Origin of the sequence: Klebsiella sp. 2-CIP_Kleb., assembly GCF_050378715.1 — a bacterium.
GTDB classification, from domain to species: domain Bacteria; phylum Pseudomonadota; class Gammaproteobacteria; order Enterobacterales; family Enterobacteriaceae; genus Klebsiella; species Klebsiella quasipneumoniae.
In genome coordinates this window covers 169,269-395,743 of sequence record NZ_JBNRLG010000003.1, presented here as the reverse complement: position 1 = coordinate 395,743, position 226,475 = coordinate 169,269, and the positions used below count along the sequence as shown (strand labels likewise).

Below are 226,475 nucleotides of genomic sequence, written 5' to 3'. Positions count from 1 at the left end.
CAGCGACATATTTTGTGACCAGGTAAAATTCTGCCCGGCATATTGTTGCGGGTCGGCGGACTGGCCTTTCAGATCGTACATCACCATCGGGTTCCAGCTTAACTGGACACCCCAGCCACGGTCGGCCAGCGCGCTGCGAAAGCCGCCAATATCGCCGATGAGCGATTCGCAGGTCGACGGAGGGCTGACAACCTGCGCTGAGCGGGTATTCAGTTTATCCAGTTGCTCACAGGTCCAGGTATCGGCCAGCGCAGTGCTGGAGAATATCGCCAGCGTCAGCGCCGAAAGTGGAAAAACTATTTTCTTACTTACGTCGGTACAGCAGAGACTCATAATAAACCCTCATTTTTATTTTTTGCAGGTAAGATGCGCCATATCGTGAAAAATAAATTGGTCACAATATGTTTATTAACAGGGATTAATTAGGCTGAAAGTTAACGCTAAATAAGGTGTACGCTTTTTCTAAATAATGGCCTCCCCTTCCCGCCGGAAGACCGGCGGGCGTGTGGTAATGATGTCGTCAGGTGAAATTAACGAGCCAGCGCGCGGCGGCCCCCCATCCGGGCGCTGGCGATACCCGTCGCGCCGGCGATAGCCAGCGTCAGCAGCGCAAACAGCAGCAGGCTGTCCTGCATGCTGCCGGTCATGCCATTCAGCAAGGTCATCAGAACCGGGCTGATGAACATGCCGAGGAAAAAGAAGGTGTGCCAAATGCCGATCCCCGTCGCCCGGTGCGGCGCCGGCAAGGCTTTCATCATCCAGGCCAGCATCAGAGGGATCAGCATTCCGTTACCGACCTGCGCGACGAACGCTGCCGCCACGCCGGCCAGCGGATTGTGGGCCACGGCGATAAACAGCAGCCCGAGGCCAAAAATGGCGTAAAAAAGGAAAAACTGCCTGTCGACGCGCTGCCTGGCGTTGCGGCCATACAGCCAGGCGCCCAGCGGCACGCCAGTGCCGGCAACGGCGGTAGCGATGCCAATCTGGCTGCTGGAGGTCAGCCCGAGCTGACTAAACACCTGGCTTATCTGCAGCGGTTCGAGAAAATAGAGGATCGCGCTGGCGAGGGTAATCAGGCCGATCGCCGCCATTTTGCGCCGTGGAAAAGCGACAGCCTCTTCGCCAGCGACACTGTCCACGCGACGGCGCGTCGCTGGCTCTGCGGTGAACAGACACAGGCCGATAAAGACCGGGATCGCCAGAGCATACAGGTAGATCGGACCATACCAGCCCAGGGTTCCCAGCAGGCCAGCCCCCAGCACGATCAGCGTCGACAGTATCGACCCTATGCCGCTCTGCACCGCCAGCCATTTGCTGCGCGCCTCACCGGTAAAGTAGTCGCCAATCAGCGCATTGGCGGTGGTAAGAATAAAGGCGTCGGCAATACCCATCACCAGCCGCGCCAGCAAAATGGCATACAGATCGTCGAGCATCACCGGCAGCAGGCCAAACCCTGCGTACAGAGCGGTGGCAGCAATCAGCAGGCGGCGACGGCTCAGGCGATCGCCTACCATCCCCGCCAGCGGAGCCAGCAGCGCCATGCTCGCCGCCGGTATGGTGATGATCATCGGCACCAGCAGCTGGGCGTGCGGCTGCGCGGCAAAATGACTGAACAGGAGCGGCATCACCGGCAGCATGGTCAAGGTCCCCATGATCGGCAACAGGGCCGCCAACATCAGTAACATCGCCTGTACGGCCCCCGCCTCGCGCGGGGTTGCTGAAACTTTGTGCATCACCATCTTCCGCTCTCCGTCACTGCTCTTTATTTAGAATATGAATTACAGTTCTATTTTTTATCGGTAAAGAAAGGCGTTTTACGCCCCGGCTTAATGGCTGGAAACGCATCAGCGAACTCAGCACATATACCGTTCTACCCTACCGGATGCAGGTGGCATGGACTGCGATTGCTATCACAATTAATACAATGCATTCACATTAAATTAACATAATCATCGACGCCTTCAGGCGTCGACAATCGCCACCGCGCGAATAAACCCGGCCGAGCCGCGGCGGATCTTGTAGGGAAAACAGCTCACCCAGAAGCCGTGGTCGGGAAGCTGCTCCAGGTTACTCAGCTTCTCCATTTGCCCATAGGCGATCTCCCTGCCGGCTTTATGCCCCTCCCAGATCAGCCCGGCGTCGCCGCTGGCCTGAAAGCGTTCGCGGGTAAAGTGGAAGGGTGCATCCCAGCTCCAGGCGTCGGTGCCAACCACCCGTACCCCCTGCTCCAGCAGCCACAGCGTCGCCGCCCGGCCAATGCCGCAGCCGCGCTGCAGGTAATCCGGCTGGCCGTAGCGGGCGCCGGCCGCGGTATTGATCAACACAATATCCAGCGGCGACAGGCAATAGTCTATTCGCGCCAGCTCGCGCTGCAGATCCTCCGGCTGCAGGATCGCCCCGTCGGCGACATGGCGAAAATCCAACCGGACGCCGGGGCGCAGGCACCACTCCAGCGGCAGCTCATCGATGCCAAACGCCGGTTCGCCGCCGTTGGTGGTCGAGCTGTAGTGCCAGGGGGCATCCATATGGGTGCCATTGTGCGGCGTCACGGTCAGGCGCTCCGAGGCCCAGGCCTCCTCTCCCGGCATCTGCGCTTTTTCCAGCCCCGGGAACATCGCCGCCATTTCCGGCCATCCCTGCTGATGATCCTGATACTCAATGCTCGGCAGCAGCGGCGGCGGATCGGTCCAGGGATTGTTGTCCAGGCTGACGGAGAGGTCGACCAGCCGACGCCCCTGTAAAAGATTGATCATGGTTTACTCCGTTAACATCACAACGTGTTGATCCAGTACGCCAAACAGCGGCCGGCCATCGGGGGCGTGGGCTTCCATCGTCACCCGCTCCCCCGGGGATAAAAACGGCGTGCGCGGCTCGCCGAAGGCCAGCATCTCTATGGCCCGCACCTCGGCGATACAGCTGGCGCCGCGGCTGGCGTCCGGCCCGGACACCGTGCCGGAACCCACCACCGTCCCGGCGCGCAGACGGCGGGTCTGCGCCGCATGGGCAATCAGTTCGCCAAAATGGAAATGCATCTCGCTACCCGACTGGCAGCCAAACGGCTTGCCATTGCGGGTCACCTGCAGCGTCAGCGCCGCCCGCCCGTGCTGCCAGGCCTGCCCCAGTTCATCCGGGGTAAGGGCCACCGGTGCAAAGGCCGAGGCGGGTTTGGCGTGAATAAAACCAAACCCGGTCTGCATCTCGCGCGGCGCCAGCGCCCGCAGACTGATATCGTTAAGCAAGACGATCAGGCGGATACAGCTCAGCGCCTGTTGCGGCGAGCAGCCCTGCGGCACCTCGTCGACGACTACCGCGAACTCGCCCTCAAAGTCGAGGCCATCCTCGACCCGGCGGCAGACTATCCCGGCGTGGGGGGCAAGAAAGTCGTCCCCGCTGCCCTGATACATCAGCGGCGTCTGGTCGGCGCCGGCAATCGGCGGCAGGTGAAAGGCCCGCTGCATGCGCTCGCCATGGCTCAGGAAGGCCGAACCGTCCAGCCACTGCCACGCCCGGGGCAGCGGCGCCAGCAGGCGCCGGGGATCATAGGGCTGCGCCGCCGGATAGCGGCGCGCATTGAGCGCCTGATAGCGCGCCTGCAGCGCAGGCCACACCCGCGCGGCCTGCTCCAGCGCCAGCTGAAGCGTCGGAGCGATGTCCGCCGCATCGGCCATCAGCGTCAAATCGCCCGATACCACCACCAGGCAGCCGTCGCGTTCACCGTTATCTCGTGTTGCCAGTTTCATGACCTGCCTCCTCCAGCAGACATAGCCAGCCGTCGGCGTCCACGTCGCCAGCCAGCGGACTCAGACGTTGGCCAGCGCAGGCGCCCTGCACGCAGAGGCCGCTGTCCGGCATAAAAATCGCCCCGTGGGCGAAGCAGACCAGCCGGTCGCCCCGGGCGTTGAGAAAAGCGTCCTGCCGCCAGTTCATCGGGGTATCGAGATGCGGACAGCGGTTGCGCCACAGATAGAGCGTTCCCTGATAGCGGCAGGCAATCACCGTCGCCTGCCCGCTGCCCGTGGGGTCAAATCCCCGCGCCTGGCCCTCAGCCAGGCTGTCGGCACGGCACAGGCGAACCATCAGCGGGCGTTATCCGGACCGGGAGCCCACTTCTCGCGATACCCCAGCAGGAAATATTGCGAGTTATCGGCCCCCGGCAGCGCTTCGCGCGGCTGCCAGTGGTCATCGTGCTGATCCATATCGGCGTCGTATTCGATATGACACCCGAGCGGGCTGTTGAAGTACCAGAACCAGTTCGATCCCAGCTGATGGCGCCCCGGTCCCCAGAAGGTCTGATACCCCTTCTGCTGAAAGCGGCTGCCGGCCATCATCAACTCGGTGGGCCCGCCGAGGTGGAAGGTAAAGTGTTCAATGCCGGTCATAAACGGCGGGGCCTGGATCAGAAACAGGGTATGGTGATCCTGGGTGCCGGCGGGTCGCAGGAAGGGGCCGACGTGGGTGAAGCGATCGGTACAGACAAAGCCCAGCCGTTGATAAAAAGCTTCCGCGCGCGCGGCGTCCGGCACAAAATAGACCACATGGGAGAGCGAACGCGGCTCCGCCGCCATGTCGGCGCTGGCCCCGGTCTGATTGACCGGCCGCCCGGCGCGATCCCCCGGAGCGTTGATTTTCTCACCTTCCCGCTGCAGCGGCTGGCGCTGGCTGACGCGAAACCCGAGGGCAAAGCAGGCATCATCGACGCAGCGCAGCACGCCGTCGGCGCCAAGTTTCACCTCGCGATCGCGGCGCAGCGTCTCGGCAATAGCCTCAAGCGTGGCGCTATCCGCCACGCCATAGACGGTTTCCCGCAGCTGGCTGCCGCTGGGCAGCGCCGCGGGCAGCGACGGATCGTCACGTCCCCGCAGCAGCACCCCGGTGCCATCCAGCGCGCTAAAGAAACCGTTCTCCTGCTCGCGTAAACCGTAGTCGATAAGAAACTGTCGACAGCCCGCCAGGTCATCGACGCCAAATACCAGATAATCCGGACCAAGAATATTCATCGCGGTTGTTCCTTATGCGTGTTCAGGCCACCCGGCCGCCGAGGGCTTCCGCCACCCAGTCAGCGATGTAGTGCCCGGCGTTAATTGAGTTGTCGAAGCTGGAGTGCTGCACACCGCCCTCGCGGTCAGTGAAAATTTTCAGCTCGCGGCGCGGGCTGTTCACCAGCTGGTCGTAGGTGCGCTGCGCCCATTTCACCGGGATCTGCGAGTCCTTTTCACCATGGGTGACGAGAAAAGGCACCCGTATACGGTCAAGAATGCCGTCGAGATGGACGTTCTCCGCGATGCGCATAAAAGCGTCGATATCCTCGCCGCCCCACACCCAGCGCACGTGCTGCCAGTAGTGTGGTACCGGAAAATCCCCTTCGCGTTCGCGGCGGCGCTGCTGCACCTCTCGCCAGTCGTGATTGGCGCCCCATACCACGCCGCAGGCGAAGCGCGGCTCAAACGCCACCGCCCGCGGGCAGTAATAGCCGCCCAGCGAGACCCCTTCCATGCCGATGCGCCCGGCATCCACCTCCGGGTGCTGTTCCAGCCAGTCAACGATGCGGCTGGCCCAGTGCTCGCTGTCATAGCGGGCCTGCATGTCGTGAAGACGTAGCGCTTCGCCGGTTCCCGGCTGGTCGACCACCAGCGAGGAGACGCCGCGCCGCGCCAGCCACTGCGGCAGCCCAACCAGATATTTCATCTCTTTGGTGGAGTCGAGACCGTTGACCTGCACCAGCAGCGGCGCGCGGCCGGTCATCCCTTCGGCGCGGACATAAAGCGCCGACAGGGTTTTGCCCTCGTAGGGGATAGTCACCCGCTGACAGTTAGCATGGGTATGGTGCAGCCCGGCGGCAAAGACATCGAGAAAGCGGCGGTACAGCGCCTCGCGGTCCGGCGCGCCATGCGCCTGCAGGCGCTCGCAGGTCAGGTAATAGTTGGCCGCCCGAAGATACTTCTCTCCTGCCGACAACCGCCGCCCCCGCGCCTCATCTTCGCCGGCCAGCGCGCATAATTTATCGGCCATGCGGGACCAGGTTTCCCGGAACGCGCGGGTGCCTTCGGCGTCGGGATGCTCGGACGCGGCCAATAGCGGCGCGCACATCTCTTCGATCTCACCGATGCGGGCGCCCATCTCGATGGAGAGATCCACCGACAGGTTCCAGACATAGTTTTTAGGGAAATAGCGAAACATAGGGTCATCCTTCAACATTCAGTCGCAATCGCTGTAGCGCAGGCACTGTCACATAAAGCACCTGCGGGCGACCAATCATGTCTCAGGATGTCAGGTATCGACGGGAACAATACCAGTGGGTTAGCGTGCGCTGGCGACGATTTTCGCTTTCAGCCAGCCGAAGATAGGATCGTTATCCAGCGAGCGGTGCCAGCCGATAAATTCGCGCATCACCGGCAGCGTCACCGGGACCGGGAAAAGACGCAGCGGCAGCATCGCCGCGTACTGCTCCGCCAGCCGCCGGTGCAGCGTGGCGATCCGCGAGGTGCCGATCAGCAGCTGAGGAACGCAGTGGTAGCTGTGGGTCACCACCTCGATACGGCGGCTGAGCCCCGACTCGGCAAACAGATTGCCCTCCAGCCCCGGCTGTCGCTCGCGGCCAAAGACCACCGACACGTGCCCCAGCTGTTGCCAGGCATCGAGGGTCAGCGCCTCGCCGGTGTGGGGATTATCCGCCCAGGCCAGGCAGACAAACTCTTCGTCAAACAGCGCTTCGGCGGGATGATAGGCGGCCATAAAACGCTCCGGCGCCACGATGATATCCAGCTCGCCGCGGTTGAGCATGCCGGTGGACTGGGCGTCCGGCGAGAAAAACTCAAAGGTCATATTCGGCGCCTGCAGGTGCACCGTTTGCAGCGCATCCTTCAGCATCACGTTGATCACGTAATCCGAGGCCATAATGCGGAAATGGCGCTTGCTGGTTGCCGGCTCATCCACCGGCCGGCGGGCAATGGAGGTCTGAATTTTCATCAGCACGTCGCGGACCGGCTCCCGCAGCTCTTCCGCCAGCGGCGTGGGCCGCATCTTTCTGCCCACCTGGGTGAGCAGATCGTCCTCAAAGTAGGTGCGTAGCCGGTTGAGCACCCCGCTGGTGGCAGACTGGGTCATATGCAACCGGCCCGCGGCGCGGGTGATGTTCTGTTCGTCGAGTAACACATCCAGTGCCACCAGTAAGTTCAGATCAAGATGTTGGTAACGCATGGGTCCCCCGGCGAGAAATGGCGTGCTTATCCTGTGGCTGAATTTAACTTTTCTGCAACTTTTTGTTTTCAATTTCCACGGCGATATCGTTTTTTGCGATAGCGATCATTCTTTATCGCGATTAGTCAGCGCGCCGCTGGCCTGGTTAACGTCCTTACTCTGTACCCTGGAGAAAACAGCTACGATGAACATCAATAACACATTAATCGTTGGCGGCGGCATCGGCGGTCTGTGTACCGCCATCGCCCTCCGCCAGGCCGGCGTCGCCGTCGATGTCGTAGAGATCCAACCGCAGTGGCGGGTCTACGGCGTCGGTATCATTCAGCAGAACAATGTCGTGCGCGAAATGCAGCGGCTTGGGGTGCTGGAACGCTATCTGGACGCCGCCTGGCCGTTTGACAGCGTCTCGGTGCACACCCTGAGCGGCCAGCAGCTAGCCAGCTTTCCCGGCCAGCGGCTGGCCGGTGAACAGTTCCCGGCCAACGTCGGCATCTCCCGCCTGGCCCTGCACAACGTACTCTGTTCCACCGCCCGGGAGCTGGGGGTCCGACTGACCACCGGCGAGAGCATTGACGCCTTCCGTCAGGTTGACGATGCGGTTGAGGTGAGCTTCAGCCGTGGCGGTCAGGGGCGCTACGATCTGCTGGTGGGCGCCGATGGGATCTACTCCCGGGTGCGCGGCATGCTGTACGGCGAGCGCTATCGCCCCCGCTTTACCGGTCAGGGCGTATGGCGCTACAACTTTCCGCGACCGCCGGAGGTGGACCATCTGATGTGCTTTATGGGCGAGAGCTGCAACTGCGGGCTGGTGCCGCTGGGGGACGATCTAATGTATCTGTTTATCACCTCCCACGAAGCGGATAACCCCCGCTACGCCCGCGATCAGCTGGCGGCGGAGATGCGCCGCCGTCTGCCGCCCGGCGCGGGGTTGCCGGGCAGCCTGCACGCGCATATCGTTAACAACGACGAGGTCGTCTATAAGCCGCTGGAAGAGCTGTTCGTCGACGATCCCTGGTATCAGGGACGCATCGTGCTGGTGGGCGACGCGGTTCACGCTACCACTCCGCATCTCGGTCAGGGGGCGGGCATGGCGATTGAGGATGCCATCGTGCTGCGCGAAGCGCTGCAGCAGACCGACAGCGTCGCGGCCGCGCTGGCGCACTTTGACGCCCGCCGCCGGCCGCGCTGTCAGCAGATCTGGGCCGCCTCGCTGCAGGTGGGCGAGAGCGAGATCCACCGCGATCGCCATTTTGACCGCCAGCGGGCGATCGGCGATATGATGACCCTGACGGCGAAGCCGATATAAGCCCTGCCCGGCGCCCTCCGCCGGCCACGCTGGCGGATTATTCCCCGGTTCATTGGCCGGCACTCCCCTTTCACCCGCCGCTAATCCCTTGTCAACGACGATATTCTTCTCGCGCAGTATCATATTTGACACCCCTGCGCTCCCATGGCTAAGGTATATTTCAGTGCTCCCCTTAATCATGGAAAGGAATATACGGATATGAATATTCTCTCGGCAGAGTTTTTCAAATACGCGATCGCGATTATCACGTTGATTATTCAGATTGTCGCCGTGCGTTCAGGTTGGGTATTTCCCAAAGATAAGATATTCACCTCGCGCAAAAATATCAGTGAATTCGCCGCCGCGCTGTACAAAAATAGTAACGACCCCGAGCTGCAACGGATCGCATACGAATATGGTATCGCCGCGCTGACCAAAGATAAAAACCTGACCATGGCGCAAAGAAAGATATTATTGAAATGCAAAAATCCGGTCAGCGATATTGATAACTACAGCAAATGCCAGCATCTGATTTCGGTCAATGATGAGAAACGCATATTCAAATGGAAGAAATGGGGTTACCGCTTCTGGTTATACCGTAAGGCTGTCGAAGTCTTCAGTCTGGTGTTCTATTTTATTGGCGGCTTCTTAACGGCCCTGCCTTTCCTGTATGAAGGTCTCGCCAGCCCGGCGGTGATTGACAGAATCAATCATTTATCCCGTCTGCAAAAATTCTGTATGGCAAGTTATCTGTTTGCCTGCGGGATTTGTCTGGCGCTGATCTGCCTGCACAAAATCTCCACCATCGCGATCGCGGAAAAAACCATTAAAGCGAATCGCTAACGACCACGCCGCCAGGCGACCTGTCCACATCAGCGGCGCCTAACCCTGTGGATAACCTGGAGGCAGTTGCCTGGCAGCCGCAGCCCGGGCGGGCTACCGGCTGCCGTTCGTTTTTTGAACAGGGAAACCGCCCCCGCCGGGCAGCGCGCTTAGGGCGAAAACCGCCACCACGGCGGAGGGAAGCGCCCGCCCCGCTTAATAATTCCACTTCGGCCGCGCCACCGTGTTCTTCTTCAGCAGATCGCGGAACGCTTTCAGATAGGGTTCATTGCTGCGCCCGCGCTTACAGATAGCCGAGAACGGCGACTGAAAGCCAAACTCGTTGGGCAGCAGCACCCGCAGGCGGTTCTCTTTGATCCACGGCCAGGCGTAATGCTCCGGCAGATAGCCAATATATTTTCCCGAGAGGATCAGCAGCAGCTGGGCGTCGACGGTCTCAACGGTGGCGCTGCCTTTGCTGAAGCCCCGGCGGCGGAGATCGCTGGTGTTCCAGTAGCTGCGGGTCACCAGCGGACACTGGCTGATCTGCTCTTTATCGAGCTGGCGGCTGAAGAACATCGGGTGCAGATCGCTGCAATAGAGCCAGTGCTGCTCGCGATACAGCGGCTCGCTGATGATGTTATGCACCTGCGAGTTGTAGCTGCCGATGGCCAGGTCGATATGGTTGTTCAGCACCCCGTTCAGTTGCTCCGCCGGGGTGCGAATAATCAGTTTGATATGCACATGGGGAAATTTGTCGCTGAAGCTGCGCAAGACCACCGGCAGCGAGAGCGCCGTTTCGGTCTCGATGGAGTCGAGCGTCGAGATGCACAGGGTGCCGCTGTGCTCCCCTTTAAGCAGCGCCGACTGCCGCTCCAGCTCATTGAGTTCGCTCAGCACGCGGATCGCCTGCTGTAAAAACTGCTGACCTTTCTCGGTCAGGGAAAAGCCGCCGCGCCCGCGCTGACAGAGGGTGAAGCCGAGCTGCCCCTCCAGTTGCGACATCGCATTGCTGATGGCGGAGACCGAAATGCCCAGCTCCTGCTGGGCCCGGCTGTAGCTCTCCAGGCGGGCCACCGCCTCGAAAACCTGCAGCTGACGAATATTGAGGCTGGCGTCGTGATGCATCGTATTTAGTTCACCAATAAATGAACTGAGTATTTACGCCAGACGATGTAAAGTCCAGCGCGGCTTGCGCACTATCTCTCCTGTTACGTTTCATCCGTCAGATTCAGGAGCAGACATGGATAACCTCTTTCACCAACCGCAGGGTGGCAATGAGATGCCACGCTTCGCCGGCCGCGCCACGATGATGCGCCTGCCGTTTATCGAAGATTTACAGGGACTTGATGCGGCGTTTGTCGGCATTCCGCTGGATATCGGCACCTCGCAGCGCTCAGGCACGCGCTACGGACCGCGCTATATTCGCGCCGAATCGGTGATGATCCGTCCGTACAATATGGCGACCGGCGCCGCGCCGTTCGACTCGCTGTCGGTAGCCGACATCGGCGATGTGCCGATCAATACCTACAGTTTGCTCAAATCGGTGCAAATTATCGAAGATTACTACACCGGTTTGAATAGTTATCCGCTGATCCCCCTCACCCTCGGCGGGGACCATACCATTACCCTGCCGATCCTGCGGGCGCTGACCAAAAAACATGGGCCGGTGGGGCTCATCCATGTCGACGCCCATACCGACACCAATGATGAGATGTTCGGTGAGAAAATCGCCCACGGCACCACCTTCCGCCGCGCCGTTGAGGAGGGACTGCTCGACCTCAAACGGGTGGTGCAGATTGGCCAGCGCGCCCAGGGCTACGCCGCCGGCGACTTCCAGTGGGGCGTTGACCAGGGCTTTCGCCTGGTGCAGGCGGAGCAGTGCTGGCATACCTCGCTGGCGCCGCTAATGGCCGAAGTCCGCCAGCAGATGGGCGACGGGCCGGTGTATCTCAGCTTTGATATCGACAGCCTCGATCCTATCTGGGCTCCGGGAACCGGGACGCCGGAAGTTGGCGGTCTGACCTCCATTCAGGCGCTGGAGATCGTCCGCGGCTGCCGCGGCCTGAACCTGATTGGCGCCGATCTGGTGGAGGTCTCGCCCCCCTACGACGTGAGCGGTAATACCTCCCAGCTGGCGGCCAACCTGCTGTACGAGATGCTCTGCGTCCTGCCCGGCGTGAAGTACGCCTGAGGAAGCCGCCATGGAGCTGAAATGCTTTCGCACCCTCTGGGGAGTCACCACCCCCTGGCCGCAAACGCTGGATGAACTGCAGCGCGTCGGCTGCTGCGGTATCGAAGCCCGCGTCCCGTTGACGGCGGAGGAGCGGCGGCAGCTCGCCGACCGCCTGCAGGCGTCGGGGCTGGAGTATATCGCCATTCTTTTCAGCGGCGGCGGAGTGCTCCCCGCCCAGCATGAAACGCCGGAACAGCATCTGGCGCGCCTGCAGACCCGCTTCGCCGAGGCCAGCGGTCTCAACCCGCGCTTTGTCAATCTGCTGGCGGGCAACGATCGCTGGCCGCTGGCGCAGCAGGTCGATTTTCTCGGCAGGGCGCACGAGCTGGCCGCCGGGTTTGGGTTGACCTGCAGCTTTGAAACCCATCGCGCCACCTCGCTGTACAGCCCGTGGCTCACCCTGGAGATCGTTCAGCAACTCCCCCAGTTGCGCTTTACCGCCGACATCAGCCACTGGGTGGTGGTTAGCGAGCGCTTGCTGGATGACCCCTGCGATGACTTCAGCGCCTTTATCGACCGCGTGCATCACGTGCAGGCCCGGGTGGGCTACGACCAGGGGCCGCAGGTGCCGCACCCGGCGGCGCCGGAATATCAGCCGGCGCTGGCCTTTGCCGAGCGCTTCTGGGAGCAAATCTGGCATTCACAGCGCCGGCGCGGCTATCAGCAAACTACCCTGACGCCGGAGTTTGGCGCCGACGGCTATCTGCACCACCTGCCGTTCACCAACGTTCCGGTGGCCGATCTCTGGTCGCTCAACGCCTGGATGGCCGCGCGCCAGCAGGCCCACTTTCAGCAGTTTTTAACGCTCACTGAACAGGAACCGCAGCCATGACCGCCGTGAAGCACGCTTTTACTGAACTCCCGACCATCGATATCCGCGATCTGGCCGGCGACGATCTCGCCAGGCGCCAGGCGGTGGCCGACGCCATCGGCCGCGCGGCGCGCGAGGTGGGCTTTTTCTACATCACCGGCCACGGCATCGACCCGGCGCTGATCGCCGGCGTCCGCGAGGCGGCGAAGCAGATCTTCGCCCTGCCGATGGAGGAGAAGATGAACTACTACATCGGCCGCTCCAAAAGCCATAAGGGCTACGTCCCGGAAGGAGAAGAGATCTACGGCGCTGGCAAGCCGGACCATAAAGAGGCGTTCGATATCGGCTTCCAGGCGGCGGACGACCATCCGCTGGTGCTCGCCGGTACGCCGCTGATCGGCGCCAACGAGTGGCCCGATCTGCCGGATTTCCGCGCGCGGGTGCTGGCCTACTACGATGCGGTCTTCGCCCTCGGCCACCGCCTGTTCGACGCTTTCGCCCTCGCGCTCGGCCTGCCGGAAGGGTATTTCAAACCGATGGTGTCTTGCCCGCCGGCTAAGCTGCGGCTAATCCATTACCCGTTCGACGCCAGCGTCGAAGATGTTCCCGGAATTGGTGCACACACCGACTATGAGTGCTTCACCCTGCTGCTCGCCGACCAGCCCGGACTTGAAGTCCTCAATGAAGAAAGCATGTGGATCGACGCGCCTCCTGTCACGAACGCCGCCGGAGAAGAGGCGTTCGTGATCAATATCGGCGACATGCTGGAAGTGCTCAGCGCTGGCACATTTGTTGCTACAGCCCACCGGGTGCGCAAAGTGCCGCAGGAGCGGTACTCCTTCCCGCTGTTTTTCGCCTGCGATTACCACACGCTGATCCGCCCGCTACCGACCTTTCTGGCCGCCGGCGAAGCCAGCGAATATCAGGAGCTGAGCATCGGAGAGCATATGTGGAGCCAGGCGCTGCAAACCTATCGCTATCTGCGCGAGAAGGTCAATCGCGGCGAGCTCCAGCTGCCGGAGCGCGCGCGCGGCACCAATACCTTTGGCCATTTGAAAAAACAGGCACAGCAAAAAAACCCCCTAACCCCCCGTGAGGAACCATGATGACTAGCACCCTGAAAAAAATCTCGCGCCGCGTCGCGCTTACCCTCGCCGTCAGCGCCTGTTTCTCCTCTGTCACCCAGGCGGCGGAACTGCTGACCGAGGGCGTCTTTAAGGTGGGGATGGAGGTTACCTACCCGCCGTTTGAGTCCTATGACAGCAATAACAACATCGTCGGTCTCGACCCGGAGTTCGCGACGCTGATCGCCGAGCATCTGCAGGCCAAACCGCAGCTGATCGACACCAAGTTCACCAGCCTGATCCTCGGCATCGGCAAGAAATATGACGCGGTGATCTCCGGGATGTACGTGACGCCGGAACGCCAGAAGCAGGCCGACGCCATCCCTTACGCCCTCTCCGGCGCGTCGATCATCGCCCTGAAGGGCGGCGCGGTGCAGCCGAAAACCGAAGATGAGCTGTGCGGCGTGAAGGTCGGTCTGCAGGCAGGCACCACCTGGGTGACCAGCCTGAAAAAACACTCCGATGAGTGGTGCCTGAAAAACGGTAAACCGGCCATCACCATTCAGGAGTTCCCGACGGCGCCGGAAGCCTCCCAGGCGCTGCTGTCGAAGAATATCGACGCCCAGCTCGAGATCGCCCCGGCGGCGCAGATTATCGTCGATAAGAGCCGCGGTCGCCTGGCGATAAGCTCGACGCGCCTGGTCTACCCGCTGCCGCTGGGGATCTACGTCGCCAAAGGTAACACCGAGCTGGCGGAGGCGATTAAGGCCACCCTCGCCACGCTGAAAGCCAACGGCAAATATGCCGCGCTGATCAAAAAATACAACTTAGAAAGCATCGATTAAGACAATAAGCACTGCGCAACAGGAGTCGGTATGGCGTTCGATTGGGGATACTTTTTTTCATTGTTTAGCATTGGGGCATTCTGGCAGGCGTGCGTGACCGTGATCGTGGTCAGCACCTTGTCCTGGGGGATCGGCCTGGTGGTCGGTTTTCTGCTAGCCTGCGCGAAGCTCTCGGCGCCGCGCTGGATCAAGATCCCCGTCGAACTCTATATCTGGTTTTTCCGCAGCGTGCCGCTGATGGTGCTGCTGGTGTTTGTCTACAACCTGCCGCAGCTGTTTCCGGTGACCCAGCCGCTGCTCGGGGTGCCGTTTATCGCCGGGCTGGTGTCGATGACCGTCACCGAAGCGGCCTATATGGCGGAGATCCACCGCGGCGGGCTGTTGTCGGTGGCCAAAGGGCAAAGCGAGGCGGGCCATGCGCTGAGCTTCAGCTTTATCGGCATCCAGCGGCTAATTATTATTCCTCAGGCGTTTCGCATCTCGCTGCCGACGCTGATCAATGAATACATCACCATCATTAAGCTGAGCTCGATTCTGTCGGTGGTCTCCTTACCCGAGCTGCTGCTCACCGGCCAGCGCTTGTACGCGCAAAATTTCCTCGTGATGGAGACGCTGCTGGCGGTGGCGGTGTACTACGTCATGGTGGTTACCGTCTTCACCTGGCTGTTCCGGGGGCTGGAGAATAGCCTCGATATTCAGCGCAAGCGTCCGCAAACCCTCAGCGAGGCGGAATGCCAGGCGCTGCGCCAGAGCCTGCCGGCGCTGACGGAGGAGATCAAAACTCCGGCCGTCAACGGCGCGCCGCCGGCGCTGGATCTGCGGGGCATCCGCAAATCCTGGGGTCAGCATGAGGTGCTGAAAGGCATCGACCTACAGGTGGAGAATGGGGAGGTGATCAGCATCATCGGCCCGTCCGGCTCAGGCAAAACGACCCTGATCCGCACCATCAACGCCCTCGAAAGTATTGATGGCGGGGAGATCATTCTCTACGGCGAGGACTACCTGAAAGGCGGAGCCATCGTCGATAAACGCCAGATGCGCGCCGGGGTGCGGCGTATCGGCATGGTCTTCCAGAGCTTCAACCTGTTCCCCCACCGCACGGTGCTCGACAACGTGATGCTGGCTCCGCGCTACCACCAGCTGCTGGATCAGCCGGTCGCCCGCGAGCAGGCCCTGGCGCTGCTCGACCGCGTCGGTCTGCTGGCCCACGCCCACAAATACCCCGGCCAGCTCTCCGGCGGCCAGCAGCAGCGCGTGGCGATCGCCCGGGCGCTGGCGCTGAAGCCGGACATCATGCTGTTTGACGAACCGACCTCAGCGCTGGATCCCGAGCTGGTGGGCGAGGTGCTGAAGGTCATTCAGTCGCTGGCCCGCGAAGGCATGACCATGCTGATTGTCACCCACGAGATGGATTTTGCCCTGTCGATTTCCGACCGCGTGGTGCTGATGGAGAACGGCGTGGTGCAGGCCGACATCGCCCCGCAGGTGATCCGCAGCCCGCTGGAGGCCCCTTCTCTGCAACGAATCCGTGAATTTATGGGAGTACGCTAAATGGCAACTGAGCAACACCTGCGCCAGCAGTTGGCCGCCGCCTACCGGCTGGCGGCGCTGTTCGGCTGGGAGGATACCCTCTACACCCACTTCTCCGTGCGCTTGCCCGGCGATGGCGAGCCGCGTTTTTTAATTAACCCCTTCGGCATGATGTTTGACGAAGTCACCGCCAGCAACCTGATCGTGGTGGATATGCAGGGCAAGGTCGTCGAGGGCGACGCGCCAGCTAACTCGGCGGGCTTTACCATCCACAGCGCGGTGCATATGGCCCGGGAAGACGCCCACTGCGTGATCCACACCCATACGCTGCCGGGAATGGCGGTGGCCGCCTGCGAGGACGGCCTGCTGCAGCTTAACCAGATCAGCACCGAGTTTTACCAGCGCGTCGGCTACCATCCCTATGAAGGGGTGGCCTTTGACCTCGACGAACGGGCGCGCATCCAGCGCTCGCTGGGGAATAATATCGCCATGATCCTGCAGAGCCACGGCCTGCTGTCGGTGGGCCGCACCGTGGCCGATGCGTTTTACATCATGTACTACCTGAACCGCGCCTGCGAGATCCAGATGGCCACCGCCCAGCTGGCGGCCCTCAGCCCGATCCACACCATCGCTCCGCACCTCAGCCAGCACGCCTGCGAGCAGCTGATGGGCGTAGAGCATGAACGTCAACAGGTCTGGCAGGCGTGGCTGCGCCGTCTTGACCGTCTCGATACCTCTTACCAAGACTAACGCCTATGTCTGATATCACTATCGTTGTGGATTGTAACGACGCGGATTTCGCCCGCGATATTTGCGCCGCCCTGCAGCAGTTTCCCGACGTCACGGCGCTTCTGCCCCATCACCAGGCGGCACGCGACGCCCAGTACGCCAGCTGCTGGTTCCCGGACCCGCAGCTGCTGAGCCGCTCGCCGGGGCTGAAGCTGATCCAGGCCGCGTCCGCCGGGGTCGATCATCTGCCGCCCGCGCTGTTCGCCAGCGAGATCCCGCTGTGCCGGGTGATCGATGAAGATTTTCGCCACGGCATGTTCGAATATGCTCTGTGGAGCGTCCTGTGGTTTCAGCGCCATTTCGACCGGGCGCTGGCCCACCAGCGGACCCAAACCTGGAAGCTCTATCCCCAGCGCGCCGCCGCCGACTTCCATATCGGCATTATGGGGCTCGGCGAAATTGGCGGCTATATCGCCGACCAGCTGGCCCGCCTTGGCTATCGGGTCTCTGGCTGGTCGCGCAGTGAAAAGCAGCTGGCTGGCGTCACCTGCTATCGCGGCGCGGAGGCGCTCGACAGCTTCCTCGGGTCGCTTGACGGACTGATTAACCTCCTGCCGCTCACCGCGCAGACCCGGGGTATCCTCGCCGCGCCGCTGTTCAGCCGGCTTCCCGCCGGAGCGGTATTAATCAACTGCGGGCGCGGAGAGCATATGGTCAATGAGGATGTGCTGGCGGCGCTGGAGAGCGGCCAGCTCGCCGGCGCGGTGCTCGACGTCTTCCCGCAGGAGCCACTGCCGGCTGACGATCCGCTGTGGCGCCATCCGCAGGTGGTGATCACCCCGCATATGGCCTCTGCTGCCCCTGCCGAGGTGATCGCCCGCCAGCTGCTGGAGAACATTCAGCGCCAGCGTCGCGGGCTGCCGCTCAAAAACCTGGTCAATAAGCACGCCGGTTACTGATCCCCACCGATACCGTCGCTGCTACGCTTAATGGGTGATTCACAACCAGAAGGCAGGAACATGAAGATTGATTTATCGGGGAAAGTCGCGCTGGTCACCGCCTCCACGGCGGGTATTGGCTTTGCTATCGCCAAAGGCCTGGCGGAGAGCGGCGCAGAGATCATCATTAACGGGCGCAGCGAGCAGAGCGTGAACGCCGCCATCGCTCGTCTGCAAAATGAGGTGTCGGGCGCGAAGGTGCGACCCGCCATCGCCGACCTCAGCGGTGCCGACGGCGCAGCCCAGCTGCTGCGGGCGGTGACCAGCGTCGATATCCTGGTCAATAACGCCGGGATCTATGGCCCGCAGGATTTCTACGCCACCGACGACGCGACATGGGACAACTACTGGCAGACCAACGTCATGTCCGGCGTACGCCTGTCGCGGGGGCTGCTGCCGGCGATGGTCAGCAAAGGCTGGGGACGGGTGGTGTTTATCTCCTCGGAATCGGCGCGCAATATCCCGGCGGATATGATCCACTATGGCGTCACCAAGACCGCCCAACTGTCGCTGGCCCGCGGCCTGGCGAAATATGTCGCCGGCAGTGGAGTGACCGTTAACAGCGTTCTGCCGGGGCCGACGATTTCTGACGGCTTTGCCGAAATGCTGAAAGACGAAGTGGCGAGAACCGGCCAGTCGCTGGAGGAACTGGCGAAAGCGTTCGTCATGACCCACCGTCCGAGTTCGGTGATCCAGCGGGCGGCCTCGGTGGAAGAGGTCGCCAATATGGTGGTCTACGTCTGCTCGCCGCAGGCGTCGGCCACCTCCGGCGCCGCGCTGCGCGTCGACGGCGGCGTGGTGGATGATATTCTCTGACGCCTCTCATTCAGGGGAGTCCCCCTCCCCTGTCGCCTTTCCCGGCGCTAAAAAGCGCAAAATGTTAAAAAACAGCCGCAAAGTCGCACAAAGTGAACAGGAACATGTATTCCCAAAACTTATGATATTTGTTTTAACTATAAGTTGTGGTGTTAATGTCTCTGTTACGAAGCTTGCTTTTCTTTCTCGGCGCGGCGGTCGCAGCCGCTCTCGCGGTACTCTGCCTGTGGGTGGATATTCGGGTATTTGGCAACGACATCCCGGAGGTGTCGCTGACTGAAGTGGTGCAGGAGAGCGTGCTGGCCGTCATCGTACTGGTTCACTTCCTGCTGGCGCGCAACTACCCCCACTTACGCTACAGCAATATCCTCATCGGCGGCTTCTTCCTCGCCATGCTGATCCGTGAGCTGGATGGCCTGTTTGATTTACTTTCCCATGGCAGCTGGGTGTGGTTTGCCCTGCTGGCCACCGCGGGGTCGCTGCTGGCGCCGCTGCGCCATCTGCGTCAGACCCTGTCGCAGCTGGCGGCTTATACCCGCACGCCCTATTACGGCATGATGATCAGCGGCCTGCTGGCGATTCTGGTCTTCTCGCGGCTGTTCGGCATGCACGGCCTGTGGTACGCCGTACTGAATGAGAACTTCGCCCGGGTGGTGAAAAATACGGTGGAGGAAGGCAGCGAGTCGTTTGGCTATATGCTGTGCCTGACCGCCACCCTCGGCTACGCCTGCTACTTCCGCGGTCTGGCGCGACAGGCGCTGTCGCCGCAGGGCTGACTGCGGCCGATAACCACCGCCGGACGCGCCCGCCGGCGGTGACGCGCCGCCGCGTTAACCGCGAATTTTCCACTTCCGTTTGAGAACCTCTTTGTCCTGGCTATCCAGCCACTGGTTCACTTTCTCCAGCAGCGCCGGATTATCTTTACTCATCATATACACCTTATCGCTGGCGGTGCCGGCGAACGGCGTCTCGTTGGCGACGCAGAACACGCCGGGCTCTTTGCTCTGGTAATAGTCGCCTTCGATCAGATCGGTCACCATCATATCGGCCGTTTTCTGCCGCAGCGCCTCCAGATTATCGACGTTGTTCTGTACGCGAATAATCTGCGCCTGCTTAATATGCTCATCGACAAAGCTCTGGTTTGTGCCGCCAGGGTTGACGACCACCTTCACCTCCGGACGGTCAATCTTCTCCAGCGATCCAAGCCGTGGCGCAGCCTGACAGTTGGCTAAGGCGATTTTACCGTTCGCCACCACCGGGTGGCTGAGGGCGAAGTCCTTCGCCCGCGCCGGCGTCTGCGTCACGCCGCCCATCGCAATATCGAATTTGTCCGCCTGCAGATCGGCGGCGAGCGCGGGCCAGCTGGTGTAGACGAAGCTCACCTTCAGCCCCAGCGTGCGCCCGAGATCGCGGGCCATGTCGACGTCATAGCCCTGCAGCTCGCCGGCGGCATTGCGAAACGCCAGCGGGGCGTAGTCGCCCGGCACGCCGACCTTCAGTTCACCGCTGCGCTCGATGGTTTGCATATCGCGCGCCTGGGCGCCGCAGGTCATTATCGCCAGCGTCAGCGCCAGCCCCACCGTCAGTTTCATCTCGCCATCCTTATTGTTATCGGGTTTGCGCGCCGGGGTGGCGGGCCGCTTCTCAGTCAGCACCCTCCGCCGCGCGTAACAGGGAATTCATCCTATTTTTAAATTCCGGGACATACAACCCGGCGTGGCGGTTGCCGATCGCAAATCTGACAACGAAACAGGGCTATCGCCCGGTGAATGATTTCTCATCCGCCGGGCGTAGCCTTACGCCAGCGATCGTATTTTCCAGCCTGACGTGATGTCGAAATTAGGTTCAAAAACAGCAGCAGGAAAAATCTAACTCATTGTATTAAAATAACAAAACATTTTATCTCGCGATATCCCCCCTTCCACTCTGGTCATTGTCCGTCTTATTTACTCCGCTATTTCCCCACGCTAATATCCCGGTAAAGCGATAATAAATAACATGCGCAGATTATTTCCAGACGTAAATAAATTGGTAAGTTAAATAAATTAATTAAAAACATATCCAGTGCAAATAATTCCCCCCTGACGCGGCAGAATTCATGCTCTGGCGATCTGTTTTATCGGCAATACAGAAGGAAAGAAAATGAAATTAATCTCGCTGTGTCTGGCGACATTGGTTGCCGGACTGGTTGCCGGCCCGGTTGGCGCGGCAGACGGCACGCTGAACTTTATCGGTAAGGTTGTGAACGGGGCATGCAAGCTTGAGGGAGCGGGCGACAACGGGGTCATCAACGTCAGCATGGGCGACATTCCGCTGTCGCGGCTGAAAAACAGTCAGTCTGGCACCGGGCCGGCGGTAGGTGTCGATATTCGCGTCAAAGATTGTGAGAAAGGCACCTACTATATTGTGGTGGATGGCCCCACCCCCACCGGCATGCCTGAACATCGCGTACTGGCCCTCGACGGCCGCGGCAAGCCGGCCGGCAACGTAGGAATTCTGCTCACCGACCGTACAGGCACTCCGCTCAGCCTCGATGAACGCATCGATCCGCAACACGATCCCCGCATTGAGATCCCGGTGGACGGCGGCTCCGGCACCTTCAGGCTCAAAGCTTTCTACTACACCTGGGATAAAGCCCACATGGATCCTGGCGACGGCAACGCGACGGCCCGGTTTACCATTATGCAGGAATAGCTTTCCGGTCAGGGATGAAACGTCGACGTAAAGGAAGCGATCATGAAAACTCAGGTGGCTGTTTTGCTCAGCGCATTGGCCTTTCAGGCCTGCGCCGGGATAACCATTAATGCCTCACGGGTGATCTATTCAGGAAAAGACAAAGTCGCCAGCCTGAATATCAATAACCGCAGCAGCACCCCCTATAAAGTGCAGATCTGGCTGGACGCCGGGCTCAATGCCTCGCGCGTCGGCCTACCGATGGTGGCGACGCCGCCGCTGGTCTATTTATCGCCGCAGCAATCCGCCCAACTGCGCTTTATCTATCTCGGCAGCGGGCTGCCCGACGATCGGGAAAGCCTGTTCTGGGTCAATATCCAGGAGACGCCGCCGACCGCCGGCGGCAATCATACGCTGCAATTTGTCGTCCGCACCCGTCTGAAGCTGTTTTATCGTCCACCCACCATCGCCACCACCCTCGTCAAAGAGGTGCAAAAGCTGCAGTGGCAGCAGAGCGGCAATAACCTGCGCTTGACGAACTCAGGCCCACTGCATATCACCCTGGTCAACGGGGCGCTGATCGATAATAAAGGCCACCTCTCGCCGATGAGAAACGTGATGCTCCGGCCCTACAGCAGCCATACCGTAATGACCACCGACAGCGCTCGCCTGTACCAGTTGAACTATATCGACGATGACGGCGCGGTGGTGGCGATCCCCCTTCAGGCGGCCTATGCTCCGGCCCCACGCTAGTTATACTCGAGGGCGAAGGTCACCATGCTGTCGGCTGTGCCCGCCGTCACCGTGGCGTCAGTTTGCACATACTGGGCGTTAAAATTAATGGCCTCAGCCGTGCCGGCGTTACTGCCGGTTACCCTTTTCAGGATCGGCAAGTTGCTGGCCTCATTGATTTTAACGCTGGTGCCATCGGACACTGCCGCGCCGGGGTTATTGCCGTAGGTCAGCTTCACGCCGACGCCGCTGGCGCTGTTGCTGGCCTTGCTTAGCGCCAGGGTATCACTCTCCACGCTGACGCCGAAAAAGCCGATGCGCACATCGGTCGGCGACGGACAGAACACCGGGATCGAAAAGCGCTTCGCCTGGCCGCCGGTGCTCCCTTTACCGTGAAACTCCGCCCGGTTTACCGTGCCCAGACTGACCTGGATCGTTGAGGTCGCCACCTGGCAGCTGCCGCTGCTGCCAATGTCCACGTTCAGGGCGGCGATATCAATACTGACCGGCGCGCTGGCGACAAAGCCGGCGTTCCCGTTGGCCTGCTGCTCAATGGTCATCTCCCCCACCTGCGGCAGCGACGGCGAGTTGGTATGCGTCCCGTCCGCCAGCTGCACCGTCCCGGTTTTATAGAAGGTCACCGCGATCCTGACCGTGGTTTGCTGCTGCGTCATCAGCGCCGGGAGCATCGTGCTGTCGCAGACCACCACCGACTCGCCGCCAGCGGAGTGGCTGCCGTCGATAGCGCGCATCGGGCCGCCGGCGCACTGGAAGCTAAGCGAGTAGCCGATGCCGTCGATGGCGCTGGGGTAGACGTGCTGTCCGTTAATCACCACCGGCGAGCCGCCGGTTTTCAGCTGTTTGTAGACAATGCGTTTGGCGCTCGCCGTCGGCAGCTGCAGGTCGCAGGAAAAGGGGATCCCGCTGCCGTTATCCGCCATCGCGCTGGTCATCTGGGTATTGACCGGCAGCGTGGGCAAATACTTGATATTGGGAATATTGACGGTGGTCTGGCCGATATTCGCGCGGCAGTTTTCAGCCCGCGCGCCGGGAAGATAGCCGCTCAACGCCAGCAAAAAGAGAAAAGGAAGTAGACGAAAAACAGATTTCATAGCCGCCTCAGCGTGACTGGCACAGCCCGGAGACGGTTTTCACCGTATTCAGACTCTGCTGTGGGTTATCCGCAAGATGAAAATGCATCGTGCAACTCTGCGACTGGTTATTGACGACCCAGCTCACCGCCAGGGTTCCCTCCTGCGGCACGCCGCTGAGGTACACCTGACCGCCGTCGGCTACCATGCCGCCCGGCGCATTGCCGCTCTCCTCCGTCCCGACCAACCGTGCGCTGGCGCCAAAGGGTAACGGCCCCTGCGCGTTGCGCAGGGTAAATAGCACCCGGTTGCCTATGCGGGTCCGGTAGTTGGCCATCACCACCGCGCCGCCGCCGGGGATCACCGTCTGACCCTGCTGGTCGACGTCGGTATCATCCGCCATCGACTCCGTGTCGAGGGTAATGACATTTTTCCGGTAGGTGGTCAGAGACGGCACCACGGCATAGCCGCGCCAGTCGGTGTGCACATTGTTGCCGTTTTGCACCGCCACGCCGGCAGCCCCCGGCGCGCGGACGATGGCGAAGCTCTCGCCCACCGTCTGACCGAAGGTCACGCCGTGCGGATGCGCGACCACCGAGCCGGCGCCTCCCCAGGTCAGCTGATTACTGGCGGCGTCATGGCGATAGCCGAGCTGCGCGTTGCCGAAGCCGCCGTGGTAGTCCAGGGCGACGCTGCTGTTGGTGCCTCGTCCCTGATTGCCATAGCCCTGCTGAACCGAGTAGAACAGGTTCGGCCGCGACGGCACCGCGCCATACAGCGACACCTGCTGCGAGGTATAGCCATTGCTGTCCGAGGTGGTGTTGTAGCTCACCGCGCTGTCGGACAGCGGACCACCCAGCGGAATATTGATATTGAAAGACCAGGAGCGATCATTTTTTTGCTGACCGCTGGCGCGGGTGTAGTAATAGCCCACCCCCCAGGAGATCCCTTTCCAGGCGCTGTAGAACCCGAGATGCACCGTCTCATCCCGGCTCTGCCGGTGCCAGTATTCCTGCGACCAGGCGGAAACCGCCAGACTCCCCAGATCGCCAAGGCTTTGTGACACCGAGATCTCTTCACGTCGGCGCCGGTTGTCCACCTGCCCCTGCGCGCTTTCCAGGGCGCTGGCTTCGGCAAAATCGTAATAGCCGCTGGAGGAGTAGCGGTAGCTGGCGAGGCTGAATGCGGTGCCCGAGCTGACAAAATTTTTCTGATACTGAGCGCGCAGCGAATGGCCCGCATAGCGCTTACCCGACGGGGTGCGGGTGACGGCCTGGGTGACGTCGCCTCCCAGCGATCCGAATTCGCCGAAGCCGCGGCCCAGGCCCAGCGCCCATGACTGATAGTCCTGGGCCAGCTGCGTGCCGCCGTAGAGGGTAAATCCCGCCGACAAACCATAGAACAGGGTGCCCTGCAGGAATTCCGGCGAGCGCACCGAATCCGCCCCGGAGTGGTAGCGGCCGGCGCTGAGGCTGAATTTGCCTCGCCCTTCGCGCAGCATATACGGCACGGCGGAATAGGGTTGGGTAAAGGTGCGCACCGAACCATTGCTCTCGGTCACCTTCACCTCCAGATCGCCGCTCTGCGAGGTGGGATAAAGATCGCTGATGGCGAACGCCCCCGGCGACACGAAGGTTTCGTAGATCACATACCCGTGCTGGGAGACGGTCACTTTGGCATTGCTGTGCGCCACGCCGCGGATGGTGGGGGCAAAGCCGCGCTGGCTGTCCGGGAGCATCTCATCGTCAGACATCAGCTGGACGCCGCGAAACGGGATGCTGTCAAACACATCGCCGGTGGTGTAAGTATCGCCGATCCGCAGCAGACTCTTCAGCGAGCGGACGTCGCGCTGCAGCCAGGTGCTCTGTGAATCCCAGTGCCGGCGCTGCTGGTCGTACTGCATTGAGGAGACGTTGCGCAGCCGCCAGGCGCCCAGGTTCACGCCGCTGCGTAAATTGAGATAGTTTGAGCGGCTGCTCTCCCCTTCATCGGCATTCTTTATCTGCGCGCCGGAAAAATAGTAATCGACAAACGCGGCCGGCACGCCATCGTCCCAGCGCGAGGGATCGACATAGCCGCGGCTTTGCACGTTCATCGCCGCCTGAGGAATGCTCAGCGTCAGGCGCTGGTTAGCGAAGGTGAAGCGGCTGCTGGCGTCGGGAATAAACTTCTCGATCCGGGTGAAGGTCTCACCCTCATGCAGCGTTTGAAAAGCCGGAAACGCGCTGACGTTGACACCATAATCCGCCAGCTGCCCGGGCGTCAGCACCGGCTGCAGCTGCCCGCCATCGTCAACAAAGGTGATATCGGCCTGGCCCAGCTCCTGGTCGTTAACCACCACGGTGACAGGATAAGTGCCCGGCTGCTGCCCGCCGGGTTTGGCGAAGTAGTGCAGATCGGAGGTTTGCTGCTGCGGGTCGGCAAACTCCAGCGCCGCCGGATCAAAATAGTCGTCGGCCAGCGCCCTGCTCAGCGGGCTGAGACAGCACATCATCGTCGGCAGCGTCGCCAGCGCCAGCGCCCGTCCGGCGGTGACGGGCAACGCGGCATACTCCCGCACCCTGGCTGTTGTTATTCTTTTCATGCTGGCGCCGTCCGGTAAGCTCATCACAAAGGGGAATTACTACTGGGCGTAATCGCTGACGCCGCCGTAGTCGTTAATCGCCCGCCATTTGACGGTGCCGTGCCCGCTCACCGGCCACGTTTTCTCGCCAAAGGGGGCGACCATGCCAGGCTCGTCGATTGCCTTCCCGCCCACTTCGACGGCGTAAAAAGAGACAAAATAGGGAGTGGGGTTTGCCACCGTCAGATGACCGCCGGACTGGCTAAACTTCAGCTGCTGCCAGGCTTTAGCCGTGTCGCCCACCAGGCCGTTGGGGCGATAAAAGATTTTGAATTTCGACTTAATATTGACCTGCAGCTTGTTCACCTCGCCATTGGGCGTCGGGGCGATACTTTTGACGTTCAGCCAGTAGACCGATTCACGGTCGCTGGGCAGCGAGGCGCCAATAAAGTTAATGCGCAGGACGTTATTTTGCTCCGGATCGAGACGGAATAAGGGCCGCGTAACAATAAAGGGCACCTTGGCCTTATCGCTTTCCGCGTAATTTTCCACCCACGACTGCACCAGATAGGGCGTATGGGTATCGGCATTAGTGACTGAAATAGCGGCTTCACGCTTCCCTTCCTGATAAATCACACGGGTTCCACCCATGACAATACCGGCCTGCGCTGCCGTGGAGCACAGCAGAAAGGCCGCAACGGCAATTATTTTCTTCATCATGACTTACCATCAGGTAAAGGTTGAACAAACAATAAAATAAAGCAGGGAATATCAGAGCCAGTACCCGTCGGGATAATTAGCAAAAACAACTATACCGTCACGAATATAGTCCGTGACTTTATGACAATTATCACTTTAGCTATCTGCAATTAATCAGGACGCAGTGAACTGACTCTGAATAGCGCGCAATATGATTAGTTATAAATCATATTGAAATTAGCCGTACCGTTGGCATCGCCTGCCGTCACCGCACCGGTGGAGATATAGTCGGCGAAAAACTTGAGGTCGGCAGTGCCGGTGCCGGCAGTCGCGCCCGCAACGACATTTTTGGCTTGAGACGCTTTGCCGAGGCTGACCGCCGTAGACTTGTCATCTTCATACAGCTTGATCGCCACGCCAGCGGCGCCGCCGGTGGTCGCCAGCAGCGTGTTATCCGACTGATCGCGCGCGCCGTCAAACAGCACTGCAACATTTTTTACGCTGGCGGGGCAATCTTTCACACTGATATGGAAAGGGGTTTTGGTGGTTTCAAAACCTGTGCTGGTAAAATAGGTGCTGGCCCATTTGCCCAGATCCACCGTCTGGCTGGTGGATGCGCTGTCGATATTGCAGGAGCTGTCGGTGATTGATCCATTGAAGATAACCTGTCCGCCGGTACCCTGGGTACCCGCTTTGGAGCCTGGGTTAACGTTAATGGTTGGCGTAGTAACAGAAATTGCAGCGCCAGAAACCAACGCTCCCATGAGAATTGCCATAATACGAAGTTGCGTTTTCATTATTTATCTCATCGTTAACGAATATATTTTCCCGTCATCGACAATAGCCCCATGGCTATCGCGAAACGGCTCGTCCGTTCCTCCCTGTAAATGTTCATTACGTTCCTTCCGCAGGATAATCGGCACACGTCCTTTGACTCCGCTTTATTTCGCCGAAAGGTGGCCATGAATAACAAGCAGAAGAAAAAGAGTTATTTTGATGTGCAAAATAAATATATTACCCGATGTAAAAAAAGGCAACCTGATGAAATGTTACATACAGGTTAATGGCTATACTCGCCATAAATTTATTTTTTGAAATGGCATTTCGATGTTAATTTACATATCTATACAAAAGAAAATTAAATACTTCTCAACAACAACACGTCAATTTTATTAACAAATTTAAAGGTAATTGCTCAAAAAAGCGTCTTGTTTTATTGTGCTCAAACCCGGCGCCACGAAAAAATTAGGAATTTTCCTGGTATTAATCTTCATCATTTCTACACAAATTAGGGCAAAGCGCTCCTGATCCGCTCTGTAATTTCTTGTTATGGAAGTATTTTTATTTTCAAATGAAAGCTATTACTTCATTAACCCAAATGTATTGCCGTTATCCGCCACCGTAACCGCTCCCTTTCACCGGGTTATTTTGACGCAAAAAAAATCCGCAACCCGAACGGATTGCGGACTGAGGATCAATCAGTAATGAGATGAACTTCAGAACAGGCCCAGCGGCGCGGTGCCGTAGCTCACCAGCAGGTTTTTGGTTTGCTGATAGGCATCCAGCGCCATCTTATGCGTTTCCCGCCCGACGCCGGACTGTTTATAGCCGCCGAACGCCGCATGCGCCGGATAGACATGATAGCAGTTGGTCCATACGCGACCCGCTTTTATGCCGCGGCCCATGCGATAGGCGAGGTTGGTATCGCGCGTCCACACCCCAGCGCCGAGGCCAAACTGGGTCTCATTGGCGATAGCCAGCGCTTCCGCTTCGTCCTTAAAGGTGGTCACCCCGATCACCGGCCCAAAGATCTCCTCCTGGAAGGAGCGCATATCGTTGCGGCCTTTAATTAGCGTGGGCTGAATATAAAAACCATTATCCAGCGCCGGCGCGATAGCCGCCCGCTCGCCGCCTGTCAGGATTTGGCCGCCCTCTTCCCGGGCAATCTGAATATAGGAGAGGATCTTGTCGAACTGCTGGCGGGAAGCCTGGGCGCCGATCATGGTGTCGGTATCTAACGGATCGCCGCGGCGGATCTGCGCCACCTTCTCCATGACCCGCGCCATAAAGGGCTCATAGATGGATTCATGGATCAGCGCCCGCGACGGGCAGGTACAAACCTCACCCTGGTTGAAGAAGCCGAGCACCAGCCCCTCCACCGCCTTCTCAATAAACTCCTCTTCTCCCTCCATCACATCGGCGAAGTAGATATTGGGCGATTTTCCCCCCAGCTCGACGGTGCAGGGGATAATATTCTCCGCCGCGCAGGCGAGAATATGCCGCCCGACCGGCGTGGAGCCAGTAAATGCCAGCTTGGCGATACGTTTGCTGGTGGCCAGCGCCTCGCCCGCCTCTTTGCCGAAACCCTGCACCACGTTCAGCACCCCGGCCGGGAACAGATCGCCGATCAGCTCCAGCAGCAGAGTAATACTCAGCGGCGTCTGTTCCGCCGGCTTGAGCACCACGCAGTTACCCGCCGCCAGGGCCGGGGCCAGCTTCCACGCGGCCATCAGCAGCGGGAAGTTCCACGGGATAATCTGACCGACAACCCCCAGCGGTTCATGGAAATGGTAAGCTACCGTGGTTTCATCAATCTCGGCGGTACTCCCCTCCTGGGCGCGCAGGCAGCCGGCGAAGTAGCGAAAATGATCCACCGCCAGCGGCAGGTCGGCGTTCAGCGTTTCGCGGATCGGTTTCCCGTTGTCCCAGCTCTCCGCCACCGCCAGATATTCCAGATGCTGTTCAATACGATCGGCGACCTGCAGCAGCAGCCGGGAGCGCTGCTGCACTGAGGTTTTGCCCCACGCCGGCGCCGCACGGTGGGCGGCGTCGAGGGCGAAGTCAATGTCTCTGGCATCCGACCGGGGAAACTGCGCAATGTTGCTGCCGTCTACCGGGGAGGTATTCATAAAGAATTCACCGCTCAGCGGCTCGACAAATTTACCGTCAATAAAGTTGCCGTAAGCGGATTTAAATGAAACCAGGGCGCCGGGCTGGCCAGGGTGTGCATAACGCATCGCAAATCTCCTTCTGTAGGGTTGAGACGCAGCGGCATATTGATTTTTTAAACTTGCCGCCGAACGCTTCTCACTTTGCAGGGGTTATGCCAGTTTTTTATTTACTTTAAATCTTTTTATTTATTAATAGGTTGCCTTCACTAACTGGGCAGATGGTCAGCCACTGTTGCACGGGTTTCCACTTATGTGTTGCAAATCGCAACACCAAATAAACCAAATAGCTACAATATTGCAACACAGCAACATCGACCCAGAGGTGCTCTGTGCCAGGCAATCCCTTTCTTCTCGCACCAGAGGTTAACGCCAATCCCCTGCTGAGCGATTCATGGTCTCGCTGCCAGCGCTACGGTCTGGATCCCGCTACCGAGGATTTTCCCCGCCTCGACGCCGGCGAGCTGGCGGATCGACTCGCCAGCCACCGCAGCCTGCAGCAGTTGGCGCAGCCGGTGGTGGAAGCCCTGTCGCGCCAGGTGGCGGACCTGCAGTCGGTGGTGATCCTCTCCGACCCCGGCGGTCTGGTGCTGCACACCGTCGGCGATACCCAGGCGATGCAAAAGGCGCAGCGCGTGGCGCTGGCGCCCGGCAATCTGTGGAGCGAAAGCGGGCGTGGGACCAACGCCATCGGCACCGCGCTGGCGATTGACGACGGCTGCGAAATCGATGGCCGTCAGCACTTTCTCACCCGCAACCAGAATCTGTACTGCGCGGCGATGCCGCTCCAGCGGCCGGACGGAAGTATCGCCGGCGTGCTGGATATCTCCGGCCCGGCGGATTTTCCCCACCAGCATACCTTTGGCTGGGTGAAAGCAGCGGCAAAGCAGATTGAGTATCTGTGGGTGAAGCAGAGCCTGCATCCTGAGCAGTGGCTGATGAGCCTGCACCGGCAGGTGGACAAGCTCGACAGCGTCGAGGAGCTGCTGCTGGTCTTTTCCGATAACGTCCTCACCGCCGGCAACCGGCTGGCGATGCGCGAGTTCGGCCTGAGCGCGGCGCAGTTTGGCCAGCTCACCTTTGCGTCGCTTTTTCCGACGCTGACGCAAACGGCGGTCAGCGTTCCTCTGCCGCTGACCACCCCGCAGGGTCGCTATCACTATCGCCTGCGCGAGCCCACCCGCCGCCGGGTGGCGGTGAGCGCCCCGCCGGCCATGCAGCTCCCCTTCACCAGCCCGCGGGAAGGCGAAAAGCTGCTCCGGCTGCTTAACGCCGGCATCGCGCTCTGTATTGAGGGGGAAACCGGCAGCGGCAAAGAGTATGTCAGCCGCACGCTGCACCAGCACAGCCGCTGGCGCAGCGGTAAATTCGTCGCCATTAACTGCGCCGCCATCCCGGAATCGCTGATCGAGTCCGAGCTTTTCGGCTACCAGCCGGGGGCGTTTACCGGCGCCAGTAAAAATGGCTATATCGGCAAAATCCGCGAAGCCGAGGGCGGGGTGCTGTTTCTTGATGAGATCGGCGATATGCCGCTGGCGCTGCAGACCCGCCTTCTGCGGGTACTGCAGGAGAAAGAGGTTGCCCCGCTGGGCGCCAGCCGCAGCGTGCCGGTGAACTTCGCCTTGATCTGCGCCACGCACCGCAACCTGACCCAGCGGGTCAGCGCCGGCGAATTCCGCGAAGATCTACTGTGGCGCCTGCGGGAGTATGCCCTGGCGCTGCCTCCGCTGCGCGAGTGGCCAGCGCTGGAAACCTTTATCGCCACCCTGTGGCGCGACCTGGGCGGCGCTTCGCGCCGGGTGACGCTGTCCACCGCGCTGCTGATCCACCTCAGCCAGCTGCCGTGGCCGGGAAACGTACGCCAGCTGCAGAGCGTCCTGAAGGTGATGCTGGCCCTCGCCGATGAGGGCGACACATTAACGCCCGATGCGCTGCCGGAGACATATCGCACCGCGCCTGCGCCGCTGCCGCGCGGGGGATTGCAGGCCCATGACGAGCAGTTGATTGTCGATACCCTCGCCAGAGTCAACGGCAACGTCAGCCGGGCGGCGCAGATGTTGGGCATCGCCCGCAGCACGTTATACCGTCGCGCCGCCCGTGCCGGACGGCCACGCCGCTGAGACTATGGCGTAAAGCGCGCCGGCAGCCAGGAGAACATCCGCCGGCTGACGGCCTCGCACAGCAGCACCAGTCGTGGGCCGACCGCCTGCCAGACTCGCTTCGCCACGATGACCCCACCGACGGCGACCAGGGCCGCGCCCACCATATCCAGCGGAAAATGCACCCCAAGATAGATCCGCGACCAGGCCACCGGCAGCGCGGCCAGCAGCATCAGCAGGCCAAGCGCCCGCAGGCGCAGCGACAGCAGCGCAAACGCAGCACTGAACATTACCGTACCGTGATCGCTGGGAAAGCTGTTATCCGCCGGATGGCTTATCCAGGTATGGCCGAGGGGGATCATAAACGGCCGCGGATGGAACCAGAGCGTCCCGCACACCATCCCCAGCCCGAGGGAAATGATCACGGCCAGGGTCATAAACAGCGCCTGACGATGTCCCTCACGGCCACCGAGAAACCACAGGCCGAGCGCGATCGTCGGCATCATAAACACAATGCCATTGGCGCAAAAACTGGCCAGCGACAGCAGGCCATCCGCGGCGCCAGGCTGCGCGTTAAGCGCGAAAAAAACAGATTGATTCAGGGTTTCCAGGGCGTTCATGGCGATAGCTCTCAGTCGTCATCTTTCTGTCATTATCGCCCGGATGCCTTAAGATACCCTTAACCGCTGGGCGGTGTGCTTTTAGCAAGGCGCAGTCCTTCCCGCAGGGCATCGATCGCCACCCGCGTTTTTTGCGGCAGCCACGGCCCTTCCGGCCACACCGCGTGGATAGCGAAACGCACACGGCCGCTGGGCGCCAGAACCTGCTGCAGCGTCCCGTCGGCGAGCGCCTGCGCCACCAGCCAGTCCGGCAGCCAGGCGATGCCCATCCCCTGCTGCGCCGCGGCGGCGATGGCGGCAAAGTCATCCTGCACCAGCCACGCCTCCGGGGTGAAGCGCACTTCGCCCTGCTGCGGGTCGTAAAGTTGCCATTTTTGCAGCTGACCGTTATGCAGATAGCCGAGGGTGCGGTGCTCGCTCAGCCCGGCGATGGTCTGCGGCGCCGGCTGGCGGCGCAGGTACTCCGCCGCCGCGCACAGCACCATGCCATGCTCCCCCAGCGCCCGCGCCCGTAGCGACCCGGTATCGGCCAGGCTCCCGATACGCACCGCGAGATCAAACCCCTCTTCCAGCAAATTGACCTGCCGGTCGCTGTAGTGGAGCTCGAGCTTCAGCAGTGGATAGCGCTGACTCAGGCGGAACAGCAGCGGCGCCACGCAGCGCTGGCCAAACAGCACCGGCAGCGAAATCCGCAGCCGTCCCTGCACCTCGCCTTTGCCGCGCTGCAGCGCTTCTTCGGCCTCGCGAATGCGACCCAGCGCCTCCCGACACTGGTGATAAAATTGCTCTCCCTCTTCCGTCAGCAGTTGCCTGCGGGTGGTGCGCTGGAATAGCGCCACGCCGAGACGCGCCTCCAGCCGGGCAATGGTTTTCCCCACCGCCGATCGCGTGACGTGGAGGATCGTCGCCGCGCTGGCAAAGTTACCGCTCTCGACCACCGTGACAAACACCGGGATCGCGTTCAGATCGTCGCGCACAGATTGGTTCCTTATGGGATACAATAGCGGAAAATAATGTCACTCCAGAGAGAAAAAAGACAGTGTTAGTCTCTGCCTCTACCCTTTACCTGAGGCACTTATCATGGCTAACGTTCTGGTATTAAAATCCAGCATTAATGGCGAAACGTCCCTGACCAATCAGCTGATTAACGAATTTCTCGCGGCGCGCCAGGCGGCGGGTCACCCCGATCGGATCCGCGAACACGATCTCAGCGCCATGGCGCTGCCGACGCTGGATGGCGCGCTGTTCGCCGCCCTGCGCGGGGCGGCGGATCCGCAGCCGGCCATCCGCGCGGCGGTTGCGCTCTCCGACCAGCTTATCGCCGAGTTAAAAGCCAGCGACCTGCTGGTGATCGGCGCCCCGATGTATAACCTCAACGTCCCGACCGATCTGAAGAAATGGTTCGACCTCGTGGCGCGGGCGCGGGAAACCTTTCGCTACACCGACAGCTGGCCGCAGGGGCTGGTCGAGGGCGTCCGGGCGGTGGTCGTCAGCAGCCGCGGCGGTATTCACCAGGGCGAAAGCACCGACGCCGTCACCCCCTATCTGCGCGCGGTGCTGGGGCTGATGGGGATCCATGAGGTGGAGTTTATCTATGCCGAAGGGCTGGATAACCGCCCGCACGGTCGCGACGCCGGGATCGCCAGCGCCCGGGCGCAGATAGCCGATCTCGCCGTTCCGGCCTGAGTCACGGGAAAATGTGCTGGCGCTGGCGGTCTTTTTATTTTAGAGTTATCTAAATTTAGAAAAAGCTAAAATACATGACCACACCTGAAGATCTGCAGGCCCGCGCCGGAGAAGCCGCCGCGCTAATGAAAGCGATGAGCAATCCTCACCGATTGCTGATCCTGTGCATGCTGTGCGACGCGCCGCGGGCCAGCGCCGGTGAACTCGCCCGCGCCACCGGCCTGAGCCCTTCCGCCACCTCGCAGCATCTCGCGCGGATGCGTGACGAGGGGCTGATCGACAGCGAACGCGACGCTCAGCGTATTCACTATTTCATCACCCATCCTGCAGTACAGCAGGTGATCAACACGCTGAAAACGCTCTATTGCCCGTGAGGAGCCTATGACCATCGCCACCTTAACCCCTGCCGAAGCCCGGGCGCAGATTGCCCAGGGCGCGAGACTGATAGATATCCGCGATGCGGATGAATACGCGCGCGAACATATTCCCGATGCCGAGCTGGTGCCGCTCGCCACCCTGAACGGCGGCGCGACCCTAAACGCCCGGGCCGGCGAGCGCGTGATCTTCCACTGCCAGGCCGGCTCCCGGACGCAGAATAACGCTATTCGTCTGGCCGCCGCCGCCGCGCCGGCGCAGGTCAGCCTGCTGGCGGGTGGGATTCAGGCGTGGAAAGCCGCGGGGCTCCCGGTTGAGGAAGATAAATCGCAACCGCTGCCGCTGATGCGCCAGGTGCAAATTGCCGCTGGCGTTCTGATTTTTCTGGGGGTGCTGCTGGGCTATACCGTGAACGGCGGCTTTTTCCTGCTCAGCGGCGCGGTCGGCGCCGGGCTCACTTTCGCCGGGGTGACCGGCTTTTGCGGCATGGCGCGCCTGCTGGCGATCATGCCGTGGAACCGGCGCCAGGGGAGTTAAAACGCACTCCAGATAAGCCAGGCAATGCCGCCGAAAAGCAGCCATTTGACGATGTAATAGACCGTCTTATTCCATTTTTTCAGCTGCTTGCCGACAATACGGATCTGGTAGATATAGCGAAATGCCCGGTTAATTCCGCCGGTGCGATCGCTGGCGTCGTTGGGCGCCGAGGCGGCGCTCATCAGATAGCGCCCCAGCCAGTGGTTGACCTTCTGCGCCCAGCGGTAGCGCATCGGCCGTTCAATATCGCAGAACAGAATCAGTCGATTCTCACCGCTGGTATTTTCTGCATAGTGGATATAGGTCTCGTCAAACAGCACGCCTTCCCCGTCGCGCCAGCTGTAGCGCTGACCATCCACCTCGATAAAGCAGCGGTCATCGTTCGGCGTCGCCAGGCCAAGATGAAAGCGCAGGGAACCGGCGTAGGGGTCGCGATGGCGCGGCAGACGGCTGCCGTCCGGCAGGGTGGCAAACATAGCCGCTTTTACCGACGGGATATCCCGCAGCAGCGCGGTAGTTTGCGGACAAAGCTGGCTGGCGGAAGGATGGGCATCCTCATACCATTTCAGATAAAAGCGTTTCCAGCCGGTTTTAAAAAATGAGTTAAATCCGGCGTCGTTATATTTATCGGCCGCTTTAATCTGCTCCAGTTGCTGGAGGCGGATCCCTTCTTCGCGAATAACCAGCCAGTTCTGCTGCAATATCGCCAGCTCGTGAAACATCTCCGGGCGCAGATAAGGCGTATTCGGTACGCGGGAAAATAAATACATAAATCCATTCAGCGGCGCGGTAAATGTGGAATGGTCGGAGAGCTGTCGCCAGAAACGATAGCGCACCCGTCCGCGGTAATGGACATACAGTACAGCAATAACAATGATCAACAGAATGATATACTTCATGGTGTCTTTCCTGACCTGATTGGTGGTAACCCTACCCTCGCCGTCCCCCCTTCTCAGCAGCGGTATGGCGCCAGCAAAACATTAACAACTCTAATACATATACCTCCAAATTGTTTTAACAAAAAACAGCACACCCGGTGTTCAGTGAACGGGCGTTGAGCTATGGTTTAGGTTCATACGTAGTATTAACAGTGAGGAGTGAATGATGTTTTCTGTCGGCGATCTGGTGCAACCGCGTGCGGGCGGGCCAAAACTGAAAGTGATCGAAGTGCAGGGCGAGGATCTGGTGGTGGTTCAGGCCGCTCAGGAGCAGGGAGAACGCTATACGCTGAAGTCAGACGAGGTGACGCGATATCAGGAAGAGGGAGACTTCGGCGTCTGCTGAAGCTCCCTCGCTGCAGGTCATAAGGCCAGGCCGGGCGGTGGGTCTTCCCCGCCGTCGTGGCGCTGGCCGAATCGGTTTTAAATTAAAAAGCTGTCCAGCGATTTCCCCTCGGCGACCGCCAGGGCAATCGGCTTCGGCATTCTTCCCTGGCCGGTCCAGGTTTTCTCGGCGCCGGTATGATCGGTATAACGATATTTCGCCGGGCGCGGTTTCCGCTTTTTACCGCCCGCCATCGGCGGCTGAATATCGGCCACCAGCTCGTCAGGAGAAATACCGTCGGCGCGCATCAGCTCAAGCCAGGTATTCACTTTTTCCTGATATTCCGCTTGCTGCTGTGCCGCCAGCTGCTGTTGCGTACGTATTTCTTCAGTGACGATCCTGAGCTTTTCCAGCATCTCTTCAAGCACGTCAATGGAGAATTCACGGGACAGCGCGCGCAGTGAACGGATATTATTCAGTTTGTGTAACATTGAAGACATAAAATTAAAAAATTCCAAATAGCAAATTAAAAGACACAACGCGGCAAGTGTAATAGAAACGTTTATTTATTTCCAGCCTGCGGTTGTCCAGATAAATATATTATGCAGAGAGTAAATCTCTTCCGCCTGCCCTATATCGGAAAATCCCCGGTTCTTTTTCGCCAGCGCGGGCCAACGAGACCATGAATAAATAAAAGCGGCGTATGATGAGTTAGGAAAATATATTCAGCAGGCGATATTACCTTTATGGTCAGCGGCTTATCCTCTTATCGTCGGCGGATGCGCAGGCCCTCTCAGCCCAACCTAATGAATAGTTACTCGGCCATTCAGAATAAAACGCCACTCGGAATTTTAGAATTTTCCACCACAAAAACCGGCATAATGGCATAAAAACATCTAAACGAGACACTCATCACAGGCTAACGCGATTTTGCGCCACGGCGAGTGCTCAGACGCCGAATCGTGGGTCAAACATCACGGCAAAAAAACCACATAACCATATGAAATAAAACACATTTAACAAAACAAGCAATAAAAGTAGCGTAACGGGCAGAAAACCAACCGTCGCAGAGTATTTTATCGACAAAAAGGCAATAAATAAAAATTTATAGCTAGTTGCCACTTTTAATGCAGAGATATACTCTACGCACATCAAAACAGGCAGCCCAAAAACGCTATACCAACGCGCATTTTTCGGCGTTATTGACTTCATTTTCGAGGAGCACTCCGATGTTCTCTGCGCACTCCCGCTTGCGGCATGCGGTTGCAGACACCTTTGCGATGGTGGTTTACTGCACCGTCGTCAACATGATGATCGAAATTTTTCTCTCTGGTATGACGTTTGAGCAGTCGTTATCGTCGCGCCTGGTGGCGATCCCGGTCAACATTATTATTGCTGTTCCTTACGGGATTTATCGCGATTTCGCCATGCGTCAGGCCCGGCGCATCACTCCGGCCGGCTGGATGAAAAATATGGCCGACGTGCTGGCCTACGTGACCTTTCAGTCGCCGGTATATGTCGCCATTCTGTGGAGCGTGGGTGCGGACTGGCACCAGATTGTCGCTGCGGTGAGCTCGAACCTGGCGGTATCGATGATGATGGGCGCCGCTTACGGCTACTTCCTCGACTATTGCCGCCGCCTGTTCCGCGTGGCTCCCTACCAGCAGGCAAAAGCCTGACCGACACGTTAACAGCGACTGGCTCTGCCAGTCGCTTCCTCCCGCCAGCCGACTTCGCCCGGGCCTTTATCCAGCGAATTAATTCGTCGACATGGCCGGCTGAGCTTCGCCAAATAGCCCATTCAGAAAACGCTCAAGCGCCATGCGTGAGCTAAATCCGTGCGGAATTCCATAATGCTGCTGCGCATCCCCGGCTAAATACAGCGGAAACTGTTCATAATGGTCGCAGGTTTTGATATCTGAAGCCGGTTCAGCCAGCATATTGCTGCGCTCTTTTAACGCCGGATGAATAACTAACGCTGTTCGCCCCATGCGCGCTTCGCGGTTCACATAAACATAATTATCGCCGCGGCGATAGCCGTACGCTTTTTGCGTCACAACATCCATGGTGAAGCCGGCTTTTTCAAGAACACGCGCCACCTCATCGGGTCTTAAATACATACTGATTCCTCGTTATCTTTTACCGCACATTGACCTTACCTTATTCATTAAGGGCAGTGCTTTCGGAATATTCCAGAAACCACAGCAGTAAGCATAATTCAAAATCTTGTCCTACACTTACTCACTCGATGGAATTAAGGGAGATAACGATGGCTAACCATGTGAACCGCAACAATTTTGACGATAACGCCGAAGATATTCATAACGATGTCAGCCAATTAGCGGACACGCTGGAAGAGGTGCTGAAATCGTGGGGCAGTGACGCGAAAGAGGAAGCGGAAGCGGCGCGTGCCAAAGCGCAGTCGCTGTTAAAAGAGACCCGCGCCCGCATTAATGGCCACAACCGGGTGCAGCAGGCGGCGCTGGATGCGCGCCAGGCAGCATGTGATGCGCTGGGCTGCGCCGATACCTACGTGCGCAATAAACCGTGGCACAGCGTGGGCGCCGCCGCCGCCGTCGGGGTATTTATTGGCGTATTGCTCAATTTACGTCGATAATAGCTATAGCGTTTGCTGCCGCCGCGCGATAAGCGTGCGGAAGCCCGCCTGCTTCACGGAAAGCAATGAAGATAACAAATACGCGTCAGCCCCTGCGCGCCTCTGGCCGCAGGGGTTTTTTATGCGCCATCGGGGGGGACGCCGCCGACGCCGATCGCCTCCCTCAGCCGCCGGGCCAGCGCGCTAGCCATTGCCGGCGAGCGAATATTGGTAAAACTCATCAGTAATCCCCCCTCGCCGGCATGGCGCATCCGCCAGTCGCTCAACGCCTGTACCGCCAGCCCGGCCGCCACCGCCCGTTGGGCCAACAGGCGATCGTCGCCGCTAACCGGCATGACCAGCTGAATCCCCCCTTGCTGCGGCGTAACCTGAAAGCCCTGCGCCTGCAGAGCCGACTCCAGCCACTGCCTGCGCTGGCTGTAGCTGGCGCGCATTTTTTTCAGATGACGCCAGAAATGGCCCTGCTGGATAAAATCCGCCAGCGTCTGCTGCCACAGGGTGGGAACCGTACAGGGCTGGCGCTCCACGGTCTGCTGAAAGCGCGCCGCCAGCGCGCTCGGCACCACCAGCCAGGCGGTGCGCAGCGCCGGAAACATCGACTTGCTGAAGGTGCCCGCGTAGATGACCCGCTGTGGCGCATCAAGGCTTTTCAGCGGCGGCAACGGTTTGCCGCGATAGCGAAACTCGCTATCGTAATCGTCCTCAATGATCCATGCGTCACGCTCCGCGGCCCATGCCAACAGCTGGCGACGCCGGGGCAGCGACAGCGCCACGCCCAGCGGACTCTGATGCGCCGGGGTGAGCAGGGCAAACCGCGCCTGCGGATGATGGCGCTGGCCCCAGGCGATATCCATCCCCTCGTCGTCCACCGGGATCGCATCCACCACCAGTTGCCCGGCCTCGACCACCGGGCGGATAAAGGGATATCCCGGATCTTCCATCCACATATGCTGCCCCGGCTGTGCCAGAGTACGCAGGATCAGGTTCATAGCGGTGGCATAGTTGCCAGCGATCAGCACCTGCTCCGGCTGACAGTCGATACTGCGCGACAGGCGCAGATAGTCGACGATCGCCTGACGCAGAAGCGGGTCGCCGCCGGGATCGCCGGGCGCCAGATCGAACCGCGACTGCGTGCGCAGCCGACGCCCCATCACCCGCGCCCACAGCCCGCGCGGAAAGAGATCCAGCGCCGGGAGCCCCATCTGAAACGGCAACGGCTCCGCCGGCGCGGCAGGTTGCGCTGGCATTACCGGCGCCAGCTGGCGCGGACTGAGCCGTTCGCTGACAAAGGTTCCCGCCTGCCCGCGTCGCTCGAGCCAGCCCTGAGCGACCAGTTCGCCCCAGGCGTTTTCGATGGTTGCCCGGGAGACGCCCTGCTCCTGGGCAAACACCCGGCTGGCGGGCAGACGGCTGCCAGGAGCCAGTTCGCCCCGTTCAATGGCGGATTTCAGCTGGCGGGCAATACGCTGATAGAGAGGGAGGTGGCTGGCTTCCATTATGGTCTGCTTTTTTCATCACAATATGGCTATCTTTTACAGTCCATTATAGTGCTATTTTGGCTGCCGTCTTAGAGAGGAGAACACCATGAGCCAATTACGTCAGCCATTCAGTGAACTAAGCCCGGAAGTCTATAAAGGGCTGGTGCAGGCCAGCCTCGCGCTGGAGAAAAGCGAACTGGGCAGCGCCCTGGTGGAGCTGGTCTATTTACGCGTGTCGCAGATCAACGGCTGCGCCTTCTGCCTTGAGAAGCACAGCCAGGCGCTGCGCAAGGGCGGCATGGCGCAGAGCAAACTGGATGCCCTGGCCGGCTGGCGGGTGAGCGACCATTTTACCCCTGCCGAACGCGCGGCACTGGCGTGGGCCGAGTCGGTCACCGACATCGCCGCCAGCCATGCGGAAGATGAGGTTTACCTGCCGCTGCGCGAACATTTTACCCCGCGTCAGATAAGCGATCTCACCTTCGCTATCAGCCTGATGAACGCCTTTAACCGCCTCGCCGTCGCCATGCGTCTGTAGTTTCGCGCAACCTTCCCCCTCCTCCGCCTGGCCATCCCGGAGGGGGAATCCTTTGCTAAAAACGCTATATATTGAGTGGTTGAAGTTTTAAATAACCACATCTAGTATTTCCTTATTGAATGGCCCACAACGTTCGACGCTACGTTTAGCGCCGTGCTGTTATCTTAAATGGAAATACGAATCATGCGCATTATTATTTACACTCGAAATGACTGCGTGCAGTGCCATGCCACCCGGCGAGCCATGGAGAGCCGGGGACTGGCCTTTGAAATGGTCAACGTCGACCAACAGCCGGATGCCGCCGACATCCTGCGCGAGCAGGGATTTCGCCAGCTGCCGGTGGTGATCGCCGGCGACCTGCGCTGGAGCGGCTTCCGCCCGGATATGATCAATCGCCTGCGTCCCTCCGTCGCGGCGGCCAGCGCATGAGCCTCATCGTCTACTTCTCCAGCCGTTCGGAGAACACCCATCGCTTTGTGCAGCGCCTGGGGCTGCCGGCGGTGCGCATCCCGCTGAACGAGCGTGAACATCTGCAGGTAGACGAGCCCTACATTCTCATCGTTCCCAGCTATGGCGGCGGCGGCACCGCCGGCGCCGTGCCGCGTCAGGCGATCCGCTTTTTAAACGACGTACATAACCGTCGACTGATCCGCGGGGTGATTGCCGCCGGCAATCGCAACTTTGGCGACGCCTGGGGGCGCGCCGGGGATATCATCGCGCAGAAGTGCGCCGTGCCCTATCTCTACCGCTTCGAGCTGATGGGAACCCCCGACGATATCGATAACGTACGCAAAGGAGTCAGCGAATTTTGGCAACGACAACCGCAGAACGTATAACCGCCGCCGTGGATTTTCACGCCCTCAATGCGATGCTGAACTTATACGACAGCGAGGGCCGCATCCCGTTTGAGAAAGATCGCCAGGCGGTTGAGGCCTTTATGGCGACCCAGGTTCAGCCCAACACCCTCGCCTTTGCCAGCCAGGAGGATAAACTCAGCTGGCTCGTCCGCGAGGGCTATTACGATCCGCAGGTGCTGGCCGGCTATGACCGCGGGTTTGTGTTGGCGTTGTTCGACCATGCCCGGCGCGCCGCGTTTCGCTTCCAGACCTTCCTCGGGGCCTGGAAGTTCTACACCAGCTACGCGCTGAAGAGCTTTGATGGCAAACATTACCTCGAGGATTTCGCCGAACGCAGCGTAATGGTGGCCCTGACGCTGGCCCGGGGCGATGAACAGCAGGCGCGGCAGCTGACGGAGGAGATACTCAGCGGCCGCTTCCAGCCGGCTACCCCCACCTTCCTCAACGCCGGCAAACAGCAGCGCGGAGAGCTGATCTCCTGCTTCCTGCTGCGCATTGAGGATAATATGGAGTCCATCGGCCGGGCGGTGAACTCGGCGCTGCAGCTGTCGAAGCGCGGCGGCGGCGTGGCCTTTTTACTCTCTAACCTGCGCGAGGCCGGGGCGCCGATCAAGCGCATCGAAAACCAGTCCTCCGGCGTGGTGCCGGTGATGAAGATGCTGGAGGATGCCTTCTCCTATGCCAACCAGCTCGGTGCCCGCCAGGGGGCGGGGGCGGTCTGGCTGCACGCGCACCATCCGGATATTTTGCGCTTCCTTGATACCCGGCGTGAAAATGCCGATGAGAAAATCCGCATCAAAACCTTGTCGCTGGGGGTGGTGATCCCTGATATCACTTTCCAGCTGGCGAAAGAAGACGCGCAGATGGCGCTGTTCTCGCCGTATGATGTCGAACGGCTGTACGGCAAACCCTTCGCCGACTGCGCCATCGGCGACCTCTATCCGCAGCTGGTGGCCGACGAGCGGGTGGGCAAACGCTGGATCCGCGCCCGCGACCTGTTCCAGCGCCTGGCGGAGATCCAGTTTGAATCCGGCTACCCGTACATCATGTTTGAAGACACCGTGAACCGCGCCAGTCCAGTGGCCGGGCGGGTCACCATGAGCAATCTGTGTTCCGAGATCCTGCAGGTCAGTACGCCGTCCGCCTATAATGAAGACCTCAGCTATGCCCATATCGGGGAAGATATCTCCTGCAACCTCGGCTCGCTGAATATCGCCCATACCATGGACTCGCCGGATTTCGGCCGCACAATCGCCACCGCGGTGCGCGCCCTGACCGCCGTGTCCGACATGAGCCACATTCAGTCGGTCCCTTCCGTGGCGGCCGGCAACGCGGCCTCCCACGCCATCGGCCTGGGGCAGATGAATCTGCACGGTTACCTGGCGCGGGAAGGCATTGCCTACGGCAGCCCGGAGGGGCTGGACTTCACCAATATCTACTTTTACACCGTGACCTGGCACGCGCTGCACACCTCGATGCTGTTGGCTCGCGAGCGCGGTCAGCGCTTCGCCGGCTTCGAGCAGTCGCGCTACGCCAGCGGGGAGTACTTCGACAAATATCTGCATGAGGAGTGGCAGCCGAAAACCGCACGGGTCCGCGCGCTATTCGCCCGCGCCGGCATCTCCCTGCCCGACCGGGAAAGCTGGCGCCAGCTGCGCGACGACGTCATGCGCTATGGCATTTACAACCGCTATCTGCAGGCGGTGCCGCCCACCGGCTCGATCTCGTACATCAACCATGCCACCTCCAGCATTCACCCGATCGTCTCGAAGATTGAGATCCGCAAAGAGGGGAAAACCGGACGGGTGTACTACCCCGCGCCGTTTATGAATAACGACAATCTGGCCCTCTATCAGGATGCCTACGAGATAGGGCCCCAGAAAATCATCGACACCTACGCCGAGGCGACGCGCCACGTCGATCAGGGGCTGTCGCTGACCCTGTTCTTCCCCGATACCGCCACCACCCGCGATATCAACAAGGCGCAGATCTACGCCTGGAAGAAAGGCATTAAGACGCTCTACTACATCCGACTGCGCCAGCTGGCGCTGGAAGGCACTGAAATTGAAGGCTGCGTGTCCTGCGCGCTGTAAGGAGATCAGGATGACCCATTTAACGCGCGTCAGCGCGATCAACTGGAACCGCATCGATGACGATAAAGATCTGGAGGTGTGGAACCGTCTCACCAGCAACTTCTGGCTGCCGGAGAAAGTGCCGCTGTCGAACGACATTCCCGCCTGGCAAACCCTCAGCGCGGCGGAGCAGCAGTTGACCATTCGCGTTTTTACCGGGCTGACCCTGCTCGACACCATTCAGAACACCATCGGCGCGCCGGCGCTGATGGCGGACGCCCTGACCCCGCATGAGGAGGCGGTGCTGTCGAACATCAGCTTTATGGAAGCGGTTCATGCTCGCTCTTACAGCTCCATCTTTTCCACGCTGTGCCACAGCAAGGAGGTGGATGCCGCCTTCGCCTGGAGCGAAAGCTGTGAGCCCCTGCAGCGCAAGGCGCAGCTGATGCTGGGCTACTATCAGGCCGACGAGCCGCTGAAGAAAAAAATCGCCAGCGTGTTCCTCGAATCCTTTCTCTTCTACTCCGGCTTCTGGCTGCCGATGTACTTCTCCAGCCGGGGAAAACTGACCAACACCGCGGATCTGATCCGCCTGATCATTCGCGATGAAGCGGTGCATGGCTATTACATCGGCTACAAATATCAGAAAGGACTGGAGATCGTCAGCCCCGGCAAGCGCGAAGAATTGAAAAATTTCGCCCTCGATCTGCTGATGGATCTTTACGACAACGAGCTGGCCTACAGCCGGGAACTGTACGGCGAGAGCGGCTGGTTCGACGACGTTAGCGCTTTCCTGTGCTACAACGCCAACAAAGCGCTGATGAACCTCGGCTACGAGGCGCTGTTCCCGGCGGAGATGGCGGCGGTTAATCCAGCGATCCTCGCGGCGCTGTCGCCCAACGCCGATGAAAACCACGACTTTTTCTCCGGTTCTGGCTCCTCCTACGTGATAGGAAAAATGGAAGAGACCGCCGACGACGACTGGGACTTTTAACCGTACTTTCACCAGGAATATCGCGACCGAATTCCTGGTGATCTATTTCGCAGAAAAGTGGGTTCATCTGTCAAATATTCTCTCCATGGCCTAACCGTCATCATCCCGTCATATTTAGCAGAAAACTGGTCTATTTCAGTCGAATTATCCAGAGATAATCAAAAAATATTACCCACAACAAATTACCGCTCAGCCCTTATATCACGGGGGCTGCGCTGCCATGTCCCTCACTCCATTTTGCCCAGAGTTTGTCATTAAGGGTTGTCATAGAATCTGAGTATGTTAGGGTGTAAAAAGATCATAATCACCATTGGGTACCGTATCGCAATAAACAAATAACAGGAACTTCTCTATTGCATGGCAATTAAATTAGAAATTAAAAATCTTTATAAGATATTTGGCGAGCACCCTCACCGTGCTTTCAAATATATTGAGAAAGGACTCAACAAAGCGCAAATACTGGAAAAAACGGGGCTGTCGCTTGGCGTCAAAGACGCCAGTCTGGCCATTGAAGAAGGCGAGATATTCGTCATCATGGGGCTCTCCGGTTCGGGGAAATCCACCATGGTTCGCCTTCTCAATCGCCTGATTGAACCCACCCGCGGCCAGGTGCTGATTGACGGGGTCGATATCGCGAAAATGTCGGACGCCGAGCTGCGCGAGGTGCGTCGTAAAAAAATTGCGATGGTTTTTCAATCCTTTGCACTGATGCCGCACATGAGCGTGCTCGACAACACGGCGTTTGGCATGGCGCTTGCCGGCGTCCCGGCCGCTGAGCGAGAGCAAAAAGCGCGGGAAGCGCTGCGGCAGGTGGGGCTGGAGAATTATGCCCACGCCTGGCCGGATGAACTCTCTGGCGGGATGCGTCAGCGCGTCGGTTTAGCCCGCGCCCTGGCGATTAATCCCGATATTCTGTTAATGGATGAAGCCTTCTCCGCGCTCGATCCGCTCATTCGCACCGAAATGCAGGATGAGCTGATCAAATTACAGGCTAAGCATCAGCGTACCATTGTCTTTATTTCCCATGACCTTGATGAAGCCATGCGAATTGGCGATCGTATCGCCATTATGCAAAATGGCGAAGTGGTCCAGGTCGGTACTCCGGATGAAATATTGAATAATCCGGCCAATGATTATGTCCGCACCTTCTTCCGCGGCGTCGATATTAGCCAGGTCTTCAGCGCCAAAGATATTGCCCGTCGTAGTCCGGTCGGCCTGATTCGTAAAACGCCAGGTTTTGGCCCCCGCTCAGCGCTGAAATTATTACAGGATGAAGACCGGGAATATGGCTATGTCATCGAGCGTGGTAATCGCTTTGTCGGGATTGTGTCGATCGATTCTTTGAAAACCGCGCTCAGCGCCGGCCAGGGGATCGAGGCGGCGCTGATTGACGCCCCGCTGGCGGTGGAGGCGCAAACGCCGCTCAGCGATCTGCTCTCCCACGTCGGCCACGCCCCGTGCGCCGTCCCGGTGGTGGATGAAGAACAACAATATATTGGCATCATTTCCAAACGAATGTTGCTCCAGGCTTTAGATCGCGAGGGGGTGAATCATGGCTGATCAAACCAATCCGTGGGACAGCGCCCCGGCAACCGACAACGCCGCCCAGGCTGCAGACGCCTGGGGTGGCGCTTCTACTGCCGCGCCGACCAATGGCGGCGGCGCCGACTGGCTGCACAGCGCCCCGGCGCCGCAGCCGGAACAGTTCAATATCATGGATCCGTTCCATAAGACCCTGATCCCGCTCGACAGTTGGGTGACCCACGCCATCGACTGGATCGTGCTGCACTTCCGCCCGCTGTTCCAGGGGATCCGCGTGCCGATCGACTACATTCTCAGCGCCTTTCAGCAGCTGCTGTTGGGAATGCCGGCGCCAGTGGCGATTATCGTCTTCGCGCTGATCGCCTGGCAGATCTCCAGCCTCGGCATGGGGGTCGCCACCCTGGTATCGCTGATTGCCATTGGCGCCATCGGCGCGTGGTCGCAGGCGATGGTCACCCTGGCGCTGGTCCTCACCGCCCTGCTGTTCTGCATGATCATCGGCCTGCCGCTGGGGATCTGGCTGGCGCGCAGTCCGCGGGCGGCGAAAATTATCCGCCCACTGCTGGATGCCATGCAGACCACGCCGGCCTTCGTCTACCTGGTGCCGATCGTAATGCTGTTCGGCATCGGCAACGTGCCCGGCGTGGTGGTGACGATTATCTTCGCCCTGCCGCCCATCGTCCGTCTGACCATCCTCGGGATAAACCAGGTGCCTGCGGATCTGATCGAAGCGTCGCGCTCATTTGGCGCCAGCCCGCGCCAGCTGCTGTTTAAAGTTCAGCTGCCGCTGGCGATGCCCACCATTATGGCCGGGGTTAACCAGACGCTGATGCTGGCCCTGTCGATGGTGGTGATCGCCTCGATGATCGCCGTCGGCGGTCTTGGCCAGATGGTGCTGCGCGGCATTGGTCGCCTGGATATGGGCCTGGCCACCGTCGGCGGCGTGGGGATCGTGATCCTGGCGATTATTCTTGACCGCCTTACCCAGGCCGTCGGCCGCGACGCCCGCAGTCGCGGCAACCGCCGCTGGTACACCACCGGCCCGCTGGGGCTTCTCACTCGCCCTTTCTGTCGATAAGTCGATAACAGCGCCGCTCCCCGGCACCAGCCGATGCCGGGGGGCCGCCCTTCCCGTTAAACAATAAGAGGAACCACCATGCGACATAGCACGATGATGGCCACCGCCGCCTTTGCCACCCTGATCGCCACTAGCGCCTTCGCCGCCAACCTGCCGGGCAAAGGCATTACCGTCAAGCCGGCCCAGAGCACCATCTCCGAAGAGAGCTTCCAGACCCTGCTGGTCAGCCGCGCGCTGGAGAAGCTTGGCTACACCGTCGAGAAACCGAGCGAAGTGGACTATAACGTTGCCTATACCTCGATTGCCGCTGGGGATACCACCTTCATCGCCACCAACTGGCAGCCGCTGCACGATGACATGTACGCCGCGGCGGGCGGTGATAACAAATTTTACCGCAAGGGGGTATACGTCTCAGGCGCCGCCCAGGGCTATCTGATCGACAAAAAAACCGCCGAGCAGTACCACATCACCTCCATCGATCAGCTCAAAGATCCGCAGATCGCCAAACTGTTTGATACCAACAACGACGGTAAAGCGGACCTCACCGGCTGCACCCCTGGCTGGGGCTGCGAAGCGGTGATTAACCACCAGATTGACGCCTATGGCCTGAGCAAAACCGTCACCCATAACCAGGGCAACTACGCGGCGATGATGGCCGACACCATCGCCCGTTATAAAGAGGGTAAACCGGTGCTCTACTACACCTGGACGCCGTACTGGGTTAGCGACGTGCTGAAGCCTGGCAAAGATGTCGTCTGGCTGCAGGTGCCGTTCTCCTCCCTGCCGGGCGAGCAGAAAAACATCGATACCAAACTGGCCAATGGCGCCAACTATGGATTCCCGGTCAACACCATGCACATTGTCGCCAACAAAGCCTGGGCGGAGAAAAACCCGGCCGCCGCCACTCTGTTTAGCGTCATGAAGCTGCCGATCGCCGACATCAATGCCGAGAATGCGATGATGCACGAAGGCCATGCTTCTGAAGCCGACATTAACGGTCATGTTGATGGCTGGATCAAGGCCCACCAGCCGCTGTTCGACAGCTGGGTGAAAGCCGCCCTCGCCGCGCAGCAGTAACCCGCTCCCGGATAAGGCCCGACGCCTTATCCGGGCCCCCTTCCCCGCCTTTCATCCCGTCTGGGTCAGGGAAAAGCGGATTGCGGGCATTTTCATAGTGTTAAGGCGCGTCGCGCTCTGTTAAGGTGGGGACATCGGTCAATTTGCCACCTTCACATGGATCCAGCGATAAGTTATTCATATGGAAAACCCCGCGCCCTTAACCTGTGCCTTATCTGAACGTGTCGCCACCGTCGGCGAAGGCATTAAAGACAGTCTCCCCATCGTCATCAGCTACCTTCCGGTGGCATTCGCCTTCGGACTCAATGCCACCCGGCTGGGTTTCACCCCGCTGGAAAGCCTGTTTTTCTCCTGCATCATTTACGCCGGCGCCAGCCAGTTTGTGATCACCGCCATGCTGGCCGCCGGCAGTTCGCTGTGGGTCGCCGCCCTGACGGTGATGGCGATGGACGTACGCCACGTGCTGTATGGACCCTCGCTGCGCAGCCGCATTCATACCGCGCTGAACAAAAAGAAAACCGCCCTCTGGGCCTTCGGCCTGACCGATGAGGTTTTCGCCGCCGCCACCGCCAGGCTGGTTCGCGACAACCGCCGCTGGAGCGAAAACTGGATGCTCGGTCTCGCGTTCACCTCGTGGGCATCCTGGGTGTGCGGCACGCTGGCCGGCGCCTGGTCCGGCAACGGTTTGCTGGTGGACTATCCGGCGGTGGAAGCCGCGCTCGGCTTTATGCTGCCGGCGCTGTTTATGAGCTTCCTGCTGGCCTCTTTCCAGCGCCAGCAATCCCTGTGCGTCACCGCGGCGCTGGCGGGCGCCCTGGGTGGCATTCTGTTATTTTCCATTCCGGCGGCGATCCTTGCCGGGATTGTTTGCGGGTGTCTGACGGCGCTGGTCCAGGCCATGCTGAAGGGGATGCCGGATGAACAGTGAGGTCCTTCTGCTCGGGGTGATTGTCGGCGGCGTGAACTATCTGTTTCGCTATCTTCCCCTGCGTCTGCGCGCGGGCCATGCCCGGCCTGCCCGCCGTGGCCCGGTCAGCGTGCTGCTGGATACCATCGGCATCGCCTCGATTTGCGCGCTGCTGGTGGTCTCCAGCGTGCCGGAGATCCTCGCCGATGCCCATCGTCTGGCGCCGACGCTGATCGGCTTCCTGGTGCTGGGGGGCGCCTTCTGGAAAACCCGCAGCATTATTATCCCGACCCTCCTGTCGGCGTTGGCCTACGGTCTGGCCTGGAAAATCGCCAGCGGGCTCTAAGCTTTACGTATCAATTTTGGTCAATAATTCATTTGATTTATTTGTCACAATAGTTATTATATCGGCTGTAATTAATGAGGTCATACCCAAATGGATAGTTCGTTTACTCCCATTGAGCAAATGCTCAAGTTCCGCGCCAGCCGCCATGAAGATTTCCCGTTCCAGGAGATTCTGTTAACTCGTCTTTGCATGCATATGCAAGGTAAGCTGCTGGAAAATCGCAATAAAATGCTCAAAGCGCAGGGAATTAACGAGACATTATTTATGGCGCTGATTACGCTGGAGTCGCAGGAAAACCACAGCATTCAGCCGTCCGAGCTGAGCTGTGCGCTGGGCTCGTCGCGTACCAACGCCACCCGTATCGCTGATGAACTGGAAAAACGCGGCTGGATTGAACGCCGCGAGAGCGATAACGATCGTCGCTGTCTGCATCTGCAGCTGACCGAAAAGGGCCATCAGTTTTTGCGTGAAGTCCTGCCGCCGCAGCATAACTGCCTGCATCAGCTGTGGTCTTCACTCAGCACCAGCGAAAAAGATCAGCTCGAACATATTACCCGCAAACTCCTGAGCCGCCTTGACCAGATGGAAGAAGAAGGCGTGCTGGCGGACTCTCTACGCTAAGGGCGGCGTCGCTCAGCCCATTTTTACGTTGCAAGGAAAACAGCCAGGCCAGCAGATCTCTGCTGGCCTTTCTGATAAACAGGTCGGCTCAGCCGATGTGAAATAATAAGATCGTGGAGAATAACATGAGCGCAAATGCGGAGAGCCAAACCCCGCAGCAACCAGGCAGCAAAAAAGGGAAGCGTAAAGGCGCCCTTCTGTTGCTGACATTGCTCTTCATTATTATTGCCGTGGCATATGGGATTTACTGGTTTCTGGTACTGCGTCACTACGAAGAGACCGACGATGCCTACGTGGCAGGGAACCAGGTACAAATTATGGCCCAGGTCTCGGGCAGCGTGACCAAAGTCTGGGCTGACAACACGGACTACGTGCAGAAAGGCGATCCGCTGGTCACCCTCGATCAGACCGATGCCCAACAGGCGTTTGAGAAAGCCAAGACGCAGCTGGCCGCCAGCGTGCGTCAAACCCGTCAGCAGATGATCAACAGCAAGCAGCTGCAGGCGAATATTGACGTCAAAAAGACCGCCCTCGCCCAGGCGCAGGCTGACCTGAACCGCCGTATCCCGCTGGGCGCGGCGAACCTCATCGGCCGCGAAGAGCTGCAGCACGCCCGCGACACCGTCGCCAGCGCGCAGGCCGAGCTTGACGTGGCCATCCAGCAGTACAACGCCAACCAGGCGATCGTGCTGGGTACCAAACTCGAACAGCAGCCGGCGGTGCTGCAGGCGGCGACCGAAGTGCGTAACGCCTGGCTGGCCCTGCAGCGTACGCAGATCGTCAGCCCGATTAGCGGCTACGTTTCCCGTCGCTCGGTACAGCCAGGGGCGCAGATCGGCACCACCACGCCGCTGATGGCGGTGGTTCCGGCAACTAACCTGTGGATCGACGCTAACTTTAAAGAGACCCAGCTGGCGCATATGCGCATCGGCCAGCCGGCCACGGTGATCAGCGACATCTATGGCGATGACGTGAAATACACCGGCAAGGTGGTTGGTCTGGATATGGGGACCGGGAGCGCCTTCTCCCTGCTGCCGGCGCAGAACGCCACCGGTAACTGGATCAAAGTGGTACAGCGTCTGCCGGTCCGCATCGAACTGGATGAAAAACAGCTGGCGGAACACCCGCTGCGCATCGGCCTCTCGACGTTGGTAGAAGTTAACACCACCGATCGCGATGGCGAAATGCTGGCAAGCCAGGTGCGGAGCTCCCCGGTCTACGAGAGCAACGCCCGCGAAATCGCTCTCGATCCGGTCAATAAGCTGATAGACGAGATCATTCAGGCCAACGCCGGATAATTCGGGGTGAGTGTAATGCAACAGCAAAAACCGCTGGAAGGCGCGCAGCTGGTCATCATGACCATTGCGCTGTCGCTCGCGACGTTCATGCAGGTGCTGGATTCCACTATCGCCAACGTGGCGATCCCGACCATCGCCGGTAACCTTGGCTCATCGCTGAGCCAGGGGACCTGGGTCATCACTTCGTTCGGGGTCGCTAACGCCATCTCCATTCCGATCACCGGATGGCTGGCCAAGCGCGTGGGCGAGGTGAAGCTGTTCCTGTGGTCCACCACCGCTTTCGCCATCGCCTCCTGGGCCTGCGGCGTCTCCAACAGCCTGACGATGCTGATCTTCTTCCGCGTCATTCAGGGGATTGTTGCCGGGCCGCTGATCCCGCTGTCGCAAAGTCTGTTGCTCAGCAACTATCCGCCGGCGAAACGCTCTATCGCCCTGGCGCTGTGGTCGATGACGGTGATCGTCGCTCCCATCTGCGGCCCGATCCTCGGCGGCTATATCAGCGATAACTACCACTGGGGATGGATCTTCTTTATCAACGTGCCCATTGGCGTGGCGGTGGTGCTGATGACCCTGCAGACCCTGCGCAACCGGGAAACCAAAACCGAACAGCGGCGTATCGACGGCGTCGGCCTGGCGCTGCTGATCATCGGTATCGGTAGTCTGCAGGTGATGCTGGACCGGGGCAAAGAGCTGGACTGGTTCTCCTCCAATGAAATTATCATTCTGACCATCGTGGCGGTGGTGGCGATAAGCTTCCTGATCGTCTGGGAGCTGACCGACGATAACCCGATTGTCGATCTGTCGCTGTTTAAGTCGCGCAACTTCACCATCGGGTGCCTCTGCATCAGCCTGGCCTACATGCTCTACTTCGGGGCCATCGTGCTGCTGCCGCAGCTGTTGCAGGAGGTCTACGGCTACACTGCGACCTGGGCCGGCCTGGCGTCAGCGCCGGTGGGGGTGATCCCGGTCATTCTGTCGCCGATTATCGGCCGCTTTGCGCATAAGCTCGATATGCGGCGGCTGGTCACCTTCAGCTTTATCATGTACGCCGTCTGCTTCTACTGGCGCGCCTGGACCTTCGAACCGGGGATGGACTTTGGCGCCTCGGCGTGGCCGCAGTTTATCCAGGGCTTCGCGGTGGCCTGCTTCTTCATGCCGTTGACCACCATCACCCTTTCCGGCCTGCCGCCGGAGCGGCTGGCGGCGGCGTCGAGCTTGTCGAACTTCACCCGTACCCTTGCTGGCTCCATCGGTACCTCGATCACCACCACCCTGTGGACCAACCGCGAGGCGCTGCACCATGCGCAGCTCACCGAATCGGTGACGCCGTTCAACCCCAACGCGCAGCAGATCTACGATCAGCTGCAGGGGATGGGAATGACGCAGCAACAGGCGTCCGGCTGGATAGCACAGCAGATAACCAACCAGGGGCTGATTATCTCCGCCAACGAAATCTTCTGGATCTCAGCGGCCATTTTCATCCTGCTGTTGGGACTGGTGTGGTTCGCCAGACCCCCGTTCAGCGCCGGCGGCGGCGGCGGCGGCGCGCACTAAGCCTCACATTAAGGGACCTGCGGGTCCCTTTTTTACGCCTTCAGGTTGTCCAGTTCTCGCTAGTTTCTGTCTCGTTTGCGAAAGCCCGCCCGCCGGCGCTCGGGCAGGATAAAGGCTGACCATTAAGGAGAACACTATGCTGAGCCATCCTGCTGAAAAGTACCGACCCTATCCGCCGATCGCTCTTCCCGACCGCCGCTGGCCTGACCGGCAAATCAGCCACGCCCCACGCTGGCTGTCGACTGACCTGCGCGACGGCAACCAGGCGCTGGCCGAGCCCATGGACAGCGCCCGCAAACTGCAGTTCTGGGATCTGCTGCTGGAGTGCGGCTTTAAAGAGATTGAGGTCGCCTTCCCTTCCGCTTCACAAACCGACTTCAACTTTGTCCGCCAGCTGATTGACGAACAGCGCATCCCGGAGGATGTCACTATCCAGGTGCTGACCCAGGCGCGAGACCCGCTGATCCTGCGCACCTTTGAGGCGCTGCGCGGCGCCCGCCGGGCCACCGTCCACCTCTACAATGCCACCGCGCCGCTGTTCCGCGAGCTGGTTTTCGGCATGGACAAGGCCGAGGTGATCGCCCTCGCGACCCGCGCCACCCGGCTTATCCGTCAGCAGTGCGAACAGCAGCCAGAGACCCGCTGGCAATATGAATATTCGCCTGAAACCTTCTGCTTCACCGAGCCCGAGTTTGCGCTTGAGATTTGCGAAGCGGTGGCGGATGTCTGGCAGCCCTGCGCCGAGCGACCGATGATCGTCAATCTGCCGGCGACGGTGGAAGTCAACACCCCGAATGTCTATGCCGATCAGATCGAATATTTTTGCCGCCACTTCTCCCGCCGCGGCGAAGTCTGCATCAGCGTGCATCCGCACAATGACCGCGGCACCGGCGTCGCCAGCGCCGAGCTGGCGGTGATGGCCGGTGCCGACCGGGTGGAAGGCTGCCTGTTTGGCAACGGCGAACGCACCGGCAATGTCTGTCTGGTGACGCTGGCGATGAATCTCTACAGCCAGGGCATCGACCCTGAGCTTCGCTTCGAGCAGATGAACCGGGTGGTGGAAGTGGTGGAAAACTGCAATCAGATCCCCGTTCACCCGCGCCACCCGTGGGCGGGAAGTCTGGCTTACACCGCCTTCTCCGGCTCTCATCAGGATGCGATCAAAAAAGGATTTGATGCCCGTCAGCCTGGCGACCCGTGGCGGATGCCCTATCTGCCGATTGACCCGCAGGATATTGGCTGCAGCTATGAGGCGGTGATCCGCGTCAACAGCCAGTCGGGGAAAAGCGGCAGCGCCTGGCTTATCGAACAAAATCATGGCCTGAAGCTGCCCCGCGGGCTGCAGCAGGACTTCAGCCAGCACGTTCAGCAGGTCACCGATAGCGACGGCAAAGAGATGACCCACCATGCGCTGTGGCAGCTGTTCCGCACGCGCTACGGGCTGCAGACGCAGTCTGCGCTGACGCTGGTCGATTATCAGAGCGCCAGCCAGCAGGATGGCCAGCTTTCCCTGCAGGCAACGCTGCGTCACCACGGCGAAACCCGACGCCTGCAGGGCCAGGGCAACGGCCTGCTCTCCGCCGCAGCCAGCGGCCTCAGCGCGCTGTTTCGGCAACCGTTTATGATCAAGGACTATCATGAGCATACCCTCGGCGCGCGCAGCGACAGCCGGTCGGTGGCCTATATCCGCTGCGTTTTTCCGCAAGGAGAAAGCTACTGGGGCGTGGGTATCGATAATGACGTGGCGCGCGCCTCGCTGCAGGCGCTGTGCAATGCGCTCAGCGCCGCCGATCAGGCCGGGGGACGAAAATAGTCGCTGGGGGCGACGCCCATCACCCGACGAAACATGGCGCTGAAGGCGCTGTGGCTGCCGTAGCCCAGCTCCAGCGCCACCCGCAGCACGGAGTGGCCCTGCGCCAGGCGAATCAGCGCTTCCATTAGCTTCGCCCGGCGCACCCACTCGCGCCACGTCAGGCTAGTCTGCTGCTGAAAATGGCGGTTTAGGGTTCGCTCGCTCATGCTGCACGCCTTCGCCGCCTGGCTGCTGCTCCAGACGTCGCCCGGCGCCTCGCGCACCTGCTGGCACAGCCGGCGCAGCGTTTCGCTTTGCGGCTCCGGCAGGCCAAACGGCAGGATCGCCATCCCGCGGATCTCATCGAGGATCAGCTCATAAATCCGTTCGTCGCGGCTGGCGGGGGCATAACGCTCGGCCAGCGCCAGGGAGGAGACGATCAGTTCCCGCAGCAGGGGCGTGATCTGTACGATCTGGCAGCCCGCCGGAAGATCGGCGCGCGCCAGCGGATCGATAAACAGCGTTCGCGCCGCGACGTTGCCGGTCATGCGCAGCGCGTGGGGCGTTCCCGCCGGCAGCCAGACGCCGCGCCCGGGCGGCACCACCCAGTAGCCTGCCGGCGTCGCCACCCGCACCACGCCGCTTAAAATATGCAGCAGCTGGGCGCAGTCATGCTGATGCCAGTCTTCCTGGTCACCGTGAGCATAATCATGGGCAAAGGGCACCAGCGGGCGGTGCTGAAAGGAGAAGGTGGTGGTCGTCGTCATGGCGGCGTCGGGAAAGCGGCCCGGCGACAGGCGTCGGGCCGCGGCGGAAGCACTAGATGTGCAGTTCCTGCAGTTTTTCTTTCGGCAACGCCAGTTCGTCGTTGCTGTTGATGCGCACATCGCGCTCGATGATATGACGAGCGATCTCCTGCGCCTCTTCCAGCGAGTGCATGGTGTAGGTCCCGCACTGGTAGACGTTCAGCTCCGGGATCTGGTTCTGATCTTTCACCTTCAGCACGTCGGCCATCGCCGCTTTCCAGGCGTCGGCGACGCGCTGCTCGTCCGGCGTACCAATCAGGCTCATATAGAACCCGGTGCGGCAGCCCATTGGCGAAATGTCGATAATTTCCACGCCATTCCCGTTCAGGTGATCGCGCATAAAGCCGGCGAACAGGTGCTCGAGGGTGTGGATACCGCGCTCCGGCATCACTTCCTGGTTCGGCACGCAGAAGCGCAGATCGAATACGGTGATTTCATCGCCATGCGGCGTGTTCATTTTCTTCGCGACACGCACCGCTGGGGCTTCCATTCGGGTATGGTCGACTGTGAAACTATCTAACAACGGCATTCGTCACCTCCGGGAGTGAATTTTTTTAAAATAAAATGAACTCTTTGTTCAACCGCGAGTCTCAGTATATGAAAGACGCGCATTTATTATCATCATCATCCCTGAATCAGAGATGAAAGTTTGGCCACAGTGATGTGGCCTTTTTCTTTTCCAGCGCTTCGACCGCTACGCGTGCCGCGCCAACAGCGCCTCAAACGGCTCGCTGTCTTCCGCTTCAATTTTCTTCTGTCGCGCCACCGACGCGTCACGCTCGGCGATGAAATCTTCTTCGCTCAGGATCTCCAGCGGCTCTTCACGCAGCTGGGTCCGGTAACGATCGGCCAGCGCACGGCCGGTTCCACCAATCCCTTCTTCAATCATAGAACGCAGAATGCGGGCTGAGAAGGTTAATTCCGGATCGTCAAAACAGGCCAGCAGCTCATCGCAGACCTGTTGATAGGCCTCGCCGCCGTGAATGCTGTCCAGCGTCTGCGCTACACGGCGTAAATCGCGGAACAGATCTTTACCCACCTGCGCCAGCGGGAACTGCGCGCTTTCGCAGCCGATGCCCAACGTTAAGCCCGGCTTACGCCCTTCCAGAATCACCCGATTCCAGTTGGTGCGGGTGCACAGCAGCTCATCGCTGCTCATCTCCGGCGCGTCGGCCAGCGCGCACCAGACCATAAACAGGTCGAGGAAACGCACCTGCTGGGCGTCAACGCCGATCGGCGAGAACGGATTGATATCCAGCGAACGCACTTCGATATACTCAATACCACCGCGCAACAGCGCATCGGACGGGGTTTCGCCCCGACGGGTGACGCGTTTCGGGCGGATCGGCGCATAGAGTTCGTTTTCAATCTGCAGGATATTGCTGTTGATCTGCAGATACTTACCGTCTTTTTCCAGCCCGATTTTGGCGTACTCTTCCGACGGCGTTTTAATCGCGCGCTTCAATCCTGCCACATACTCGTGCAGATCGTTAAACGTAATTCCGAGATTGCTTTGCGACTTATTGGTATAACCAAGGTCGCTGAGGCGCAGCGAGGTGGCGTACGGCAAGTAATACATGCCGTTGCCCGTCTCCTCAAAGGGCAGCGTCGTCGGCTTTCCTTGCAGGAACGAAGCGCAAATCGCCGGCGAGGCGCCGAACAGATACGGGATCACCCAGCCAAAGCGATAGTAGTTACGAATCGTGCGGAAATAGCCTGCCGAAATGGCCTCTTTACCACTCTCAGCGTCTTCCACACCGCACTTCGCCTGCCAGAAGGCCATCGGTAGGGAGAAGTTATAGTGCACGCCGGAGATAGTCTGCATCAGCGCGCCATAGCGGTTCTTCAGCCCCTCGCGATATAGCGTTTTCAGGCGCCCCACGTTAGAGGTGCCGTACTGCGCCAGCTCAATATCCTGACCGGGGGCGATATAGCATGGCATACTCAGCGGCCACATCCGCTCATCACCGATCTGACGCGCGGTATAGCGATGGACATCGCGCATAAAGGTCAGCATATGCTCAATATCGCCATCTACTGGCGTAATGAACTCAAGTAAAGCTTCGGCAAAATCGGTGGTAATCCATTTATGCGTCAGCGCTGAGCCTAACGCCGGAGGGTGACCGGTCGTTGCAAGGGTGCCGTCTGCGTTCACGCGCAGCGTTTCCCGCTCCAGACCACGTTGAATACCCTGCAGAGCCTGCGGATGTTTTTCCAGCCAGGCCAGCGCCTGTGATACGTCCGGGATCAATTTGACCTCCCGCCTGTCGAAATCGTTTGAATAAGCATAATTGTAATGGATGAACTATCAGTCCAATTAGTGCCACCACGTCATGCCCTGAAGCGTCGCTGCTGCAATGACGATATAGCGCAGCGCCTTACCAAGGCATAAGAAAAAGAGTACCGGTCCCCAGGAAATGCGCATCCATCCCGCCAGCAAACACAGTAAATCGCCGACAACCGGCGCCCAGCTCAGTAACAGCGTGACCGCGCCGTAGCGCTTAAGCCAGCCGGCCGCCCGCTCCTGCCAGCGCGAGGTTTTGCGCAGCGGAAACAGGCGCCCCAGAATAACGTTAGTTACCCCTCCAAGGCTATTGCCGATTGTTGCTATTAATACTAACCACCACGGATGACTGACCCCCGCAAGTAGCATAGCCACCAGCACAACCTCCGAATTGCCGGGAAGCAGCGTGGCGCTTAAAAAGCTACTGGCAAACAGCGAGAGGAGTGACAGCGCATCGCTCACAGCAAACGCACGTCTACAGCGTCCATTCCCGCGCGCTTCGCCGCCTGCAGACCAAAGTCGGCATCTTCGAAGACCACGCATTTTTCCGGCGCGACGCCCATGCGCTCGGCGCACAGCAGGAAGGTATCGGGCGCGGGTTTATGGTTGACCACATGATCGGCCGCCACCACCGCGGAGAAGTAATGACGCAGGCCCAGGTGCGCCAGCAGCGCTTCGGCGACGGCGCTTTCGCTACCGGTGCCGACCGACATCGGGCGACGGCCGTGCCACGCCTTGACCACCTCGATCAGCGGCAATGGACGTACGCTGTCCAGCAGCATCGCCTTAACGGCCAGGGTTTTTTCCTGCGCCAGGCGATGTGGATCGAGATCCGCCTGGTTGAGTTCAATAATCGCCTGGGCAATCCGCCAGGTCGGTGAGCCATTGAGGGCAACCATCGCCTGTTCGTCGAAACGCATACCGTAGCGGCCCAGCACCTCATTCCATGCCTGACGATGGGTCGGCTCGGTATCGAGGATAGTGCCATCCATATCAAAGATCAGTCCTGCGTAACCTTCGTACATCGTCTTCTCACCAACCGGTTAATGAATGGTTACTGTAACGCAAAAGCCGGTCGTTGTCGCGGCCAGCGGCGCAGACGACAAAGGCGCCCACAGGCGCCTTCAGGCATCAGACCGGATAGGCGGCCTTATTTAATTCGCAGATCGTTTTCGACCATTCGCACGCCCTGCACCCGACGGGTGACTTCCACCGCCCGTTTAGCGCTTTCCGCGGAGGAGACAAATCCGCTCAGTTGGACGCGGCCTTTAAAGGTCTGGACGCTGATTTCAGAGGACTTGATGTCTTTATCGTTAAAGAGCGCCGTTTTCACCTTGGTGGTCACCACGGTATCGTCAATATAGCCGCCCGTACTCTCCTTTGTAGCCGATCCCGCACAGCCAGCGAGGGCAGTCGCCACCAGCAGCGTTGCGCAAAAAGCAGGTATTGCTTTGAACCATTTCATGGATTTCTCTCCTTGCATTTATCTCAGCCTGATAACGCTGATATACAAGGATAAATTATAGTGGAAAGCGCGGCTTGCCAATAAAAAAGTCAGGATGAAACTGGCGATGGGAAACGCGGTTATCGGGATGGTGAGAGAAGAGTGAAGATGATGCATTCAGAACGGGTGCTGCGATAATTTCGCAGCCTATGTAACAACATCGTCGCTGTTATTAAGGAGAATATGGTGCATCCGGGAGGATGATTCGGCTTCGCCTCACCCTTCGGGCCGTTGCTTACGCAACGTTATCCTCCCTGGTGCTGGCGATGATTTCGCAGACCATAAAACAACATCGTCGCTGTTATTAAGGAGAATATGGTGCATCCGGGAGGATTCGAACCTCCGACCGCTCGGTTCGTAGCCGAGTACTCTATCCAGCTGAGCTACGGATGCATCGGAAAAGCTATTTTACTGCGGGGTTACTCTCCTGGCACTTACGATGGTTTCGCAAACCAGATAACAACAATGTTGCTGTTACTAAGGAGAATATGGTGCATCCGGGAGGATTCGAACCTCCGACCGCTCGGTTCGTAGCCGAGTACTCTATCCAGCTGAGCTACGGATGCATCGGGATTACTGCTGTAATTCTGATATCAAATTTCGCGATTTGCCATTCTTATTAAAGAATGGTGCATCCGGGAGGATTCGAACCTCCGACCGCTCGGTTCGTAGCCGAGTACTCTATCCAGCTGAGCTACGGATGCATCGGGAAACTTGCTTTACTACGCGTCAGTGTCACAACTAACACATGCCACACTGAGTATGACGGCCTAATCGGTAGAGTGACTCGATTATGCCTCGCACTGCGGGCCGCTGCTTTCACAGCGCTCTTCTCTCTTAATTCAGAAAGAAGATGGTGCATCCGGGAGGATTCGAACCTCCGACCGCTCGGTTCGTAGCCGAGTACTCTATCCAGCTGAGCTACGGATGCAAAATGGCGGTGAGGCGGGGATTCGAACCCCGGATGCAGCTTTTGACCGCATACTCCCTTAGCAGGGGAGCGCCTTCAGCCTCTCGGCCACCTCACCACACACGCCTCTTTCGAGTGCTTCGAAGAACTTGTTTCTGCTCTTCGTCGCTGCGATGGCGCACATATTACTTTCTGGTACTTATAAGTCAAACACTTTTTCGAGACCTTTTTTCGTTTGCACACTTCGCACGCAATTCGCGTGCAAAAACGGCAAAAAGGGCAATTTATCAACAGGAAATCAGCCCTGACGCTGGCATAATGCCAAACGACCAAAGCGGCAAAGGGTAATGAAAAGCGGTATGGTGCAGGGGGAAGAAACAGAAAAAGGGAAAAAGCGGCGGTAAGTGATGCGCCTCACTGAACAGCGAGGCGCGGAAACCTTAGTAACTGGACTGCTGGGATTTTTCAGCCTGAATACGCTGGTAGATCTCTTCACGGTGTACAGATACTTCTTTAGGGGCGTTTACGCCAATACGAACCTGGTTACCCTTTACCCCTAAAACTGTCACAGTGACCTCATCTCCAATCATGAGGGTCTCACCAACTCGACGAGTCAGAATCAGCATTCTTTGCTCCTTGAAAGATTAAAAGAGTCGGGTCTCTCGTATCCCGGCATTATCCATCATATAACGCCAAAAAGTAAGCAATGACAAATACCTTACGGTATAAGCAGTCATGGCATCACATTCTGTTAAACCTAAGTTTAGCCGATATACACAATTTCAACCCGACTTTATCGTTATCGGTGTTTCTCGCGCAAGGTGCCATTTCCCTGAGGTTACGGCACCTAAACCCGCCATACTTCAAGTTGCATGTGTGTTGGTTTTCTTCGCTCACCCCAGTCACTTACTTGAGTAAGCTCCTGGGGATTCGCTGTGTCGCCGCCTTCCTGCAACTCGAATTATTTAGGGTATATGCGTTTATAGTTATTACAGTTTTGCGCTGACCCAGCCTTTCACACTGGCTAACGCTGCAGGGAGAGCAGACGCATCGGTACCACCGGCCTGCGCCATATCCGGACGACCGCCCCCTTTACCGCCCACCTGCTGAGCGACCATACCAACCAGCTCCCCAGCCTTGACGCGATCTGTCACATCCTTAGACACACCGGCAATCAGGGAAACTTTACCGTCTGCGACCGTAGCCAACACCACAACCGTCGAACCCAGCTGGTTCTTCAGATCGTCAACCATGGTGCGCAGCATCTTCGGCTCCACGCCGGCCAGCTCGCTGACCAGCAGCTTAACGCCGTTAATCTCTTCCGCTTTGCTGGAGAGGTTTGCGCTCTCCTGCGCCGCAGCCTGCTCTTTCAGCTGCTGCAGCTCTTTTTCCAGCTGACGGGTACGCTCCAGCGCGGCGCGAACTTTCTCGCCGAGATTGTGGCTGTCGCCCTTCAGCAGCTGTGCGATATCGCTGAGCTGATCGCTCTGCGCGTGCAGCATGGCCATCGCGCCCTCACCGGTCACCGCTTCGATACGGCGCACGCCAGCGGCGGTACCGGACTCAGACGTGATACGGAACAGGCCGATATCACCGGTACGCGCCGCGTGAGTCCCGCCGCACAGTTCGGTGGAGAAGTCGCCCATCCGCAGCACGCGGACGCGGTCATCGTATTTCTCGCCGAACAGCGCCATGGCGCCGGATGCGCGCGCGGCATCGATATCCATAATGTTGGTTTCGATAGCCAGGTTACGACGGATCTGCGCGTTGACCAGATCTTCCACTGCACGAATCTCTTCCGGCTTCATCGCTTCGAAATGCGAGAAGTCAAAGCGCAGCGCTTTATCGTTGACCAGCGAGCCTTTCTGCGCCACATGTGTGCCGAGCACCTGGCGCAGCGCCGCGTGCATCAGGTGCGTCGCGGAGTGGTTCAGGCGGATACGCTGACGGCGAGCCTCGTCCACATCGGCCTGCACCGCGTCGCCCACTTTCAGGGAGCCGCTGGCGACTTTACCGATATGACCAATGGCCTGGCCGTACTTCTGCGTGTCGCTGACCGCGAAGGAGAAGCCCGCGCCTTTCAGTTCGCCTTTATCGCCCACCTGGCCGCCGGACTCCGCATAGAACGGGGTCTGGTCGAGGATCACTACCGCTTCCTGACCCGCGCTGACGCTATCCACCGCTTTGCCATCGATGAACAGCGCAGTCACTTTGCCGTTCAGCTCCAGATGATCGTAACCTTTAAATTCAGAGGCGCCGTCAACGCGGATCATCGCGTTATAGTCAGCGCCGAAACCGCTGGACTCGCGCGCGCGACGGCGCTGCTCTTCCATGGCGGCCTCAAAGCCGGCTTCGTCAACCTTGATGTTGCGCTCGCGGCAGACGTCCGCGGTCAGGTCGACCGGGAAGCCGTAGGTGTCGTACAGACGGAAGGCGGTTTCGCCATCCAGGGTGTCGCCTTTCAGCTTCGACAGCTCTTCATCCAGCAGCGCCAGTCCGCGCTCCAGAGTACGGGCGAACTGCTCTTCTTCGGTTTTCAGCACCTGCTCAACCTGAGCCTGCTGCTGCTTCAGTTCTTCGCCGGCGGAGCCCATCACGGCGATCAGCGGGGCAACCAGTTTCCAGAAGAAGGTATCCTTCGCGCCCAGCATGTTGCCGTGACGGATCGCGCGGCGAATGATGCGGCGCAGCACATAGCCGCGGTTTTCATTCGACGGGATTACGCCGTCAGCGATCAGGAAGGCGCAGGAGCGAATGTGGTCGGCAATAACGCGCAGCGACTTGTTCGTCAGATCGGTGGCGCCGGTGACTTTCGCCACGCTGGCGATCAGATCGCGGAACAGGTCGATGTCATAGTTTGAGTTAACGTGCTGCAGCACCGCGGCAATACGCTCCAGGCCCATACCGGTGTCGACGGACGGCTTCGGCAGCGGCTCCATGGTACCGTCAGCCTGACGGTTGAACTGCATGAAGACGATGTTCCAGATCTCAATGTAGCGGTCGCCGTCTTCTTCCGGACTTCCCGGAGGGCCGCCCCAGATGTGATCGCCATGGTCGAAGAAAATCTCGGTGCACGGACCGCACGGACCGGTGTCGCCCATCTGCCAGAAGTTGTCTGAAGCAAACGGCGCGCCTTTGTTGTCGCCGATGCGGATGATTCGCTCGCGCGGGACGCCTACTTCATTGGCCCAGATGTCGAATGCTTCGTCATCGGTCTCGTAAACGGTGACCCACAGCTTCTCTTTCGGCAGCGCGAACCAGTTCTCACCGGTCAGCAGCTCCCACGCGTATTTGATGGCATCCTGCTTGAAGTAGTCGCCGAAGCTAAAGTTGCCCAGCATTTCAAAGAAGGTGTGGTGACGCGCGGTGTAACCGACGTTTTCCAGATCGTTGTGTTTACCACCCGCACGCACGCAACGCTGCGCGGTGGTCGCACGCGAATAATTACGTTTGTCGAGACCAAGGAAGACATCCTTGAACTGGTTCATCCCTGCGTTGGTAAACAGCAGGGTCGGATCGTTGTGCGGCACCAGGGAGCTGCTGGCAACTACCTGATGTCCCTTGCTATGGAAAAAGTCGAGAAACGCCTGACGGATCTCAGCGGTGCTCTTGCTCATAATTATCCTGAAATCAAGCTACACGTCATCCTTCAAGTCGCCTCTGTCCTGGCTGCGCTTGCTCTTCCGGCACCGAACTGACGTGCGTTGCGGAAGATAGTCTCTCTTGCCGCCCTGATGCAGCTTGAATGATTTTGTGTAAAGGAATAATCGCCCAGGACGCTGCCTGCACTGTCACAACCAGCGGCCCGACGGAATAAAGTGGGAATAAGATAAGTTTTCTTTACGGCGAAGTAAAATCCCGGATGGGTCAATCTGCAAAATTTCGCCAGATTTCCTGGATATCTTCCATCAGGTAGCCACGGTACAGCAGGAATCTCTGGATTTTCACTTTCTCAGCAAAGGCGGAGGGTAACGGTTCACCGTATTTACGCTGCGCCTGCGCCCTGGCAAGGCTCACCCAGTCGATGTCGCATTCGCGCATCGCCTGTTCCACGGCCTGGCGCGCAATGCCTTTCTGGCTGAGCTCCTGACGAATGCGCGCGGGGCCATAGCCTTTGCGGCTCCGGCTGGCGATGAACTGGCCGACAAAACGATTATCGTCGAGATAACGGTTTTCGATACACCAGGCAACCACCTGCTCCAGCTCTTCAGGGGTGACGTCCAGCGCCTCGGGGCCATTTTTGCTCATTACCGGAGCAGCCAGTTTGCGACGCAGCTCCTGTTCGCTGTGGTCGCGCATCGCCAGAATGCGGATAGCGCGGTCCAGCAGGCGGGCGTAGCCGGAGCGGCGTGATGAAGGTTCAGTCACAGGCACCTCAATAATCTAAAAAAAGCAAAAGGGCCGCATAAGCAGCCCTTTATCACTCTGTTAGACAATATCAGAAATCTTGTTCCGTTTCTTCTGCATCGTTGCCGTCAACGGCGAAGTCCGGCGTAGAGTCCTGGTTGTTGAGCAGCAGTTCGCGCACTTTCTTCTCAATCTCTTTCGCCGCCGCCGGGTTCTCTTTCAGCCAGGTGATAGCGTTCGCTTTGCCCTGACCAATTTTGTCGCCGTTGTAGCTGTACCAGGCGCCCGCTTTCTCAATCAGCTTCTCTTTCACGCCAAGGTCAACCAGCTCGCCGAAGAAGTTGATGCCTTCGCCGTAGAGGATCTGGAATTCAGCCTGTTTGAACGGCGCCGCAATCTTGTTCTTCACCACTTTGACGCGGGTTTCGCTACCGACGACGTTGTCGCCCTCTTTCACCGCGCCGATGCGACGGATATCCAGACGCACGGAGGCGTAGAACTTCAGCGCATTACCGCCGGTGGTGGTTTCCGGGTTACCGAACATCACGCCGATTTTCATACGGATCTGGTTGATAAAGATCAGCAGCGTGTTGGACTGCTTCAGGTTACCCGCCAGTTTACGCATCGCCTGGCTCATCATACGCGCCGCGAGGCCCATGTGAGAGTCGCCGATTTCGCCTTCGATTTCCGCTTTCGGCGTCAGCGCCGCGACGGAGTCGACGACGATAACGTCAACCGCGCCGGAGCGCGCCAGCGCGTCACAGATTTCCAGCGCCTGCTCGCCGGTATCCGGCTGAGAACACAGCAGGTTGTCGATATCCACGCCCAGCTTGCGCGCATAGACCGGATCCAGCGCGTGTTCCGCATCGATGAACGCACAGGTTTTACCTTCGCGCTGCGCTGCGGCGATAACCTGCAGCGTCAGGGTGGTTTTACCGGAGGATTCCGGCCCGTAGATCTCGACGATACGGCCCATTGGCAGACCGCCGGCGCCCAGCGCGATATCCAGAGAAAGCGAGCCGGTGGAGATGGTTTCTACGTCCATAGAACGGTCTTCACCCAGGCGCATGATGGAGCCTTTACCGAATTGCTTTTCGATCTGGCCCAGTGCAGCCGCCAACGCTTTCTGTTTGTTTTCGTCGATCGCCATTGTTACTCCTAATCATGCAGGGTGAAGCGTGTTCGCTTCGCCGTTAATATTTGTTCAGTTGAGGCAATTATACTGTATAGTCATACAGTATCAAGTCTTTTGTAGAAATTGTTGCCAGAGCAGATTGAGCGCGTAGGCCGTCGCCTGACGACGTACCGCTTCGCGGTCTCCGGCAAAGCATTCCCGCCGCGTCACCCCTTGTCCGCTAACGCTGGCGACGCCAAACCACACCGTCCCGACCGGCTTTTCGTCGCTGCCGCCATCCGGCCCGGCGACGCCGCTAACCGAGATGGCATAGTCCGCGCGCGCGGCGCGCAACGCGCCGATCGCCATCTCCACCACCACCGGTTCGCTCACCGCGCCGTTGTCCCGCAGCGTCGCTTCGCTGACGCCGATCATTTGCGATTTGGCCTCGTTGCTGTAAGTCACAAAACCGCGTTCAAACCACGCTGAGCTGCCGGCAATATCGGTGATGGCTTTCGCTATCCAGCCACCGGTGCAGGATTCCGCCGTGGTCACCGTCGCGCCCTGCGCCTGCAGCGCCCGGCCGACCTTCTCGCTTAGCTGCATTAATTCTGAATCGGTCATTATCGCCCCGCTTTGCTCCGGATAAAGAGGCCATCAAAGATAGCACTTTCCACAGAGATATGGGGACGAGGTGTGGAATTTACGAGGGGACATCCAAAATGAATCATCCCGGCGGCGCCGGGATGAGAAATCGCACGCTTACTTCATGCTGGCGGCGATCAGCGCCACGTTATGACGCATCATTTTGACATAGCTATCCGCGACGCCCCCCGGGGCGGAGAGCGCCTCAGGATAGAGTTCTCCGCCGGGCTGCGCGCCGGTGGCGCTGGCAATCTGCTTCACCAGCCGCGGGTCAAGCTGGTTCTCCATAAACCAGGTATGGACGCCGTCCGCGTTGATTTGCTTAATCAGCGTCGCCACCTGCGCCGCGCTGGCCTCGCTCTCTGAAGAGAGCCCCTGCGGCGCGAGGAAGGTTACGTGATAAGCGCGGCCAAAATAGCCGAAAGCGTCATGGCTGGTCAGGACCTTGCGCTTGGCCAGCGGAATGGCGCTGAACTGCCCTTTCGCCCAGCCGTCGAGGGCCGTCAGCTGGTCGATATAGCGCTTGCCGCTGCTGGTCAACGCCGCTTTATCTTCCGGGTCGGCTTTCACCAGACCATCGAGGATATTCTGCGCATACAATGCGCCGTTCGCTGCGCTGTTCCAGGCGTGGGGATCGGTCACCGTTTTGCCGTCTTCATCGAGGGTATGGGTCTTGACGCCCTTCGACGCCACCACCAGCTCGCCCTTAAAACCAGAGGCCTTAATCAGGCGATCCAGCCAGCCTTCCAGTCCCAGGCCGTTAACCACCACCACGTCGGCCTTGCTGAGCAGCGCGCTATCCTTCGGCGACGGCTCGAAGGTGTGCGGATCGCCATCCGGGCCGACCAGGGTATCCACATGGACATGCTCCCCGCCAACCTGCTGCACCATATCACCCAGCACTGAAAAACTGCTTACCACATTCAGCGTTTTCGCCATCGCCCCCTGCGCCATCAGGCCGAAGGCCAGCGCGACCACTATTGCACTACGTTTCATCATTTCCTTACCCCATCAATTTGCGCCAGCCGACCAGCAGTCGGCTGCGCGTGCCAAAAAACAGCGAAATAAAAAACAGCGCGCTGGCGGTCAGCACGATGGCGGGCCCGGCGGGAAGACTGGCCGCCCAGGAGAGACTCAAACCCAGCCAGGCGCAGAGCGCGCCGGAGAGCGCCGCCAGCAGCAGGATGCCCGGCAGCGTTCGCGCCCAGCAGCGCGCGGCAACCGCCGGAAGCATCATCACCCCTACCGCCATCAGCGTGCCGAGCACCTGAAATCCCGCCACCAGGTTAAGCACCAGCAGCGCCAGAAAAAGCCCATGCAGCACCGCGGGCAGCCGGCGGTTATTCACCTGCAGCCAGGCACTGTCGAACGCCTCGCTGACCAGACCGCGGTAGCACAGCGCGATGCACAACAGCGTCAGGCTGGCGACGCCGCTGACAAACAGCGCCGCGTCACGATCCACCGCCAGAATGGAGCCAAACAGCAGATGCAGCAGGTCGACGCTGGAGCCGCGCAGCGACACCAGAGTGACGCCCAGCGCCAGCGATCCCAGATAAAATCCAGCAAAGCTGGCGTCCTCTTTTAACGGCGTCCGCCGGCTCACCCATCCCGCCACCAGCGCGACCGCGATGCCGGCGACAAAGCCGCCCACGGTCATGGCCAGCAGCGACATGCCGCTCAGCAGATAGCCCACCGCCACGCCGGGGAGAATGGCGTGCGACAGCGCGTCGCCCATCAAGCTCATGCGCCGCAGCAACAGGAAGACGCCCAGCATGGTGGTGCTTAGCGACAACGCCAGGCAGACCACCAGCGCCCGGCGCATAAAGCCGAATTCAATAAAAGGTTGAAAGAAGGTGTGCCAGATCATGCTGACCTCGCCTGGCTGAAGGCCGGGAGAACCGCCCGGGTGGCACCCCAGCAGGCGCGCTGGCGGGTTAAAAGCAGCGTCTCCGGAAAAAAGTCGGCTACCCGCTGGTTATCATGCAGCACCGCCAGGATGGTTTGCCCCTGCCGGTGCATGTCGAGGATCAGCTCCATCAGTTCGCGACTGGTCGCTTCATCGATACCCGTGAAGGGCTCGTCGAGCATCACCAGCGGCGCCCGCTGCACCATCACCCGGGCAAACAGCATGCGCTGAAACTGGCCGCCGGAGAGCGCTTCGATCGGGGTTTTCGCCAGGCTCGCCAGCCCGACCCGCTCCAGCACCGCGCCGATGCGTCGCCGGGTATCGCCGCTCAGACCGCGCAGCAGCGACACGCCGGGCCATGCGCCCTGACTCACCACATCCTGCACGTTGAGAGGAAACTGTGACTCGAGGGCATGGCGCTGTGCCAGCCAGCCAATCACCGGCCGCTTTCCCTGCCAGCGCAGGCGGCCGCTGACCGGCGGAAGAAACCCGGCGAGGGTTTTCAGCAGGGTCGATTTTCCGCAGCCATTGAGACCAACGATTGCCGTCAGGCTGCCGGGACATATCATCCCGCTCAGCGGAGGGGTGATCGCCGCCCCGCCATAGCCGGTTACCAATTGTTCCAGTTCAATCATGGCAGCGTCACCGCCCACCAGGTCGCCAGCCATAGCGCCGCCAGCAGCGTTCCAGCGATGGCCAGGCGCGCCGCGCCGGATGCCATAAAAACCGATGCGAACATATCCTTACCCCTTTTATTAAATGTTATAACATAACAATACAGGGGCGAAATTAGATTGTAAATCAGCGTCGGTGAGCGGAAATGTAACAAAGGTAGACAGGAAGCATGCCGACGGGAAGAAACAGCAGGATAAGCGCGGCCTTTCCGGGAAATACCCCGGTCGCGCTGCGCTTACGGGGCCACCAACCAGATAACAGACCGTCGCCCGGATAAGGCGCTACGCGCCGTTATCCGGGGAGGCTCGGATACTGTCAGCCGATGACAGTATTAATAACCGCTGCGGGCCTGAGAAACCGCCAGGCCAAGCTGCCAGACGGCCATGGCGTAGTGGGTGCTGTGATTGTAGCGAGTGATGGTGTAGAAGTTCGGCAACCCGTACCAGTACTCATAGCCGGTGCCGACGTCCAGGCGCAGCAGACTGGCCTGCTGATGGTTGCCCAGCGGCTGGGTCGGAGTTAATCCCGCCGCCGACAGCTGCGACACGCTGTATTTGGTTTTGAAACCATTCTCCAGCCCCGGCGCCTGGCCCAGCGCCTGCACCGCCACCAGATCGCCGCTCACCCAGCCGTGCTGTTTGAAGTAGTTGGCCACGCTGCCGATAGCATCCACCGGGTCCCACAGGTTGATATGGCCGTCGCCGTTAAAGTCCACCGCGTATTGCTTATAGGACGACGGCATAAACTGGCCGTACCCCATCGCCCCGGCGAAAGAGCCTTTCAGATCCAGCGGGTCGTCGCTTTCGCTGCGCGCCATCAGCAGGAAGGTTTCCAGCTCGGAGGAGAAGTATTCGGCGCGGCGCGGATAGCTAAACGACAGGGTCGCCAGCGCGTCGAGGATGCGGGTTTTGCCCATCACCCGTCCCCAACGGGTCTCCACGCCGATAATACCGACAATGATTTCCGGCGGCACGCCGTAGACCTGATAAGCGCGGTTGAGCGCGTCCTGATATTGATTCCAGAACACCACGCCGTTCTGCACGTTATCCGGGGTAATAAACTGTTTCTTGTAGCGCAGCCAGGCGCCGGTTGGCCCGGTCGGCGGCAAGCCGGTCGGCGCCTGACGATCCATCAGCCGCAGAACGTAGTCCAGACGCTTCGCCTGCGACAGGATCTCCTGCAGCTGCTGCCTGTCGAAGCCGTGCTTCGCCACCATCTTATCGATGAACTGCGCCGCCGCCGGGTTGTTGGCGAAGTCGCCGCCCATCTGCATCACGTTATGCTGCGGTTCCAGCAAAAAGCCGCCGGTTCCACTCGCCATCTCCGTTTCCGCGGGAGTCTTGGGTTTGCTGCTGCAGGCAGCGAGGAGCACACAAAGGGGAAGTAAAGCCAGAGAGCGACGCTTCAACATGGGAATTCCGTTTAACAAATTCAGCAAGGGATAATTATGGTAAAGCATGCGACGACCAACAAGAAAGCGACAATCCGTTTGTAGACAAAATAGTCCTTCACCGCCCCCTTCCCTGCATGCTGTCATGCCCCTCGTTATTTCATCCTCTCAGCGCCAATCTTTCAAAATAAAATATTTATCTTTCATTTTGCGATCCATTTAACACTTTAAAACCTTTCAAAATGATTAAAATAAGTCTGCAGTTAGCAAGAAAAATAACATGCTGAAGGAGAGAACAATGATTGACGTCGTGACCCACGGCGCGGAGTGGTTTATCGGCCTGTTTCAGAAAGGCGGCGAGGTGTTTACCGGCATGGTGACCGGGATCCTCCCCTTGCTGATCAGTCTGCTGGTGATCATGAACGCGCTGATCAACTTTATTGGCCAGCAGCGGATCGAAAAACTGGCGCAGCGCTGCGCCGGGAACCCGATCTCCCGCTACCTGCTGTTGCCCTGCATCGGTACCTTTGTGTTTTGTAACCCGATGACCCTGAGCCTGGGCCGCTTTATGCCAGAGAAGTACAAGCCCAGCTATTACGCGGCGGCGTCCTATAGCTGCCACTCAATGAACGGTCTGTTTCCGCATATCAACCCCGGCGAACTGTTCGTCTATCTCGGCATCGCCAACGGCCTCACCACCCTCGGCCTGCCGCTCGGTCCGCTGGCGGTGAGCTATCTGCTGGTCGGGCTGGTGACCAACTTCTTCCGCGGCTGGGTTACCGACCTGACCACCTCGATTTTCGAGCGAAAAATGGCGATTCAGCTGGCTCAGAAAGTGCATCTGTCAGGAGCGACATCATGACCCGGATTCGTATTGAGAAAGGCACCGGCGGCTGGGGCGGCCCCCTTGAGCTCGACGTCGTCGAGGGCAAAAAGATCGTCTATATCACCGCCGGCACCCGCCCGGCGATCGTTGACCGTATCGCCAGCCTGACCGGCTGGCAGGCGGTGGACGGTTTTAAAGAGGGCGAACCGGCGGAAAGCGACATCGGCGTGGCGATTATCGACTGCGGAGGCACCCTGCGCTGCGGGCTCTATCCCAAGCGCCGCATCCCGACGGTGAATATCCATGCCACCGGCAAATCGGGGCCGCTGGCCCAGTACATCACAGAAGATATCTACGTCTCCGGCGTCAAGGAGGAGAACATTCAGCGCATCGCGACCGGCGGCACGATAGCTCCCGAGCCACCGGCGGAGAACAACCGCGCGGGTCGCGACTACGACGCCAGCAAAAAGATCACTGAACAGAGCGATGGCCTACTGGCGAAGGTCGGGATGGGGATGGGCTCGGTGGTGGCGGTGCTGTTCCAGGCCGGACGCGACACCATCGATACGGTGCTGAAGACGATCCTGCCGTTTATGGCCTTCGTCTCGGCGCTGATCGGCATCATCATGGCCTCCGGCATCGGCGATTGGATCGCCCATGGCCTGGCGCCGCTCGCCAGCCATCCGCTGGGTCTGGTGACCCTGGCGCTGATCTGCTCCTTCCCGCTGCTGTCGCCGTTTCTCGGCCCTGGCGCGGTTATCGCCCAGGTGATTGGCGTACTGATCGGCGTGCAGATCGGCCTCGGCAATATTCCGCCGCACCTCGCCCTGCCGGCGCTGTTCGCCATTAACGCCCAGGCCGCCTGCGATTTTATCCCGGTTGGCCTGTCGCTGGCCGAAGCCCGCCAGGATACCGTGCGCGTCGGCGTGCCGTCGGTGCTGGTCAGCCGCTTTTTGACCGGCGCGCCAACGGTGCTGATCGCGTGGTTCGTTTCCGGATTTATTTACCAGTAAGAGGGGCCAGAACATGACCGTGATTTACCAGACCACTATTACGCACATCGGCGCCTGCGCGGCGATGGCGCTGGAAGAGCAAATGCTGATCACCTTCCGCGAGGGCGCCCCGGCGGATATCGAAGCGTATTGCTTTATTCACAACCACGGCGAGCTTGCCGGTTCGCTGCAGCCGGGCGCAGAGCTGCAGCTTGGCGAGCTGCGCTACCCGGTGACCGCCGTCGGCGACGTTGCCGAGCAAAATCTGCGCGAGCTGGGCCATATCACCCTGCGCTTTGACGGCCATCGCGACGCGGAGTTTCCGGGGACCGTCCACGTGGCGGGCCCGGTGCCGGACGCCATTGCGCCCGGCTGCGTACTGAAATTTGTTGCTTAACAGGAGAGAAAGATGAATCAGGTTGCTGTTGTCATTGGCGGTGGACAAACCTTAGGAGAGTTTCTGTGCCGCGGGCTGGCCGCCGAGGGCTACCGCGTGGCGGTGGTCGATATTCAGAGCGAAAAAGCCAGCCGCGTCGCCCAGGAGATTAACGCTGAATATGGCGAAGGCATGGCGTATGGCTTCGGCGCCGACGCCACCAGCGAGGCCAGCGTCACCGCGCTGGCCCATGGGGTGGATGAGATTTTCTCGCGCGTCGACTTGCTGGTGTACAGCGCCGGCATCGCCAAAGCGGCGTTTATTAGCGACTTTGCGCTGGGGGATTTCGACCGCTCGCTACAGGTCAATCTGGTGGGCTACTTCCTCTGCGCCCGCGAGTTCTCGCGGTTGATGATCCGCGACGGCATTAAGGGGCGGATCATTCAGATCAACTCGAAATCCGGCAAAGTCGGCAGCAAGCACAACTCCGGCTACAGCGCGGCGAAGTTCGGCGGCGTCGGGCTGACCCAGTCGCTGGCGCTGGATCTGGCGGAATACGGTATTACCGTACACTCACTGATGCTCGGCAATCTGCTGAAGTCGCCGATGTTCCAGTCGCTGCTGCCGCAGTACGCCACCAAGCTCGGTATCGATGAGAGCGAGGTCGAGCAGTACTACATCGACAAGGTGCCCCTGAAGCGCGGTTGCGAATATCAGGATGTGCTGAACGTATTAATGTTTTACGCCAGCCCGCAGGCGTCGTACTGCACCGGTCAGTCGATCAACGTTACCGGCGGTCAGGTGATGTTTTAAAGGGATCCCGGATGGCGCCGCGCTTATCCGGGCTACAAAACTGTAGGTCGGGTAAGGCGTTAGCCGCTACCCGACGAAAAGGCACCGCGGATCGCTCGGGTTAGGCGCTCGCGCCACGACCCGGGTTGTTCCCGCCCCCCTTAAGGAGATACCTATGGTTACCGCATTAATCACCGTCGCCGCCATCGCCTGGCTTACCCAAATGGCCTTTGGCGGCTGGCAGATCCGCCGTTTCAATCGCGCTTTCGACAGCCTGTGCCAGCAGGGTCGGGTGGGGGTCGGCCGCTCCGCCGGACGCTTTCAACCGCGCGCCATCGTCGCTATCGCCGTTGATGATGACAACCGCATTTGCGACACGCTGCTGATGAAAGGCTTCACCATTTTCGCCCGTCCGCAAAAAATCCCCACGCTGGACGGCAAACATATCGCGGAATTGCAGCCTGATGTGATCTTTCCCCATGATCCGCGCTGTCAGAATGCACTATCATTAGCGCTTAATCCGAAACATGGATAATTTCGTTGTAAAAGTAAATATCTTGCGAAATTATCACTTCGAAACTTAAACGCAGGATAGACGCCTATGAAACCACGTCAGCGCCAGGCAGCCATTCTCGAGTTCCTGCAGTCGCAGGGAAAATGCTCGGTCGAAGAGCTGGCGCAACATTTCGATACGACCGGCACCACCATCCGTAAGGATCTGGTCACGCTGGAAAACGCCGGCACCGTCATTCGCACCTACGGTGGCGTGGTACTCAACAAGGATGAAGCCGATCCGCCGATCGATCATAAGACGTTGATCAACACCCATAAGAAAGCGCGCATCGCCGAAGCGGCGGTGCGTTTTATTCATGATGGCGACTCCCTCATCCTCGATGCCGGCAGCACGGTGCTGCAGATGGTCCCGCTGCTCAGCCGCTTCAATAACATCACGGTGATGACCAACAGCCTGCATATCGTCAATGCCCTTGCCGAACTGGATAATGAACAGACTATCCTGATGCCCGGCGGCACCTTCCGCAAAAAATCGGCCTCCTTTCACGGCCAGCTGGCGGAAAACGCTTTCGAACAGTTCAGTTTCGACAAGCTGTTTATGGGCACCGACGGCATCGATCTGAACGCCGGCGTCACCACCTTCAATGAGGTGTATACCGTCAGCAAGGCGATGTGCAACGCCGCCCGCGAAGTGATCCTGATGGCCGACTCGTCAAAGTTTGGCCGTAAAAGCCCCAATATTGTCTGCGGCCTGGAGCGCGTGGATAAACTGATTACCGATGCCGATATTGACCCTGCATTCCAGCGGGCGCTGGAAGCCAAAGGCATAGAAGTCATCATTACTGGAGAACATCATGAGTAACTTTTTGTTAGAGGCCGGACGCCAGACCCTGATGCTGGAGCTACAGGAGGCGAGCCGCCTGCCGGAACGCCTGGGCGATGACTTCATCCGCGCGGCGGAGACCATCATCCACTGCGAGGGCAAACTGATTGTCTCCGGTATCGGGAAATCCGGTCATATCGGCAAAAAGCTGGCGGCGACCTTCGCCAGCACCGGCACTCCGGCCTTTTTCGTCCACCCGGCGGAAGCCCTGCACGGCGATCTCGGCATGCTCGACGGTCGCGATGTGATGCTGTTTATCTCCTACTCCGGCAGCGCGAAAGAGCTGGATCTGATCGTGCCGCGGCTGGAGGAAAAAGGGATACCCCTGCTGGCGATGACCGGCAAATCCACCTCGCCGCTGGCGCTGGCGGCGAAAGCAGTGCTGGATATCGCCGTGGAGCGCGAAGCCTGTCCGATGCATCTGGCGCCGACCTCCAGCACCGTCAACACCCTGATGCTCGGCGACGCGCTGGCGATGGCGGTGATGCAAGCCCGCGGCTTCAGTGAAGAGGATTTCGCTCGCTCCCATCCGGCGGGGGCGCTCGGCGCGCGTCTGCTGAACAAAGTGCATCATCTGATGCGCCGCGACGACGAAGTGCCGCGCGTCGGTACAGACGCCAACGTCATGGACGCGATGCTCGAGCTGAGCCGCACCGGGCTCGGCCTGGTGGCGGTCTGCGATGAGGCCAACCGCGTGCAGGGCGTCTTCACCGACGGCGACCTGCGCCGCTGGCTGGTGGGCGGCGGCACCTTAAACGACGGCGTCACGCAGGCGATGACCCGCAACGGCGTGACGCTGCAGGCGGAGAGCCGCGCGGTGGAAGCCAAAGAGCGGCTGATGAAACATAAAATCAGCGCCGCGCCGGTAGTGGATGAAAACGGCCTGCTGGTCGGCGCCATCAACCTGCAGAACTTTTACCAGGCCGGGATCCTTTAAGCCCCAGACGTTTCGCCAGCCGGTGCAGGTTGGCGACGTCCAGTTCCAGCGCGCGGGCGGTCGCCGCCCAGTTGCCCTGATGCGCCGCCAGCGTGCGGGAAATCGCCTCGCGCTGGAAGTTATCCGTGGCTTCGCGCAGATTGACGTTGCCCATCGCCGGCGCCGCTGCCATCTCCTCGGTCGGCAACGTCGGCGCAGCCGCTGTAAACTGGAAATGCTGCGGCTCCAGTACTACGTCATCGCCAGCCTGGGTAGCCCGCGCCAGCACCACCGCCCGGTGAATGGCATGCTCCAGTTCGCGCACGTTGCCCGGCCACGACCACTGCTGCAGCCTGTTACGCGTTGCCTCACTTAAAATTACCCGCGCCAGCCCCATCCGCAGGCGGCACTGCTCGCAAAAATAGCCTGCCAGCAGCACCACGTCATTTTCCCGCTCGCGCAGCGCCGGAACCGACAGCGGGAAAACGCTCAGCCGGTGATAGAGGTCGGCGCGAAAGCGCCCTTCCACCACCTCCTTGCGCAGATCGCGGTTGGTAGCCGCCAGCACCCGCACATCGACACGCAGGCTGCGGTCATCGCCGACACGCTGAATATCGCCATACTGCAGGACGCGCAGCAGCTTCGCCTGCAGCGCCAGCGACAGTTCGCCGATTTCGTCGAGGAACAGCGTGCCGTTATCGGCCATCTCAAATTTGCCGCTGCGGTTGCTGATAGCCCCGGTAAACGCCCCTTTCACGTGACCGAACAGCTCGCTCTCCGCCACGCTCTCCGGCAGCGCCGCGCAGTTGAGGTACACCAGCGGGTTAGCCGCCCGCGGCGAACCCTGATGCACCGCCTTCGCCACCAGCTCTTTGCCGGTCCCCGTTTCGCCGCTGATCAGCACGTTTAAATCCGAGGCAGCGACAATCTCGATCTCTTTTTTCAGCTGCAGCATCGGCGCCGACAGGCCGATGAGCTCCTGGCGCTCCGGCTGCGGGTAATTCACCACCTGCGGCGGCAGGACGTTTTGCGCTTCAAGGCGGGCGATAAGCAGCGCGTTATTCAGCGCCCCAGCCACCAGGGCGGCGATCAGCCGCAGCTCTTCATCGCTGAAGCTGTCGAAGCGGTCGGCATCCATACCGTCAAGGGTCAGTGCACCGATCAGCGTTTGCCCGGCAAATAGCGGCAGCCCCACGCAGGCGTGAACCTTGAGGCTCTCCTGGCCGGGGATCAGGCCGTCATAGGGGTCCGGCAGGTCGCTGTCCGCCGGGAAGCGCACCACATCGCCGGCGCGGGCGATCGCCTCCAGCCGCGGATGCCCATCCAGCGCAAAGCGCCGGCCAAGCACATCCTGCGCCAGGCCATCGATCGCCAGCGGCACAAACTGATGGGCCTCATAGCGCAGCAGCGCCGAGGCGTCGCAGCCCAGGATCTGCCGCAGGGTGGCGATCAGGCGCGAAAAGCGGTCGACGTGACCGATATCGCTTTGTAAATCAATGGCGATTCTCGCCAGCGCCTCAACGGAAAAACTCATCATCGCTCCATTGTCATTTTGACAACCTTAATAGTCATATCGACTATTTTAATCATTGTCATTTTGACAGCAACGAAAATCATGAAAATTTAAAAATTCTTTTTATTCAATACCTTAAAAAACTGGCACGCAACTTGTAATACGCCAGGCAACTGAGTTTAAACATACTGTATTGATTGAGGTTGCTATGTCTATTGTGGTGAAAAATAACATTCTTTGGGTTGGCCAACGTGACTGGGAAGTGCGTGATTTCCACGGCACCGAATATAAAACGCTGCGCGGCAGCAGCTATAACAGCTATCTCATCCGCGAAGAAAAAAACGTGCTGATCGATACCGTCGATCATAAATTCAGCCGCGAGTTCGTGCAGAACCTGCGCCGCGAAATCGACCTCGCCGACCTCGACTACATCGTGATTAACCACGCCGAAGAGGACCACGCCGGCGCGTTGACTGAGCTGATGATGCAGATCCCGGATACGCCGATCTACTGCACCGCCAACGCCATCGACTCCATCAACGGTCATCACCACCATCCGGAGTGGAACTTCCACGTGGTGAAAACTGGCGACACTCTCGATATCGGCAACGGTAAGCAGCTGATCTTCGTCGAAACGCCAATGCTGCACTGGCCGGACAGCATGATGACCTACCTGACCGGCGACGCGGTGCTGTTCAGCAATGACGCCTTCGGGCAGCACTACTGCGACGAACATCTGTTCAACGATGAAGTGGACCAGAGTGAACTGTACGAACAGTGCCAGCGCTACTACGCCAACATCCTGACGCCCTTCAGCCGCCTGGTGACGCCGAAAATTAACGAAATCCTCGGCTTCAACCTGCCGGTAGCGATGATTGCCACCTCCCACGGCGTGGTCTGGCGCGATAACCCGACGCAAATCGTCGAGAAATACCTCGAATGGGCGGCGGATTATCAGGAAGATCGCATCACGATTTTCTACGACACCATGTCCAACAACACCCGCATGATGGCGGACGCCATTGCCCAGGGGATCACTGAGGTCGACCCACGGGTGGCGGTGAAAATCTTTAACGTCGCCCGCAGCGACAAAAACGACATCCTCACCAATGTTTTCCGCTCGAAGGGCGTGCTGGTGGGCACCTCCACCATGAACAACGTGATGATGCCGAAAATCGCCGGGCTGGTGGAAGAGATGACCGGGCTGCGTTTTCGCAACAAACGCGCCAGCGCCTTTGGCTCCCACGGCTGGAGCGGCGGCGCGGTAGACCGCCTGTCCACCCGCCTGCAGGATGCCGGCTTTGAGATGTCCCTGAGCCTGAAAGCCAAATGGCGCCCGGATATCGACGCGCTGGAACTGTGCCGCCAACACGGTCGCGACATCGCCCGCCAGTGGGCTCTCTCCCCGCTGCCGGTTGCTGAAGCGACAGTCACGCCGGAACAACAGGACTGCGCCTGTGCCGCCGCCACGGCCGCCGATCTCGGTCCCATGATGCAGTGCAGCGTCTGCCAGTGGGTCTATGACCCGGCGAAAGGCGAACCTAACCAGGATGTCCAGCCGGGTACGCCCTGGAGTGAAGTGCCGGACAATTTCCTTTGTCCTGAGTGTTCTCTTGGCAAAGATGTCTTTGACGTCCTGGCGACGGAGGCAAAATGAGTGATGGTATCGTCATCATCGGCTCGGGCTTCGCGGCCCGCCAGCTGGTGAAAAATATTCGTAAGCAGGATGCCGAAATCCCGCTGACCCTCATCGCCGCCGATAGCATGGATGAGTACAACAAGCCCGATCTCAGCCACGTCATCAGCCGCGGACAGCACGCCGACGATCTCACCCTGCAAAGCGCCGGCGAGTTCGCCGAGCAGTACAATCTGCGCCTGTTTCCCCATACCTGGGTGAACGATATCGACGCTGAAAACCATCGGGTGAAAAGCCTGGATAAGCAGTGGCGCTACGACAAACTGGTGCTGGCCACCGGCGCCACGCCGTTCATCCCGCCGGTGCCGGGGCGCGAGCTGATGCTGACCCTCAATAGCCAGCGCGAATATGGCGCGGCGCAGAGCCAGCTCCGCGACGCCAGGCGGGTGCTGATCGTCGGCGGCGGCCTGATTGGCTGCGAACTGGCGATGGATTTCTGTCGCGCCGGTAAAGCGGTGACGGTGGTTGATAACGCCGCCAGCGTACTGGCGGCGCTGATGCCGCCGGAGGTCAGCAGCCGTCTGCAGCATCGCCTCACCGGGATGGGCGTCCATCTGATGTTAAAAACGCAGCTGGAAGGGCTTGAGCATACCGCCGACGGCATCCGCGTTAGCCTCGATCGCCAGCGCGTGATAACCGTCGATGCAGTGGTGGCCGCCGCCGGCCTGCGCCCGGAAACCTCGCTGGCGCGCCACGCCGGATTGCAGATTAACCGCGGCGTGGTGGTCAATAGCCAGCTGCAAACCAGCGACCCGGCGATTTACGCCCTCGGCGACTGTGCGGAAATCAACGGTACGGTAATGCCGTTCCTGCAGCCGATTTTACTCAGCGCCATGTGCCTGAGTAAAAACCTGCTGGCGCAGACGGGAGAACTGAAACTGCCGCCGATGCTGGTGAAGGTGAAGACCCCGGATCTGCCGCTGCATCTGGCCGGCGATACCCGTCGCGAGGATCTGACGTGGAACATCGTGGCCGCCAAAGAGGGGCTGGTGGCGAAAGGGCTGGATGGTGAGAAGCAGCTGCGCGCCTTTGTGGTCAGCGAAGACAAGATGAAAGACGCCTTTGCCCTGCTCAAACAGCTGGTGAGTTGATGACCTTCCAGGCAGCCCTGTTTTGCCGTTAGTTTGCCGGGTGGCGCTACGCTTACCCGGCCTACAGGATCCACTCACAGGCTCACACCCCGTAGGCCCGTGCAAGCGCAGCGCCGCCGGGCAAGATATCAGGCACGGTATCCTTGATTTCGCCGGGTGGCGGCTGCACCTTACCCGGCCTACAGCCCCAAATCACCGCTGGCGCTGGGGTCGCTGAAACTGCCGGTGCTGACGGCCTCAAAATCGCTGAGACGTTCCCGGAAGGCCGGGGCAGCCCGCATGGATGCGGGCTGAGGGCCGTGTTTTGCACGGACGCTGCCTCGGCCCGACCCGAAGCCTGCAGGGATAAGTCGAAGGGACCGCGCAGCGGCGATTTTGCTGGCCGGAGCCCGGGGGTACAGGGGGCGGCGGCGACTGGCCGCCCCCTGTGCGCTCCCTGCGCCATGAAAGACATAACGCAGAAGATTAACCGGGAGCGCAATGTACGCTGAAGTTACAGGCGACAGACGCTGTTGCCGGAGTGACAAAGTGGCATTCCGATAACCGTATCTGCAATACACGCAGCGCCGCCGGGCAAGCATTATTACCTCCCACGCAGCCTGTTGCGCGGTAATTTCGCCGGCTGGCGCTACGCTTACCCGGCCTGCGGACGCCGCCCGTAAGTGCATAAGGGCAGAATAATTAACCGGGAGCGCAGGTTCGGTTAACACTTAATACGTTGTTTCTGTCTGAGCCAACTCCTGCAGCACCTGCAGAATGTTGGCCGCGGCGGCGGTCCCCATTTTCACGTAAGAGGCATCGCTAACGCCGCCCACATGCGGAGAGAGAATGACATTATCGATCGCCTGCCAGATATGCGGCGTGGTTAATGGTTCACTATTAAAGCTGTCAAGCGCCGCCCAGCGCAAGGTCCCCGCTTTTAATGCCGCGGCCAGCGCCGCATCGTCAATCAACCCGCCGCGCGCGGTATTCACGAGGATGGCGCCCGGCTTACACTGCGCCAGCGTGGCGGCATTGATCATTCCCCTGTTTTGTTGCGTCAAAGGGCAATGAAGCGACAGCACATCGGCCTGCATGAGCAGCTCGCTAAGTTCAGCAACACGTTCACATTCCGGCGGAACCGCTTTCGCATAGGGATCGTAAGCCAGAACCTTCATGCCAAAGGCACAGGCAATCTTCGCCACCCGGCTGCCAATGGCGCCGAGGCCGATGAGTCCCAGCGTTCTGCCCTCAAGCTCAAGCGATTTATGCGTTGATTTATCCCAGTGCCCTTCGCGCAGGCGGCGATCAAGCGGAATGACCGACTTAGCACAGGCCAGAATTAACGCCCAGGTGTGTTCGGAAACCGCGGCGGCATTCGCCCCGGTCGCCGCGCGAACCAGAATGCCGCGCGCGGCAGCCGCCTCAACGTCAATGACATCGATGCCGCTGCCATGTTTGGCAATCACCTTCAATGCCGGGGCGGCATCCATAACGGCGGCAGTGATGTGGCCATAGCGCACCAGGATGGCGACGGGATTGTGCTGCTGGCACAGCGCGATCAGCTGGGCCTCTGTAGGCTGGCGGCCGGCAAAGACAAGTTCGTAATCTTCCAGCATCCCCAGCGCCGCGTCAGCCAAATCGCTGCCGGTAATCAGTATGACATTTTTAGCGCTCATGGCAGTGTCTCCCCTTCGCTCAGCATCCCCGCCTGACGCAGAGCGCTCTCCAGCCAGTGCGGACGAAGGTCGCCGTCGCGGATAGCAACCAGACGTTTTGATTCCATTTCCAGTTTACCTTTCGCCAGCTCGATGATAGTGCGGACTTCATCGCGCGGGATAACAACCACGCCGTCAATATCCCCTACCACTAAGTCACCTGCCTGCACCGCGGCGCCACCGACCGAAATGGCATGATTGACCCGGCCAGGAATGAACTTGGTGGGGCCGCACGGATTCAGGCCGGCTGCGAAAACCGGAAAGCGTTGTTTACTTAAGGTTTCCGCATCACGAACAGCGCCATCGATGACGATCCCGGCGATACCGCTGGCCTGCGCCTGCGTTGCCATGATCTCTCCCAGCAGCGCGCAGGAGAGATCGCCCTTCCCGTCGATGACCAGCACGTCGCCAGGTTTGGCGACGGCCATTGCGGCGTGAATAGCCAGATTATCCCCTGGGCGTACCTCTACGGTAATCGCCGGCCCGGCAACCGTCATATGCGGCGCCAGCGGCTTGATGCGGCCATGTAATGTGCCACGGCGTCCGGCTACGTCAGCCAGGATGGCGGCCTGAAATTCGGCAGCCTGACGGACCTCTTCCGCGTCAACACGCGCAATATCAAGATTGATGAGTTTCTGTTGTGAAGCAGACATGGTGACTCTCCATTTGTTTTACTAGGTACAACTTGCGTGTACTATATAAAACAACTATACGAGCATTGCGTCGCTTTTCGCCAGTGTTGCGAAGTTGTTTGTGATGTAAACACGAAGATACTCACAAAATTCAGGTACAATTTTGGTCGGCAAAAAGGAGAACATGATGGGGAATGAAGGCGTAATTGCCGTTGAAAAGGCGCTGGCTTTACTTGACTGCTTCCGTCCCGGTAATGACAGTCTGACGTTAACCGAGCTGGCCCAGCTTTCGGGATATCACAAAACAACCGTTTATCGCCTGATGAATTCGCTTGAGCGAATGAACTACATCATCCGGCACGACGATGGCACCTATACGCTCGGCCACCGTTTGCTCTATCTCGGCAAGCTCTATGAGCAATCATTTGAACTTGCCAGAGTCGTACAGCCGGAATTGCAGGCGCTGTCGCAGGCCTCCAGCGAAAGCGCAAGCTGGTATGTGATTGAGGGTGGGCAACGCCTGTGCCTGTTCCGCGCCGAAGCCTCCCAGGGATTACGCCACAGCAACCTGCCCGGCAGCCAGTTCCCGCTGGATGGTTCCGCTATCAGCAAGGTTTTACGCCACTGGGGATTGGGTGAATCGTTGCCGGAAGACGAGTCGACGCTGCCGTTCTATACCTCCGGCGCGCGCGACCCGCACACTGCGGCCTTCGCAATGCCTGTTTTTGGCGTCCACGATAAACTGATCGCGGCGCTGGCCCTGACCGGGCCGGCATCGCGTCTGACGGAAGATCGTAAAACGAGCGGCATCAGCCAGCTCATGCAGGAGACGGCCAACCGCCTGTCGCTCAAGCTAGGGGCCAGCAAGCCTTTCTGCGAAACGTTTTACGGTGTGAAAGAGTAGCTTTGCTGAGAAGGCGGGAAAAATCCCGCCTTTGCTTATTAATGGGTCACCTGTTTTTCCTGCCTGGCAGACTGCGAGTAACGGCGCCCCATCGCCAGCACCGCAATGCCGCCTGCCAGACACAAGGCGGCCAGCGGCAGCATCGCCAGCGTATAGCTTCCTGTCCGTTCGCTAATAATGCCATAGGCATTCACCATCACCGCGCCGCCAATCAGGTTGGCGATCGCGCCGATGGCCGCCAGCCCGGCGGCAGCTGACGTGCTGCTCATCCAGCCCGATGCCAGCGCCCAGAAGGGGCCCTTCGCCGCATATGCGCCAATCAGTATGGTACTGAGGATCATAATGGTGGCCGGCAGCGATAGATTGATAAATGCCGCGAACACGCCAGCCGCAATCATAAAGAGGGCAAGGGCCGTGTGCCAGCGGCGTTCATTATTCCGGTCCGAACTGCGTCCCCATACAATCATCAGCACCGAGGCCAGTCCATAGGGGATGGCATTCAGCAGCCCGGTGGTCAGGTTATCAAGATGGAACGACTTCAGCAGCTGTGGAGACCAGACGCTTAGCGTGGTGCCGGCAGAAGAAGCGCCAGCGTAAATCAGCGCCATAAGCCAGATCTGGCGATGCTTCAACAGTTGCCATGTCGTGGTGTGGCCGATCTGTGTCTGCTGTTGCCGCTCCGCCTGAAGGGTGTTTTCCAGCCACGTTTTTTGCCGCTCGGTTAACCAGCCGGCCTGGTGAGGGCGGTCGCGCAGAATAAAAAACGCGGCTATTCCCAGCAGTACCGCCGGCAGCCCTTCAATAATGAATAACAGATGCCAGCCACGCAGCCCTAACCAGCCATCCAGGGTCAGGATCAACCCTGAAAGCGGTGAACCGATAAAGTTAGCCAGCGGAATGGCCACCATAAAAGAGGCAATGATACGCGCACGGTAGCGCGACGGGATCCACCAGGTAAGATAAAGCACCACGCCCGGAAAGAAGCCCGCTTCGGCGGCGCCCAGCAAAAAACGGACGATATACAGTGAGGTCGTATTTTGCACCAGCGCCATACACATCGATACCACTCCCCAGCTGATCATAATGCGCGGCAGCCACAAGCGTGCGCCCACCTTCTGCATCGCCAGATTGCTGGGTACTTCAAAAATAAAGTAGGCCACAAAATACAAACTGCTGGCGAAGCCAAAAGCCGCCTTACTTAGCCCCAGATCTTCATTCATCTGCAGCGCCGCCATGCCTATATTGCCCCGGTCAATAATCGACACCAGGTAGCTCACCACCAGGAAAGGCAGGATGCGCCAGATAACCCGTCGCATGGTTTCTTTTTCCAGCGCGTCGTTATCGTTCGCGCGGTTCGGTAATTGATCGGTCATGGTTTCCTCGCAGGGTTTCATTATGTTTATCAGGAAAACGATGTAGAGATGCAATAAGTGACTTCAGCCTGATGCGTCCGTTTTGCCGCGCCCGAAGATCAGGATGGGCGGCTCGGGTTGCCATGGCGCTTCACGCTGTAACGCCAGCCACACGTTCTGACCGCAAGGTACGGTGCGCTAACGATCGCCATGAACACCTCACTCATTGTTGTACAATGTACAACCAAGTTTTATTTCACAAAACTACTATAACGAGGCTGCCGTGTTTTTATCCAGTTAACAACTGGTTTAAATTATGTAAATAAGAGGTAAATCACAGATGTTTCAGGTCGTTTAAACGGGGGGAGCGTTGAGATTTAATTAAAAAGTATAATTTTTCAATGAGTTAAATAAGTGAGCTGATTAACGTAGAGCGATGGTTCGTGACGACCGGTGGGAACCTGCGCAGAGAAGCGCCGCCAGAGAGTGATGATCGCCCGGCTTAGCGCAGCGCAAGCCGGGAAAATGCTGAACCTAACGCGCCAGATTATCGTAGCCGCGCCAGCGATAATTGAGCACCGACAGCGCCCAACAGGCGACAAACAGCCCGACCACCACAAACCCGGCGTCGCCGAGGTTGTCGTTTAACGCCCCTACCCAGCGCCATATTCCGCCGCTGAGCGCAAACTTATCCATCAGCAGACCCAGCGCTTCCAGGCCGCCGATAAACAGCGCCACCACCACCGAAGTGCCGGTGATGGTCATGTTGTAGTAAAGCTTGCGCTGCGGCTTGCTGAACGCCCAGCCGTAGGCGCCGACCATCAGCACGTTATCGAGGGTGTCCACCAGCGCCATGCCGCTGGCGAACAGCGCCGGGAAGACCATAATCGACCAGACGGAAATCCCGCTCGACGCCCCGGCGGCGGAGATGCCCAGCACGCCGATTTCGGTGGCGGTATCAAACCCGAGGCCGAACAGGAAACCGACCAGGTACATCTGCCAGCTGCGGCTGACCAGACGAAAGGTTTTGCCAAACAGCCAGCTCATCACCCCGCCGCCGCTGACGATCTCGTCGCTCAACGGCTCACCCCGCTTCCACGCCCGAAAGCTACGCCAGACGCTGCGCAATATCACCAGGTTGATAAAGGCCATCGCCAGCAGAAACAGCGCCGACACAGCGGTGCCGATGACGCTACCGGTGTCGTGCAGCCAGTTCATCTGCGCGCTGAAGGCCGTGGCGGTAGCGGCAATCGCTGCCGAGGCCAGCACCACAATCGACGAGTGGCCCAGCGAGAACCAGGCCCCGACGGCGAAGGGCCGCCGCCCCTGCTGCATCATCTTGCGGGTGACGTTATCAATCGCCGCGATATGATCGGCGTCCACTGCGTGGCGTAGGCCGTAGCCCCAGGCCAGCAGGCTGGCGGCCATTAGCGCGCCGCTGTCGCCAAAGGCCTGCAGCGCCCAGCACCAGGCCAGTAAGTTCGCCGCGATCAACCCCAACACCAGGCCCGCGGCGCGCGGCTGCTGGCGTAAAACTGTCATTATCATTGTTGTGTTCCTTGAGCCTGAACGCGAGCGGCGGCGATCACCGCCTGACCATAGGCGATTGCGCCGTCGCCGGCCGGCAACTGCTGCGCAAACAGCAGAGTAAAATCCGCCAGATAAAAGGTCAATCGCGCCGCCAGCAGACGGTTATGCAGCACCCCACCGCTGCAGACAATCGTGTCGATGCCGCGGGCAGTCGCACAGTCGCGGGCCATCGCCGCCAGTCCGCAGGCCAGGGCGTCATGAAATGCCCAGGCTTTTTGCGCCGGGCTCGCCTGCCAGCGCAGCCACTGCCGCCAGAAGGTGGCCAGGTCCAGCGCATTGCCGCGCCACGGCAGCGTGACCGGATGGCTGACGCCGGGGCAGCTGGCGGCCAGCGCCTCCAGCCGACAGGCCGCCTCCCCCTCATAGCTCAGGCTCTCCGGGGCGCAGTCCAGCGCGCAGGCGACGGCATCAAACAGCCGTCCGCAGGACGAGGCGCGCGGCGCGTTAATACCGCGGTCGATGGCCTGCGCCAGCAGCGGCCAGTTGCGCTGGCGCAGCGTACCGGTCTGCGGGTAATCCTGCCAGTCAGGGACAAAAGCCAGGCACTGAGCCAGCAGATTACGCCACGGCTGACGCGCCGCCAGGTCGCCGCCCGGCAGGGCGACGGCCGGCAGCCCGCCGAGATGTTCGCACTGGCGATAGTTAACCCGCAGGCACTCCCCTCCCCATAGCGCGCCGTTCTCCCCCATGCCGATTCCGTCGAGGATCAGGGCGATAACGTCTCCGCCGTCGAGCGGCCAGCGGTGCTCTGCCAGGCACGCCGCAGCGTGAGCATGGTGATGCAGCACGGTCTCCACCGGCAGCGGCAGAGCCGCTCCCCACTGCGTCGATCGATAGCCAGGATGGGCGTCAACCACCACCCGCTGCGGCGCAAAGGCGAAGATGTTCTGCATCAGCTGCAGCGCGCTGCGCCACTGCTGCTCGACGCCCTCCTCGCCAAGATCGCCGAAGTGCTGGCTGAGAACCGCTTCGCCCCCGCGCGCCAGGCAGAAGGTGTTTTTCATGTCCGCGCCCAGCGCCAGCAGCGGCGGCACCTTGTCCAGACCCGGCGGCAGCGGCAGCGCATCCGGGACATAGCCCCGGGCGCGGCGCAGCATTTCTCCGCTCGAGCGCACCAGAGAATCATCCAGCCGCTGCACGATGTCGCGGTTATGGAGCAAAAAGCCGTCGGCGATGTCGGCTAAGTCGTTGAGTGCTTCAGTATTACTTAACGCCGGCGGGCGGCCGCTAAGGTTGCCGGAGGTCATCACGATAGGGCGCGCCAGCGCCTGCAGAAGCAAATGCTGCAGCGGATTAGACGGCAGCATCACCCCAACTTCCGCAAGCCCTGGCGCAATCTCGTCGCACAGGCCGGAGACCTGCGCTTTGCTAATCAGTACGATGGGCGCCGCCGGGGAGTCCATCAGCGCCACGGCGTCGGCAGGTAACCCCGCCGCAGAGGGCAGCATCACCGCCAGCGGTTTCGCCGGACGGTGTTTCCTCGCCCGCAGCGTGGCAACAGCAGCGGGGTTGCCGGCGTCGCAGGCCAGATGAAAGCCGCCGACGCCTTTTATCGCCACGATGTCGCCCGCCGCCAGCCGGGCGATAGCCGCCTGCAGCGCCGCCTCACCGCGCCGCACTTCACCCTGGGCCCGCCACTCCAGCCGCGGCCCGCAGTCGGGGCAGGCCACCGGCTGGGCGTGAAAGCGGCGATCGGCGGGATCGCGGTATTCCGCCTCGCAGGGCGGACAGAGCGGAAACGGCGCCATCGCGGTAAGAGGCCGGTCGTAAGGCATGGCACGAATGATGGTCAACCGCGGCCCGCAGTGGGTGCAGTTGATAAAGGGGTAGCGATAGCGGCGCGCCCGGGGATCATTCATCTCCGCGAGGCACGCCGGGCAGGTCGCGGCATCGGGCACGATCTGGGTGCGCATCCGCCCCGCCCCGCTCTCACGGATGGTGAAGCCCTGCGGCGGAGCCGCCCAGCGATAAGGGGCGCAGTCGGCGCTGTCGACCCGCGCCAGCGGCGGGCAGTGGGCAGCGAGGGCGGCAGTAAAACCGTCATCGCCCCCGGCCAGCCGCACCAGAACGCCCTCGCCGTCGTTACAGACATCGCCGCAGCGAGCCTGCCTCTGAGCCAGCTGCCAGACAAAGGGGCGGAACCCCACCCCCTGCACCTTACCGCGAATGCGGATTTGCACCCCGTTCATGCCAGAGGTTACCAGGCCAGCGCCGTGCGGCGACGTTTCTCTTGGTTCATCTGCTCCAGCTTGTTGCGGTCTACGCAGACCAGGGCGTGCGTCGGGCAGACCTCCATGCAGGCCGGGCCGCTGTCGCGGTGGAAGCAGAGATCGCACTTGTTGGCTTCGGCTTTTTCCGCCACGACGTTCAGTCCGGCGCCGCTATGGCGGATCACCGGCCGCACCACTACCTCCATCGCCCCGTACGGGCAGGCGACGACGCAGGTTTTGCAACCGATGCAGCGCTCCTGCATCACGTGAACAAAGCCTTTATCGCGACTGATAGCGCCGTTCGGGCAGACGTTGGCGCAGGGAGCGTCCTCACACTGACGGCAGGCGGTGGCCGTGGAGACATTGACCCCTTTTATCACATGAATACGCGGCTGAAAGGTGTGCGGCGTCAGGGAGGCGCAGTCCTGATGTTCCTGATGGGACACCACGCAGGCCACTTCGCAAGTGCGACAGCCGATGCATTTGCTCGCATCGGCGATAATGAAACGGTTCATCCATTTCTCCAGCAGTAAGAGGGTTAGGCGCCGGAGTATGCATAATACGTTCCAATTTTTATATTATTGATAATAAATAGATTTTAATCGGTGATGCGCTGTCATCGTCAGTAGTGACGATGACAGCTGACGACGTCAGGCGCAGGGACCCGCCACCAGCGACTCACGCTCGATCAGCGCCCCTGGGAAACTCTGCTGAACATTGAATTCCCCGCCATCGAGCATAAATATCAGGCGATTAATGCTCTCTTTAATCATCTCCGTCACCGGCACCCGGACGCTGGCAAGCGACGGCACCATGTACGGCGCCAGCACAATATCGTCAAACCCCACCACCGAGACCTGCTCCGGCACCTTAATGCCCAGCTGGTGAAGCTGCTTCATCGCCCCGATGGCCATATCGTCATTGCTTGCCACCAGCGCGCTGTAGGTCACCCCGCGCTGACGCAGGCTCTCCACTGCCGCCGCGCCGGTTTCCGGCGTCCAGCGCCCTTCGGCGATGAGCGCCTCGTTCAGGGTAATGCCGTGGCCAGCCAGCGCGTCTTTGTAGCCGGCAAGACGCTCAACGCCGGTGGGCGAGTCAAGGGAGCCGGTAATAAAAGCGATATCGCGGTGGCCCAGGGCAATCAGCCGCTCCACCACCCGCATCGCCGACGCTTTTTGATCGGACCAGACGCAGTGGCTGGCGTGGCGGCGCAGGCGGCGGTTAAGCACCATGATCGGCTGCGAGTGGTTCTCAACGATCTCATCCATCTCGTCGACAGTGAGAAAACGCGGGTAGATGATGATCGCATCGCAGCGCAGATCCAGCAGGTACTGGATCGCCTCCCGCTCCTCTTGCGCGCTGTGCTTGCCATCCGCGAGGATCAGCTGCCGCCCCTTGTCCTCGGTCATCCGCGCCACCTGATACAGCAGCTCGCTGAAATAGACGCCGTGGTACAGGGTATTGGTCACCACCAGGCCGAGGGTTTGCGTGGTTTTGGTCGCCAGGTTGCGCGCCAGCAGATTCGGTCGGTAGCCGCTCTCCGCCACCGCCTTAAACACCCGGTCTTTGGTCTCCTGGCTGACATAGCCGTTGCCCGACAGCACCCGCGACACGGTCGCCTTCGATACCCCCGCGCGCTTAGCGACCTCCAGCATCGTTGCCATGTGATTCTTCCTGTTGCAAAAGTTGCAGGCAGTGTACTGCACGTTTCCCGCTTTTACAGCACTCCCCTGCTCACCGCGACGATTAGCGATCAAAATCACAAAACTGAGATCATATTTTTTTATTTCTTGTGCAATCAAATGAAACTCACCATGATTTTGTGGAACCGGTTTCCTATAAAGCATGGTATCGCCCGGCGATGCGGCGCGGTAACAGATCAGTACCCTATTGATAAACAGGATAAAATCCGATGTCGAAAAATTATGCAGCCCTGGCGCAACAGATAGTCGCGGCATTAGGCGGAGTCGATAACGTCGTCGCCGTGACCCACTGCATGACTCGTCTGCGTTTCGTGGTCAAAGACAACGAACAGGTCGATAGCCCTACACTGAAAGGCCTGACCGGGGTGCTCGGCGTCGTGCGCAGCGATAACCAGTGCCAGGTGATCATCGGCAACACGGTCTCACAGGCCTATCGCGAGGTGGTGAATCTGCTGCCCGGCGACCTGCGCCCGGTCGAGCCGCAGGGCAAAGCGCCGGTCACCCTGAAACGCATCGGCGCCGGGATCCTTGACGCGCTGATCGGCACCATGTCGCCGCTGATCCCGGCGATTATCGGCGGATCGATGGTCAAGTTGCTGGCGATGATCCTTGAGATGAGCGGCGCGTTGCCGAAAGGCTCGCCGACGCTGACCCTCCTGACGCTTATCGGCGACGGCGCATTTTTCTTCCTGCCGCTGATGGTGGCCGCCTCCGCGGCGGTGAAATTCAAAACCAATATGTCGCTTGCCATCGCTATCGCCGGGGTGCTGGTGCATCCCGGGTTTATCGAATTAATGGCCAAAGCCGCTCAGGGCGAACACGTTGAATTTGCCTTTATCCCGGTGACCGCGGTGAAATACACCTACACGGTGATCCCGGCGCTGGTGATGACCTGGTGCCTGTCGTATATCGAACGCTGGGTGGATCGCATTACCCCGGCGGTGACGAAAAACTTCCTTAAGCCAATGCTGATCGTGCTGATCGCCGCCCCGCTGGCGATCCTGCTGATTGGCCCGCTCGGCATCTGGATCGGCAGCGCCATTTCCGCGCTGGTCTATACGATCCACAGCTATCTCGGCTGGCTGTCGGTGGCGATCATGGGCGGGCTGTGGCCGCTGCTGGTGATGACCGGCATGCACCGGGTCTTTACGCCGACCATCATTCAGACCATCGCCGAAACCGGCAAAGAGGGCATGGTAATGCCGTCGGAGATCGGCGCTAACCTGTCGCTCGGCGGCTCTTCGCTGGCGGTGGCGTGGAAAACCAAAAACCCGGAACTGCGCCAGACGGCGCTGGCCGCCGCGGCATCGGCGATTCTGGCCGGGATTTCCGAACCGGCGCTGTACGGCGTGGCGGTGCGCCTGAAACGCCCGCTGATCGCCAGCTTGATCAGCGGCTTTATCTGCGGCGCGGTGGCGGGTATCGCCGGACTGGCCAGCCACTCGATGGCGGCGCCGGGGCTGTTCACCAGCGTGCAGTTTTTCGATCCAGCCAATCCAATGACCATCGTCTGGGTGTTTGGCGTAATGGCGCTGTCGGTAGTGCTGTCGTTTGCCCTGACGCTGATCCTCGGCTTTGAAGATATTCCCGTTGAACAGGCCGCCGCCGACGCCCGAGCGCGCCAGGCCCAGGCCCAGGCAACCCACGCCTGAACACATCATTGATAACGAGGTAACGCATGGCGAGTTTCCCACAGGGATTTTTATGGGGCGGCGCACTGGCCGCCAACCAGTCTGAAGGCGCATGGCGCGAAGGGGGGAAAGGGATGGCCACCGTGGATACCCTCCCCCACGGCGCCCACCGTCTGCCGGTAAAATTAGGCCTGGAGAAGCGCTTCACGCTTCGCGAAGACGAATTCTACCCCAGCCACGAGGCGATCGATTTCTACCACCGCTACAAGGAAGATATCGCCCTGATGGCGGAGATGGGGTTCAGCGTCTTTCGCACTTCCATCGCCTGGAGCCGCCTGTTCCCGCGCGGCGACGAGCAGCAGCCGAATCCGCAGGGCATCGCCTTCTATCGCTCGCTGTTCGAAGAGTGCAAAAAGCACGGTATCGAGCCGCTGGTCACGCTGTGCCATTTTGACGTGCCGATGCACCTGGTGATGGAGTACGGCTCCTGGCGCAACCGCAAAATGGTCGATTTCTTTAGCCACTACGCCCGCACCTGCTTTGAAGCTTTTGACGGTCTGGTGAAATACTGGCTCACCTTCAATGAAATCAATATCATGCTGCACAGCCCCTACTCCGGCGCCGGTCTGGTGTTTGAAGAGGGAGAAAACCAGGAGCAGGTGAAGTACCAGGCCGCGCATCACGAGCTGGTGGCCAGCGCGCTGGCGACAAAAATCGCCCACGAGATAAACCCGCAAAATCAGGTCGGCTGCATGCTGGCGGGCGGTAATTTCTACCCTTACTCCTGCAAGCCGGAAGATGTCTGGATGGCGCTGGAGAAGGACCGCGAAAATCTGTTCTTTATTGACGTCCAGGCGCGCGGCGCCTACCCGGTGTGGGCCGCGCGGGTTTTCCGGGAAAAGGGGGTCACCATTGCGAAGCAGCCGGGCGATGACGAGATCCTCAAAAACACCGTCGATTTCGTCTCCTTTAGCTACTACGCCTCACGCTGCGCCTCGGCGGAGATGAACGCCAGCAACACCAATGCCGCCAATATCGTCAAGTCGCTGAAGAACCCGCACATTCCGGCCAGCGAATGGGGCTGGGGCATCGACCCGCTGGGTCTGCGTATCACCATGAACATGATGTACGACCGCTATCAGAAGCCGCTGTTCCTGGTGGAAAACGGGCTCGGCGCCCGGGACGAGATCGACGCCAGGGGCGAGATCAATGACGACTATCGCATCAGCTACCTGCGCGAGCACATCAAGGCGATGCGCGACGCCATCGGCGACGGTATTCCGGTGCTGGGTTACACCAGCTGGGGCTGTATCGATCTGGTCTCGGCGTCAACCGGCGAGATGAGCAAACGCTACGGCTTTGTCTATGTCGATCGCGACGACGCCGGCAACGGCACGCTGGCGCGCAAGCGTAAAAAGTCGTTCTTCTGGTACCAGAAGGTGATAGCCAGCAACGGCGCCGACCTCGACTAAGCGCGTCTCCGGCGCTCGCCCGTCTCCCTGCGCTGACCGGGGGACGGGCGTCTGCTTTCTGTTGCATCCATTACATGTTTTTTTCTCGAGCCTGATTCCAGTTTCTGGTTTGCCTCCCGTTCACAACAACTGGTATTTTATCCAGTATATTTTCAGGGGTATCTTCAGCAAGGAGCAAATCATGAACGCACAGCAGCCCCCCGCAGCCAGAGGGATCGTCAGGGCCATTCGCCAGTTAACCGTGGGTTATGTCAGAAAACGCCATGAGAACCGCAAAACGCGGGAGACGCGGCGCTACACCCGCCACGCGGCCCTGAGCCTGAACGGCGACTGGCTGGAGCAGGCGGGATTTCCGGTCGGCACGCAGGTCAGAGTCTCGGTGTCGCCCGGTAAATTAGTGATAGAGAATCTTGAGCTGGCGCCGCCGGTAACGGGGCTCCCGGCAGGCCAGTCGCGCGCCGTCGGGGAGCCATGATCGCCGCAGGGTTAATCGTCTGCGGCCTCCAGCCGGGCAAAGCCGCCGTGGCCCTGCCAGTCTGCCAGCTGCTGGTACACCCGGGCAACGGCCTCTTTCACCGGCTGGGTCATCGGATAATAAAAACCGACGATATCCGGCTGAATGCCGAGGAAGATCGCTTCGCCGACGTCCTCTTTCAGCTGATCGACCAGATAGTTGAGCGGCATGTTATGGGTGGTCATCATAAACATCTCGGCGATGTCGTCGGGGTCGATGACGCGAATGTCGCCGGGGTTAAGGCCCATGTCGGTGGCATCAACAATCAGCAGGCGTTCGGGGCGTAATTCACGGATCGCCACGATGTCGTTTTCCGGCGCGCTGCCGCCGTCGATGACCACCCACTGGCCGGCCGGGTTCGCCGCGCACATCTCCGCCAGCAACGGTCCGGCGCCGTCGTCGCCCATCATACTGTTGCCAACACAGAGTAAAACGTTAGTCACGTAATCTCCTCACCATCAGATAGATGGCGCTCTCCTGGTGAATATCATGCAGCATGCTGAGCATCGCTTTGCTCCACGCCTGCTGCTGCGGGGTCTGCGTGGACTGCGCTTTATCAAAGGCGTTGGCCAGCATTGCCACGTGGCTGCTGTCGATGACGATCTCGCCATACTTCGGCACCCCCTCCATTTTGCGCCGCGCGGCGCTGCCGGCCTCAAGGGTGGCGATCCACGCCAGATACGCCTCCCACGGGCAGCTCAGCGCCGCCTCAAGACAGTCGATAACGCCGAGGTGGTGGCCAATCGCCAGGCTGTAATAGACCACCTGCTGCGCCTGATCCGGCGTGGCGTCGTTCTCATCAATAAATTTACGGCTCAGCTGACTGAACACCACCGTCTCGCTCATCGGATACGCGCCCCCTCGACCACCTGGTTGAGATGGGTGACGATCTCGGTCAGACGCGGATCTTTCTCCGCCTCCAGCCAGCGCAGCACCTGGCTGTCGCCCTGGCCGAGCAGGCGCATATAGTCGTCAGCAATCTGCCGGCCATAGCGATAGCCCGCCAGACGCCGCGCTTCGCGGTCGATGCGCACCCGCAGGGGTTGCACCATATCGGCGTGCAGCAGCTCGGTCGGCTGTTCGTCAAGCTCGCCCGGCAGGCGGGCGTGAATTTTCTGCTCCAGCAGGCCGAGGGCCATGGCGAAGCCGTACAGGGTGGCGGCGGGCGTCGGCGGGCAGCCCGGAATATAGACATCGACCGGTACGATTTTATCGGTACCGCCCCAGACGCAGTACAGGTCGTGAAAGATGCCGCCGCTGTTGCCGCAGGCGCCGTAGGAGATACAGATCTTCGGATCCGGCGCCGACTGCCAGGCTCGCAGCGCCGGGGAGCGCATCGCGCGGGTCACCGCCCCGGTAAACAGCAGGATATCGGCATGGCGCGGCGAAGGCACAACCTTAATCCCGAAGCGTTCAGCGTCGAACAGCGGCGAAAGGGTGGCGAAGATTTCGATTTCGCAGCCGTTACAGCCGCCGCAGTCGACGCGATAAACGTAGGCGGAACGTTTGATTTTCTTCAGCAGCGAGGCCTTCATGCTGGCGATGGATTCATCCACCGTCATCGGCACCGGAATGCCGTTTTCATCGCGCGGGCCAAGTAAAGTGCTCATCAGCTGGCCTCCCTTATGTGGCGGGTCAGTTCAATACGATCGGACGGCACCAGACATTTCTGGCGCTTGCATTCCGGGCAGGTTTCGAAGCTTTCGCGGTGCAGCTCGGCGCGGGTGTCGCCGTTATGCTTGAGCAGCGCGATGGCGTAGTCGATCTCCTTCTGCACCGCGAACGGCCGCTGGCACTCCCGGCAGTGGCAGATAGCGAAGCGCGACTGCTGGAGAAAATCCTCTTTCTTCCACACCGCCAGCTCATACTCCGGCGACAGCTTAATCGCCGCCGTCGGACAGACCTCTTCGCAGCGGCCGCAGAAGATGCAGCGCCCGAGGTTGAACTGCCACGCCAGCTGGTTAGTGGCCAGATCGGTCTCGACCGTCAGGGCGTTCGATGGGCAGGCATTCACGCAGGCCGCGCAGCCGATACACTGCTGCGGGTTATGCTCCGGCTTGCCGCGGAAGTTTTTATCTACCGGCATCGGCTCCAGCGGGTAGGCGTGCGTCGCGGTGCCGGTCTTAATGACTTTTTTAATAAAGGTAAACATTGTTGCTCCCAGGTTGTGTACGGCCTTTTACCCTCACCCTAGCCCTCTCCCTGAAAGGGAGAGGGGACAGTTCTGCACGGTCAGTGAATTCGCACTCGTCTGCCCTTACCCCTCTCCCCTGTGGGGAGAGGGTCGGGGTGAGGGGCCCCACGCAATGGCTCAATTATTTCTATTTCAGCGGCGAGTTTTTACGCTCGATGCTATAGCGCTCCAGCTCTTTGTACGGCACCACTTTGCTCTTCTTCTTGCGTACATCGACCACGGTCATGCGGTCGGTACAGGAGTAGCACGGGTCGAGGCTGCCGATGATCAGCGGCGCATCGGAAACGGTGTTGCCGCGCAGCATGTAGCGGAGGGTCGGCCAGTTGGCGTAGGTCGCCGCCCGGCAGCGCCAGCGGTACAGTTTTTGGTTGTCGCCGGTCATGCTCCAGTGGATATCGTCGCCGCGCGGCGCCTCGGAGAAGCCCAGCGCGAAGCGGTGCGGGATATAGGTGAACCCTTCCACCATCAGCGGACCGCCGGGCAGGTTATCGAGACCGTAATCAATCATGTTCAGCGCGGTATAAACCTCGTTGATCCGCACCTTGAGGCGGGATATCACGTCGCAGCCCTGCTCGCTGTGAACCTCCATCGGCAGCAGGCCGTAACCGACGAACGGATGGTCGGCGCGGGTATCGCGGGCGTGGCCGCTGGCGCGCACCATCGGGCCAACGTTACTGAAGTCGCGGGCGATTTCCGGGTCCAGCCGGCCAATGCCGACGGTGCGCTGCTCCATGTTCGGGGTGCTGAGCAGCATATCCACCAGCTCCTGCACATCGCGACGCATCTGCTGCGCCAGCTGACGGGTCTGGATCATGTCCTCTTTCAGCAGGTCGCGGCGGATCCCGCCGATCAGGTTCAGACCGTAGGTTTTACGCGCGCCGGTGAGGATCTCCGCCATCTTCATCGAGGTTTCGCGCACGCGGAAGAACTGCATAAAGCCTGAGTCGAAGCCGGTGAAGTGGCAGGCCAGACCAAGGTTCAGAAGGTGCGAGTGCAGGCGTTCCACCTCCAGCAGAATGGCGCGGATCATCTGCGCCCGCTCCGGCACCACGATGCCCATCGCGTTCTCCACCGAAGTGGTATAAGCGGTACTGTGGGCGAAGCCGCAGATGCCGCACACGCGGTCAGACAGGAAAGTCACTTCGTTATAACCCATGCGGGTTTCCGCCAGTTTCTCCATGCCGCGGTGGACATAGAACAGACGGTAATCGGCATCGATAATGTTCTCACCGTCAACGAACAGGCGGAAGTGGCCGGGCTCATCGGAAGTGACGTGCAGCGGGCCGATCGGCACCACGTTGTTTTTCTTACTGCCGAGCTCGTTGATGAACTCGTAGGTTTCGGCGTCGGTGGTCGGCGCCGGACGCTGGCGGTAGTCCATGCTGTCTTTACGCAGCGGATAGAGTTCGTCCGGCCAGTCGTCCGGCAGCACCAGCCGGCGTTCGTCCGGCAGGCCGACCGGCACCAGGCCGTACATGTCGCGTACTTCGCGCTCGCCCCACACCGCCGCCGGCACGCGCGGCGTCACCGACGGGTATTCCGGTTTGTTGGCGTCCACTTCCACGCGCACGGTGATCCAGCATTTGGTGCCCTGCTCCATCGACAGTACGTAATAGACCGCGTAGTGGCCGTTCAGCTTACGTTCATCGTTGCCGAACAGCACCGACAGCCAGCCGCCCTGCTGGTAGTAGAGAAACTCCACCACTTCCGGCAGGTAATTGACCTTCACGGTGATGGTTAACTGGTCTTTGGTCTGCCAGGCTTCGTCCAGCACCACGCCCGGAAAGGCCTGGTGCAGCGCCGCAAGATAGTGTTGACCGATTTTTTCTTCAGACATGCTCAAACTCTCTTAAATCACGCCACCAGCAAGGAGACGAAGGCTAAAAAGGCAAAACCAAACCCGGCCCAGGTGACGCGGGAGGTGGCACAAAAACGCAGACGCGCCATGCTGTTCTCGAACAGCGCGATGATCAGCACGCCCACCACCAGCTTGACGACGGCCACCACCAGCGCCAGCAGCAGGCCGCCGACGCTGAAGCTGGTCATCTGGCCCCACGGGAAAAAGACCCCGACAAACATCTGCAGCACCACCAGCTGTTTGAGGCTGATGCCCCACTTCAGGATGCCAAAGCCGCTACCGCTGTACTCGGAAAGCGGCCCTTCCTGCAGCTCCTGCTCCGCTTCCGCCAGATCGAACGGCAGTTTGCCCATCTCGATAAAGGTGGCGAAGGCGCAGGCGCACAGCGCCAGAATCAAGGGAATGCTGCGCGCTGCCGGCCAGTGATAAAGGGTATCGGTAATGGTGCTGATGTGCGTCGAGCCGGCGACCTGCGCGGCGACCCACAGGCCCAGCAGCAGGATCGGCTCCACCAGCACGCCGAGCATCGCTTCGCGGCTGCTGCCCAGCGCGGTAAATGGGCTGCCGGTGTCCAGACCGGAAATCGCGAAGAAGAAACGGGCGATGGCGAACAGGTAGATCAGGGTGATGAGATCCCCAAGCACCGGCAGCGGAGAGTCCACCGTCACCACCGGCAAGGCGGTGGCGATGGTCAGCATCACGCCCACCATGACGTACGGCGTCAGGCGGAACACCCAGCCCGAGGCGTCGGGACCAACGCTCTGGCGGCCCAGCAGTTTCAGGATATCCCGATACTCCTGCAGCACGCCCGGACCGCGGCGGTTATGCAGCCGCGCGCGGGCGACGCGAACGATCCCGGATAACAGCGGCGCGACGGCAAACAGCGCCAGCGCCTGTAGCAATGCAATTAACAAACTCATTCTCAGGCTCCTCGCGAAATGACAATCACCACCAGCACCGCCAGCTCAACCAGCGCCATTCCGCGCAGCAGCGCCGGCGCCGAGGCCGATTGCCAGCCCGGCACCAGACGCACCGGATTCAGCCAGTGACGCAGCTTCAGCAGCGGCGCAAAGGCCTCTTTCACCGGCATGGCGAAACCGTGGGCAGTGACCACCATCGACTGTTCGTGATCGTAGCCGCAGACCCAGGCCGCGCCGCGCGAGCGCGCCGCCAGGCGATCGCCTTTAAAGAAGATCATCAGCAAGAACGGCAGCAGCGGGCAGGCGATAAGCAGCAGCGCGATCATCGGCTGCGACACCACGCTCGACACCTGGGCCTGCAGCGGGAAGGCGCCGCTCACCAGCGGCAGCAGCCACGGCGCGGCGATGCCGCCAACGAGGCAGAAGACCGCCGCCATGACCACGCTCAGGGTCATCAGCCAGGGGGCGCAGGTGGCGTTTTCCGCTTCTTTGCTCCGCGGCGCGCCGAGGAAGGTGACGCCATAGACTTTGGCCATACACATCACCGCCAGCGCGCCGGTGATCGCCAGACCGACCGCCAGCAGCGGCCCCAGCAGACGGCCAATAAACAGGTCGCTGGTGCTCATTTTGAAGAAGGACTGGTAGATAACCCACTCGCCGGCGAAGCCGTTCAGCGGTGGCAGGGCCGCCATCGCCATCAGCCCCACCAGCATGGAGAGGGAGATCAGCGGCATTTTTTTACCGATGCCGCCCAGCTTCTCGATATCGCGATGGCCGGTGCGGAACCACACCGCCCCGGCGCCGAGGAACAGCGTAGTTTTGAACAGGCTGTGGTTAATCAGGTGATACATGCCGCCGATGAAACCCAGCACCATCAGCGTGCTGTTGCGGGTGGCCACGCCGGTGACGAAGGCGCCCAGCCCCAGCAGGATAATGCCGATGTTCTCCAGGGTGTGATAGGCCAGCAGGCGCTGAATGTTATGTTCCATCAACGCATACAGCCCGCCGATAAAGGCGGTGATCATCCCCAGCACCAGCAGCATCACGCCCCACCACAGCGGCGGCACGCCGCCGGCCAGCGAAACGGTTAACATGCCGTACAGACCGACCTTCATGACCACAGTGGAAAACAGCGCGGCGGCCGGCGCGCTGGCCCCGGCGTGCGCCTGCGGCGCCCAGCCGTGCAGCGGGATAGCCCCCGCCAGCAGGGCGAACCCCGCCAGCCCCGGCAGCCACAGCAGCGGGCTCTGCATCATATCCACCGCCTGAAGATTGATCTGCGCCAGCTCGAGGGTGCCGTAGGTCGACCACACCAGCCAGCAGGTCCAGGCCATCAGCAACGTGCCGAGACGACCCAGGGCAAACCACAGCTTGCCGGAGGCGGCGCAGCCCGTGAGAAACGCCGCGCAGAGCGCCATGATCTCCGCCATCACCACCAGCGAGCCGATATTGGTCACCACCACCGCACAGGTGGCGGCGGCCAGCAGCAGGTTGACCAGCAGGCCGTTGGCCTTCACCTGCGGGTGGCGATGCCAGCTAATGTTAAACAGCGACACCGGCAGCGCCGACAGGCCAATGGCCAGCAGCCACAGGGCGTTCACGCCGCCCACCCGCATCGTCAGATGGAGAAACTGCAGCATGCCGCCGTGGATCCGATCCGGCATCAACAGCGCGGCGCCGCCGGCAACCACCAGCATGGCGCTGGCCACCGCGCCGCCGATCCCGGCAATGGCGCCGCTGAGCGGTTTACGCATGGCAAACACAAAGGCCAGCACGGCGCTGGCGGCGTACCATGTCACCGCCTGATTGACTAATCCAATTACACTCATTCCCTCTCCCCCTGTTGCGCCTGGAACAGCGACAAGTCGCCAAGGTCGGTATTAAAGGTCAGCTGGCGTTTACGCTTGCTGGCCAGGGCGATATCACGGCTATCCACCAGCATCAGCGCTTTGGTCGGGCAGGTCCGCACGCAGGCCGGGCCCTGGTCATCGAAGTGGCAGAGGTCGCATTTCACGGCAATGGCGCGCACCCCAGGCACCCAGTCGAGCAGCGAGCTAACGCGGGCCGGCGCCGGCGGCGCGGGGGGCGCCAGTCGGGTATTGGCATTGGCCGGAATATCCAGCGGACGGCTGCCGGAAAATTCGATCGCGCCAAACGGGCAGGCGATGCCGCACAGTTTGCAGCTTACGCACAGGCTCTCGTTGAGCTGGACAGCGCCATCGACGCGCTGGATGGCGTTAACCGGACAGACAGCGGCGCAGGGGGCGTCTTCGCAGTGGTGGCACATCTGCGGTGCCGATTCTTTTTCATTACGCATCACCTGCAGCCGCGGCATCGCCTGCAGGCCATGCTGGCGATGCGTTTCAGAGCAGGCGGCTTCGCAGGTGCGGCAGCCGATACAGACAGTGGAGTCAGCAATTACAAAACGGTTCACCGGGTCATCCTCGGGTGAAAGTCACTTTTGACGAAATCAGGTTGCGCAGGTGTCATTTTCGACACATGTCGACACCTTGCGATCAGTGGGTCAGGGCCAGATGGCTTAAGTCCACCGGTTGGTCTTGCTCCATGGCGTCGTACAGACGGTCATAGACGGTGGCGATAATCGCCAGATAGTGCTCCAGCACCTGATCGCGGGAGCGGTTGCTGATCCGCCCGTCCACCGTGCCATCCGCGGCGAGCGTGGCCTGAGCAATCAGATACTTATCACCGCCGCCTTTGTTTTCGACGTAGTATTCGATGGTGTGGCTGTTGAAGCCTTCCGCCAGGGCGACGAACACCTGAAAATGGCCGAACAGCACGAAGCACAGCTCTTTGTCCGGCGCGCAGCTCATCGCGTGATGCAGGCGGGCTTTCGACAGGGTGATCCCCTGAACCAGCGAGTTACAGTAGATATGCCACTGCTCCTGCTGCTGCCGGTGACGGTCGGCGATGTAATCCGCCTTTTCACTTATTTCCCAAATAGTCATATCGGTTTCTCCGTAGCATGAGATGCACCGTTTAAGCATTTTCCGTGCCACATTTTATTTATTTGATTTAATTATGTTTTTATATTTATCTCCTGCCGACGCGACATGTCGATGACAGCCCCGGCGCGTCGTCATCGACATTTCCCACCGCCATGAGTCTGTTCTGGCATCGTTATTGCATAAAAGGCGCATCGCGATACGGAGGCGACTATGCACGAAATCACCCTCAGCCAGCGGGCGCTGGAAATTATTGAACAACAGGCGCAGCAGGCCGGCGCGCGACGGGTGACCGGCGTGTGGCTTAAGGTCGGGGCATTTTCCTGCGTCGAAGCCAGCGCCCTGACCTTCTGCTTTGAGCTGGTCTGCCGCGGCACGCTGGCGGAGGGGTGTGAACTGCATATCGCCGAACAACAGGCTGAATGCTGGTGCGAACGCTGTCAGCAGTACGTCCATCTTGTCTCGCAGCACGTCCGCCGCTGCCCGCACTGCAATAACGACCAGCTACAGATCGTGGCGGATGACGGCTTACAGATTCAGCGTTTAGAATTGGAGTAAATTATGTGTACGACATGCGGCTGTGGCGAAGGCAACCTCTATATTGAAGGAGACGAACGAAACCCGCATTCCGCGTTCCGCAGCGCCCCCTTCGCGCCCGCCCCACGCCAGACGATGACCATCACCGGCGTCAAAACTGACCACTTCGCCCCCACCCGCACGACAGAGGGCGATCTGCATTACGGCCATGGCGAAGCGGGGACTCACGCCCCGGGCCAGAGCCAGCGGCGGATGCTGGAAGTGGAAATCGACGTGCTGGATAAAAACAACCGCCTGGCGGCGCGCAACCGCGCGCGCTTCGCCGCTAAAAGTCAGCTGGTGCTGAATCTGGTTTCCAGCCCCGGCTCCGGCAAAACCACCCTGCTCACCGAAACCCTCACCCGGCTGAAAGGGCGTGCCGACTGCGCGGTGATCGAAGGGGACCAGCAAACGGTCAATGACGCCGCCCGCATTCGCGCCACCGGCACTCCGGCGATCCAGGTCAACACCGGGAAAGGCTGCCATCTCGACGCCCAGATGATCGCCGACGCCGCCCCGCGCCTGCCGCTGGCTGACCACGGCATTCTGTTTATTGAAAACGTCGGCAACCTGGTCTGCCCGGCGAGCTTTGATCTCGGCGAACGCCATAAGGTGGCGGTGCTGTCGGTCACCGAAGGCGAAGACAAGCCGCTGAAGTATCCGCATATGTTCGCCGCCGCCAGCCTGATGCTGCTCAACAAAGTCGACCTGCTGCCGTATCTCAACTTTGACGTGGATAAATGCCTGGCCTGCGCCCGCGAGGTCAATCCGCATATTGAAATTATCCTCCTCTCCGCCACCAGCGGCGAAGGCATGGACCAGTGGCTCACCTGGCTGGAGACGCAACGATGTGCATAGGCATTCCGGGACAAATTTGCGCCATCGACGGCGTGCTGGCGAAGGTGGAAGTCTGTGGCATTCAGCGCGACGTTGACCTGACGCTGGTGGGCGCCGTTGACGACCAGGGTCAGCCGCGTCTCGGCCAGTGGGTGCTGGTGCACGTCGGGTTCGCCATGAGCGTGATTAATGAAGACGAAGCGCGCGATACTCTCGAGGCGCTGCAAAATATGTTTGACGTGGAGCCGGACGTCGGCGCCCTGCTGTACGGCGAGGAGCGATAATGCGTTACGTTGACGAATACCGCGCCCCCGAGCAGGTCATGCAGCTGGTGGCCCATCTTCAGCAGCGTGCCCATCTGCTGCCGCACACCGCGCAGCGTCCGCTGCGCATTATGGAGGTCTGCGGCGGCCATACTCATGCCATTTTTAAATTCGGGCTCGACCAGCTGTTGCCGGAGAATATTGAATTTATTCATGGGCCCGGCTGCCCGGTATGCGTCCTGCCGATGGGGCGCATCGACGCCTGCATTGAGATTGCCAGCCGCCCGGGGGTGATCTTCTGTACCTTCGGCGACGCCATGCGCGTGCCGGGCAAAAACGGCTCACTGCTGCAGGCGAAAGCCAGCGGCGCCGATGTTCGCATCGTTTACTCGCCGATGGACGCCCTGCGGCTGGCGCAGCAAAACCCGCAGCGTGAGGTGGTCTTTTTCGGTCTTGGTTTCGAAACCACCATGCCCGCCACCGCCCTCACCCTGCGTCAGGCGCGGGAGCGCAACGTCGAAAACTTCTTCTTTTTCTGTCAGCACATCACCCTGCTGCCGACCCTGCGCAGTCTGCTGGATCAGCCGGACAACGGTATCGACGCCTTTCTCGCCCCCGGCCACGTCAGTATGGTGATCGGCACCGAAGCCTACGGCTTTATCGCCAGCAACTATCATCGCCCGTTAGTGGTCGCCGGTTTCGAACCGCTTGATCTACTGCAAAGCGCGGTGATGCTGGTTGAGCAGACAATAGCGCAGCGTAGCGAAGTGGAAAATCAGTACCGTCGCGTGGTGCCGGATGCCGGCAACCCGCTGGCGCAGGCGGCGATGGCCGACGTGTTTTGCCTTGATGGCGACAGCGAATGGCGCGGTCTGGGGGTCATCAGCGACTCCGGCGTGCGCCTCACGCCGGCCTATCAGCGCTTCGATGCCGAGGCCCATTTCCGCCCGGCGCCGCAGCGCGTGTGCGACGACCCGCGCGCCCGCTGCGGCGAGGTGTTGACCGGTCGCTGTAAACCGCACCAGTGCCCGCTCTTCGCCAGCACCTGCAATCCGCAAAGCGCCTTTGGCGCGCTGATGGTCTCCTCGGAAGGGGCCTGCGCCGCCTGGTATCAATATCGCAGTCAGGAATATGAAGCATGAAAAGCGTCCAGTTAGCCCACGGTAGCGGCGGTCAGGCAATGCAGCAGCTGATCGGCGACCTGTTTATGCAGGCTTTCGCCAACCCCTGGCTGGCGGAGCAGGAGGATCAGGCGCGCCTCGATCTGGCGGCGCTTGCCGCTCAGGGGGATCGCCTCGCCTTCTCCACCGACAGCTATGTGATTGACCCGCTGTTCTTTCCCGGCGGCAATATCGGCAAGCTGGCCGTCTGCGGTACCGCCAACGACGTGGCGGTCAGCGGCGCCATCCCGCGCTATCTCTCCTGCGGGTTTATTCTCGAAGAGGGGCTGGAGATCACTACCCTGGAAGCGGTGGTCGCCAGCATGGCCGATACCGCTCGGGCGGCAGGGATCGCCATCGTCACCGGCGATACCAAAGTGGTGCCGCGCGGCGCGGCGGATAAGCTGTTTATCAACACCGCCGGCATCGGCGCCATCCCGGCGGACGTTCGCTGGGGGACGCAGCAGATCAGCGCCGGCGATGTGCTGCTGGTCAGCGGCACGCTGGGGGATCATGGCGCCACCATCCTTAATCTGCGTGAGCAGATGGGGCTCGACGGCGCGCTGTCCAGCGACTGCGCGGTGCTGACGCCGCTGATCCAAACCCTGCGGCCGCTGCGCGGCGTAAAAGCCCTGCGCGACGCCACCCGCGGCGGCGTCAACGCCGTCGCCCATGAGTTCGCCGTCGCCAGCGGCTGCGGCATAGAACTGCACGAGGCGAAGCTGCCGGTCAACGACACCGTGCGCGGGGTCTGCGAGCTGCTCGGACTGGACGCCCTGAACTTCGCCAATGAAGGCAAGCTGGTGATCGCCGTCGCCCGCGAAGAAGCGGAAAATGTGCTGACGCATCTACGGTCTCACGCCCTGGGATGCGAGGCGGCGATAATCGGCGAGGTGGTCGCCCGCCCGGGCGTGCGTTCCGTCGGGCTGTACGGCGTGAAGCGGACGCTCGATCTTCCCCACGCCGAGCCGCTGCCGAGAATTTGTTAACGACGGCGTCGGGGCCCGGATAGCGGCTGGCGCCTTATCCGGCTACAAAACTGCGCGCACTTGTAGCCCGGCTAAGCGCAGCGTAAGCCGGGAAAAGCCAGCATGAGTATCCCGCCCAAACCAGCGGGCGCCCACGGATGGGTTAACGGCGGTCACAACCGCCTTATTAACATACTATTATTTGTACCATCATTTTCTTATGCGCCGCGTTGCCGGCGCGTTTTGGATGTAAGCCATGTCGTATACACCGATGAGCGATCTCGGCCAGCAGGGTCTGTTTGATATCACCCGGCTTTTATTACAGCAGCCCGATCTGGCTGCGCTGAGCGAAACCCTGACCCGCCTGGTGCAACAGTCCGCGCTGGCCGACGAAGCGGCCATTATCCTGTGGAACGCAGGCAACCACCGCGCGGCCAGATACGCCTGCGATGAGGCAGGCCAGCCGGTGAGCTACGAAGATGAAACCGTGCTCGCCCACGGTCCGGTGCGCCGCTTACTCTCCCGGCCGGATGCCCTGCATTGCGATCATGAGACCTTTGCCGACACCTGGCCGCAGCTTATCCGTAGCGGGATCTATCGCCCGTTCGGGTACTACTCGCTGCTGCCGCTGGCGGCCGACGGGCGGATCTTCGGCGGTTGCGAATTTCTGCGTCGTGACAACCGGCCATGGAGCGAGAAAGAGTTCCAGCGGCTGCATACCTTTGCGCAGATCGTCGCCGTGGTCACCGAGCAGATTCAGAACCGGGTCAGCAACAACGTCGATTACGATCTGCTGTGCCACGAGCGCGACAACTTTCGCATCCTGGTGGCGATCACCAACGCGGTCCTCTCGCGTCTGGATATCGACGAGCTGGTCAGCGAGGTGGCGAAAGAGATCCATCGCTACTTCCGGATCGATGCCATCAGCGTAGTGCTGCGCAGCAACCGCAAAGGGAAGCTCAACATCTATTCCACCCACTATCTTGACGCCAGCCATCCGGTTCACGACCAGAGCGAGGTGGATGAAGCCGGCACCCTCACCGAGCGGGTGTTCAAAAGCAAAGAGATGCTGCTGCTTAACCTGCACGAGCATGACACTCTCGCGCCGTACGAGAAAATGCTCTTCGAGATGTGGGGCAACAAGATCCAGACCCTGTGCCTGCTGCCGCTGATGTCCGGCAACACCCTGCTCGGCGTGCTGAAGCTGGCGCAGTGCGACGAACAGGTGTTTACCACCACCAATCTCAAGCTGCTGCGGCAGATCGCCGAGCGGGTGTCGATCGCTATCGATAACGCCCTCGCCTACCGCGAAATTCAGCGCCTGAAAGAGCGACTGGTGGATGAGAACCTCGCCCTCACCGAGCAGCTCAACAATGTCGAGAGCGAATTCGGGGAGATCATCGGCCGCAGCGAGGCGATGAACAATGTGCTCAAGCAGGTCGAGATGGTGGCCCACAGCGACAGCACCGTGCTGATCCTCGGCGAAACCGGCACCGGTAAAGAGCTTATCGCCCGCGCCATTCATAACCTCAGCGGACGAAACAGTCGGCGGATGGTGAAGATGAACTGCGCCGCGATGCCCGCCGGGCTGCTGGAGAGCGATCTGTTCGGCCACGAACGCGGCGCGTTCACCGGGGCCAGCGCCCAGCGTATCGGCCGCTTCGAACTGGCGGACAAAAGCTCCCTGTTCCTTGATGAAGTGGGCGATATGCCGCTGGAGCTGCAGCCCAAGCTGCTGCGCGTCCTCCAGGAGCAGGAGTTCGAACGCCTGGGGAGCAACAAGCTGATCCAGACCGACGTCCGACTGATCGCCGCCACCAACCGCGATCTCAAGCAAATGGTTATCGACAGGGAATTCCGCAGCGATCTCTACTACCGGCTCAACGTGTTCCCGATCCACCTGCCGCCGCTGCGCGAGCGTCCCGACGACATCCCGCTGCTGGTGAAGGCGTTTACCTTCAAAATCGCCCGCCGCATGGGACGCAATATCGACAGCATCCCGGCGGAAACCCTGCGCACCCTGACGCGCATGGAGTGGCCGGGCAACGTGCGCGAACTGGAAAACGTCATCGAACGGGCGGTCCTGCTGACCCGCGGCAACGTGCTGCAGCTCTCCCTGCCGGAGCGGGATATCGTCGAGCCTCCGCGGTCGCCAGAGGTCCTGCCTGAGGAAGGCGAAGATGAATATCAACTGATCGTCCGGGTGCTGAAGGAGAGCAACGGCGTGGTGGCCGGGCCGAAGGGCGCTGCCCAGCGGCTGGGGCTGAAGCGCACCACGCTCCTGTCGCGCATGAAGCGGCTGGGCATTAATAAAGACGAACTGGTGTAGCCTCGCACGCTCCCTCTTTGCGCGCCGGCAGGAGGGAGCGCTGGCGCAGCGCGCTATTTGTCGCGGGTAAAACCGTTGCTGGTCGCCAGTTCGGCAAACCACAGCGCATTGCGTTTTATCTGTCGCTCGCCAGTCTCCAGATCCAGTCGCCAGAAGCCGTAGCGCCGTTTGAAGGCATTGATCCACGACCAGTTGTCGATAAACGTCCACTGATGCACGCCAAAGCAGTTCGCGCCGTCGGCAATAGCGCGGTGCAGCTGCACCAGATGCTCTTCCATCAGTTGAATGCGGAAAGTATCGTCTATGACCCCGTCCGCCGCGGGCTCTCCCTCTGATTGTCGATCCATCGCGATACCGATTTCCGCGAGATACCATTTAATATTGCCGTAGTTTTCACGAATATTGGCGGCAATGTCGTAAATAGCCTGCGGCAGGATCTCGTTGTTATCACGATAGGGGTTAAAGCGGCCCTGAGGGTTCACCGCGTTTTCGAAATAGTATTCCGGGGTGAAATATTCGAGGTTATATTCGCTCTCACGCGCTTTTACCCGCCGCGGCACGTAATAGTTCACCCCAAGAAAATCGATCTCCGCGCTGAGGATCAACGCCACGTCGTCTTTGCTGGTCGTCGGCAGGCAGTCGTGGGCGGCGAGGATCTCGCACAGCGCTTTAGGGAATTCATGTTTTACCAGCGGGTCAAGGAAGCTGCGGTTAAAAAACAGGTCGGCATACCAGGCGGCCTTTTTATCCGCGTCGCTGTCGGTGAGCGTATAGCTCGGAGTCAGGTTGAGCACCACGCCGATCTCGCCCGCCAGCGCCAGTTCACGATAAGCCGTTACCGCTTTGGCATGCGCCAGCATAATGTTAAACGCCACCTGCGCCGCCAGCCGGCCATCTTTCTTACACGGATAGTGGAAGTCGTACAGGTAGCCTCCCTCAACCGGTACAATCGGCTCGTTGAAGGTTATCCAGTATTTAACCTTATGGCCAAACAGGTTAAAGGCGGTGCGGGCAAAGCGGGCGAACAGCTCTGCTACGTGCGCCGATTCAAAGCCACCGTACTGTTTCTGCAGCACCTCAGGCATATCAAAATGGTAGAGATTGATCATCGGCTCAATGCCGTTGGCGATCATCTCATCAAGATAGGCGTGATAAAAACGCACCGCGTCCGGGTCCGGCGAGCCGGTTTCAAAATCCGCGATCAGTCGTGACCACTGAATCGAGGTTCGAAACGAGTTGAAGCCGGTCTGTTTCATCAGCGCCACGTCCTGCGGATACTGATGATAAGTATCACACACGGTTTGCGGCCCTACCTGTTGATAAAATCGCTCCGGCTGCTCAGCAAACCAGCTGTCCCAGATGGAACGATGGCGTTTATTGGTGACCCCTTCCGTTTGCGGGCCGGACGCCGCCGCCCCCCACAGAAACCCTTGCGGAAACTGATACTGCTGCATAACCTCTCCTTTCGAAAAAAGGCTGCGCCCGTCTGGCGCAGCCTGAGCGTACTACTCCGCGACCACTTCGATCGATTTAATAAACATATAGCCCCAGTCGCCGGCGAAGCGGCCGAAGTCAACCTGATTGCTCCCCGCTTTCAGCGTTACGGGTATCCGCAGCTGCTGGCCCTGCTCATCCGTCTGCGGGAAGGCCACGGCCTGCGGAGCGCCCCCGTTGACGACAAAGGAGTTCTGCTTGCCGCCCCATTTGCCGTTGAAGGTTACGTTGAGCTGGAACTGACCGCTCCACGGCGCCTGCACCTGCCAGCTGATCTTATCCCCCTCGCTGGCAAATGGGCCGAGAAAACCGTCCTCGCCAACTGCCAGCGCGTCTTTATCACTCTTCATTACCGTCAGGCGCCCCTCAGCCACGCCATAGACTTTGCCGTGATAACGACAGAAATCCGCCGGCGCCTTCCCCGTCGCCTCGCCCACCGTCACGGTCACGGTTTTGCTGCTTTTCAGCAGCCCATCGTCGGCAGTGAACGTCAGCGCATAGGTGCCTGGCGCCGTGAACCAGGCCCGGGTTTGCGGCCGATCGGCATGGCAGAAACGTACCTGTCCGTCGCCGGCGTGCTGCCAGCCCACTTTCACCTCTCGCGACGGCAGGCCATCGTCCTGCCAGTTGGCCGTAAGCTCGACGCCCTGGTCCTGAGTGGTAGTTAAGGCGGGTTCCAGCGTGATAGCCGGCGGCTGATTCACCTCACTATGCTTCACGCTAATCACATTGGAAGGGGCAGAACGACCGCTCTCGTTTTTCGCCGTCACCCGGTAGTAGTACGTCCGCCCGAGCTGAAGCTGACGATAATCGTCGCGGAACAGAACCATGGTTTCCGGGTTCCATTCGTTAACGCCATCGGATATATCCCGGCCCACCACCGTCCACGGCCCGGTCGGCGAGCCAGCGCGTTCGACATCGTAGCTACGTCCTACCGCGGCACCCATCCAGTTGATCGCGAAGGGCGAGGTGGTCTCGCGCAGCAGAGGCGCGTCCGGCTTCGGCAGCGGCGCCATCCTCTGCTGTCCGGCCATCTGCGCTGCGGCGGTGCGCACCAGATCGACCACCGCCTGCTCCTGGTTCGCTTCGCCTTCTTTTGCAAACCCCGGCAGGTGGTAGCTGTAGTGTCCGGTCGACTCCTTATGCCAGTAGAAGCCGCCGTCGTGACGATGGCCGCGGAAGCCCCAGATAAGCCCCCCGGCGGCTTGCGCCCCGTTGACCTCGCTGTGAACAATCGACTGCATAATGGCGTTCAGCTGATCCGCCGGCAGCAAGCCAAACTCGCCGACGAGATAGACTTTTTGCCCGCCGACGGCGCGTAGATCCTGCGTCACCTGCCCGGGATGGTTATTATCGGCGTTGGTGTAATAGTGATTGCTGACGATATCCACATTGGGGTCAGTCAACGCAAAAGAATTGATTTTCTTATAGGTGCCATCCATCACCAGCTGGTTGGGAGCCCACTTTTTAATCCACGCCGCGGTCTGCTGCAGAAAATCGGCATTGGTATCCTCCAGCTCGTTACCGGTCTCCCAGGCCATGATCGCCTTCTCATCAAAGTAGGCGCGGCCGGTGACGGTATTTGTCCGGGTGATGACCTGACGGATCACATCCAGATAGGCTTTGAAGGTCTTGCTATCGGTACGATAAAAGTCTTCCGCTTTTTCGTGGTAGAACGCCGCCAGCTGCTCGCGCCCGCCCCACCACCACCAGTGGTCGATAAAGGGCAGGATCAGACGCAATCCCTGTTTATCCGCTTCGGCAATCATGTTGTCATACACCCGCATGGCTTTCTCATTCAGCCGCGGCATGCCGTCCGCCGTTTCCGGCGCGAGAATATGGGTCTCGCGGCCGCAGGCCTTGTCAAACTCCTGCTGCACCGACAGCACGTAGACGCGTTGGGCTTTCGCCCCCGTTTGCACCATCGCCTGGATCCAGTTTTGCTGCTCCTGGGCCGTCGGCCATTTAAAGTATTGCCCCCAGCCGCGCGGGTCTGCCCTGCAGGGGCCGCGGACGTCGTCTTCAATGCGGTGCAGCTCCGGCGCGTGGATCCCGGCGAAGCGAAACACCTTATCGCCATCCTTGAGAGCGGCGCCGTCGCGAGTGATAAAGTGTTCAAAATGCGAGCGCTCGGCGGCCAACGCCCCGCCGGCCCCCAGCGCGGACAGCAGCCCCATTAGCAGCAGGTTTTTCATCGGCTTCATCGCTGTCTCTCCTTAGAACCAGACTTCGGCCTGTACGCCGAAGTTAACGGTGTCGGTTGAGCCACTGCGGGAATAACCGCCGGCGGTGATGGTATTGGTATCCCAGTTGTAGTTGCCGTCCAGCGCATCGGAGACACCTTTGTCCCACTTCGCGTAGGTGACGAAGAAACGCAGCTGCGGGCGCGCCCAGAAGCCGGAGTCAAAGGTCAGCGTTGGCGCAACGGTGACTTTGGTCAGGCCGCCTTTGCCTTTGCCGTTAACCCCTTTGTAGTTTTTGTCATCCAGGTATTCGTAGCCCAGCTCGTACTGCATGGCAAAGTTGCGGGTGATCTGATGATAGGGGCGGATACCGGCGACCCACATCGAGCGTCCCCAGCCATTGTCATCTTCCGTCCACCAGCGGTAGTTTTTATCCTTCTGCCAGAAGGCGAAGGTGGAGATTTCCAGATCGCCCATCGAGGCCACGCTATCCAGCACCACCCGCCAGGACTGGGTGTTTTCCAGATTGGCCCAGCCCCAGCCGTTTTTACCCAGCGAATCGCCCGCCGCCAGCCCTTTGCCGTACTGCAATGCGAGGCGGGAGTACCCCCCGGTGAGGCCATAAAAACCGTCAAAGTTATAAATACCGGTCACGCCATAGCCCTTTTCGGCGGAAGTCGGATGTTTTTCGTTACGGTTCATGTGGTGGCCGATCAGCTCCAGATCGAAGCCTGTCCCGGCGATCTTTTTCAGCCACAGGTTGAGGGAGTAATCATCCGGGTAGCCCTGATCTCCCTTATCCACCGGGTAGGCTTTGGTTTCATCGGTGGGCGAAAAGGCGTAGACCCCGGCGTCGAAGCGGGCGAAGCCCAGATCCATGTTATCGAAGCCGCCGCCGGTGCCATTGTATTGAATGTACTCCCAGTCAAACTGATGGCTGGAAGTGTTGGAGCTGCTGTAGCGCTTACCGGCCCAGAAAGTCATTTCCGGCGCAAAATCCAGATTGCTCAGCTCGGCGAACCCTTCACGAAACTGCACATCATGGCCATCGTCATCCTGACAGTTCCAGTCGGAGGTGCATTTCGACTGGTGAGTGAGGTTGGCCTGCACTTTCGCCACCACGCCGCTGTCCGCCGTCAGCGTTACGGTGGGGATCAGTTCGATCTTGGTGTCTTCTTCGTTGCCCAGTCGCCACTTGCCGTCCGGCATCAGGCCGACGGAGTCCGCGCGGTTGCCATCAGAATTGGCAAGGATCCCGGAGCGAATATAGCCATGCAGCGCAAAATCATACTTCGGATCGGCGCAGGCCAGGCTGCTGGTCCCGGCCAGCGAGAGGAGAGCCAGAGGTATTGAGTGTTTCAGCTTTATCATTATTTTTTTCCCACGTTATGTTTGTTAACACGAACCGATAACGGAGGGGAAATTTACGGATCAAAAATGGAAATGTACATCCACTAATGGAAATCGCTTTCCATAATTGCCTATCTGGTTCACAAAATTCGCTCTGCGACGAATATATTCGTGAGACTGATCACATAAAATAACAAGAATACCGCCGGAAGCCGGCAGCAGAGCGGAAGAAAGAGAAAGTGAACAGGTGCCGTCGGGGGATAAGCCGCCGACGGCGAGGGGATCAGCGCTCGGTTTCCGCGAGCTGGCGTTCGTAAACTTTGAAGAAGGGGCGATAAAGCATCCAGGCGTTAAACATCGCGAACAGGCTCATGCACAAATTTTTCCAGCTGCCGTTCGCCGACCATGCCGCCCCCAGCGGAGAAGGCATCGACCAGGGTAGCATCGCCACCGCGCGATCGAGGATGCCCAGCTGAGTCAAATACCATGCAATACAGGCATTTATCAGCGGAACAAAGAGAAACGGCAGTAAAAAAACCGGGTTCATGATCACCGGAAAACCAAACAGTATCGGCTCGTTGATATTAAACAGCGACGGCAGCAGGCCAATTTTGGCCACGCTTTTCAGCTGCCGTGAGCGGCTGCGCATCGCCATTAATACCAGCGGCAGAGTGGAGCCGATACCGCCGATCAGCAGGTAAAAATCCCAGAATCCCTGCAGATAAATATGCGGCAGCGTTGGCGAACCCGCTGCCAAAGCCTGCTGATTTTCAAACAGATAGGTCATCCAGAAGGGGTTCATAATCCCGGTGATAATCAGCGCGCCGTGGATACCGATAAACCAGAGTAAGTTACAGATTAACAAAGAGATAAGTACCGCCATCAACGTGTCGGACGCCAGCACCAGCGGTCGCACCGCTTCGCTGATTAGCTCCGGTACGATGCGCCCGGTCGTCTGCAGCAATATGGCATTCATCACGCTTATCGACAGCATCACCACCAGCAGCGGGATCAGCAGTTGAAAGCCATTGCGAGTCATCAGCGGCACTTCATCAGGCAGGCGGATACACCAGCCTTTTTTGTAGAAAAAACGAATTATCTCAATGGAATAGGTACTGGATATCAGGGCGGTAAATATCCCCATGCCGCCGAGATAAACGTTGCTCACCGCAGTCTCGCGAAAGCCAATAAACAGCAGAAAAGCCAGACACCCGGTTAAACCACAGAGCCGTTCCGGCAGACGGTACTGCTTGGCGAGACTGGCGCTGGCGCCGAAAGCGACAATCAGCGCCACCAGGCCAATGGTTAGCTGAAAGGTCGGCAGCAGGATAGGCCGCAGCAGCAAATAGACCTGGCCGAAACGCGAGGCGCCGTCGATGGAAACGGGCGGAAACAAAATGGGAACCAACAGGCTGCCAACAATCACAAATGGCATCGCCAGCGCAAAGCTATCGCGCATCGCCGTAATGTGGTTGTTGCGCGTCAGAACATTCGCCAACGGCGCCAGCCGCTGCTCGATGATGTCCACGGCCACATTCATTAACTGAATGTTCATACTCCTACCTTTGCGAATGATTGTCTCGCCGGGATGATCGCCCACAACACCGGAAAGTGAAAGCCTGCCATAGGTGATCATGGTCACAATAAATAAATCCATAAATGGAAATCGCTTTCCGTAATGCATCCATTTTGACTATAGTCCGCACATCCAACCTCATCAGGAGCGGTACTTATGAAAAAAATTATGTTGTGTTGTTCGGCAGGCATGTCCACCAGCCTGCTGATGAAAAAAATGATTGCGGAAGCCGAACAGCGGGGCCTGCCGGTAGAGATCAACGCCTATGGCGTAGCGGAGTTCGCCGAACAGGTTGGCCATTATCAGGTGGTGCTGCTGGGGCCGCAGGTGAAATACATGCAGCAGGATTTGCAAAAGCAGGCGGATAAATACGGTATCCGCGTCGAACCCATCAATATGATGGACTACGGCATGCAAAAAGGCGCCGCAGTCCTTGATTTCGCCCTTTCCCTCATCGAAAACAAGAACTAAGGAAAGATCATGAGCTCTCTGTACGCTAAATTGATCGATGTGATCGAACGGCAGATCACGCCTATGGCGGGGGCGATCGGCCAGCAAAAATACGTTACCTCCATCCGCGACGGTTTTATTACCGCCCTGCCCTTTATGATCGTCGGCTCGTTTTTGCTGGTGTTTATCTTCCCGCCGTTTTCTCCGGATACGACGTGGGGCTTTGCCCGCGCCTGGCTGCAATTTTCGCTCGATCATCGCGAGGCGCTGATGCTGCCGTTCAACTTCAGCATGGGGGTGATGACCCTGTTTATCGCCGTCGGGATCGCCGCCAGCCTCGCCAAGCACCATCACCTGGACTCATTGACCGCCGGGATGCTGTCGCTGATGTCGTTTCTGCTGGTCGCCGCGCCGCTGAAAGATGGCCAGATCTCTACTGCCTACTTCTCCGGCCAGGGGATCTTTACCGCCATTCTGGTGGCTATCTATTCCACCGAGCTGTACGCCTTCCTCAAGCGACATAACATCACCATTCGCCTGCCGCCGGAAGTGCCTGCCGGGGTAGCGCGCTCGTTCGAGATCCTGATCCCGGTGCTGGCGATCATCCTGACGCTACATCCGCTGAACCTGTTTATCGAGGCCCAGCTGGGGATGATCATTCCGGAAGCGATCATGTCGCTGGTGAAACCGCTGGTCGCAGCTTCCGATACGCTGCCGGCGATCCTGCTGTCAGTGCTGGTCTGTCAGGTACTGTGGTTCGCCGGGATCCACGGCGCGCTGATCGTCACCGGGATCATGAACCCGTTCTGGATGGCCAACCTGTCGGTCAATCAGGCGGCGATGGCCGCTGGCACCGCTATCCCGCACATCTATGTCCAGGGCTTCTGGGATCACTATCTGCTGATCGGCGGCGTCGGCTCAACCCTGCCGCTGGCGCTGATGCTGCTGCGCAGCAAGGCCGTGCATCTGCGGACGATTGGCCGGATGGGCGTGGTGCCGGGCGTATTTAACATCAACGAACCGATTCTGTTCGGCGCGCCGATCATCATGAACCCGCTGTTCTTCCTGCCGTTCGTGCTGGTGCCGATGGTCAACGCGACCCTGGCGTACTTTGCGCTGAAGCTGGACCTGGTCAGCCGCGTAGTGTCGATGACGCCGTGGACGACGCCGGCCCCTATCGGCGCCTCGTGGGCGGCGAACTGGAGCTTTAGCCCGGTGATCCTGTGCCTTATTTGTATGGCCACCGCCATGGTGATGTACCTGCCATTTCTCAAAGCTTACGAAAAACAGCTGCTGGCCCAGGAGCGTGAAAACGCCGTCGACCAGGCTGATAACGCGGCGCAAACCGCTTAACGCTAACGATTCAGAGGATAATCATGGAATTAGAAGAACAGGTGATGGGGATCATCATCAACGCCGGCCAGTCCCGTAGCCTGTGTTACGAAGCGCTGCACGCCGCTAAAGCGGGTGATTTCGCCACCGCCGACGCCAAAATGCAGGAAGCGACGCACTATTCCCGCGAAGCTCACCTTGTGCAGACCCAGCTTATCGAAGCTGACGAAGGCGAGGGAAAAACCAAAATGACGCTGGTGATGGTCCATGCTCAGGATCACCTGATGACCTCCATTCTGGCGAAAGAGCTGATTGCCGAACTGATTGCGATTTACCGCGCGCAACCGCTTCACGCCTAGCGCCTTGCCCGGCCAGACGTGCTGGCCGGGTCTGATTCCCCGAGGTCACTATGTTACATCTTGGAATAGATATTGGCGGCACCAAAATGGAGGCCGTACTGCTGGATCCCGCAGGCGAATGCGTCCAGCGCCTGCGTCGGCCAACCCACAAAGAGAGCTATGACGCCTTTATGCGTCAACTGCTGACCCTGATTGCCGATATGCGCGCGGTCAGCCCGCAGCCGTTCACTCTGGGGATCGGCCTGCCCGGGGCTATCGATCCGCAAAGCGGACGCATTAAAAACTGCAACTGCCTGGTGCTCAACGGCCACGATCTGCGCCGGGATATCATGCAGCAGCTTGGCCAACCGGTGTGGATGGCAAACGATGCCGACTGCTTCACCCTTTCCGAGGCGGTCGATGGCGCCGGCGCCGGCGCCACCACCGTCTTCGGGGTGATTATCGGTACCGGCTGCGGCGGCGGGATCGCCGTTCATCAACAGCTGCTCAGCGGCCCCAACGCTATCGCCGGAGAGTGGGGACATAATCCGCTGCCGGGCTATACTCCTGAGCGCGATGGCCCGCCGCAGCCCTGCTACTGCGGCAAAACGAACTGCATCGAAAGCTTTGTTTCCGGCACCGGCTTCGCCCGCCGCTACGGGGAACAAGCGCGTGCGGAAGCCATTGTCGCCGCAGCGCAAAACGGCGATCCGCACGCGCTGGCCCACTGGCGTCATTTTATCGACGCCTTTGCCCGCAGCCTGGCGTCAGTGATCAACATTCTCGACCCGCAGGTGATTGTGCTGGGCGGCGGTTTGTCCAACGTCAGCCAGATCTATCGCGATCTGCCTGCCGCCATCGTGCCGTGGATCTTCTCCGACAGCTGCCGCACGCAGATCAAACCGGCCCGCTTCGGCGACGCCAGCGGCGTGCGCGGCGCGGCCTGGCTGCCCCGGTTGCCCGGCGCCGCGGACGGGCCTCGGTAGACACTTTTTTCAGCAGGTATGTTAAGCTAGGCGAAAATGTCCAGACAGAAAAAGCCATGCCAACGATTGATGATGTTTCAAGATTAGCGAATGTCTCAAGAGCGACGGTTTCCCGCGTGCTGACCGGCACCCGGGGCGTGCGCGAAGAGAGCCGGGAAGCTGTGCTGCGGGCCGTTGAAGAACTCAACTATCGCCCGAGCTTTGCCGCGCAAAACCTCGCCAGTCAGACATCCAGCCACGTTGGCCTGGTGATTTCCGCGCAGGACGAGAGCCACGGCGCGCGTCTGTTGCCGCTCCTCTCGCAGGCGCTGAAAGGGCTGAATAAAAGCCTGCTGGTCCAGTACGTCAGCGACCCGGTAGAGCAGGCGGCGGCGATCGACGATCTGCAGCGCCAGTGCGTGGCGGTGGTGGTGCTGGGCGCCGTTGCCGCCGACGCGCCGCGCAACGTTATCGCCTTTGACCGCTTCGGCGTCGCTGGAAGCAACAGCCAGGGCTATGACTTCGCCTTCGCCACCGAAAGCGCCTGCCGCTATGTGATTGGCAAGGGACACCGCAACATCGCCCTGCTGGTGGACAGCGATAGCGACGATGCCAGCCGCCAGATGCTGGAAGGCTACCGCAACGTCCTGCAGAACTACTCCATTCCTTTTAACCGCCAGCTGGTGCTGACGGCCAACGATGATGTCGAGCAGGCGCTGCTGACCTTAATTAACAGCTTCAGTAAATACTCAGTCATTATCGTTAAACGCGACCGCTACGCGGCTGAAGCAATGCGCCTGCTGCGCGAATTCACCATCGCCGTCCCGCAGGAGGTCTCCCTGCTGAGCCTTGAGGATTCCCCCCTCGCCTCGCTGCTCTATCCGCCGCTGACCTGCATCTCATGGCCACTGGAGGCGCTGCTGGATAACTGTATTCAGCGTATTCGCAGCCTGATAGACGACCGGCCAACGTTCACCGCCGAGGGCCGCTCGCTGGCCGGCCGCCTGATCCCGCGCCAGTCGGTCGCCGATATCTCTTGATCTCCGCCCGGTTCGCGCCGGGCCAACCTTGCCTCCCCTTTCTCGCGCTTTCGTTTCCCGGCTCATTATTACCCCCGCACGCAAATAAGAATTATTTTCATTTATAAATAGCTTGTGCTATATAACATAGCAATTGCTATAAACGCTGAGAAATTAACCACACCATTGCGAGGATCCTATGCTGCATCTGACACCGCTGAAATCATTGCTGCTGGCCAGCGCGCTGGCCCTGCTGGCCGCGGCGCCGGCCTCGGCGCAGGAGAAATTCAGGGTTATCACCACCTTCACGGTTATCGCCGATATGGCGCAGAACGTGGCCGGCGATGCCGCCGTCGTCAGCTCCATCACCAAACCGGGCGCGGAGATCCACGACTACCAGCCCACCCCCGGCGATATCAAACGCGCGCAGGGGGCGCAGCTGATCCTCAGCAATGGTCTCAATCTCGAACGGTGGTTTGCCCGCTTTTATCAGCACTTGCAGGGCGTCCCGGAGGTGGTGGTCAGCGAGGGGATCCAGCCGATGGGCATCAGCGCGGGCCCCTATAGCGGGAAGCCCAATCCCCATGCCTGGATGTCGGCAGATAACGCCCTGATCTATGTCGATAATATTCGCGACGCGCTGGTGAAATACGATCCGCCTCACGCCGACACCTATCGCCGCAACGCCGAGGCCTACAAAGAGAAGATCCGCCAGACGATGGCGCCACTGCAGGCCAGACTGGCGCAGCTGCCGGAGGATAAGCGCTGGCTGGTCACCAGCGAGGGAGCCTTCTCCTATCTGGCCCGCGACTATGGCCTGCGCGAACTGTATCTGTGGCCGATTAACGCCGACCAGCAGGGTACCCCGCAACAGGTGCGCAAGGTTATCGACACCATGAAGAGAGAACAGATCCCGACCATCTTCAGCGAAAGCACCATCTCCGATAAACCGGCGCGTCAGGTGGCGCGCGAAGCCGGCGCCCACTACGGCGGCGTGCTGTATGTCGATTCCCTGAGCGCCGCCGACGGCCCGGTGCCGACCTGGCTCGACCTGCTGCGCGTCACCACCGAAACCATCGTCAACGGTATCCAGGACGGGATGAGGAAACAGCCATGAATACAGCGCAAGCGGGTCTGTATGTCGACCAGCTCACCGTTACCTGGCGCAACGGCCACACCGCCCTGCGCGACGCCTCGTTCAGCGTACCACGCGGCGCCATTGCCGCGCTGGTGGGGGTTAACGGCTCGGGTAAATCCACGCTGTTTAAAGCGCTGATGGGCTTTGTGCGCATCGGTCACGGCGAGATCGCCATACTCGGCCAGCCGGTCAATCGCGCGCTGCGCCAGAATCTGGTCGCCTATGTCCCGCAGTCGGAAGAGGTGGACTGGTCCTTCCCGGTGCTGGTGGAGGATGTGGTGATGATGGGCCGCTACGGCCATATGGGCTGGCTGCGGCGGGCAAAGCCGCGCGATCGCGAAATCGTCGATGCCGCGCTGGCCCGCGTGGGCATGAGCGAGTACCGCCATCGGCAAATTGGCGAGCTCTCCGGTGGGCAGAAAAAGCGCGTCTTCCTCGCCCGCGCCATCGCTCAGCAGGGTCAGGTGATCCTGCTGGATGAGCCTTTTACCGGCGTCGATGTGCAGACCGAAGCGCGGATCATCAGCCTGCTGCGCGAGCTACGCGATGAGGGCTGCACCATGCTGGTCTCCACCCATAACCTCGGGTCCGTAAGTGAGTTTTGCGATTATACGGTGATGGTAAAAGGCACCGTGCTGGCCAGCGGCCCGACAGAAACCACCTTCACCGCCGAGAATCTGGAGCGGGCTTTCAGCGGCGTGCTGCGCCACGTCGCCCTCACCGGCGCGGAAGCGCAGATTATCACCGATGACGAGCGGCCGTTTATCAGCCGGCGCGCGGCGGGAGGACCACGATGAGCTGGCTGCTGGAGCCGTTTGGCTATCACTATATGCTCAATGCGATGTGGGTATCGGCGCTGGTGGGCGGCGTCTGCGCCTTTCTCTCCTGCTACCTGATGCTCAAAGGCTGGTCGCTGATTGGCGACGCCCTTTCCCACTCGATTGTGCCCGGCGTCGCCGGGGCCTATATGCTCGGCCTGCCGTTTGCCCTCGGCGCGTTTCTCTCCGGCGGCCTGGCGGCGGGCAGTATGCTGTTTTTGCAGCAGCGATCGCGGCTGAAAGAGGATGCGATTATCGGCCTGATCTTCTCCTCCTTCTTCGGTATCGGGCTGTTTATGGTGTCGCTGAACCCGACGTCGGTGAATATCCAGACCATTATCCTCGGCAATATTCTGGCCATCGCCCCGGAGGATATTATCCAGCTGGCGGCGATCGGCTTTATCTCGATGGCGATCCTGCTGCTGAAGTGGAAAGATCTGATGGTGACCTTCTTCGATGAAAACCACGCCCGCTCGATTGGTCTGAACACCCGCGGCCTGAAGCTGCTGTTCTTTACCCTGCTGGCGGCCTGCACCGTAGCGGCGCTGCAGACCGTCGGCGCCTTTCTGGTCATCTGCCTGGTGGTCACTCCCGGGGCCACCGCCTGGCTGTTAACCGACCGCTTCCCGCGCCTGCTGGCCATCGCCGTCGCCATCGGCAGCCTGACCAGCTTCTTCGGCGCCTGGCTCAGCTACTATCTCGACGGCGCCACCGGCGGCATTATCGTGGTGGCGCAAACGCTGCTGTTCCTCATCACCTTTATCTTTGCGCCGAAGCATAGCCTGCTGGCCAACCGCCGCCGCGCCAGGGAGGCCGCATGCTGAATCTGTTCCTGGCTCCGTTTCAGTTTCCATTTATGGTCAACGCGATAACAGTATCGATGGTCGTCGCCGTGCCCTGCGCGCTGCTGTCGGTCTTTCTGGTGCTTAAAGGCTGGGCGCTGATGGGCGACGCCATGAGCCACGCGGTCTTTCCCGGCGTGGTGCTGGCCTACATTATCGGCATCCCCTTCGCCATCGGCGCGTTTATCGCCGGGCTGCTGTGCGCCGTAACGACCGGTTTTCTTGACGATAACAGCCGCCTCAAACGCGATACCATTATGGGAATTGTCTTCTCCGGCATGTTTGGCGCCGGGCTGGTGCTGTACGTAGCGATCCAGTCCGACGTCCATCTCGACCATATTCTGTTCGGCGATATGCTGGGGATCTCCCTCAGCGATATTGGACAAACGGCGGCGATCGCGCTGGTGATTGCGCTGATTATCGGGCTGAAATGGCGGGATTTTTTGCTGCACGCCTTCGATCCGACGCAGGCCAAAGCCAGCGGCCTGCGCGGGGGGCTGCTGCACTACGGCCTGCTGTGCATGATCGCCCTGACCATCGTCGCGACGCTGCAGTCGGTAGGGATTATTCTGTCGATTTCGCTGCTGATTGCCCCCGGGGCGATCGCGCTCCTGCTGGTACGGCGCTTTATCCACGCCCTGCTGCTGGCGGTGGCAGTGGCGGTCTGCTGCTCGGCGGGAGGGGTGTGGCTGGCGTTTTATCTCGATAGCGCGCCGGCGCCGACTATCGTGGTGCTGTTCACCGCGCTGTTTGTGGTCGCCTTTGTGGCAAGCACGATCCGGGATAGCCGGAAACAGAAAACTTCAGCAACCATCCCCGGCGGCGGCTAACGCCTTACCGGGGCTACAAAAAACGCGAGTTGTCCGCCGGCTGCGCGCCGCGCAGGCCGGGGAAGGCCGCTATTTTTTCGGTCGGTATTTTTCCGGCAGCGGCGGCACCGGCCGCCTGTCATCCAGCAGATGGCGAAGGGTCAGGATCGGGTGGCGCCAGAGCATTCGCGGCCCGGCCCAGCGCATAATCTGCTTCATCTCTTCGCGCTTCGCCGGCTGGTAGCAATGCACCGGACACTGCTTGCAGGCCGGTTTATTGTCGCCAAACACGCACTTATCAAGGCGCTTATCGGCGTAGGCGTTCAGCGCCTGATAGTGTTCGGCGTCGTCGCGGGCCTCCGGACAGTGGCGCTGATAAAGCCCAATCATCCGACCGATCGTCTGCTTTTCACGTTCGATGCGTTTGCCCACCGTCAATTTCCCTCCCCACAAAAAGATGCATCAATAATACACCTTTTAAGCCGGCCACGCAGCCGCTTTCCTAACGATCAGGTCGGGTTAGCGGGTTTATCAACATGCCCCAATGCTTTTTCCGGGAAGCAGACATCGCGCACCCGGCGTTTCAGCTCTGCCGCATCCGGAAAGCCGCCATCCTGCTTGCGCTCCCAGATCTGCTGGCCGTCGATATCGATAGTGAAGATCCCGCCGGTGCCCGGCACCAGCGTCACCGAGGCGATATCGGTGCTGAAGGTGTGTAACAACTCCTGCGCCATCCAGCTGGCGCGCAGCATCCAGTTGCACTGGGAACAATAGGTGATGGTGATAGCCGCTTTTGAATTCATCGTCATCTCGCTCAGGCTGAAAGGGCACAGTGTAAACAAAGTGCAGTTTAAATGAGGAATACATCAATATTTTGTTGCAAACGATAATACCTATCATTACCATTCGCAATCAACAAATGGAGTTAGACCCTATCCGCAACGGAAAAGACGGAGCAACCTGCAACTCTGGAAGTAACGCGTGAGCCGATACTAATAACGATCAAGGCGTGGCGACTATGTACAAATCGACTCCGTCAGCAGCAGGGTGTAAAAAACGCCTGCTGGTGACCTCTTTGCTTGCAGCAATTTATCAAACTTCTGCCGTCGCAGCAGGCACTTCCGCCATCGGCGGCGAGGCGGTGGATGACACCTCGGAACAAATGACCGTCACCGCTCCCGCGCCGGCGCAAAAAGCCGGTAACGAGCACAGCATCAGCGCCCGGGAGCTGGAGGATAAAGGCGCTAACGATTTCGGCTCGATCATGCGCTATGAGCCGCTCATCAGCGCCACCGGGGCCAGCGGCGGCTCCGGCAACGGCAAAAGCGGCTTCGATCGCGGGGGCTACACCGGCTACAACATTCGCGGTATGGAGAGCAACCGCGTCGGCATCGACGTGGACGGTATCGCCCAGCCCAACGCCACCGGCCGTGGCTACGTCGGTCGCGCCGGGCTCAACACCTTCGGCATCGGCCGCGATTATATCGACCCCTATATGTACGGCAGCGTGGAGATCCAGTCCGGCGCCACCTCGACGGAAACGGCCAACAGCGCCATCGGGGGGAATGTCTCCTTCCGCCCGAAATCGGCGGATGATTACCTGCGCCCGGGCAAAACCAGCGCCTTCGGCTATCGCAGCGGCTACGACTCCGCGGATCGCAGCTGGCACAACGGGGTGACCGTCGCCGGCGGCGATGAGTTCCTGCGCGGCATTTTGGTCTACAGCCGCCGCGATGGTCAGGAAACCGAAAATAACAGCGGCACCGTCGATGCCTACCCGGCGAACTGGCACTCCGATGCCTTTCTGGCCTCCGGGATCTGGCAGCCCAACGACGAGCACAAGCTAACCAGCACCTTCGACTATTACCATAAAACCAACCACACCCACTACGATACCTGGGACTCCAGCGGCAACAGCACCATCGGCACCGCCAACCAGACCAGCCAGACCCGGCGCTGGGGCCTGAGCCTGAAGGATGACTGGACGCCGATGAATGACTACCTCGACAGCGTCTCCAGTAAAATCTATTACCAGCATACCGAAGCCCATGACTGGACGTATATGCCGGACAGCGTCACCCGCAGAATGCAGACGGTGAACTCCAACTACGACACCGACACCTGGGGCCTGCAGACCGCACTGGCGAAAACCCTGGGCCGCCACGATCTGAGCGCCGGCTTTAACGCCAGCACCAGCAAAACCCAGCGGCCGTTCAGCCAGTCGCCAATCCCCAGCGTTTACAGCGAGATCATGCAGCCGGAGGCGGATAGCCGCAGCTACACCCTCGGCGGTTTTGTTCAGGATAAGATCAACTTCGATCTCGATAGCCACAATTTTGCCATTATTCCCGGCGTGCGTGTGGTACATCAATCGACGAAGCCGGAAAATCTGTCCGACCTCGCCGCCAACAGCAGCGCGCTGACCGAATCGTCAGTGGCCAGGCTGTATGGTAAAAACAGCGATACCCAGGTTCTGCCGTCGTTGACCTTCCAGTACGACCTCACCCCGCGTCTGATGACCTACCTGCAGTACCAGCGCGGGGCGCAGTTCCCCAACGCCAGCCAGCTGTATGGCTCCTGGAACCTTGGCTCCAGCTACGCCGGCAGCCAGCAGTATGCCCTGATCGGCAATACCGATCTGAAGACGGAAACCAGCGATAATCTTGAGTGGGGACTGAAGGGGGAAGTTACCGAAGGCATCACTCTGCGCACGGCGCTGTTCTACAACAGCTATAAGAACTTTATCGCCTATACCCGCTATACCCGGGCGAATAATCCGGGCCAGTTCACCAACGTGCCGTCGAATATCTACACCATTTATCAGGCGGAAAACCGCGATAAAGCCTATATCTACGGCGGTGAAATCAGCACTAAATTTAACTTTGGCACCTGGTATGAGCAGGTGGACGGCCTGAGCGCCACCCTCGCCCTCGGCTATAGCGAAGGGAAATCGAAATCCAGCTACAGCGGCGATAAATACGTCGACCTCGACAGCGTAGCGCCGATGAAAGCCATCGTCGGAGTGGCGTGGGACGATCCGGCGAAACGCTACGGCACCGCCCTGACGGCGACCTTCGTCAAAGGGAAACAGGCGACCGCCACCAATCGCGAAAGCTACAGCAACAGCGGATCCGCCATCACCGATGCCAGCAGCGACTATATGCGCGTGCCGGGCTACGGCATGCTGGACTGGACCGCGTACTGGCAGGTAGCGAAAAACGTGCGCCTCAATGGCGGGGTCTACAACCTCACCGATCGTAAATACTGGGATTACCTGAGCAGCCGCAATATCGAGACCGGCACCAACCAGGACGCCAACGATAAAGCGCTGGCGGTGATGCCGGGCCGCACCTGGCAGCTCGGAGTCAACGTCGACTTCTGATTGCCCGAATAACCACTCACCTGCCCCGGCCCACCGGCCGGGGATATTGATCATCGAGAAGGATATAATTATGCCCAATGCCCACCCCGATTTGTGGCAGCGCTACCAGGCCACCAAAGCGGCCAGCGCCGCGAAATATGCCCGCGATATCGCCTCGGAAATGGGGATCAGCGAAGCCGAACTGACCGCCGCCCGCCTCGGCCATGATGCCGTGCGCCTGAGCGATGACGCCCGGGCGCTGATTGCCGCCCTGGAGCGCGTCGGTGAAACCAAATGCATCTGCCGCAACGAGTATGCCGTGCATGAGCAGGTCGGCCAGTTCACGCACCAGCACCTCAGCGGCCACGCCGGGCTGGTGCTCAACCCGCGCGCGCTCGACCTGCGTCTGTTCCTCAGCCAGTGGGCCAGCGCCTTCCATCTGAACGATAACGGTCGCCAGAGCATTCAGTTTTTCGACCACCACGGTGACGCCCTGCTGAAAGTCTATGCGACCACGCAGACCGACATGGCGGCCTGGGACACCCTGATCGCGGAGTATCGGGTGGCGGCCCCGGCACCGCTGACCCTGCGCCCACTGGAGCCGGTGAAATATGCCGAGAGCGCCGATGGAGCCGCGCTGGAGAACGACTGGCGCGCGATGACCGACGTACACCAGTTCTTCGGTCTGCTGCGTAAATATCAGCTTTCCCGCCAGCAGGCCTTCCGTCTGGTGAGCGACGACCTCGCCTGCCGCGTTGATCGCCATGCGCTGCCAGCGTTACTGGAGACGGTGCGCCAGGAGGGCAATGAAATCATGATCTTCGTCGGCAATCGCGGCTGCGTGCAGATTTTCACCGGTGCCCTGGAAAAGCTGGCGCCGATGCGCGGCTGGCTGAATATCTTCAATCCCACCTTTACCCTCCATCTGCGCGAAGAGAGCATCGATGAAGTGTGGGTGACCCGTAAGCCGACCTCAGACGGACACGTCACCAGCGTCGAGCTGTTCGCCAAAGACGGCACCCAGATTGCCCAGCTCTATGGCCAGCGCAGCGAGGGCCACCCCGAGCAGGCGCAATGGCGCCAGCAGGTGGATCGTCTGACCCGCGAAGGACTGCCCGCATGATGCGCTGGTTACTGCTTCTCATCGCCTTCCCGCTGCTGAGCCACGCCGCTGTGGAGCGGCTCGTCACCCTCGGCGGAGATGTCACTGAGATCGTCTATGCCCTTGGCGCGCAACAGAGCCTGGTCGCCCGGGACAGCACCAGCAGCTGGCCCCCGGCGGCGCAAAAACTGCCGGATGTCGGCTACCTGCGGCAGCTGAACGCTGAGGGGATCCTCGCATTACGTCCGCAGCTGGTGTTAGCGAGCGCCCAGGCGCAGCCCTCGCTGGTCTTACACAAGGTGCAGGCGAGCGGCGTGAAGGTGGTTAACGTGCCTGGCGGCGAAAACCTGGCCGCGATCGATAAAAAAGTGGCCGTCATTGCCGAAGCATTAGGCAAAACCCCGGCAGGCGACGCGCTGCGCCAGCAGCTTCAGCAGCAGATCGCCGCCATTCCAACGCAGCCGATTGCCAGGCGGGTGCTGTTTATTCTCAGCCACGGCGGAATGAATACCCTGGTGGCCGGGCAACACACCGCGGCCGATGGCGCCATTCGCGCCGCCGGTCTGCAGAACGCGATGCAGGGCTTCGACCACTATCGGGCGATGTCGCAGGAGGGAGTGGCCGCCAGCCAGGCGGATCTGGTGGTGATCTCCGCCGATGGTCTCAAAGGGATGGGCGGCGAAGCCGGGCTGTGGAGCCTGCCCGGCCTGGCGCAGACCCCGGCGGGTCGCCATAAACAGCTGCTGACGATCGACGACATGGCCCTGCTCGGCTTTGGGCCGCGCACCCCGCAGGCAATTATCGCGCTGCGTGAAAAAGCGGAGCAACTGCCCTGATGCGCCCTGCCCTCACCCGCCGTTTGCTGATGATGACGCTACTGCTGGTTTCGCTGACGCTGTTCGCCACCACCCTTGGCGCGATGCGTTTGCCGCTGGCCAGCCTGCTGCCCGCCGGGGATGAGATGCTGCGCCACATCTGGCTGACCATCCGTCTGCCGCGGGTGCTGCTGGCCCTGCTGGTGGGCGCGGCGCTGGCCCTCTCCGGCTGCGTGATGCAGGGGCTGTTTCGCAACCCACTTGCCGACCCGGGCCTGCTGGGCATCAGCAGCGGCGCCGCGCTGGCGGTGGCCTGCTGGCTGGTGCTCCCGCTTTCCGCATCGGGGCTGATCGCCCTGTATATGCCGATGCTGGCGGCGTTTATTGGTAGCCTGGCAGTGATGGTAGTGATTTTTATCCTCAGCCGGGCGGAGGAGGGTTCGCTGTCGCGCCTGCTGCTGGTAGGGATCGCCATCAACGCGCTGTGCGGGGCGCTGGTCGGCGTGCTGGCCTGGCTGAGCAACGACGCCCAGCTGCGCCAGCTGTCGCTGTGGGGCATGGGCAGCCTGGGCCAGGCCGAGTGGCCGACCCTGCTGGTGGCTACGACCCTGATCATCCCGGCGGCGCTGGCGGTGTGGTGGATGGCATCCCACCTGAATCTGCTGCAGCTCGGCGATGAAGAGGCGCACTATCTCGGGGTCAACGTGCGGGCGCTGCAGCGCTGGCTGCTGCTGTGCAGCGCGGTGCTGGTGGCCGCGGCGGTGGCCATCAGCGGAGTCATCGGCTTTATCGGCCTGGTGGTGCCGCACCTGATGCGCCTGTGGCTGGGGCCGGATCATCGCGGGCTGATCCCCGGCTCGCTGCTGGCCGGCGCCATCCTGCTTCTGCTGGCCGATACCCTGGCCCGCACCGTAGCGGCGCCGGCGGAGATGCCGGTCGGTCTGCTCACCAGCCTGCTGGGCGCCCCCTGGTTTCTGTGGCTGGTCTTTCGCCGGGAGAATCTCAAACATGGCTAATGAATACTGCGCGCAGGGACTGGCGCTTCGCCTCGGCCAGCGGCAGATTATCGACAACGTCTCCGTCGCGCTGCGCGGCGGCGAGATGACGGCGCTTATCGGGCCGAACGGCGCAGGCAAATCCACGCTGCTGCGGCTGCTTACCGGGTACCTGACTCCGGATAGCGGCACTCGCCATCTGGCGGGCACGCCGCTGGAGGAATGGTCACCCGAGGCGCTGGCGCGCCGGCGGGCGGTCATGCTGCAGCGCACGGCCCTGCAGGCTGACTGGACGGTGGAAACGGTCATCGCCATGGGGCGCTCGCCGTGGGGTCCGACCGCGGACCCGTCGGTGCTGGCGGCGGTAATGGCCGTCACCGGCTGCGATGAACTTGCCGGCCGCCGCTATCCCGGCCTCTCCGGTGGCGAGCAGCAGCGGGTACAGCTCGCCCGCTGTCTGGCGCAGCTGTGGCGCGACGGCGCGCCGCAGGGCTGGCTGTTTCTTGATGAACCCACCTCGGCGCTGGACCTTTACTATCAACAGTATCTGCTGCGCTTGCTCAAACGGCTCACCGCCGGCGGGCAACTGCACGTGTGCGTGGTGCTGCATGACCTTAACCTCGCCGCCCTGTGGGCCGACCGCATCCTGCTGCTTCACCAGGGCCATCTGGTCGCCCAGGGCACGCCGCAGGAGGTGATCCAGCAGCCGGTTATCCATCGCTGGTACGGGGCGGATGTCCGCCTCGGCCAGCATCCGGACAACGCGGCCCCCCAGGTCTATCTGGCGCCGTAACCCCCGCGCGGCGCAACTGGAATCCGGATCGCGCCGCGCGCGTTCGTCAGTTTCCCTCGCCTGCCCATCTCCGTTATCATGTCTCATCCATGTGATAACGACGAAAACAACAAAATCGCCGCCATTTCAAATCAGGGATCTGGATAACACCCCATGAGCACAATTGACAATCTCGACGCCCACACGCCGATGATGCAGCAGTATCTCAAGCTGAAGGCGCAACATCCTGACATTCTGCTGTTTTACCGGATGGGGGATTTTTACGAGCTGTTTTATGACGATGCGAAACGCGCGTCGCAGCTGCTCGATATCTCGCTGACCAAGCGCGGCGCCTCCGCGGGCGAACCCATTCCCATGGCCGGCATCCCCCACCACGCGGTGGAAAACTATCTTGCGAAACTGGTTAATCAGGGCGAGTCGGTAGCCATTTGCGAGCAGATAGGCGATCCGGCCACTACCAAAGGGCCGGTCGAGCGTAAAGTGGTGCGTATCGTCACGCCGGGCACTATCAGCGATGAAGCGCTGCTGCAGGAGCGCCAGGACAACCTGCTGGCCGCCATCTGGCAGGACAGCAAAGGCTTTGGCTACGCGACGCTGGACATCAGCTCCGGCCGCTTCCGCTTGAGCGAACCGGCCGACCGCGAAACCATGGCGGCAGAGCTGCAGCGCACTAATCCGGCGGAGCTGCTGTACGCGGAAGATTTTGCCGAATCGTCGCTGATCGAAGGCCGCCGCGGTCTGCGCCGTCGTCCGCTGTGGGAATTTGAAATCGACACCGCGCGCCAGCAGCTTAACCTGCAGTTCGGCACCCGCGATCTGGTTGGCTTCGGCGTGGAAAACGCCCCCCGCGGCCTGTGCGCCGCCGGCTGCCTGCTGCAGTATGTCAAAGACACCCAGCGCACCTCGCTACCGCATATTCGCTCCATCACCATGGAACGCCAGCAGGACAGCATCATTATGGATGCCGCCACCCGCCGTAATCTGGAGATCACCCAGAATCTCGCCGGCGGCACCGATAACACGCTGGCCTCGGTGCTCGACTGCACGGTGACGCCGATGGGCAGCCGGATGCTCAAGCGCTGGCTGCATATGCCGGTCCGCGATACCGCCGTGCTGATGGAGCGCCAGCAGACCATCGGCGCGCTGCAGGAGCGCTATACCGAGCTGCAGCCGGTGCTGCGCCAGGTCGGCGATCTGGAACGTATTCTGGCGCGTCTGGCGCTGCGTACCGCCCGTCCACGCGATTTAGCCCGCATGCGTCATGCCCTGCAGCAGTTGCCCCTGCTGCGCGAGCAGCTGGCTGACGTTGACAGTCAGCCGGTGCAAAAATTGCGCGAAAAAATGGGCGAGTTTAGCGAACTGCGCGAACTGCTGGAGCGCGCGGTGATCGACGCCCCGCCGGTGCTGGTCCGCGACGGCGGGGTCATCGCTCCAGGCTACAGCGCAGAGCTGGACGAGTGGCGGGCGCTGGCCGATGGCGCCACCGATTATCTCGATAAGCTGGAGATCCGCGAGCGCGAGCGGCTGGGCCTCGATACCCTGAAGGTCGGCTACAACGCCGTCCACGGCTACTATATCCAGATCAGCCGCGGCCAGAGCCACCTGGCGCCGATCCACTACGTGCGTCGCCAGACGCTGAAAAACGCCGAACGCTACATTATTCCTGAACTGAAGGAATACGAAGATAAGGTGCTGACCTCCAAGGGCAAGGCGCTGGCGCTGGAAAAACAGCTTTATGACGAACTGTTCGACCTGCTGCTGCCGCACCTTGCCGACCTGCAGGCGAGCGCCAGCGCGCTGGCCGAGCTGGACGTGCTGGTCAACCTGGCGGAACGCGCGGAAACCCTGAACTACTGCTGCCCGACCTTTAGCGATAAGCCGGGCATTCGCATCAGCGAAGGCCGCCATCCGGTGGTCGAGCAGGTGCTGAAAGAGCCCTTTATCGCCAACCCGCTGCAGCTGGCGCCGCAGCGGCGGATGCTGATCATCACCGGGCCGAACATGGGCGGTAAAAGTACCTATATGCGCCAGACCGCGCTGATTGCGCTGCTGGCCTATATCGGCAGCTACGTCCCGGCGCAGAAGGTGGAGATCGGGCCGATCGATCGCATCTTTACCCGCGTCGGCGCGGCGGATGACCTGGCCAGCGGCCGCTCGACCTTTATGGTGGAGATGACCGAAACCGCCAATATTCTGCACAACGCCACCGAACACAGCCTGGTGCTGATGGATGAGATTGGCCGCGGCACGTCCACCTACGACGGTCTGTCGCTGGCATGGGCCTGTGCGGAGAATCTGGCCAACAAAATCAAGGCGCTGACGCTGTTCGCCACCCACTACTTCGAGCTCACCCAGCTGCCGGAGAAAATGGAAGGCGTTGCCAACGTCCACCTCGACGCGCTGGAGCATGGCGACACCATCGCCTTTATGCACAGCGTGCAGGATGGCGCGGCCAGCAAGAGCTACGGCCTGGCGGTCGCCGCGCTGGCCGGGGTGCCGAAAGAAGTGATCAAGCGCGCGCGGCAGAAACTGCGCGAGCTGGAGAGTATTTCGCCCAACGCGGCGGCGACCCAGGTCGACGGCACGCAGATGTCGCTGCTCGCCGCCCCGGAAGAGACCTCGCCTGCAGTTGAGGCGCTGGAGAATCTTGATCCGGACTCCCTGACCCCGCGTCAGGCGCTGGAGTGGATTTATCGTCTGAAAAGTCTGGTCTAGCACCCCAATCGCCCTATTAAGGTGAAAAACGGCAGCGCCGTTCAGCGCTGCCGTTTTAACAAACTAAAAATGGGTGCAAGAGGATGCGTCCTGACAACCGATACGCGGGGTTGCCCCCGCGCGGATGCTACTTCTTCGATTCGTAAGCGAGAACAGCTTTAAACTCAATATTACGCTCTTTAATACTCAGCTCGCATAGTGAGCTGTGCACCAACAGCGTAAATCCCAGTACCGTAATACAGAGTACGATGATTGCCACAAGGGCATATTTCGTCAGCATATCTTGCCTCCCTGCAAAGAAGAGACTAACATCTGAATTGTCGATGTTCATTCGCTAGCCTCAGTTGATAGAAATATCTCCTGGGGCTTTCGTCTGTCTGGGGTCCTGGTAATGCTCAAGGCCAGACAGCCTCAAGCACCCGCCGCTATTCTATACTCGTCAGGGTGTGAAATTTATCTGCAAGGAATTAATCAGACGGATTTTATAATAATCTGGAAGCCGACTCGCAAAGTCATCCCACGCTATTATCCCTTTACACCATTTCTGGATTTAATGAATAAAATAACTTTTATCATTCTGCGAAATATAAAAAACCGACTGAGAGATTATCCCAGTCGGCGTATTTGTCGCAGGCAGTTTGCGCACTGCCCAGTTTTAATATGGCCGGTAAAATAGCCCAAATGAAATAGGCCCTTAGCGGGCCCTTTTCATTAACGCTTATCTTCCGGCAATAGCGGCGGTACGTGCGGCACCTGCGGCGCCTCATCAATATCTTTCTGCGTCATCCGAAACGCTTCCGGATAGTGCTCGCGGCTGGTGCGGCGCAGCGGCTCGGTATCCCGCCAGGTATAAAGGCAGTGCTGGCACTGATACACAGTCCAGACCCCTTTCACCGGCGATGTTGCCATGACTTCAATCTTTTCATCGGCGCAACGTGGACAAATCATCTTCTTCTCCTTATTTACGGTTGGCCAGCATGGCGGTCAGTTTTTCAGCCCAGGCTTTGGTTTCCGGCAGATCCTGCACCGGCTGGCTGTAGTGGCCGCGTAGGTCCGGCGCAACCGGGGTGGTGGCGTCGATAATGAGTTTGTCGGTGATGCCCGCTGGGCTGGAGCCTGGGTCAAGTTCAAGGACCGACATGTTCGGCAACTGCACCAGGTCTCCCGCCGGGTTAACCTTAGAGGAGAGCGCCCACATCACCTGCGGCAGATTGAACGGGTCGACGTCTTCATCAACCATAATCACCATCTTCACATAGCCGAGGCCGTGGGGAGTGGTCATCGCCCGCAGTCCCACCGCGCGGGCAAAGCCGCCGTAGCGTTTTTTGGTGGAGATGATCGCCAGCAGACCGTGGGTGTACATGGCGTTGACCGCCTGCACTTCCGGAAACTCTGCCTTCAGCTGCTGATACAGCGGCACGCAGGTGGCCGGGCCCATCAGATAGTCGATTTCGGTCCATGGCATACCGAGATAGAGCGATTCAAAAATCGGTTTGCTGCGATACGAGACTTTGTCGATGCGCACTACCGTCATGTTACGACCGCCGGAGTAGTGGCCGGTAAACTCACCGAACGGCCCCTCTATCTCACGCTTGCGGCCTTCAATCACCCCTTCGAGGATCACTTCCGAACCCCAGGGCACGTCAAAGCCGGTCAGCGGCGCGGTGGCGATGGGATATGGGCTCTCGCGCAGCGCGCCGGCCATTTCATATTCTGACTGATCGTATTTCAGCGGCGTGGCGCCCATCAGGGTGATAATCGGGTCGTTACCGAGGGTAATGGCGATCGGCAGGTCTTCCCCGCGCTCTTCCGCCTTATGCAGATGCAGGGCGATATCGTGCATCGGCACCGGCTGCAGGCCGAGCTTGCGCTTGCCTTTCACTTCCATACGGTAGATACCGACGTTTTGCTTACCGAAGTTGTCAGGGTCAAGCGGATCGCGCGAAACGACGCAGGCTTTGTCGAGGTAGAAGCCACCGTCGCCATCGTTGAGGCGGAACAGCGGCAGAATATCGAACAGGTTGATATCGTCGCCATCCACGGTGTTTTCCGCCCATGCCGGGTTGGCGCGGCGCTCTGGCGTCACCGGGAAGTTATCCCAACGGCGGATGAATTCATCAATCTGCTTTTTCACCGGCGTGTTGGGCGGCAGGCCCAGCGAGATGGCATGGTTCTGCCACGAGCCGATGGTGTTCATCGTCACCCGGGCGTCGGTAAAGCCGCGAATATTATCGAACCACAGCGCCGGGGCGCCGTCGCCGATGCGTCCGGTGGCATTGGCCGCCGCCGCCAGGTCTGGCTCAGCGTTCACCTCTTCACTGATTTTCAGCAGTTGTCCCTGGTCATCCAGTGCCTGCAAAAAGCTGCGCAAATCATCAAAAGCCATTATTCGATCTCCTGTGCAAATTGTTCTGCCGTACGCAAGCCGTTCCAGCGGCGCGCCTTGTGGTAGTCGAGGCCAAACTGATCCAACACCCGGGTCACAATATGGTTGGTGATATCGTCAACCGTTTCCGGGTGGTTGTAGTAAGCCGGCATCGGCGGCACCATCGCCACGCCCATCCGGGACAGCGCCAGCATGTTCTCCAGATGGATCGTGCTGAGCGGCATTTCCCGCGGGACCAGCACCAGCTTGCGCCCCTCTTTAAGCACCACGTCCGCCGCGCGGCCCACCAGCCCTTCGGCATAGCCCGCGCGAATGCCCGCCAGCGTCTTCATACTGCAGGGAATAACGATCATGCCGTCGGTGCGAAATGAACCTGATGAGATGGTGGCGGCCTGGTCGGCCGGGCTGTGGGAAAAGTCCGCCAACGCGGCCACTTCCCGTGCCGTCCACGGCGTTTCCAGCTCGATGGTGGTTTTGGCCCATTTCGACATCACCAGATGGGTTTCCACCTCCGGCATATCGCGCAGCGCCTGCAGCAATGCCACCCCAAGCGGAGCCCCGGTGGCCCCCGTCATCCCAATAATCAGTTTCATTCCACACCTCATTCATTTTGTTCGTATACGAACTTTGTACTTAAATTACCCCCTCCTGAGCCAAATGACAAGATCGTTCGTATACGTGCGCATTTTTAATCAAACAGGGAAAAGGTATAAAAAGGCGTACAAACGGCTATCATAGAGGTGACAGTTTTGTTACGGAGTATTCATGGAGTTACGAAACGAAGCATTCCACCTGCTGCGCCAGCTTTTTCAACAACATACCGCCCGCTGGCAGCAGGCGTTACCGGACCTGACTAAGCCTCAGTATGCGGTGATGCGCTCGGTTGCCGAGCAGCCGGGGATCGAACAGGTGGTGCTGATTGAAGCGGCGGTCAGTACTAAGGCCACGCTGGCGGAGATGCTCAGCCGGATGGAAGCGCGCGGCCTGGTGCGCCGGGAGCACGATCCGGCCGATAAACGCCGCCGTTTTGTCTTTCTGACCGACGAAGGCGAGGCGCTGCTTAACCGTTCCATTCCGCAAGGCAATGAGGTCGATGACGAGTTTCTCGGCCGCCTGAGCGATGATGAACGCGAGCAGTTCTCCCGGCTGGTGCGTAAGATGATGGTTCCCTGAGCAAGCGCCTAGTCGAGCTGCTCACGCAGAAAGTCGATAAACGCCCGCACCCGGGTCGGCATATGCTGCGCATCGGGAAAAAGGGCATACACGCCCTGCGGCGGGAAATGGTATTCCGGCAGGACAGCCACCAGCTCCCGCTGCGCCAGTTTCCCGGCCACCAGCCAGGCAGGCAGCAAAGCGACGCCGCATCCGGCCAGAGCAAAGCTCATCAGCGCCGTGGCGCTGTCGGCTGAAAACCGTGGCGCGTTGACTATCGTAAAATCCACCTCTGCCTGTTCATCCGTTCGCAGCTGCCAGCGCAGCGGCGCCGGCAGACGCTCGTGAATAATCCAGTCAGCTTGCGCCAGATCGGACAGCGTCTGCAGCGGATGGCTCGCCAGCCAGGCCGGTGAGGCGACGGGCAGGATCGCAAAACTGGCAATCCGCGTCGCCCGGTAGCGGGAATCGGCCAACGTGCCGAGGCGTATCGCCACGTCAAATCGTTCGGAGATAAGATCCGCATGATGGGAGGACGAGACGTGCCGCACCCGTAACGCCGGATGATGACGGGAAAACGCCGCCAGCGCCGGGATGATAACCTGTGCGCCATACTCCGGCGTAGTGGTGATCCGCAGCTCTCCGCTTAAACCGCTATGGCTGGCCCGAACCTCATCCTGCAGATTTTCCGCCGCTTTCAGCAGCGCCACCCCACGCTGATAGAACAGCGCCCCGGCGTCAGTGAGCCGCAGACGGCGCGTCGAACGCAGCAGCAGGGTCACCCCCAGCTCATTTTCCAGTTGCCTTACGTTAAAGCTGACCACCGCTTTGGTCTGCCCCAGCGCCGCGGCGGCCTGGGTGAAGCTGCCGGCGTCCACCACGGCGATAAACATGGTCACGCGCTGAAGGTTTAGCATCGTCGTCCGGATGATTGTCAAAAATATTCAGACAGTATATCCCGATTCACCCCGTTTATCCCCCGTGGCGCCGGGTTTACAGTAGCCGCCTGTCTGAGGGAGTGAATCATGACCTATCGCCACCGCGTTGCCACCGTTTTTCTGTTCGGCTTTTTTCTCGACTTAATCAATATGTTTATCGCCAGCATCGCCTTCCCGGCTATCAGCCACGCGCTGGCGGTATCCGTCTCGCAGCTGGCGTGGGTCAGCAATGCCTATATTCTTGGCCTGACGGTCGTCGTGCCGTTCAGCGCCTGGCTCAGCCAGCGCTGTGGACCAAAACGGCTGTTTTTACTCTCGCTGGGGCTGTTCAGCCTCGGCGCGCTGGCATCAGGGCTGGCCCACAGCCTGGGTGCGCTGATTTTCTGGCGGACGTTGCAGGGGATGGGCGGCGGGCTGCTAATCCCCCTCGGTCAGGCGCTGACCTGGCCGCTGTTTCAGCCGCAGGAGCGGGCGAAGCTATCGGCGGCGGTGATGCTGGTCGGCCTGCTGGCGCCCGCCTGCTCGCCGGCGATCGGCGGTCTGCTAGTCCAGGCCTTCAGCTGGCGCTGGGTCTTTTTCGCCAGCCTGCCTGTCGCCCTGCTTACCTTTATGCTGGCGGCGCGATGGCTGAACGACACCTCCGCCCCTGTCCGGCCGGCCCGCTTGCTCCCGCTGTCGTTGCTGGCCGATCCTCTCCTGCGCTTCGCCATGCTTATTTATCTCTGCGTACCGGGAATGTTTATTGGCGTCAACGTCGTGGGAATGTTCTACCTGCAACGCGTCACCGGGATGGCGCCGGGGGCCATTGGCGCCCTGATGGTGCCCTGGTCGCTGGCCTCGTTTGTCGCCATCACCTTTACCGGCAGGTATTTCAACCGCTTCGGACCGCGGCCTCTGGTGATAGTCGGCTGCCTGCTTCAGGCGGCAGGGATCCTGCTGCTGCTGCAGGTCGATGCGCACAGCCCGCTGGCGCTGTTGATTCTGGCCTTTACGCTGATGGGCGGCGGAGGTAGCTTATGCAGCAGCACCGCGCAAAGCAGCGCTTTCCTGCATACGCCTGGCGAAGAGATGCCTGACGCCAGCGCGCTGTGGAACCTTAACCGCCAGCTCAGCTTCTTTGCCGGCAGCGCGCTGCTCGCTCTGCTGCTGAGGATATTCCCGCCGGCCTACGCCTGGCAAGGCGCGTTTAGCTGCGCCGCCGCCATAACCCTGTTGCCGCTGCTGTGTTGCCTGCGGCTGAATAATCGGGCGATTATCCATCGCCTGCACACCACTCTGGAGAAGTCATGAACCCGTATCTGCAGGAAGTCCTCGACGCCCATGTCCTTATCGAACGCTGGTTAAGCCAGGGGGAAGGGAGCGCTGAGGCGCTGATGAGCCGTTTTGCCGCCGAATTCACTATGATCCCTCTGAGCGGCGAGAAGATGGACTACCCGACGGTGAGCCGTTTTTTCCACCAGGCGGGCGCAAGCCGTCCGGGATTACACATCGTGGTGGATCAGACGAAAATCATCAGCGAGTGGCACGACGGCGCCGCCGTGCTATTCCGTGAACGCCAAACGCTGGCGGATGGCAGTGAGAACGTACGCTGGTCGACGGCGATTTTTCAGCAAGCGGAAGGGAAAATTGTCTGGCGCCATCTGCAGGAAACCCGCCGCGGCTAGCGCAAAGAAAAAGGCCCCGACTTTCGAGGGGGCCTTTTTGAGAGAAAAGATCTTATTCGCGGAAGAGCGCTTCGATATTCAGTCCTTGCCCCTGCAGAATTTCCCGCAAACGACGCAGACCTTCCACCTGGATCTGACGCACACGCTCGCGGGTGAGGCCAATTTCACGGCCCACATCTTCCAGGGTGGCGGCTTCATAACCCAGCAGACCGAAACGACGCGCCAGAACCTCACGCTGCTTGGCGTTCAGTTCGAACAGCCATTTAACGATGCTTTGTTTCATATCATCGTCCTGCGTGGTGTCTTCCGGGCCGTTCTCTTTCTCATCGGCCAGAATATCCAGCAGCGCTTTTTCTGAATCGCCACCCAGCGGGGTATCCACCGAGGTGATGCGCTCGTTCAGACGCAGCATACGGCTGACGTCATCGACCGGTTTGTCCAGCTGTTCGGCAATCTCTTCCGCGCTCGGCTCGTGGTCCAGCTTATGGGACAACTCGCGCGCGGTACGCAGATAGACGTTCAGCTCTTTGACAATGTGGATCGGCAAACGGATCGTACGGGTTTGGTTCATGATCGCCCGTTCAATGGTCTGGCGGATCCACCAGGTCGCATAGGTCGAAAAACGGAACCCACGTTCCGGGTCAAACTTCTCAACGGCGCGGATCAGGCCGAGGTTACCTTCTTCAATCAGATCCAGCAGCGCCAGACCACGATTGCTGTAACGACGGGCAATCTTCACCACCAGACGCAGGTTGCTTTCAATCATGCGACGGCGTGAAGCGACATCACCACGCAGTGCGCGACGCGCGAAATAGACTTCCTCTTCCGCGGTCAGCAGTGGGGAATAACCAATCTCTCCAAGATAAAGCTGAGTGGCGTCAAGCACGCGTTGCGTTGCGCCTTGCGACAGCAGCTCTTCCTCAGCCAGATCGCTATCACTGGGTTCCTCTTCTACTAAGGCCTTCTCGTCGAAAACCTCAATTCCGTTCTCATCAAATTCCGCGTCTTCATTTAAATCATGAACTTTCAGCGTATTCTGACTCATAAAGGTGGCTCCTACCCGTGATCCCTGAGCAAAGCACCTTCCACGGCGCATCAACAAAAGACGCCAGGACGATTTCCCCTACTCCTCTCTGCGAGAGGCGCATAGACACCGCCCTGGCGCCTGTTAGCTAATGCTTCGCTTATCCGTACTTTGCCAAATTATCGCTGCGGTAAGTACTGCAGCGGGTTGACGGATTTCCCCTTGTAACGAATTTCAAAATGTAATCTTGTTGAGCTGGTTCCGGTGCTACCCATGGTAGCGATTTTCTGCCCCGCTTTGACTTCCTGTTGCTCCCGAACCAGCATGGTATCGTTATGAGCGTAGGCACTCAGGTAATCATCGTTGTGTTTGATGATAATAAGATTACCGTAGCCGCGCAGTGCGTTACCGGCATAGACGACGCGCCCATCGGCGGTCGCGACAATAGCCTGTCCCTTACTGCCTGCAATGTCGATACCTTTATTGCCGCCTTCCGCGCCACTAAAGTTCTCGATAACTTTGCCATCAGTCGGCCAGCGCCATGATGAGATCGGCGAACTGGTTGACGTACTGCTTGCAGTCGGCTGGGTTGTGCTCACCGTTGTTGGTGCCGTCACCGGCGCGACGACCGTCGAGGTCGTGGTCGCTGGTTTATTATTAGGCAACATCTTGGTAGCACTTTGTTCACCTGAGGATTCAGAATACGTAATAGTCGGTTGTGAAGCAACCACCGCGGTCGATTTTTGTGCAGAAGTTGTGGTGGCCGTCGCACCGCCGCTCGCCCTTGCGCTGGCCTGAGAAACGGCATTTTCACCGGTGATCGGCTGGCCTGAAGCGTTGCCGACCTGCAGCACCTGGCCGACGTTCAGGGCGTACGGGGCCGGGACATTGTTGCGTTGCGCCAGGTCACGGAAATCGTTGCCGGTGACCCAGGCGATATAGAACAGCGTGTCGCCGCGTTTGACCGTATAGGTACTGCCACCGGTATAGCTACCTTTCGGAATATCGCCATATTTGCGGTTATAAACGATCTTGCCATTCACCGTCTGCACCGGCTCCTGCGCCATTGGCTGCGACTGAATGGTCTGGGTCTGTACCGGCTGGATCGGCTGCGCCTGAGGAGCAGACTTGACGCCGGAGGATGGCGGCGTAATCAACATGCCGGAGTTGGTGCTGGAAGAGGCGGCACCGCCGGCAGAGCTGACCGGCGCAGGCGGATTATTGGTGTTGGTACATCCGGCCAGCCAGAGTGAAACCAGTGAAAGAGCCGCAATACGGCTGACGGTAAATTTGGTGCTTCCCGCGCTCATTTATCCCCCAGGAATATGTTAACTGCCAATATCTTGCTTACCGGGCGACGCCCGGCCAGGACACTGAAAAATGTGTCCACCCTACGCCTAAAGTCAGGCAAAAAAAACCTGGAATAATCCGGGTCTCAGGCCAGCTCCCCTTTCACCAGGGGAACAAAGCGAACGGCCTCGACGGTATCAATGATAAATTCGTTGCCCCGGCGACGGATCCGTTTGAGAAACTGATGCTCCTCGCCAACCGGCAGTACCAGCACGCCGTCGTCATCCAGCTGCGCCAGCAGCGCGGTCGGTATTTCCGGCGGCGCCGCCGTCACAATAATGGCATCAAACGGCGCCCGCGCCTGCCAACCTTGCCACCCATCGCCATGACGGGTTGAAACATTATGTAAATCAAGTTGTTTCAGGCGACGACGCGCCTGCCACTGTAAACTCTTAATTCGCTCTACCGAGCAAACGTGATGCACCAGATGCGCCAGGATGGCCGTCTGGTAACCGGAACCGGTGCCGATCTCCAGCACCCGCGACTCCGGCGTCAACGTCAGCAGCTCGGTCATCCGCGCCACCATGTACGGCTGGGAGATGGTTTGCCCCTGGCCAATCGGCAGCGCGGTGTTTTCCCACGCTTTATGTTCAAAGGCTTCATCAACAAACTTTTCGCGCGGGACGCGCGCAATCGCCTCGAGGACACGTTCATCGACGATGCCCTGCGTGCGCAGTTGATTCAACAAACTTTCAACACGTTTACTTACCATTGCCTGTCAACCCCGACACGTTCCAGCCAATCGGTGACCACCTCATGCGCCTGATGGGCGGTTAAATCGACGTGCAATGGCGTAACGGAAACATAGCCTTCATCCACTGCCGCAAAATCGGTGCCCGGCCCGGCGTCGCGCTTATCGCCCGGCGGGCCTATCCAGTACAGGGTATTGCCGCGCGGATCCTTTTGCGGGATCACCTGATCGGCAGGATGGCGGTTGCCGCAGCGGGTCACGCGGATGCCTTTGATCTGGTCAAGGGGCAGGTCCGGGACATTGACGTTGAGGATCCGCCCGGTGCGCAGCGGTTCGCGGCTGAGTCCGCGCAGGAGAGTACAGGTCACCGCCGCGGCGGTGTCGTAGTGTTGATAGCCATTGAGCGACACGGCCAGCGCGGGGAACCCCAGATGGCGGCCTTCCATCGCCGCCGCCACGGTGCCGGAGTAAATGACGTCATCGCCCAGGTTGGGTCCGGCGTTGATGCCGGAAACGACGATGTCCGGGCGCGGGCGCATCAGCGCGTTCACGCCAAGGTAGACGCAGTCCGTCGGCGTCCCCATCTGGACGGCGATATCGCCATTTTCATAGGTAAAGGTGCGCAGTGACGATTCCAGCGTCAGCGAATTCGAAGCCCCGCTGCGGTTACGATCGGGTGCAACCACCTGGACCTCGGCAAATTCCCTTAAGGCCTTCGCCAGGGTCTGTATCCCCGGCGCATGGATCCCGTCATCGTTACTCAGCAATATTCGCATAGTCACCCGTTGTATTGATAAGCTCCCTGACCACGCTGGTGGCGAAGCTGCCCGCCGGCAGCCAGAAACGCAGTTCAACGGTTACATCATCCCACCAGTTCCAGCTCAACTGCTGCGGATAGAGGAGCATCGCCCGGCGCGCCGCCTCGACTTTCTCCCGCACCAACAGTGTCTGCAGCGAGGTTTCCTCGGCGATGGCGGCCTGCTCGGCGGCCAGGGCGTCGCGCTGGCTTCCCCAGTCGCCGCTGCCCGGTAGCGCAGCCGTGATCATCAGTTCGCGGTTGTGCACCCGCGCCTGCGAAACCTCGAGTTCTTCCGGTGTGACGACAAACCAGCTCCCACGCCCCGCTAATTGTAGCGCATCGCCATCAACAACCTGATTAAATTCCGTTTTTTTTAATCTAATACTGACTTGCTGATTAAACAACGCGCTGCGGGCCGCCGACAACCAAAAACTGCGCTTATTGCGATCGCGCACCGGCGCGCCGCTCTCCGCCCAGCGCAGCGCGCCCTGCAGGTTACTGCCGCCAATGCCGAAGCGCTGAGCGCCGAAATAGTTCGGCACGCCCCGTTCAGCGATGGCCTGCAGACGCGTCTCCACCTCCTGGCGATCGCTAATCTCGCGCAGGATCAGGGTAAACTGGTTGCCCTTCAGCGCGCCTAATCGCAGCTTACGCTTATGGCGGGCATATTCCAGTACCTGGCAGCCCTCAAGCTGAAATTTGCTCAGATCCGGCATCTCTTTGCCGGGCACCCGAGCGCACAGCCACTGCTCGGTGACGGCGTGCTTATCTTTTTGCCCGGCGAAGCTCACTTCACGGGCATGGATTTTGAGGAATTTCGCCAGCGCGTCGGCGACAAAGCGCGTATTGCAGCCGTTTTTAAGGATCCGCACCAGCACGTGCTCGCCTTCGCCGTCCGGGGCAAAGCCCAGGTCTTCCACTACCAGAAAATCTTCCGGATTGGCTTTCAGCAGCCCGCTGCTCTGCGGCTTGCCGTGCAGCCAGGTCAGTTGGTCAAAGGCGATCATTTGTCGGCCTTACGCAGCAGCGCGACCGCTTCGCAGGCGATCCCTTCCCCGCGGCCGGTGAAGCCCAGCTTCTCGGTGGTGGTCGCTTTCACGTTGACGTCGTCCATATGGCAGCCGAGATCTTCAGCGATAAAGACACGCATTTGCGGGATATGCGGCAGCATTTTCGGTGCCTGGGCGATAATGGTGACGTCGACGTTGCCGAGCGTATAGCCTTTGGCCTGAATGCGGCGCCACGCTTCGCGCAGCAGTTCGCGGCTGTCGGCGCCTTTAAACGCCGGATCGGTATCCGGGAACAGCTTGCCAATATCGCCGAGCGCCGCGGCGCCCAGCAGCGCGTCGGTCAGCGCATGCAGCGCGACGTCGCCGTCGGAGTGGGCCAGCAGCCCTTTTTCATAAGGAATGCGTACCCCGCCAATGATGATTGGGCCTTCACCGCCAAAAGCGTGTACGTCAAAACCATGTCCAATTCGCATTAAGCTTTCTCCTGGTGTCGGGAACGGGTGAGGTAAAATTCCGCCAGCGCCAGATCTTCCGGGCGCGTCACTTTAATATTATCAGCGCGTCCGGCGACCAGCTGCGGATGGAAGCCGCAATACTCCAGCGCCGAGGCTTCATCGGTGATGGTGGCCCCCTCGTTCAGCGCCCGGGTGAGGCAATCCACCAGCAGCTCGCGAGGGAAAAATTGCGGGGTGAGCGCGTGCCACAGGTCATTACGATCGACGGTATGGGCGACGGCGGTTTTGCCCGGCTCGGCGCGCTTCATGGTGTCGCGCACCGGGGCCGCGAGGATCCCGCCGACGCGGCTGGTTTCACAGAGTGCCAGCAGGCGGCTGAGGTCATCCTGATGCAGGCAGGGGCGCGCGGCGTCATGCACCAGCACCCACTGCGCTTCCGGTAACGCCTGCAGGCCGGCGAGTACCGAATCGGCGCGCTCGGCGCCGCCATCCACGACGGTAATTTGCGGGTGCTGGGCCAGCGGCAGCTGGCTGAAGCGCCGATCGCCGGGGCTGACGGCAATCACCACGCGCTGGACGCGCGGATCCGCCAGCAGCGCGGCGACCGCGTGTTCGAGAATCGTTTTGTTACCGATTGAGAGATATTGTTTCGGGCATTCCGTTTGCATGCGGCGGCCAAAACCGGCTGCCGGCACCACGGCGCAAATGCCCGGAAAAGTGGCTGCCATGTCGTAATCCTGGGCCTGGTTATCGATTGTTCTGCTGTTGCCCCGATGCCTGGTTGCGTTTAGACGCATCCGGTACCAGACGATAGAAGGTTTCGCCCGGGCGGGTCATGCTGAGTTCATTGCGCGCACGCTCCTCGATCGCTTCCTGACCGCCGTTGAGGTCGTCAATTTCGGCAAACAGCTGATCGTTGCGTGCTTTTAATTTGGCGTTAGTCGCCTGCTGGGCGGTGACGTCGTCGTTAACCCGCGTGTAGTCATGCAGGCCGTTTTTACCGAACCACAGCGAATACTGTAGCCAGACCAGCAAAGCTAATAATAGCAGCGTTAGTTTACCCATCCTGCCCCCTGAAAAACGGCATCATCATCCCAAAACTCGCCCGGGTACGCTACCGGGGCGCGCGGACGATGCCGCGTAACGCGGGGACTGTACCATATTTTTGCCGCTGATACCCATGCTTGATTCATACCAGAAACGGGTTATCCCAACAGCCAGAGGAAGAGTAGCGCAAACATCAGCCCGACGGTCAGGATGGTCGCGCTGGCGCTATAGAGCAGTTTGCCATTGAGCAGAGAGTGCAGCGCAATACCGACCACCACCGCCACTGGCATCAACGCAAGGAAGAATGGCCAGGTGTAGAGGAGGAAGAAAAGTGTATTACTGCCATAGAGAAGGAAGGGAATACCCAGCGCCAGCAGCCATGAAATAAAGCCCACGGCAGCGCCCGACAAAGACCAGGTGGTCTCGTCGCCGGTCGCCGGAGGCGGTTCTGAACGAATAATACTGAGGTTCTGGGTATTGCGCATATCGAATCCTGTAGACCGGGCAACCGGCACCCCTCGATGCCGCTGCCGTTTCAGGATCTGATAATATCGCTCTGTTGCAGCAGGTCTAATAGTTGGTGCACCAAATTTGTTACCAATTGTTCACCATCCAGATGAATTTCCGCCTTTTCCGGTGCCTCATAGACCGAGTCTATGCCGGTAAAATTGCGTAATTCCCCTGCCCGCGCCTTCTTATACAATCCTTTCGGATCCCGCGCCTCGCAAATGGCCAGCGGGGTATCGACGAACACTTCGATAAAGCGTCCCTCCCCCAGGCGCTCGCGCACCATCTGTCGCTCCGCGCGGTGCGGAGATATAAATGCCGTCAATACAACCAGCCCGGCATCGACCATCAGCCTGGCCACTTCACCGACGCGGCGAATGTTCTCTTTGCGATCCTCATCGCTGAATCCCAGGTCGCTGCACAGGCCATGACGCACGTTATCGCCGTCCAGCAGATAGGTGCTGACGCCGCGCTCATGCAAGGCTTCCTCCAGCGCCCCGGCGACGGTGGATTTACCCGACCCCGAAAGGCCGGTAAACCACAGCACCACGCCGCGATGGCCGTGATGCTGTTCCCGCTGCTGCTGGGTCACAGGGTGGGCATGCCAGACGACGTTTTCGTCATGCTGGGCCATTATTTGCCTCCCAGCAGGTCGCGGGCGTCCCAGTGCGGGAAGTGTTTGCGGATCAGCTGGTTCAGTTCCAGCTCGAAAGCGCTGTACTGCGATGCCGACGTCGACGCCTGCAGGTGCGGCTCGTTGACCATCCCGGCGCCGACGGTGACGTTGGTCAGACGATCGATAAAGATAAGCCCGCCGGTCACCGGGTTTTGCTGATACGGATCCAGCACTAAAGGTTCGTCAAAGGTCAGCTCCACCAGCCCGATGCCGTTCAGCGGCAGAGACTCGACTTCACGCTGGGTCAGGTTGTTAATATCCACCTGGTAACGTATAGCGTCCACGCGGGCGCGGGTCTTCTTACCGGCGATTTTGATGTCGTAGCTCTGCCCCGGGGTCAACGTCTGCTCGGCCATCCACACCACGTCGATGCTGGCGCTTTGCACCGCCGGCAGCGTGGCTTGCGCGTCAACCAGCAGGTCGCCGCGGCTGATGTCGATTTCATCTTTCAGCACAATGGTAATGGCTTCCCCGGCGGCGGCTTCCTGCAGATCGCCGTCGAAGGTGACGATCCTCGCCACGCTCGATTCGACGCCCGACGGCAGCACCTTCAGGCGCTGGCCGACCTGCACGGTGCCGGAGGCGACCGTACCGGAGAAGCCGCGGAAATCGAGGTTCGGACGGTTAACATACTGCACCGGGAAGCGCAGCGGCTGGCTCTCTACTACCCGTTGGATCTCCACGGTTTCGAGGACTTCCAGCAGGGTCGGGCCGCTGTACCACGGCATGTTCGCGCTCTGGCTGGCGACGTTATCGCCCTCCAGCGCCGACAGCGGTACAAAGCGGATATCGAGGTTGCCCGGCAGCTGCTCGGCAAAGGTCAGGTAAGCTTCACGGATCTCGTTGAAGCGCGCTTCACTAAACTCGACGAGATCCATTTTGTTGACCGCCACCACCAGGTGTTTAATGCCCAGCAGGGTGGAGATAAAGCTGTGACGGCGGGTCTGCTCCAGCACGCCTTTGCGCGCGTCGATCAGCAGGATCGCCAGATCGCAGGTGGACGCGCCGGTGGCCATATTGCGGGTGTACTGCTCGTGCCCCGGGGTGTCAGCGATGATAAATTTGCGCTTCTCGGTGGAGAAATAGCGATAGGCCACGTCGATGGTGATGCCCTGCTCGCGCTCGGCCTGCAGGCCATCCACCAGCAGCGCCAGGTCCAGTTTTTCGCCCTGGGTGCCGTGGCGCTTGCTGTCGTTGTGCAGCGAAGAGAGCTGATCTTCATAGATCTGGCGGGTATCGTGCAGCAGACGGCCAATCAGGGTGCTTTTACCGTCATCGACGCTGCCGCAGGTCAGAAAACGCAGCAGGCTCTTGTGCTGTTGCGCGTGCAGATAAGCTTCTACGCCGCCTTCATTAGCAATTTGTTGGGCAATGGTCGTGTTCATGGCGGCTCCTTAGAAATACCCCTGACGTTTCTTCAGCTCCATCGAGCCGGCCTGGTCGCGGTCAATGACGCGCCCCTGACGTTCGCTGGTGGTGGATACCAGCATCTCTTCAATAATTTCCGGCAGCGTTTGCGCTTCAGACTCCACTGCGCCGGTCAGCGGCCAGCAGCCGAGGGTACGGAAACGCACCATCCGCTTTTCAATCACTTCGCCCGGCTGCAGATCGATACGGTCGTCATCGATCATCATCAGCATGCCGTCGCGCTCCAGCACCGGGCGCTCAGCGGCCAGATACAGCGGCACGATTTCGATGTTTTCCAGATAGATGTACTGCCAGATATCCAGCTCGGTCCAGTTGGAGAGCGGGAAGACGCGGATGCTTTCGCCTTTGTTAATCTGGCCGTTGTAGTTGTGCCACAGCTCCGGACGCTGGTTTTTCGGGTCCCAGCGGTGGAAGCGGTCGCGGAAGGAGTAGATGCGCTCTTTGGCGCGGGATTTCTCCTCATCACGGCGCGCACCGCCGAATGCGGCGTCAAAGCCGTATTTGTTCAGCGCCTGCTTCAGCCCTTCGGTTTTCATGATATCGGTATGCTTGGCGCTGCCGTGGACGAACGGGTTAATGCCCATCGCCACCCCTTCCGGGTTTTTATGCACCAGCAGCTCGCAGCCATAGGCTTTGGCGGTACGGTCGCGGAACTCATACATCTCACGGAATTTCCAGCCGGTATCGACGTGCAGCAGCGGGAACGGCAGGGTTCCCGGATAAAACGCTTTGCGCGCCAGATGCAGCATTACGCTGGAATCTTTCCCGATGGAGTACATCATCACCGGGTTAGAAAATTCGGCGGCCACCTCACGAATAATATGGATGCTTTCCGCCTCCAGTTGCCGCAGGTGAGTGAGTCGTTTTTGGTCCATAACCGTTCCTTAAGCCAGATTGACCACCGAAGAGTTAAACCCCTCGGCGGATGATGTATGTTGAAACCAGGCGAGCTGCTGATGCAGCTGCACCACTTCGCCGACCACCAGCAGGGCGGGCATCGGGGCGTCTTTCGCCAGGTGTTCGAGTTGTTGCAATGTGCCGGTTATCGTCTGCTGATCGTCGCGGGTACCGCGGGATATCACCGCTACCGGCGTATTGCTGTCGCGACCGTGGGCAATCAGCTGGGCGCTGATTTCCGCCGCCTTCATGGTGCCCATGTAAATCGCCAGCGTCTGTTGGCTCTTCGCCAACAGCGCCCAGTCGAAGGGGGTGCTGTCCGGCTTATAGTGCCCGGTGACAAAGACGGCGCTTTGCGCATAATCGCGATGGGTCAGCGGAATACCGGCGTAGGCCGTCGCGCCGGCGGCGGCAGTGACGCCAGGCACCACCTGGAACGGGATGCCCGCAGCGGCGGCGGCCTGCAGCTCTTCAGCGCCGCGGCCAAAAATAAACGGATCGCCACCTTTCAGGCGCACGACGGTTTTCCCCGCCTTCGCCGCCTCCACCAGCAGCTGATTGGTTTCATGCTGCGGCACCGAGTGCTCGCCGGCGCGTTTGCCGACGCAAACCAGCTCGGCATCGCGGCGCACCAGCTCGAGAACCGGCTGGGTCACCAGATGATCGTGGAAAACCACGTCCGCCTGCTGGATCGCCTGCAAGCCACGCAGGGTCAGCAGCCCGGCATCGCCCGGTCCAGCCCCTACCAGAATAATTTCACCCGTTTCGCGTTCGGGCTTATCCAGCTCATCCTGCAGCGCCTTTTCCGCCTCCGCAGCGTTGCCCGCCACCATCAGGCTGGCGAAGCGACCGGTAAAGACCCGCTCCCAAAAGCGGCGACGCGCTTCGGTGGTCGTCAGACGGGTTTTCAGATGGTTGCGCCAGTAGCTCGCCGATTCCGCCAGACGCCCGAGGTTCGTCGGCAGCAGCGCTTCGATTTTTTCGCGCAGAATGCGCGACAGCACCGGCGCTTTCCCGCTGGAGGAGATCGCCACCAGCAGCGGCGAACGGTCGACGATAGAAGGGAAAACAAACGAGCACAGCGCCTGGTTATCCACTACGTTGACCAGTCGGTAGCGCGCGTTAGCCGCCGCAAACACCCGCTGGTTAAGCGCCTCGTCCTCCGTGGCGGCAATCACCAGAAAGACATCGTCCACCAGAGCGTCGCTAAATTCCGTCGCCCGCCAGCTAAGCGCCTGGCGCGCCGCCAGATCGGCCAGCGCCGGAGACAACGTCCCGGCGACCACCTGCACCTGCGCCTGGGCTCGCAGCAGGAACTTGATCTTGCGTTCGGCAATCTCACCGCCGCCGATCACCAGTACGGGCCTTTGTTTCAGTTCGGCAAAAAGGGGCAAGTAATCCACGGGGTAACAACTCTCTTACAATCAGCGATACTGCGACTATAGGGTGCGCCTTAGAGCAAATGAAATTACGAAATGGAATGAGTTGTGACGCAAAGGAATAACGCGATGGAAATCCAAATATCAAAAAGTGCTTAACACGCTATTTTTCCGCTATTTAAGAGCAATTGAAATTGTTTAACCGCGGTCACAGTTTCATACTGTACGCGTCAAATTGTCTCGTTCGTGTAAGGACCCCTTATGTTTTCCGCGTTGTGCCGCCGTCTGCTTCCGCTGGCGCTCGGCACCGGTTTTGTTTTCGCCGCCGCTCCCGCCTTCTGCGCGCTGGGCGACACCGCCAGTAGTCAGGCTCGCCATATCGCCACCGTCTTCCCGGGACGCATGACCGGAACGCCCCCGGAAATGCTCTCAGCTGACTATCTGCGCCAGCAGTTCGCCCGGATGGGCTATCAGAGCGACGTGCGGAGCTTCAATACCCGCTACATCTATACCGACAGCAACCAGCGTAAAAACTGGCATAACGCCACCGGCAGTACGGTGATCGCCGCCCATGAAGGCCAGTCTCGCCAGCAAATCATCATCATGGCCCACCTTGATACCTACGCGCCGCAGAGCGATAAAGACGTCGAAAATAACCTCGGCGGCCTGACGCTGCAGGGAATTGACGACAACGCGATGGGGCTCGGGGTGATGCTGGAGCTGGCGGAGCATTTAAAAAACGTCCCCACCCGCTATGGCATTCGCTTTATCGCCACCAGCGGCGAAGAGGAAGGTCGTCTCGGCGCGCAAAACCTGCTGCAGCGGATGAGCGAGGCGGAAAAGAAAAATACCCTGCTGGTGATCAATCTCGATAACCTGGTGGTGGGCGATAAGCTTTACTTCAACAGCGGCCGCCGCACGCCGGCCTCGGTACGCAAGCTAACCCGCGATCGCGCGTTGGCTATCGCCCGCAGCAAAGGCATTGCCGCCTACACCAATCCGGGACTCAATCCGGCTTACCCGAAAGGCACCAGCTGCTGTAATGACGCCAGCGTCTTCGACAACGCGGGGATCCCGGTGCTGTCGGTGGAAGCGACCAACTGGTCATTAGGCAAGAAAGATGGCTATCAGCAGCGGAGCAAATCGCGCAGCTTCCCACAGGGCATCAGCTGGCATGACGTGCAGCTGGATAATCAGCAGTATATCGACCACGCGCTGCCGGGACGGATCGAGCATCGCGGGCGCGATGTCGTGAAAGTGATGCTGCCGCTGGTGAAAGAGCTGGCGAAGGTGGAGAAGAAAAGCTGACGGCTGCAAATGAACACGCGGCATCACCCGCGTGTTCTCTTGCACACCTTTCCCTCAGGAGGCGCTATTAACCCTCGTGCAATCCGCACTCGCGTTTAAGCCCGAAGAACCGGGTCTCTTCTTCTGCCATGCCCGGCTCCCATTTGCGGGTGGTGTGGGTATCGCCTACCGACAGATAGCCCTGATCCCACAGCGGATGGTATTTCAGCCCGTGCTTTTGCAGGTACTGATACACCGTCCGGTTATCCCAGTCGATAATCGGCAACACCTTGAACACCCCGCGCTGGACCGCCAGCACCGGAAGCGTAGCCCGGCTGCCCGACTGCTCGCGGCGCAGACCGGCAAACCACGTCTGCGCGTTGAGCTCTTTCAGCGCCCGGTTCATCGGTTCAACCTTGTTGATCTCATTGTATTTCTCAATGCCTTCAACGCCCTGCTCCCACAGCTTGCCGTAGCGCGCCTCCTGCCAGGCCGCGCTTTCAGCCGCGCGGTAGACCTTCAGGTTCAGCTTGAGTTTATCCGTCAGCTCATCAATAAACTGGTAGGTTTCCGGGAACAGGTAACCGGTATCGGTAAGGATCACCGGAATGTCCGGGCGGATCTGGTTCACCAGGTGCAAACTCACCGCCGCCTGAATGCCAAAGCTTGACGACAGCACATAGTCTCCCGGCAGGTTTTCCAGCGCCCAGGCCACACGCCCTTCGGCGTCGAGCTTTTCCAGCTGGGCGTTGGTTTCCGCGAGTGCCAAAATGCGTTCCACTTTCGGCAATGCATTAAGCGCGTTTAGATCGAGTACGGACATAAGAACCTCGTTTGCCTGTTTTGCCGGGCGGCACTGCGTTTGCCCGGCCTACGGGTTTTACAGGCCCGGATCGCTACGCGCCACCGGGCACCAGGATGTTACTCCCAGAAATCGCGGGCTGGATCGAGCACCGGGCGAATGATGCCCGCACGCACCGTAAAGTCGCCGAAGCCTTCACCCGCTTCGCGCTCTTTCGCCCAGCGCCCTACCAGTTGGTCTAGCGAGTCGAGAATTTCCGACTCGGTAATGTTCTCCCGGTACATCCGCGGGATGCGGGTGCCGCTGCGGTTACCGCCGATGTGCAGGTTATAGCGACCTGGCGCTTTCCCCACCAGCCCCACTTCCGCCAGCATCGCGCGACCGCAGCCGTTCGGGCAGCCGGTGACGCGGGTGACGATATGCTCATCGCTCACGCCGTGCTTGCTCATCACCCCTTCCACCTTGTCGATAAACGACGGCAGGAAACGCTCGGCTTCCGCCATCGCCAGCGGGCAGGTCGGGAAGGAGACGCAGGCCATCGAGTTTTCGCGCTGCGGGGTGACGGCATTCATCAGGCCATGATCCCGCGCCAGCTTCTCGATCCGCGCCTTCTGATCTTCCGGTACGCTGGCGACGATCAGGTTCTGGTTGGCGGTGATGCGGAATTCACCTTGATGGATCTTAGCAATCTCCAGCAGACCGGTTTTCAGCGGGCGCCCCGGATAATCCAGAATGCGGCCGTTTTCAATAAACAGCGTCAGGTGCCATTTATCATCAATCCCCTTCACCCAGCCGATGCGGTCGCCGCGGCCGGTGAATTCGTAGGGGCGGATCGGCTCAAACTTAATACCTGCCCGGCGCTCCACTTCCGCCTTGAAGGTTTCGATGCCAACGCGCTCAAGGGTGTACTTGGTTTTCGCATTCTTACGGTCGGTACGGTTACCCCAGTCGCGCTGGGTGGTCACGACCGCTTCCGCCACCGCCAGAGTATGCTCCAGCGGCAGATAACCGAATTCGCTCGCCGTGCGGGCGTAGGTTTTTTTGTTACCGTGTTCGATAGACAGACCGCCGCCCACCAGCAGGTTAAAGCCCACCAGCTTGCCGTTTTCGGCGATCGCCACGAAGTTCATGTCGTTAGCGTGCAGATCGATATCGTTCTGCGGCGGGATCACCACCGTGGTTTTAAACTTACGCGGCAGATAGGTCTGACCGAGGATCGGCTCTTCGTCAGTGGTGGCGACCTTTTTCTGATCCAGCCAGATTTCGGCATAGGCGCGGGTGCGCGGCAGCAGATGCTCGGAGATCTTTTTCGCCCACTCGTAGGCCTCGGCGTGCAGCTGCGACTCGTACGGGTTGGAGGTGCACAGCACGTTACGGTTCATATCGTTGGCGGTGGCCAGCGCGTCCAGCCCCACCGAGTGCAGCATCTGATGCACCGGCTTGACGTTCTTTTTCAGAATGCCGTGGAACTGGAAAGTCTGCCGGTTGGTCAGGCGAATACTGCCGTAAATGGTGTTCTCGGCGGCAAACTTATCGATCGCCTTCCACTGGGTGGTGGTGATCACCCCGCCCGGCAGACGGCAGCGCAGGAGCATTGCATGGCGCGGCTCCAGCTTCTGAGCGGCGCGTTCCGCGCGGATATCACGATCGTCCTGCTGGTACATACCGTGGAAACGGATCAGCAGGAAGTTATCGCCTTTAAAACCGCCGGTCAGACCGTCGTTTAAATCTTCCGCAATGGTGCCGCGCAGGTAGTTGCTCTCGAGCTTCATACGCTCGGCATCGGTCAGTTTACCTTCGACCACTAAAGGCCCCGGATGTTTTTCGCTCATTAGTAGACATCTCGCTGATAACGGCGCTCAACGCGCAGCTCACTTAAAAATTCGTCCGCCGCTTCGGCGTCCATCGCGCCGTATTCGGCAATCACTTCCAGTAAAGTCTGTTCCACGTCTTTCGCCATACGATTGGCGTCGCCGCAGACATAAATGTGGGCGCCATCATTGATCCAGCGCCACAGCTCGGCCCCCTGCTCACGCAGTTTGTCCTGCACATAGATTTTTTGTTGTTGATCGCGGGACCAGGCCAGATCGATACGGGTCAGCAGCCCCTCTTTTACATAGCTCTGCCACTCCACCTGATAGAGGAAATCTTCAGTGAAGTGCGGGTTGCCGAAGAACAGCCAGTTCTTACCTGGCGCCCCGTCCGCTGCGCGCTGCTGCATGAAGGCGCGGAACGGCGCAATACCGGTGCCCGGGCCAATCATGATCACCGGCGTCTCCGGGTTAGCCGGCAGACGGAAGTTGTCATTGTGCTCGATGAAGACGCGGACTTCGCCATCCTCTTCCACGCGGTCGGCGAGGAAGCTGGAGGCGCCGCCAGCCCGGGCGCGGCCTTCAATGTCATAGCGCACCACGCCCACGGTGACATGCACTTCGCTCTCCACTTCCGCCTGCGAGGAGGCAATGGAGTACAGACGCGGCGTCAGCGGGCGCAGCAGACCGATTAACGCCTCGGCGTCCAGCTGCGCCGGGGAGAAACGGACCATATCGACGATCGGCGTCGCGGCGGCATACTGCTGCAGCTGAGCTTTATCGCCCACCAGCGGCAGCAGCGATTCGCTGCGGGTCAGGGTGGCGTAGTTCTCAACGATAGCGGCGGTGTTGACCGTCAGCTCAAAATGCCACTGCAGGGCTTCCGCCAGCGGCAGGGTTTTGCCCTCGACGGTTACCGGCTCGTCGCCTTTCAGCCATAGCAGCTCCACCAGCTCTTTCACCAGCTGAGGATCGTTTTGATACCAGACGCCCAGCGCGTCGCCCGGCTGATAGCGCAGACCGGAATCACCGAGGTCAATTTCGATATGGCGTACATCTTTTTCTGAATCGCGGCCGGTGATTTTCTGGTTGACCGACAGGGTCGCCGTTAGCGGAGCCTCTTTGGTGTATGGGCTGGTATGAATGTCGTTCACTGCGCCGCTGGCGGCCAGCTGAGCGGGCGCGGCGACCGGCGCACGAGCCTTCAGCACCTCAACGACGCGCGCGCGCCATTCAGCGGCCGCAGCCTGATATTCAACGTCGGCGTCGACGCGATCGAGCAGGCGTTCCGCGCCAAGTTCGGCCAGCTTGCTGTCGAAATCTTTGCCGGACTGGCAGAAGAATTCATAAGAGGTATCGCCGAGGCCAAAGACGGCGAATGCGGTTCCGTCCAGCTTCGGCGCTTTTTTAGAGAACAGAAACTTATGCAATGCGACCGCTTCTTCCGGCGGCTCACCTTCCCCCTGGGTGGAGGTCACGACCACCAGCAGTTTTTCAGCAGCAATTTGTTTGAATTTATAATCACCTGCATTCACCAGCTTCACGTTCAGCTTCGCCGCCAGCAGATCGTCACGCAGCGCTTCGGCGACGCGGCGAGCGTTGCCGGTTTGCGAGGCGGAAATCAGCGTGATCGTCGGGACCTCGGCGGCCGGGGCGGGAGCGACTGCCGTTGCGCCAGAGTGCTGATTCAGCACGCCCCAGAAATAGCCAGACACCCAGGCGAGCTGAGTGGGCGTGAAGTCAGTGGTGGCCGCCTGAAGGCGCGCCAGTTGCTCCGGGTTGAGCGGCAGCAAGTTGGAAGGTGGGGCCTGTGTCGTCATGCGTCGTTTGTTCCAGTAAGCAAAGCTGTTATTCGCACCCTGTCAGCGCGACAAAAACAGAAGAGAATAGAAGGTTAACGGCGGGCATAGTAACAATTAAAGAAGGGATGGAAATAATAAATAACCAAATGGACTAACCGGTTTTAGTTGTAGTTATTAACAACAAAATCGATTAAATAACCATCTGAAATATCGAAACTTTATGGACTTAACCCAGATAAATGTGTCGATTTTCTGTTCAGGGCCGTTTTAGTTAATGCGAAAAAATGTACTTTCCGGTACCCTACGGCGGTTTTTTTCGTCCTGTTGAGAGTCAATGATGTCCACCACGCTGTTTAAAGATTTCACCTTCGAAGCCGCCCACCACCTGCCGCACGTCCCGGAAGGACACAAATGCGGTCGCCTGCATGGCCACTCCTTTATGGTGCGTCTGGAGATAACCGGTGAAGTCGATCCCCATACCGGGTGGATCATGGATTTCGCCGAGCTGAAGGCCGCCTTCAAGCCGACCTACGATCGCCTGGACCACTATTATCTGAACGATATCCCCGGTCTGGAAAACCCTACCAGCGAAGTGCTGGCCAAATGGATCTGGGATGAGATGAAACCGCGGGTGCCGCTGCTGAGCGCCGTGATGGTGAAAGAGACCTGCACCGCCGGCTGCGTCTATCGCGGCGAGTAAGCGAAAAAAAGCCCGGTCAGTATGCTACCGGGCTTTTTTATCAGGCGATATTCAGATATTTATGCGTCTGCATGGACAGGCGCCAGTTACGGGCGATGCAGGTGTCGATACACAAGCGCGTCGCGTCTTCTTTCTGACTGATCGGCTGCAGGGCGATGATCCGCGGTTTGTCATCGCTCAGCGTTTCCAGCAGTTCGTCCAGCGCTTCGATGTCGCGGACGCGCCCTACCGGATGCTTGATCTCATCCGCCCGCTGCAGGGCCTGAGACAGCACGTCATACCCGCCGCGCATGTTGACCTTCGGGGAAACCGTCACCCAGGTGTTGTGGCTGCAAAGCACTTCATGGGTGCCGCTGGTTTCAATCTGACAGCTAAAGCCGTTTTGTTCCAGAAGCGAGGTTAACGGCGTTAAGTCGTGAATGCAGGGCTCACCGCCGGTAATGACCACGTGGCGGGCAGTCCACCCCTGACGACCGATAATCGCCAGCAGATCTTCACTGCTTGCCGGCCCCCACTTATCGCTCTCTTTGGTTTTCGCCAGGATGCTGAACAACGACACTTCCCGATCGGTCAGTTTGTCCCAGGTATGCTTGGTGTCACACCACGCGCATCCTACCGGGCATCCCTGCAGACGAATAAAAATGGCAGGCACGCCGGTGAAGTAACCCTCGCCTTGCAGGGTCTGGAACATCTCGTTAATCGGGTACTGCATAGTCATCTCTGTTTAGGGTGATAAACGCTTATTATCGCAGATTTCACTGTCCAGGTCTTGCCCTGCGCTGCGATCGTTTTTCCCTCACGGGGTCGCTTTCTCACCCCGGACGTTATTCATTGTTAATTAAAAGTATGCATCTGTTTTCGTTTATTTCATTAGTGTGGTAAGGATTTAAATAAACAGCGGAGCGTACTGCAGCGAAGAAAGATGTAACAGAAGATGTTTTTCGTGTTATATACCAGAACATAAAAAACGTCAGCGGAAAAATAAAAACATGTTTAAATACATGCATGTACAAATTGATACATGAAAGAGTGAATTATTTACCTGGTCTGAGAGTCGAATCCAATCCGCCGCCGAAAATAAGCTTAAGCCCCTCTTAATAAAGTCCTGCTGCCCGCCATTTTTTATTTAATCGTCGTTTACTTTGGCCCTCCTAGAATCCCGCAGACCAACCATAATGAGATAGCGTTTATGACCACATTATTCATTACCGGCGTCACCGGTTTTCTGGGTGGCGCGGCGTTAGAGAAAATACTCCATCAGGATAGCCAATTAGATCTGCTGCTACTGGTGCGTGCCAACAGCCCCGAGGCAGGCCTGGAACGGGTCAAGGAAAACATGCGTAAGTTCAACATCGCCGAGGAGAAACTGGCGATGCTGCGACCGCAGCAGATCCTGCTGGGCGATCTCGCCTCTCCGGAGCATTTTCTTAACGATCCGCGGCTTGAGCAAGTCACCCATGTTCTCAACTGCGCCGCTGTCGCCTCGTTTGGCAGCAACCCGCTCATCTGGAAGGTTAACGTTACGGGTACGCTGCGTCTGGCGCAACGGATGGAGCAGGTGGCGGGTCTGCAGCGTTTTCTCCACGTCGGCACCGCAATGTCCTGCTCACCGGAGCCGGATTCGCTGGTCGCCGAGAGCGCGGAGTTTCGGCAGCGCGCCGAGCATCTGGTGGAATATACCCACTCGAAATCGGCCATCGAGCAACTGATGCAGCAGCACTGCCCTACGCTACCGCTGGTCATTGCCCGCCCTTCTATTGTGGTGGGCCATACTCATCACGGCTGCCGGCCTTCCAGCAGTATTTTCTGGGTGTTCAGCATGGGGCTGATGCTGCAGAAATTTATGTGCGCGATGGAGGACCGGATCGATGTTATCCCGGTGGACTACTGCGCCGACGCCCTGCTGATGCTGCTTAACCAGCCGCTGGCCCATGGCGAGGTAGTGCATATCTCTGCCGGTGAGGAGAACAGCGTGAAGTTTGCCGACATCGACCGGGCGATGGCCCTGGCGCTGGAGCAGGCGCCGGTGGGAGATAAGTACGCCCAGGTGAGTTATGAAACGCTGGTCAAAATGCGTCGCGAACTGAAAGGAATTTTTGGGCCGTGCAATGAGCGACTGATGCTGAAAGCGATGCGCTTATATGGCGCGTTCGCCACGCTGAACGTGCGCTTTAGCAACGACAAGCTGCTGAGCATGGGGATGCCAAAACCGCCGCGCTTTACCGATTACATCGACCGCTGCGTGGAAACCACCCGCGGGCTGTCGATTCCTCAGCAAATGGCCGTCGACTTTAAATAATGGCCGCAGGTATAAAAAAAATGCCAGCCCGAAGGCTGGCATGGTTATTTCATCAGGACAGGATTAAGCCTGGCCTTTGATCTCTTTACGACCATTGAACGGCGCTTGCTCACCCAGCGCTTCTTCGATACGAATCAGCTGGTTGTATTTAGCAACGCGGTCAGAACGGCTCATAGAACCGGTTTTGATCTGGCCTGCAGCGGTACCCACAGCCAGGTCGGCGATGGTCGCGTCTTCAGTTTCGCCAGAACGGTGAGAGATGACAGCGGTGTAGCCAGCGTCTTTCGCCATCTTGATAGCAGCCAGAGTTTCGGTCAGAGAACCGATCTGGTTGAATTTGATCAGGATGGAGTTAGCGATGCCTTTTTCGATGCCTTCTTTCAGGATCTTGGTGTTGGTTACGAACAGGTCGTCACCAACCAGCTGGATTTTGTCGCCCAGTACTTTGGTCTGGTAAGCGAAACCTTCCCAGTCAGATTCGTCCAGGCCATCTTCGATGGAGACGATCGGGTACTGTTTGGTCAGCTCTTCCAGGAAGTGAGTGAACTCTTCAGAGGTGAACGCTTTGTTGCCTTCGCCGGCCAGAACGTATTTACCGTCTTTGTAGAATTCAGACGCTGCGCAGTCCATCGCCAGGGTGATGTCTTTGCCCAGCTCGTAGCCTGCTGCTTTAACCGCTTCAGCGATAACAGCCAGCGCTTCGGCGTTGGAACCCAGGTTCGGCGCGTAGCCGCCTTCGTCACCAACGGCAGTGTTCATGCCTTTGGACTTCAGCACTTTCGCCAGGTGATGGAATACTTCAGAACCCATGCGTACTGCTTCTTTCAGGGTCGGCGCGCCAACCGGCTGAATCATGAATTCCTGGATGTCGACGTTGTTGTCAGCGTGCTCACCGCCGTTGATGATGTTCATCATCGGAACCGGCATGGAGTATTTGCCCGGAGTGCCGTTCAGTTCAGCGATGTGCGCGTACAGCGGCAGGCCTTTGGAGGCAGCAGCTGCTTTGGCGTTCGCCAGAGAAACGGCCAGGATTGCGTTCGCACCGAAGTTAGATTTGTTTTCAGTACCGTCCAGGTCGATCATGATCTTGTCGATGCCAGCCTGATCTTTGGCATCTTTGCCCAGGATTGCCTGAGCGATCGGGCCGTTTACCGCAGCAACAGCTTTGGTTACGCCTTTACCCAGGAAACGGGATTTGTCGCCATCGCGCAGTTCCAGCGCTTCGCGGGAACCAGTAGAAGCACCTGACGGAGCAGCTGCCATACCGACGAAACCACCTTCCAGGTGTACTTCGGCTTCAACAGTCGGGTTACCACGGGAGTCGATGATTTCACGACCGATGACTTTAACGATTTTGGACATTAGGTTTTCCTCAGTACAAGTTAAACTAAAACTCCAGACAAACAATGCACCCGGATGGGTGCATTGCCGTTCTAACTCTTTTTACTTCGCCTGGCGTTTCTGGTACTCGCTGGCGGCTTTCACAAAGCCGGCAAACAGCGGGTGTCCATCACGCGGCGTCGAAGTAAACTCCGGGTGGAACTGGCAGGCCACAAACCACGGATGGTTCGGCACTTCGATGATCTCGACCAACTGATCATCCCCGGAACGGCCCGCAACGCGCAGACCGGCAGCTTCAATCGGTTTCAACAACATGTTGTTGACTTCGTAGCGGTGACGATGGCGCTCGGTGATGGTCGGCTCGCCGTACAGCTGGCGTACCAGAGAATCCTCATCCAGCTGGCACTGCTGCGCGCCCAGGCGCATGGTGCCGCCCAGATCGCTCTTCTCAGAGCGGACTTCAACGTTGCCATCTTCGTCACGCCATTCGGTAATCAGGGCCACAACCGGGTATTTACAGTCTGGCACAAATTCCGTCGAGTTGGCGTTTTCCATACCCGCTACATTGCGCGCGAATTCAATCAGCGCAACCTGCATACCCAGGCAAATGCCCAGATAAGGAATATTGTTCTCACGCGCGTAGCGCGCGGTGGCGATCTTACCTTCCACACCGCGGTAGCCGAAGCCGCCCGGGATAAGGATAGCATCTAAATCCTTGAGGATTTCGACGCCGCGCGTTTCCACATCCTGCGAATCGATCAGCTTGATGTTGACGGTAACGCGGTTTTTCAGACCACCGTGTTTCAGCGCTTCAATCACCGACTTGTAGGCGTCCGGCAGTTCAATGTACTTACCAACCATACCGATGGTGACTTCGCCTGCCGGATTGGCTTCTTCATAGATTACCTGTTCCCATTCGGCCAGGTTTGCTTCCGGACAAGTTAAGCTGAATCGTTTACAAATATAATCGTCCAGCCCCTGAGATTTCAACAGGCCTGGAATTTTATAAATGGAATCGACGTCTTTCAGAGAAATAACAGCCTTTTCCGGAACGTTACAGAACAAAGCAATTTTCGCCCGTTCGTTGGCCGGAACCGCGCGATCGGAGCGGCAAATCAGGATGTCAGGCTGAATACCGATGGAGAGCAGCTCTTTCACGGAGTGCTGAGTCGGTTTGGTTTTGACTTCACCGGCGGCGGCCATGTACGGCACTAAAGTCAGGTGCATAAACAGGGTATGCTCGCGGCCGATCTCTACCGCCATCTGACGAATAGCTTCGAGGAACGGCAGGGATTCGATATCGCCTACGGTACCGCCGATTTCCACCAGCACCACGTCATGGCCTTCGCCGCCAGCCAGTACGCGCTCTTTAATGGCGTTGGTGATGTGCGGAATAACCTGTACGGTTGCGCCCAGATAGTCGCCACGGCGCTCTTTACGCAGCACGTCGGAGTAGATTCGACCGGTGGTGAAGTTGTTGCGACGAGTCATCTTGGTGCGGATGAAACGCTCGTAGTGGCCCAGGTCCAGATCGGTTTCTGCGCCGTCTTCAGTAACGAACACTTCCCCATGCTGGATTGGGCTCATGGTGCCCGGATCGACGTTGATATACGGATCCAGTTTCATGATGGTCACGTTGAGACCACGGGCTTCAAGAATGGCTGCCAGGGAGGCTGCGGCAATGCCTTTACCCAGAGAGGATACGACCCCGCCGGTCACAAAAATATAGTTCGTTGTCATGCTGAACCTGAGAAGTTAGGGTAAAACGATGGAATAACCAGGACGGGAAAGTAGTATACCCGAACATGCGTGACGCCACAAACTTTCATTCTTCCCCTCCCCTTCGTTCTTCAAGTTGCACCTGTGTTGCGACCCGAACAACTCGAAGAGGCAGGCTACATGGTGTTTCAACGACATAACGGAAAGAGAAAATAGACGCTTTTGGCGAAATGTTTTTGACGTAAATCAAGCGCTTGTTATTTATAAAATCACACAAATCGCGCTTGATCACGAAAACTCGTTAGAGATCAGTTTCCTGGCGTTTTACCTGTTGCCATACTTCTTCCATGGTATCGAGGTCGACGCCGGTCATTTCCAGGCCGCGGGCGGCGACAATGCGCTCGACTTCGCGAAAGCGCCGCTCGAATTTGCGGTTCGCTTTTTGCAGCGCCACCTCGGCTTTGACCCCTAAATGGCGGGATAAATTCACCGTGGCGAACAGCAGATCGCCCACTTCCTCTTCCAGTTTCGCTTCATCCACCACCGCCTGCTGCGCTTCATGCATCACTTCATCAATTTCTTCATGCACTTTGTCGAGCACCGGGCCCAGCGAGGTCCAGTCAAAACCGACCGCCGAGCAGCGACGCTGGATTTTATGCGCGCGCATCAGCGCCGGCAGGCTATGCGGAATGTCGTCCAGCGCCGAGTGCTGGGCTTTTTCCGCCCGCTCCGCGCTTTTGATCTGCTCCCAGCGGGCCAGGACTTCGCTGCTGTTTCCCGCGGTGGCATCAGCGAAAATATGGGGATGGCGGCGCTCCAGCTTGTCGCTGATGGCGGCGCAGATATCGTCAAAGTTAAAACGTCCCTCTTCCTGCGCCATCTGCGCATAGAACACCACCTGGAACAGCAGATCGCCCAGCTCACCGCGCAGGTCGTCAAAATCCTCTCGCGAAATAGCGTCCAGCACTTCATAGGTTTCTTCGAGGGTATAGGGGGCGATGGTGGCAAAGGTCTGCTCTTTATCCCACGGGCAGCCGTTTTCCGGGTCGCGCAGGCGGCGCATGATGCCGAGCAAGCGGTCAATCTGAGTCATGTGACAATCCTGGAAATTCAAAAAAAAGTCGGCCGGATAAGGCGTTTCGACCTTATCCGACGTTGCGAAATTGCCGGATGGCGGCTTCGCCTTATCCGGCCTGGAGACAAATTAACCGCCGTGCAGACGACGCGCGTCGATCACATCGGGCACCTGGTTCAGCTTACCGAGCACCCGGCCCAGCACCTGCAGGTTGTAAATCTCGATGGTCATATCGATGGTGGCCAGCTGCTGACGGGTATCGCTGCGGCTGGCGACGCCCAGCACGTTCACCTTCTCATTGGCGAGGATGGTGGTGATATCGCGCAGTAACCCGCTGCGATCGTTCGCCTCCACCCTGACCACCAGCGAATATCCCGCCGAGTAGCTTTCGCCCCATACCGCATCGACAATGCGCTCCGGGGCATGCGACTGCAGTTCAGCGAGCTGATCGCAGTCGGCGCGATGCACGGAAATCCCGCGCCCTTGAGTGATAAAGCCGACGATCTCATCGCCCGGGATCGGCTGGCAGCAGCGGGCAATATGGTGCATCAGATTGCCAACCCCTTCCACCACCACCCGGCCATTATCCTTGGTGCGGTTCTGCGGAGCATAGGTTTTCTGCTGCAGCTGCTTCAGCGCTGCCGCATCCTGCTCGGCGGCGCTCGGTTTATTGAACTGCGCCTGCAGGAAGTTGACCATCTGGTTGAGACGGATATCGCCGCCGCCGATGGCCGCCAGCAGTTCATCGAGCTCGTTGAAATTGTAGCGCGGCAGCAGGTGCTTTTCCGCATCCTTCAGGCTGATGCCCAGATGCTCCAGCTCGTCGTCAAGGATCTGCCGGCCGGCAAGAATGTTTTTGTCGCGATCCTGCTTACGGAACCAGGCGTGAATTTTGGAGCGTCCGCGGCTGGTGGTAACGTAGCCGAGGTTAGGGTTGAGCCAGTCGCGGCTCGGGTTCGGCTGCTTCTGGGTAATAATTTCGATCTGATCGCCCATCTGCAGCTGATAGGTAAACGGCACGATGCGGCCGCCGATTTTAGCGCCGATGCAGCGATGACCGACGTCGCTGTGGATATGGTAGGCAAAATCGAGCGGCGTCGACCCCGCCGGCAGGTCCACCACGTCGCCTTTCGGCGTAAAGACATACACCCGGTCGTCAAAGACCTGGCTGCGCACTTCGTCGAGCATTTCGCCGGAGTCGGCCATCTCTTCCTGCCAGGCAATCAGCTTGCGCAGCCAGGCGATACGGTCCTCATAGCCGCGACCGCCGCTGGTACCCGCTCCCGCGCCCTCTTTGTACTTCCAGTGCGCGGCCACGCCCAGCTCGGCGTCTTCATGCATCTGCCGGGTGCGGATTTGAATCTCCACCGTCTTGCCGCTCGGCCCCAGCACCACGGTGTGGATAGACTGGTAGCCGTTGGGTTTCGGGTTGGCCACGTAATCATCGAATTCATCCGGCAGATGACGGTAGTGAGTATGAACGATCCCCAGCGCGGCATAACAATCCTGCAACCGCTCGGCCACGATGCGCACCGCGCGAACGTCAAACAGCTCGTCAAAGGCGAGGTGTTTTTTCTGCATTTTGCGCCAGATGCTGTAGATATGCTTCGGCCGACCATAGACCTCGGCCTTGACCCCTTCGGCTTTCATTTCTGCCCGCAGGTGGCCGACGAACTCGTCGATATAATGCTCACGGTCGATACGGCGTTCGTGGAGCAGTTTGGCAATACGCTTGTACTCTGCCGGGTGCAGGTAGCGGAAGCAGTAATCTTCCAGCTCCCACTTCAGCTGGCCGATACCTAAGCGGTTCGCCAGGGGAGCATAGATATTGGTGCACTCTTTCGCCGCCAGCACGCGCTCATCTTCCGGCGCGTCCTTGACCTCGCGCAGATGCGCGATACGTTCGGCAAGCTTGATAACCACGCAGCGGAAATCGTCCACCATCGCCAGCAGCATGCGGCGAATGTTATCCACCTGCTCGGAAGATACTGAGTCGGTATGAGTAGCTTTCAGCTGACGGATGGCGGCCATGTCCCGTACCCCGTGAATCAGGGTCACGACCGATTTACCCACGCTCTCCTGCATAACCGCTTCGCTGACGACTTCGCTGTCGGCCAGTGGGAACAGCAGCGCCGCGCGCAGGGTATCGATATCCATACTTAGGGTGGAGAGGATCTCCACCATTTCGACGCCCCGCCACAGCAGCAGGTCCGCCAGCGGGTGTCCTTGCGTTTTTTCGCGACAATAATCCCAGGTTTCGGCTAAGCGCTCACACGACTGCTGGCTGGAAATCCCCAGACTCGCGATCCATTTCTTCGGGTCAAATTCACCAGCTTTATTAAGATGTGCACTTCTTACCGCAACCATTGTCCTCTCCTTAAGGGACCGGCCTGCCGAAGTCGGCAAGCCTCAACTTTCTACATGTCATCCTGCAGGTCGCGTCAGCATTGATGGCCGGGGCGGCTCTTCTGCGACGTTGTGAATGACCTTATGTAAGCCTGCGCTCAAACAACACCATTGATTCCAGATGACCGGTATGCGGGAACATATCCAGCATCGCCAGGCGTTGAATCTGATATCCAGCCTGCAACAGGGTTTCGCTGTCTCGCGCCAGCGTCGCCGGGTTGCAGGAAACATACACCACCCGCCGCGGCGCCAGTTTTATAATATGCGGCATCACGCCCGGCGCGCCGGCACGGGCTGGGTCCAGCAGCACTTTATCAAAGCCGTGCTTCGCCCAGGCCTGGCGGGTGACATCCTCTTCCAGATTTTCATGGAAGAAGGTGACATTGGATAAACCATTGAGGGCGGCATTTTCCCGCCCCTTCTCCACCAGCGCCGGCACCCCTTCCACCCCGACCACGTGGGCGGCGCGAGTCGCCAGCGGCAGGGTAAAATTGCCCATCCCGCAGAACAGATCCAGCACCCGGTCTTCGGGCTGCAGATCCAGCCACGCCAGCGCGGTACGCACCATCTGCTGATTCACGCCGTCGTTGACCTGGATAAAATCCCGCGGACTGAACACTAAGCGTAGTCCGTCTGAGGTATACCATGGCGCTTCGCCGTGAATATGTTCCAGTATCTCGCTTTGCGGCGCGAGGTACAGGGAAAGACCGTGAGTTTGCGAAAAACGTTCCAGTTTTTCCCTGTCAGCGGCCGGCAGCGCAGCGGTATGGCGCAGCACCATTAGTGGGCCGTTGTCCGCCAGCACCAGCTCGACGTGGCCAAGGTGGCGTAATGCGCTCAGCGCGCTTAAGCACTCGCGCACGGCGGGCAGCAGCGCCTCAAGTTGGGGCACCAAAACAGGGCACTGCACCACATCGACGATCGCTTTGTCGCTGGCCTGACGAAAACCCATCTGCAATTGTTGGGTCTTTGGCTGATAATTCAAGCTTAAGCGCGCGCGACGGCGATAGCCCCACGGCTCGCCGGCGATGATCTCATCCACCTCGCGCTTCATCAGGCGCGCCAGCGCGGCGCGTTTACTTTGCTGCTGAAGCGTGATGCTGGCATGCTGCTGTTGGCAGCCGCCGCAAACGCCAAAATGGGGGCAGCGCGGCGCCTGGCGCTGCGGGCTGTCGGTCAGACGGCGTTTCACCTGGGCGCGGGCGTACTGCTTTTTGTCTTCCACCAGCACCACCTCAGCCTGCTCCTGCGGCAGCACGCCGCCGACGAACAGCGCTTTCCCCTGGTGGCGGGCCACGCCCTGGCCAAAGGGATCGAGGTCGTTGACTGTAACGGTTATGATCTGGCGCGTCGTCACACGCCGTTTTGCAGAGTAGAATTGCGCCATCGTAGAGAGTTGTCTCAATCAAATAAAACGAGCTCGTTCAGAGCGGCAGCGCCGCGAAGCGCACCGACGCGCACCGAACGATGATGTCTATATTCTCCCATAATGGAACCGCATGACCAACTACAGCCTGCGTGCTCGCATGATGATTCTGATTCTGGCGCCAACCGTCCTGATAGGGCTGTTGCTCAGTGTTTTCTTTGTCGCTCACCGTTATAACGACCTGCAACGTCAGCTGGAGGACGCCGGCACCAGCATTATTGAGCCGCTGGCGGTCTCCAGCGAATATGGCATGAATCTGCAAAACCGCGAATCCATCGGCCAGTTGATCAGCGTTCTGCATCGTCGCCACTCGGAGATCGTGCGGGCCATCTCGGTGTACGATTCGCATAACCGCCTGTTTGTCACCTCCAATTACCAGCTCAACCCCAGCGACCTGCAGATCCCAAAAGGCGAGGCGTTTCCCCGTCGTCTCAGCGTCATCCGCGACGGCGACATGATGATCCTGCGCACGCCGATCGTCTCGGAAAGTTATTCGCCGGATGAATCCCCCGAATCCGATGCCAAAATGCCGGGCAATATGCTGGGCTACGTCGCGCTGGAGCTGGATCTGAAATCGGTCCGCCTGCAGCAGTACAAAGAGATTTTCATCTCCAGCGTGATGATGCTGTTCTGCATCGGCATTGCGCTGATCTTCGGCTGGCGCCTGATGCGCGACGTCACCGGCCCTATCCGCAATATGGTCAATACCGTCGACCGCATCCGCCGTGGGCAGCTGGACAGTCGGGTCGAGGGCTTTATGCTCGGCGAGCTGGATATGCTGAAAAACGGCATCAACTCGATGGCCATGTCGCTGGCGGCGTACCATGAGGAGATGCAGCACAACGTCGACCAGGCCACCTCCGATCTGCGGGAAACCCTTGAGCAGATGGAGATTCAGAACGTCGAACTGGACCTGGCGAAAAAGCGCGCCCAGGAGGCGGCGCGCATTAAGTCTGAATTCCTGGCCAATATGTCCCACGAACTGCGCACCCCGCTCAATGGGGTGATCGGCTTTACCCGCCTGACGCTGAAAACCGATCTCAACGCCACGCAGCGCGACCACCTGACCACCATCGAACGCTCGGCCAATAATCTGCTGGCGATCATCAACGACGTGCTCGACTTTTCCAAGCTGGAGGCGGGGAAACTCATCCTGGAGAGCATTCCGTTCCTGCTGCGCACCTCGCTTGATGAGGTGGTCACCCTGCTGGCGCATTCCGCGCATGATAAGGGGCTGGAGCTGACGCTGAACATTAAGAACAACGTGCCGGATAACGTCATCGGCGACCCGCTGCGTCTGCAGCAGATTGTGACCAACCTCGTGGGCAACGCCATCAAATTTACCGAGCACGGTAATATCGACGTGCTGGTGGAGCAGCGGGCCATCAGTAATTCGCGGGTGCAGATCGAAATTCAGATCCACGATACCGGCATCGGCATCCCCGAGCGCGATCAGTCCCGGCTGTTCCAGGCCTTCCGTCAGGCCGATGCCAGTATTTCACGCCGCCACGGCGGCACCGGGCTCGGGCTGGTGATCACCCAGCGTCTGGTCAAGGAGATGGGCGGCGATATCTCGTTTCACAGTCAGCCGAACCGCGGCTCCACCTTCTGGTTCCATATCAACCTCGATCTCAACCCGAACGCCATCCCGGATATGCTGAATACCGACGGGCTGGCGGGCAAGCGTCTGGCCTATGTGGAAGCCAACGCGACGGCGGCGCAGTGCACGCTGGAGATGCTGGCCGCCACGCCGCTGGAGGTGATCTACAGCCCCACCTTCTCCTCGCTGGCGGAAGCCCAGTACGACATTCTGCTGGTCGGTATCCCGGTCTCAATGCGCGATTTGTCACCGCACCGGGAAAAATTAGCCAAAGCCTGCGCGATGTCAGACAACGTACTGCTGGCTCTGCCGTGTCATGCCCAGGTTAGCGCCGAAGCCCTGAAACGCGATGGCGTCGCCGCCTGCCTGTTGAAACCACTCACCACCACCCGTTTACTGCCAGCGCTGGTGGCCACCAATCATGCGACAGCCTCCGCGCCGTTGACGCAGGCCGGCAGCCATAAGCTGCCGATGACCGTGATGGCCGTCGACGACAACCCGGCAAACCTGAAGCTCATTGGCGCCCTGCTGGATGACCTTGTGCAGCAGGTGATCCTCTGCGACAGCGGCCAGCAGGCGGTGGACAAGGCCAAGCAACTGCAGATGGATCTGATCCTGATGGATATTCAGATGCCGGATATGGACGGCATCCGCGCTTGTGAGCTTATCCATCATCTGCCGCATCACCAGCTAACGCCGGTTATCGCCGTCACCGCACACGCCCTGGAGGGCCAGCGCGAGAAGCTCCTGAGCGCCGGCATGAACGACTATCTGGCGAAGCCGATCGAAGAAGAGAAACTGCACGCCCTGCTGCTGCGCTATCAGCCCGGAGTACACAGCATCGCCCCGGCGGCGATACCGCCCACAGAGCCGGTCATCGACCATAACCAGACGCTCGACTGGCAGCTGGCGCTGCGCCAGGCGGCGATGAAGCCAGATCTGGCGAGGGAGATGCTGCAGATGCTGATCGCTTTTATGCCGGAGGTACGTAACAAAGTGGAAGAGCAACTGGTTGGCGAGCAGCCGGAAGGGCTGGTGGATCTGATCCACAAACTGCATGGCAGCTGCAGCTACAGCGGCGTGCCGCGGCTGAAAAAGCTGTGCCACACCCTGGAGAGCCAGCTGCGCGCAGGCACCGCCGCCGAGGATCTGGAGCCGGAGCTGCTTGAGCTGTTAGATGAGATGGACAATGTGGCGCGTGAATCGTGCCGGATGGGGGTGTAAACCCCGGATAGCGGCGCTATGCGCCTCATCCGGGCTACGCCCTACGGTCCGGTATTCGGTTGGTAGCCCCGGTAAGCGTAAGCGCCACCGGGGATGGTTCCCGGATCGCGGTGCTACGCACCTTATCCGGGCTACAAATACCACTGCGCCAGCCGGGATACCTCAATTACAGCTTACCGCCCATCTGCAAAACCGCGGCGACGTTTCGCGCCGTCATCCGCAGATTGGCGGCGGCATTGGCCAGTGCTTCATCCAGAGTGCAGATGGTGTACAACACGCTGAATACCGCATCCAGCCCGTGCTGATGCACGACGCCGACATCGGCGGTCAGGCTGCCGGCAATCCCGATCACCGGTACGTTAAATCGCTTCGCCACCCGGGCCACCCCCACCGGCACCTTACCGTGGATAGTCTGACTGTCAATACGCCCTTCCCCGGTGATCACTAAATCAGCATCCGCCACCCGCTCCGCCAGCTGCAGCGCATCGGTGACAATCTCAATGCCCGGGCGCAGCTGAGCGCCGCAAAACGCATACAGCGCCGCGCCCATCCCACCCGCCGCGCCGCCGCCTTCCAGGCTCAGCACGTCGCAATCTAAATCACGGGCGATGATCCGGGCATAGTGCCGCAGGCCGCCGTCAAGCCGGTCAATCATCTGCGCCGTCGCCCCTTTTTGCGGGCCGAATACCGCGCTGGCGCCCTGCGGGCCGGTCAACGGGTTGGTAACGTCGCAAGCTACTTCAATCCGACAATCTGCCAGCCGTGGATCCAGCTCGCTAAGATCGATGCGCGCCAGCGTCTCCAGCGCACCGCCCCCTGGCGCGATCTGCTGACCGTCGGCGGTCAGCAGTTTCGCCCCCAGCGCCTGCGCCATGCCGGCGCCGCCGTCATTGGTCGCGCTGCCGCCAATGCCAATAATGATCTGCCGCACACCAGCGTCCAGCGCATGGCGTATGAGCTCCCCGGTGCCCCAGGAGGTGGTCAGCAGCGGGTTACGCTGCGCCGGGGGAACGCTTTCCAGCCCGCTGGCCGCCGCCATTTCGATAAAGGCGCACTGGCGATCGCCGGACAGCCCATAAAATGCCTCTACCGGCTCCCCCAGCGGCCCGGTCACCGTCTGCGGAACCTGATGCCCGCCGGTCGCCGCCACCATGGCTTCCACCGTCCCTTCCCCGCCGTCGGCAACCGGCAGCCTGACATATTCCGCGTCAGGATAAATCTCGCGAAAGCCTTGCTCTATCGCACTGGCTACTTCCAGCGCGCTCAGGCTCTCTTTCCAGGAATCCGGTGCGATCACTATTTTCATCTGCAGTCCTTACTCTGAGCTAACCCTTGTGGCTATCGCGCAATGCCGGCCCCCGCAGAGGCCGGCGGCCTTTTAGCGCACCATGCATGGACGCTTGTTGTCAAAGGTCCAGCCCGGGATCAGGTACTGCATCGCCATCGCATCGTCGCGGGCGCCAAGGCCATGTTTCTTATATAGCTCATTTGCCTGCATTACGCGGTCCATATCCAGCTCAACCCCCAGACCCGGCGTGCTCGGCACCTGCACCATTCCGCCTTTAATTTCAAATGGTTGTTTGGTCAGACGCTGATTGCCCTCCTGCCAGATCCAGTGGGTATCGATAGCGGTGATCTTGCCCGGCGCCGCAGCCGCAACGTGGGTGAACATCGCCAGCGACACGTCGAAGTGGTTATTAGAGTGCGAACCCCATGTCAGGCCAAACTCATGGCACATCTGCGCCACGCGAACCGATCCCTGCATGGTCCAGAAGTGCGGGTCCGCCAGCGGGATATCCACCGACTGCAGGGAGAGCGTATGGCCCATCTGCCGCCAGTCGGTAGCGATCATATTGGTGGCGGTCGGCAGGCCCGTCGCGCGACGGAACTCCGCCATCACTTCGCGGCCGGAGAAGCCCTGCTCAGCGCCGCACGGATCCTCCGCATAGGCCAGTACTCCCTTCAGCTGCTTGCCAATCTGAATCGCTTCTTCAAGCAGCCAGGCGCCGTTCGGATCGAGGGTCACGCGGGCATTCGGGAAGCGCTTCGCCAGGGCGCTGATCGCTTCGGCCTCTTCAAAACCGGCCAGCACGCCGCCCTTCAGCTTAAAGTCGTTGAAGCCATATTTTTCATACGCCGCTTCCGCGAGGCGGACCACCGCATCCGGCGTCATCGCCTCTTCATGGCGCAGGCGATACCACTCGCATTGTTCATCCGGCTGGCTCTGATAGGCCAGCGGCGTGGCGTGGCGGTTACCGATAAAGAACAGGTAGCCCAGCATTTCAACTTCGCTGCGCTGTTGTCCATCGCCGAGCAGCGAGGCGACGTTGACCCCAAGGTGCTGACCCAGCAGGTCCAGCAGCGCCGCTTCGATTCCGGTCACCACGTGAATGGTGGTGCGCAGGTCAAAGGTCTGCAGGCCGCGGCCGCCGGCGTCACGGTCGGCGAACTGATTGCGCACCGCACCGAGCACGTTTTTATACTCGCCCAGCGTTTTGCCCACCACCAGCGGAATGGCATCCTCCAGAGTCTGGCGAATTTTTTCGCCCCCCGGAATTTCACCGACGCCGGTATGGCCGGCGTTATCTTTGATAATCACGATATTGCGGGTGAAGTACGGAGCGTGGGCCCCGCTCAGATTCATCAGCATACTGTCATGGCCGGCAACCGGGATCACCTGCATGGTGGTGACAACGGGCGTGGAAGAGAAAGTCGTCATAGCATCATCCTTTTGTAATTAGTGGCGGCCGAAAACGGGACGTTTGCGGTCGAATGTCCAGCCGGGGATCAGGTACTGCATCGGGCCCGCGTCGTTGCGTGCGCCGCCCGGCAGCGCTTTATAGGCCTCATGGGCTTTGCGCACCTGCTCCCAGTCAAGTTCCACGCCGAGTCCCGGCGCGTCTGGCACGGCAATCTTGCCGTTAATAATCTGCAACGGATTTTTGGTCAGGCGCGCCTCGCCTTCCTGCCAGATCCAGTGGGTGTCGATGGCGGTGGGCTGACCCGGCGCCGCGGCGCCGACGTGGGTAAACATCGCCAGGGAAATATCAAAATGGTTGTTGGAATGGCAGCCCCAGGTCAGCCCCCATTCGTCGCACAGCTGCGCCACTCGTACCGCGCCGGAGAGCGTCCAGAAGTGCGGGTCCGCCAGCGGAATATCGACGGCGTTGAGCATCACCGCATGACCCATCTCGCGCCAGTTAGTGGCGATCATATTGGTGGCGACCGGTAGCCCAGTGGCGCGGCGGAACTCGGCCATCACCTCCCGGCCGGAAAAACCCTGCTCGGCGCCGCACGGATCTTCGGCGTAGGTCAGAACATCCTGCAGCCCTTTGCACAGGGCGATCGCCTCATCCAGCAGCCAGGCGCCGTTAGGATCGACGGTGATGCGCGCGTCCGGAAAGCGCTTTTTCAGCGCCCGGGCGGTGTCAATTTCCTGCTCGCCGGGCAGCACGCCGCCCTTCAGCTTAAAGTCTTTGAAACCGTAGCGATCCTGAGCGGCTTCCGCCAGGCGCACCACCGCTTCGCTGCTCAACGCCTGCTGGTGGCGCAGGCGATACCATTCGTGATCGCCCGGCGTATGGTCCAGATAACCAAGGTCGGTTTTCTGCCGATCGCCGATATAGAACAGGTAGCCCAGCACGGTGACGGCATCACGCTGCTTGCCCGGCCCCAGCAGCTCGCAGACCGGCACATTGAGCACTTTGCCGAGCAGATCGAGCAGCGCGGCCTCCAGCGCCGCTACCGCGTTGACTTTCAGTTCAAAGGTCCACGCCCCTTTGCCAAAGGTGTCGAAATCCGCCGCCTGATTGCCTTTGTGTACCTGCTGCACCACGCGATTCAGCCTGGCGACCTCCTGACCTACCACCTGCGGGATCGCCGCCAGCAGCGTCTGGTAGATAACCTCACCGCCAGGGGCTTCGCCCACGCCGGTGTTGCCGGCGTTATCGGTCAACACCACGATATTGCGGGTAAACCAGGCGTTATGCGCCCCACCGATGTTCAGCAGCATGCTGTCGTGTCCGGCCACCGGAATGACCTTCATCTCTGTAATAATCGGGCTGGATTGGGTAGTCATGATTAACGTCCCGCTACAGGTTTCAGTTCAATACGTTTGATGTCGCCCACCAGCACCAGGTAGCTCAGCACTGCCACCAGGGCATGGATGCCGACGTAAACCAGCGCCCCGTTGAACGAGCCGGTGGTGCCGACGATATAGCCGATAGCGATCGGGGTGACGATACCGGAGATATTGCCGAACATGTTGAACAGGCCGCCGGAAAGACCGCTAATCTCTTTCGGCGCGGTATCCGCCATCACCGCCCAGCCAAGCGCGCCGATCCCTTTGCCGAAGAAGGCCATCGCCATAAAGCCAATCACCATCCACTCCACGTTGACATAGTTACACATCAGCATGGTCATGGAGAGCAGCATCCCCAGTACTATCGGCGTTTTGCGGGCAATGTTCAGCGAGCCGGTGCGACGCATTAACCAGTCAGAGATCACCCCGCCCAGCACCCCGCCGACGAACCCGCACACCGCCGGAACGGAGGCGACAAACCCCGCTTTGAGGATCGACATGCCGCGCGCCTGCACCAGGTAAACCGGGAACCAGGTAATAAAGAAATAGGTCAGGGCGTTAATGCAGTACTGACCGATATAGATGCCGATCATCATCCGCGATCCGATCAGCTGCTTGATTTGGCCCATTTTGACGCTGAAGGGCACCTTCTGCGCGCTGCTCTTTTGATCCATGTTGATCAGGGCGCCGCCTTCGGCGATATATTCCAGTTCCTTCTTGTTTACTCCCGGATGGTTGTTCGGATCGTGGATCACTTTCAGCCAGACAAAGCTAATCACAATCCCCAGGCCGCCCATAAAGAAGAAGACGTGCGACCAACCCACCTCATGCGTCAGCCAGCCCATGATCGGCGCGAAGATAACGGTGGCAAAGTACTGAGCGGAGTTGAAGATCGCCACCGCCGTGCCGCGCTCCTGCGCCGGGAACCAGGCGGCCACGATACGGCTGTTACCCGGGAACGACGGCGATTCGGCCAGGCCAACGAGGAAACGCAGGGTAAACAGCGCGACAATAATGCCAAAGCCGCTGAAGATGTCGACGAAGCCCTGCAGCAGGGTAAACATCGACCAGATGAAGATCGACCAGAAATAGACGCGCTTCGAACCGAAGCGGTCGAGCAGCCAGCCGCCCGGGATCTGGCCGATGACATAAGCCCATGAGAACGCGGAGAAGACATACCCCATCCCCACCGGATCCAGGCCGATATCTTTGGCCATTTCCGAACCGGCGATCGACAGCGTCGCCCGGTCGCCATAGTTAAAAGAGGTGACGATAAACAGCATCACCACTATCCAGTAGCGGGCATTGGTGCGCTTTTCAGCCGCCGTCGCCGCCTGACTTAATGAACTCATTGTTGTACTCCTGAATCATAGCGTTTAGCTACGTTCATTCTGAACAGCACAACCTGTAGGGTAATCAGAATGACGTGGTCGTGTTTTGATAGTTGTCGTTATATCTGGCACTGCATTTGTCACTGGCTGGAGCAGTATATGAAGAGGCACACCGCGGCTCACCGTGCATCTACACAGCTTTTACGCCGCTATTGCAGGTGGTTTATGGCGTATGCCTGAAAGAATGGGGGGAAGTTCACGGAAATGAAAAACCAGCGCCGCGGGTGGTCAAAAGGGCAGCAAAAAGAGCCGGAGTGTGAAATACCTCTCTTGACGCGGTGAAACTGGCTAGCTTAACCCATGATATTGCTAAGGATATTGTGCATTTGCCTGAAGGCGTGCGGCCCGAAAAGGGCTACACTTTTGCTGTCCGCGTATCTGGCCGCGACAGCTTGAAAGGGCGCCCTCTGCGTAGGGAGAGGGCAGCGCTTTTATTCTAGCAGGGTAGCCCACTGCTCAACCCATGGATTAGAGACGCTCTCCGGCTCCGGATCTTCGCTGGCGTCAATCTTCAGCATCTCGCCGATGCGCTTCGCGCCCTGCTCCTGCAGTAGCTGATCGAACTTCAGGCCGCCGCCGCAAAAGTTGGCGTAGGTGCTGTCGCCCAGCGCGATAATGCCGTAACGCAGGTGAGGTTGATACATATCTTTGATGCCCTCATACAGCGGGACGATGCTGTCCGGCAGATCGCCCTGCCCGGTGGTGGAGGTGACCACCAGCACATACTTCCCCGTATAGGATTCCCAGTCGTTGACCTGCGGATCCTCATACACGGTAGCCTTGTGTCCCAGTCCGCTGAGGATCGCTTCTGCTTCTTCCGCAACCAGCAGCGAGTTGCCGTACATGGTGCCGACAAAAATTCCGACTTCCGCCATGCTATTATCTCCCAGGATTGTCCTTATTCTCTTCATCCTGACCGCAGTCGTCGGCAAACTCAACCCTTTCATTTAGCGGGAGAAGCCCGCGCCAGCCAAACTGCGACAGCGCACGCATCCAGACGTCGTCAAAACCGGCGCGCAGGGTCAGCGGCTCACCGGTAAAGGGATGAGTTAACGACAGTTCGCTGGCGTGCAGCATCAGGCGGTGGCAGCCGAAATGCTCCGCGGCGCTGCGGTTTTGCCGCAGATCGCCGTGCTTGCTGTCGCCGAGGATCGGATGACGCAGGTGGGCCAGATGGCGGCGCAGCTGGTGCTTGCGGCCGGTTTTCGGCTCCAGTTCCACCAGCCCGTAGCGCGTGGTGGGATAACGCCCGGTAGCGACCGGCATCTCTACCGTCGCCAGACCACGATAATGGGTCACCGCCGGCTGCGGGCCTTTATCTTCGCGGGCGAACTTATCGGCGATTTTATCCAGCTCTTCCACCAGCGGATAATCGAGCAGCGCCTCTTCCATCAGCCAGCCGCGGACGATCGCATGGTAGCGCTTCTGGATCTGATGCTGCTCGAACTGCTGCGCCAGCAGCCGACCCGCCTCGCTTGACAGCCCCATGAGCAGGACGCCGGAGGTGGGCCGGTCGAGGCGATGGGCGGTAAAAACGTGCTGACCGATCTGGTCGCGCACGGTCTGCATCACCACCACTTTCTCATCGCGATCGAGCCAGCTGCGGTGCACCAGCCAGCCCGACGGTTTGTTGACCGCCACCAGCCAGTCGTCCTGGTAGATTATCTCCAGCATCAGGCCTGCTCACCGGCAAACAGCGCGTCCAGCAGCAGCAGCTCCGCCAGCATGGATTCGCGAACCGGGTGGGCTTGATCCAGCGCCATTTCGTAATACGGCGCAACGGCGAAATTTTGCGGCAGCGGCTGGCCGCTCTCCAGCAGCTGATGCATACGCGGGATCAGGACCCACTGCAGCCACTCCAGCGGCTCCAGGGTATCCAGGCAAAACGGCTTATCGCTGGCGAAGGCGCTGCTGTCCGGCGCCGTCTCCTGCCAGTGTTCTGTTTCGCGCAGCAGGGCTTCAATGGCGCGCAGGCGATCGCGCACGCTATCGTGAAGAGTCATGGGGGAAACCTCGATGAGTTAAAAACCGGGCGCAGGATAGCAAATCCGCAGGAGAAATAAAAAAAGGGAGCACTGTATAAACAGTGCTCCCGGTTCGTTTTGCAGCATTCCCGCTACATTGGTGCTCCCTGCTCGTCCTTGAAAACTTTTCCTGAGGTCTCCTGACCATGTTCATCCATAAACTCGTGCATCCTGCTTTCACACCACCCCGATGTGAAATGACTTATCCTTAAGTTTGTCCCGATCTTCCTGATCCACCGTTCATCCTGAGCGGCTCTCATTCTCCATCCTGGAGGTGTCCATTACGCGATCCTGCGTTATCCTTGCTTCATCCTGAAGCCTGTCCTTGCAACGCCATCCTGGCGGGTCCTGCAGAAGCGCCATCATCCTGATGTTCGCTTCATTTCGCGACTTCCTGTCGACAAACATAGGATCACTGATTCTGCCTCTTCTTACAACCCTTCTTGAGACAATCTCTTAAGATTAGTCCCCACTCAAAAGGACGAAAAAATTAAGATCTAATTTAATACCAATAACTTAACAAAAAAAGATTGGATTAAATTTGCCTTAAATGATGATGATCTCTTACAGGTTTTGTAAGAGATCTCTCACAAATGACCAGGCAGACTGGATTACAGCACCGGCTCAAGCTGGTTGAGGAAACCCGCAAGCGAGGGGGAAAGGGTGAGGCGTTTGGCGGTGCCGAGGGTCTCTTTGACGACTTCACCGCTGAGATTACAGACGGAAATGACATCCAGTTCACTCTCGAGGGTAGCGATGAACAGCGTCGGCGCCAGCTTCAGCCGCTTCTGCACCACCAGGTGCCCGATGAGGTTTTCCTGCACCCGCTGGAAATCCTCTTCACTCCAGGTCTGCAGCAGCGTTAGCGTTTCGCCGGCGAACCGGCCGGTCATATCGCCGGCAAACTGAGTGGTATAATAAGAATGAAGCGGCTGTTGTACCACAATATCCAGGGCGCGTTCAACCGCACTGATATTTTGCGCCAGCGAAAACGGCTGCGGCTGCCAGAAAACGGCCTCGTCCTGGGTGTCGACGACGCAAGGCGACGGAACGCCGTAAAGCTCTTCACTGCGCGGCAGGCTGTGGCGCTGCTGCTGCCAGGCGGCGCAATAACGTTGGGTAAAAGCATGCAGCGCTTCTGCGGTCTGATGGTCCACCGGTTTCTCTCTTCACGTTAGACAGGATACACTGGGGTAATAGTGTACCCGCTTTACTATGGTGAAACATGTCTTCTTACGATAATCATCAGGCGCTGGCCGGCCTGACGCTCGGTAAATCAACCGATTACCGCGATACCTATGACGCCTCGCTGCTGCAGGGCGTTCCGCGCAGCCTTAACCGCGACCCGCTTGGCCTGCATGCCGACAACCTGCCGTTTCACGGCGCCGATATCTGGACGCTCTACGAACTCTCCTGGCTGAACGGCAAAGGCCTGCCGCAGGTGGCCGTCGGCCACGTCGAACTGCCCGACACCACCGTCAATCTGGTGGAATCAAAAAGCTTTAAGCTCTATCTCAACAGCTTCAACCAGACGCGTTTCGCCAGCTGGCAGGAGGTTGAAGAGACGCTGACCCGCGATCTGAGCGCCTGCGCGCAGGGCGAGGTCAAGGTGTCGCTGTACCGTCTGGATGAACTGGAAGGCCAGCCGATTGCCCACCTGCACGGCGCCTGCATCGACGATCAGGATATCGAGATCGATAACTATCAGTTCAGCGCCGACTACCTGCAGGGCGCCGCCAGCGGCAAAATCGTGGAAGAGACGCTGGTCAGCCATCTGCTGAAGTCCAACTGCCTGATCACCCACCAGCCGGACTGGGGCTCGGTGCAGATCCAGTATCGTGGGGCGAAAATCGACCGCGAGCAGCTCCTGCGCTATCTGGTTTCTTTTCGCCACCATAACGAATTCCATGAGCAGTGCGTCGAGCGCATCTTTAACGATATTCTCCGTTTCTGCCAGCCGGAATCGCTTTCCGTTTACGCCCGCTATACGCGACGCGGTGGTCTGGATATCAACCCCTGGCGCAGCAACGGCGACTTTTCCCCTGCCACCGGCCGCCTCGCCCGACAATAATAAACATTTTCACAATTTGCGTGCGTTTAGGCGCGCGCAAGGTTGTGAAAACGCCGCTCGCAGGGCTATTGTAATCACAGGAAGACCATAAGCGTCCTGTAAGGAGTTCACTTGATTACACATGTTAGCCCGCTTGGTTCAATGGATATGCTGTCGCAGCTGGAAGTGGATATGCTTAAGCGCACCGCCAGCAGCGACCTGTATCAACTGTTTCGCAACTGCTCGCTTGCTGTGCTCAACTCGGGGAGCCTGACCGATAACAGCAAGGAGCTCCTGTCCCGTTTTGAAAATTTCGATATTAACGTGCTACGTCGCGAACGCGGCGTGAAGCTGGAACTGATCAACCCGCCGGAAGACGCCTTCGTTGACGGGCGCATTATTCGTTCCCTGCAGGCCAACCTGTTCGCCGTACTGCGCGACATCCTCTTCGTGTACGGCCAGATCCACAATACCGTTCGCTTCCCGAACCTCGATCTCGAAAGTTCGGTCCATATCACCAACCTGGTGTTCTCGATCCTGCGCAACGCCCGCGCGCTACACGTCGGCGAAGCGCCGAACATGATCGTCTGCTGGGGCGGCCACTCGATCAACGAAAACGAATATCTCTACGCCCGCCGCGTCGGTACGCAGCTGGGACTGCGGGAACTGAATATCTGCACCGGCTGCGGGCCTGGCGCGATGGAAGCGCCGATGAAAGGCGCCGCCGTCGGCCACGCGCAGCAGCGCTACAAAGACAGCCGCTTTATCGGCATGACCGAACCGTCCATTATCGCCGCAGAACCGCCAAACCCGCTGGTCAATGAACTGATCATCATGCCGGACATCGAAAAGCGTCTGGAGGCCTTCGTGCGCATCGCCCACGGGATCATCATCTTCCCGGGCGGCGTCGGCACCGCCGAAGAACTGCTCTACCTGCTGGGTATTCTGATGCATCCGGATAACAAAGCGCAGGTGCTGCCGCTGATCCTCACCGGACCGAAAGAGAGCGCTGACTACTTCCGCGTGCTGGACGAATTTATCACCCATACCCTGGGCGAATCCGCCCGTCGCCACTACCGGATCATCATCGACGACCCGGCGGAAGTGGCGCGGCAGATGAAAAAAGCGATGCCGCTGGTGAAAGAGAGCCGTCGCGAGACCGACGACGCCTACAGCTTCAACTGGTCGATTCGTATCTCGCCGGACCTGCAGATGCCGTTTGATCCGACCCATGAAAACATGGCCAACCTCAAACTCTCCCCGGACCAGCCGGTGGAAGTCCTGGCCGCCGACCTGCGCCGCGCCTTCTCCGGCATTGTCGCAGGTAACGTCAAAGAGGTGGGCATCCAGGCCATCGAGCAGTACGGTCCATACAAGCTGCACGGCGACCCGGAGATGATGCGCCGCATGGACGATCTGCTGCAGGGCTTCGTCGCCCAGCACCGCATGAAGCTTCCTGGCGGTACCGCCTATATTCCCTGCTACGAAATCATCGCCTGATTTCCGTCCCGCCGGGGCAGCGCCTGTTGCCCCGGCGGGCACGCTTTCTCTGACTTCCAAAACGCGCCAAAAACCTTTCTGTGACTAATCAAACACCTGAATTGTTTTTACATAGCCAATCGTTTGCGTTAGTAAAAACTGCGACAATTATCACTGCAAAAAATGGTTTTAAGCGCAAAAACGTCGACCACTTCTCTTTTTTACAGTAAATCCCTCGTTATTACGCCGCCCCGCTTTTATCTCATATGCTGCAAATGGTAGCCTGCGCGCCACAAATCGCTGGCTGATCACCAGAAACAGGCTGTTGGACTAAAAATACGCACATTGAAAGTGGATTATTGCATTTGAGATCGCGATCACTGATGCATAAACCATATAAATGTATCTTTCCGGCCCAATTATTACGGAGAAAATTTCTAAAAAAACCGTAATTAAACGAATTTCGTGTTACGCAATTGTATTTGTTCATTAGATTTTGTTGATTCCTCCAGGAGATACAGATGGAAACCACTCAAACCAGCACCATCGTTTCGGGCGAAACCCGCAGCGGATGGCGTAAAACCGACACCATGTGGATGCTGGGCCTGTACGGTACAGCGATCGGCGCGGGCGTCTTGTTCCTGCCGATCAACGCCGGCGTCGGCGGCATGATCCCCCTGATTATCATGGCGATTCTGGCCTTCCCGATGACCTTCTTCGCCCACCGCGGTATGACCCGCTTCGTGCTCTCCGGCAAAAACCCGGGCGAAGACATTACTGAAGTGGTTGAAGAACACTTCGGCGTAGGCGCAGGTAAGCTGATTACCCTGCTCTACTTCTTCGCTATCTATCCAATCCTGTTGGTCTACAGCGTGGCGATCACCAATACCGTCGAAAGCTTCATGGCGCACCAGCTGCACATGACGCCGCCGCCGCGCGCTATTCTGTCGCTGATCCTGATCGTCGGCATGATGACCATCGTGCGTTTCGGTGAGCAGATGATTGTAAAAGCGATGAGCGTGCTGGTGTTCCCGTTCGTTATCGCCCTGATGGTGTTGGCGCTGTACCTGATCCCGCAGTGGAACGGTGCGGCGCTGGAGACCCTCTCCCTGAGCGGCGCCTCCGTCACCGGCAACGGCCTGCTGATGACCCTGTGGCTGGCGATCCCGGTAATGGTCTTCTCTTTCAACCACTCGCCGATCATCTCCTCCTTCGCGGTTGCCAAGCGTGAAGAGTACGGCGAAGGCGCCGAGAAAAAATGCTCCAGCATCCTGGCTCGCGCCCACATCATGATGGTGCTGACCGTGATGTTCTTCGTCTTCAGCTGCGTCCTGAGCCTCTCTCCGGCAGACCTGGCGGCGGCGAAAGAGCAGAACATCTCGATTCTGTCTTACCTGGCGAACCACTTTAACGCGCCAATCATTGCCTGGATGGCGCCGATCATCGCGATGATCGCCATCACCAAATCCTTCCTCGGCCACTACCTTGGCGCCCGCGAAGGCTTTAACGGCATGGTGATTAAGTCCCTGCGCGGTAAAGGCAAATCGATCGAAATCAACAAACTGAACAAGCTGACCGCGCTGTTCATGCTGGTTACCACCTGGATTGTAGCGACGCTGAACCCGAGCATCCTCGGCATGATCGAGACCCTGGGCGGCCCGATTATCGCGATGATCCTGTTCCTGATGCCGATGTACGCGATTCAGAAAGTGCCGGCGATGCGTAAATACAGCGGCCACGTTAGCAACGTCTTCGTGGTGATTATGGGTCTGATTGCCATCTCCGCGATCTTCTACTCGCTGTTCAGCTAATTCAGTCAACACCTCCCCCCCGCGCCGCTGAACGGCGGCGCGCTTTCCGACAGCACGGGAATACATATGATCAGCGTATTCGATATCTTTAAAATCGGCATTGGCCCTTCCAGCTCCCATACCGTTGGACCGATGAAAGCGGGCAAACAATTTACTGACGACCTGATCGCGCGCGGCCTGCTGGCCGAGGTGAGCAAAGTCGTCGTCGACGTCTACGGCTCCCTCTCCCTGACCGGTAAAGGCCACCATACCGATATCGCGATTATCATGGGGCTCGCCGGCAACCTGCCGGACACCGTCGACATTGACGCCATTCCGGGATTTATTCAGGACGTTAACACCCATGGTCGCCTGATGCTGGCCAACGGCCAGCATGAAGTGGACTTCCCGGTCGATCAGTGCATGAATTTCCATGCCGACAACCTTTCGCTGCATGAGAACGGCATGCGCATCACCGCCCTGGCCGGCGACCAGGTGCTCTACAGCCAGACGTACTACTCCATCGGCGGCGGCTTTATCGTCGATGAAGCGCACTTCGGCCAGACCACCGACGCGCCGGTGGCCGTCCCTTACCCCTATAAAAACGCCGCCGACCTGCAGCGTCACTGCCGCGAAACCGGGCTGTCGCTCTCCGGCCTGATGATGCAGAACGAACTGGCGCTACACAGTAAAGAGGCACTGGAGCAACACTTCGCCGCGGTGTGGGAAGTGATGAGCGCCGGGATTGAGCGCGGCATTACCACCGAAGGCGTCCTGCCGGGCAAACTGCGCGTTCCGCGCCGGGCCGCCGCGCTGCGCCGCATGCTGGTGAGCCAGGACACCACCAACAGCGACCCGATGGCGGTGGTCGACTGGATCAATATGTTCGCTCTCGCGGTGAACGAAGAGAACGCCGCCGGCGGCCGGGTGGTAACCGCGCCGACCAACGGCGCCTGCGGTATCGTGCCGGCAGTGCTGGCCTATTACGACAAGTTTATCCGCAAGGTGAACAGCAACTCCCTGGCCCGCTATATGCTGGTGGCCAGCGCGATTGGTTCGCTGTATAAGATGAACGCCTCGATCTCCGGCGCCGAAGTGGGTTGCCAGGGTGAAGTGGGCGTCGCCTGCTCAATGGCGGCGGCCGGTCTGGCGGAACTGCTGGGCGGTAGCCCGGGCCAGGTGTGCATCGCGGCAGAGATCGCCATGGAGCATAACCTCGGTCTGACCTGCGACCCGGTCGCCGGCCAGGTGCAGGTGCCTTGCATCGAACGCAACGCTATCGCCGCCGTGAAAGCGGTCAACGCCGCGCGAATGGCGCTGCGCCGGACCAGCGAGCCGCGCGTCTGCCTCGATAAAGTCATTGAGACCATGTACGAAACCGGCAAAGACATGAACGCCAAGTACCGGGAAACCTCCCGCGGTGGTCTGGCGATGAAGATTGTCGCCTGCGATTAACCTGCTGGCCCGCCACGCGTCGCCGCGGCGGGCCCTCTCACCCACCTTTTGTTATATCAATTAAAATTTAGTTATTTAATGGTTATAAGCGCTGTTTGTTACCTTACGCAAAACGCTAAGGAGAACAGACAATGTCCAACCGATTCCGCCCCGCCTGGCTGCTGGTCCTCGCCGCCCTTTCCGCCTCCGCGCTGGCCAAAGCGCCGGAGACCGTCAACATCGGCTATCAAAAGGCGAACATCTTCGCGCTGCTGAAATATCGCGGCACCCTGGATGAGAGCCTGAAAAAACAGGGCATTGCCGTCCGCTGGGTCGAATTCCCCGCCGGTCCGCAAATGCTGGAGGGGCTCAACGTCGGCAGTATCGATCTGGCCGCCACCGGCGATGCGCCGCCGGCCTTTGCCCAGGCGGCACAAGCCGATCTGGTCTACCTTGCCCACTCCCCCGCTAACCCAAAAACGGAAGCGATTGTGGTCCCGGAGCAGTCGACGATCCGCAGCGTAGCCGATCTGAAGGGCAAGCGCGTGGGGCTGAACAAGGGGTCCGACGTCAACTACCTGCTGGTCGCCGCGCTGGAAAAAGCGGGCCTCAGCTATAAAGACATCACCCCGGTCTATCTGCCGCCGGCGGACGCCCGCGCCGCTTTCCAGCGCGGGGCGATTGATGCGTGGGTGATCTGGGATCCGTTCCTCGCGGAAGTGGAAACCAACGCGAAAGCCCGACAAATACGCAACGCCGAGGGGCTGGTGCCGCACTACACCTTCTATCTCGCCAGCCGTAAGTTTGCGGATACCTACCCGGAGACGGCAAAACAGGTGGTGGATGAGCTGGGTAAACTCAGTGTGTGGGCGAACAGCCATCAGGACGAGGCCGCCGGCCTTCTGTCGACCTCAACCGGGCTGGATAAAGCCATCTGGCTGAAGACCCTGGCCCGCCTGCCCTACGGCGCTGAACGCATGACGCCGGCGGTGTATAACGAACAGCAGGCGCTGGCGGATACCTTTACGCGCATCGGCCTGCTGCCGGTGAAAGTCGACGTACGCAGCGCCACCTGGTCGCTGGATAAACCTTAGTTTTCCCGGCGGCGGGAGGCATTGCGCCCCCCGTCGCCGACGGACTTATCCCGCCGTTTTCTCACCATTGCCAATCTGCCAGATGAAGGTCGGCGCCTCACCGTTCACCAGCCAGTTTCCGATATTGCGCGCCTTGTAAATCACCGGATTATGCGAGGCGACCGTCCGCGCATTGCGCCAGTGACGGTCCAGCGCCAGACGGGTACGCGTATCCGACGCCCCGAGGGCATTGAACAGCTCCGTCGCCGCCCGCGGGATCCAGTCGCTGGCGATCACCTGCGCCTGCGCCGCTTCCACTTCCGCCAGCTGGTTGCGCCGGGCGATCAGCGCTTCGTCGTCGCTGACGTGCGCCACATAGGCCTGCTGCAGCGATTCTGCGGCCTGCAGGACCGCGGCCCGGGTCGCCCATGCCCAGCTGCTAATCTGCCCAACGACCTGCAGAACCTGGGCATCATCGCGCGGTACGGCGGCGTTGCCGTGGCTGTACATCCGGGACCGGTGCTTGACGCCCTGCGCGGCATCCCGCTCAACCGCCAGGCCGATGCCCGCGAGGGTCGCCAGCAGCACATGCTGATAGAAGGCGGTCTGATAGCGAAAGCGCTGGGCAAAGTCGTAGACGTGGTCGGTTTCCACCCGGGCGTCGGTGAAGCGGGTGGTCCCGCTGCCGGTCAGCCGCTGGCCAAAGCCATCCCAGTCATCTTCCCGCGCCACGCCGGGCTGTTGGGTGCTGACCAGGGCAATCACATCGCTACCGGTATCGCTGCGCCGGGCAAACACATCGATCCAGTCGGCGTACAGCGCGCCGGTGCTGTAGAACTTCTCGCCGTCGAGTCGCCAGCCGCCCTCTGCCGGCGTCACCCGAGTGTTCACGTCCCCCAGCTTAACCGCGCCGATCTCCGTCCAGCCGCTGCCCACCAGCTCGCCGTCAAGGAAGCGACGAAACCAGCGGTCGCGCCCGGCGGAATCCGGCTGATTCAGCTGATCTTCCACAAAAGCAAAGTGCGCGCGCAGGGCCTGCGGCAGGTTAGAATCCGCTTGCGCCAGCTCAATCAGCAGCGCGCTGAGCTGCGGCAGCGAAGCGCCCCAGCCGCCCTTCTCGCGCGGGATACGCAGCGTGCCGAAGCCCGCTTCTTTCAGCCAGCGGATCGGCTCCTCGGGCAGAACGCGCTGCTGTTCGCGCTCCGCGGCGCCCTGGGCGATGCGGGTGAATATCGGGCGGAAGGCGGCCGCCAGCGCGTCATAATCGGTGCCAGTGGAGAGCAAGGTCATAGTCGGTTCCTTATTCATGAATTGCGTCAATATCTTCTCGTGTCGGTTCATGACGGACCGCCAGCAGGAAGAAAATGGGAATAATGGCGGCAAGCGAGACCACCCAGAACATCTGCGTGCCGAGCGAGGCCTGCAGCAGCGGCAGAATAAACAGCGCCAGCGCGCTGCCGATCCCGGAGAGCGCCCGGCTGAAACCGACCCCGGTGGCGCGAATGGCGGTGGGATAGGAGAGCGCCGGGTAGATCATCAGCTGCGCCCCCGGGCCAAATCCTTCGGCGAAGAGCCACAGTCCCAGCATCGCGATGGCCAGTACGATGCCTGCCGTCGCGTGCGGTTGCCCCACCAGCGCCAGCACAATCAGCGCCACAAACTGCAGGGCAAAGCCGGCTATCGCCACATGACGCGAAGGGTATTTCCACGCCAGATGCATACCAAGCAGCCCGCCGGTAAAGGCAAACAGGGCGTTCAGCCCCAGTGATGCCGAAATAGTTTCGAAGACGCCAGCCCCGAGAAACTGGGCAAGAATTGACGGCAGGAAAAAGGCAATCGCCGTGTACTCGAAGGAGATACAGATATTCATCACCCCGGCGACGATAGTCCGCTCACGGTAGGGTTTTTCGAACAGCACGCGAAAGCTCACTTTCGGCGCCGACGCCGGCTTCGCCGTCGGGACCTCATGGGCATGGATCCCCCAGGAGTCGCGTAAGATGCGCACCGCAGAGGTCAGATCGCCCTGGTTCGCCGCCCACAGCGGGGATTCGTTCATGAACCGGCTGCGGACGGCGATAATCAGCAGCGCCGGCACGGCGCCGAACAGCAGGGAGGCGCGCCACAGCCAGTCAAGATGCTCCTGCGGCAACAGGAAATAGAGACCGAAGATAATAAGAAAGCAGACGGTTGAGGCGGCGTACCACATCGGGCACCACGCCGCGAGGCGAGCCGCTTTGTTGCCTTTGCCGGCAAAGCGGGAAAACTCGGCCAGATAGGACATCGCCACCGGCAGGTCGATGCCGACGCCGATGCCCATCAGGAAGCGAGCGCCAATCAACACCCAGACGTTTGGCGCCAGCCCGGCGGCGATAGCCGAAATAACGAAAAAGAACATATCGGCCATAAACACCGAATAGCGACCATATTTATCGGTCAGCCAGCCGCCAATAATATTGCCGACAATGGTCCCGACCATAATGGAGGAGGTCACAAGGCCGGTCAGCAGCGGCGAGAGCTGAAATTCACGCACGACGTCATCAATACCGTAAGAGAGCGTGGTTAAGTCATACGCGTCGAGAAAAACGCCGCCCAGCGCGAGGAAGACAATCATCCGCGCATATTTCGCCTGTTCCCTGCCGGAATTAATTAGCCGCGCCACATCCCCGACGCTACTGACCGGTACCGAAGCGATACCGGGATTATCCACTGGTAATGTACTCATTTTTTCACCTTATTATTTTGTGCAGGTCATCAGCGGTTATAAACCTCGAGCGGCGAGAATCAAAACAACAATTCATACTATAAAAATCAATATAATCAATAAATTAATTAAAATCACCAGCACAAAAAGGACGCGCTTTCGCGCATCCTAAAAGGAAGTAAATAACAACGAAAAGAGACGTCGTGCAGGACGCTTATTCCGCCGATACCGGAACTAATACGTCTTTTACCAGCGGATCGTTGGTGGTTTTTAACCACGTCTGGATCCGTGGGTCAGAAAAGGCCTGTTTTAATTTGACGATATTTTCCTGCGATAAATACGGCGTACCAATCACTAATTGCGAAGCAAAGGTGCGCGGCGCCGGCGGGAATAAAATGCCTTTCTCACGCGGCACTTTCCCGGCGTCAAATTGCGAGACATAGCCGATGGCGGCATCCACCGAATTTAACGCCCGCGGCATGGTCAGCAGATCCAGCTCTTTAAAGACAAACTGATGCGGGTTGTCGACAATATTTTTCAGCTTCGCCGTGCGCGGCTCTACCGCCGGGTCGAGCGAGATCAAACCAATGCGCTGCAGCAGCCACAGAGCCTGTCCCTGATTGGCGCCGTCGTCAGGCACCACGATGGTCGCGCCGTTGGGCAACGCCTGTACCGACGAGTAGCGGTCGGAATAGATGCCAAACGCCCACTGGAACACCGGCACCGTAGTCGACAGCGCAAAGCCATTGGCGTCCACCACCTGTTTAAGCCACCACTGATGCTGATAGATCGTCCCGGCATACTGTCCTTCCGCTACCGCGCGGTCAGCCTGAACCGGATCCTGCACCCCCACCGCCTCCAGCTTCAGGCCGTAATCGGGCGCAATATGCTGATTAATATACTCAATAATCCGCTGCTCGCCGGCCATCGCCGGCTCGTAGTGAATTTTTAACGTGCTGCCGAAGACCACCTGCTGGCTTTGGGTATGTCCCCGCCACCACCAGAAAGCGATGGCGAGCAGGATAATCACCGCCAGCGCCGCCAGCCAGGGCCAGCGCCGCGCTTTACGTAACTCAAATTGCTCTGTTGTCATACAAGGTTCCCCTGCGTGTGGCGTAAACGGTTGACCAGGCGGTCACCCAAAAATTGAATCACCTGGATCGTGGCGATCAGGGCCACGATCGTCGCGATCATGATATGGTTGTCGAAGCGCTGATAGCCGTACACCACGGCCAGGTAGCCGATGCCCCCGGCGCCGATGGTCCCGGCGATGGCCGAATACTCGATCATCGAGACCAGGTTTAGCGTCACCGCCGCCACCAGCGCCGGCAATGCTTCACTGAGCTGCGCGCTGGCAATGATTTGCCAGCGCGATCCACCGCAGACGACGCCCACCGCGGTGACCTCCGCCGGCAGCTCGCGCAGCGCGTTCTCCACCAGACGGCCAAAGAACGGGACGCCGGCGGCGATCATGGGCACCACCGCGGCGGGGATGCCAATCGTGGTGCCGGTCAGCCAGTAAGTGAACGGGATAATAGCGGCCATCAGCACCAGAAACGGCAGCGAACGTCCCATGTTGACCACCCAGTTCAGCAGCCGGTACAGCAGTGCGTGCGGAAATAATCCCCGCGGCGAGGCGTTAAATAGCACCACCCCCACCAGCCCTCCCAGCGTGACGACAAACAGCATTACAATGGCCACCATTAGCCAGGTTTCGCCATAGGCGGGAAGCAGCAGCGAAGGGATTTCGCTCCAGGGGGTGTCCTGGCTGATGACTGTCGGTTTCATACCGCCTCCCTGAGCAACGGCGCGCTGTCGAGGATCTCCGCCGTCATGCCGAGCTGCGACAGCAGGCCCTGCAGCCGCGCGGGCGACAGGCGTTCGCCCTGAAAGCGCACTCCAACCTGCAGACGACCGGCCAGTCGACCGTTAATCACCTCGACGTGGCCGCCAAGAAGATCGATCTGCAGCGCCCACTGCTGGCTCAGGCGGCTGATCCAGTCGGTGGCCACCGGCACATCCCAGCGGTAGCTCAGACGCAGCAGCAAATCGCTGTGGGCCGCTGCCGCCGGCGTCAGCGGCAACAGCTGCTGGCCGAGCAGGGAATCGGGACGCGCCAGCAGATCTTCGAGCCGCCCGTACTGGACGATCGTCCCGTCGCGGATCTCCGCCACCGCATCCGCCGCCGAGCGCACGGCGTCCATTTCATGGGTGATCAGGACGATCGCCAACTGGTACTCATCACGCAGCCGCTTGAGCAGAGTCAGCACCGAGGCCGTGGCCTGAGGATCGAGGCCGGAGGTGGCTTCATCCGCCAGCAGAACGGACGGGCGCAGCGCCAGCGCGCGGGCAATGGCGATCCGCTGGCGCTGGCCGCCGGAGAGCTGGGCTGGCCAGGCATCCGCTTTGTGGCTCAGGCCGACGCTCTCCAGCAGCTCACCGACCCGCGCCTTGATATCGCGCTCCACCACGCCAAGCCACGCCAGCGGCAGGGCGACATTCTCCCAGGCGGTCCTGCGGCTCAGCAGCGCCGAAGACTGGAAAACGGTGCCAATCGCCCGCCTCTCCCGGCGCAGCGCCTCGCCGGACAGCACCGACAGATCCAGGCCATTGATACGAATGCTGCCGCTGTCCGGGCGCTCCAGCAGGCTGATGCAGCGCGCGAGAGTTGATTTACCGGCGCCGCTCGGCCCCACCACCGCGGTGATGGAGCGCTCAGGCACCTGCAGCGATAGCCCTTTCAGCACCGCGCTGAGCCGGCCATCCGCCGTGCGGTAGCTTTTATGCAGATCATCGATAGCGATCATGTCACCTTCTCCTCTACCGATGCCGCCGTGCGCGCATCGCGTCGGTAGCTGGCGCCCGGGTGAGGCGCGGCCAGACGCGGACCGGCGCCGAACAGTTTTTCGCGCAGGGTCCCCTCACGGTATTCTTGCTTAAAGACGCCGCGCTTTTGCAGCTCTGGCACCAGCAGCTCGACGACGTCGCGGAAGGTTTCGTGGGTGACGGCATAGGCAAGGTTAAAGCCATCGACATCCGTCTCTTCGACCCAGGACTGCAGTTCGTCCGCCACAGTTTGCGCGCTGCCGACCACCAGCGGGCCGAAGCCACCGATACCGGCCCAGTCGGCCAGGGCCTGCACCGTCCACTGCCGGTTCGGGTCCGCAGTGGAGAAGGCCTCCACCGCCGACTGAATGGCGTTGGTGTGCAGATACTTCAGCACCTGATCCGGCTGATACTGGCCGAAATCGATCCCCGTCCAGCCGGAGAGCAGCGCCAGCGCGCCTTCATAACTGACGTACTGCTTATATTCCTGCCATTTCGCCTGCGCCTCGCGGTCGGTGTCGCCAACAATTACCGTCTGCAGATTGAAGATCAGAATGCTGTGCGGATCGCGCCCCGCCTCAGCCGCCCGGCGGCGAATATCCGCCACCGTCTTCTTCAGCAGCACTTTCGACGGCGCAGCGACGAAGACGCATTCGGCATGGCCGGCGGCGAACTGTTTGCCGCGGCTGGACGCTCCCGCCTGATACAGTACCGGTGTGCGCTGCGGGGATGGCTCGCAGAGGTGGATCCCCGGCACGGAAAAGAACTGTCCCTGATGGTTAATGGGATGGATTTTCCGCGGATCGCTGAAGATCTTGCGCTCTCTGTCGCGCAGCACCGCCCCGTCCTCCCAGCTTCCCTCCAGCAGTTTGTAGATCACCTGCAAATACTCATCGGCATAGTCATAGCGGGTGTCGTGGTCGGTCTGAGTTTGCTGGCCGATATTGCGCGCCCCGCTCTCCAGATAGGAGGTGACGATGTTCCAGCCCACCCGCCCTTTGGTCAGATGGTCGAGCGTCGACAGACGACGGGCGAAGGGGTAAGGATGCTCAAACGACAGCGAGGCGGTCAGACCGAAGCCCAGATGCTCCGTCACCAGCGCCATCGGAGTGATCAGGGCCAGCGGATCGTTGACCGGCACCTGCGTCGCCTGGCGGATCGCCGCGTCGCCGCTGCCGTTCAGCACGTCGTAGACGCCAAGCACGTCGGCGATAAACAGCCCGTCGAACTTGCCGCGCTCCAGCAGTCGCGCCAGATCCACCCAGTACTCCAGATCTTTATACTGCCAGGAGCGATCCCGGGGATGCGCCCACAGGCCCGGCGACTGATGGCCGACGCAGTTCATATCGAAAGCGTTAAGACGAATTTCACGTTGTGATGACATAGCAATCTCCATAGCGCGGCCCGTCGCCGGGGCGCACGCGGCAAAATGAATCAGGGAAGGTAAAGGGAGGTATTCAGTACGCTGGACATCGGGAGTCCTGCGGGATCCCGAGCGTGAGTAACGCTTGCGCCGCCACCTCAGCGGCATGGTCGGCTACCTGCGGCAGGCCCATCAGTTCGCCAAAACGCCCGCGGGCGGCCGGACCGGCCACCAGCACCGGCAGCGCCTCAACCTGCGGATCAGCCACTGCCCGGGAACGGCTGTCCACCTCCAGGCCCATGCCGAAGGCATCGGCGCGAATCAGGCCGCGGCGGGCGAGGTCCTGTAAAAATGGCTGGCTGTCGGTTAGGGCACGGTGCGCGGGTCCGGTCGTCAGGATCAGATGATCGACGCTCAGGGTTTGCACGCCGCCGCCGCGCCGCGCCAGCGTCAGACGCAGCGTCTCGCCTTCAGCGCTCATCGACAGTAGCCTGGCCGCCTGCACCTGCAGACTGCCCGTGCGCTGGCGCGCCTCCAGCACCTCGGCGACCTGCGGCGCCACGCGGTAGCGGTGGACATCCCAGTAATGGCGCAGATGGCGCAGAAAACGCTGGCGATCGGCGACGCTGAGCGCCTGCCAGATCCGCTGCCCCTGCTGGCGGACCGCATCCAGCACCACCTGCCAGCTCAGGCCCTGCTGCGCCGCATACGCCACATCGAGGCGGATCTGGCGCAGGCGCTGGCGCAAGTTGCCCTGCTGATAGTCGCCGGGCCATGCTGCCCCCGCGCCGCTGAGGTTACCGCGCGACAGCAGGCCGTGGCGCGAAAAGGCGATGATACTGCCGCGGTGGCCCAACCGGTCCAGCGTCGCGACCGTATCGGCCATGGTTAATCCGGTGCCCATCACCGCCACCCGGGCGTGCGGGGCGATGGCGTCGAGCGCGCCAGGCTGCCACGGGTTGGCAATCAGCGCCGGATGGTGACGCCAGGCTTCGGCCTGCGCCGGCAGCGAAGGCGGTGGATGGCTGATCGCCAGCACCAGCAGGTCGGCCTTAAGCTGCAGTCCACCCTCGGTGCGAACCGTCCCCTGATCAAAAGCGAACGCCCGATCGCGCAGGTGGCGCAGCCGTCCGCCGCTGGCGGCCGCGGCGTCGGAAAAACGCTGTGCCACATAGCGACCAAACTGGCCGCGCTGAGGGTAGACGGAACCGTCCGGGCGCAGCGCCTGTGCATCGGCGGCAAAGGCAGGCTGACGGCGGTACCAGCGATCGAAGGCGCCCTCTTCATCACCGGTCAGTTGCATACGGGCGGCCGGGACGTTAATCCGGTGCGTCGGCTCCGCGGTGGAGTAGGCTACCCCGGCGCCGGGAGTCTGACGCGGCTCCAGCAGCGTCACGCGCACCCCGTTCGGCGCCAGACGCAGCAGCTCAATCGCCACCGCCGCGCCGCTAAAGCCGCCGCCGATAATCACGATATGCGGTTCTGCACTCATCGCCGCCCTCCTCCGGTATGCTGTCTCATGGTCGCGCTCCTGGCCATCAGCTGGCGCTGGCCTGGCGCACCGGGCGCTTATCGCCGCCGATGGTTTCGCCAAAGGGACCGGTGTTCACGCTGCGCGCCTTCGACGAGGCCGCGTTTTCCAGCGGCAGCAGAGGCATCACCAGCTCAGCGAAGCGGTGTGCCTCTTCCAGATGCGGGTAGCCGGAAAAGATAAAATTGCTGATGCCGAGCGCCTGATATTCGCGGATGCGCTCCGCCACCTGCTGAGGATTACCCACCAGCGCGGTACCCGCGCCGCCGCGCACCAGCCCGACGCCGGCCCACAGATTAGGGGCAATACGCAGATTGTCGCGCGATCCCTGATGCAGGGCGCTCATCCGCGCCTGGCCAGCCGAGTCCATACGGGCGAAGATCTTTTGCGCCTGAGCGATGGTGTCGTCGTCAAGATGGGCGATCAGCCGGTCGGCGGCGGCCCACGCCTCCTCTTCCGTTTCGCGCACGATAACGTGCAGACGGATGCCATATTGCAGGGTGCGTCCGCGGGCCGCGGCGCGCTCGCGCACCACCGCCAGCTTCTCGGCCACCAGTTCCGGCGGTTCGCCCCACGTTAGATAACTGTCGATCTGTTCGGCCGCCACATCGATAGCCGCCTCAGAAGAGCCGCCGAAGTACAGCGGCGGGCCATTCTCCTGAACCGGCGGAAACAGCACTTCCGCCCCCTCGACATGAATATGCTCCCCGTGATAGTCCACTTTCTCCCCGCGCAGCAGGCGGGAGTAAACGTCGAGAAATTCGCGAGTCACCTGGTAGCGTTCGCTGTGACTGAGAAAGATGCCATCGCCTTTGTTTTCCACCGGGTCGCCACCGGTGACGACATTGATCAGCAGCCGTCCTTCCGATAAACGGTCGAGGGTGGCCGCCATCCGCGCCGCCAGAGTGGGCGGCTGCAGACCCGGTCTGACCGCCACCAGATAGCGCAGACGGCGGGTCAACGGCGCCAGCGCCGAGGCCACCAGCCACGAATCTTCACAGCTTTTACCGGTGGGGATCAGCACGCCGTAATAACCCAGGCTGTCGGCCGCCAGCGCCACCTGCTGCAGATAAGGTAAATCGACCGGACGTCCACCCTCGGTGGTGCCCAGATAGCGGCCATCGCCATGGGTAGGTAAGAACCAGAAGACATTGATCTTGTCGGGAACTTGCTGCGTCATTATCTATTTCCTATATAACCATATCCGATATTTATCGAAGAGAAGTTTTAATTTGGTTATATGAGTGTTAGCGATAATCATGCCAATGGTGAATAAAAAATTACATTTTTAAAATCAAGGGATTGAAAACATCCCACGCGCGTCGTGCTGTTGCAAATCCCGCAGCCGCCGCGCATCCGCTGGCGCATTTGCAACAGCCGTCGGCCTTTCCCCCTCTGGTTTCCGCCGCCGCCGCAGGATAAGTTCAGGAGGTCAACGACCGGAGGCCCGCTATGCTGAACCCAGAATCCCCTTCCACCGCGCCCGCGCTGATCGACCCGGCATCGAAGGCTTTCCAGAGCCTGCTGGACAAGCTCGCGCCGACGGAGGCTACCGTGCTGATCGTGGGCGAAACCGGCACCGGCAAGGAGGTGGTGGCGCGCTATCTCCATCACCACAGTCCCCGCCGCCAGCAGCCGTTTCTGGCCGTTAACTGCGGCGCGCTAACCGAGAGCCTTGCCGAAGCCGAACTGTTCGGCCATGAGAAAGGCGCCTTCACCGGCGCGCAGCAGGGACAGCCCGGCTGGTTTGAAGCCGCGGAAGGGGGGACGCTGCTGCTGGACGAGATCGGCGAATTAAGCCTGCCCCTGCAGGTCAAGCTGTTACGGGTGCTGCAGGAGCGCGAAATTACCCGCGTCGGCTCGCGCAAAGCGATTAAAGTGAATGTCCGGGTGATTGCCGCCACTCACGTCGACCTGGCCCAGGCAATCCGCGAGCGCCGCTTTCGCGAAGATCTCTACTATCGGCTGAATATCGCGGTGGTGCCGCTGCCGCCGCTGCGCCAGCGTCGGCAGGATATCCCGCAGCTGGCGCACCACTTTTTATCGCTCTATGCCCGCCGCCTCGGCCGGCCAACCCTGCGTCTGGCGCCGGAGTCGCTGGCCCGGCTGATGGACTATGCGTGGCCGGGTAATATTCGTGAGCTGGAAAACACCCTGCACAACGCGGTGCTGCTCAGTAAAGAAGAGGAGATTAGCCCCGCCCAGCTGCGCCTGGCGACGCTCAACGACGCCCCGTCGCCGGCGAGCGATCATGAACTGGACGACTTTATTCGCCACCAGCTGGCGCTTCCCGGCGAGCCGCTGTGGCAGCGGGTGACCAGCGCGCTGATCCGCCACGCCATGGCGCATTGCGACGATAATCAGAGCCAGGCGGCCGCGCTGTTAGGGATCAGTCGGCATACCTTACGCACCCAGCTCGCTAACCTCGGGCTGATCAAAAGCCGCCGCCGTCCGCCTGCGCCGCCGCGGGCATTCGCCAGCGCGACCGGGGCCGATCGCGAGCTGCGCATTGGCTACCAGCGCTTCGGCAGCCTCGGGATCCTGAAAGCCCGCCAGAGTCTGGAGACCGCCTTCGCCAGCCTCGGCGTCAACGTGCTGTGGAGCGAGTTTCCCGCCGGACCGCAGCTCCTTCACGCCCTCGCCTGCAACGAGATCGACTTTGGCACCACCGGAGAAGCGCCGCCGGTGTTCGCCCAGGCCAGCAACAGCGAACTAATGTACGTGGCGTGGGAGCCGCCGGCGCCGCGCAGCGTGGCGATGGTCGTCCCGCAGGAGAGCGACATTCGCCAGCTCAGCGATCTGCGCGGAAAACGCATCGCCCTCAATAAAGGGTCGAATGTCCACTGGCTGCTGCTGCAGATCCTCGAGGACGCCGGGCTGGGGCTGAACGACGTGCGGGTGGTCTATACCCCGCCGAAATACCCGCTGACCGCCAGCGACTATCTGGCGGTGGACGCCTGGATGATGTGGGATCCGCTGCTCAGCGACGCCGAACACACCGGCGAGCTGCGGGTGGTCGCCAGCGGCGAAGGACGGGTTAACAACCATCAGTTTTATCTCTCGCGACGGGACTATCTCGCTCAGCACGGCGATATCATGCGCCGCCTGCTGACGGAGCTGACCCACACCGGGCAGTTTATCGACTCGCATCGTGGCGAAGCGGCCCGCTTACTGTCAGCAGAGCTGGGGATTGACGCCCGGTCGCTGCGCATCGCCCTCGCCCGCCGTAGCCATCGCCCAAGGCCGATGGATCTGTCGGTGATCCGCGCCCAGCAGACCATCGCCGATCGCTTTTACGCCCTCGGGCTTATCACCAAACCGGTTCCGGTGCGGGAAGCGGTGTGGTACGGCGAGCCCGCGCCCGGCGTCGCCAGCTCGCTGATGGCGGTCGGTTAGCGAAAATTGCGCGTTATCTTCCTGATTGTTCAGGCGCAGATAGCCTCGATCCGATGGCGATGTTACCCTAAAGACGCTGAGAATAAGGGGGTATCTGTGGTTGTTCATCTGTTAATCGTCGACGCGTTAAATCTAATCCGCCGCATCCACGCGGTGCAGGGTTCGCCCTGCGTCGATATCTGCCTGCATGCGCTGGAGCAGCTGATTGTCCACAGTCAGCCCACCCACGCGGTGGCGGTGTTTGATGATGAGGATCGCGCCCACGGCTGGCGCCACCAGCGCCTGCCGGAGTACAAAGCCGGCCGCGCGCCGATGCCTGATACGCTGGTCGCCGAGATGCCGGCGCTGCGGGCCGCCTTCGAACAGCGGGGGATCCGCTGCTGGGCCTCGCCGGGCAGCGAAGCGGACGATCTCGCCGCCACCCTGGCGGTGAAGGTGGCCCAGGCGGGCCATCAGGCCACCATTGTCTCCACCGACAAAGGCTACTGCCAGCTGCTGTCGCCCACCATCCGCATCCGCGACTACTTTCAGAAGCGCTGGCTGGACGCCCCCTTCATCGCCAGTGAGTTCGGCGTCACCCCGGAGCAGCTGGCGGATTACTGGGGGCTGGCGGGGATCAGCAGCTCGAAGGTGCCGGGCGTGGCGGGCATTGGCCCGAAAAGCGCCGCCCAGCTGCTGAACGAGTTTCAGGACCTGGAGGGGCTGTATGCCCGCCTGGCAGAGGTCCCGGAAAAGTGGCGCAAAAAGCTGGCAGCGCATCAGGAGATGGCCTTCACCTGCCGGGAAGTGGCCCGCCTGCAGACCGACCTACAGCTGGATGGTAATCTGCAGCAGCTGCGGCTGACGCGCTGACCCTACCCGAGCGTGGTGCCGGCGCGGCGGCACCGCCTGCTTCCCCCGGGCCGGCCCCTCACCAGGCCGCCAGATATAACTCGACGATATCGGCCAGGCTCGCCTCGCGCGGGTTGCCGCCGGTACACACATCCGCCAGCGCCGCCTGGGCCAGCGCCGGAATATCCTCTTTCCTGACGTCCACCTCGCGCAGATGGCCGGGAATACCGACATCGCGGTTTAGCTGGCACACCGCCTCCACCGCCGCCAGACGCGCGGCGCTCAGGCTTAACGCTTCCCCTTTGACGCCCATCGCCCTGGCGATATCGCGATATTTTTCCCCGGTCGCCTCAGCATTAAAGCGCATCACGTGCGGCAGCAGGATGGCATTCGCCACGCCGTGCGGCGTGTTGTAAAAAGCGCCGAGCGGATGCGCCATGCCGTGCACCAGGCCAAGCCCGACGTTGGAAAATCCCATTCCCGCCACATACTGGCCGAGCGCCATAGCTTCCCCCGCTCCGGCGTCGCCGGCAACCGAGCCGCGTAGCGCGCCGGCGATGATCTCGATGGCCTTGAGGTGCAGCGCATCGGTCAACGCCCAGGCGCCGCGAGTGAGGTACCCTTCGATAGCGTGCGTCAGGGCGTCCACGCCGGTGGCCGCCTTCAGCGCCGGCGGCATGGCGTCCATCATATCGGCATCGATAAAGGCCACCTGCGGAATATCGTGCGGGTCGACGCAGACGAATTTGCGCCGCTGTTCTTCATCGGTGATGACATAGTTAATCGTCACCTCCGCCGCGGTCCCCGCGGTGGTCGGCACCGCGAAGATCGGCACGCTGGGCTGACGGGTGGGCGACAGCCCCTCCAGGCTGCGGACATCGGCGAACGCCGGGTTACGCTGAATAATACCGATCGCCTTACAGGTATCCTGCGGCGAACCGCCGCCGATGGCGATCAGGTAATCCGCCCCGCTGCGCTGAAAGGCCTGCAACCCCTGCTTAACCACGGCGATGGTGGGGTTCGGGATCACGTCGCTGAACATGTCCCATGCCAGCCCGGCGGCGTCCAGTTTGTCAGTGACTTTTGCCGCCACGCCGCACTTCGCGAGGGTCCTGTCGGTCACGATCAATGCCTTGCGATAACCGCGCCGCATCACTTCATCGGTTAATGCGTTTATCGCCCCCCGGCCAAACCACGCCGTTTCGTTGAGGATCATTCGGTTTGCCATCGCGTCTCTCCTGTTAGGGTTGCGGCATCACTCTTCAATGCGTAATCCGTAGGTTTTAAACTTCTCCAGCACGATGGCGATCGCCTCGTCATCCAGCACGGGGACCGGGTCGGTAATCGCCAGGGTGCTGAGATAGAGCTGGGCCAGGACTTCCACTTCATGCGCCAGCCAGAGCGCTTTCTCCAGGCTGGCCTCGCAGGCGATCAGGCCATGATGCTGCAGCAACGTGGCTTTGCGGTGCTTCAGCGCCACCGCGACATGCTCAGACAGTTCGCGTGTGCCGAAGGTGGCATAGGGCGCGCAGGGGATCGAATTCCCGCCGGCGGCGGCGATCATATAGTGGATGGCCGGAATTGGCCGGTTGAGGATCGACACCGCCGTACAATGGACTGCGTGATTGTGAACTACCGCCTTGGCATCGGGCCGCGTCTGGTAGGCCGCCTGATGGAAACGCCATTCGCTGGAGGGCAGTTTTCCCTGCTCATGCTGGCCGTCGGCATCAATAAAGACGATCTTGTCTTCCGTCAGTTTTTCATACGGGATGCCGGTGGGCGTGATCAGCATCCCCCCCTGATAGCGCACGCTGACATTGCCGGCGGTCCCCTGATTTAACCCCAGGCGGGTCATTTCCAGGCAGGTATCGATAATCTGCCGGGCCAGTCTGTTTCTTTCCATTGTTTTCCTCTTTTAGCGACTCATCATCCGTCAACGGCAGGGCAACGTAATTATTGTTGGCGACCGTGGGATAGGTTGAATAATGATCTCCATCTTCAGCCTGAATAATCGCAGGGGAATTTCCATCGCCATATTTTGTGAACCACGTCAATTATTCCATCATAAAAAAGGGATGTGACTGGTTAAGCGGATGTTGAAAATGCCCGTTCTTAAAAATATTTCTTCAAGCGGGCATTTTATTTTTCTGTAACATTTGCCCGTTTTCCACGATATATATTCAATCGGTCATTGGCGTTGTGGTTTTGTGAATTTATTTCCTCAAACGGTCAGTCATTTTGAAAAATTAAAGTGACAATTATCACATAAAATGGTCCACAGAGCGTTAAGTGTGACCCTCATCATATTAACAGGCGGTTTTTATTTGAAAATGAAGCCATGAGTTCCGCCGTGACTTTCATTTCACTCACCGGCGCGTCACCTGAGCTCACTTAATTTTGCGGTCTGCTGCAGCACCAGACTGCGCCCTGAATGCTGTTGTAAATGCTTCTGAACTGATGAGGACGCTATGGGAAACACAACGATACCAACGCAAAGTTACCGCGCCATGGAGAGCGGGCAAAGTAAGAGCTACATTATTCCTTTTGCTCTGCTGTGCTCCCTCTTTTTTCTGTGGGCCGTGGCCAATAATCTCAATGATATTTTATTACCGCAGTTTCAACAGGCCTTTACCCTGACTAATTTTCAGGCCGGATTAATCCAGTCGGCTTTTTATTTTGGCTATTTTATTATTCCCATCCCCGCCGGGATGCTGATGAAAAAATTCAGCTATAAAGCCGGCATTCTTACGGGTCTGTTTTTATATGCTTGCGGCGCCGCGCTGTTCTGGCCTGCCGCCGAAGTAATGAATTACACCTTATTCCTGATTGGGTTATTTATTATCGCCGCCGGGCTTGGCTGTCTGGAAACCGCGGCCAACCCATTTGTCACCGTCCTCGGTCCGGAAAGCGGCGGTCACTTCCGCCTGAATCTGGCCCAGACCTTTAACTCCTTTGGCGCCATTATTGCCGTGGTATTTGGCCAGAGCCTTATTTTGTCCAACGTCCCGCATCAGCCGCAGGAGGTGCTGGATAAAATGACGCCAGAGCAGCTCGGCGCCTGGAAGCACAGCCTGGTCCTGTCGGTACAAACCCCCTATATGATTATCGTGGCCATCGTGCTGCTGGTCGCCCTGCTGATCGTCTGTACCCGTTTCCCGTCGCTGCAAAGCGATGACCACAGCGACAGCGCGCAGAGCACGTTTCTCGCCTCGCTGTCGCGCCTGATGCGCATCCGCCACTGGCGCTGGGCGGTACTGGCTCAGTTCTGCTATGTCGGTGCGCAAACCGCATGCTGGAGCTATCTGATTCGCTACGCTGTCGAAGAGATCCCGGGCATGACGGCCGGTTTCGCCGCCAACTACCTGACCGGCACCATGGTCTGTTTCTTTATTGGCCGTTTCACCGGCACCTGGCTGATCCGCCGCTTCGCGCCGCATAACGTGCTGGCGGTCTATGCGCTTATCGCCATGCTGCTCTGTCTGCTCTCCGCCTTCAGCGGCGGCCACGTCGGTCTGTTGGCCCTGACCCTGTGCAGCGCCTTTATGTCCATTCAGTACCCGACCATCTTCTCGTTGGGGATTAAGCACCTGGGCCAGGACACCAAATATGGCTCGTCATTTATCGTCATGACCATCATCGGCGGCGGGATCGTCACCCCGGTGATGGGCTTTGTCAGCGACGCCGCCGGCAATATCCCGACCGCCGAACTGGTCCCGGCGCTGTGCTTCGCCATCATCTTTATTTTTGCCCGTTTCCGCTCGCAAGCGGCGACGAACTAAACCTGTTATCCGCATAACCTGAGGGATCTGTAATGAAAAAAATCAGCTTACCGAAGATCGGTATCCGCCCGGTAATCGATGGTCGTCGCATGGGGGTTCGCGAATCGCTGGAAGCGCAAACCATGAACATGGCGAAAGCCACCGCCGCGCTTATCAGTGAGAAGCTGCGCCATGCCTGCGGCGCCCGGGTGGAGTGCGTGATCGCCGATACCTGCATCGCCGGCATGGCCGAGTCGGCCGCCTGTGAAGAGAAATTCAGCAGCCAGAACGTTGGCGTCACCATCACCGTCACCCCCTGCTGGTGCTACGGCAGCGAAACCATCGATATGGATCCGCTGCGCCCGAAGGCCATCTGGGGCTTCAACGGCACCGAGCGTCCGGGAGCGGTCTATCTGGCCGCGGCGCTGGCGGCCCACAGCCAGAAAGGGATCCCGGCGTTCTCCATCTACGGGCATGATGTGCAGGATGCCGATGACACCTCGATCCCGGCGGATGTCGAAGAAAAACTGTTGCGCTTCGCTCGCGCTGGCCTGGCGGTCGCCAGTATGAAAGGGAAAAGCTATCTGTCGCTGGGCGGCGTCTCAATGGGCATCGCCGGCTCCATCGTCGACCACAACTTCTTTGAATCCTGGCTCGGGATGAAGGTTCAGGCTGTCGACATGACGGAGCTGCGCCGGCGAATCGATCAGAAAATCTATGATGAAATCGAGCTGGAGATGGCGCTGGCGTGGGCGGATAAACATTTCCGCTACGGCGAAGATCAGAACGCCGAGCAGTATAAGCGCAATGAGGCGCAGAGCCGCGCGGTGCTGAAAGAGAGCCTGCTGATGGCGATGTGCATCCGCGACATGATGCAGGGCAACGCGAAGCTGGCGGAAAAAGGGCTGGTGGAGGAGTCGCTGGGCTACAACGCCATCGCCGCCGGCTTCCAGGGCCAGCGTCACTGGACCGATCAATACCCCAATGGCGATACCGCCGAAGCGCTGCTCAATAGCTCCTTTGACTGGAACGGCGTGCGCGAGCCGTTCGTCGTCGCCACCGAAAACGACAGCCTCAACGGCGTGGCCATGCTGATGGGCCACCAGCTCACCGGCACCGCCCAGGTGTTTGCCGACGTGCGCACCTACTGGTCGCCGGAGGCCGTAGAGCGCGTCACCGGGCAGCCGCTCACCGGCCGGGCGGAGCACGGCATCATTCACTTGATTAACTCCGGCTCCGCGGCGCTGGACGGCTCCTGCCAGCAGCGCGACGCGCAGGGCAACCCGACGATGAAACCTCACTGGGAGATTGAGCAGAACGAGGCGGATGCCTGCCTCGCGGCCACCGAATGGTGCCCGGCGATCCATGAATACTTCCGCGGCGGCGGCTTCTCTTCCCGCTTCCTGACCGAAGGCGGCGTGCCGTTCACCATGACCCGGGTGAACATCATCAAAGGCCTGGGACCGGTACTGCAAATCGCCGAAGGCTGGAGCGTGGCGCTGCCCAAAGCGATGCACGACCAGCTCGACGCCCGCACCAACTCCACCTGGCCCACCACCTGGTTTGCCCCGCGCCTGACCGGCAAAGGCCCGTTCAGCGATGTGTACTCGGTCATGGCTAACTGGGGCGCCAACCACGGCGTGCTGACCATCGGCCATGTCGGCGCGGATTTCATTACCCTCGCCGCCATGCTGCGTATTCCGGTCTGCATGCACAACGTGGAAGCGGCGAAAATCTACCGCCCCTCCGCCTGGGCCGCGCACGGTATGGACATCGAAGGCCAGGACTACCGCGCCTGCCAGAACTACGGGCCGCTGTATAAGCGTTAACAGGTGGGTTTCGCCCGGAGGCGCAGGCTTACCGGGCCTACAGACGCGCGCTGTTTGTAGGCCGGATAAGCGCCGCGCCATTCGGCAATGTTGTTTCGGGAGTCACTATGAAGCAAGACGTAATCCTGGTCCTCGACTGCGGCGCCACGAACGTGCGGGCGATGGCCGTTGACCGACAGGGGAACATTATCGCCCGCGCCGCAACGGCGAACGCCAGCGACATTGCGGCGGAAAAAAGCGACTGGCACCAGTGGTCGCTGGAGGCCATTATGCAGCGCTTTGCCGACTGCTGTCGGCAGATCCATGACCAGCTGGCCTCCTGCACGGTGCGCGGCATCACCGTCACGACCTTTGGCGTCGATGGCGCGCTGGTGGATGAGCAGGGTGCGCTGCTGTATCCGATAATCAGCTGGAAATGCCCGCGCACCGCGGCGGTAATGGACACCATCAGCCGGTATATGTCCGCGCGCCAGCTGCAGCAAATCGCCGGCGTCGGCGCCTTTGCATTCAACACCCTGTATAAGCTGATCTGGCTGAAAGAGAACCACCCGCAGCTGCTGGCGCAGGCCCATGCCTGGCTGTTTATTTCGTCGCTGATCAACCATCGGCTGACCGGGGAGTTCACCACCGACCTCACCATGGCGGGCACCAGCCAGATGCTCGATCTCCGGCAGCGCGATTTCAGCGCGCCGATCCTGCAGGCGACCGGCCTGCCGCGCCGCCTGTTCCCGCAGCTGGTTGAAGCAGGCCAGCCGATCGGCGCCCTGCTGCCGGAGGCCGCTGCGCTGCTGGGCCTTCCCGTCGGGGTCCCGGTTATCTCGGCCGGGCACGACACCCAGTTCGCCCTGTTTGGCGCCGGCGCCGGGCAGGATGAGCCGGTGCTCTCCTCAGGGACCTGGGAGATCCTGATGGTGCGCAGCGCGCAGGTCGACACCTCGCTGCTCTGCGACTACAGCGGCTCCACTTGCGAGCTGGACAGCCAGCCGGGACGCTATAACCCGGGGATGCAGTGGCTGGCCTCCGGCGTGCTCGAGTGGGTGCGCAAGCTACTGTGGAACACTGACACGCCGTGGCAAACGCTGATTGACGAAGCGCAGGCGATCCCGCCCGGTGCCCAGGGCGTCAGAATGCAGTGCGACCTGCTTGCCAGCCAGCACGCCGGCTGGCAGGGCGTCACGCTCAACACCACCCGCGGCCATTTTTACCGCGCCGCGCTGGAGGGGTTAAGCGACCAGCTGGCGAAGCATCTGCAAACCCTGGAAAACATCGGCCGCTTCCGGGCGCAAGAGCTGCTGCTGGTCGGCGGCGGCAGCCGCAACGCGCTGTGGAACCAGATCAAGGCTGACCGGCTGGGAATACCGATCAAAGTTCTCGACGATGCCGAAACCACGGTGGCCGGCGCGGCGATGTTTGGCTGGTATGGCGTGGGCGAGTTCTCTTCCCCGGAACAGGCCAGAGCGCAGGTCGCGTACCGCTACCGCTATTTTTGGCCGCAAACTGAACCTGAATTAACAGAGGAAGCCTGAGATGCTCAAAACCATTTCCCCGCTGATATCGCCGGAACTGCTGAAAGTGCTGGCCGAAATGGGCCATGGGGATGAAATTATTTTTTCCGATGCCCACTTCCCGGCGCACAGCATGGGTCCGCAGGTGATTCGGGCCGACGGCCTGCGGGTCAGCGATCTGCTGCAGGCGATTATCCCGTTGTTCGAGTTAGACAGCTATGCGCCGCCGCTGGTGATGATGGCCGCCGTCGAAGGCGATGCGCTCGACCCGACGGTGGAACAGCGCTATCGGCAGGCGCTTTCGGCGCAGGCCCCCTGCCCGGATATCGTGCGGATTGACCGCTTTGCCTTCTACGACCGGGCGCAAAAAGCCTTTGCGATCGTTATCACAGGAGAGTGCGCTAAGTACGGAAATATCCTTTTAAAAAAAGGAGTCACGCCGTAATCTCATGCCGGAGCGTCTGCCTGATGCAGACGCTCAATCAATGATGGGGTGAGAATAAATGAAAGCGGCCCGCCAGCAGGCGATCGTCGATCTCCTGATCAACCACAGCAGCCTGACCACCGAAACGTTGTCAAAACAGCTCAACGTCAGCAGGGAAACCATTCGCCGCGATCTCAGCGAGCTGCAGGCGCAGGGCAAAGTGCTGCGCAACCACGGCCGGGCTAAAGTGATCCACCAGCGCAGCCAGGACAGCGGCGACCCTTTTCACATGCGGCTGAAAAGCCATTACGCGCATAAAGCCGATATCGCCCGCGAAGCGCTGGCCTGGATTGACGAAGGGATGGTCATCGCCCTCGATGCCAGCTCCACCTGCTGGTATCTCGCCCGCCAGCTGCCGGACCGCCCGCTGCACGTCTTTACCAACAGCCAGCCCATCTGTCAGGAGCTGGCTAAACGCGACCAGATCATGCTCACCTGCTCCGGCGGTACTCTGCAGCGAAAATATGGCTGCTACGTTAACCCGGCGCTGATTTCCCAGCTGAAATCGCTGGAGATCGATCTGTTTATTTTTTCCTGCGAAGGCATCGACCCGCAGGGCGCGCTGTGGGACTCCAATGCCTTCAATGCCGACTTCAAATCGATCCTGCTTAAGCGAGCGGCGCAGTCGCTGCTGCTGATCGACAAAAGCAAGTTCAACCGCTCCGGCGAAGCGAGGATTGGTCATCTTGATGAGGTGACGCATATTGTGTCGGATGCGCCGCAGCCTTAAGCATGCGGCGAAGGCCAGAGGACATGCGCGTCTCTGGCCTCAGGGTGAGTGATTAACGCTCGTCGCGACGTCCGCCAACGGCGGCCCACAGGCGACGCACGTGAACGGTCACCTCTTCACGATCGTGATACAGCTGACGCGCCTGGATCTGGGCGTTAACGCCGTGCTCGTCCAGTTGGGCCTGAATGTAGGCCAGATTCTGCGACACCTCTTCATAGCGCTTTTTCATCGGCAGCTTGAGGTTGAAGATGGTCTCCCGGCACCAGCCGTTGACCAGCCACTGCGCCATCAGCGCCGCCACTTTCGCTGGCTTTTCCACCATATCGCAGACCATCCACGAGATGTTATTGCGGTTAGGACGATAGCGGAAACCGTCTTCACGCAGCCAGGTCACCTGGCCGGTATCCATCAGGCTCTGGGCCATCGGGCCGTTATCGACCGAAGAGACCCACATGTTGCGTTTCACCAGCTGATAGGTCCAGCCGCCCGGGCAGGCGCCGAGGTCAACGGCATACATGCCGTTTGCCAGGCGCTCGTCCCACTCGTCCGCCGGAATAAAGACGTGGAACGCCTCTTCCAGCTTGAGGGTGGAGCGGCTCGGCGCGTCGGACGGAAACTTCAGCCGCGGAATGCCCATATAGAACGGCGAGTTATTGTTACTGTACGAGTAGCCGGTATAGCAGCAGCCCGGGGCGATAAAGAACACATGCACCACCGGACGCTTCGGCGTTTCATAGCTGGTCAGGACGCCCGCTTCGCGCAGCGCCGCGCGCAGCGGCACGGTAAACTTGCGGCAGAACTTCATCAGCTCTTTGCTTTCGTTGGTGTCCGCCACCTCGACGCGCAGATCGCCGCCCTTCTCCACCACGCCCTGCAGCATGCCGACGATCGGCGTAATGCGATCCTCCGGCGGCAGGTCGCGCAGCAGTTCGCCAACCACAAACATCTGGCGGGCGAAGATCAGCGAGCTGAACGGCAGATCGCGCACCAGCTTCTCGCCATCATCCTGCTGATAGCCTTCAAAAATCACATAGCCAGAGTCTTCTTTGACCCGGGCGAAACCAAACACCTCGAGGCGGGCTGCCTTATCGGTAATTTCTGCTGCGCACTCTTTCTCAAACCCAGGGCGACAATAGAGGACAACCTTATTCATGAACAACGCCCTTACGTTTCAGACGAATTGCACCAATTAACATTAACACCCAGCCGGCGAGGAAGCTCACGCCGCCCACCGGGGTCACGAACGCCCACAGGCGTAAATGAGAGAGCGCCAGGCAGTAGAGGCTGCCGCTGAACAGCACGGTCCCTAACGCCAGAAAAACGCTGCTCCAGTAGAACCAGATACTGATCCGACGCTGCATCGCCACCGCCAGACCAAAAATCGCCAGGGTATGGAAGGCCTGATACTCCAGGCCGGTATGGATCCAGGCCATCTCCGCCGCGCCGAGCGATTGACTTAAGACATGCGCGCCGAAGGCACCCAGAGCCACAAAGATAAAGCCGCTAATCGCGGCGAATATCAGCATAAAACGGCTGGTCATGTTGTTACCCTACAAGTAATTATTGTTCATAACGAAAGCGGAATTTTTCTTGTTCACTTGCCGCTTTCGCCAGAATCCACTGCCGGAAAGCGGCTATTTTACCCAGTTCTGCCTGACTGTCATGGCAAACAAGGTAAAACGCATTCTTACTGACCAGAACATCATTAAATGGACACACCAGGCGACCGGCTTCAATTTCGGACTGCGCCATGACATTGTTGGCCAGCGCCACGCCCTGCCCGTGAATGGCCGCCTGCAGCACCATCGCGCTGTGGCTGAAAATCGGCCCCTGCTGCACATTAATATGGCTTAGACCAAGCTGGCGGGTATAAGTTTGCCAGTCGCGGCGGGACGCATCGTGAAGCAGCGTATGTTGCGCCAGATCGGCAGGCGTTTTCAATGCTTTATCGCCGGTGAGCAGCAGCGGGGAACAGACCGGCAGCAGATATTCGGCGTACAGTTTTTCCACACGCAGGCCCGGCCAGTTGCCGCGACCGTAAAAAATCGCCACATCGACATCGTCCGCCAGCTTATCCTCCTGACGGTCCACCGCCTGGATCCTGACGTCGATTCCCGGATAAGCTGAGTTAAAGCTTGTCAGTCTCGGCACCAGCCACTGGATGGCGAAACTTGGCAATAAACTGACCGTTAATGCCCCTTTGGCGCTGCGCGCCTGCAGTTTACGCGTCGCTTCCGTCAGTTGCGAAAAAATCTCTTTAATATCCTGAAAATAGCTCTGCCCTTCTTCCGTTAACAGCAGCGAACGATTGCGCCGACGGAACAGCTTAAGGCCCAGAAAATCCTCGAGAGACTTGATTTGGTGGCTGACTGCGGCCTGCGTCACAAAAAGCTCATCGGCTGCCCGAGTGAAGCTGAGATGGCGTGCGGCTGCATCAAAAACACGTAATGCATTCAGAGGAGGTAATCGCTTCGACATGGTTATTCTGGCTTAGATGTTAACTCAATTTAACAAATAGGAAACAATGGTTAACCTATTAGTTTTTTTTATCTGAGCCATTATAAATTGTCCGTTGAGGTTCTACCAGCAAATACCTATAGTGGCGGCACTTCCTGAGCCGGAACGAGAAGCTTTTTTTGGAATGCGTGTTCCATCAAGCTTTTGGCTTACGGTTGTGATGTTGTGTTGTTGTGTTTGCAATTGGTCTGTCTTTGCAGACCCCGGTAGCAAGGCTACCCCTTTTCACTTCCTGTACATTTACCCTGTCTGTCCATAGTGATTTAATGTAGCACCGCAACGCGCGGTGCTTTTTTTTGCCTTTTTACTGCCTTACTCGTCCAGCTCACCCAGCTGTTTCACGTCAGAGCGATTGATCTGCTGTTTGTTGCCCCACGCGTCCTTATACGAGATCATGCCAGTATCATTATCGGTTTGCGGTTTCCCGTCGGTAACGATGGTCCGCCCATCATTGGTATGCATCACATAGTTAGAGGAACAGGCGCTCAGGCCTAAAGTCAGCATACAGGCAGAGATAATCGCAGCGGCCTTAGTCATTTTCATTTTTCTCTCCTTACGGCTATTTATACTATTCGTGACTCGTTAAGTAATAGGTTAAAACACAAACCCAACACTTTTCAGCATAACCCTCTTTGACCCACGTGGAGTCACATTCGGACAATTCCACAGAGCGCAGAGGCCTTGTCACGCCCGACAAATTGCGCGACGATCGCGGTATTGATACGAGGAATTCCATGAACGCATTCAACCCTGCGCACTTTCGCGCGCAGTTTCCGGCTCTGGCCGATGCCGGCGTCTATCTCGACAGCGCGGCGACGGCGCTCAAACCGCAGGCGGTGATCGACGCCAGCGACCAGTTTTATCGCCTGAGCGCCGGCAACGTCCACCGCAGTCAATTCGCCGCCGCCCAGCGGCTGACCGAGCGCTATGAGGCGGCCCGCGAGCGCGTGGCGGCGTGGCTGAACGCCCCCTCCGGCAAAGATATCGTCTGGACGCGGGGGACCACCGAGGCCATCAATATGGTGGCGCAGAGCTACGTCCGGCCGCGCCTGCAGCCTGGCGATGAAATTCTCGTTAGCGAAGCCGAGCATCATGCCAACCTCGTGCCCTGGCTGATGGTGGCCGGGCAAACCGGCGCCAGAGTGGTCAAGCTGCCGCTCGGCGCCGACCGTCTGCCGGATATCGCCAGCCTCAGCGCGCTCATCACCCCGCGCAGCCGGGTGCTGGCCATCGGCCAGATGTCCAACGTCACCGGCGGCTGCCCGGACCTGGCTCAGGCCATCCGCCTTGCTCACGCCGCCGGGATGGTGGTGATGGTCGACGGCGCGCAGGGGGCGGTGCATTTCCCCGCGGACGTGCAGGCGCTGGATATCGATTTTTACGCCTTTTCCGGCCACAAGCTGTATGGCCCGACCGGGATCGGCGCCCTGTACGGCAAAAGCGAACTGCTGGCGGCGATGTCGCCCTGGCTCGGCGGCGGGAAGATGATTGCCGAGGTCAGCTTTGACGGCTTTACGCCGCAGCCGGCGCCCTATGGCCTTGAGGCCGGTACGCCCAATGTCGCCGGGGTTATCGGCCTCAGCGCCGCGCTGGAGTGGCTGGCGCAGAGCGATATCGGCCAGGCGGAAAACTGGAGCCGCAGCCTGGCGAGCCTGGCGGAAGAGGCGCTGGCGAAACGGCCGGGCTTCCGCTCTTTCCGCTGCCAGCAGTCAAGCCTGCTCGCCTTTGAGTTCGACGGTATTCATCACAGCGATCTGGTGACGCTGCTGGCCGAGTCCGGCATTGCCCTGCGCGCCGGGCAGCACTGCGCCCAGCCGCTGCTGGCGGCTTTAGGAGTCAGCGGCACGCTGCGGGCCTCTTTCGCCCCCTACAATACCCAAGACGATGTTGCAGCGCTGGTCCACGCGGTGGATCGCGCCCTGGAAATTTTGGTGGATTAATGACGACCCTGCACCCCTTCGGCACGACCATTACCGACGCCACGCTGCGCCAGACCTTCGCCCCGCTGAACCAGTGGGAGGATAAATATCGGCAGCTGATTTTATTGGGCAAAAAGCTGCCGACGCTGACCGATGAGCGCAAAGCGCAGGCCCATGAGATTGCCGGGTGTGAGAACCGCGTCTGGCTGGGCTATGAGGAGGACGCCGAGGGCAGGCTGCACTTCTTTGGCGACAGCGAAGGAAGGATTGTGCGCGGTCTGCTGGCGGTACTTTTAACTGCCGTGGAAGGAAAAACCCGCGCCGGGATCCTGGCGCAGGATCCGCTGGCGCTGTTCGACGAGCTGGGGCTGCGCGGCCAGCTCAGCGCCTCGCGCAGCCAGGGCCTCAGCGCCCTGAGCGAGGCGGTGCTCGCCGCCGCCCGCGAGGTTGAGGTTTAAGCTCATCCCGGGGGCGGCGCTTGACGCGCCTTGCCCGGGCTACGGGCTCGTGCAGTTTTGTCGCCCGGACAGGTGCGCAGCGCCGCCTCCGGGGAATTGTCCTGTAGACCGGGTAAGGCGCCTGCGCCGCGACCCGGGAATTTACGTCGTCTGCCGCTCCGCCTTCGCCAGCATTTTCTTCAGCGCATGGGAGACGGCGACAAAACCAAAGGTCGCGGTCACCATCGTCGCGGCGCCAAACCCGGATGCGCAGTCCATCCGCTTCGGCCCTTCCGCCGTACTCTTCATCGCGCAGACACTGCCGTCCGCCTGCGGGTAGACCAGCGCTTCCGTAGAGAATACGCAGTCCACGCCGAGCTTGCCTTTACTGTTTTTCACCACCCCAAACTGGCTTTTCAGACGCTCGCGCAGTTTAGCCGCCAGCGGATCCTGGATGGTCTTCGCCAGGTCAGCGACCTGGATCTGCGTTGGGTCAATCTGGCCGCCTGCCCCGCCGGTGGTGACCAGCGGCACTTTGTAGCGGCGGCACCAGGCAATAAGCGCCGCTTTTGGCCGGACGCTATCGATGGCGTCGATGACATAGCTGAAGCCGGTGCCCAGGTATTCGGCCACGTTTTCCGGGGTTACGAAATCATCCACCACCGTCACCCGACACTCCGGGTTGATCAGGCGAATACGTTCCGCCATCACCTCCGCTTTCGCCAGCCCGACGTTGCCGCTGAGGGCGTGGATCTGGCGGTTGGTATTGGTAACGCAGACATCGTCCATATCGATAAGGGTGATCGCCCCGATGCCGGTCCGCGCCAGCGCTTCCGCCGCCCACGAGCCGACCCCGCCGATCCCGACCACGCAGACGTGGGCGTCGGCAAAACATTGCAGCGCTTTTTCACCATATAAACGTGCCGTACCGCCAAAACGCTGGCGCCAGGCATCGCTGATTACAACAGACATAGAACCTCAGAACAAAATGACAGCGCCCGGAGGCCGCCGCAAACGGCGTCATCCGGGCGCCCTGGTCAACAGGCACGGCCAGGGGTGTTAGCCGCTAAAAACATTTCCCGCGCCTGGCGCGTTTTTCAGCACCCATACGCGGCCGTAGTGGTTATACCAGCCGGCACGGTGGCCAGCGTCAGGCCCAATGCCCTGATAGATGTCGAAATGCTGGCCTTTGATGGCCCCGCCAACGTCGAGGGCGACCATCAGACGCAGTTCGTACTGGCCGTTAAACTTGCCGTTATTATCCAGCAGAGGTACCTCGGCCAGCAAGGTGGTTCCCGGCGGAATAATCGACCGGTCGGAGGCCACCGAGGCGCGGCCGATCAGCGGCACGGCGCTGGCGCCTTTCACCGGCGCGAAAGACTGTGGTTTAAAGAACACGAACGACGGGTTCTGCTCCAGCAGCTCGCGCACTTCCGCTTCGCTGTGCTTTTCACCCCACTCGCGGATCGCCTGCATCGACATATCTTCTTTCTTCACTTCCCCGCGGTCGATCAGCACTTTGCCGATGCTGCGATAGGGCCAGCCGTTTTTCCCGGCATAGCTAAAGAAGTTGAGCGGCGAACCGTCGCCAAAATCGATATAGCCGCTGCCCTGCACGTCCATGATGAAGTTATCCATCAGCGAATTGCTGTACGCCAGCACATAGTTGTCGCTCAGTGCGCCGGCATAAATGCTGGCGCGGGACGGCAGCTTGCCGCGCTTCGGCGGCATCCGATAAATGGGGTACTGGAATTCGCCCTGACGGGTATGGCGCGCCTGCACCACCGGCGTGTAGTAGCCGGTAAACTGGACGTTGCCATAGTTGTCGACGCCCTGCATCTGCCAGGCGTCGATGCCAAACTGGCGCAGCGTGCGGGTGTCGCCGCCGGCGCGCAGCCACTCCTGCAGCGCGTTATAGACGTTGCTCTGGCTGTTATAGAGGCGCGGAGAGGCGTTACGAATTTGATTAACCTGCTCGGAGAAGTCGCCGGCGTTGATCGGCGCCCCGACGGCATCCGGCTGGTTTACCAGTGAAAACGGCTGGGTGAACTTGCCATCGCTATATTGCTGACCGCGGTCGGTCGGTTTTGAGGAACAGGCGGCGAGCATAGCCAGCATTGCCCCCGTCGCTACGTATTTTGCCCAACGTCCTTTCATGGTGTCTCATCTTTTGCTGCGAAGCCTTAGTGCGTGTTGAAGATAACAAAGCGCCAGAGCTATTGAAATGCGCGATCTCATCGATGGCACAGATTTGTGCAAAAAAACACCACAACGTGGCGTTTTATAAGCCAATTCTTACAAAAATGTCGATTTGGTCGAAAAAAGGTTGCATCATCTCGCTAGCGGAGTATAGTGCGCTTCCACGGACGCGGGGTGGAGCAGCCTGGTAGCTCGTCGGGCTCATAACCCGAAGGTCGTCGGTTCAAATCCGGCCCCCGCAACCAATTAAAATTTGATGAAGTAAAGCAGTACGGTGACGCGGGGTGGAGCAGCCTGGTAGCTCGTCGGGCTCATAACCCGAAGGTCGTCGGTTCAAATCCGGCCCCCGCAACCAATCAAATTTGACAACGTGAAGCAGTACGGTGACGCGGGGTGGAGCAGCCTGGTAGCTCGTCGGGCTCATAACCCGAAGGTCGTCGGTTCAAATCCGGCCCCCGCAACCAACATCATAAACACCCTCAAGGGTGTTTTTTTGTTTCTGCCGCCGGCAAAACCTCTGCCGAAAACGGGAACGGCCATTGCCGCCCCATCTCCTGCTTACCCCTTAGGTAACACAATATTGCTGGCCGCCAGCATGCCCATGCGATGGTACATCGCACAGGCCGCCTCGACGATCGGCATCGCCAGCGCCGCGCCGCTGCCTTCCCCCAGCCGCATACCCATATTGAGATACGGTTCGAGTCCGAGGTGCGCCAGCGCGATACGCGCCCCCTTCTCCGCCGAATAGTGGGACGGGATCAGATACGGTTTTACCGCCGGCGCTATCCGGCACGCCGCCAGCGCCGCCGCGTAAGAGAGAAAGCCATCCAGCACCACCGGCAGCCCGCAGGACGCCGCCCCCAGCATGACGCCGGTCATCCCCAGCAGATCAAATCCACCGACTTTGCTCAGCACGTCGAGGCCATCCTTCGGGTCGGGCTGATTAAGGGCGATAGCCCGCCGCACGACCTCCACCTTGTTGCCAACCTTCGCCAGCGGCAAATTGGCGCCAATCCCGACCACCTCCTGCGCATCGCTGCCGGTCAGGACGCTGACCATCGCCGCCGCCGGCGTGGTATTGGCCATCCCCAGTTCGCCGACGCCAAACAGAGTCACGCCCTCCTGCGCCAGCGCGCGGGTGTAGCGCATCACCTCCAGCAGCAGCTCCTGCCCCTGCTCGCGGCTCATGGCCGGGCCGCGGGCAATATTGCCGCAGCCCCGCGCCATCCGCATATTCACCACGCCGGGCAGCGGTTCGCTATCGATCCCGACATCAATCACGTGCACTTGCGCCCCGGCCTGGGCGGCGAGCACGCAGACGCCGGTGGTGCCGCGGGTCATATTGGCTGCCTGGATGGCCGTGACCGCCTTCGGCGAAATCGCCACCCCTTCGTCCCATACCCCATGGTCGGCGCACATCACCAGCAGGGCCTTTTTCGCCACCTGCGGCTGGCCGCCCAGGCCGGGCATTCCCGCCAGCTGCACCGCCAGCGCCTCCAGACGCCCGAGGCTGCCGGGGGGCTTGAGTAAGCCGTCGATGTGTTGCTGTGCCCGCGCCATGGCGTCGGCGTCCGGCGCGGGGATCGCCCGCAGTACCTCGTTTACGCTTTGCATACAGAATCCCTGCCAGGGCTGGCCCGGTCGGCCAGCGATTGAGTTATTTGATTTTGACGCCGATGCCGGAGACCACCAGCCAGACCGCATCCGCCGCGGCCGCCAGGCGCTGATTGACCCGCCCGGCGATATCACGAAAATGCCGCGCCAGGCGGTTCTCCGGCACAATGCCCATCCCCACCTCGTTGGTCACCAGCACGACGTGCGCCGGGCAGCGCTGACAGGCGGCAATCAGCACGCCAATTTCGTCATCAATAGCCCGCTCCATGGCGGCGTAATCCCAGCCGTCGGGGTCGCTGTCGCCGCCGAGCGCGAACAGCAGGTTGGTGACCATGGTGGTAATGCATTCCAGCAAAATCGCCTCCTCTGGGGCGATATCCGGGGTGATCAGTTCATCAAGCTGCTGCCAGCGCTCGGCGGTGCGCCAGTGGGCGGGCCTGCCGTCGCGATGATGCTGGATCCTTGCGGCCATCTCGTCGTCAAAGATTTGCGAGGTGGCGATATATAAAACCTGCGGCGCATCGGCAATCAGCGCCTCGGCATGGCGGCTTTTGCCGCTGCGCGCGCCGCCGGTCACTAAAGTCAGCATAGGGGCTCCTGATGTTGGCGCATGATGGCGTAAATTTGATCGATGGCGATATGTTCGCGCATGGCATCGGCCAGCTGGTCAAACTGGCGGGTTTTATAGCGGGCATACTCCAGGGCGCTGTCCAGCGGCGCCAGCCCTTTGCGCTGACGCAGGCCGTTAACCAGCGCGCGGGTAAAGGCATCGTTGTCGAACAGGCCATGGAGATAGGTGCCGAACGCCAGGCCGTCGTCGCTGACCGCGCCGTCTGCCACTGACTGTCCCGCTTTATGCAGCTGCAGCAGCGGCGCGCAGCCTGCCTCACGGCGCGTCTCGCCCATATGAATTTCGTAGCCACTGACCCGCAGCCCCGCCGCGTCGGCTAACCAGTCCGGGAGGTTAGCCTCCAGGGTCGCCTGCACCTGAGTGGTGGTTTTGCGCTGGGCGAAGTGGGTCACGGTCTTCAGCACCCCCAGTCCGGGCTGGGTGCCAAGGCCAGACTCCACCTCATCGATAATGGTTTCGCCGAGCATCTGATAGCCGCCGCAGATCCCCAGCAGCGGCACCTTGCGCAGCCGGGCCTGCTCGACCGCGTGCGCCATGCCGCTTTCACGCAGCCAGCACAGATCGCCGAGGGTATTTTTACTGCCCGGGAGAATGACCAGGTCGGCGTCGGCCAGCGCCTGCGGGTCGCGGACATAGCGCACCCGGACGTCAGGCTGCGCCGCCAGGGCGTTAAAGTCGGTAAAATTGGCGATATGCGGCAGGTGAACGACGGCGATGTCGATATCGCGCCGGTCGGTGCGGTGGTATTTCCCGGCCTGCAGCGCGACGCCGTCCTCATCCTCAAGGTCAACTTCAAGCCACGGCATAACGCCCAGCACCGGCACGCCGGTCAACGCCTCGATCTGCTCGATCCCCGAGCGCAGGAGCGCCACATCGCCGCGGAATTTATTGATAATCACGCCTTTCACCCGCGCTCGCTCCTCGGGCTGCAGCAGCGCCAGCGTGCCGTAAATCGCGGCAAATACCCCGCCGCGGTCGATGTCGGCCACCAGGATCACCGGGCACTGCGCCATTTCGGCCATGCCCATATTGACGATATCGCGGTCGCGCAGGTTAATTTCCGCTGGGCTGCCGGCCCCTTCCAGCACCAGCGCCTCATACTCCCCGGCCAGGCTCTGGTAGACCGCGAGGATCTGCTCGCGCAGGCGTGGCTTGTACTGGTGATAGCTCACCGCGTCCATGCTGGTCGCCACCTCCCCCATCAGCACCACCTGCGCCTGACGGTCGCTGGTGGGCTTGAGCAAAATCGGATTCATGCGGACATCCGGGGCGATCCCGGCTGCTTCGGCCTGGAAAATCTGCGCCCGGCCCATCTCTTTGCCATCCGGCGTAATGCCGGAGTTCAGCGCCATATTCTGTGATTTAAACGGCGCGGTGCGCAGTCCATCCTGATAAAAAATGCGGCACAGTCCCGCCACCAGCACGCTTTTCCCGACGTCGGAAGCGGTGCCCTGTAACATAATCGCCAGCGTCATGACGCCTCCTTAATCGCGCCTATCGCATCGTTGCGCATCCGCTGAAAAAACTCCGCTTCGGTTTTACACAGCGGCAGCCCCAGTTCGCTATGAAGTTTCACCAGCCACGGCTGGGTCAATCCCGCCCGGGCCATGGTCTCCGCGCAGGCAAACACCTCGCCGGGCTCCCCTTCGGCCAGCACTTCGCCGTGCCGCAGAACGTAAACGGCGTCGCTCACCTCATAGATCAGATCGATATCGTGGCTGGAGATCACTACGCGCCGCCCCTGCCCGACAATGCGCCGGATGATGGCGATCATCTGCGCGCGCCCGCGGGGATCGAGGCCCGCGGTGGGCTCGTCAAGCAGCAGGTAGCGCGCCTGCAGCACCAGCGCCCCGGCGATCGCCACCCGTTTTTTCTGCCCATGACTGAGGCACTGGATCGGCTGCTGGCGAAACCCCTGGGCATCGACGAGGGTCAGCGCCTCATCCACCCGGCGGGCGATCTCCTCTTCCGCCACCCCGAGGTTACGCAGACTAAAAGCGATATCGCTGTCGATATCGGTATAGAAGATTTGCTGGTCCGGATCCTGAAACACCGTCGCCACCTGCTGGCGCAGCGCCAGCAGACCGCGCTTGCTGTAATCCAGCGCCTCTCCCTGCCACAGCACCGCCCCCTGCTGCGGGCGCAGCAGGCCGCTCAGGTTCATAAACAGCGTCGACTTTCCGCAGCCGTTGGCCCCCACCAGGCCGGTCACCGCATGGCGGGAAAAATCCAGCGTCAGCCCTTTAAGCACCGGCTCATCCTGATAGCGAAACCAGAGATCGGTTGTGGCAAGCATACTTATCCTTAGAGGTGAAAATCACCCTGGTACAATTTGATATCCAGCGCCGTGCTCATCTGTTGATAGCGCAGGAGGACGCGGGTGAACAGCAGTCCCACCAGCATCGCCAGCGAGCGATAGCCCTGCGGCACGCTACCATAGCCAAAACGCAGGGTTTGCGCGCGGTGAATCGCCATCGCCTCGTCCAACAGAATAAAAATGAAGCGCCAGGTCAGCAGGATCTGCTCCGTCAGCAGTCGCGGTACACGACCGCGCTTGAGTAAAATAATCAACTGCGGGAAAGGCAGATTGAGCACCAGCCAGAGCGTCGCCGCCATCGCCGCCAGGCTGCGCCAGAAAGTCTCCCCGGCCACGGCCAGCCCCTGGGCGGAAATCCCTATCGAGAAAGCGCCCAGCCGAAAGCTCGCTAACAGCATCTGCGGGTCGCGGCTGACGCTGAACAGAATGGTCAGCACGCCGACCAGCAAAAAGCCAAAGGGCAGCGCCATCCAGCGGCACCAGCGCTTGAATGAGACCCGTAGCAGCCAGCAGGTCAGCGCGGCGGTTAGCGCCAGCGTCAGCGCCTGGCCCCATGCCGGAAGCGTAAAGGCCAGCGCCATCAGCAGCAGCCAGAGCAGAAACTTCCGCTCTGGCGCCACCTGCAGCCAGCGGCTCTGGTAGCTGAGTCGGTCAAACCCGGTCATCACGGCGCTGTCTGCCCCTCGCATATCCGAGAATGTAAAAAATCACCGCCGCGCCCAGCGAGCCCTGCAGGGTAAACAGCAGGCTCTCAATCTCGCCGCTCGCCGGTTCATATAGCGGCTGGAACCAGGGTTGATAATCCGGCGCCACCGCCTGGATCTGGCTCTCCGCTTCGCCGTCCGAGCCGCCAAACTCGCCGCCGTGGTTAATAAAAAATGGCAGGATCATCAGGGCGACCACCATCGCCAACAGGATCAGGGTCTTTTTCATATTAATGTCCCTCCGCGGCGATCAGTCGCCGTTTGGTTAGCTGATCGTAGATCATCACGGTGAGCAACCCTTCCGCGATGGCGATCGGGATCTGCGTCAGGCAGAAGATGCCCATAAACTTGGCGATCGATCCACCTGCTCCGGTTGCCGGATCGGGAAAGGCCACCCCGAGCTGGACGGAGGTGACAAAGTAGGTCATCAGATCCGCCAGCATGGCGCAGAGAAAGACCCCGACATCGCGACGGATCCCCGCCCGACAGGCCAGCTTCCACACCAGATAGCCGACCATCGGACCGATCACCGCCATCGACATCCCGTTGGCGCCAAGGGTGGTCAGGCCGCCATGCGCCAGCAGCAGCGCCTGGAACAGCAGAACGATCGCCCCCAGCACCGCCACTACGCCCGGCCCGAAGAGGATCACCGCCAGACCAACGCCGGTGGGATGCGAGCAGCTGCCGGTCACCGATGGGATCTTCAGCGCCGAAAGAACAAAAATAAACGCCCCGCAGAGAGCCAGCAGCACCTTCTGATTGCTCTCTTCCTGGACGATACGCCGCAGGCGCACCAGGCCGTACCACAGGCAGGGTAAAAACAGCAGCCACCACGCCAGCGCCCACATCGGCGGCAAAAAGCCCTCCATGATATGCATGGCGAACGCCTCCTGCGGGACGATGATCAGCAGAACAGCAGCCGCCAGCCCCCCATACGAAAGCTGCTTCAGCGATTGCACCTGATTCATTACGCCTCCTCCCACTGTTTGTTAACCAGGATGGTCGAGAAATAGGGCAGCGGCTGATCATCGCTGACCTCGCGCAGGCTGCGCCAGCACTGCTCACCCGGCAGGGTGGCCTCTGACATCATCAGCGCCGCATCCAGCAGCCCCGCCTGCGCCAGCAGCGCCTTAATGCGGGCGAAGCGGCCGTAGACTTTCATCAGAACCAGACTGTCATGCTGGCGCAGCGCCGCGGCAATGTCCGCCTCCGGCGCGGTGCAGGAGATCACCGCCAGCGACTGCTGCTCCATGGCCAGCGGGGTTTTCGCCCGCGCAGCAATGGCGGCGAAGGAGGTAACGCCAGGGACAATCTCCAGCCAGTCCGGGCAGCCAATCCGCTGCAGCAGAAAGACCCAGGTGCTGAACAGCATGGCATCGCCGAGGGTGATAAATCCGACCTGCCTGCCCGCCGCCACTTCCTGGGCCAGCGCCGCGGCGACATCGTTCCACACCGCCTCTTTTTCCGCGCTGTCGGCGCTCATCGGAAAATGGCAGCAGCGGACCTCCGTGTGTGCGCCAAGGTACTCACGCACGATGGAGAGGGCCAGGCTGTCGCCGCCTTTGCGACCGGCTGGCGCATACAGCACATCCAGCTGGCCGAGGATCCGCGCCGCACGCACAGTGATCAGATCGGCCGCCCCTGGCCCGGTGCTCAGGGCGTACAGTTTGCCGCTCATGCTGCTTTCTCCATCGCGTTATTCAGCGCCTGCTGCAGATGGGCGACGAACATCGCCCGCACCGCCGGATTTTCCCCTAACCCGCTCAGCCACGGCGTGGCCGTGATACCGGCGGCGTTGAACAGCGTTTTCCAGGAGTCCTCTTCGTCCGAGGCCATATCGTTAATGGCGTGATCGCCGGCCACCAGCATCAGCGGCATCAGGTGCACGCCGGTCACGCCCTGGCGAGCGAGTTCGTTAATCACGATGTCCACTTCGGGATAGCTTTCCACCGCCCCCACCCGCGCCGGAAAACCCTGCACCGCCATCATATGATCCAGACAGGCGTAGGCCGCGAAGGCGTGGTGGCTGGCGCCATGCCCCATAAATACCACTCGCTCCGTCGCCGCCAGCGGCGGCATCTGCTGGCGCAGGGCCTGCATTAGCTGCACGTAATCGCCATGACCGCTCAACAGCGGCGCGCCCAGCGTCAGACGCTGAAAGCGCGGGCGCATGCTCTGCACTTCGCGAACGATCTTCTCGTACTCGTCGCCGTTGATAATGTGCAGGGACTGGATCGCCACATCCTGGTACCCCTGCTCGGCCAGCTTTTGCAGGGCCTGCAGCGGGGTATCGATATGGATGCCGTCGCGCTGCTGCAGTTTGCGAATAATCATCCCCGAGGTGAAGGCGCGAAACAGCGTGCGGTCCGGGCAGCTGGCGGCCAGATCGCGCTCGCAGGCGGCGATGTTCTTCTCGCGGGTGTCGTGATAGCTGGTGCCAAAGCTCACCACCAGAAGTGCTTTTTTCATATCCTGTTCCTCAAGTCGCCGACAGCCAGCGCGTCAGCCGCGCAGCGAAATCGGCCTGGCTTTGCAGTAATTCATCGCCCGTCACCAGCGGCGCCGGACGGGTAATGACGATGCAGGGGATCCCCGCATCGAGACAGGGTTGTACTTTTTCCTGATAGCCGCCTTCGGCGCCGGAGGCCTTAGTGATCACCACGTCGGCCCGGCACTGGCGGTAAAAAGCGGCGTTGAACGCGGCGCTGAACGGCCCGCACAGCGCGAAAATCTCGCCAACCCCAAACCCCAGCGCGGCGCATTGCGCGATGACATCGGCGACCGGCAACACCCGGGCGAGCAGCGTTTTGTCACCTAATCCCGCCCGCCAGCGCGCCAGATCTTTACTTCCCGTGGTGAGCAGCACGCGCGGGCCGAAACGCCGCGCCACCTCGCAGGCTTGTTCAATGCTCTCTACGGTATAGAGCAGCGGATGCGTCAGGCCGCTCAGTTGCTCAGGGCGCTGATAGCGGCTCAGCAGCACGCCGGCGGTTGCGCAGGCCCGGACGATATTGCGGCTTACCGCTTCAGCGTAGGGGTGCGAAGCATCGATCACCCAGCGGGTCCGGTTAGCCTTTAGCCAGGCGATCATCTCCTCCAGCTCAAGCCGCCCGCAGCGCACCTGGCCGCGAATATCCCCCGCCAGCTGCTGACCGGTGAGCGTCGCCACCGACAGGGTGTAGCGCACGCCGGCGGCGTCCAGCTGCTGGCAGATCGCCCGCGCATCGCTGGTGCCTCCGATAACCAGCACGTCGCCGTGGTTCACAGCGCGTAGCCTCGCGGGGTAATCATCAGACCTTTATCGATGTATGTCGCTTTGTTGCCGACGATCACCAGGCTGGTCATATCCACCGGGGCGAAATCCATCTCCCCGAGGGTGGTCAGCCATTTCTCCTGCTTTTTACGCCCGGCGGATTTGACCACGCCAACCGGCGTATCCGCGCTTTTGCTGGCCGCCAGCAGCGCAAAGGCGCGCGCCAGATGCCCTTCGCGGCCGCGGCTGCGGGGGTTGTAAAAACAGATAACGAAGTCCGCTTCCCCGGCGGCGACAATGCGTTTTTCAATCACCGACCACGGCGTCAGCAGATCGCTGAGGCTGATATGGCAGAAATCATGCATCAGCGGCGCGCCGAGCAGCGAGGCGGCGGCGATACTGGCCGTCATCCCCGGGATCAGGCGGACCTCAATGTCCAGCCGCTGCTTATTAACCAGCTCCAGCACCAACCCCGCCATGCCGTAGATGCCGGCGTCGCCGCTGCTGATCAGCGCAACGTTGTGCCCGGCCTGCGCCAGCTCGATGGCCGCCTGGCAGCGTTCAATCTCTTTGCACATGCCGGTTTTGATCACCTGCTTGTCACCGGTAAAGGCTTTTACCAGGTGGGTGTAGGTCTTGTAGCCCACCACAATCTCCGCCGCCTGCAGGGCCTCCACGGCTTCCATGGTCATCATCGCCTGCGAGCCAGGGCCAATTCCGATTACGCTTAACATCAGTGTGAAACTCCCAAAGTAATAGTGACGCCCTGCTCGCGCAGGGTTTCGCCGGACAGGTTTCCCTGACTCAGCAGCCAGGCCACCGGGCCGGAGACGCTGCCGACGCCGACCGTCTCCCGGACAAAAGACGAGGCCGGAAAGCGGTGCTCGTGCTCGCGCAGCGCCTCGGCGCTGAAGGTTTCGAACGGCACCCGGCAGCGATGAGCCAGCTGGCGGAGCCCCGGCTCGTTTGCCTTCAGGCTCACGCTGCCGATCGCTTTCAACGCCAGTGGGTCAAGGCGCTGGGCAGCAAGCTGGCGCTCCAGCAGCGTACTGAGCAGCGCGCAGGGGGTGTCGCGCCGGCAGCCGATCCCCGCCACCACCCGCTGGGGCACCAGCTTCCAGTGAGGTATCGGCAGCGGCGGCAGCGACCGGCGCAGGGTGATGCAGATCAGCGCGTCGAGCGACGGCAAGCGCGTAAGGTTCCTCACCGGAATAAAGCCGCGCTGGTCGCAGCGGCTTAGCGCCTCGGTAAATTCAGCGTCGCACCACAGTCCCACCCGCTTACCGCTCACCAGCATCTGATTAACGGTTTTCACCGTCGCGCGAAAATCGGTCATCCGGGCGTTCAGCTCAACAGCCAGTGTGTCGAGGGCGGCCAACTCGTTGACGTCGGTTGCGGTGGTGATCACCGGGTCGGCGCCGAGCATCCCGGCGAGATAGCGGGTCAGGGCATTGGCCCCCCCGGCATGGCCGGAGAGCAGGCTGATGACGTGCCGGGCGCGCTCATCAATCACCACCACCGCCGGGTCGCTGAGCTTGTCATTCACCAGCGGCGCCAGCACCCGCACGGCAATCCCGGTGGCGCCGATAAAAATCAGCGCCGAAAAGCTGCTGAACGCCTCGCGGGCAGCGCTGGCAAAGCCGCCGTTAAAGGGGATAAACCCCTCCTCCTGCAGCGCCTCGCTGGTGTAGCAGGTGAGCGGCAGCATGGCCGCCAGCCTTTTTGCCAGCCGCACGCCGCCGGGCGTCAGGCAAAACAGGGCAATGGATTCAGGCTTTACGGTATTCATGGCTAAAATCCGCTGCGTACAGTTTGGAGTAGTGATACTCATCGCCGAGGAAGGGACCGACGAGGATCAGCGCCGTTTTGCGGATCCCGGCGTCGCGTACCTTATCGCCGATGTCCGCAAGGGTTCCGCGGACGGTCTGGCTTTCCGGCCAGGTGGCCTTATAGATCACCGCGACCGGGGTGGTCGCCGGGTAGCCGCCCTCCACCAGCCGCTCCGCCACCCGGTGAATACGCTGCACCGACAGGTAAATCGCCATCGAGGTCTGGTGGCTGGCAAAGGCCTCCAGCTGTTCGCGCGCAGGAACCGGCGTGCGCCCTTCCAGACGGGTAATAATCAGACTTTGCGATACCTCGGGCACCGTATATTCCACCCCCAGCTCCGCCGCCGCCCCGAGGAAGGCGCTGACGCCCGGCACCACCTGCCAGCGGATCCCGCGGCGGGTCAGCTCTTCGCCCTGCTCGCGCACCGAGCCGTACAGCGAGACGTCCCCCGTCTGCAGGCGCACCACCGTTTTTCCCGCCTTCACGCCCGCTTCCATCAGATCGAGGATCTGCTCCAGATGCAGCGCGGCGCTGTCGTGACACTCCGCCTGTGGCGGACAGTAGGCCAGCAGCTCGGTGTTGATCAGCGACCCGGCGTAGATCACCACCTGCGCCTGCTGCAGCAGACGGTAGCCTTTGAGAGTAATCAGTTCGCGATCGCCAGGACCGGCGCCGACGAACCACACGCAATGGGGATCAAAAGTCTCAGCCATGGTTTCCTTCCTTCTGACAGGCGATGACAAAAACGGGATTATGGGGTTTGAAGTAGTGGCCGCTGCCCAGCGTGGTCAGCGATGAGACGTTCAGCTGCAGGCAATCAATCTGTGTAATCCCCCGCTGCTGCAGATAGTCGAGAGCCGCATTCAGGTTCTCCTGCAGGATAAAAGTCATCACCAGACGGCCACCGGGATAGAGCTGCTGCCACGACCAGTCAATGAGCTCGTCGAGGCGGCCGCCGCTGCCGCCCATAAAAATGGCGTCGGCGCGTTCGGTCATCACCATCGGCGCTTCGCCGGGCAGGATCTCAATATTGCCGCAGGCGAAATGCTGGCGGTTTTCGTCCAGCAGCCGGAGAGCCGCGGGGTTGCGTTCGATGGCGGTTACCTGCAAAGAGGGATACTGCAGCGCCGCCTCAATCGACACGCTGCCGGTACCGGCGCCGATATCAATCAAGTGGCTTGCCCGGTGTAGCTCAAGTTTGGCCAGCGCCAGCGCGCGAACCGCCTCTTTGGTCATCGGCACCTTCTCGCCGCGCAGAAAAAGCTCATCTTTCATCGAGGATCACCACCGCGTTCATCTCATATTCGGCATCGACCTCACTGACCGGTAGCCAGTGGATCCGCTCGTTATCCATCGCCAGATTTTCGCCAATCACCATCCAGCGATACCCTTTACCCCGCGCCGCCAGCTGGGCGGCGATTTCCCGCGGCCCGCAGCGCCCGTCGGTCACCATCGCCACCTTGCGCTGGCGCGCCAGCTCATCAAAACAGACGTCCCGTCCGTGGCTGCTGGTCAGCCAGATATCGTTCATATCGATACCGGCCTTCGCGCAGAGATACTGCACCGCGCTGATGCCGGGGATAATGCGCACGCGCTCGATGCCAAAGTGGGCGATCAGCCGCGTGCCGATGCCGTAAAAGAGCGGGTCGCCTGAGGCCAGCACCACCACTTTCTGCGCTGCGCGTTCGCCGAGCCAGACCAGCAGTTCGGCAATATTGGCGCCCAGCGCAAACCGTTCGCCGCGAAATCCGGGGAACTGATCTAAATGCCGCTTACCGCCTACCAGCGCATCCGCGCTGGCGACCGCATCTTGCGCCGCCGGCGTCATCAAATGCAGGCCTGACGGCCCCATGCCGACCACCGTTAACATGACATCTCCCGCGCAATCTCGGCGATCGGCCGATTGCTGCCGAGAACCTTGTTATCAAAGGAGAACATGATGGCGTCGCAGACGGGCGGCGCTTTGGTAAAGCGCAGCATCTGCATCACCCGCAGACAGATGCGTTCAGCAAGATGGTTATAGATAGGCTGAAAACCGTACGCGTCGATGTGCTCCATCGCCGCTTCGGTGGTATCGCATTCGCTCACCAGCTGCAGCAGCGCCAGCGGTGCCCCCTGCAGCGCCAGATGCGCGACCAGCGTTTCCATGCGCGCATCGGCGATATGGCTGTGGGTATGGAAGATCCCGGCGGCGACTTTAATCAACTTGCCGGGATGGCCAATCAGCACGATCTGACGGAACCCGAGGCGCACGGCCTCTTCAATCATGTAGCCGACGAAGTTGCTCATGGTGACCACCACCTGCGAGTCGATGCCCATCTGCTCGCGTACGAAGCGCTCGCCGTGGTTCCCCGGCACCAGCACCACGCGCTCCAGTCCGGCGGCGCGTTTGATCTCCAGCTCGAGGGAGAGCGAGCGCTTCCAGCTCTCTTCCGACATCGGGGTGACGATCCCGGTGGTGCCGATAATCGAAATCCCGCCGAGGATCCCCAGCCGCGCGTTATAGGTTTTTTGCGCCCGCACCTCGCCCTCCGGGGCGAAAATCTCTACCGTCGCCCCGCGCGACGGGCCAATCGCCTCGCGCACCGCCGACTCGATGGTGTGCCGCGGGGTGCGGTTAATCGCCGGGCTGCCTATGGGCAGGCCGATCCCTTTGCGGGTGACTGTGCCGATACCTTCGCCGCCGCGCAGGGTTATCTCGCCGGAGTCGTCGAGCGTCACGCGGGCGAAAATCAGCATCCCGTGGGTGGCGTCAACGTCATCGCCGCCGTCTTTACGGATGGCGGCGATCGCCTGCTGCCCTTCGACGTGCGGCGATTCGACGTTAAGACACAGCGTGACGCCGGAAGGGGTGACAATGGAGACCTGATGAATGAGGTGCTGGCGCATCACCATCAGCGCCGCCACCTTAGCCGCCGCCGTCGCGCACGAGCCGGTGGTGTAGCCTTTGCGCAGCGCTTTGCCGTTGTGCCACACCGGGGCGTCGAAGGATTGCTCGCTCATCGCGCCTCCTGTAAGTGGTACAAAATGGCGTTGACGATGGCGGCGGCGACGTTGCTGCCGCCTTTACGACCCAGCGCGGCGATGCCCGGCAAACCGCTCTGCGTCAGGGCCTCTTTCGACTCCGCCGCGCCGACGAAGCCGACCGGCACGCCAATCACGCCGTTGACCGCGACGTCATGCTCCAGCAGACGAAACAGCGCGGTGGGCGCATTGCCGAAAACAAACACCTTCTCGCCCTCTTCGGCGACCGCGATATCAACCGCCGCCATCGAGCGGGTCATCCCCCGGCTTTGCGCCTCGCGCACCACCCGCGGGTCGCTGATATAGCAGCGGCATTCGCCGCCAAAGCGGGCTAACAGGGTTTTGTTGATCCCGGACAGCGCCATGGTGGTATCGGTATACAGGGTGCAGGGCCGGCTCAGCGCCTCGCTCAGAGCGATCAGGGCATCCGGAGAAAACCACAGAATATCCAGCCACTCGAAGTCAGCGGTGGTGTGGATCACCCGCTTGATAATCGCCTCGTGCAGCGGGCTGGCGAAACGGTAGTCCGGTCGCGTTTCGGCGATGATCTCGCTGATAATGTCGAAGCTTTTCGCCTCAATCGCCTGCGGTTGTTGTATGTACTGCATCAGGTTCTCCTCAGGCCGCGCCGACCAGCCAGTAGCGCAGGCCGATAAACAGCGCCAGCGCCAGGGTTGACGCCACCCACATCAATCGAATGGTTCGGGAAATATCGTCCACCGCAATGTCGCGGACGGCGTCGCCTATCCAGGGTTTTTCAACGCGCTGGCCGAAGTAGTCGTTCGGGCCGCCAAGGCGGATCCCCAGCGCGCCGGCGACGGTCGCTTCCGGCCAGGCGCAGTTAGGACTGCTGTGCTGATAGCGATCGCGCCAGCCCGTCCGCAGCGCCCGGGCGCCATCTTCCCGACATACCACGGCGGCGAGGCTAAGCAGCAGCCAGCTCAGCCGGGCGGGAAGGAAGTTGGCCACATCGTCAAGACGGGCGCTGACCATGCCGATCGCCCGGTATTTTTCGTGCTTATAGCCGACCATGGAATCGAGGGTGTTGACCGCCTTATAGGCCATGGCCAGCGGCGCGCCGCCGAGCAGCAGGAAGAAGAGCGGCGCGATAATGCCGTCGACGGTGTTTTCCGCCACGGTTTCCACCACCGCGCGGTTAATCTGCTGCGGCTGGAGCTGTGTGGTGTCGCGCCCGACAATCCACGACAGCTTGCTACGGCTTTCCGCCAGATCCCCCGCGCGCAGCGGTCGCTCGACGTCCCGCGCCGACTGCGCCAGACAGCGCCCCGCCAGCACGGTGAAGATCATCCATACCTCCACCAGCCATCCCAGCCAGGGGTGGATCCCGCGCGCCAGCGCCAGTACGCCCCAGGCCACAGCCCACGTCAGGCCGGTCACCACCAGCCACATCACTCCGCCGCC

The 226,475-nt window shown here is 60.1% G+C and carries 216 protein-coding genes, 8 tRNA genes and 1 pseudogene (2 of these 225 cut by a window edge); 92 read left to right on the top strand and 133 right to left on the bottom strand.

Annotated elements, in window-relative coordinates; genetic code table 11:
- From ACQUTP_RS14875 to ACQUTP_RS14840, 8 genes are all read right to left on the bottom strand, one after another.
- Positions 1-333, bottom strand: the 5' portion of a protein-coding gene (locus ACQUTP_RS14875; protein WP_043521376.1) for a carbohydrate porin. 978 nt of this gene lie to the left of the window's left edge; the window shows 333 of its 1,311 coding nt (coding positions 1-333); the start codon lies at positions 331-333; its stop codon lies off the left edge, out of view.
- Between the two features lie 197 nt (positions 334-530).
- On the bottom strand, positions 531-1,733 hold the full coding sequence (locus ACQUTP_RS14870) for an MFS transporter (RefSeq protein WP_227524484.1): 1,203 nt from the start codon (positions 1,731-1,733) through the stop codon (positions 531-533).
- Positions 1,734-1,961: 228 nt separating this feature from the next.
- On the bottom strand, positions 1,962-2,753 hold the full coding sequence (locus tag ACQUTP_RS14865) for a cyclase family protein (RefSeq protein WP_048325416.1): 792 nt from the start codon (positions 2,751-2,753) through the stop codon (positions 1,962-1,964).
- Between the two features lie 3 nt (positions 2,754-2,756).
- Positions 2,757-3,740 (bottom strand): fumarylacetoacetate hydrolase family protein, encoded by a 984-nt coding sequence (locus tag ACQUTP_RS14860; protein WP_048325418.1) that lies wholly within the window; start codon positions 3,738-3,740, stop codon positions 2,757-2,759.
- Positions 3,718-4,077: a Rieske (2Fe-2S) protein gene (locus tag ACQUTP_RS14855; RefSeq protein ID WP_057213229.1), complete on the bottom strand. Its 360-nt coding sequence runs from the start codon at positions 4,075-4,077 to the stop codon at positions 3,718-3,720. The genes ACQUTP_RS14860 and ACQUTP_RS14855 overlap by 23 nt, the downstream gene beginning before the upstream one ends.
- Positions 4,077-4,997, bottom strand: coding sequence for a VOC family protein (locus ACQUTP_RS14850; RefSeq protein WP_428902404.1), 921 nt, complete (start codon positions 4,995-4,997; stop codon positions 4,077-4,079). Before ACQUTP_RS14850 ends, ACQUTP_RS14855 begins: the two co-directional genes overlap by 1 nt.
- Positions 4,998-5,019: 22 nt before the next feature.
- Entirely contained in the window at positions 5,020-6,177 is a 1,158-nt protein-coding gene (locus ACQUTP_RS14845) for an alpha/beta hydrolase family protein (protein ID WP_048295393.1), read from the bottom strand.
- 120 nt (positions 6,178-6,297) lie between these two features.
- Positions 6,298-7,197, bottom strand: coding sequence for a LysR family transcriptional regulator (locus ACQUTP_RS14840; RefSeq protein ID WP_096833924.1), 900 nt, complete (start codon positions 7,195-7,197; stop codon positions 6,298-6,300).
- Between the two features lie 184 nt (positions 7,198-7,381).
- Between ACQUTP_RS14840 and ACQUTP_RS14835 the strand changes: the two genes are divergently transcribed.
- Positions 7,382-8,503 (top strand): FAD-dependent oxidoreductase, encoded by a 1,122-nt coding sequence (locus tag ACQUTP_RS14835; RefSeq protein ID WP_096833937.1) that lies wholly within the window; start codon positions 7,382-7,384, stop codon positions 8,501-8,503.
- Positions 8,504-8,701: 198 nt separating this feature from the next.
- Positions 8,702-9,325: a hypothetical protein gene (locus ACQUTP_RS14830; protein ID WP_096833925.1), complete on the top strand. Its 624-nt coding sequence runs from the start codon at positions 8,702-8,704 to the stop codon at positions 9,323-9,325.
- 195 nt (positions 9,326-9,520) lie between these two features.
- On the opposite strand, the gene ACQUTP_RS14825 is transcribed toward ACQUTP_RS14830, so the two are convergent.
- Positions 9,521-10,432 (bottom strand): LysR family transcriptional regulator, encoded by a 912-nt coding sequence (locus ACQUTP_RS14825; protein WP_002914199.1) that lies wholly within the window; start codon positions 10,430-10,432, stop codon positions 9,521-9,523.
- Between the two features lie 115 nt (positions 10,433-10,547).
- Here ACQUTP_RS14825 and speB point away from each other — a divergent pair, with 115 nt between their 5' ends.
- From speB to ACQUTP_RS14780, 9 genes are all read left to right on the top strand, one after another.
- A complete protein-coding gene (speB, locus tag ACQUTP_RS14820) occupies positions 10,548-11,498 on the top strand; it encodes an agmatinase (RefSeq protein WP_004145693.1) in 951 nt (316 codons plus the stop codon).
- A 10-nt stretch (positions 11,499-11,508) separates the two neighbouring features.
- Positions 11,509-12,372 carry a sugar phosphate isomerase/epimerase family protein gene (locus tag ACQUTP_RS14815; RefSeq protein WP_048325427.1) on the top strand — a complete coding sequence of 288 codons (864 nt, stop codon included), beginning with the start codon at positions 11,509-11,511 and terminating at the stop codon, positions 12,370-12,372.
- Positions 12,369-13,457 carry an isopenicillin N synthase family dioxygenase gene (locus ACQUTP_RS14810; protein WP_096833926.1) on the top strand — a complete coding sequence of 363 codons (1,089 nt, stop codon included), beginning with the start codon at positions 12,369-12,371 and terminating at the stop codon, positions 13,455-13,457. Before ACQUTP_RS14815 ends, ACQUTP_RS14810 begins: the two co-directional genes overlap by 4 nt.
- Entirely contained in the window at positions 13,457-14,260 is an 804-nt protein-coding gene (locus ACQUTP_RS14805) for an ABC transporter substrate-binding protein (protein ID WP_023318954.1), read from the top strand. Before ACQUTP_RS14810 ends, ACQUTP_RS14805 begins: the two co-directional genes overlap by 1 nt.
- A gap of 30 nt (positions 14,261-14,290) precedes the next feature.
- Positions 14,291-15,811 carry an amino acid ABC transporter permease/ATP-binding protein gene (locus ACQUTP_RS14800; protein WP_023318955.1) on the top strand — a complete coding sequence of 507 codons (1,521 nt, stop codon included), beginning with the start codon at positions 14,291-14,293 and terminating at the stop codon, positions 15,809-15,811.
- Positions 15,812-16,540, top strand: coding sequence for a class II aldolase/adducin family protein (locus ACQUTP_RS14795; RefSeq protein ID WP_053810042.1), 729 nt, complete (start codon positions 15,812-15,814; stop codon positions 16,538-16,540).
- 5 nt (positions 16,541-16,545) lie between these two features.
- Positions 16,546-17,478 carry a 2-hydroxyacid dehydrogenase gene (locus ACQUTP_RS14790; protein ID WP_064795142.1) on the top strand — a complete coding sequence of 311 codons (933 nt, stop codon included), beginning with the start codon at positions 16,546-16,548 and terminating at the stop codon, positions 17,476-17,478.
- 60 nt (positions 17,479-17,538) lie between these two features.
- Positions 17,539-18,333, top strand: a complete 795-nt coding sequence (locus ACQUTP_RS14785; RefSeq protein WP_096833927.1) for an SDR family NAD(P)-dependent oxidoreductase — start codon at positions 17,539-17,541, stop codon at positions 18,331-18,333.
- A 155-nt stretch (positions 18,334-18,488) separates the two neighbouring features.
- A complete protein-coding gene (locus ACQUTP_RS14780) occupies positions 18,489-19,109 on the top strand; it encodes a hypothetical protein (protein ID WP_004205741.1) in 621 nt (206 codons plus the stop codon).
- Between the two features lie 54 nt (positions 19,110-19,163).
- On the opposite strand, the gene ACQUTP_RS14775 is transcribed toward ACQUTP_RS14780, so the two are convergent.
- The gene (locus ACQUTP_RS14775) at positions 19,164-19,925 is read right to left on the bottom strand and encodes a transporter substrate-binding domain-containing protein (RefSeq protein ID WP_032426131.1); all 762 of its coding nucleotides are present in this window, start codon (positions 19,923-19,925) and stop codon (positions 19,164-19,166) included.
- Between the two features lie 550 nt (positions 19,926-20,475).
- On the opposite strand from ACQUTP_RS14775, the gene ACQUTP_RS14770 reads away from it, so the two are divergent.
- Together ACQUTP_RS14770 and ACQUTP_RS14765 are read left to right on the top strand one after the other, a co-directional pair.
- The gene (locus ACQUTP_RS14770) at positions 20,476-21,027 is read left to right on the top strand and encodes a fimbrial protein (RefSeq protein WP_048295413.1); all 552 of its coding nucleotides are present in this window, start codon (positions 20,476-20,478) and stop codon (positions 21,025-21,027) included.
- 42 nt (positions 21,028-21,069) lie between these two features.
- Complete coding sequence (locus ACQUTP_RS14765; RefSeq protein WP_096833929.1) at positions 21,070-21,759, top strand: fimbrial biogenesis chaperone; 690 nt, start codon at positions 21,070-21,072, stop codon at positions 21,757-21,759.
- On the opposite strand, the gene ACQUTP_RS14760 is transcribed toward ACQUTP_RS14765, so the two are convergent.
- The 5 genes from ACQUTP_RS14760 to exaC form a co-directional block, all read right to left on the bottom strand.
- Positions 21,756-22,850: a fimbrial protein gene (locus tag ACQUTP_RS14760; protein WP_096833930.1), complete on the bottom strand. Its 1,095-nt coding sequence runs from the start codon at positions 22,848-22,850 to the stop codon at positions 21,756-21,758. The two genes, ACQUTP_RS14765 and ACQUTP_RS14760, sit on opposite strands and share 4 nt — an antisense overlap.
- Positions 22,851-22,857: 7 nt before the next feature.
- A complete protein-coding gene (locus tag ACQUTP_RS14755; RefSeq protein ID WP_096833931.1) occupies positions 22,858-25,413 on the bottom strand; it encodes a fimbria/pilus outer membrane usher protein in 2,556 nt (851 codons plus the stop codon).
- A 39-nt stretch (positions 25,414-25,452) separates the two neighbouring features.
- Positions 25,453-26,112: a fimbrial biogenesis chaperone gene (locus tag ACQUTP_RS14750; protein WP_428902403.1), complete on the bottom strand. Its 660-nt coding sequence runs from the start codon at positions 26,110-26,112 to the stop codon at positions 25,453-25,455.
- Positions 26,113-26,306: 194 nt separating this feature from the next.
- Positions 26,307-26,888, bottom strand: coding sequence for a fimbrial protein (locus tag ACQUTP_RS14745; protein ID WP_048334308.1), 582 nt, complete (start codon positions 26,886-26,888; stop codon positions 26,307-26,309).
- A 699-nt stretch (positions 26,889-27,587) separates the two neighbouring features.
- Complete coding sequence (exaC, locus tag ACQUTP_RS14740) at positions 27,588-29,108, bottom strand: acetaldehyde dehydrogenase ExaC (protein ID WP_004205728.1); 1,521 nt, start codon at positions 29,106-29,108, stop codon at positions 27,588-27,590.
- 263 nt (positions 29,109-29,371) lie between these two features.
- Between exaC and ACQUTP_RS14735 the strand changes: the two genes are divergently transcribed.
- Entirely contained in the window at positions 29,372-31,159 is a 1,788-nt protein-coding gene (locus ACQUTP_RS14735) for a sigma-54-dependent Fis family transcriptional regulator (protein ID WP_017900623.1), read from the top strand.
- Between the two features lie 2 nt (positions 31,160-31,161).
- On the opposite strand, the gene ACQUTP_RS14730 is transcribed toward ACQUTP_RS14735, so the two are convergent.
- A complete protein-coding gene (locus ACQUTP_RS14730; protein WP_004205726.1) occupies positions 31,162-31,758 on the bottom strand; it encodes an undecaprenyl-diphosphatase in 597 nt (198 codons plus the stop codon).
- Positions 31,759-31,817: 59 nt separating this feature from the next.
- Positions 31,818-32,735 carry a LysR family transcriptional regulator gene (locus tag ACQUTP_RS14725; protein WP_032456493.1) on the bottom strand — a complete coding sequence of 306 codons (918 nt, stop codon included), beginning with the start codon at positions 32,733-32,735 and terminating at the stop codon, positions 31,818-31,820.
- Between the two features lie 103 nt (positions 32,736-32,838).
- Between ACQUTP_RS14725 and ACQUTP_RS14720 the strand changes: the two genes are divergently transcribed.
- The 3 genes and pseudogenes from ACQUTP_RS14720 to ACQUTP_RS14710 all read left to right on the top strand — a co-directional run bounded on the left by ACQUTP_RS14720 (position 32,839) and on the right by ACQUTP_RS14710 (position 34,372).
- Entirely contained in the window at positions 32,839-33,444 is a 606-nt protein-coding gene (locus ACQUTP_RS14720; protein ID WP_004205724.1) for an FMN-dependent NADH-azoreductase, read from the top strand.
- Between the two features lie 74 nt (positions 33,445-33,518).
- The gene (locus tag ACQUTP_RS14715) at positions 33,519-33,818 is read left to right on the top strand and encodes an ArsR/SmtB family transcription factor (protein ID WP_002914277.1); all 300 of its coding nucleotides are present in this window, start codon (positions 33,519-33,521) and stop codon (positions 33,816-33,818) included.
- Positions 33,819-33,825: 7 nt separating this feature from the next.
- Positions 33,826-34,372: pseudogene (locus tag ACQUTP_RS14710) on the top strand (rhodanese family protein).
- On the opposite strand, the gene lpxO reads toward ACQUTP_RS14710, so the two are convergent.
- On the bottom strand, positions 34,353-35,255 hold the full coding sequence (lpxO, locus tag ACQUTP_RS14705; RefSeq protein WP_428902402.1) for a lipid A hydroxylase LpxO: 903 nt from the start codon (positions 35,253-35,255) through the stop codon (positions 34,353-34,355). The pseudogene ACQUTP_RS14710 and the gene lpxO sit on opposite strands and share 20 nt — an antisense overlap.
- 205 nt (positions 35,256-35,460) lie before the next feature.
- Between lpxO and ACQUTP_RS14700 the strand changes: the two genes are divergently transcribed.
- Positions 35,461-35,640, top strand: coding sequence for a hypothetical protein (locus tag ACQUTP_RS14700; RefSeq protein ID WP_004205721.1), 180 nt, complete (start codon positions 35,461-35,463; stop codon positions 35,638-35,640).
- A 77-nt stretch (positions 35,641-35,717) separates the two neighbouring features.
- Here the strand turns inward: ACQUTP_RS14700 and stpA are convergent, their stop codons facing one another.
- Positions 35,718-36,119, bottom strand: coding sequence for a DNA-binding protein StpA (gene stpA, locus ACQUTP_RS14695; protein ID WP_004205720.1), 402 nt, complete (start codon positions 36,117-36,119; stop codon positions 35,718-35,720).
- Between the two features lie 729 nt (positions 36,120-36,848).
- On the opposite strand from stpA, the gene alaE reads away from it, so the two are divergent.
- Complete coding sequence (alaE, locus tag ACQUTP_RS14690; RefSeq protein ID WP_004205719.1) at positions 36,849-37,298, top strand: L-alanine exporter AlaE; 450 nt, start codon at positions 36,849-36,851, stop codon at positions 37,296-37,298.
- Positions 37,299-37,376: 78 nt separating this feature from the next.
- Here alaE and ACQUTP_RS14685 read toward each other — a convergent pair whose 3' ends face one another.
- Positions 37,377-37,739: a DUF2002 family protein gene (locus tag ACQUTP_RS14685; protein WP_002914291.1), complete on the bottom strand. Its 363-nt coding sequence runs from the start codon at positions 37,737-37,739 to the stop codon at positions 37,377-37,379.
- Between the two features lie 149 nt (positions 37,740-37,888).
- On the opposite strand from ACQUTP_RS14685, the gene ACQUTP_RS14680 reads away from it, so the two are divergent.
- Positions 37,889-38,236: a DUF883 family protein gene (locus ACQUTP_RS14680; RefSeq protein WP_004205716.1), complete on the top strand. Its 348-nt coding sequence runs from the start codon at positions 37,889-37,891 to the stop codon at positions 38,234-38,236.
- 119 nt (positions 38,237-38,355) lie between these two features.
- Here ACQUTP_RS14680 and ACQUTP_RS14675 read toward each other — a convergent pair whose 3' ends face one another.
- The gene (locus ACQUTP_RS14675) at positions 38,356-39,732 is read right to left on the bottom strand and encodes a PLP-dependent aminotransferase family protein (RefSeq protein WP_428902401.1); all 1,377 of its coding nucleotides are present in this window, start codon (positions 39,730-39,732) and stop codon (positions 38,356-38,358) included.
- A gap of 88 nt (positions 39,733-39,820) precedes the next feature.
- Here ACQUTP_RS14675 and ACQUTP_RS14670 point away from each other — a divergent pair, with 88 nt between their 5' ends.
- The 14 genes from ACQUTP_RS14670 (at position 39,821) to leuA (ending at position 54,411) form a co-directional block, all read left to right on the top strand.
- Positions 39,821-40,252 (top strand): carboxymuconolactone decarboxylase family protein, encoded by a 432-nt coding sequence (locus ACQUTP_RS14670; RefSeq protein ID WP_004205714.1) that lies wholly within the window; start codon positions 39,821-39,823, stop codon positions 40,250-40,252.
- Between the two features lie 183 nt (positions 40,253-40,435).
- Positions 40,436-40,681, top strand: a complete 246-nt coding sequence (nrdH, locus tag ACQUTP_RS14665; protein WP_004205709.1) for a glutaredoxin-like protein NrdH — start codon at positions 40,436-40,438, stop codon at positions 40,679-40,681.
- The gene (gene nrdI / locus ACQUTP_RS14660; RefSeq protein WP_285756405.1) at positions 40,678-41,088 is read left to right on the top strand and encodes a class Ib ribonucleoside-diphosphate reductase assembly flavoprotein NrdI; all 411 of its coding nucleotides are present in this window, start codon (positions 40,678-40,680) and stop codon (positions 41,086-41,088) included. The genes nrdH and nrdI overlap by 4 nt, the downstream gene beginning before the upstream one ends.
- Entirely contained in the window at positions 41,061-43,202 is a 2,142-nt protein-coding gene (gene nrdE / locus ACQUTP_RS14655) for a class 1b ribonucleoside-diphosphate reductase subunit alpha (protein WP_017900618.1), read from the top strand. Before nrdI ends, nrdE begins: the two co-directional genes overlap by 28 nt.
- Before the next feature lie 10 nt (positions 43,203-43,212).
- Positions 43,213-44,175 (top strand): class 1b ribonucleoside-diphosphate reductase subunit beta, encoded by a 963-nt coding sequence (gene nrdF, locus ACQUTP_RS14650; protein WP_004205704.1) that lies wholly within the window; start codon positions 43,213-43,215, stop codon positions 44,173-44,175.
- A gap of 357 nt (positions 44,176-44,532) precedes the next feature.
- Entirely contained in the window at positions 44,533-45,735 is a 1,203-nt protein-coding gene (proV, locus tag ACQUTP_RS14645; protein ID WP_002914328.1) for a glycine betaine/L-proline ABC transporter ATP-binding protein ProV, read from the top strand.
- A complete protein-coding gene (gene proW / locus ACQUTP_RS14640) occupies positions 45,728-46,795 on the top strand; it encodes a glycine betaine/L-proline ABC transporter permease ProW (protein ID WP_004205702.1) in 1,068 nt (355 codons plus the stop codon). The genes proV and proW overlap by 8 nt, the downstream gene beginning before the upstream one ends.
- 78 nt (positions 46,796-46,873) lie before the next feature.
- Positions 46,874-47,872, top strand: coding sequence for a glycine betaine/L-proline ABC transporter substrate-binding protein ProX (gene proX, locus ACQUTP_RS14635; protein WP_032456497.1), 999 nt, complete (start codon positions 46,874-46,876; stop codon positions 47,870-47,872).
- A 181-nt stretch (positions 47,873-48,053) separates the two neighbouring features.
- A complete protein-coding gene (locus tag ACQUTP_RS14630) occupies positions 48,054-48,800 on the top strand; it encodes an AzlC family ABC transporter permease (protein WP_004205700.1) in 747 nt (248 codons plus the stop codon).
- Positions 48,790-49,125 (top strand): L-valine transporter subunit YgaH, encoded by a 336-nt coding sequence (gene ygaH, locus ACQUTP_RS14625; RefSeq protein ID WP_004205699.1) that lies wholly within the window; start codon positions 48,790-48,792, stop codon positions 49,123-49,125. The genes ACQUTP_RS14630 and ygaH overlap by 11 nt, the downstream gene beginning before the upstream one ends.
- Before the next feature lie 90 nt (positions 49,126-49,215).
- On the top strand, positions 49,216-49,746 hold the full coding sequence (gene mprA, locus ACQUTP_RS14620; RefSeq protein WP_002914337.1) for a transcriptional repressor MprA: 531 nt from the start codon (positions 49,216-49,218) through the stop codon (positions 49,744-49,746).
- A 125-nt stretch (positions 49,747-49,871) separates the two neighbouring features.
- Positions 49,872-51,044, top strand: a complete 1,173-nt coding sequence (gene emrA, locus ACQUTP_RS14615) for a multidrug efflux MFS transporter periplasmic adaptor subunit EmrA (protein WP_004205697.1) — start codon at positions 49,872-49,874, stop codon at positions 51,042-51,044.
- A gap of 15 nt (positions 51,045-51,059) precedes the next feature.
- Entirely contained in the window at positions 51,060-52,598 is a 1,539-nt protein-coding gene (emrB, locus tag ACQUTP_RS14610; RefSeq protein WP_002914342.1) for a multidrug efflux MFS transporter permease subunit EmrB, read from the top strand.
- A gap of 136 nt (positions 52,599-52,734) precedes the next feature.
- Positions 52,735-54,411: a 2-isopropylmalate synthase gene (gene leuA / locus ACQUTP_RS14605; protein ID WP_017901451.1), complete on the top strand. Its 1,677-nt coding sequence runs from the start codon at positions 52,735-52,737 to the stop codon at positions 54,409-54,411.
- Here leuA and ACQUTP_RS14600 read toward each other — a convergent pair.
- The 20 genes from ACQUTP_RS14600 to mltB all read right to left on the bottom strand — a co-directional run bounded on the left by ACQUTP_RS14600 (position 54,390) and on the right by mltB (position 69,992).
- Positions 54,390-55,157: an AraC family transcriptional regulator gene (locus ACQUTP_RS14600; protein ID WP_032456498.1), complete on the bottom strand. Its 768-nt coding sequence runs from the start codon at positions 55,155-55,157 to the stop codon at positions 54,390-54,392. The genes leuA and ACQUTP_RS14600 overlap by 22 nt on opposite strands.
- Positions 55,158-55,209: 52 nt before the next feature.
- Complete coding sequence (gene luxS, locus ACQUTP_RS14595; RefSeq protein ID WP_004205694.1) at positions 55,210-55,725, bottom strand: S-ribosylhomocysteine lyase; 516 nt, start codon at positions 55,723-55,725, stop codon at positions 55,210-55,212.
- Positions 55,726-55,890: 165 nt separating this feature from the next.
- Entirely contained in the window at positions 55,891-57,447 is a 1,557-nt protein-coding gene (gene gshA, locus ACQUTP_RS14590; protein WP_049116493.1) for a glutamate--cysteine ligase, read from the bottom strand.
- Positions 57,448-57,513: 66 nt separating this feature from the next.
- On the bottom strand, positions 57,514-57,942 hold the full coding sequence (locus tag ACQUTP_RS14585) for a YqaA family protein (protein WP_004205691.1): 429 nt from the start codon (positions 57,940-57,942) through the stop codon (positions 57,514-57,516).
- Complete coding sequence (gene yqaB, locus ACQUTP_RS14580) at positions 57,939-58,505, bottom strand: fructose-1-phosphate/6-phosphogluconate phosphatase (RefSeq protein ID WP_004205690.1); 567 nt, start codon at positions 58,503-58,505, stop codon at positions 57,939-57,941. Before yqaB ends, ACQUTP_RS14585 begins: the two co-directional genes overlap by 4 nt.
- Before the next feature lie 125 nt (positions 58,506-58,630).
- The gene (locus tag ACQUTP_RS14575) at positions 58,631-58,945 is read right to left on the bottom strand and encodes a BON domain-containing protein (RefSeq protein WP_004205689.1); all 315 of its coding nucleotides are present in this window, start codon (positions 58,943-58,945) and stop codon (positions 58,631-58,633) included.
- 355 nt (positions 58,946-59,300) lie between these two features.
- Positions 59,301-59,377, bottom strand: a tRNA-Arg gene (locus ACQUTP_RS14570).
- A 96-nt stretch (positions 59,378-59,473) separates the two neighbouring features.
- Positions 59,474-59,550, bottom strand: a tRNA-Arg gene (locus tag ACQUTP_RS14565).
- Between the two features lie 61 nt (positions 59,551-59,611).
- A tRNA-Arg gene (locus ACQUTP_RS14560) sits at positions 59,612-59,688 on the bottom strand.
- 150 nt (positions 59,689-59,838) lie between these two features.
- Positions 59,839-59,915 (bottom strand) — tRNA-Arg (locus tag ACQUTP_RS14555).
- A 4-nt stretch (positions 59,916-59,919) separates the two neighbouring features.
- Positions 59,920-60,012, bottom strand: a tRNA-Ser gene (locus ACQUTP_RS14550).
- A gap of 322 nt (positions 60,013-60,334) precedes the next feature.
- Complete coding sequence (gene csrA, locus ACQUTP_RS14545; protein ID WP_000906486.1) at positions 60,335-60,520, bottom strand: carbon storage regulator CsrA; 186 nt, start codon at positions 60,518-60,520, stop codon at positions 60,335-60,337.
- Between the two features lie 363 nt (positions 60,521-60,883).
- Positions 60,884-63,511 (bottom strand): alanine--tRNA ligase, encoded by a 2,628-nt coding sequence (alaS, locus tag ACQUTP_RS14540; RefSeq protein WP_017901380.1) that lies wholly within the window; start codon positions 63,509-63,511, stop codon positions 60,884-60,886.
- Positions 63,512-63,761: 250 nt separating this feature from the next.
- A complete protein-coding gene (gene recX, locus ACQUTP_RS14535) occupies positions 63,762-64,262 on the bottom strand; it encodes a recombination regulator RecX (protein WP_004205687.1) in 501 nt (166 codons plus the stop codon).
- 70 nt (positions 64,263-64,332) lie between these two features.
- Entirely contained in the window at positions 64,333-65,391 is a 1,059-nt protein-coding gene (gene recA / locus ACQUTP_RS14530) for a recombinase RecA (RefSeq protein WP_004205686.1), read from the bottom strand.
- A 90-nt stretch (positions 65,392-65,481) separates the two neighbouring features.
- Complete coding sequence (gene pncC / locus ACQUTP_RS14525; RefSeq protein ID WP_004205685.1) at positions 65,482-65,979, bottom strand: nicotinamide-nucleotide amidase; 498 nt, start codon at positions 65,977-65,979, stop codon at positions 65,482-65,484.
- 138 nt (positions 65,980-66,117) lie between these two features.
- Positions 66,118-66,996 (bottom strand): metal ABC transporter substrate-binding protein, encoded by an 879-nt coding sequence (locus tag ACQUTP_RS14520; protein ID WP_032456499.1) that lies wholly within the window; start codon positions 66,994-66,996, stop codon positions 66,118-66,120.
- A 7-nt stretch (positions 66,997-67,003) separates the two neighbouring features.
- A complete protein-coding gene (locus tag ACQUTP_RS14515; protein ID WP_004205682.1) occupies positions 67,004-67,867 on the bottom strand; it encodes a metal ABC transporter permease in 864 nt (287 codons plus the stop codon).
- A complete protein-coding gene (locus tag ACQUTP_RS14510; protein ID WP_072140381.1) occupies positions 67,864-68,574 on the bottom strand; it encodes a metal ABC transporter ATP-binding protein in 711 nt (236 codons plus the stop codon). Before ACQUTP_RS14510 ends, ACQUTP_RS14515 begins: the two co-directional genes overlap by 4 nt.
- A 338-nt stretch (positions 68,575-68,912) precedes the next feature.
- Positions 68,913-69,992: a lytic murein transglycosylase B gene (mltB, locus tag ACQUTP_RS14505; protein ID WP_128336325.1), complete on the bottom strand. Its 1,080-nt coding sequence runs from the start codon at positions 69,990-69,992 to the stop codon at positions 68,913-68,915.
- 277 nt (positions 69,993-70,269) lie between these two features.
- Between mltB and srlA the strand changes: the two genes are divergently transcribed.
- The 7 genes from srlA to gutQ all read left to right on the top strand — a co-directional run bounded on the left by srlA (position 70,270) and on the right by gutQ (position 75,290).
- On the top strand, positions 70,270-70,833 hold the full coding sequence (gene srlA, locus ACQUTP_RS14500; RefSeq protein WP_004205677.1) for a PTS glucitol/sorbitol transporter subunit IIC: 564 nt from the start codon (positions 70,270-70,272) through the stop codon (positions 70,831-70,833).
- The gene (gene srlE / locus ACQUTP_RS14495) at positions 70,830-71,810 is read left to right on the top strand and encodes a PTS glucitol/sorbitol transporter subunit IIB (RefSeq protein WP_004205675.1); all 981 of its coding nucleotides are present in this window, start codon (positions 70,830-70,832) and stop codon (positions 71,808-71,810) included. Before srlA ends, srlE begins: the two co-directional genes overlap by 4 nt.
- A 13-nt stretch (positions 71,811-71,823) precedes the next feature.
- The gene (gene srlB / locus ACQUTP_RS14490) at positions 71,824-72,186 is read left to right on the top strand and encodes a PTS glucitol/sorbitol transporter subunit IIA (protein ID WP_004205674.1); all 363 of its coding nucleotides are present in this window, start codon (positions 71,824-71,826) and stop codon (positions 72,184-72,186) included.
- Positions 72,187-72,198: 12 nt separating this feature from the next.
- Positions 72,199-72,978: a sorbitol-6-phosphate dehydrogenase gene (gene srlD, locus ACQUTP_RS14485; RefSeq protein WP_002914815.1), complete on the top strand. Its 780-nt coding sequence runs from the start codon at positions 72,199-72,201 to the stop codon at positions 72,976-72,978.
- A gap of 154 nt (positions 72,979-73,132) precedes the next feature.
- Positions 73,133-73,492, top strand: coding sequence for a transcriptional regulator GutM (gutM, locus tag ACQUTP_RS14480; protein WP_004205673.1), 360 nt, complete (start codon positions 73,133-73,135; stop codon positions 73,490-73,492).
- 66 nt (positions 73,493-73,558) lie between these two features.
- Positions 73,559-74,332, top strand: coding sequence for a glucitol operon DNA-binding transcriptional repressor SrlR (gene srlR / locus ACQUTP_RS14475; protein ID WP_004205671.1), 774 nt, complete (start codon positions 73,559-73,561; stop codon positions 74,330-74,332).
- A complete protein-coding gene (gutQ, locus tag ACQUTP_RS14470; RefSeq protein ID WP_004205670.1) occupies positions 74,325-75,290 on the top strand; it encodes an arabinose-5-phosphate isomerase GutQ in 966 nt (321 codons plus the stop codon). Before srlR ends, gutQ begins: the two co-directional genes overlap by 8 nt.
- On the opposite strand, the gene norR is transcribed toward gutQ, so the two are convergent.
- On the bottom strand, positions 75,253-76,803 hold the full coding sequence (gene norR / locus ACQUTP_RS14465; protein ID WP_048325466.1) for a nitric oxide reductase transcriptional regulator NorR: 1,551 nt from the start codon (positions 76,801-76,803) through the stop codon (positions 75,253-75,255). The genes gutQ and norR overlap by 38 nt on opposite strands.
- A gap of 187 nt (positions 76,804-76,990) precedes the next feature.
- Here norR and norV point away from each other — a divergent pair, with 187 nt between their 5' ends.
- Together norV and norW are read left to right on the top strand one after the other, a co-directional pair.
- The gene (norV, locus tag ACQUTP_RS14460) at positions 76,991-78,439 is read left to right on the top strand and encodes an anaerobic nitric oxide reductase flavorubredoxin (RefSeq protein WP_048295431.1); all 1,449 of its coding nucleotides are present in this window, start codon (positions 76,991-76,993) and stop codon (positions 78,437-78,439) included.
- Positions 78,436-79,569: an NADH:flavorubredoxin reductase NorW gene (gene norW, locus ACQUTP_RS14455; protein WP_094309094.1), complete on the top strand. Its 1,134-nt coding sequence runs from the start codon at positions 78,436-78,438 to the stop codon at positions 79,567-79,569. The genes norV and norW overlap by 4 nt, the downstream gene beginning before the upstream one ends.
- Positions 79,570-80,279: 710 nt before the next feature.
- On the opposite strand, the gene ACQUTP_RS14450 is transcribed toward norW, so the two are convergent.
- A complete protein-coding gene (locus ACQUTP_RS14450) occupies positions 80,280-81,227 on the bottom strand; it encodes a hydroxyacid dehydrogenase (RefSeq protein ID WP_004205666.1) in 948 nt (315 codons plus the stop codon).
- A complete protein-coding gene (locus ACQUTP_RS14445) occupies positions 81,224-81,919 on the bottom strand; it encodes a diguanylate cyclase (RefSeq protein WP_017899644.1) in 696 nt (231 codons plus the stop codon). The genes ACQUTP_RS14450 and ACQUTP_RS14445 overlap by 4 nt, the downstream gene beginning before the upstream one ends.
- Before the next feature lie 166 nt (positions 81,920-82,085).
- On the opposite strand from ACQUTP_RS14445, the gene ACQUTP_RS14440 reads away from it, so the two are divergent.
- Positions 82,086-82,802 carry an IclR family transcriptional regulator gene (locus ACQUTP_RS14440; RefSeq protein WP_048325482.1) on the top strand — a complete coding sequence of 239 codons (717 nt, stop codon included), beginning with the start codon at positions 82,086-82,088 and terminating at the stop codon, positions 82,800-82,802.
- Between the two features lie 38 nt (positions 82,803-82,840).
- Here the strand turns inward: ACQUTP_RS14440 and ACQUTP_RS14435 are convergent, their stop codons facing one another.
- The 5 genes from ACQUTP_RS14435 to ACQUTP_RS14415 form a co-directional block, all read right to left on the bottom strand.
- Entirely contained in the window at positions 82,841-84,175 is a 1,335-nt protein-coding gene (locus ACQUTP_RS14435) for an MFS transporter (protein ID WP_060656674.1), read from the bottom strand.
- A gap of 513 nt (positions 84,176-84,688) precedes the next feature.
- Positions 84,689-85,702, bottom strand: coding sequence for a HoxN/HupN/NixA family nickel/cobalt transporter (locus ACQUTP_RS14430; protein ID WP_017899641.1), 1,014 nt, complete (start codon positions 85,700-85,702; stop codon positions 84,689-84,691).
- Positions 85,699-87,933: a carbamoyltransferase HypF gene (gene hypF / locus ACQUTP_RS14425; RefSeq protein WP_048295436.1), complete on the bottom strand. Its 2,235-nt coding sequence runs from the start codon at positions 87,931-87,933 to the stop codon at positions 85,699-85,701. The genes ACQUTP_RS14430 and hypF overlap by 4 nt, the downstream gene beginning before the upstream one ends.
- An 8-nt stretch (positions 87,934-87,941) precedes the next feature.
- The gene (gene hydN / locus ACQUTP_RS14420; RefSeq protein WP_004205658.1) at positions 87,942-88,469 is read right to left on the bottom strand and encodes an electron transport protein HydN; all 528 of its coding nucleotides are present in this window, start codon (positions 88,467-88,469) and stop codon (positions 87,942-87,944) included.
- A gap of 135 nt (positions 88,470-88,604) precedes the next feature.
- On the bottom strand, positions 88,605-89,618 hold the full coding sequence (locus ACQUTP_RS14415) for a LacI family DNA-binding transcriptional regulator (RefSeq protein WP_017899639.1): 1,014 nt from the start codon (positions 89,616-89,618) through the stop codon (positions 88,605-88,607).
- 248 nt (positions 89,619-89,866) lie between these two features.
- On the opposite strand from ACQUTP_RS14415, the gene ascF reads away from it, so the two are divergent.
- From ascF to ACQUTP_RS14400, 3 genes are all read left to right on the top strand, one after another.
- A complete protein-coding gene (ascF, locus tag ACQUTP_RS14410; protein ID WP_048295440.1) occupies positions 89,867-91,309 on the top strand; it encodes a PTS cellobiose/arbutin/salicin transporter subunit IIBC in 1,443 nt (480 codons plus the stop codon).
- Between the two features lie 26 nt (positions 91,310-91,335).
- Positions 91,336-92,760, top strand: coding sequence for a 6-phospho-beta-glucosidase (locus tag ACQUTP_RS14405; RefSeq protein ID WP_023318986.1), 1,425 nt, complete (start codon positions 91,336-91,338; stop codon positions 92,758-92,760).
- 181 nt (positions 92,761-92,941) lie between these two features.
- A complete protein-coding gene (locus ACQUTP_RS14400; RefSeq protein ID WP_004205653.1) occupies positions 92,942-93,235 on the top strand; it encodes a SymE family type I addiction module toxin in 294 nt (97 codons plus the stop codon).
- 11 nt (positions 93,236-93,246) lie between these two features.
- Here the strand turns inward: ACQUTP_RS14400 and hycI are convergent, their stop codons facing one another.
- The 9 genes from hycI to hycA form a co-directional block, all read right to left on the bottom strand.
- Positions 93,247-93,717 carry a hydrogenase maturation peptidase HycI gene (gene hycI / locus ACQUTP_RS14395; protein WP_285756375.1) on the bottom strand — a complete coding sequence of 157 codons (471 nt, stop codon included), beginning with the start codon at positions 93,715-93,717 and terminating at the stop codon, positions 93,247-93,249.
- The gene (locus ACQUTP_RS14390) at positions 93,710-94,120 is read right to left on the bottom strand and encodes a formate hydrogenlyase maturation HycH family protein (RefSeq protein ID WP_004205651.1); all 411 of its coding nucleotides are present in this window, start codon (positions 94,118-94,120) and stop codon (positions 93,710-93,712) included. Before ACQUTP_RS14390 ends, hycI begins: the two co-directional genes overlap by 8 nt.
- Entirely contained in the window at positions 94,117-94,884 is a 768-nt protein-coding gene (locus tag ACQUTP_RS14385) for an NADH-quinone oxidoreductase subunit B family protein (RefSeq protein WP_002914891.1), read from the bottom strand. The genes ACQUTP_RS14390 and ACQUTP_RS14385 overlap by 4 nt, the downstream gene beginning before the upstream one ends.
- Positions 94,884-95,426: a formate hydrogenlyase complex iron-sulfur subunit gene (locus ACQUTP_RS14380; RefSeq protein WP_004205650.1), complete on the bottom strand. Its 543-nt coding sequence runs from the start codon at positions 95,424-95,426 to the stop codon at positions 94,884-94,886. The genes ACQUTP_RS14385 and ACQUTP_RS14380 overlap by 1 nt, the downstream gene beginning before the upstream one ends.
- A 169-nt stretch (positions 95,427-95,595) precedes the next feature.
- A complete protein-coding gene (gene hycE / locus ACQUTP_RS14375) occupies positions 95,596-97,305 on the bottom strand; it encodes a formate hydrogenlyase subunit HycE (RefSeq protein ID WP_004205649.1) in 1,710 nt (569 codons plus the stop codon).
- 17 nt (positions 97,306-97,322) lie between these two features.
- Positions 97,323-98,246: a respiratory chain complex I subunit 1 family protein gene (locus ACQUTP_RS14370; protein ID WP_004205648.1), complete on the bottom strand. Its 924-nt coding sequence runs from the start codon at positions 98,244-98,246 to the stop codon at positions 97,323-97,325.
- Between the two features lie 2 nt (positions 98,247-98,248).
- Complete coding sequence (gene hycC, locus ACQUTP_RS14365; protein ID WP_285756373.1) at positions 98,249-100,075, bottom strand: formate hydrogenlyase subunit 3; 1,827 nt, start codon at positions 100,073-100,075, stop codon at positions 98,249-98,251.
- Entirely contained in the window at positions 100,072-100,680 is a 609-nt protein-coding gene (locus tag ACQUTP_RS14360; RefSeq protein WP_004205646.1) for a 4Fe-4S dicluster domain-containing protein, read from the bottom strand. The genes hycC and ACQUTP_RS14360 overlap by 4 nt, the downstream gene beginning before the upstream one ends.
- An 82-nt stretch (positions 100,681-100,762) precedes the next feature.
- Complete coding sequence (gene hycA / locus ACQUTP_RS14355; protein ID WP_004205645.1) at positions 100,763-101,212, bottom strand: formate hydrogenlyase regulator HycA; 450 nt, start codon at positions 101,210-101,212, stop codon at positions 100,763-100,765.
- A 210-nt stretch (positions 101,213-101,422) separates the two neighbouring features.
- Here hycA and hypA point away from each other — a divergent pair, with 210 nt between their 5' ends.
- The 6 genes from hypA to flhA all read left to right on the top strand — a co-directional run bounded on the left by hypA (position 101,423) and on the right by flhA (position 107,342).
- The gene (gene hypA / locus ACQUTP_RS14350) at positions 101,423-101,767 is read left to right on the top strand and encodes a hydrogenase maturation nickel metallochaperone HypA (protein WP_004205644.1); all 345 of its coding nucleotides are present in this window, start codon (positions 101,423-101,425) and stop codon (positions 101,765-101,767) included.
- A gap of 3 nt (positions 101,768-101,770) precedes the next feature.
- The gene (gene hypB / locus ACQUTP_RS14345) at positions 101,771-102,643 is read left to right on the top strand and encodes a hydrogenase nickel incorporation protein HypB (RefSeq protein ID WP_065878711.1); all 873 of its coding nucleotides are present in this window, start codon (positions 101,771-101,773) and stop codon (positions 102,641-102,643) included.
- Positions 102,634-102,906 carry a HypC/HybG/HupF family hydrogenase formation chaperone gene (locus ACQUTP_RS14340; RefSeq protein WP_043520714.1) on the top strand — a complete coding sequence of 91 codons (273 nt, stop codon included), beginning with the start codon at positions 102,634-102,636 and terminating at the stop codon, positions 102,904-102,906. The genes hypB and ACQUTP_RS14340 overlap by 10 nt, the downstream gene beginning before the upstream one ends.
- The gene (gene hypD / locus ACQUTP_RS14335) at positions 102,906-104,027 is read left to right on the top strand and encodes a hydrogenase formation protein HypD (RefSeq protein WP_285756370.1); all 1,122 of its coding nucleotides are present in this window, start codon (positions 102,906-102,908) and stop codon (positions 104,025-104,027) included. Before ACQUTP_RS14340 ends, hypD begins: the two co-directional genes overlap by 1 nt.
- Positions 104,024-105,034 carry a hydrogenase expression/formation protein HypE gene (hypE, locus tag ACQUTP_RS14330; RefSeq protein WP_004205640.1) on the top strand — a complete coding sequence of 337 codons (1,011 nt, stop codon included), beginning with the start codon at positions 104,024-104,026 and terminating at the stop codon, positions 105,032-105,034. Before hypD ends, hypE begins: the two co-directional genes overlap by 4 nt.
- A 235-nt stretch (positions 105,035-105,269) precedes the next feature.
- Positions 105,270-107,342: a formate hydrogenlyase transcriptional activator FlhA gene (gene flhA / locus ACQUTP_RS14325; RefSeq protein WP_004205639.1), complete on the top strand. Its 2,073-nt coding sequence runs from the start codon at positions 105,270-105,272 to the stop codon at positions 107,340-107,342.
- Between the two features lie 53 nt (positions 107,343-107,395).
- Here the strand turns inward: flhA and ACQUTP_RS14320 are convergent, their stop codons facing one another.
- From ACQUTP_RS14320 to ACQUTP_RS14305, 4 genes are all read right to left on the bottom strand, one after another.
- Positions 107,396-108,796 (bottom strand): glycoside hydrolase family 1 protein, encoded by a 1,401-nt coding sequence (locus ACQUTP_RS14320; protein WP_285756368.1) that lies wholly within the window; start codon positions 108,794-108,796, stop codon positions 107,396-107,398.
- A 51-nt stretch (positions 108,797-108,847) separates the two neighbouring features.
- Complete coding sequence (locus tag ACQUTP_RS14315) at positions 108,848-111,040, bottom strand: CBM35 domain-containing protein (RefSeq protein ID WP_428902400.1); 2,193 nt, start codon at positions 111,038-111,040, stop codon at positions 108,848-108,850.
- A gap of 12 nt (positions 111,041-111,052) precedes the next feature.
- Positions 111,053-112,390, bottom strand: a complete 1,338-nt coding sequence (locus tag ACQUTP_RS14310; protein ID WP_004205637.1) for a maltoporin — start codon at positions 112,388-112,390, stop codon at positions 111,053-111,055.
- Between the two features lie 262 nt (positions 112,391-112,652).
- Complete coding sequence (locus ACQUTP_RS14305; protein ID WP_004205636.1) at positions 112,653-113,924, bottom strand: PTS sugar transporter subunit IIC; 1,272 nt, start codon at positions 113,922-113,924, stop codon at positions 112,653-112,655.
- A 177-nt stretch (positions 113,925-114,101) separates the two neighbouring features.
- Between ACQUTP_RS14305 and ACQUTP_RS14300 the strand changes: the two genes are divergently transcribed.
- From ACQUTP_RS14300 to ACQUTP_RS14260, 9 genes are all read left to right on the top strand, one after another.
- A complete protein-coding gene (locus ACQUTP_RS14300) occupies positions 114,102-114,416 on the top strand; it encodes a PTS sugar transporter subunit IIB (RefSeq protein WP_002914979.1) in 315 nt (104 codons plus the stop codon).
- A gap of 9 nt (positions 114,417-114,425) precedes the next feature.
- The gene (locus tag ACQUTP_RS14295; protein WP_004205635.1) at positions 114,426-115,748 is read left to right on the top strand and encodes a PTS sugar transporter subunit IIC; all 1,323 of its coding nucleotides are present in this window, start codon (positions 114,426-114,428) and stop codon (positions 115,746-115,748) included.
- 23 nt (positions 115,749-115,771) lie between these two features.
- Entirely contained in the window at positions 115,772-116,086 is a 315-nt protein-coding gene (locus ACQUTP_RS14290; RefSeq protein ID WP_048325500.1) for a PTS lactose/cellobiose transporter subunit IIA, read from the top strand.
- Positions 116,087-116,136: 50 nt separating this feature from the next.
- Positions 116,137-117,051: an ROK family protein gene (locus ACQUTP_RS14285; protein ID WP_004205634.1), complete on the top strand. Its 915-nt coding sequence runs from the start codon at positions 116,137-116,139 to the stop codon at positions 117,049-117,051.
- Between the two features lie 56 nt (positions 117,052-117,107).
- A complete protein-coding gene (locus tag ACQUTP_RS14280; protein ID WP_004205633.1) occupies positions 117,108-118,070 on the top strand; it encodes a LacI family DNA-binding transcriptional regulator in 963 nt (320 codons plus the stop codon).
- A gap of 178 nt (positions 118,071-118,248) precedes the next feature.
- Positions 118,249-119,166: a metal ABC transporter substrate-binding protein gene (locus ACQUTP_RS14275; RefSeq protein ID WP_004205632.1), complete on the top strand. Its 918-nt coding sequence runs from the start codon at positions 118,249-118,251 to the stop codon at positions 119,164-119,166.
- A complete protein-coding gene (locus tag ACQUTP_RS14270; RefSeq protein ID WP_023318999.1) occupies positions 119,163-119,984 on the top strand; it encodes a manganese/iron ABC transporter ATP-binding protein in 822 nt (273 codons plus the stop codon). Before ACQUTP_RS14275 ends, ACQUTP_RS14270 begins: the two co-directional genes overlap by 4 nt.
- The gene (sitC, locus tag ACQUTP_RS14265; RefSeq protein WP_080847570.1) at positions 119,981-120,829 is read left to right on the top strand and encodes an iron/manganese ABC transporter permease subunit SitC; all 849 of its coding nucleotides are present in this window, start codon (positions 119,981-119,983) and stop codon (positions 120,827-120,829) included. Before ACQUTP_RS14270 ends, sitC begins: the two co-directional genes overlap by 4 nt.
- The gene (locus tag ACQUTP_RS14260) at positions 120,823-121,677 is read left to right on the top strand and encodes a metal ABC transporter permease (protein WP_023319001.1); all 855 of its coding nucleotides are present in this window, start codon (positions 120,823-120,825) and stop codon (positions 121,675-121,677) included. Before sitC ends, ACQUTP_RS14260 begins: the two co-directional genes overlap by 7 nt.
- Positions 121,678-121,746: 69 nt before the next feature.
- On the opposite strand, the gene ACQUTP_RS14255 is transcribed toward ACQUTP_RS14260, so the two are convergent.
- Both ACQUTP_RS14255 and ACQUTP_RS14250 read right to left on the bottom strand, forming a co-directional pair.
- Positions 121,747-122,088, bottom strand: coding sequence for a nitrous oxide-stimulated promoter family protein (locus ACQUTP_RS14255; protein ID WP_072500823.1), 342 nt, complete (start codon positions 122,086-122,088; stop codon positions 121,747-121,749).
- Between the two features lie 77 nt (positions 122,089-122,165).
- A complete protein-coding gene (locus tag ACQUTP_RS14250) occupies positions 122,166-122,459 on the bottom strand; it encodes a SelT/SelW/SelH family protein (RefSeq protein ID WP_004205627.1) in 294 nt (97 codons plus the stop codon).
- Positions 122,460-122,674: 215 nt separating this feature from the next.
- On the opposite strand from ACQUTP_RS14250, the gene ACQUTP_RS14245 reads away from it, so the two are divergent.
- The 6 genes from ACQUTP_RS14245 to mutS all read left to right on the top strand — a co-directional run bounded on the left by ACQUTP_RS14245 (position 122,675) and on the right by mutS (position 131,437).
- Positions 122,675-125,038: a TonB-dependent receptor domain-containing protein gene (locus tag ACQUTP_RS14245; protein ID WP_080847566.1), complete on the top strand. Its 2,364-nt coding sequence runs from the start codon at positions 122,675-122,677 to the stop codon at positions 125,036-125,038.
- A 70-nt stretch (positions 125,039-125,108) separates the two neighbouring features.
- Positions 125,109-126,140: a hemin-degrading factor gene (locus ACQUTP_RS14240; RefSeq protein ID WP_205608812.1), complete on the top strand. Its 1,032-nt coding sequence runs from the start codon at positions 125,109-125,111 to the stop codon at positions 126,138-126,140.
- A complete protein-coding gene (locus ACQUTP_RS14235; RefSeq protein WP_057213153.1) occupies positions 126,137-126,955 on the top strand; it encodes a heme/hemin ABC transporter substrate-binding protein in 819 nt (272 codons plus the stop codon). Before ACQUTP_RS14240 ends, ACQUTP_RS14235 begins: the two co-directional genes overlap by 4 nt.
- On the top strand, positions 126,955-127,950 hold the full coding sequence (locus ACQUTP_RS14230) for a FecCD family ABC transporter permease (RefSeq protein ID WP_049092491.1): 996 nt from the start codon (positions 126,955-126,957) through the stop codon (positions 127,948-127,950). Before ACQUTP_RS14235 ends, ACQUTP_RS14230 begins: the two co-directional genes overlap by 1 nt.
- Positions 127,943-128,722, top strand: a complete 780-nt coding sequence (locus tag ACQUTP_RS14225; RefSeq protein ID WP_222690040.1) for a heme ABC transporter ATP-binding protein — start codon at positions 127,943-127,945, stop codon at positions 128,720-128,722. Before ACQUTP_RS14230 ends, ACQUTP_RS14225 begins: the two co-directional genes overlap by 8 nt.
- 153 nt (positions 128,723-128,875) lie before the next feature.
- On the top strand, positions 128,876-131,437 hold the full coding sequence (mutS, locus tag ACQUTP_RS14220; RefSeq protein WP_032456520.1) for a DNA mismatch repair protein MutS: 2,562 nt from the start codon (positions 128,876-128,878) through the stop codon (positions 131,435-131,437).
- A 127-nt stretch (positions 131,438-131,564) separates the two neighbouring features.
- Here the strand turns inward: mutS and ACQUTP_RS14215 are convergent, their stop codons facing one another.
- From ACQUTP_RS14215 to ACQUTP_RS14200, 4 genes are all read right to left on the bottom strand, one after another.
- A complete protein-coding gene (locus ACQUTP_RS14215; RefSeq protein WP_002915097.1) occupies positions 131,565-131,717 on the bottom strand; it encodes a Hok/Gef family protein in 153 nt (50 codons plus the stop codon).
- Between the two features lie 431 nt (positions 131,718-132,148).
- Positions 132,149-132,385, bottom strand: a complete 237-nt coding sequence (locus tag ACQUTP_RS14210; protein WP_002915098.1) for a non-oxidative hydroxyarylic acid decarboxylases subunit D — start codon at positions 132,383-132,385, stop codon at positions 132,149-132,151.
- A gap of 10 nt (positions 132,386-132,395) precedes the next feature.
- On the bottom strand, positions 132,396-133,823 hold the full coding sequence (locus ACQUTP_RS14205) for a non-oxidative hydroxyarylic acid decarboxylases subunit C (RefSeq protein ID WP_004205612.1): 1,428 nt from the start codon (positions 133,821-133,823) through the stop codon (positions 132,396-132,398).
- Complete coding sequence (locus ACQUTP_RS14200) at positions 133,823-134,416, bottom strand: non-oxidative hydroxyarylic acid decarboxylases subunit B (RefSeq protein ID WP_002915099.1); 594 nt, start codon at positions 134,414-134,416, stop codon at positions 133,823-133,825. The genes ACQUTP_RS14205 and ACQUTP_RS14200 overlap by 1 nt, the downstream gene beginning before the upstream one ends.
- 172 nt (positions 134,417-134,588) lie before the next feature.
- Here ACQUTP_RS14200 and ACQUTP_RS14195 point away from each other — a divergent pair, with 172 nt between their 5' ends.
- Positions 134,589-134,996, top strand: a complete 408-nt coding sequence (locus ACQUTP_RS14195) for a MarR family winged helix-turn-helix transcriptional regulator (RefSeq protein WP_004205611.1) — start codon at positions 134,589-134,591, stop codon at positions 134,994-134,996.
- 8 nt (positions 134,997-135,004) lie between these two features.
- On the opposite strand, the gene ACQUTP_RS14190 is transcribed toward ACQUTP_RS14195, so the two are convergent.
- Positions 135,005-135,892 carry a LysR family transcriptional regulator gene (locus tag ACQUTP_RS14190; RefSeq protein WP_004205610.1) on the bottom strand — a complete coding sequence of 296 codons (888 nt, stop codon included), beginning with the start codon at positions 135,890-135,892 and terminating at the stop codon, positions 135,005-135,007.
- 108 nt (positions 135,893-136,000) lie between these two features.
- Here ACQUTP_RS14190 and ACQUTP_RS14185 point away from each other — a divergent pair, with 108 nt between their 5' ends.
- Together ACQUTP_RS14185 and ACQUTP_RS14180 are read left to right on the top strand one after the other, a co-directional pair.
- Positions 136,001-137,203, top strand: coding sequence for an MFS transporter (locus ACQUTP_RS14185; RefSeq protein ID WP_004205608.1), 1,203 nt, complete (start codon positions 136,001-136,003; stop codon positions 137,201-137,203).
- Positions 137,200-137,577: a DUF4440 domain-containing protein gene (locus ACQUTP_RS14180; RefSeq protein WP_285756364.1), complete on the top strand. Its 378-nt coding sequence runs from the start codon at positions 137,200-137,202 to the stop codon at positions 137,575-137,577. Before ACQUTP_RS14185 ends, ACQUTP_RS14180 begins: the two co-directional genes overlap by 4 nt.
- A 52-nt stretch (positions 137,578-137,629) precedes the next feature.
- Here the strand turns inward: ACQUTP_RS14180 and rpoS are convergent, their stop codons facing one another.
- From rpoS to cysG, 13 genes are all read right to left on the bottom strand, one after another.
- Positions 137,630-138,622 (bottom strand): RNA polymerase sigma factor RpoS, encoded by a 993-nt coding sequence (rpoS, locus tag ACQUTP_RS14175; protein ID WP_002915106.1) that lies wholly within the window; start codon positions 138,620-138,622, stop codon positions 137,630-137,632.
- A 158-nt stretch (positions 138,623-138,780) separates the two neighbouring features.
- On the bottom strand, positions 138,781-139,911 hold the full coding sequence (nlpD, locus tag ACQUTP_RS14170; RefSeq protein ID WP_371320723.1) for a murein hydrolase activator NlpD: 1,131 nt from the start codon (positions 139,909-139,911) through the stop codon (positions 138,781-138,783).
- A 125-nt stretch (positions 139,912-140,036) separates the two neighbouring features.
- The gene (locus ACQUTP_RS14165; protein WP_004205602.1) at positions 140,037-140,663 is read right to left on the bottom strand and encodes a protein-L-isoaspartate(D-aspartate) O-methyltransferase; all 627 of its coding nucleotides are present in this window, start codon (positions 140,661-140,663) and stop codon (positions 140,037-140,039) included.
- Positions 140,657-141,418 carry a 5'/3'-nucleotidase SurE gene (surE, locus tag ACQUTP_RS14160; protein WP_004205600.1) on the bottom strand — a complete coding sequence of 254 codons (762 nt, stop codon included), beginning with the start codon at positions 141,416-141,418 and terminating at the stop codon, positions 140,657-140,659. Before surE ends, ACQUTP_RS14165 begins: the two co-directional genes overlap by 7 nt.
- Positions 141,399-142,448: a tRNA pseudouridine(13) synthase TruD gene (gene truD / locus ACQUTP_RS14155; protein WP_004205599.1), complete on the bottom strand. Its 1,050-nt coding sequence runs from the start codon at positions 142,446-142,448 to the stop codon at positions 141,399-141,401. Before truD ends, surE begins: the two co-directional genes overlap by 20 nt.
- Positions 142,445-142,924: a 2-C-methyl-D-erythritol 2,4-cyclodiphosphate synthase gene (gene ispF / locus ACQUTP_RS14150; RefSeq protein WP_004181093.1), complete on the bottom strand. Its 480-nt coding sequence runs from the start codon at positions 142,922-142,924 to the stop codon at positions 142,445-142,447. Before ispF ends, truD begins: the two co-directional genes overlap by 4 nt.
- The gene (gene ispD / locus ACQUTP_RS14145; RefSeq protein ID WP_017899180.1) at positions 142,924-143,634 is read right to left on the bottom strand and encodes a 2-C-methyl-D-erythritol 4-phosphate cytidylyltransferase; all 711 of its coding nucleotides are present in this window, start codon (positions 143,632-143,634) and stop codon (positions 142,924-142,926) included. Before ispD ends, ispF begins: the two co-directional genes overlap by 1 nt.
- Positions 143,635-143,653: 19 nt before the next feature.
- The gene (gene ftsB / locus ACQUTP_RS14140) at positions 143,654-143,971 is read right to left on the bottom strand and encodes a cell division protein FtsB (RefSeq protein WP_002915156.1); all 318 of its coding nucleotides are present in this window, start codon (positions 143,969-143,971) and stop codon (positions 143,654-143,656) included.
- Between the two features lie 140 nt (positions 143,972-144,111).
- Entirely contained in the window at positions 144,112-144,438 is a 327-nt protein-coding gene (locus ACQUTP_RS14135) for a DUF3561 family protein (RefSeq protein ID WP_004205590.1), read from the bottom strand.
- A gap of 50 nt (positions 144,439-144,488) precedes the next feature.
- Entirely contained in the window at positions 144,489-145,094 is a 606-nt protein-coding gene (gene cysC, locus ACQUTP_RS14130; RefSeq protein WP_002915158.1) for an adenylyl-sulfate kinase, read from the bottom strand.
- Positions 145,094-146,521 carry a sulfate adenylyltransferase subunit CysN gene (cysN, locus tag ACQUTP_RS14125; RefSeq protein WP_428902399.1) on the bottom strand — a complete coding sequence of 476 codons (1,428 nt, stop codon included), beginning with the start codon at positions 146,519-146,521 and terminating at the stop codon, positions 145,094-145,096. Before cysN ends, cysC begins: the two co-directional genes overlap by 1 nt.
- Positions 146,522-146,530: 9 nt before the next feature.
- A complete protein-coding gene (gene cysD / locus ACQUTP_RS14120; protein ID WP_002915160.1) occupies positions 146,531-147,439 on the bottom strand; it encodes a sulfate adenylyltransferase subunit CysD in 909 nt (302 codons plus the stop codon).
- A gap of 9 nt (positions 147,440-147,448) precedes the next feature.
- Complete coding sequence (gene cysG, locus ACQUTP_RS14115) at positions 147,449-148,855, bottom strand: siroheme synthase CysG (protein WP_165455571.1); 1,407 nt, start codon at positions 148,853-148,855, stop codon at positions 147,449-147,451.
- A gap of 246 nt (positions 148,856-149,101) precedes the next feature.
- On the opposite strand from cysG, the gene ACQUTP_RS14110 reads away from it, so the two are divergent.
- Positions 149,102-150,148 carry an aminopeptidase gene (locus tag ACQUTP_RS14110; RefSeq protein WP_017899183.1) on the top strand — a complete coding sequence of 349 codons (1,047 nt, stop codon included), beginning with the start codon at positions 149,102-149,104 and terminating at the stop codon, positions 150,146-150,148.
- 67 nt (positions 150,149-150,215) lie between these two features.
- Here ACQUTP_RS14110 and cysH read toward each other — a convergent pair whose 3' ends face one another.
- From cysH to cysJ, 3 genes are all read right to left on the bottom strand, one after another.
- Positions 150,216-150,950, bottom strand: a complete 735-nt coding sequence (gene cysH / locus ACQUTP_RS14105) for a phosphoadenosine phosphosulfate reductase (RefSeq protein WP_004205586.1) — start codon at positions 150,948-150,950, stop codon at positions 150,216-150,218.
- Positions 150,951-151,048: 98 nt separating this feature from the next.
- Positions 151,049-152,761, bottom strand: a complete 1,713-nt coding sequence (gene cysI, locus ACQUTP_RS14100) for an assimilatory sulfite reductase (NADPH) hemoprotein subunit (protein ID WP_064178251.1) — start codon at positions 152,759-152,761, stop codon at positions 151,049-151,051.
- The gene (gene cysJ, locus ACQUTP_RS14095) at positions 152,761-154,560 is read right to left on the bottom strand and encodes an NADPH-dependent assimilatory sulfite reductase flavoprotein subunit (RefSeq protein WP_043520757.1); all 1,800 of its coding nucleotides are present in this window, start codon (positions 154,558-154,560) and stop codon (positions 152,761-152,763) included. The genes cysI and cysJ overlap by 1 nt, the downstream gene beginning before the upstream one ends.
- Positions 154,561-154,876: 316 nt before the next feature.
- Here cysJ and queD point away from each other — a divergent pair, with 316 nt between their 5' ends.
- Positions 154,877-155,242: a 6-carboxytetrahydropterin synthase QueD gene (gene queD / locus ACQUTP_RS14090; protein ID WP_004174641.1), complete on the top strand. Its 366-nt coding sequence runs from the start codon at positions 154,877-154,879 to the stop codon at positions 155,240-155,242.
- A 40-nt stretch (positions 155,243-155,282) separates the two neighbouring features.
- Here queD and queE read toward each other — a convergent pair whose 3' ends face one another.
- Positions 155,283-155,954, bottom strand: coding sequence for a 7-carboxy-7-deazaguanine synthase QueE (gene queE, locus ACQUTP_RS14085; RefSeq protein WP_049004707.1), 672 nt, complete (start codon positions 155,952-155,954; stop codon positions 155,283-155,285).
- A gap of 477 nt (positions 155,955-156,431) precedes the next feature.
- Between queE and ACQUTP_RS14080 the strand changes: the two genes are divergently transcribed.
- Entirely contained in the window at positions 156,432-157,541 is a 1,110-nt protein-coding gene (locus ACQUTP_RS14080; RefSeq protein WP_109938196.1) for an SDR family oxidoreductase, read from the top strand.
- Positions 157,542-157,604: 63 nt separating this feature from the next.
- On the opposite strand, the gene eno is transcribed toward ACQUTP_RS14080, so the two are convergent.
- From eno to rlmD, 5 genes are all read right to left on the bottom strand, one after another.
- Entirely contained in the window at positions 157,605-158,903 is a 1,299-nt protein-coding gene (gene eno, locus ACQUTP_RS14075; RefSeq protein ID WP_002915213.1) for a phosphopyruvate hydratase, read from the bottom strand.
- Positions 158,904-158,984: 81 nt separating this feature from the next.
- Positions 158,985-160,622 carry a glutamine hydrolyzing CTP synthase gene (pyrG, locus tag ACQUTP_RS14070; protein WP_004205579.1) on the bottom strand — a complete coding sequence of 546 codons (1,638 nt, stop codon included), beginning with the start codon at positions 160,620-160,622 and terminating at the stop codon, positions 158,985-158,987.
- A gap of 280 nt (positions 160,623-160,902) precedes the next feature.
- Complete coding sequence (gene mazG, locus ACQUTP_RS14065; RefSeq protein WP_004205577.1) at positions 160,903-161,694, bottom strand: nucleoside triphosphate pyrophosphohydrolase; 792 nt, start codon at positions 161,692-161,694, stop codon at positions 160,903-160,905.
- Positions 161,695-161,805: 111 nt separating this feature from the next.
- Entirely contained in the window at positions 161,806-164,043 is a 2,238-nt protein-coding gene (gene relA / locus ACQUTP_RS14060; RefSeq protein ID WP_004205575.1) for a GTP diphosphokinase, read from the bottom strand.
- A 121-nt stretch (positions 164,044-164,164) separates the two neighbouring features.
- Complete coding sequence (gene rlmD, locus ACQUTP_RS14055) at positions 164,165-165,469, bottom strand: 23S rRNA (uracil(1939)-C(5))-methyltransferase RlmD (RefSeq protein WP_023290830.1); 1,305 nt, start codon at positions 165,467-165,469, stop codon at positions 164,165-164,167.
- 112 nt (positions 165,470-165,581) lie between these two features.
- Here rlmD and barA point away from each other — a divergent pair, with 112 nt between their 5' ends.
- Positions 165,582-168,332: a two-component sensor histidine kinase BarA gene (barA, locus tag ACQUTP_RS14050; RefSeq protein ID WP_148390256.1), complete on the top strand. Its 2,751-nt coding sequence runs from the start codon at positions 165,582-165,584 to the stop codon at positions 168,330-168,332.
- A 166-nt stretch (positions 168,333-168,498) separates the two neighbouring features.
- Here barA and ACQUTP_RS14045 read toward each other — a convergent pair whose 3' ends face one another.
- The 8 genes from ACQUTP_RS14045 to syd form a co-directional block, all read right to left on the bottom strand.
- Complete coding sequence (locus tag ACQUTP_RS14045) at positions 168,499-169,638, bottom strand: glycerate kinase (RefSeq protein WP_428902398.1); 1,140 nt, start codon at positions 169,636-169,638, stop codon at positions 168,499-168,501.
- A gap of 72 nt (positions 169,639-169,710) precedes the next feature.
- Positions 169,711-171,051 (bottom strand): glucarate dehydratase, encoded by a 1,341-nt coding sequence (gene gudD / locus ACQUTP_RS14040; protein ID WP_004205567.1) that lies wholly within the window; start codon positions 171,049-171,051, stop codon positions 169,711-169,713.
- Positions 171,052-171,069: 18 nt separating this feature from the next.
- The gene (locus ACQUTP_RS14035) at positions 171,070-172,410 is read right to left on the bottom strand and encodes an enolase C-terminal domain-like protein (RefSeq protein ID WP_023319020.1); all 1,341 of its coding nucleotides are present in this window, start codon (positions 172,408-172,410) and stop codon (positions 171,070-171,072) included.
- A 2-nt stretch (positions 172,411-172,412) separates the two neighbouring features.
- Positions 172,413-173,765: an MFS transporter gene (locus ACQUTP_RS14030; RefSeq protein ID WP_004205562.1), complete on the bottom strand. Its 1,353-nt coding sequence runs from the start codon at positions 173,763-173,765 to the stop codon at positions 172,413-172,415.
- Positions 173,766-174,235: 470 nt separating this feature from the next.
- Positions 174,236-174,679: a flavodoxin gene (locus tag ACQUTP_RS14025; RefSeq protein WP_004205560.1), complete on the bottom strand. Its 444-nt coding sequence runs from the start codon at positions 174,677-174,679 to the stop codon at positions 174,236-174,238.
- A gap of 4 nt (positions 174,680-174,683) precedes the next feature.
- A complete protein-coding gene (gene truC, locus ACQUTP_RS14020) occupies positions 174,684-175,478 on the bottom strand; it encodes a tRNA pseudouridine(65) synthase TruC (protein WP_004205557.1) in 795 nt (264 codons plus the stop codon).
- Positions 175,478-175,807 carry a YqcC family protein gene (locus ACQUTP_RS14015; protein ID WP_002915249.1) on the bottom strand — a complete coding sequence of 110 codons (330 nt, stop codon included), beginning with the start codon at positions 175,805-175,807 and terminating at the stop codon, positions 175,478-175,480. Before ACQUTP_RS14015 ends, truC begins: the two co-directional genes overlap by 1 nt.
- A 632-nt stretch (positions 175,808-176,439) precedes the next feature.
- On the bottom strand, positions 176,440-176,985 hold the full coding sequence (gene syd / locus ACQUTP_RS14010) for a SecY-interacting protein (protein WP_004205553.1): 546 nt from the start codon (positions 176,983-176,985) through the stop codon (positions 176,440-176,442).
- Positions 176,986-177,053: 68 nt separating this feature from the next.
- On the opposite strand from syd, the gene queF reads away from it, so the two are divergent.
- From queF to ACQUTP_RS13985, 5 genes are all read left to right on the top strand, one after another.
- Positions 177,054-177,899, top strand: coding sequence for an NADPH-dependent 7-cyano-7-deazaguanine reductase QueF (queF, locus tag ACQUTP_RS14005; RefSeq protein ID WP_004205552.1), 846 nt, complete (start codon positions 177,054-177,056; stop codon positions 177,897-177,899).
- Between the two features lie 111 nt (positions 177,900-178,010).
- Positions 178,011-179,378, top strand: a complete 1,368-nt coding sequence (gene ppnN / locus ACQUTP_RS14000; protein WP_004205551.1) for a nucleotide 5'-monophosphate nucleosidase PpnN — start codon at positions 178,011-178,013, stop codon at positions 179,376-179,378.
- A 500-nt stretch (positions 179,379-179,878) separates the two neighbouring features.
- Positions 179,879-181,168: an HAAAP family serine/threonine permease gene (locus ACQUTP_RS13995; protein ID WP_004205549.1), complete on the top strand. Its 1,290-nt coding sequence runs from the start codon at positions 179,879-179,881 to the stop codon at positions 181,166-181,168.
- Between the two features lie 66 nt (positions 181,169-181,234).
- Positions 181,235-182,602, top strand: coding sequence for an L-serine ammonia-lyase (locus ACQUTP_RS13990; protein ID WP_017899189.1), 1,368 nt, complete (start codon positions 181,235-181,237; stop codon positions 182,600-182,602).
- Positions 182,603-182,733: 131 nt separating this feature from the next.
- Positions 182,734-183,675, top strand: coding sequence for a sulfonate ABC transporter substrate-binding protein (locus tag ACQUTP_RS13985; protein ID WP_032456530.1), 942 nt, complete (start codon positions 182,734-182,736; stop codon positions 183,673-183,675).
- 45 nt (positions 183,676-183,720) lie between these two features.
- On the opposite strand, the gene ACQUTP_RS13980 is transcribed toward ACQUTP_RS13985, so the two are convergent.
- From ACQUTP_RS13980 to ssuD, 8 genes are all read right to left on the bottom strand, one after another.
- The gene (locus tag ACQUTP_RS13980) at positions 183,721-184,944 is read right to left on the bottom strand and encodes an acyl-CoA dehydrogenase family protein (protein WP_049116047.1); all 1,224 of its coding nucleotides are present in this window, start codon (positions 184,942-184,944) and stop codon (positions 183,721-183,723) included.
- A gap of 10 nt (positions 184,945-184,954) precedes the next feature.
- Positions 184,955-186,376, bottom strand: coding sequence for an MFS transporter (locus ACQUTP_RS13975; RefSeq protein WP_049004039.1), 1,422 nt, complete (start codon positions 186,374-186,376; stop codon positions 184,955-184,957).
- A 193-nt stretch (positions 186,377-186,569) separates the two neighbouring features.
- Positions 186,570-187,448: a MetQ/NlpA family ABC transporter substrate-binding protein gene (locus ACQUTP_RS13970; RefSeq protein WP_004205538.1), complete on the bottom strand. Its 879-nt coding sequence runs from the start codon at positions 187,446-187,448 to the stop codon at positions 186,570-186,572.
- Positions 187,445-188,143 (bottom strand): methionine ABC transporter permease, encoded by a 699-nt coding sequence (locus ACQUTP_RS13965; protein ID WP_017899192.1) that lies wholly within the window; start codon positions 188,141-188,143, stop codon positions 187,445-187,447. Before ACQUTP_RS13965 ends, ACQUTP_RS13970 begins: the two co-directional genes overlap by 4 nt.
- Positions 188,140-189,162: a methionine ABC transporter ATP-binding protein gene (locus tag ACQUTP_RS13960; RefSeq protein WP_065802659.1), complete on the bottom strand. Its 1,023-nt coding sequence runs from the start codon at positions 189,160-189,162 to the stop codon at positions 188,140-188,142. The genes ACQUTP_RS13965 and ACQUTP_RS13960 overlap by 4 nt, the downstream gene beginning before the upstream one ends.
- Positions 189,159-190,565: an LLM class flavin-dependent oxidoreductase gene (locus ACQUTP_RS13955; RefSeq protein ID WP_023319027.1), complete on the bottom strand. Its 1,407-nt coding sequence runs from the start codon at positions 190,563-190,565 to the stop codon at positions 189,159-189,161. Before ACQUTP_RS13955 ends, ACQUTP_RS13960 begins: the two co-directional genes overlap by 4 nt.
- 73 nt (positions 190,566-190,638) lie before the next feature.
- Positions 190,639-192,036, bottom strand: coding sequence for an FAD/NAD(P)-binding protein (locus ACQUTP_RS13950; protein WP_270036488.1), 1,398 nt, complete (start codon positions 192,034-192,036; stop codon positions 190,639-190,641).
- Between the two features lie 46 nt (positions 192,037-192,082).
- Complete coding sequence (gene ssuD, locus ACQUTP_RS13945; RefSeq protein WP_004205532.1) at positions 192,083-193,255, bottom strand: FMNH2-dependent alkanesulfonate monooxygenase; 1,173 nt, start codon at positions 193,253-193,255, stop codon at positions 192,083-192,085.
- 272 nt (positions 193,256-193,527) lie between these two features.
- On the opposite strand from ssuD, the gene ACQUTP_RS13940 reads away from it, so the two are divergent.
- Together ACQUTP_RS13940 and xni are read left to right on the top strand one after the other, a co-directional pair.
- A complete protein-coding gene (locus ACQUTP_RS13940) occupies positions 193,528-195,471 on the top strand; it encodes a sigma-54-dependent Fis family transcriptional regulator (protein ID WP_004205531.1) in 1,944 nt (647 codons plus the stop codon).
- A 96-nt stretch (positions 195,472-195,567) separates the two neighbouring features.
- Entirely contained in the window at positions 195,568-196,323 is a 756-nt protein-coding gene (gene xni / locus ACQUTP_RS13935) for a flap endonuclease Xni (protein WP_065802656.1), read from the top strand.
- A 58-nt stretch (positions 196,324-196,381) separates the two neighbouring features.
- On the opposite strand, the gene fucO is transcribed toward xni, so the two are convergent.
- Both fucO and fucA read right to left on the bottom strand, forming a co-directional pair.
- Positions 196,382-197,530, bottom strand: a complete 1,149-nt coding sequence (gene fucO, locus ACQUTP_RS13930) for a lactaldehyde reductase (protein WP_285756353.1) — start codon at positions 197,528-197,530, stop codon at positions 196,382-196,384.
- Between the two features lie 27 nt (positions 197,531-197,557).
- Positions 197,558-198,205, bottom strand: coding sequence for an L-fuculose-phosphate aldolase (fucA, locus tag ACQUTP_RS13925; RefSeq protein WP_023319033.1), 648 nt, complete (start codon positions 198,203-198,205; stop codon positions 197,558-197,560).
- 565 nt (positions 198,206-198,770) lie between these two features.
- Between fucA and fucP the strand changes: the two genes are divergently transcribed.
- The 5 genes from fucP (at position 198,771) to fucR (ending at position 204,608) form a co-directional block, all read left to right on the top strand.
- On the top strand, positions 198,771-200,081 hold the full coding sequence (fucP, locus tag ACQUTP_RS13920) for an L-fucose:H+ symporter permease (RefSeq protein ID WP_023319034.1): 1,311 nt from the start codon (positions 198,771-198,773) through the stop codon (positions 200,079-200,081).
- 32 nt (positions 200,082-200,113) lie between these two features.
- The gene (gene fucI, locus ACQUTP_RS13915) at positions 200,114-201,889 is read left to right on the top strand and encodes an L-fucose isomerase (RefSeq protein WP_004205524.1); all 1,776 of its coding nucleotides are present in this window, start codon (positions 200,114-200,116) and stop codon (positions 201,887-201,889) included.
- A 107-nt stretch (positions 201,890-201,996) separates the two neighbouring features.
- On the top strand, positions 201,997-203,415 hold the full coding sequence (gene fucK, locus ACQUTP_RS13910; RefSeq protein ID WP_023319036.1) for an L-fuculokinase: 1,419 nt from the start codon (positions 201,997-201,999) through the stop codon (positions 203,413-203,415).
- Position 203,416: 1 nt separating this feature from the next.
- Positions 203,417-203,839, top strand: a complete 423-nt coding sequence (gene fucU / locus ACQUTP_RS13905) for an L-fucose mutarotase (RefSeq protein ID WP_017899197.1) — start codon at positions 203,417-203,419, stop codon at positions 203,837-203,839.
- Positions 203,840-203,897: 58 nt separating this feature from the next.
- Complete coding sequence (fucR, locus tag ACQUTP_RS13900) at positions 203,898-204,608, top strand: L-fucose operon activator (protein WP_004205519.1); 711 nt, start codon at positions 203,898-203,900, stop codon at positions 204,606-204,608.
- A gap of 52 nt (positions 204,609-204,660) precedes the next feature.
- Here the strand turns inward: fucR and rlmM are convergent, their stop codons facing one another.
- From rlmM to ACQUTP_RS13880, 4 genes are all read right to left on the bottom strand, one after another.
- Complete coding sequence (gene rlmM / locus ACQUTP_RS13895) at positions 204,661-205,761, bottom strand: 23S rRNA (cytidine(2498)-2'-O)-methyltransferase RlmM (RefSeq protein ID WP_004205518.1); 1,101 nt, start codon at positions 205,759-205,761, stop codon at positions 204,661-204,663.
- The gene (locus ACQUTP_RS13890; RefSeq protein ID WP_002915543.1) at positions 205,754-206,149 is read right to left on the bottom strand and encodes a DUF423 domain-containing protein; all 396 of its coding nucleotides are present in this window, start codon (positions 206,147-206,149) and stop codon (positions 205,754-205,756) included. The genes rlmM and ACQUTP_RS13890 overlap by 8 nt, the downstream gene beginning before the upstream one ends.
- A gap of 19 nt (positions 206,150-206,168) precedes the next feature.
- Positions 206,169-207,086, bottom strand: coding sequence for a glycine cleavage system transcriptional regulator GcvA (gcvA, locus tag ACQUTP_RS13885; protein WP_002915545.1), 918 nt, complete (start codon positions 207,084-207,086; stop codon positions 206,169-206,171).
- Between the two features lie 351 nt (positions 207,087-207,437).
- Positions 207,438-207,662 (bottom strand): YgdI/YgdR family lipoprotein, encoded by a 225-nt coding sequence (locus ACQUTP_RS13880; protein ID WP_002915549.1) that lies wholly within the window; start codon positions 207,660-207,662, stop codon positions 207,438-207,440.
- A gap of 197 nt (positions 207,663-207,859) precedes the next feature.
- On the opposite strand from ACQUTP_RS13880, the gene csdA reads away from it, so the two are divergent.
- Together csdA and csdE are read left to right on the top strand one after the other, a co-directional pair.
- Positions 207,860-209,065: a cysteine desulfurase CsdA gene (csdA, locus tag ACQUTP_RS13875; RefSeq protein ID WP_004205516.1), complete on the top strand. Its 1,206-nt coding sequence runs from the start codon at positions 207,860-207,862 to the stop codon at positions 209,063-209,065.
- A complete protein-coding gene (gene csdE, locus ACQUTP_RS13870) occupies positions 209,065-209,502 on the top strand; it encodes a cysteine desulfurase sulfur acceptor subunit CsdE (protein ID WP_049093518.1) in 438 nt (145 codons plus the stop codon). The genes csdA and csdE overlap by 1 nt, the downstream gene beginning before the upstream one ends.
- 141 nt (positions 209,503-209,643) lie before the next feature.
- Here csdE and tcdA read toward each other — a convergent pair whose 3' ends face one another.
- A complete protein-coding gene (gene tcdA, locus ACQUTP_RS13865) occupies positions 209,644-210,453 on the bottom strand; it encodes a tRNA cyclic N6-threonylcarbamoyladenosine(37) synthase TcdA (protein WP_017899199.1) in 810 nt (269 codons plus the stop codon).
- Positions 210,454-210,540: 87 nt separating this feature from the next.
- Entirely contained in the window at positions 210,541-211,638 is a 1,098-nt protein-coding gene (gene mltA / locus ACQUTP_RS13860) for a murein transglycosylase A (RefSeq protein WP_002915579.1), read from the bottom strand.
- A 210-nt stretch (positions 211,639-211,848) separates the two neighbouring features.
- On the opposite strand from mltA, the gene ACQUTP_RS13855 reads away from it, so the two are divergent.
- The 3 genes from ACQUTP_RS13855 to ACQUTP_RS13845 all read left to right on the top strand — a co-directional run bounded on the left by ACQUTP_RS13855 (position 211,849) and on the right by ACQUTP_RS13845 (position 212,144).
- A tRNA-Met gene (locus ACQUTP_RS13855) sits at positions 211,849-211,925 on the top strand.
- A 33-nt stretch (positions 211,926-211,958) separates the two neighbouring features.
- Positions 211,959-212,035: transfer RNA gene (locus ACQUTP_RS13850), tRNA-Met, on the top strand.
- 32 nt (positions 212,036-212,067) lie between these two features.
- A tRNA-Met gene (locus ACQUTP_RS13845) sits at positions 212,068-212,144 on the top strand.
- 94 nt (positions 212,145-212,238) lie between these two features.
- On the opposite strand, the gene cobT is transcribed toward ACQUTP_RS13845, so the two are convergent.
- The 18 genes in view from cobT to cbiB are tightly spaced (at most 43 nt apart) and all read right to left on the bottom strand, a layout consistent with a single transcriptional unit that may run on beyond the window.
- The gene (gene cobT, locus ACQUTP_RS13840; protein ID WP_043520794.1) at positions 212,239-213,294 is read right to left on the bottom strand and encodes a nicotinate-nucleotide--dimethylbenzimidazole phosphoribosyltransferase; all 1,056 of its coding nucleotides are present in this window, start codon (positions 213,292-213,294) and stop codon (positions 212,239-212,241) included.
- Positions 213,295-213,337: 43 nt separating this feature from the next.
- Positions 213,338-213,883 carry a bifunctional adenosylcobinamide kinase/adenosylcobinamide-phosphate guanylyltransferase gene (cobU, locus tag ACQUTP_RS13835; RefSeq protein WP_004205511.1) on the bottom strand — a complete coding sequence of 182 codons (546 nt, stop codon included), beginning with the start codon at positions 213,881-213,883 and terminating at the stop codon, positions 213,338-213,340.
- Positions 213,877-215,400, bottom strand: a complete 1,524-nt coding sequence (locus tag ACQUTP_RS13830) for a cobyric acid synthase (RefSeq protein ID WP_004205510.1) — start codon at positions 215,398-215,400, stop codon at positions 213,877-213,879. Before ACQUTP_RS13830 ends, cobU begins: the two co-directional genes overlap by 7 nt.
- A complete protein-coding gene (locus ACQUTP_RS13825; RefSeq protein WP_049092080.1) occupies positions 215,397-216,221 on the bottom strand; it encodes an energy-coupling factor ABC transporter ATP-binding protein in 825 nt (274 codons plus the stop codon). Before ACQUTP_RS13825 ends, ACQUTP_RS13830 begins: the two co-directional genes overlap by 4 nt.
- 8 nt (positions 216,222-216,229) lie before the next feature.
- Positions 216,230-216,907 carry an energy-coupling factor ABC transporter transmembrane protein gene (locus tag ACQUTP_RS13820; RefSeq protein ID WP_049092081.1) on the bottom strand — a complete coding sequence of 226 codons (678 nt, stop codon included), beginning with the start codon at positions 216,905-216,907 and terminating at the stop codon, positions 216,230-216,232.
- Positions 216,894-217,175, bottom strand: coding sequence for an energy-coupling factor ABC transporter substrate-binding protein (locus tag ACQUTP_RS13815; RefSeq protein ID WP_004205507.1), 282 nt, complete (start codon positions 217,173-217,175; stop codon positions 216,894-216,896). Before ACQUTP_RS13815 ends, ACQUTP_RS13820 begins: the two co-directional genes overlap by 14 nt.
- A gap of 1 nt (position 217,176) precedes the next feature.
- Complete coding sequence (gene cbiM, locus ACQUTP_RS13810) at positions 217,177-217,914, bottom strand: cobalt ECF transporter S component CbiM (protein ID WP_004205506.1); 738 nt, start codon at positions 217,912-217,914, stop codon at positions 217,177-217,179.
- Positions 217,914-218,624, bottom strand: coding sequence for a cobalt-factor II C(20)-methyltransferase (locus tag ACQUTP_RS13805; RefSeq protein ID WP_060656701.1), 711 nt, complete (start codon positions 218,622-218,624; stop codon positions 217,914-217,916). The genes cbiM and ACQUTP_RS13805 overlap by 1 nt, the downstream gene beginning before the upstream one ends.
- Positions 218,621-219,415 carry a sirohydrochlorin cobaltochelatase gene (cbiK, locus tag ACQUTP_RS13800; RefSeq protein ID WP_017899205.1) on the bottom strand — a complete coding sequence of 265 codons (795 nt, stop codon included), beginning with the start codon at positions 219,413-219,415 and terminating at the stop codon, positions 218,621-218,623. The genes ACQUTP_RS13805 and cbiK overlap by 4 nt, the downstream gene beginning before the upstream one ends.
- Before the next feature lie 10 nt (positions 219,416-219,425).
- Complete coding sequence (locus tag ACQUTP_RS13795) at positions 219,426-220,211, bottom strand: cobalt-precorrin-6A reductase (RefSeq protein WP_004205499.1); 786 nt, start codon at positions 220,209-220,211, stop codon at positions 219,426-219,428.
- Complete coding sequence (locus tag ACQUTP_RS13790; RefSeq protein WP_004205498.1) at positions 220,208-220,933, bottom strand: precorrin-3B C(17)-methyltransferase; 726 nt, start codon at positions 220,931-220,933, stop codon at positions 220,208-220,210. Before ACQUTP_RS13790 ends, ACQUTP_RS13795 begins: the two co-directional genes overlap by 4 nt.
- The gene (gene cbiG / locus ACQUTP_RS13785; protein WP_004205497.1) at positions 220,933-221,988 is read right to left on the bottom strand and encodes a cobalt-precorrin 5A hydrolase; all 1,056 of its coding nucleotides are present in this window, start codon (positions 221,986-221,988) and stop codon (positions 220,933-220,935) included. Before cbiG ends, ACQUTP_RS13790 begins: the two co-directional genes overlap by 1 nt.
- Positions 221,969-222,742, bottom strand: a complete 774-nt coding sequence (locus tag ACQUTP_RS13780; protein ID WP_004149602.1) for a cobalt-precorrin-4 methyltransferase — start codon at positions 222,740-222,742, stop codon at positions 221,969-221,971. Before ACQUTP_RS13780 ends, cbiG begins: the two co-directional genes overlap by 20 nt.
- On the bottom strand, positions 222,735-223,304 hold the full coding sequence (locus tag ACQUTP_RS13775; protein ID WP_023319048.1) for a decarboxylating cobalt-precorrin-6B (C(15))-methyltransferase: 570 nt from the start codon (positions 223,302-223,304) through the stop codon (positions 222,735-222,737). Before ACQUTP_RS13775 ends, ACQUTP_RS13780 begins: the two co-directional genes overlap by 8 nt.
- Complete coding sequence (locus tag ACQUTP_RS13770) at positions 223,294-223,899, bottom strand: cobalt-precorrin-7 (C(5))-methyltransferase (RefSeq protein ID WP_004205493.1); 606 nt, start codon at positions 223,897-223,899, stop codon at positions 223,294-223,296. Before ACQUTP_RS13770 ends, ACQUTP_RS13775 begins: the two co-directional genes overlap by 11 nt.
- Entirely contained in the window at positions 223,893-225,032 is a 1,140-nt protein-coding gene (cbiD, locus tag ACQUTP_RS13765) for a cobalt-precorrin-5B (C(1))-methyltransferase CbiD (protein ID WP_080841389.1), read from the bottom strand. Before cbiD ends, ACQUTP_RS13770 begins: the two co-directional genes overlap by 7 nt.
- Positions 225,029-225,661, bottom strand: coding sequence for a cobalt-precorrin-8 methylmutase (locus ACQUTP_RS13760; protein WP_285756345.1), 633 nt, complete (start codon positions 225,659-225,661; stop codon positions 225,029-225,031). Before ACQUTP_RS13760 ends, cbiD begins: the two co-directional genes overlap by 4 nt.
- Positions 225,662-225,671: 10 nt before the next feature.
- Positions 225,672-226,475, bottom strand: the 3' portion of a protein-coding gene (cbiB, locus tag ACQUTP_RS13755; protein WP_004205489.1) for an adenosylcobinamide-phosphate synthase CbiB. The gene runs 156 nt beyond the window's last position; 804 of the gene's 960 nt are visible here — the last part of the coding sequence; the start codon falls outside the window, past its right edge — the gene reads right to left on this strand; its stop codon occupies positions 225,672-225,674.

Coding starts and splice junctions, on each gene's coding strand:
- ACQUTP_RS14670 (WP_004205714.1), top strand. CDS start 39,821: ATGAGCCAATTACGTCAGCCATTCAGTGAACTAAGCCCGGAAGTCTAT.
- ACQUTP_RS13780 (WP_004149602.1), bottom strand. CDS start 222,742: ATGGCTGAGACTTTTGATCCCCATTGCGTGTGGTTCGTCGGCGCCGGT.
- eno (WP_002915213.1), bottom strand. CDS start 158,903: ATGTCCAAAATCGTTAAAGTCATCGGTCGTGAAATCATCGACTCCCGT.
- ACQUTP_RS14440 (WP_048325482.1), top strand. CDS start 82,086: ATGGGGAATGAAGGCGTAATTGCCGTTGAAAAGGCGCTGGCTTTACTT.
- ACQUTP_RS14240 (WP_205608812.1), top strand. CDS start 125,109: ATGCCCAATGCCCACCCCGATTTGTGGCAGCGCTACCAGGCCACCAAA.
- ACQUTP_RS14600 (WP_032456498.1), bottom strand. CDS start 55,157: ATGACGACGACCACCACCTTCTCCTTTCAGCACCGCCCGCTGGTGCCC.
- gutM (WP_004205673.1), top strand. CDS start 73,133: ATGGTTACCGCATTAATCACCGTCGCCGCCATCGCCTGGCTTACCCAA.
- ACQUTP_RS13950 (WP_270036488.1), bottom strand. CDS start 192,036: ATGAGTGCAGAACCGCATATCGTGATTATCGGCGGCGGCTTTAGCGGC.
- ACQUTP_RS14110 (WP_017899183.1), top strand. CDS start 149,102: ATGTTTTCCGCGTTGTGCCGCCGTCTGCTTCCGCTGGCGCTCGGCACC.
- fucK (WP_023319036.1), top strand. CDS start 201,997: ATGAAGCAAGACGTAATCCTGGTCCTCGACTGCGGCGCCACGAACGTG.
- barA (WP_148390256.1), top strand. CDS start 165,582: ATGACCAACTACAGCCTGCGTGCTCGCATGATGATTCTGATTCTGGCG.
- ACQUTP_RS14230 (WP_049092491.1), top strand. CDS start 126,955: ATGCGCCCTGCCCTCACCCGCCGTTTGCTGATGATGACGCTACTGCTG.
- truC (WP_004205557.1), bottom strand. CDS start 175,478: ATGCTGGAGATAATCTACCAGGACGACTGGCTGGTGGCGGTCAACAAA.
- ACQUTP_RS14320 (WP_285756368.1), bottom strand. CDS start 108,796: ATGCAGCAGTATCAGTTTCCGCAAGGGTTTCTGTGGGGGGCGGCGGCG.
- tcdA (WP_017899199.1), bottom strand. CDS start 210,453: ATGTCTGTTGTAATCAGCGATGCCTGGCGCCAGCGTTTTGGCGGTACG.
- ACQUTP_RS14520 (WP_032456499.1), bottom strand. CDS start 66,996: ATGAAACGTAGTGCAATAGTGGTCGCGCTGGCCTTCGGCCTGATGGCG.
- mprA (WP_002914337.1), top strand. CDS start 49,216: ATGGATAGTTCGTTTACTCCCATTGAGCAAATGCTCAAGTTCCGCGCC.
- ACQUTP_RS14850 (WP_428902404.1), bottom strand. CDS start 4,997: ATGAATATTCTTGGTCCGGATTATCTGGTATTTGGCGTCGATGACCTG.
- ACQUTP_RS14435 (WP_060656674.1), bottom strand. CDS start 84,175: ATGACCGATCAATTACCGAACCGCGCGAACGATAACGACGCGCTGGAA.
- hypA (WP_004205644.1), top strand. CDS start 101,423: ATGCACGAAATCACCCTCAGCCAGCGGGCGCTGGAAATTATTGAACAA.
- ACQUTP_RS14290 (WP_048325500.1), top strand. CDS start 115,772: ATGGAATTAGAAGAACAGGTGATGGGGATCATCATCAACGCCGGCCAG.
- stpA (WP_004205720.1), bottom strand. CDS start 36,119: ATGTCTTCAATGTTACACAAACTGAATAATATCCGTTCACTGCGCGCG.
- ACQUTP_RS14235 (WP_057213153.1), top strand. CDS start 126,137: ATGATGCGCTGGTTACTGCTTCTCATCGCCTTCCCGCTGCTGAGCCAC.
- fucA (WP_023319033.1), bottom strand. CDS start 198,205: ATGGAAAGAAACAGACTGGCCCGGCAGATTATCGATACCTGCCTGGAA.
- ACQUTP_RS13830 (WP_004205510.1), bottom strand. CDS start 215,400: ATGACGCTGGCGATTATGTTACAGGGCACCGCTTCCGACGTCGGGAAA.
- srlB (WP_004205674.1), top strand. CDS start 71,824: ATGACCGTGATTTACCAGACCACTATTACGCACATCGGCGCCTGCGCG.
- nrdH (WP_004205709.1), top strand. CDS start 40,436: ATGCGCATTATTATTTACACTCGAAATGACTGCGTGCAGTGCCATGCC.
- ACQUTP_RS14185 (WP_004205608.1), top strand. CDS start 136,001: ATGACCTATCGCCACCGCGTTGCCACCGTTTTTCTGTTCGGCTTTTTT.
- nlpD (WP_371320723.1), bottom strand. CDS start 139,911: ATGAGCGCGGGAAGCACCAAATTTACCGTCAGCCGTATTGCGGCTCTT.
- cobT (WP_043520794.1), bottom strand. CDS start 213,294: ATGCAAAGCGTAAACGAGGTACTGCGGGCGATCCCCGCGCCGGACGCC.
- yqaB (WP_004205690.1), bottom strand. CDS start 58,505: ATGTACGAAGGTTACGCAGGACTGATCTTTGATATGGATGGCACTATC.
- mazG (WP_004205577.1), bottom strand. CDS start 161,694: ATGACTCAGATTGACCGCTTGCTCGGCATCATGCGCCGCCTGCGCGAC.
- ACQUTP_RS14765 (WP_096833929.1), top strand. CDS start 21,070: ATGAAAACTCAGGTGGCTGTTTTGCTCAGCGCATTGGCCTTTCAGGCC.
- exaC (WP_004205728.1), bottom strand. CDS start 29,108: ATGCGTTATGCACACCCTGGCCAGCCCGGCGCCCTGGTTTCATTTAAA.
- ACQUTP_RS14280 (WP_004205633.1), top strand. CDS start 117,108: ATGCCAACGATTGATGATGTTTCAAGATTAGCGAATGTCTCAAGAGCG.
- rlmD (WP_023290830.1), bottom strand. CDS start 165,469: ATGGCGCAATTCTACTCTGCAAAACGGCGTGTGACGACGCGCCAGATC.
- cobU (WP_004205511.1), bottom strand. CDS start 213,883: ATGCTGACTTTAGTGACCGGCGGCGCGCGCAGCGGCAAAAGCCGCCAT.
- ACQUTP_RS14370 (WP_004205648.1), bottom strand. CDS start 98,246: ATGAGTTTGTTAATTGCATTGCTACAGGCGCTGGCGCTGTTTGCCGTC.
- ACQUTP_RS13805 (WP_060656701.1), bottom strand. CDS start 218,624: ATGAGCGGCAAACTGTACGCCCTGAGCACCGGGCCAGGGGCGGCCGAT.
- ispD (WP_017899180.1), bottom strand. CDS start 143,634: ATGGCAGCCACTTTTCCGGGCATTTGCGCCGTGGTGCCGGCAGCCGGT.
- ACQUTP_RS14135 (WP_004205590.1), bottom strand. CDS start 144,438: ATGCGCAATACCCAGAACCTCAGTATTATTCGTTCAGAACCGCCTCCG.
- cbiK (WP_017899205.1), bottom strand. CDS start 219,415: ATGAAAAAAGCACTTCTGGTGGTGAGCTTTGGCACCAGCTATCACGAC.
- queF (WP_004205552.1), top strand. CDS start 177,054: ATGTCTTCTTACGATAATCATCAGGCGCTGGCCGGCCTGACGCTCGGT.
- relA (WP_004205575.1), bottom strand. CDS start 164,043: ATGGTTGCGGTAAGAAGTGCACATCTTAATAAAGCTGGTGAATTTGAC.
- ACQUTP_RS14815 (WP_048325427.1), top strand. CDS start 11,509: ATGGAGCTGAAATGCTTTCGCACCCTCTGGGGAGTCACCACCCCCTGG.
- proX (WP_032456497.1), top strand. CDS start 46,874: ATGCGACATAGCACGATGATGGCCACCGCCGCCTTTGCCACCCTGATC.
- queD (WP_004174641.1), top strand. CDS start 154,877: ATGATGTCCACCACGCTGTTTAAAGATTTCACCTTCGAAGCCGCCCAC.
- ACQUTP_RS14630 (WP_004205700.1), top strand. CDS start 48,054: ATGGAAAACCCCGCGCCCTTAACCTGTGCCTTATCTGAACGTGTCGCC.
- cysI (WP_064178251.1), bottom strand. CDS start 152,761: ATGAGCGAAAAACATCCGGGGCCTTTAGTGGTCGAAGGTAAACTGACC.
- ACQUTP_RS14285 (WP_004205634.1), top strand. CDS start 116,137: ATGTTACATCTTGGAATAGATATTGGCGGCACCAAAATGGAGGCCGTA.
- ACQUTP_RS14445 (WP_017899644.1), bottom strand. CDS start 81,919: ATGTCTGCTTCACAACAGAAACTCATCAATCTTGATATTGCGCGTGTT.
- ACQUTP_RS14730 (WP_004205726.1), bottom strand. CDS start 31,758: ATGAACGCCCTGGAAACCCTGAATCAATCTGTTTTTTTCGCGCTTAAC.
- ACQUTP_RS14810 (WP_096833926.1), top strand. CDS start 12,369: ATGACCGCCGTGAAGCACGCTTTTACTGAACTCCCGACCATCGATATC.
- ACQUTP_RS13760 (WP_285756345.1), bottom strand. CDS start 225,661: ATGCAGTACATACAACAACCGCAGGCGATTGAGGCGAAAAGCTTCGAC.
- ACQUTP_RS14840 (WP_096833924.1), bottom strand. CDS start 7,197: ATGCGTTACCAACATCTTGATCTGAACTTACTGGTGGCACTGGATGTG.
- ACQUTP_RS14025 (WP_004205560.1), bottom strand. CDS start 174,679: ATGGCGGAAGTCGGAATTTTTGTCGGCACCATGTACGGCAACTCGCTG.
- ACQUTP_RS13995 (WP_004205549.1), top strand. CDS start 179,879: ATGGAAACCACTCAAACCAGCACCATCGTTTCGGGCGAAACCCGCAGC.
- ACQUTP_RS14780 (WP_004205741.1), top strand. CDS start 18,489: ATGTCTCTGTTACGAAGCTTGCTTTTCTTTCTCGGCGCGGCGGTCGCA.
- ACQUTP_RS14215 (WP_002915097.1), bottom strand. CDS start 131,717: ATGCTGACGAAATATGCCCTTGTGGCAATCATCGTACTCTGTATTACG.
- gudD (WP_004205567.1), bottom strand. CDS start 171,051: ATGACGACTTTCTCTTCCACGCCCGTTGTCACCACCATGCAGGTGATC.
- ACQUTP_RS14770 (WP_048295413.1), top strand. CDS start 20,476: ATGAAATTAATCTCGCTGTGTCTGGCGACATTGGTTGCCGGACTGGTT.
- csrA (WP_000906486.1), bottom strand. CDS start 60,520: ATGCTGATTCTGACTCGTCGAGTTGGTGAGACCCTCATGATTGGAGAT.
- hypE (WP_004205640.1), top strand. CDS start 104,024: ATGAAAAGCGTCCAGTTAGCCCACGGTAGCGGCGGTCAGGCAATGCAG.
- ACQUTP_RS14415 (WP_017899639.1), bottom strand. CDS start 89,618: ATGGCAACGATGCTGGAGGTCGCTAAGCGCGCGGGGGTATCGAAGGCG.
- nrdF (WP_004205704.1), top strand. CDS start 43,213: ATGACCCATTTAACGCGCGTCAGCGCGATCAACTGGAACCGCATCGAT.
- ACQUTP_RS14015 (WP_002915249.1), bottom strand. CDS start 175,807: ATGACTCTTCACGATAGCGTGCGCGATCGCCTGCGCGCCATTGAAGCC.
- ACQUTP_RS14575 (WP_004205689.1), bottom strand. CDS start 58,945: ATGAAATGGTTCAAAGCAATACCTGCTTTTTGCGCAACGCTGCTGGTG.
- proW (WP_004205702.1), top strand. CDS start 45,728: ATGGCTGATCAAACCAATCCGTGGGACAGCGCCCCGGCAACCGACAAC.
- cysJ (WP_043520757.1), bottom strand. CDS start 154,560: ATGACGACACAGGCCCCACCTTCCAACTTGCTGCCGCTCAACCCGGAG.
- alaE (WP_004205719.1), top strand. CDS start 36,849: ATGTTCTCTGCGCACTCCCGCTTGCGGCATGCGGTTGCAGACACCTTT.
- ACQUTP_RS14845 (WP_048295393.1), bottom strand. CDS start 6,177: ATGTTTCGCTATTTCCCTAAAAACTATGTCTGGAACCTGTCGGTGGAT.
- nrdI (WP_285756405.1), top strand. CDS start 40,678: ATGAGCCTCATCGTCTACTTCTCCAGCCGTTCGGAGAACACCCATCGC.
- ACQUTP_RS14270 (WP_023318999.1), top strand. CDS start 119,163: ATGAATACAGCGCAAGCGGGTCTGTATGTCGACCAGCTCACCGTTACC.
- ACQUTP_RS14030 (WP_004205562.1), bottom strand. CDS start 173,765: ATGAGTTCATTAAGTCAGGCGGCGACGGCGGCTGAAAAGCGCACCAAT.
- recA (WP_004205686.1), bottom strand. CDS start 65,391: ATGGCGATCGACGAAAACAAACAGAAAGCGTTGGCGGCTGCACTGGGC.
- ACQUTP_RS14830 (WP_096833925.1), top strand. CDS start 8,702: ATGAATATTCTCTCGGCAGAGTTTTTCAAATACGCGATCGCGATTATC.
- ACQUTP_RS14755 (WP_096833931.1), bottom strand. CDS start 25,413: ATGAAAAGAATAACAACAGCCAGGGTGCGGGAGTATGCCGCGTTGCCC.
- ACQUTP_RS14245 (WP_080847566.1), top strand. CDS start 122,675: ATGTACAAATCGACTCCGTCAGCAGCAGGGTGTAAAAAACGCCTGCTG.
- ACQUTP_RS13965 (WP_017899192.1), bottom strand. CDS start 188,143: ATGAAACCGACAGTCATCAGCCAGGACACCCCCTGGAGCGAAATCCCT.
- cbiD (WP_080841389.1), bottom strand. CDS start 225,032: ATGAGCGAGCAATCCTTCGACGCCCCGGTGTGGCACAACGGCAAAGCG.
- cysH (WP_004205586.1), bottom strand. CDS start 150,950: ATGTCCGTACTCGATCTAAACGCGCTTAATGCATTGCCGAAAGTGGAA.
- hypD (WP_285756370.1), top strand. CDS start 102,906: ATGCGTTACGTTGACGAATACCGCGCCCCCGAGCAGGTCATGCAGCTG.
- ascF (WP_048295440.1), top strand. CDS start 89,867: ATGTCGAAAAATTATGCAGCCCTGGCGCAACAGATAGTCGCGGCATTA.
- ACQUTP_RS14390 (WP_004205651.1), bottom strand. CDS start 94,120: ATGAGCGAGACGGTGGTGTTCAGTCAGCTGAGCCGTAAATTTATTGAT.
- ACQUTP_RS14250 (WP_004205627.1), bottom strand. CDS start 122,459: ATGAATTCAAAAGCGGCTATCACCATCACCTATTGTTCCCAGTGCAAC.
- ACQUTP_RS13820 (WP_049092081.1), bottom strand. CDS start 216,907: ATGACCGGGTTTGACCGACTCAGCTACCAGAGCCGCTGGCTGCAGGTG.
- ACQUTP_RS13970 (WP_004205538.1), bottom strand. CDS start 187,448: ATGACAACAGAGCAATTTGAGTTACGTAAAGCGCGGCGCTGGCCCTGG.
- ACQUTP_RS14045 (WP_428902398.1), bottom strand. CDS start 169,638: ATGAAAATAGTGATCGCACCGGATTCCTGGAAAGAGAGCCTGAGCGCG.
- ACQUTP_RS14385 (WP_002914891.1), bottom strand. CDS start 94,884: ATGAGCACTTTACTTGGCCCGCGCGATGAAAACGGCATTCCGGTGCCG.
- ACQUTP_RS14450 (WP_004205666.1), bottom strand. CDS start 81,227: ATGAGCGCTAAAAATGTCATACTGATTACCGGCAGCGATTTGGCTGAC.
- rpoS (WP_002915106.1), bottom strand. CDS start 138,622: ATGAGTCAGAATACGCTGAAAGTTCATGATTTAAATGAAGACGCGGAA.
- ACQUTP_RS14700 (WP_004205721.1), top strand. CDS start 35,461: ATGTTTTCTGTCGGCGATCTGGTGCAACCGCGTGCGGGCGGGCCAAAA.
- ACQUTP_RS14080 (WP_109938196.1), top strand. CDS start 156,432: ATGACCACATTATTCATTACCGGCGTCACCGGTTTTCTGGGTGGCGCG.
- ACQUTP_RS14800 (WP_023318955.1), top strand. CDS start 14,291: ATGGCGTTCGATTGGGGATACTTTTTTTCATTGTTTAGCATTGGGGCA.
- hycC (WP_285756373.1), bottom strand. CDS start 100,075: ATGAGTGTAATTGGATTAGTCAATCAGGCGGTGACATGGTACGCCGCC.
- ACQUTP_RS14685 (WP_002914291.1), bottom strand. CDS start 37,739: ATGTATTTAAGACCCGATGAGGTGGCGCGTGTTCTTGAAAAAGCCGGC.
- mltB (WP_128336325.1), bottom strand. CDS start 69,992: ATGTTGAAGCGTCGCTCTCTGGCTTTACTTCCCCTTTGTGTGCTCCTC.
- ACQUTP_RS14305 (WP_004205636.1), bottom strand. CDS start 113,924: ATGAACATTCAGTTAATGAATGTGGCCGTGGACATCATCGAGCAGCGG.
- flhA (WP_004205639.1), top strand. CDS start 105,270: ATGTCGTATACACCGATGAGCGATCTCGGCCAGCAGGGTCTGTTTGAT.
- ACQUTP_RS13890 (WP_002915543.1), bottom strand. CDS start 206,149: ATGACCAGCCGTTTTATGCTGATATTCGCCGCGATTAGCGGCTTTATC.
- ACQUTP_RS13775 (WP_023319048.1), bottom strand. CDS start 223,304: ATGAAAGATGAGCTTTTTCTGCGCGGCGAGAAGGTGCCGATGACCAAA.
- ACQUTP_RS13980 (WP_049116047.1), bottom strand. CDS start 184,944: ATGACCTTGCTCTCCACTGGCACCGATTATGACGCGCTGGCGGCCGCC.
- ACQUTP_RS14380 (WP_004205650.1), bottom strand. CDS start 95,426: ATGTTTACCTTTATTAAAAAAGTCATTAAGACCGGCACCGCGACGCAC.
- csdE (WP_049093518.1), top strand. CDS start 209,065: ATGACGACCCTGCACCCCTTCGGCACGACCATTACCGACGCCACGCTG.
- ACQUTP_RS13770 (WP_004205493.1), bottom strand. CDS start 223,899: ATGTTAACGGTGGTCGGCATGGGGCCGTCAGGCCTGCATTTGATGACG.
- ftsB (WP_002915156.1), bottom strand. CDS start 143,971: ATGGGTAAACTAACGCTGCTATTATTAGCTTTGCTGGTCTGGCTACAG.
- ssuD (WP_004205532.1), bottom strand. CDS start 193,255: ATGACGCAGCAAGTTCCCGACAAGATCAATGTCTTCTGGTTCTTACCT.
- ygaH (WP_004205699.1), top strand. CDS start 48,790: ATGAACAGTGAGGTCCTTCTGCTCGGGGTGATTGTCGGCGGCGTGAAC.
- ACQUTP_RS14400 (WP_004205653.1), top strand. CDS start 92,942: ATGAACGCACAGCAGCCCCCCGCAGCCAGAGGGATCGTCAGGGCCATT.
- ACQUTP_RS13955 (WP_023319027.1), bottom strand. CDS start 190,565: ATGTCATCACAACGTGAAATTCGTCTTAACGCTTTCGATATGAACTGC.
- sitC (WP_080847570.1), top strand. CDS start 119,981: ATGAGCTGGCTGCTGGAGCCGTTTGGCTATCACTATATGCTCAATGCG.
- ACQUTP_RS14825 (WP_002914199.1), bottom strand. CDS start 10,432: ATGCATCACGACGCCAGCCTCAATATTCGTCAGCTGCAGGTTTTCGAG.
- ACQUTP_RS14430 (WP_017899641.1), bottom strand. CDS start 85,702: ATGATAATGACAGTTTTACGCCAGCAGCCGCGCGCCGCGGGCCTGGTG.
- ACQUTP_RS14855 (WP_057213229.1), bottom strand. CDS start 4,077: ATGGTTCGCCTGTGCCGTGCCGACAGCCTGGCTGAGGGCCAGGCGCGG.
- ACQUTP_RS14760 (WP_096833930.1), bottom strand. CDS start 22,850: ATGAAATCTGTTTTTCGTCTACTTCCTTTTCTCTTTTTGCTGGCGTTG.
- ACQUTP_RS14195 (WP_004205611.1), top strand. CDS start 134,589: ATGGAGTTACGAAACGAAGCATTCCACCTGCTGCGCCAGCTTTTTCAA.
- alaS (WP_017901380.1), bottom strand. CDS start 63,511: ATGAGCAAGAGCACCGCTGAGATCCGTCAGGCGTTTCTCGACTTTTTC.
- ACQUTP_RS13940 (WP_004205531.1), top strand. CDS start 193,528: ATGCTGAACCCAGAATCCCCTTCCACCGCGCCCGCGCTGATCGACCCG.
- norR (WP_048325466.1), bottom strand. CDS start 76,803: ATGAGTTTTTCCGTTGAGGCGCTGGCGAGAATCGCCATTGATTTACAA.
- emrA (WP_004205697.1), top strand. CDS start 49,872: ATGAGCGCAAATGCGGAGAGCCAAACCCCGCAGCAACCAGGCAGCAAA.
- hycE (WP_004205649.1), bottom strand. CDS start 97,305: ATGTCTGAAGAAAAAATCGGTCAACACTATCTTGCGGCGCTGCACCAG.
- mutS (WP_032456520.1), top strand. CDS start 128,876: ATGAGCACAATTGACAATCTCGACGCCCACACGCCGATGATGCAGCAG.
- ACQUTP_RS14680 (WP_004205716.1), top strand. CDS start 37,889: ATGGCTAACCATGTGAACCGCAACAATTTTGACGATAACGCCGAAGAT.
- ACQUTP_RS14035 (WP_023319020.1), bottom strand. CDS start 172,410: ATGACTACCCAATCCAGCCCGATTATTACAGAGATGAAGGTCATTCCG.
- ACQUTP_RS14165 (WP_004205602.1), bottom strand. CDS start 140,663: ATGGTAAGTAAACGTGTTGAAAGTTTGTTGAATCAACTGCGCACGCAG.
- ACQUTP_RS14315 (WP_428902400.1), bottom strand. CDS start 111,040: ATGAAGCCGATGAAAAACCTGCTGCTAATGGGGCTGCTGTCCGCGCTG.
- cysD (WP_002915160.1), bottom strand. CDS start 147,439: ATGGACCAAAAACGACTCACTCACCTGCGGCAACTGGAGGCGGAAAGC.
- srlA (WP_004205677.1), top strand. CDS start 70,270: ATGATTGACGTCGTGACCCACGGCGCGGAGTGGTTTATCGGCCTGTTT.
- emrB (WP_002914342.1), top strand. CDS start 51,060: ATGCAACAGCAAAAACCGCTGGAAGGCGCGCAGCTGGTCATCATGACC.
- ACQUTP_RS14340 (WP_043520714.1), top strand. CDS start 102,634: ATGTGCATAGGCATTCCGGGACAAATTTGCGCCATCGACGGCGTGCTG.
- ACQUTP_RS14715 (WP_002914277.1), top strand. CDS start 33,519: ATGACCACACCTGAAGATCTGCAGGCCCGCGCCGGAGAAGCCGCCGCG.
- ACQUTP_RS14860 (WP_048325418.1), bottom strand. CDS start 3,740: ATGAAACTGGCAACACGAGATAACGGTGAACGCGACGGCTGCCTGGTG.
- ACQUTP_RS13815 (WP_004205507.1), bottom strand. CDS start 217,175: ATGAAAAAGACCCTGATCCTGTTGGCGATGGTGGTCGCCCTGATGATC.
- proV (WP_002914328.1), top strand. CDS start 44,533: ATGGCAATTAAATTAGAAATTAAAAATCTTTATAAGATATTTGGCGAG.
- ACQUTP_RS14225 (WP_222690040.1), top strand. CDS start 127,943: ATGGCTAATGAATACTGCGCGCAGGGACTGGCGCTTCGCCTCGGCCAG.
- ACQUTP_RS13960 (WP_065802659.1), bottom strand. CDS start 189,162: ATGATCGCTATCGATGATCTGCATAAAAGCTACCGCACGGCGGATGGC.
- leuA (WP_017901451.1), top strand. CDS start 52,735: ATGCTGAGCCATCCTGCTGAAAAGTACCGACCCTATCCGCCGATCGCT.
- hydN (WP_004205658.1), bottom strand. CDS start 88,469: ATGAACCGTTTCATTATCGCCGATGCGAGCAAATGCATCGGCTGTCGC.
- gutQ (WP_004205670.1), top strand. CDS start 74,325: ATGAGTAACTTTTTGTTAGAGGCCGGACGCCAGACCCTGATGCTGGAG.
- ACQUTP_RS14260 (WP_023319001.1), top strand. CDS start 120,823: ATGCTGAATCTGTTCCTGGCTCCGTTTCAGTTTCCATTTATGGTCAAC.
- cysN (WP_428902399.1), bottom strand. CDS start 146,521: ATGAACACGACCATTGCCCAACAAATTGCTAATGAAGGCGGCGTAGAA.
- srlE (WP_004205675.1), top strand. CDS start 70,830: ATGACCCGGATTCGTATTGAGAAAGGCACCGGCGGCTGGGGCGGCCCC.
- ACQUTP_RS13975 (WP_049004039.1), bottom strand. CDS start 186,376: ATGAGTACATTACCAGTGGATAATCCCGGTATCGCTTCGGTACCGGTC.
- fucI (WP_004205524.1), top strand. CDS start 200,114: ATGAAAAAAATCAGCTTACCGAAGATCGGTATCCGCCCGGTAATCGAT.
- fucR (WP_004205519.1), top strand. CDS start 203,898: ATGAAAGCGGCCCGCCAGCAGGCGATCGTCGATCTCCTGATCAACCAC.
- ACQUTP_RS14790 (WP_064795142.1), top strand. CDS start 16,546: ATGTCTGATATCACTATCGTTGTGGATTGTAACGACGCGGATTTCGCC.
- ACQUTP_RS13825 (WP_049092080.1), bottom strand. CDS start 216,221: ATGCTTGCCACAACCGATCTCTGGTTTCGCTATCAGGATGAGCCGGTG.
- surE (WP_004205600.1), bottom strand. CDS start 141,418: ATGCGAATATTGCTGAGTAACGATGACGGGATCCATGCGCCGGGGATA.
- ispF (WP_004181093.1), bottom strand. CDS start 142,924: ATGCGAATTGGACATGGTTTTGACGTACACGCTTTTGGCGGTGAAGGC.
- csdA (WP_004205516.1), top strand. CDS start 207,860: ATGAACGCATTCAACCCTGCGCACTTTCGCGCGCAGTTTCCGGCTCTG.
- ACQUTP_RS14515 (WP_004205682.1), bottom strand. CDS start 67,867: ATGATCTGGCACACCTTCTTTCAACCTTTTATTGAATTCGGCTTTATG.
- ACQUTP_RS14310 (WP_004205637.1), bottom strand. CDS start 112,390: ATGATAAAGCTGAAACACTCAATACCTCTGGCTCTCCTCTCGCTGGCC.
- norW (WP_094309094.1), top strand. CDS start 78,436: ATGAGTGATGGTATCGTCATCATCGGCTCGGGCTTCGCGGCCCGCCAG.
- truD (WP_004205599.1), bottom strand. CDS start 142,448: ATGATCGCCTTTGACCAACTGACCTGGCTGCACGGCAAGCCGCAGAGC.
- ACQUTP_RS14745 (WP_048334308.1), bottom strand. CDS start 26,888: ATGAAAACGCAACTTCGTATTATGGCAATTCTCATGGGAGCGTTGGTT.
- ACQUTP_RS13790 (WP_004205498.1), bottom strand. CDS start 220,933: ATGTTAAGCGTAATCGGAATTGGCCCTGGCTCGCAGGCGATGATGACC.
- ACQUTP_RS14720 (WP_004205724.1), top strand. CDS start 32,839: ATGGCTAACGTTCTGGTATTAAAATCCAGCATTAATGGCGAAACGTCC.
- luxS (WP_004205694.1), bottom strand. CDS start 55,725: ATGCCGTTGTTAGATAGTTTCACAGTCGACCATACCCGAATGGAAGCC.
- queE (WP_049004707.1), bottom strand. CDS start 155,954: ATGCAGTACCCGATTAACGAGATGTTCCAGACCCTGCAAGGCGAGGGT.
- ACQUTP_RS14835 (WP_096833937.1), top strand. CDS start 7,382: ATGAACATCAATAACACATTAATCGTTGGCGGCGGCATCGGCGGTCTG.
- ACQUTP_RS14775 (WP_032426131.1), bottom strand. CDS start 19,925: ATGAAACTGACGGTGGGGCTGGCGCTGACGCTGGCGATAATGACCTGC.
- ACQUTP_RS14300 (WP_002914979.1), top strand. CDS start 114,102: ATGAAAAAAATTATGTTGTGTTGTTCGGCAGGCATGTCCACCAGCCTG.
- hypB (WP_065878711.1), top strand. CDS start 101,771: ATGTGTACGACATGCGGCTGTGGCGAAGGCAACCTCTATATTGAAGGA.
- ACQUTP_RS14200 (WP_002915099.1), bottom strand. CDS start 134,416: ATGAAACTGATTATTGGGATGACGGGGGCCACCGGGGCTCCGCTTGGG.
- ACQUTP_RS14510 (WP_072140381.1), bottom strand. CDS start 68,574: ATGGCTGGCGACCTGGTGGGCGGTGACGCTGCCATGATTGAACTGGAA.
- ACQUTP_RS14180 (WP_285756364.1), top strand. CDS start 137,200: ATGAACCCGTATCTGCAGGAAGTCCTCGACGCCCATGTCCTTATCGAA.
- hypF (WP_048295436.1), bottom strand. CDS start 87,933: ATGAACGGGGTGCAAATCCGCATTCGCGGTAAGGTGCAGGGGGTGGGG.
- speB (WP_004145693.1), top strand. CDS start 10,548: ATGGATAACCTCTTTCACCAACCGCAGGGTGGCAATGAGATGCCACGC.
- ACQUTP_RS14795 (WP_053810042.1), top strand. CDS start 15,812: ATGGCAACTGAGCAACACCTGCGCCAGCAGTTGGCCGCCGCCTACCGG.
- mltA (WP_002915579.1), bottom strand. CDS start 211,638: ATGAAAGGACGTTGGGCAAAATACGTAGCGACGGGGGCAATGCTGGCT.
- lpxO (WP_428902402.1), bottom strand. CDS start 35,255: ATGAAGTATATCATTCTGTTGATCATTGTTATTGCTGTACTGTATGTC.
- cysC (WP_002915158.1), bottom strand. CDS start 145,094: ATGGCCCAGCATGACGAAAACGTCGTCTGGCATGCCCACCCTGTGACC.
- pyrG (WP_004205579.1), bottom strand. CDS start 160,622: ATGACAACGAACTATATTTTTGTGACCGGCGGGGTCGTATCCTCTCTG.
- ACQUTP_RS13985 (WP_032456530.1), top strand. CDS start 182,734: ATGTCCAACCGATTCCGCCCCGCCTGGCTGCTGGTCCTCGCCGCCCTT.
- ACQUTP_RS13880 (WP_002915549.1), bottom strand. CDS start 207,662: ATGACTAAGGCCGCTGCGATTATCTCTGCCTGTATGCTGACTTTAGGC.
- ACQUTP_RS14750 (WP_428902403.1), bottom strand. CDS start 26,112: ATGATGAAGAAAATAATTGCCGTTGCGGCCTTTCTGCTGTGCTCCACG.
- ACQUTP_RS14205 (WP_004205612.1), bottom strand. CDS start 133,823: ATGGCTTTTGATGATTTGCGCAGCTTTTTGCAGGCACTGGATGACCAG.
- rlmM (WP_004205518.1), bottom strand. CDS start 205,761: ATGAATAAGGTTGTCCTCTATTGTCGCCCTGGGTTTGAGAAAGAGTGC.
- ACQUTP_RS14295 (WP_004205635.1), top strand. CDS start 114,426: ATGAGCTCTCTGTACGCTAAATTGATCGATGTGATCGAACGGCAGATC.
- norV (WP_048295431.1), top strand. CDS start 76,991: ATGTCTATTGTGGTGAAAAATAACATTCTTTGGGTTGGCCAACGTGAC.
- ACQUTP_RS14785 (WP_096833927.1), top strand. CDS start 17,539: ATGAAGATTGATTTATCGGGGAAAGTCGCGCTGGTCACCGCCTCCACG.
- pncC (WP_004205685.1), bottom strand. CDS start 65,979: ATGACCGATTCAGAATTAATGCAGCTAAGCGAGAAGGTCGGCCGGGCG.
- gcvA (WP_002915545.1), bottom strand. CDS start 207,086: ATGTCGAAGCGATTACCTCCTCTGAATGCATTACGTGTTTTTGATGCA.
- srlR (WP_004205671.1), top strand. CDS start 73,559: ATGAAACCACGTCAGCGCCAGGCAGCCATTCTCGAGTTCCTGCAGTCG.
- ACQUTP_RS14865 (WP_048325416.1), bottom strand. CDS start 2,753: ATGATCAATCTTTTACAGGGGCGTCGGCTGGTCGACCTCTCCGTCAGC.
- ACQUTP_RS14275 (WP_004205632.1), top strand. CDS start 118,249: ATGCTGCATCTGACACCGCTGAAATCATTGCTGCTGGCCAGCGCGCTG.
- srlD (WP_002914815.1), top strand. CDS start 72,199: ATGAATCAGGTTGCTGTTGTCATTGGCGGTGGACAAACCTTAGGAGAG.
- ACQUTP_RS14805 (WP_023318954.1), top strand. CDS start 13,457: ATGACTAGCACCCTGAAAAAAATCTCGCGCCGCGTCGCGCTTACCCTC.
- ACQUTP_RS14675 (WP_428902401.1), bottom strand. CDS start 39,732: ATGGAAGCCAGCCACCTCCCTCTCTATCAGCGTATTGCCCGCCAGCTG.
- fucP (WP_023319034.1), top strand. CDS start 198,771: ATGGGAAACACAACGATACCAACGCAAAGTTACCGCGCCATGGAGAGC.
- cbiM (WP_004205506.1), bottom strand. CDS start 217,914: ATGAATCAGGTGCAATCGCTGAAGCAGCTTTCGTATGGGGGGCTGGCG.
- fucO (WP_285756353.1), bottom strand. CDS start 197,530: ATGGCAAACCGAATGATCCTCAACGAAACGGCGTGGTTTGGCCGGGGG.
- ACQUTP_RS14190 (WP_004205610.1), bottom strand. CDS start 135,892: ATGCTAAACCTTCAGCGCGTGACCATGTTTATCGCCGTGGTGGACGCC.
- fucU (WP_017899197.1), top strand. CDS start 203,417: ATGCTCAAAACCATTTCCCCGCTGATATCGCCGGAACTGCTGAAAGTG.
- ACQUTP_RS14405 (WP_023318986.1), top strand. CDS start 91,336: ATGGCGAGTTTCCCACAGGGATTTTTATGGGGCGGCGCACTGGCCGCC.
- hycA (WP_004205645.1), bottom strand. CDS start 101,212: ATGACTATTTGGGAAATAAGTGAAAAGGCGGATTACATCGCCGACCGT.
- ACQUTP_RS14210 (WP_002915098.1), bottom strand. CDS start 132,385: ATGATTTGTCCACGTTGCGCCGATGAAAAGATTGAAGTCATGGCAACA.
- ACQUTP_RS14870 (WP_227524484.1), bottom strand. CDS start 1,733: ATGCACAAAGTTTCAGCAACCCCGCGCGAGGCGGGGGCCGTACAGGCG.
- cbiG (WP_004205497.1), bottom strand. CDS start 221,988: ATGAATACCGTAAAGCCTGAATCCATTGCCCTGTTTTGCCTGACGCCC.
- ACQUTP_RS13990 (WP_017899189.1), top strand. CDS start 181,235: ATGATCAGCGTATTCGATATCTTTAAAATCGGCATTGGCCCTTCCAGC.